Origin of the sequence: Vibrio tritonius, from assembly GCF_001547935.1 — a bacterium.
GTDB classification, from domain to species: domain Bacteria; phylum Pseudomonadota; class Gammaproteobacteria; order Enterobacterales; family Vibrionaceae; genus Vibrio; species Vibrio tritonius.
The window spans coordinates 2,824,579-3,055,264 of the sequence record NZ_AP014635.1; the positions used below are offsets into that span (position 1 = coordinate 2,824,579).

A 230,686-nucleotide genomic window follows, 5' to 3' on the forward strand; every position below is an offset into this window, starting at 1 on the left:
CTCAAAAACTGGATGAAGAAGTCCAACGCCGTAATAGTATTGAACGTGCTTTACGAGCGGGAAATTTTAATGACGAGTTTTCACTGGCTTATCAACCTTACTTTTCTTGCTCCAACGGCAAAGTGGTTGGTGTCGAGGTGCTACTACGCTGGCACTCGGCTCTTCTTGGTGAAGTATCCCCTGTAGAATTTATTCCCGTAGCAGAACAAACAGGGTTATTTGGTATTTTAGATCAATGGGTTGTGCGAAACGCTTTCGCCAAGTTCAATCAATTAAAGAAACACTTGAATGGCAACTTTATCTTGTCTATTAATCTTTCTTCAGCGTCTCTAACCTCTTTAGATTTAGCTGGATTTATTATAAAACAGGCTAAAATCAACGATATAATGCCAAGCGAAGTGGAGTTTGAAGTAACCGAAACCTTTGCGTCAGATAGTGAGAATTACCCACTATTAAATGAGTTGAGTCAACTAGGCTTCGGCCTCACGATTGATGATTTTGGAGTGCATCACACCTCTCTATCTCAACTAATCCAATACCCGATCAAGAACATTAAATTCGGTCGTAAATTCTTGGAAACCTTATTTAGAGAGAAAAAACAAAGTGTTATCAAACCATTAATCGAACTTTGTCACTCTCAAGGAATGACTGTAACCGCACAGGGAATTGAAAATGGTCAAAGCCACCAATGGGTTGCTAGCTATGGTTGCGATTTTCTCCAAGGATATTATTATGCCCATCCCATGTCTTTTAATGACATTTTGCAATGGCAACCACTAATCCAAGAGAGCATTACTCATGAGCCGAGTTATCATTTCGTCACTCAATCCAGCTAAAATTAATGCGGTAAAGAGCGCATTTGAAGCCGTGTTTCCAGAACACCAATTTGAGTTTATCGGCGTGGCAGTAAGCAGTGATGTTCCCGATCAGCCTATTGGTGATGAAGAGACCCATTTAGGGGCAATCAACCGTATAAAAAATGCTAAAAAGCATACTCCTGGGGCGGATTATTATGTAGGCCTTGAAGCGGGTATTGCAGATAACCGCACTTTTGCATGGATGGTGATTGAAACAGAAAATCGTCGTGGAGAGTCTCGCTCAGCAAGTCTAGAACTACCGCCAGCGGTAATTGAACGCCTGTCACATCAACACGAATTAGGCGATGTAATGGATGAACTGTTTAGTACCAATAATATTAAACAGAAAGGTGGCGCAATTGGCTTGTTAACACAGTTTCAACTAACCCGAAGCAGTGTTTATCATCAAGCGCTTATTCTGGCTCTAGTACCGTTTATCAACCCTGAACACTACGTTGATAATATTTAAAAACTATATTTAAATAAATAGAACGCTAGCCTAGGCTAGCGTTCTACTATGACTTTAGAATCAAATTTGATAACTCTTGCTTCTCAGCATCGGTTCGAGATTTCAGCTCATTAGAGCCTCTGGTGATTGTTGCAATACCAACACCAAGCATTTGGCTTATCTGTCTTTGCGACAAATCCCCTTTCATCAATTCACCAAAGATATTAACGCGAGCGATAAGTGCCTCTCTCTCATCAGCGGTCATTAGCATGGTCAGTAACATTTCGTGTTGACCATCCTGAACTGCTCGAGTGATAAGATCCATCACCTGCTGCCACTCTTGATATTGTGGTTGCTCTGTCATAACTGTACTCATAATGCGATATATCGCACTATTGTAGATAACCCCTCAAAAGAATCAATATTTTGCCCGCATTTCATCTTTAGTTAAAAACTGCCCTTGGGCCCCCATAAGATCGCGGTAATACACCTCAAACATCAAAATATTTTGCACATAACCACGAGTTTCTTTAAAAGGAATTGCCTCAATAAATGCTAATGGCCCAAGTTTCCCCTTGGTCTCTTTGCGCCAGTTATCAACTCGTAACGGTCCCGCATTATAAGCAGCTAAAGCAAAAATACGGTTTTTGCCATACCGCTTAAGCAAACTACTAAAATATCGACTGCCAATTTCGATGTTTTTACTCACATCATAAAGCTCACTTACATTGGTGTATTCAAGCTGATATTTCTTTGCTGTATACCTGGCAGTGGATGGCATTATTTGCATAATACCTCGAGCTCCCACTGGTGATTGAGCCTCCGCATCCCAAGCACTTTCCTGCCTTGCAAGAGACATTAAAGTTACTGGATCTATTCCATTTTTATTACCATAGAAGTTGAACCACCATTGATGTGCTAATGGAAACCTCAATTCAAAATTATTCCAAAGACTCGCTGAAATAGAAGCAGTAACGGTGAGGTGGTACCAATGTTTATTCGCGGCATAAACAGCCAACATCTCTTTTTCATCTTGATTGACCCTATCGAGTAGCCAACTCCATTCACTTTTTGCCGCGGCAATTTTATCGCGATCAATAAGCTCTTCAATTCGTGTTAGGGCTTTTTGATAAGGATGAATAAGCTGAGGATTAAACTGCAGGTCATGACTTGGGTATTGAATAGACTGACGTAATTCAATTGCAGCAGCAACGCTGTAAAAATTACGGTGACCAACCATCTCACGAAGGCGTTTATACCCAGCCTCAATATCTCCCGTTGCTAATTCACTGCGCCCTAACCAATATTGCCAAGACAACTCTCTCCGTTCACCTTCTGGTAATAATTTGACCCACGCTTTGACCCCAGCCCAGTCCACTTGCCTTAAGGCCATACGAATGCGCATTTTCAAAAGATGTGAATCTTTGCTAGCTGCAATGACACTATCACGCCATGAGACAAGCTTTCGGTCGGTGGAATCAAGCAATTGCATCGCTATATATTGCGATAGAGACTGGACCTGTTCATTCGTTAAATCAATCGCACGTTTTGTCTCATTCAATATCGTTCTGGCTTTATCAGGGCGACTTCGAGCAAGCTTTTCAATCGCCAGCATCACTTGAGATGGCAAATCCAACGTACTAGGGAAACGTACTGCAATGTAAGGAATTCGCTCAGGATGTCGATAAAGTTCCAACATATTAGCTCCCCAGCGACGCATCCGTTCATCTTTGAGTTGCTGATACAAATAACTCATTAAGCCAGCATTTCTACCTTCAAACGCCAACAACATTCGTTCATAAACTAACGTGTCAGTTTTGCCACCCAGGCGAGCCCATTCTCTAAAAAGGGGATCACAAGCATCGGACACACTTGCCCCTTGAAGCCATAATGATTTTGCACCAGCAAATGCACTTTTCAGGTCACCGGTTTTTAGTTTCGCGTAGTAATACCAACACTGATACTCCTCACCTACTGGCTCTTGACGTTGAAATTCGACTAACCGTTGCCACTTCTGCTGCTTGGCCAACGAAGTAATATAAGGTGCGCTTATACGCGCAGCAAAAGGATATTCTTTATGGCTATCAATAAAAGCCCTAACAACAATCGGAGGTTTCTTACCAATATCGATAAGTAGTGAGCGATAATCTAAATAAGGCGTTAAGGGATATTCATCTAGCTGACGACGAACCTTGTTAAACTTACTTAAGTTACTTTCATCGAGCAATTCTTGGGCCTGATCGTACAAAGCTCTTTGCTGCTCTAAAGACTCTGCCATCGCGCCCGGACTGCTTAATGCGGCAGTTAATGCCAGACCATAGATAGCCGTTCCACAAAACTGAATGGTCCGCCAACATCTTGTCATGAAACTCACTTCCTTATTTCACTCATTGGGGTTGACTATTTATTACGCAAACTATGGAATAAAAAGTAAAGTACTAGGTTGTAAACTTGTTGTTAAGAATACGAACTTGCTTACTTTTATCGTGTAAGTCTATACAACGAACATGACATCTATGAGAAGTAACAGATGCCCCGTCCACATTTTGACATCCTCAAACTTTACGCTGGTAACAAATCGTAGATGTTTAGTATAGAATGACGATTTTACTTTGTTAGAAAGATTAGGATCGCTCGGCAATGGCTGAATACGTATATACCATGTCTCGGGTGAGCAAAATTGTTCCCCCTAAACGTCAAATTCTTAAAGACATTTCATTAAGTTTCTTCCCAGGAGCGAAGATTGGTGTGTTAGGTCTTAATGGTGCAGGTAAATCTACCCTACTACGCATCATGGCAGGCATTGACCAAGACATTGATGGTGAAGCTCGTCCTCAACCAGGTCTAAACGTGGGTTACTTACCTCAAGAACCTGTATTAGATGAAAACAAAACCGTTCGTGAAGTAGTAGAAGAAGCGGTTTCTGATGTTGCAGGTGCACTAAAACGCCTTGACGAAGTTTACGCAGCGTACGCTGAAGAAGATGCAGATTTTGACGCACTGGCTAAAGAACAAGGTGAACTAGAAGCCTTGATTCAAGCAAAAGATGGTCACAACCTAGAAAACGCTCTTGAGCGCGCGGCAGACGCACTGCGTCTTCCAGAATGGAACCAAAAAATCGCCCATCTTTCTGGTGGTGAACGCCGCCGTGTGGCTATCTGTCGTCTGCTGCTAGAACGCCCTGACATGCTGCTTCTTGATGAACCGACCAACCACTTAGATGCTGAATCAGTAGCATGGCTAGAACGCTTCTTGGTTGATTACACAGGAACTGTTGTGGCCATTACCCACGACCGTTACTTCCTAGATAACGCAGCAGGCTGGATTCTAGAACTTGACCGTGGTGAAGGTATTCCATGGGAAGGTAACTACAGCTCTTGGTTGGAACAAAAAGATGCACGTTTGAAGCACGAAGCAGCTCAAGAAAAAGCGCGTCAAAAAACCATCGAGAAAGAGCTGGAGTGGGTTCGTCAAAACCCGAAAGGTCGCCAAGCAAAATCTAAAGCACGTATGGCTCGTTTTGAAGAACTGCAAAACACTGACCACCAAAAACGTAACGAAACCAACGAACTATTTATCCCACCAGGTGAACGCCTAGGTGATAAAGTTCTTGAAGTGAAGAACCTAACTAAATCATTCGATGGCCGTGTTCTTATCGATGATTTGTCATTCAGCATTCCTAAAGGGGCTATCGTGGGTATCATTGGTGCCAACGGTGCAGGTAAATCAACCCTATTCAAAATGCTTAGCGGCGTAGAACAACCAGATTCAGGCACAATTGAACTGGGTGATACAGTGAAACTGGCGTCTGTTGATCAGTTCCGTGACAGCATGGATGATAAGAAAACTGTCTTCCAAGAGATCTCTGAAGGTAACGACATCATCCGTATCAACAACTTTGAGATCCCTGCGCGTGCTTACTGCTCTCGCTTCAACTTCAAAGGCGTGGATCAGCAAAAAGTGATTGGCGAGCTGTCTGGTGGTGAACGTAACCGTGTTCACCTTGCGAAGCTATTAAAAGCAGGCGGTAACGTGTTGCTACTCGATGAACCAACCAACGACCTTGACGTAGAAACTCTCCGTGCGTTGGAGGAAGCACTACTGGAATTCCCAGGCTGTGCCATGGTTATCTCGCACGACCGTTGGTTCTTAGATCGTATTGCAACGCACATCATCGATTACCGTGATGAAGGCCAAGTAAACTTCTACGAAGGTAACTATACCGAGTACATGGATTGGTTAAAATCCACTCTTGGAGCCCAAGCTGCAGAGCCACACCGAATTAAATACAAACGTATTGCTAAGTAATACAAAATGACTCTAGAGGCCTATTATAGGCCTCTTTTTTTTTGCCCTACTCCTCATTTTTCATCGCCTCCCTTAACCGTTGATATCACTCTGCTATGCTTACTATACCCAAATGACCTCAAGATGCAGACTTCAGAGCTTCATCAACGAGCACAGGTCAAGCTCAATGACGGCAGGAATGGTCATTCCCTTTCACACGTCATTGGGCGCAGAAATGGGCTTGTTGATGAGCTCCCAAAGGGCAAGTTGTATTCGCTCCTATGCTGCGTTACCGGTTTTCTACGTAGAATAACTAGGTATTCAAATCGGTGCCTTGCCTATGAGCGAATACACTCTCGCTGAAACCGCATCTTGAGGTTACTTGGGTATATACGTAAGCACTTCTTAGTTTATGGGAACATATCAATGGAAAGACGCCGATTTTTACGAGTCATTTATCAAGCTCCCGTCACTTTGTCACAAAGTGATTTGAGCTTTAATGCCATGGTGAAAGATATTTCCCTACATGGACTTCTCGTCTATTGTGAAACACCATCAGACTTAATCTCAGATAAACCACTCGATGTAAATATACCGCTTAACGATGGAGATGTAATCATCCAACTCACAGCCCAAATCGTTGATTTAAAGAGTAATTTACTTAGATTAAAAGTCGACCATATCGATCTAGAAAGCTTAGGTCACCTCAAACGCTTGGTTGAGTTGAATATGGGAAACGATGAGATATTGCACCGCGATTTAGACCATCTTATGGATAACCACGATATTGAATAAACAAATTAGCCTTACTTCCACCGTCCCCCTCAATGACTCAAAAAAAAACGCTGCTTAGTAAGCAGCGTTTTTTGCATAAGAATAATAGTGACCTTAACCGCGATGAATTGCATCATGTGCTTGTTTAAGTAAGTTTTGGCTCTCTTGCATAAACTGCTGAGAGTAATCCCCAAACCAATCACTCACCTGAGTAAAATTATCGATAAAACCTTGTTTGTCTTTACGTTTAATCAACTCTACTGACTCAGAAAAGCTCTGGTAAAAACGATCAATCATATCGATATTTTCTTGAGAAGAAAGAATGATATCGCCGTACAAGTTAGGGTCTTGAGCAAACAAACGACCTACCATAGCGATTTCTAATCGGTAAATAGGAGAACTCAACTTCAACAACTGCTCGATGTTCGGTTTCACCTTAGAGAGGTGTACACCATAAGCAAACGTAGTAAAGTGGCGCAGCGCTTGAATCATCGTCATACCATGATCATGATCTTCAGCTGGCATCTGACAAACACTTGCCCCCCAGATACCAAATTGCTCTAACAGCCATTGGTAAGATTCTTCTCCACGGCCATTACAGCAAACAATCACCTGCTTAGCCAAACTTGGAACATCCGGACCAAACATTGGATGTAAACCAACAACAGGTCCTTGATGAGCTTTCATCATTGCCGCGAGCGGCTTCGATTTTATCGAAGTAAAGTCAGCAAGAATGCAATCATTAGGTAACTGATTCAGTTTCTCAATGATATCCATGGTCAGGTGAATAGGCACAGTAACAATGACTAAACCAGCGTTTTTCAGCACTTCATCAGCATTATCCCAGTCGTTTTTACCAATCACATTCACTTGATAACCAGATAAACGGAACATACGGCCAAATAAAGAACCGAGTTGGCCATTACCACCGATCAACACCACTGAACGCAGATCTGGATTTAAGCATTTGAAGCCTGAATCCTTTTCACTGGCATAAGACTCACGCATCGTACGACGCAATATGTCTTCAATGAGTTGCGGAGGGACACCTTGCTTTTCGGCCTCAGCACGACGAGAGGCTAACATGGCTGCTTCACGATCAGGTGCATAAATGGGCAAACCGTGCTGACTTTTGACATGACCGACTTGCTCAACTAGAGCAAGACGACGCGCCAATAACGCGACCATTTGTTGATCGACAGCATCGATTTGATCTCTTAATGCACTTAATTCTACAGCCATGTTTTATTCCTTAATTATTCTTCAAGCGTTCTGTCAAAAACGGGATCAATTCATCATGGGCATTACGCAGCAATGTTTCGGTAGTATCCCAGCCGATACATGCATCCGTAATAGAAACACCGTATTTCATTTCAGACAGTGGTAGATCAGCCGATTGACTTCCTTCGTTAATATGACTTTCTATCATAAGACCAATGATAGAGGTATTCCCCTGACGAATTTGTTTGATCACATCATTCGCAACCAAAGGTTGACGACGGTAGTCCTTACGAGAGTTCGCATGGCTACAATCAACCATCAGTGATGCTTCAAGATTAGCGTTTTGCATTTCCTGTTCACATTCAGCGACAGAAACAGAATCGTAATTTGTTTGCTTACCACCACGAAGAATGACATGGCCATTGTGATTACCACGAGTTGTTAACAAAGCAACCTGTCCCTCGCGACTAATCCCCATAAAGCGGTGGCTAGACGCAGCCGCTTTCATCGCATTTATCGCAGTAGACAAACTACCATCGGTACCATTTTTAAAACCAATTGGCGCAGACAAACCACTCGCCATTTCACGATGCGTTTGTGATTCAGTTGTACGAGCGCCAATCGCAGCCCAGCTAAAAGTATCAGAAAGGTATTGAGGACTAATAGGGTCGAGCGCTTCTGTCGCTAGTGGAATTTCCATCTCCGATAGCTCTACTAGGAGTTTACGACCAATGTGTAAGCCCTGCTCAATATCAAACGTTCCATCTAAACGAGGATCATTGATCAAACCTTTCCAACCTACCGTTGTGCGTGGTTTTTCAAAGTACACCCGCATTACAAGGTAAATTTGATCTTTTAGTTCTTCAGAAAGTGCTTTCAGGCGACGAGCATAATCTTTAGCAGCTTCGATATCATGAATAGAGCAAGGGCCACATACCACCAGCAAGCGATGATCTCGTTTATGAATAATGTTAGCGATCGTTTCGCGTGACTCACGAATAAAACGACGCGCTTTATCGCTCAATGGTAGTTTTGCTTTGAGCACATCTGGGGTGATCAGTATCTCTTCATCAACGATATGAATATCGCTTAAATCACTTTTCTTCATCTCGACACCTGTATATATATCTTTACACTTCGTAGTAAACATCAGTTCCTCAAACTCTATAGGCAACAAATTAACAGTCTTTTGAAACATTGCAAGTGTAAATATGGAAAAACATATAATGTAAAAAATTATATACAGTTTAAAATCTCTCACAGAATGAAAAAAATTCGGTGGGAGAGATGTTTATCTTCCTTGAGTTAACTAAAATAGGCATTCTTGTTGATTAGGAATCCTGACCTCGTATGGAGTTAATACTCTCTTTAATGCAGCAGATGTGCGTCTATCTAGTATTAGCGTACATGTTGAGCAAAACTCCTATCTTTTTGCCGTTACTGAATATTTCTTATCGTCCCGGCCACAGAATATGCTTATATGTCCTGTTCTCCCTATTTTGTATCACTGGAACGTACTTCGGTCTACAGATCGATGACGCTATCGTAAATACTCGTGCGATTGGTGCCATAATGGCAGGATTATTTGGTGGGCCAGTTTTAGGTACAGCGGTAGGCTTTACCGGTGGCATTCATCGCTATTTCATGGGGGGATTTACCGATGTTGCCTGTGCCGTTTCAACAACGGTCGAAGGGTTAATTGGTGGATTGCTCCATTCGTATTTAATTTACCGCGGCAAACCCAAACAACTTTTTAGCCCAATCATTGTTTTTTCCATTACGCTCGTGGCAGAGATCATTCAAATGGCGCTGATATTAGCCATCGCAGATCCATTTGATGAAGCATTTCATCTGGTAAAAAAAATAGCAGCGCCAATGATCATCACCAACTCCTTTGGTGCGGCGCTCTTTATGAGCATCTTAGTTGACCGTAAAACGATTTTTGAAGAGTATTCTGCCGCTTTCTCTCGCCGAGCATTAAACGTTGCAGAACGTTCGGTTGGAATTCTTTCTGAAGGCTTTACCCCAGAAAATGCGAAAAAAATAGCGCGCATCGTTTATGAGCAAACCAATGTAGGGGCTGTTGCAATCACCGACACCGAACAAATTCTCGCTTTCATTGGTATTGGTGACGACCACCATATTCCCGGTAGGCCGATCTCATCAATGAGCACCTTGGATGCAATTCGTTCCAATCGAATCATTTACCTTGATGGGAAAGAACATCCCTATCAATGCTCGATTAATCAGGATTGTAAACTTGGCTCTGCCCTCATCATTCCCCTTCGAGCAGGCGATCGCGTGATTGGCGCAATCAAAATGTATGAGCCACGCCGTAAGCTGTTTTCCACCATCAATATGTCTATGGCACAAGGGATTGCACAACTGCTTTCTAGCCAAATTCTGTATGGCGAATATCAACAAAAGCAGATGTTATTGTCACGTGCAGAGATAAAGCTCTTACAAGCACAAATCAACCCTCACTTTCTATTCAATGCGCTCAATACCATCAGCGCAGTTATTCGACGACATCCTGATACCGCAAGAGAGCTGATTCTCAATCTCTCGCAATTTTTTCGCAGTAATCTAAAACAAAATGTCGAATCGGTGACGTTAAGAGAAGAACTGGCTCACGTAAATGCCTACCTTTCTATTGAAAAGGCACGATTCTCAGATCGACTTACTGTAGACGTTGACATTGAACCATCATTACTTGAACGCAAAATTCCCACTTTCACTCTGCAACCTCTGGTTGAAAACGCGGTTAAGCACGGAATATCAAACTTACTTGAGAATGGCCGTATCCGTATTTACAGTGAGCCTCACCCTTATGGCAACAAAATAACTGTTGAAGATAATGCGGGCGCTTATAAAACCAAGCAACCAATAGACAGAGACGATCATTGCGGGCTTGGAATGGACATTGTCGACAAACGCTTGACCAATAAGTTTGGGCACATCTCTGAATTAAAAACGGACGTGAAATTAGGGTGTTATACAAAAATGAGCTTTATCATCCCCTCATTAGGAAGCAAATAATATGAACCAGAAATTGACCGCACTGGTGATTGATGATGAGAAGTTTGCTCGCGAAGAGTTGATCGATCTACTGCATGAAAGCGATTGTATTCAAGTAATAGACGAGGCCAACAATGCGATTGATGGCTTAAAGAAAATCCACCAGCTAAAACCTGACGTCATTTTCTTGGACATTCAAATGCCGCTAATCACGGGTATCGAACTGATTGGTATGCTTGACCCCGACAACAATATGCCACACGTTGTTTTTGTCACCGCCTATGACCAATATGCGATACAAGCGTTTGAAGACAACGCCTTCGATTACTTACTCAAGCCAATAGACACAGCGAGACTACAAAAGACCCTGCAACGGCTAAAAAGAACACAACAAGAGAAAGTCTCTTATCAAGCCATCTCTCCAAATCAACTTGAGCAAGTACCTTGTGTCGGGCATAACCGCATTATGCTGATTCCAACTGATAACGTTGAGTTTGCCTGTAGTGAGGTCTGTGGAGTGCAAATTCAAACAGCAGAACATAAAATGACAACGCAACTCACCCTAAAGATACTCGAGGAAAAGACACCACTACTGCGCTGTCATCGCCAATACTTAGTCCATCTCAAAGCGATTAGAGAAATCAAACTAATTGATAACGGGCTGGCCGAAATTACCACTATTAGTGGCCACCATATTCCTGTCAGCCGCCGCTACTTAAAAGATCTCAAAGAGCGTTTAGGGTTCTTCTAACTGGCTAGCAAATAGCATTCACTTTAAGAAGCAAACTCATCCCGAATGCGAAGCGCATTTGCATGGGCAGTTTTCCATTCGGAGCTACTCATTAAATCACTGTAACGTATTGATTTTTTCTTTTGCAGTGCCAAAGCTTTTGGTACTGCAATTAATGGCAAATTGTCCAGCACCTCTATAGCGGCATCGCGCTGATTACACATGAGGATCATATCACAGCCCCCTTCTAATGCCTGCTGAGAACGCTCGGCTGGCCCGCCCATGATGGCAGCGCCTTCCATACTCAAGTCATCAGAAAAAATGATCCCGTTAAATCCAAGTTCTTGACGTAATACCTGCTTCAACCAATAGTGAGAACCACTGGCTGGAGAGGCATCATAACTAGGATAAATCACATGGGCAGGCATCATCGCATCCAGAATCCCTTGATTAATTTGATGACGGAAGATTTCTAGATCTTGGCTAATATCATCACGATTATCATAAGGCGTCTCAAGATGAGAATCGGCTATCACACCACCATGCCCAGGAAAATGCTTACCAGTGGTTGCCATGCCAACACTTTTCATTCCGCGCATAAATGCAGAACTGTGTTCAATGATGGCATTTACACTATCACCAAATGCACGGTTGCCAATAGCTTTACACTCGTAACCTTTATCGAGAACGGGCGCAAAACTCAAATCCACATCGTGGGCAATCAATTCTGCAGCCATAAGCCAACCACATTGTTCAGCTAGCGTGCTTCCCTGTTTGAGCTGCTGGTAGGCTTGTGCCGGCGGAAGCAAAGAAAAACCATCTTTGAAACGTTGTACTCTTCCACCTTCCTGATCCACACCGATCAAGATAGGACGTTTCGCCGCCTGACGAATACTTCTATTTAAAGCAATAAGTTGCTCATTATCATGATAGTTGCGGGCAAAAAGAATCACTCCTCCTACCGTTGGATGAGCCAATATTTCACGCTCTTCTGCGTCTAACTCATAACTTGCAACGTCTAACCATAACGGACCCATGTCGTCTCCTTGGTTGGTAGAAAAAGTTTAGCATCGGTTTAGTCAACCTAGAAAATTTGTCACTCAGCGGGAGATTATTCAGTTTAATTTTCAATTACAATGCTTTTGTGGTGATATCACAAAGGGATGACAGAACATATGCAAAATGAACTTTATATTGGAATTATGTCCGGTACCAGTTTAGATGGTGTCGATACCGTATTAGTTTCGATAGATAAAGAAAAAATAGAACGTTTGGCAACGCACAATTTTCCAATACCAAAGCCACTGCGCGAACAAGTGTTAGCGATGAATTTAAGTCAACCTGTCACCATTGCACAAGTGGGTTCAATCGATCATCAACTGGGAAAATTATACGCTCAAGCCGTCCAAGCGTTACTCACACATTCAGGCCATGTTGCTGATGATATCACCGCAATTGGGTGTCATGGACAAACCGTGTATCACCAGCCTAGTGGCGCTGAGCGCTTTACCATCCAGCTGGGCGATGCCAATCTTATCGCCGCCCAAACCAATATCACCACTATCGCAGATTTTCGTCGTAAAGATATGGCACTAGGAGGACAAGGCGCACCACTGGTCCCCGCTTTTCATCAAGCTATCTTTGGTCTAAAAGACTCCAGCGTGGTCATACTCAATATCGGTGGCATTGCCAATATCTCGGTATTAAATCCTGATGGTACAGTAGTTGGCTATGATACTGGCCCGGGAAACATGTTAATGGACGCTTGGTGTTATCAGCACCAAGGACAATTTTACGACCAAGATGCTCACTGGGCTAAGCAAGGCATCATTCATTCTGAATTATTAGAGGAATTACTTGCCGATTCCTATTTCACCTTGCCCGCGCCGAAGAGCACAGGGCGTGAGTATTTTCATTTAGATTGGCTCCGTCAACATAGCGTAATTGAAAGCATCAATGCTACTGATGTGCAACGCACCCTTTGTGAACTCACTGCACAAACAATCTGCGACCAAATTACTCCTTTCAGGCAAGGCCACTCTCCTGCACTCTATGTATGTGGTGGTGGGGCTCAAAACCCATTATTAATGGAACGGCTTAGTGATTTACTTCCTCACTGGGCAGTTTCAACCACCTCAGAGCAAGGTTTTGATAGTGATGATATGGAAGCCATGGCCTTTGCATGGTTGGCTTACCGTCGCATTCATGGTCTCCCCAGTAATTTACCAGCGGTGACTGGTGCTTGTCGCCCAGCCTCTTTGGGCGTAATTTATTACCCAGATTAATATCAATCAAGGATATGTATGACAAACGATGCCCTGCTAACCGCGCTGTCCCATTTAGTATCAGAAACCCGAAATCCTGACACGATGGATATCGACTTGCTGAGTTCGCTAGATATCGTGACTCGCTTAAATCAGCAAGACAAACTAGTACCTCTCGCCGTAGAGAAAGTCCTTCCAGACGTCGCTAAAGGCGTTGAAGCTATTACACATGCGTTCAAGCAGGGTGGGCGTTTGATTTACCTAGGTGCAGGAACCAGTGGGCGTTTGGGGGTGCTAGATGCCGTAGAATGCCCACCGACATTCAGCGTAAGTGACAGCATGGTAATTGGTCTAATCGCTGGCGGAAAAGATGCCATGTTTAAAGCTCAGGAAGGGGCAGAAGACTCATTAACCTTAGGAGAGCAAGAGCTCACGAATATAGAGTTCGCTACAAACGATGTATTGGTTGGCATTGCAGCTAGTGGACGCACGCCCTATGTAATTGGAGCTATTGATTATGCCAATAAAATTGGGGCAACCACGATTGCAATCTCCTGTAATCCAGACTCACCGATTGCCGAAATCGCGACCATTGCCATTTCTCCAGTAGTAGGACCTGAGGCATTAACAGGGTCGACTCGCCTAAAATCAGGCACCGCGCAAAAGCTGATCCTCAACATGCTTACGACCGCGAGTATGATTCGCCTTGGCAAGAGCTATGAGAACTTAATGGTAGATGTAAAAGCCACCAACAAAAAGCTGGTCGCTCGCGCGATACGTATAGTCATGCAAGCTACAGATTGCGACCGCACCCAAGCGGAAGCATTACTTACCCAAAGTGAAAATAATGCCAAAGCGGCAATTTTGATGCATTTTACTGGGATGAGCTACGCCCAAGCTAAAGAAAAGCTCAATGACTCTGACGGTTTTCTGCGTAGAGCCATTGAGCCTTAATATCAAGTTTGGTTAAACCGCTACTCAGATTGCGTTGATGATTTTTTGCTAGTCATCAACGCCACAACAGTATCGCCCGTTTGTGGCTCAAAAGCCGCAAGGTCGTAGCACATTTTGATACGACCTTTTACATTCACCAAAAATAGAGGCAGTAAGAAACGATCTTTATGCTCTTGAAGGTATTGAGCATAAGTAAACTCTTCACTCAGTTTGGTGTGTTTGATTTCTGCACCTTGGTTTATCAAACTGGCCAATTTTTTATAGCTGACATCCCCACCTAAGAACGGCAAACCATGATATTCCTGAGCAACATTGTGTTTATCATTCGGATCCGCCTTCACTTTATCGTGCAGACAAAAAACACGTTGCTCACCGAAATCCTGCATAAGTTGCATACAAGCCATGGCATTAAAGTGCTTATCTGACGTGACCGCCACAACATGTCCAATACCGATCAAATTGAGGTAGTTATCTGCATGGCTAGATATCGGATTACCATAATAGTGCTCCAACCCCATCATGCGTGCTTGGCGAATGTAATCCCAGTTTGAATCGGTCACGATTACGCGGCAATCGTATTTACTGATCGCTTGAGCCAAGGTACGCGCGACATCATTAGCACCAATAATAAGAAAGCCCTTCGGTGCGGGTTCTGCAACCTTGAGTTTTAATGCCAATGGACGAGCTGAAGCACTTTGTAAAACAACAGTCCCTATGATGACCATAAAGGTCAAAGGCACAAGCATTTTGGCCCCAGGCACGCCAAGCTCAACTAATTTTATCGCGAAAAGAGATGAAATAGACGCTGCAACAATCCCTCGCGGAGCGACCCAAGAGAGAAATACCTTATCTTTAAATGTTAATTTGCTTTTTAGCGTGGTAAGAAAAATAGCGACAGGCCGAGAAACCAACTGCATAAATACAAACAGACCTAATGCCCCCCAGTTAAAGATCAAGAAATCTTCTGGGTCAATACGTGCTGCTAAAAGGATAAAGAGACCAGTAATCAATAATACTGTAAGGTGCTCTTTAAAGTGCAAAATATGGCGAATATTGACGTCTTTTGCATTAGCAAGCCACATCCCCATCACGGTCACCGTTAACAGACCGGACTCCGATTCCAAATAGTTAGAGACGGAGAAAACACCAAGAACAATGCTTAACACAGCAAAAGGTTGCAAATATTCGGGTAATAAACGACGCCTTAGCACCGCAGCAACAAACGCTCCAGAGACCCCGCCAATAATCAACCCGACAACCAAAATAATGGCCAATACCGTTAAACTATGCGCTTCGCTACTTGAGACTAAAAACTCGTACACCATAACCACAAACAGCGCGCCTAGCGGGTCAATAAGAATACCTTCCCAACGTAAAATATTAGATAGACGACTGTTTGGGCGAACAGTGCGCAATAATGGAACGATAACCGTAGGTCCGGTAACCACAGTTAAACTGCCGAACAAGAATGCGATGGTCCAATCAAGACCAATCAAATAATGTGTCGCAGCACTGGTTAATATCCATGAAATAAGCGCTCCCACCGTAACGATCTGCCAGACCGTGTGGCTAACGCCTCGAATCTCTTTAAAATTGAGGGTTAAACTCCCTTCAAACAAAATCACCGCAACAGCAAGTGAAATCAAAGGAAATAATAAATCACCGAGTAATGCTTGCGGATTTAAAATGCCTGCAACTGGGCCAACAATGATTCCAGCAATCAATAAAAACAAGATAGCTGGCAATCGTAATCGCCATGCCAACCATTGACACGCTAAGCCAACAACGCCAATTCCTGCAACTGATAGTGCGATACCTTCTCCGTGCATCATGAATCCTTATAAAATCTAGTTAACTTATTGATTATAGTCGCGCCAACCACGTTGCCATTCCATTCTAAATTTTTGACCATTTTTCATATGATCACACACACCTTCGTACATTTGCCCACTCAAGCCAATTTGATAAGCAGCGTTAGGATTGCAGTACACTGCAACGCCTTGGGAATAACCCAGATCATAGTCAGATTGACCACTCGCACCTAAGCTGGTGAGCTGTTGGTAAGAACGCTCCTCACGACCACGAATACCATCCTGATACCCCATGCTGTATGCATCACTTTGGTTGGACACGCTCGAATCATTAGTAGCACAACCCGCCAAAAATAATACTAATAAGCAAAATACGTTTTTCATTGAAGTCCTTAATACGATTGATAAAACCGCTCATCATTATGCACATAAGCATTGTAGCGCCTAAGTGTACCGCGTAAACCGTTAAGAAACTGTAAAAACCGCTCACAGTGTTTAAAAACCACTTAAATAGCTATTTGACCACTCATGCTAAAACTACGTGCTTCTCGTTATTTACACTTCTAAAATCAACACAATTATTAATCTTAAAGGATCCTACCCTATGTTGTGGTTTCTTACCTGCGTCGCAGCTCTACTTGCTGGCTATTTTATCTACGGTACCTTCGTAGAAAAAGTTTTCGGCATTAACGAACACCGTAAAACACCCGCCCACACCATGGCTGACGGAGTGGACTTTGTTCCTATGTCAACGCCTAAGGTTTATCTCGTTCAACTATTGAACATCGCTGGTGTTGGTCCTATTTTTGGTCCTATCATGGGCGCACTGTATGGTCCTGCCGCGATGTTGTGGATTGTCATTGGCTGTATTTTTGCTGGTGCCGTACACGATTACTTCTCAGGTATGCTTTCTATTCGCAACAACGGAGCCTCAGTCCCAGCCATCACAGGCAAATATCTAGGCAATGGCGCAAAACACTTTATGAACATTTTTGCCATTGTACTCCTGCTATTAGTTGGCGTAGTTTTCGTTTCTGCACCAGCAGGAATGATCACCAACCTGATTAACGAACAAACTAGCCTACATGTCAGCATGACGTTTATGGTTGTCATCATCTTTGCTTACTACATTCTGGCTACCATCGTTCCGGTGGATAAAATCATCGGTCGCTTCTATCCACTGTTTGGTGCCCTATTAATCTTCATGTCAGTTGGTCTTATCACTGCAATGGCGTTTTCTAGCGAGCACCAAATTTTGGGCGACTTTAAAGTCAGTGATATGTTCAATAACCTTAATCCAAACGACATGCCGCTTTGGCCAGCACTGTTTATCACCATTGCTTGTGGTGCGATTTCAGGCTTCCACGCCACTCAATCGCCATTAATGGCGCGCTGTATGGAAAATGAAAAGAATGGTCGCTTTGTCTTCTATGGTGCAATGATTGGTGAAGGTATTATTGCTCTCATCTGGTGTGCGGTTGCCTTGTCTTTCTTTGGCTCTTTAGAAGCTCTGACAGATGCTGTTAACCATGGTGGTCCTGGCAATGTTGTATATTCTGCGTCATTTGGTCTACTCGGTGTTTTTGGCGGTGTGCTTGCATTCCTTGGGGTGGTTATCCTACCTATCACGTCTGGCGACACTGCGTTTCGTTCAAGCCGATTAATCTTGGCTGAATACTTCAACATGGAACAGAAGTCTCTGCGTAACCGACTACTGATGGCGGTACCTCTGTTCATCATCGGTGGCGCTTTAACTCAAGTAGACTTCGGCATCATTTGGCGTTATTTCGGTTTTGCAAACCAAACCACGGCAGTCATGATGTTGTGGACGGCATCGGCTTATCTTATCCGCCACAACAAACTACATTGGATCAGTACAATTCCAGCCGTGTTTATGACCGCAGTGTGTATCACTTTCATCTTAAACAACAGCACTCTAGGCTTTGGTATGCCAATGCAAATCTCAACCTTAATCGGTAGTGGACTTGCACTCGTTGCTATGGTTATTGTGATGGTGAAATCAAAAAGCAAAGGCGAAATCGACTCAGCACACGATTCAGACCTGCCAACGGCTTAATTGATAACCGTAAGAACGCCCAACAATAAAAAAGGCTCCGAGGAGCCTTTTTTCATTTGGGTATATTTATAATCAAAGAGGAAAGTAAGCAGTCAAAACTAATCAACTTGCTTGATTTGCAATTCTTTAGGCACTTCAAAAAACATATTCTCTTCGCGGCCTAGCACTTCTTCAATATTATCTTCAGCACCCAGCTCTTTAATACGATCAAGAATTTGATTGACCAACTCTTCTGGAGCCGATGCTCCCGCGGTCACCCCAACTAGCTTAGCATCAATAAACCATTCAGGTTTAATGTCCTCGGCACTGTCAGTCAAATACCCTGGCGTACCCAATTTCTCAGCCAGTTCTTTCAAGCGAGTTGAATTAGATGAGTTTTTCGACCCAACCACAATCATCACATCCACCTGTGAAGATAAGGTACGCACTGCATCTTGCCGGTTCTGCGTTGCATAACAGATATCGTCTTTACGTGGTCCTTGTATCGTAGGGAACACTTCACGCAAGCGATCAATTACATCGGCTGTTTCATCAACCGAAAGCGTTGTTTGACTCACATAATGCAGATTATCACCGCTTTTGACTTTTGCTTTAAGCTCATCAACATCTGTCGGGTTTTCCACCAAGTACATACCGCCTTCGCTGCTGGTATATTGCCCCATGGTACCTTCCACTTCAGGGTGGCCCGCATGACCAATCAACACGACTTCCATATGTTTACGACTTGCGCGAGCAACCTCCATATGGACCTTAGTCACCAAGGGGCAAGTCGCATCAAATACGGTCAGAGAACGCTTAGCAGCTTCTTGACGAACAGCTTGAGACACTCCATGAGCAGAAAAGATCACAATATTGTTATCTGGAACTTCCGCTAGCTCTTCTACAAAAATGGCACCACGTTGTTTTAGTCCTTCAACCACAAAACGGTTGTGTACGACTTCATGACGAACATAAATAGGTGGTTGGTAAAGCTCTAATGCTCGCTCAACAATGCTGATTGCACGATCGACGCCAGCACAAAAACCTCGCGGGTTTGCTAACAGTATTTTCATTTTTTTGCTCATGAAATGTATTTATGACCGGTATTCTACGGTAAGTTACTCGACAGACAAAATTTCCACTTCGAAAATAACATCTTGTCCTGCCAGAGGATGATTAAAGTCTACTGTGACAGAATCACCGGCAATCGCGGTAATAATGCCAGGGACTTCAGCACCATCAGGCGCACTAAACGCCATAATGGTTCCCACTTCGACTTCAGCGTCACCAACAAACTTTGCGCGGTCCATATATTGAATATTGTCTGGGTTCGGCAGACCAAATGCATCTTTTGCTGCCAATTCAATAGCACGTTTATCGCCTGTGGTCAGGCCGATAAGATGCTGTTCAAAATTCTCACTGATATTACCGTCGCCGATAACAAATTGTGCAGGTTTACCCAAGTTGTAGGTACTATCTGCGATTGAACCATCTTTCAATTTAATCGTGAAATGTAGAGTAACGACCGAGTGTTCTGTTATTGCTGTCACATGCCTATCCTTGCGTTGGGCGGTAGATTTCCGCTGTTGTGAATATTATGACGCTAAAGAAAAAGGAATTTCCGTTCTTCTTCTAACAAAAAGCGCTCCCCGAATCAACGGACAGCGCTTAGGGTTATTCTGATTTTTGCAAGCCAATGGCTAAATTAGGCTTCTGTATTTTTGGCACGAAAGCCATCGATTAAGATCATTACCGCACCAATACAGATAGCACTATCGGCTAGATTAAAAGCGGGCCAGTGGTAATTACCCCAAAATACATCAAGATAATCCACTACAAAACCGTGAACAACGCGATCAAACACATTTCCCACAGCCCCACCAATAATCAACGCATAAGCAATGTTTCCCCATTTGTCACTCGCGCTTGAACGGCGCATAGAAACCACGAGGAACGCAACCACAGCAAACGCAATCGCCGTAAACAGCCATCGTTGCCAACCGGCCTGATCACTGAGAAAACTAAATGCTGCACCATAGTTATGCACGTAGACCAAATTGAAGAACGGTAAAATCTCAATGCGATTCTCCCATCCAAATCCGATCGTGTTCATCACTAAAAGTTTAATCGCAATATCTGCAATGAAAACCAGCAGCGCTAGCCCTAGCCAGCGCACTCCCGATTGTTTTAACGTTATAGCTTGTTTTGTCATGAATACCGTCTTTTATTAAGCGAACTTACGTACTTCGCCATCACCTTCAACGTTTGACACACAACGACCACAAATAGTTTCATGACCTTTAATCGTGCCTACGTCGTGAGTGTGATGCCAGCAACGCTCACATTTTTCTGCATCCGTTTTCGCTACTTGAACAAACAAACCTTTCACTTCAGTTTCATGCGCATCAGCAGGCTTCTCTGCAAGTGGTTTAACTTGTGCTGCAGAAGTCAATAGTACGAAACGAAGCTCGTCTTCAAGACGAGTTAAATGAGCAGCAAGCTCTTCGTCAGCGTATAGTGTTACTTCAGCTTGTAGAGAACCACCAATCACTTTTTCGTTACGTGCAGATTCAAGAAGCTTGTTTACTGCGCCACGAACATGTTGGATTTCATTCCAGAAGTCATTGTTTAGCTCTTCGCCTTCAGCCAGACCGAATAGACCATCGAACCACTCTTCAGTGAACACGTATTTCGCACGATTTTCACCGTTTGCTTGTTTCACAGGCATCTCGTTCCAGATTTCATCTGCTGTGAATGACATGATAGGCGCCATCCAACGAACCAATGCTTCCACGATGAAGAACAATGCAGTTTGACAGCTGCGTTGCGCGTGGCCACCATTTTTCGCGGTATACTGACGGTCTTTAATAACGTCGAGGTAGAATGAACCCATTTCGATAGAACAGAAGTTCATCAACCGCTGTACAACGTTATGCATGTTGTATTCGTCGTACGCTTTGATGATTTCTTGTTGTGCTGCTAGAGCACGCCCCACAGCCCAACGATCCAACGCCACCATTTCTTCAACAGGAACGATGTCAGTTTCTGGATTGAAACCGTTCAAGTTAGCTAAGAAGAAACGAGCTGTGTTACGAATACGACGGTATGCGTCAGCACTGCGTTTTAGGATTTCGTCAGAAACCGCCACTTCACCAGTGTAGTCAGTTGATGCAACCCATAGACGTAGGATATCTGCGCCTAGTTTGTTAGTTACATCTTTTGGCGCAACAACGTTACCGATAGATTTTGACATCTTACGGCCTTGACCATCTACCACGAAACCGTGAGTAAGCACTTCTTTGTAAGGTGCTTTACCTTTAGTTGCCACAGAAGTGATCAATGAAGATTGGAACCAACCGCGGTGTTGGTCTGAACCTTCTAGGTACATATCTGGTTCGTTACCGTTGAACTCTTCACGGTTATCTACCACTGCGTAGTGAGTTACACCAGAGTCAAACCATACGTCTAGCGTATCCAATACTTTTTCGTAGTTTGCAGCGTCTGCACCTAGTAGGTCTTCAGCGGCTACATCCCACCATGCTTGGATGCCTTTTTCTTCAACCAATAGGGCCACTTTTTCAATGAGCTCTAGCGTATTTGGATGCAGTTCTGCCGTTTCTTTATGAACAAACAGAGCAATTGGCACGCCCCAAGTACGTTGACGAGAAATACACCATTCAGGGCGACCTTCGATCATACCTTCGATACGGCTTTGACCCCAATCAGGCATCCATTTCACGCCTTTGATTGATTCTAGTGCGTTTTTACGCAAACCATTTTGGTCCATAGAAACAAACCATTGTGGTGTAGCTCGGAAGATGATTGGTGTTTTGTGACGCCAGCAATGTGGGTAGCTGTGTTCAAATTCGTTGTAATGCAGCAACGCACCTTTTTCTTTCAATAACTCAACCACTTCAGGGTTCGCTTTGAATACGTGTTTGCCAGCAAAGAATTCGGTATCTGGTAGGTAAACGCCGTTAGAACCAACTGGGTTAGCCACTTCTAAGTTGTATTTTTGACCAACCACAAAGTCTTCTTGACCATGGCCAGGCGCGGTGTGAACCACACCAGTACCAGCGTCTGTTGTTACGTGGTCGCCAAGAATTGCCGGCACTGAGAACGCTAGGAATGGGTGATTGAATTGCTGTAATTCAAGATCCGCACCTTTTGCATAGCCCAGAATACGGTAATCAGCGATTTCCGCACGTGCCATCACATCTTTTAGCAGTTCAGCAGCAACGATAATACGTTCCGCGTTCTCACCTTCAACTTGTACCAATACGTACTCTAGATCTTCACGAACACAAACCGCGCGGTTTGCAGGAAGAGTCCAAGGAGTCGTTGTCCAGATAACGATAGAGATATCGCCTTGACCTTGTTCGCCTTCAAAAGCAAATTTGCTTAATAATGCCGCTTCGTCAGCCGCTTTAAAGCGAACATCGATAGAAGGTGATTTTTTATCTTTGTACTCTACTTCAGCTTCAGCCAAAGCAGAACCACAGTCAGTACACCAGTGAACAGGTTTGAAACCTTTCAATAAGTGTCCGTTGCTTGCGATTTTTCCTAGCGTACGGATGATGTTTGCTTCAGTAGCAAAATCCATAGTGCGGTATGGTTTGTCCCAAGAACCTAAAACACCTAAACGTTTAAAGCTCTCTTTTTGACCTTCAACTTGGCCCGCAGCGTATTCACGACATTTTTCACGGAATTCAGCAGCTGTCAGTTTTTGACCTGGCTTACCAAATTTCTTTTCCACCATCAGTTCGATTGGTAGACCATGACAGTCCCACCCAGGTACATATGGCGCGTCAAAACCAGAAAGTGTTTTGGATTTAATAATAATGTCTTTAAGAATCTTGTTCAGTGCGTGACCAATGTGAATATCACCGTTGGCGTACGGAGGGCCATCGTGTAATACGAAAGATTTTTTGCCTTTCTTTGCTTTACGGATTGCACCGTAAAGATCTTCTTCATACCAACGCTGAAGCATTTCTGGCTCACGATTGGCCAGATTACCGCGCATCGGAAACCCTGTTTCAGGTAAGTTCAGGGTATCTTTATACTCACTCATCGATTCTTAATTCCGTTAGTTGGGCGAAGTTAGACATTATGTTGAAAGGTAGACGATTCCAATCAACCATTATACTGACGCAGCCACACCCTTGCTGCCTCAGCATCCAATTCGATTTGTTGTTTCAATGCAGCAAAAGACTCAAATTTCTCTTCGTTACGCAATTTATGTAAAAGGACAACTTCTAACTGTTTGCCATATAAATTGCCTTGGAAGTTAAATAAGTGCACCTCAAGCTGCTGTCGGACACCGTTTACTGTCGGGCGATTACCAATATTGGCCACCCCACCGATGGTCGTGTCTCCTAACCCTTTAACCTCAACGACGTAGACTCCTGATACCGGAGAAACAGAGCGTTTCAACGGGATATTCGCCGTAGGAAAACCAATGGTTCTACCTAATTTACGACCATGAGAGACTCGCCCACTGATACTGTAGTGACGACCAAGCATAGTTGCAGCAGAAGCCAAATCATCGTGAGCTAAAGCATCACGAATAGCAGTACTGCTCACGCGTAATGTTTCTAGACAAAAACTCTGCGTGTTAACGACTTGAAAGCCATATTCTTGGCCTGCTTGCTGGAGCATAGCGAAATTGCCTTTTCTTTCGCGACCAAAGCAGAAATCATCACCTACAACCAGAAACTTAACACCCAATTGCTTGACCAACAAGTCACGGATGAAGCTTTCTGCCGTCAGCGAGGCAAAGCGATAGTTAAAGTTAACGCACAGCAATCGGTCGAGCTCAAGTTTATTCAATTGAACAAACTTATCTCTTAGTCGTGTTAAACGAGCTGGCGCTCGATCTTTTGCAAACAATTCCATAGGTTGCGGCTCAAACGTCATCACCACCGAGTCCAACCCCAGTTGTTCGGCTTTTTGTGAAACCTGACGCAGCACTTGCTGGTGACCAAGGTGAACACCGTCAAAATTACCTATTGTCAAGACACAGCCGTGGTGGTGTGATTTGATATTATGTATACCGCGAACGAATTCCATCAGAACCTGTTTAAAACCTATTTTTCTTGTTGTTTGGGCGTAAAACTGGCGGATTATACCCTAAAAGACACTAATCTGTCGCCGCTTTTAAATCTTTTAAACGGATACCTAATAAAAGTACACCAGCGACATAAACCAAGGCTCCAAGACCAATCAAACCTATCAATGTCATCACACGCTGAGTTAAATTCCATGTTAACCATACCGACATATCTGATAGTACATAGTCAACCGCTACGAGCATTAAGGCACCAGAGATAATCAAACGAGCGATAAAGAAGAGGGTCTTACGACTCACGACATAGACCCCTTGCAAATGTAATCCCCTATACAGCAGAGCCATATTGATAAAGGCGGAGATAGAAGTCGCAATAGCCAAACCAATGTAACCGAAGAAGTAGGCAAAGATGGCATTAAGAACCATATTACTGATCATCGCAATAATGCCATAACGCACTGGCGTTTTCGTATCTTGACGAGAGTAATAGCCCGGAGCGAGGACTTTGATCAACATAAAGTTAAGTAATCCTGACGCATAAGCTAATAGTGATAAAGAGGCTTGATGGACATCTTCAGGGGAAAATGACCCGCGCATAAACAGTACCATAATCATCGGCTTAGCCAGTACCATCAGTCCCAACATCGCTGGAATACCAAGCAGCGTCACCATGCGCACGCCCCAATCCATTGTCTCTGAAAATCCAGAACGTTGTGCGTCGACGTGTTTGCGCGACAAGGCTGGCAGGATAACCGTAGCAATCGCAATACCGAACATACCAAGAGGGAACTCTAACAAACGATCAGAGTAATAAAGCCAACTGATTGACCCGGTTTGTAAGAAACTGGCAATAAAGGTATCAAACAGCAAGTTTATCTGGCTAACAGAGACACCGAATAAAGCAGGAATCATCAAAGTGCGAATTTTGACTACCCCAGGATCACGCCAACCCCACTTAGGACGGGAAAGTACACCAGCTTTGATTAAGAATGGTAATTGGAATAAAAACTGGACCAGACCACCTAAAAAGACCCCTATCGCCAAACCTATTTCCGGCTGTGCCAAACGAGGTGATAGAAACCAAGCACAAGCGATAATCATCACGTTGAGAAAGACGGGAGTAAAGGAAGAGACTGCAAATTTGCCCATGGTATTCAAAATGGCGCCAGATAAAGCGACAAATGTGATAAACCACAGATAGGGAAACGTAATTTTTAGCAGAAAGCTCGCCAACTCAAATTTTTCTGCTGCTGGTCCGCCATGTAGCCAGTCGATAAACCAACCAGCGCCAAACACCGCAGTGACTACGCCTGAAAAAACTACCCCAAGTAACGTTACTATGGTGACAATAACACCAAGCGTCCCAGAGGCGCGAGCAACCAGCTCACGCGTCTTGTCCATATCTCCAGAAGCATGATATTCAGTGAGTACAGGAACAAAAGCTTGAGAGAAAGCCCCTTCTGCAAATAAACGACGTAAAAAGTTCGGAATTTTGTTTGCAAAGAAAAATACATCGGCACTCGCACCGGCTCCCATCAAGTTAGCAACAACAACGTCACGAACCAGACCAAGCACACGAGAAATCAACGTCATAGCACTTACAATCATGCCTGACTTGAGCAAGCGTTTACTCACAGTTACCTCGAAAAAATACGCTAAAACCACATTATCATCATTAACAGGTAAAGAATGTCAGTTCCTGACTAGATAAGTATTAGCATTGGAAAAAAAATACTGTTAGAATCCACGCCATCTTAACCGCGAAGCTCTTCTTAATCCAAACTTGTTTGGTCTAGCTGGGTTTTTGCACAAATCATTTGACATTTGAGTGCAAATAAGGGATATTTCCGGCCCTTAAATTGTCACCGAACTAAAGTTTTTGGGAGTTAGACCCTTGGCAAATAATAAATCTGCTAAGAAGCGCGCTATCCAATCTGAAAAACGTCGTCAGCACAACGCTAGCCGCCGTTCAATGATGCGCACTTACATGAAGAAAACTGTTGCTGCAATCGCTGCTGGCGACAAAGAAGCTGCAACTGCTGCATTTGCTGCAGTTACACCAATCCTAGACCGCATGGCGACTAAAGGCCTTATTCACAAGAATAAAGCTGCACGTCATAAGTCTCGTTTCTCTGCAGCTATCAAAGCTCTTTAATTAGAATTTGATAATGTAGTGATAAAAAAAACCGGCTTTTGCCGGTTTTTTTATTGGCTAAACACAGCCAAGGAAAATAAAAAATTTTATAGCTCTATTCGGTCACACAAAAAAGGCGATGTAACACCTCCATAAGTGACTTCACTTCATTACTGCTCAACGTGTAATACACGGTTTGCGCTTCCTTACGGGTTTCTACCAAACCATCCCTTCGTAACCACGCCAGGTGTTGTGAAAGAGCCGATTGACTGAGCGCCAACTGACCACACAATTCGCCAACAGACAATTCTTGATTATGCAACATACACAAAATCTGCAAACGTCTCTCATTGGCCATCGCTTTAAGCAAAACAACTGCTTCAGCGGAATTTTTTTCTATTTCTTGTAGGTTCATGAGCAAAAAGCCTCATAGGACAACTATTCAAAAACGCAGTACATTCAGCAAATGTCCATAAAGTTAAGAATAAAACGTATAGGGCTTACTTACGTAAACAGGGTGTATTTTAAGAAAGCCTAAAATAACAACTTTTATGAAATTGCGAACACTAGAGCGAGACAAAGCCAGCGCTGTACATATCATTTTTAAGATAACAATGATATTTATTACTGGGTTATGTGATATTAATTCATTTAATCACTCTAATAAATGGGTTAATCGAATAATTTATTAAAATTCGCATCACACACATTTTTTACCGCAGGATGTTGAATCATTCTTTCCGCAAATATCACGTAGTATTCTTCTTTTAATTCATCAATTTGTTCTATTTTATGTAAAGGAATATCCGCTTCTATTTCTTGAGCATAAAAAGAAGGTGCTAGAAAAATCGTTTCAGGATGATAAAGGGAAAATGCATTCATTAACGCAGCGTCATCAAACTCACCAAGGATATTCGGCTGCAACCCTTGACGATCAAACCATTGGCGCACTTTTCTTCCCATTGCAGTGCGACTACCTGGTACTAGTAATTTCTTGTCCTGTAACAAGTCGGGGAACGTCCCTATCAACTCGGAATTACGGCAAAAAAAGCTCATACGGCTTTCGCCAAGCTTTTTACTATACAAACCAGGGCTTTGACTAGAATCAACAGGGCAATCAGAAAGAATCATATCTAATTTATGCTGCGATAACTGCTCGAGAAGCATTTCATGCGTCGACTCAAAACACCGTAGATGAATTTTCTGCTCAATCGGTATAGTCATCCCCAGTATCTTACTGACAAGGCGTTTGGAGAGTGCGTCAGCGACACCTACATCAAATAACAAGTTAGCTCGTTGACTGTAATTGACAATATCCATCATCTCATAGCTTAAGCCAAACATTCGGTCTGCATACTTAAACACGAGTTGCCCCAATTCGGTTGGCTCAATACTTCGACCTGTACGTTTGGTCAGTTTTCCATTCATGCGCTCTTCTAATGCTTTTATTTGGCCCGTCACAGTTTGGGGCGTTAAAAACAGAGCATCGGCAGCTTTAGTAATTGAACCTTGCTTGCAAACCATCCAAAAATAGTAAAGATGGTTATAATTGAGATGTGACATTGTATTTATTCCGAAAGTTTTATAACGATCAATATATTCTTCATTTTTTATGCTTATTTCAGAGTATAAACTCAAATAATCAAATTCTAATATAATATGTGATTTAGAATATTTTTAACCATTTTAAATTAATATTAAAAAAGCGCCATCATAGGCGCTTTTTTATTAAACAGAAAATGGATATTGAATAGGATCGTGATATTCATATCCAATTACTTCAAAGTCATCTAATGTCACCCAAGTCTCCAAATCTTCTAATGATTGAATTTTCGGATTGATCTTAAACTGAGGAGCCGCTAATGGTTCACGCTTAAGTTGAACATCACGCATCAACTCCAATTGGTCCTCATAAATATGGGCATTCACTATTTTATGGTAAGCCTGCCCCGGTTTTTTACCGGTTATCTGCGCCATGATCGCTAAGAATGCATACACTTGAACCATATTGAAATTGAGTCCTAGCGGAACATCGCAAGAACGCTGGGTACTATTTAGGTACAAGGTATCACCAAGTAGCGAGAAATGATGACTGTACATGCATGGGCGCAAGCAACCCATATGAAATTCACCTGGGTTGTAAAAATTGAGGATTTCACCACGGTCGTCAACCCCACGTTTTAAATCATCAACGATTTTACGTAATTGGTCGACATGTCCGCCATCAGGCTTAGCCCAAGAACGACCTTGAACGCCATACACGCGTCCCATGTCATCTTCGCCTTTACGAAACGGGTTGTTTAACCATGCGTCGTTTAAGTTCGCATTAGCATCCCAAGTTTTGGTACCTAGCTTGCGAAAATCTGCCGCGTTATCGTAACCACGAATGTAGCCAAGTAACTCAGCCACAGCTGCTTTCCAGAAACTCTTACGAGTAGTGACCAGTGGGAACTGATTCGCTGCGACATCATAAGTCAAATCCGCATTGATAACCGTTAAACAGCGTTTACCGGTTCGTTCATTTTCAATCCATTGCCCTTGCTCTACGATTCGCTGGCAGAGATCCAAATACTGTTTCACTTTTAACCCTTATTTTCTGCTGTGTTATCTTTGTATACACCACGTTTGTATGACCAAACAATCAAGCAAATACCAATAACTATCATTGGAATTGAGAGAATCTGTCCCATGGAGATAACGCCATCAAACAGTCCAAGTTGCGGGTCTGGCTGACGGAAGAATTCGATGAAGCTGCGGAATATACCATAAAGCACTAAGAATAGCCCAGAAACAGACCCCAGCGGGCGAGATCGGCGCACAAAGACATTCAGAACGATCAACATTACAACGCCTTCTAAGAAGAACTCGTATAGCTGTGATGGGTGACGAGGAATAGGACCACCACCAGGGAAAATCATCGCCCATGGCACATCCGTTTGACGTCCCCAGAGTTCGCCGTTAATGAAATTACCCATGCGTCCAGCACCCAAGCCAAATGGCACTAAAGGAGCAACAAAGTCAGCAATGCTGAAGAATGAACGGTTATGCTTGCGCCCATACCAGAACATAGCGGTGATAACACCAAGTAAACCACCATGGAAAGACATGCCCCCCGTCCATACTTCAAATAGATACAACGGATTATCAAGGAACAAGCCAAAATTATAGAATAAGACGTAACCAATTCGTCCACCTATAACCACCCCCAAGAACCCAGCAAACAATAGGTCGGATACCTGCTCGCGAGTCCAACCACTTCCAGGCTTATCTGCTCGGCGATTAGCCAGCCATAAAGCGAACATGAATCCCACTAAATACATAAGCCCATACCAACGGATCGATACAGGGCCAATAGAAAAGATCACAGGATCAAAATTGGGAAAATGAAAATAGTCTTGCGACATAAATGAAGCTCTCTTTTTGTTAGTCTGTATCCGTTATTGCATCATCATTGTAGATGCAACGCACATAAGAAATAGGGAAAACACTCTTTTTAATACAGCGGATGGTAAACGCACCGCCAGTTTAGCCCCAAACTTTGTGGTCAGCATTGACGTACTAGATATTGCCACTAATGCTGGCAAATACACGTAGCCAATGCTGTATTTAGGTAATCCTTCCACGTGGATACCATGGAGAATAAACCCCAGCATACCCGAAATTGCGATACCAAAACCGCACACTGCCGAGCATCCCACAGCTTTACGCATTTCTATACCATGCTTGTTCAGAAATGGGACCGATAACGAACCTCCCCCTATTCCCGCTAAGCTGGAAATAATGCCGATACCACTTCCCCATATTGCCGTAATCCAAGCATTTGGCAGTTCACGATAGGAATGAATACGAATCGAACGATACATTTGTATCGACAACCCAAACACAATCACACCAAACACTTTAGGCAGATATTGACTGGGGATCCACTCAGCTATCGCAGAACCAAGAAAACCGCCAATTAACACCCCCGGCATGAGCCATTTAACAACGTAAAAATCGACGTTACCTAGCTTAAAGTGATTAAATGCAGAAGAAGCGGAGGTCACAATAATAGTGGCCAATGAGGTTGCCAATGCCAAATGCATGACAATATTTGAAGAAATGTTGGCATAAGGAAGTAGAAACAGCAGTGAAGGTACAACCACCAGCCCACCTCCAATCCCCAGCAAACCGGCGAGCACCCCGACACATGACCCTAACACCAGCATTAGAGCCATCAATTCTATATTCACATTCTGTTCCTATTTTTTGCCAGCGCGAACAAAGCCAGAAAAACCTTTCTCGTTAAAGTGCGCCAGCATCATATTATAAATATCTTTACCATAAGAGTGCAGAAGTGCTTGCTGAGCGAGTTTTTTCAGATCGTTGAGATCTGAATTACGTAGCAAATATTTTATCTTCGCTACGTTGGATGTATTCATACTTAATGACGTAAATCCGAGCCCAGCCAACAACAACGCTCCCATAGGATCACCTGCTAGCTCACCACAAACACAAGCAGGAATGCCATTATCATGACAAATCTGCTTAATTTGATTGAGCGCCATAATAACGGAAGGATGCATAGAGTCATAGACATCAGATACACGAGTATTGTTTCTATCTACTGCTAATAAATATTGTGTCAAATCATTAGTGCCGACCGAGACAAAATCGATTTTACTCGCAATGCGCGGCAACAGATAAAGCATGGATGGAACTTCCAGCATGATCCCAACCGGAGGCATCACCACACGAGGATCGACCAAAGCAGCATCTTGATAAGCTTGCTGAATAAGACTTAAAGCGTCATCAAGCTCTTTGGAATTGGAGATCATCGGCAGCATAATTGCTAAATTTTGATATTCCGCTCCAGCTTTTAACATTGAGCGTAACTGAATTAGAAAAATATCTGGATGATCTAGCGTGAAGCGAATACCACGCCAGCCCAAAAAGGGGTTGTCCTCTTCGATAGGTAGATAAGGGAGTGGTTTATCTCCACCAACATCGAGCGTCCTCATCACTACACGTTTATCTGGATAAGCACTTAATATCGTTTTATACAGCTGAATCTGCTCCTCTTCTGAAGGAAAGCGATGCTGCATAAGAAAAGAAATTTCGGTGCGATACAAACCGATACCATCAACACCTTGATTAACAGCAACCGATGTTTCACCAGCTAAACCAGCATTAAGCAATAACTCGATACGTTGACCATCTTGGGTAAAAGCAGGTTCAGAAACCGTTTCGTTGACCATATTGGCCAATTCACGCTCTTCATTGGCTAACGCTTTATACTCACGCAGTACTTGACGGTTAGGAGTAATAAACAACTTACCGCTATACCCATCAACAATACCGCGTTTGCCATTAAGTTCTTTGAGGTTCAGCTTAACCCCAACAATGGCAGGAATCCCTAAAGCACGGGATAAAATAGCTGCATGGGAGTTAGCAGCCCCTTCCAAAGAGACGACAGCCAGCAGTTTATCTTTTGGGAGCGTCGCTAAAAGGGATGCAGTCAGCTCTCGGACTAACAAGATGATGGGTTTTTCGATATTTTGCTGATCGTGCTCAGTGTTGTAGAGAAAATAGAGCAGGCGCTGCCCCAGCTCACGAATATCTTGAGCCCTCTCTCGCAAGTAGACATCTGACATACGCGCAAATCGGTTGGAATACGCTTCAACCACTTGGCGTAAAGCCCAATCCGCACGATCTCCTTTTTGCACTTGGTCCTTAAGATCCTTTCTTAACATCGGATCATTAAGTAAGTGAGTGAACAAATCGAAGATCGCCAGTGCCTCTTTATGAATCTCACTGTCGAGCTTTTTACGCATCTTGCGAAAATCAGCTAACGCACTTTCAATCGCAAGAGTTAGCCACTCTTGCTCGCGTTGCACATCCAAGGTCGAGGCTGGGTATACTTCTGATAATTGGGGCTGTGTATCATCCCACCAAAACTCACCAATCGCGACCCCCGAAGAGGCAGCAATACCGCTCACTGCTCTCTGCTTCGACAGGAGCCATTGTCCCTGCGTTTGAGCATGAGTAACAATGACTGCCAATTGTGCCGCCAACGTGACAAGGAAGGAGACTTCCATTTCACTAAACAAGCGTGGCTTTTTCTGTTGTACCACCAGCACACCTAGTACCTGCTTACGATGGATAATAGGAGTGCCAAGGAAGGAGTTATAGACCTCCTCCCCTAACTCTTTAAAATATTTAAAATTAGGGTGTTTTGATGCTTCAGCAATGTTCAACGGCTCTGCTGAGCGTTTAACTAACCCCACCAAACCTTCATCAAAACCGATATGAATTTTATCGCCTTTGAATTTTAAGCCTTGAGTGGCCATCAACTCGAGTCGTTGTTGCTCTTCATTAGCTAGATAGACAGTACAACAATCTGTACCCATAGCCTCGCATATTTGCTTTACAAAAGTATCTAAGGCCAAATACACATCTTCGACCTTTGAGACTTGTTCAACTATGTCCCTTAGCTGAGAAAGCATCTCTTTCGTCTATCCTCTTCGGTTCTTTCGCTTACCTTTTATTTTTCGTTCTTTAAAAGGCATAGCCATCGATGCAAACTCTTTCATTGCTCGACGATAAACATCGCGCTTGAAAGAAACAACTTGTCGCACTGGGTACCAGTAACTCACCCAACGCCAACCATCAAATTCAGGGGCACTACCGCGTTGCATGTTGATTTTTGACTCTTCACATTCAAGACGCAGTAAAAACCATTTCTGTTTTTGTCCAATACAGACAGGTTGAGAATCCCAACGTACAAGACGTTTTGGCAATTTATAGCGTAACCAATGCCGACTTGTCGCTATGATTTTCACATCTTTTTTCGTCAGACCCACTTCTTCGTAAAGCTCTCGAAACATCGCTTGTTCTGGAGTTTCACCGTCGTCAATTCCACCTTGAGGGAATTGCCATGAGTGCTGCCCGTATCGTTTCGCCCAGAATACCTGACCATGGTTGTTACATATCACGATACCAACATTAAGTCGGTAACCATCGCCATCTATCACTGGCAAACCTCTAGCAAATTCTTAATTATGGTGATTTTTCCACATATCCCCAGCCGGAGCAAACTAACTAGTGTGATAAACACGATATTTATGTACGAGAAGGAGAAAAATGTGTGTTTTTTCAGCCCCGGTTAACTTATCAACAATAGAATGAGATACAGAGCACATTTATTCACGTTTTCTGTGAATAAGTTTGTGTAGAAGCTGATTTTTCGTTTAAAAACTCATCAAAGAGAACAAAAAAGATCCTACCAAGCCAGGGAGCCACCAGACAAAAACTAAAGTAAAAACATCAAGTTAAACAATAAAAAGCACATTACCTCACTGAGAGTATAAAAAAGGATCATTCACAAAACAAAATCGAACAAAGATCCACCATTATTGAGGTTATCCACACACACCTCGATATTGACTCTTAGAAATAACCCGTTTTTGCTCGAATTTGCTACTCAACCCCCTGTTTATCTATACATATCTCTGTTTCTATCACCTAGTGCCGTTAATTAATTGTGGATAACTTTTCTTTGTGATCCCATTTATTCTCAAAGAATTTGGTGTAGGATCTTTTATCCCCAAATGACCTCAAAATAAAGGATTCAGTTTCTTGAGGTAACTTGAGTATCGCCAATTGTTGAGAAGATCGTAATGAAACCAGAACCCAAATCCGAACAAGAATTGCTTGAGCGAGCACGAAGCATTGCAGGAATGAGCTTTGCCGATTTAGCGCAAGAAGCCAACATGACAGTACCTAACGATCTTCGTCGTGATAAAGGCTGGGTAGGACAATTACTTGAATGGCACTTAGGGGCAACGGCTGGTAGCAAACCTCAACAAGATTTTGCCGATTTGGGGATTGAGTTAAAGAGCATCCCTATTGGTTATAATGGACAACCTTTGGAAACCACTTTTGTTTGTGTCGCACCTTTAACTGGAGTTTACGGACTGACATGGGAGCAAAGCCATGTTCGTAATAAACTGTCAAGAGTGCTGTGGCTGCCCGTAGAAGGCGAGCGAGATATTCCTTTACCCGATCGTCGAGTCGGAATGCCCCTCATTTGGAGCCCCTCTCCAGAAGAAGAAGCGGAGCTTAAAGCCGATTGGGAAGAACTGATGGAAATGATCGTTTTAGGACAGTTTGCTGAAATTACAGCAAAGCACGGCGAAGTGTTACAACTTCGCCCTAAAGCCGCGAATGGAAAAGTACTCACCGAAGCCTATGGTGCGACAGGAAAACCGATTCGGACTCTACCTCGCGGATTTTATCTGCGCACTCAATTTACCGCTCGGATTTTGCAGAGAAACTATGTTTGAAAAATCGCAGTAAAAGAACGTAGAGACAAAGCTAAAGGTGTACCCAAATACCTCAAGAAGTAGCATTAAGAACTTGAGGTTACTCGGGCACATTAAGCATCAAAGACGACAGGCCACCGATTTCAAAAGTCAGTTAAGGGTAATTCCATATCGCTATAGCGCTGCCCTCCAGGAGCTCCACACTCTTCATAGGGGGTAAAGAGCCGCAAATAAGCATGACTAACACCCTGCTGCCTGAGATGATTTTTCGCTTTATCAAGTGACTGAAAATGTATCACCCCTTTTTCATTGCGTAGGGGCTCCATTGTATGTCGATATTCCACTGCAATAGAATATTGTGATAAATCGGCACCGCCCAATACAAATACTCTAGGCTGATGTTCTTGGCTCGTATGGTGTATCCATTGATGGAATTGGTTTTGATCCATCATATCCCCCTTGATTGAACTAGTGTGTAGTGGCTTCTACGTCATAAAAAGGGGTGGGGATCAAAAGTGATCTCTATTTCAGAAAGTCCGAGTATTTTCAAGACACTATCGACGTTTTATCCAGGACAGCGTACAGTCTATAAAGGTGTCTCAGAACAACCTACTAAGAAACACATATATCCAAAGTCGTTGATGAGTGCGTAAAGAGGCAATAACTCCATAGATTAAGACATAGGTCTCTTGAATCGATTCGCTATCTTCACTCTCAATCACTAGGATAACGGCCCTAAAAGCAAGGAAGAGCTATGCAATACACTAGACTGGCTAATTCGTCTTTAGAGATCAGTAAATTGTGTCTTGGCACCATGACCTATGGTGAGCAAAACACGCAAGCAGATGCGTTTCAGCAGTTGGATTACGCACTTGAACGAGGTATTAATTTTATTGATACCGCTGAAATGTATCCAGTGCCACCTAAGACAGAAACTCAAGGAAAAACCGAAGAATTTATTGGTAACTGGTTAGAAAAATCAGGAAAGCGAGAAAAGATCATTCTGGCTACCAAAGTTTCTGGTCCAAGCCGAGTTAACCATATTCGCGAAAATATGGCGTTAGACCATCGCAACATTCATCAGGCAGTTGATGACAGCTTGCGTCGATTGAAAACAGACTATATCGACCTATATCAAGTACATTGGCCACAACGTAATACCAATATGTTTGGTCAACTGAACTACCCGGATCAGGAAGAAAAAAGTGCGGTGAGTTTGATTGAAACTCTGGAAGCGCTTAACGACATCGTCAAGATGGGGAAAGTGCGTTATATCGGGGTTTCCAATGAAACACCTTGGGGGCTGATGTCTTATCTTCGTCTTGCAGATAAACATGATCTACCTAAAGTAGTATCGATTCAAAACCCATATAACTTACTCAATCGCACCTACGAAATTGGTTTATCAGAAATAAGCTATTACGAGGGCATTCCCCTGCTGGCCTATTCACCAATGGCATTTGGGATCTTAACGGGTAAATATTTAAATGGTGCCAAACCGCAAGGTGCTCGCTGCTCTTTGTTTGAGCGCTTTCAACGTTACTTCACACCGCAAGGGATTAAAGCTACCGAAGCTTATGTAAACTTGGCCAGAGAATTTAGTCTCGACCCGGCACAAATGGCGCTGGCGTTTGTTAACCAGCGTCCTTTTGTGGGGTCAAACATCATTGGTGCTACCACAATGGAGCAATTAAAAACCAATATCGATAGCTTAGACATTACTCTTAATGATGAACTTTTACAGCGCATCGATGAGATTGCGACTGTTTATTCCAATCCGTGCCCTTAGCGTGTCATTTAACACTAAGAACTCAAAAACTTATCAGGGGGAAGCATTACCTTCCCCCTTAACATTATGTCGGTATTCGCGACGTTAACACCCGACGTAAATGACGAACGCGACGTTGAGCGATGATGGCATCAGGTAACGTGCATTCACCAACAACACGTCCATCCAGTTCTAAACCAATATCTTTCAGTAGATGAGCATTATCCCAAGGAATATCGTAACGCACACGGCGAATTTGGCGTCGCCAACGGCGCTCTTCTCTTTTGATATCAGCACGAACAAATAAGACGGCTAAAGTAAGGTAAAGTGATTGTTGCATGATTTTCTCCAGCAAAATGGATAGCTGAGGAAAAAGACAATACAGGTAGGAAACTAGAATAGATCGATCCCGTCACAGACTGCCTTTCCCGCAGCCTATTAAAGGATACGGACAATTTATTTCTTGGGTTTGCTCGCGCTAACGGTGAGATCAAATCGATCCACGGTTAAATTTTGGCGATCAGACGCATTGATATGAGTTACGTTCATAAGTTTCATAATGCGCCTCCAAGCAAATAAAAAAGTCCAAATAGATTTAAATTCAGTGAGTTAAGCTCACGGTTAAATGATAACCTCCAGTGATTATTATTCAACCAAAAAAGTGAACAAATTCAAAAAACAATTCATTAGGCTAATAAATACAAAAAAACACAGATCATTAAAGAGAATATGACCTGTGTTTCATTAATAATTCAGAAGATAGCTCTATCGACCTCCCTCTTCACGAAGGGATCAAGATGTATAGTGCGTATCGGAAATAAGATTATGTTTGTTGAGCAGGCGGTACATGGTGGCTCTTGAGATTCCAAGCTCTTTCGCAGCCAATGAAACCTGTCCTGAATTCGATTCCAGAACTAAAAGCAGCGCATCACGTTCAGAACGTTCACGAATGGTTTTCAGACTGCGTTTACCATCAATGCGTTTTGGTAAGTCTAAATCCCCTTCTTGCAGCATAACGCTATCAGACATTAACACAACGCGTTTAATCTGATTCATTAATTCACGAATATTACCTGGCCAGTAATATCGCATTAGCGCTCGCACAGCATCTTCTGAGAAACTACGCGCCTGAGCATTGTACTCTTTTGAGTACACTTGTAAGAAATGTGTCGCCAATGGCGCAATATCAGCGGCACGCTCTTTTAAGCTCGGGACATTGATTCGCAATACATTGATGTAGTGATACAGCTCGTCATTAAAATCGCCATCGATTAATGCCTTTTCAATATCAGACGAATTCGCCGCCAAAATACGAACATTAACCTCTTTGGTACCGTTAGGGGTTTCCACCATGCCTTCTTGCAAGAAACGCAGCAGGTTAATTTGCTGTTGTTTTGGCAACGTTAAAATATCATTGAGGAGAATCGTTCCGCCATTAGCTTGAACCGGTAAGATGGTATCAACATTATCGTTACCAATACCAAATAATTCTTGCTCAATACGTTGCTCAGACATTGCTCGACAATTAACCGACAGAAACGGCTTTTGGTTACGAGATGATGTTTTATGAATTGCGCGAGCAACCGTCTCTTTACCAGAACCACTTTCACCATAAATTAAGATGCTGACATCCGTTGGACCAATACGTTTAATTTGATCACGCAGACGTTTAACAGCGGTCGACTCCCCTAACAACCCCATATCACCAACAGAACCAAAGTTTGGCCATACTTTTTTCTCAAGCTTCAGCATACCTAATTGGTGGCCTATCGTACTCAATAACTGAGCATCAGGAATCGGAGCAGTAAAGAAGTCGATACAGAAGTTCACAATGAATTGGCAAATAGTATCAGATCCTAATTGCGCTTCACGAATGAAGGCCAACCAACGTACCTGCTTATGGCTGCTAACCAAGTTAGCAATACCATTGAGACTAAACTCATCCTGGCTCAAATCAACAATACCAATACAGGGGCCGGTCTCATTAAACAAAGAATCTGCTTTACGCAAGTCAGAACACAGTTTACAGTTCCAACCTGCTTGCTCTAATACAGACAACCACGGTTCATATGTCCCTCCAACGAGGATTAATGATCCCGGCGCTGAATCCATTCGAAATTGTGTCCCCATGTAACCGTTCCTTTTCTAAACTTAAAATGGTTGTGTCAATTTTGGCACTAAATCTCTATATCGATACAATAACGAGACTTTCCCGATTAATCTGTCTCATATTTAAGACTAGTAGTGATTAGCCTTGTTTTCCACTCAGGAAGCCAATCGTTTGAACTAATTTGAGACTGAACTCGAGAAAACACCAGAGACAAAAAAAGCCGCCTAAACTAGGCGGCTTTTGCAATATTCTCTAGCGATTAGTGCTGTGGACGCATCGCAGGGAACAGAATCACATCACGAATGGTGTGTGAGTTCGTAAATAACATAGCTAGACGGTCGATACCGATACCTTGACCCGCAGTTGGCGGTAAGCCGTGTTCTAACGCAGTGATGTAGTCTGCATCGTAGTACATTGCTTCGTCATCACCCGCATCTTTCGCCGCAACCTGTGCTTTGAAACGAGAGTCTTGGTCTTCTGCATCGTTCAACTCTGAGAAGCCATTTGCCACTTCACGGCCACCGATGAAGAATTCAAAACGGTCAGTGAAGAATGGGTTGTCATCGCTACGACGAGCCAGTGGAGAAATATCCGCTGGGTAGCCAGTGATGAACGTTGGTTGAATCAGTTGAGGCTCCGCTGTTTCACCGAAGGTTTCTTCAAGAAGCTGACCACAAGTCCAGAATGATTCCACTTCAACACCAACTGATTTCGCGATGCGAACCATTAGGTCACGATCTTGCACGCTATCTTCAGTCATCGCTTGAATTTCAGCGTGGTCTGGGTTGTATTTCTTGATCGCTTCTAGCATGGTCATACGTGCGTATTGACCGCCGAACTCAACCATTTCGTCACCGTAAGGAACAGCAGTTGCACCTAGTACTTCCATTGCCACTGTGCTTAGCATTTCTTCTGTCAGATCCATCAGATCTTTGTAGTCAGAATAAGCTTGGTAGAATTCCATCATGGTGAATTCTGGATTGTGACGAACAGAAAGACCTTCGTTACGGAAGTTACGGTTGATTTCGAATACGCGATCAAAACCACCCACAACCAAACGTTTTAGGTAAAGCTCAGGAGCAACACGTAGGTACATGTCGATGTCCAATGCATTGTGGTGAGTCACGAATGGACGTGCAGTCGCACCGCCAGGAATCACGTGCATCATTGGCGTTTCAACTTCTAGGTAGCCTTTAGTTGTCATGAATTGACGAATTGCAGCGACCAATTTAGAACGTACGATAAACGCATTACGAGAATCTTCGTTGACGATAAGGTCAACGTAACGTTGACGGTAACGCATTTCTTGGTCAGTTAGACCATGGAATTTTTCTGGTAGTGGACGAAGTGCTTTCGTTAGCAATTCGTACTCTTCCATGTTCACGTAAAGATCGCCTTTACCTGATTTGTGAAGCGCACCTTTCACACCGATGATGTCACCGATATCTAGACCTTGATATTTCGCTTTAAGCTCTTTTTGCACATCTTTAGCAGCGTATGCTTGGATACGGCCAGATGTTTCTTGAAGTACGATGAATGGACCACGTTTCGCCATTACACGGCCAGCTACTGCTACGATGTGGTTTAGTTCTTCTAGCTCTTCCTTGGTCTTTTCACCGAACTCTTTCTGAAGATCACCCGCTAGACTGTCGCGACGAAAGTCATTTGGGTGACCATTCGCCTTTGAGTCTTTACGGATGTGCTCCAGCTTGCTACGACGTTCTGCAATCAGTTTATTTTCTTCTTGCGCGATTTGAGCTTGGCTCTTTTCGTTGTGAACAGCATCAGTCATTTTGCATGTATCCTGTTATTTGTCGGTAAAAAGCTTAAAGGCCAGATTTAAGGCTAGCTTCTATAAATTTATCTAAATCACCGTCGAGAACCGCTTGCGTATTACGGTTTTCAACGCCTGTGCGTAGATCCTTGATTCGGGAGTCATCTAACACGTATGAACGAATTTGGCTGCCCCAGCCGATATCTGATTTCGCATCTTCGTTTGCTTGTTTTTCTGCATTTTGTTTTTGCAATTCATATTCAAACAATTTTGCTCGAAGTTGCTTCATCGCCTGATCTTTGTTCTTATGCTGAGAACGATCGTTCTGACATTGAACAACGATATTGGTTGGCAAGTGAGTAATACGTACCGCAGATTCAGTGGTGTTAACGTGCTGACCACCAGCACCCGATGCACGGTATACATCGATACGTAAATCTGCTGGATTAATATCGATATTGATGTTGTCATCAACCTCTGGATAGACAAACGCAGATGCGAATGACGTATGACGGCGACCACCTGAATCGAACGGAGATTTACGAACTAGACGGTGCACGCCAGTCTCAGTACGCAACCATCCATAAGCATATTCGCCAGAAATACGAACAGTTGCCGATTTTAAACCTGCAACCTCACCTTCTGAAACTTCGATAACTTCTGTTTTGAAACCTTTTGCTTCAGCCCAACGCAGGTACATGCGCAATAACATAGAAGTCCAGTCTTGAGCTTCAGTACCACCAGAACCCGCTTGCAAATCAAGGTAACAATCAGAGGCATCATGATCACCGGCGAACATACGACGAAATTCAAGCTTCGCCAATTTGTTTTCCAACTCATCCAGTTCAGGACCGATTTCGTCAAATGTTTCTTGGTCTTCTGCTTCAACAGCCAGTTCCAAAAGACCTTCAACATCGTCGACACCTTGATCAAGATCATTAATCGTTTCTACGATAGCTTCAAGAGATGAACGTTCTTTACCAAGAGCTTGGGCACGTTCAGGCTCGTTCCAAACATCTGGTTGTTCAAGTTCTGCGTTGACTTCTTCTAGACGCTCTTTCTTTGCGTCATAGTCAAAGATACCCCCTCAGGATATTTGTGCGCTCAGACACATCCTGCAGACGGTGTTTAATAGGATTGATTTCAAACATTTTGGCTTAATAGTTATGAATAGAATTTAACCGAAGAATTCTACTGAAAAATGACTGCAAGATACAGGAAAAAATCGTGAATCTCACCTGATATGGTTTATTACATGTCTTTGGTGAAATTACCTCACCATCTCGTTATTCATTGATAATTTAATCCACACCTAAAACAAGAAAAGGCAGTGATAACTCACTGCCTTGATCTCACTAAACTTCAACCGAATTTATGCGGTTTCTTCTTCCAGTAGGCTTTCATCGCTACTGCCAACAAAGAACATAGCAAGCAGTGTCGCCAATGTTGGTAGAACCCAACCCATACCATCGCTAAATAGCGGTAAGAAATTAAAGAATGACACATCTAGACCGACAATCTTCGCCGCATCAATCAGAGCAAACATCAACGATACGAGCAATACTACGCGATAAGACAATGTTGGGTTTGGTAATTTATTGCGAACAAATGCGAGGATAACCAGTGCAATCGCCACAGGATACAAGGCAAATAGTACAGGCACAGATAATGAGATTAGTTGTGATAAACCTACGTTTGCGACAATCGCACAAATAACACCGATAATCACAACCCAGTAATGATAACTCAGACGAGTAATACCACTAAAGTAATCGGATACGGAAGACAGTAGGCCAATCGCAGTCGTCAAACAGGCCAATGTCACGATAACAGACAGCACAAATTGACCGTAGTTACCAAATAACGCTTGGATGTAGATACTGAGGATCTCACCACCATTGTCAGAACCTGCGGCGATAGAGAAACTGGTAGCGCCCAAGTAGAACAATGAAATATACACGAACGCCAAACCGGCAGCGGCAATGAGTGCAGCACTGATCAGATACTTGGTGGTCGCTTTTTCTTCCGTAATGCCTTTACTGCGCAAACCTTCAACCACCAAGATACCAAACATCAAGGATGCGAATGTATCCATGGTGTTGTAGCCCTCAAAGAAGCCAGTGGTAAACGGTGCAGTGGCATAAGCTTGCTGTGCTGGCATGATATCCCCTTGCGGAGCAATAAACACAGAAACAGCCAAAATAGCCAAACAAAGGAACAGAACTGGGGTCAGAAGTTTACCGATCATGTCGATCAATCGGCCACGAGACCAAGAGAAGAACATCGCGATAGCAAAGAAAACAACTGAGAAAATAGCCAAAGTTGTGCTGCTTGGCGCGTGAATTAACGGCTTAACCGCCATTTCATAAGCAACCAAACCGGTACGAGGAGCGGCAAATGCAGGACCGATAATGATAAAGATCAGTGACGCCATGATGGTCGACACTTTCTTAGGCAAGTCTTTAGTTAAATGCTCCCAACTTCCTCCAGCAATCGCAACGGCGATGATACCAGAGAGAGGAAGACCTACGGCTGTCAAAAGGAAACCACCCATTGATGGCAAAAGGTTTTGGCCCGCAAGTTGTCCTGCCAAAGGTGGGAAAATGATATTACCTGCGCCCAAAAAGAACGCAAAAAGCATAAAACCAAGAGCGATAATATCTGTTAATTTTAAACGCTGATTCACAGATAATCCTTAATTAATTATGTGTTAGATGTTGTGTGCAGATGGAGGTTTGATACATTCCCATCCCCCACCCAAGGACAGAATAATGAACAAATCGTTAATTTTTCGCAAGTCTAAAGAAAAAAACACTAGATTAATTTACAACAATAGCAAATAGGCAGTCATTTTCACTGGATTTATAGCTAAAATATAGCATTTATAACTATAAAACAGAGTACATATATCAACCAAAAATAGAACAATTATCTATACAATTGATCAACATTAGAGATATTTACTTAAATTGACGTAAAAACCGATATTTAACCAGAGTGATAAAATGAAAAAAAAAGACTTTAAATTCAAACAATTCACTATCACTAATCGAGGTGATATTGGCATGCCAGTCAGTACAGATGGCGTAATGTTAGGAGCTTGGGCATTTCAAAATGCACCGCAGGCAGTGTTAGATATAGGTACAGGTTCAGGCTTGTTAGCATTAATGTGTGCTCAACGCTTTCCAAACACGTTAATTCAAGCCATTGATATCGATAATAAGGCTTACTTTACAGCATCAAATAACATTGCCCAGTCTCCTTGGCATGATCGTATTGAGGTAACCCAGCAAGACATACTGGAACATGATTTACCCCATCATTTCGACGCAGTGATCTGTAACCCACCCTATTTTAACTCCGGTGAAACAGCACAAGATACCTCTCGAGCAATTGCACGCCATACACAAACATTGGGACACAATGATCTTATTCGTCAGTTAGATTCATTACTTACTCCCAAAGGTATTGCAGCCTTTATCCTGCCAACGCCAGAAGGAGAAGCATTTATTAAACTTGCCAGCACTAAAGGTTGGGGCGTAGCTCGGCGCTGTAATGTGACAACAACAGCACGTAAACCTGCGACACGCTTACTGTTTGAGCTACAACGAGACGCGACTTACACAATAGAAGAACACCTAACTATCAATGCAGATCAAGGCTACAGCGATCAATTTATCGCCCTTACTCATCAGTTTTATCTCAAGATGTAGAAAATTAGATATGATCTAGTCATTGATCCCACTATAATGTGCGACCTAATTTTTGACTGAATTATCCATACCTGTGGAGACAACACTGTGATCAAAACCTTTGCTGACCTTGAACTGGACCAAAATATTGTTGAGGCCATTGAAGAGCTAGGCTTTACCCGCCCAACTCAAATTCAGGCTGAAGCGATACCTCAAGCCTTGGACGGTAGAGACGTTTTAGCATCTGCTCCAACAGGAACAGGTAAAACTGCTGCATTTGCGATTCCAGCTCTGCAATACCTGCAAGACTTCCCTCGTAAAAAAGCCGGCCCTGCTCGTATCCTTATTTTGACTCCGACACGTGAACTGGCGATGCAAGTTGCCGATCAAACACGTGCATTAGGTAAGAACTCTCGTCTAAATGTCATCACTATCACTGGTGGCGTACAATACCAAGAACACGCAGACATTTTGGCGCAAACTCAAGATATCGTAGTAGCCACTCCAGGACGCCTATTGGAATACATCGATGCTGAACGCTTCGATTGCCGTGCAATTGAATGGCTCATTCTTGATGAAGCAGACCGTATGCTGGATATGGGCTTTGGTCCCGTAGTTGATCGCTTGTCTGCAGAATGTCGCTGGCGCAAACAAACGCTTTTGTTTTCAGCAACATTAGAAGGTAAAGGGGTAGAAGGCTTCACCGCGGACCTACTAAAAGAGCCCGTTGAAGTGAGTGCTGAGCCATCTCGCCGTGAGCGCAAAAAGATTTCTCAGTGGTATCACCGTGCCGATAGCTTAGAACACAAAAATGCATTGCTGAAGAAAATCCTGACTGAACAATCCGAAAAAGCGATCGTGTTTGTTAAAACTCGTGAACGTCTGGCCGAATTACGTTCCGAGCTCGAACGCTCACAAATTCCTTGTTCTTGGATTCAAGGTGAAATGCCACAAGATCGTCGAAACAACGCGATCAGCCGTTTCCGTAGCGGTGAAATTACCGTTCTTTTAGCAACAGATGTTGCAGCTCGTGGCATCGATATTCCTGATGTGAGCCACGTGATCAACTACGACATGCCTCGCACAGCCGATGTCTATTTACACCGCATTGGGCGAACAGCTCGTGCCGGTAAAAAAGGGTCGGCAATTTCACTAGTGGAAGCGCACGACCAACCAATGATCGATCGTGTCAGTCGCTATGTAGACGAAGAGATCAAAGAGCGCTACATCAAAGACATGCGCCCGCAACACAAAAAACCAGTATTTAAAAAGAAAAAGAAAAAAGAAACAGACAAAAGAAAAGCGCCAAAAAGAACGTGAAAAAGAAAAAGTAATTTTTCTTAGTAATACGCTTTTTGCGCACTGAGCATAATCGCTGTAAAGAGACAAAAAAAAACCGCTGACTGAACAGCGGTTTTTCTTTATTTATCGTTCAGACTTGAACAGCATTGCTAAATAGCAAATTAATGCTCACGAGTTGCGCGGAAATCCACTTCAGGGAAGCGCTCTTTCGCCAAGTTCAAGTTAACCATCGTTGGAGCAATATACGCTAGGTTATCACCACCATCGAGGGCTAGGTGAGTTTGGTTCTTACGCTGGAACTCATCGAATTTCTTCGCATCATCACACTCAACCCAACGAGCTGTCGCTACGTTAACGCTTTCGTAAATCGCTTCAACGTTGTATTCAGATTTCAAGCGAGCAACCACCACGTCAAACTGCAGCACACCGACTGCGCCAACGATCAAATCGTTGTTTTGCAATGGACGGAATACCTGTACCGCACCTTCTTCAGAAAGTTGCACTAGACCTTTTAGCAATTGTTTTTGCTTCAATGGATCGCGCAGACGAATACGACGGAAAAGTTCTGGTGCAAAGTTAGGGATACCCGCAAATTTCAGATTTTCGCCTTGCGTGAAAGTATCGCCAATCTGAATAGTGCCATGGTTATGTAAACCAATAATATCACCAGCGTATGCTTCTTCTGCACGAGAGCGATCTCCAGCCATGAAGGTAACCGCATCAGAAATACTTACTGTTTTACCAGTACGAACATGATTCATCTTCATACCTTGTTTGTAGGTACCAGATACCACGCGCATAAATGCAATACGGTCGCGATGTTTAGGATCCATATTTGCTTGAATCTTGAAGACAAAACCAGAGAAGTTTTCCTCAGTTGCTTCCACAACACGCTCATTAGCATGACGAGCTTTTGGCATTGGTGCCCACTCGGTCAAACCATCCAACATGTGGTCTACACCGAAGTTACCCAATGCAGTACCAAAGAAAACAGGTGTCAGTTCACCACTTAAGAATAAGTCTTCATCAAACTCATTCGATGCACCAATAACGAGTTCAAGCTCATCTCGAAGTTGCGCAGCAAGATCTTCACCCACTGCTTGCTCAAGTTCTGGGTTATCCAACCCTTTCACAATTCGAACTTCTTGAATAGTATGGCCTTGGCCTGTTGAGTACAAAATCGTTTCATCACGATGGATGTGATAAACACCTTTAAACTCTTTACCACAACCGATAGGCCAAGTAATTGGAGCACAAAGGATGTTAAGTTCGTTTTCAACTTCGTCCATCAACTCCATTGGGTCACGAATGTCGCGGTCCAATTTGTTCATAAAGGTGATGATCGGCGTATCACGCAGACGAGTTACTTCCATCAGTTTACGAGTACGATCTTCTACACCCTTCGCGGCATCGATAACCATTAAACATGAGTCAACAGCAGTTAGAGTACGGTAAGTATCTTCAGAGAAATCTTCGTGTCCAGGGGTATCTAGCAGGTTAACGAGAGAATCAGCATACGGAAATTGCATGACCGATGTGGTTACAGAGATACCACGTTCTTTCTCCATTTCCATCCAGTCCGATTTAGCGTGTTGTGACGAACCACGACCTTTAACCGAACCTGCTGTTTGGATCGCGTGTCCGAACAATAACACTTTTTCTGTAATGGTGGTTTTACCCGCATCTGGGTGGGATATGATCGCGAAAGTACGGCGTTTCGATACTTCGCCGACAAATGGACTATTTGACATGTGAAACCAATCTTCTTTTCTACCTAACAGGACACTTCCAAACAGCATCCTTGGCTATTCGGTTCAAATTTGGTCGGTATTCTCCCCTATTATCACGCTGGGGGCAACTTAAAGGCTAAAATGTCTCGCTACTAAGCACTTTCACCTGCCAAATCAGGGATCTTGGGCTATAACTTTAAGACATTGAAATGGATCTTTGAGTCTATGGTAGAAATAAAACCCACCCAATCCATCGCCTTTAAACAAGCGATTACCGTGTTTATCGTATCGATGCTACTGGGAATGGCCTTTAGCATAAACTATACGTTGCTCGACCTTCATCAAGAAAAAAACCGTCTTGAGGAGCATTATCGTTTTCAGCTTATGCAGAGTTATACCAATGCAAGTCAGGCAGCCTTCCGACTTAACCCTATCTTAGCCGAGCAAGTTGTTTCTAGTCTGATGAACGATCCTGCGATTCATCATGTGCAAATCATGGATGACTTTAACGAAATCCTATTTCAACAAACCAACCCAGCTCCCAAAGTGAGCGCATTTGTTGGGTTAGTGTCAAATTATATTTCTCCGACTAGCACCACATTCTCAACCAGCTTACATCAACCGAACTCATCTACCGTTGTGGGCTATTTACTCTTTTCGGTTAATACCAACACACTCGCGCAACGCTTCATCACCAAGCACGCAAACATGTTGCTCTTAGATTTATTGAGAACCTGCTTGTTGACCATCATTCTATTGATTTTTTTTTACTACAAACTGTCTCTACCCTTAATTCGATTAAGCCGTTGGGTACGCTCTTTGCGAGACAAGCAACACAGTTCACCAGACACATTATTTCGGGGTAATAACGAACTTAAGGAGCTAGCAGGTACCGTCCATCAGCTATGGCAAGAACGTGAAAGCGCAGAAGGAAAATTAAATAAGCTGGCTTACTACGACACACTAACAGGCTTAAATAACCGTAGTATGTTGATGAAAATGCTCAACGTGAACATAAAGAAAAGCGTCAAAGAGGGAACACAAGGAGCCCTGCTGTACTTAGATTTGGATCGTTTCAAAACCATTAACGATTCGTTGGGACACACCATTGGTGACAAGCTACTGATAGCCGTTGCAACCCGAATAGAAGAGTGGTCGCATTACAATTATGTCATTGCGCGTATCGGAGGCGATGAATTTGCCGTACTGATCCCTAGCTATCATGATAATGAAATCGAAGAAGTCGCTCAGCAACTGCTCGACACCTTATCTGCCCCATACATCGTCGATACACACCAGCTCTATTGCAGTAGCAGTATTGGTATCGCCCTATTTTCCGGTGCAAATAACGCCAATATCGACGTACTTCGACAGGCAGATACAGCACTCTATCGCGCTAAAGTACATGGCAGGAATACCTATCAGTTTTATCAACCGGAAATGCAGTCACAAATCGAAAGTTTCTTAAACATCGAGAAAGGGCTGCATGAAGCGCTTGCTTCAAATCAGCTTGAGCTTTTTTATCAACCTCAAGTCAATGCCCAGCATGAGATTGTCGGTGCTGAAGCACTAATTCGTTGGCATCATCCCCAAAAAGGTATTATTTCCCCTGGGATCTTTATGCCCATCGCAGAGGAAACTGGGCAAATTTTGCCTATCGGACACTGGATCATTGAAACCGCCTTTGCGCATTATGCCCAATGGCAAGCTCAAGGTCTTCTTCCTAAAAGCTTTTGTCGCTTGGCTATCAATATTAGTCCTCTTCAATTTGCTCAAGACAGTTTTGTCGAACAAATAGATCAAGCACTGAATAAATACCGCATTTCAGGACAGTCTATTGAATTAGAGATCACTGAGAACCTGCTGCTAGAGAATGTCGAAGTCGCCAGACAAAAAATGGCCCAGCTCAAGAAGTCTCACTTGCACCTTTCCATCGATGACTTTGGTACTGGTTACTCTTCTTTGCGTTATTTAAAGCATTTGGATGTGGATGTCCTTAAAATTGACCGTTCTTTTGTCACCCAACTCCATCAAGATGAAAATGACCAAGCGATTGTTGACACCATTTTAATGATCGCTAAGCGATTGAATCTAAGAGTGATTGCAGAAGGTGTAGAAAATGAGAACGAACTTAGAGCATTAAAACGCATGGGATGTAAACAGTTTCAAGGGTACTTATTTGATAAACCGTTAAATGAAGAAGAGTTGTTGCTCCGCTTTAAAACCACGCCCTATCAAGACGTGGCTAAAGAGACGACGGAATTAGATATTCATTCAGCAAAAAACATATAACTCATGATTAACGCGTCTTCCTTCCCTTTATTTGTCGGATAATAGTTAAGACGACGATCAATTTCATGAAACCCTAGTTGATCATAAAGTGCAATTGCTCGCTGATTACTTTCACGGACTTCTAGCCAGGCACTTTCTGCATTGGCTTGTTGACACAACTCAATAAAATAATTCGCTAGCAATCGGCCATACCCTTTCCCCTGCTCTTGAGGGGCAATAGCGATATTCAGTAACGATACTTCACCAACAATGTTCTGCGCATAAAAATAACCAACCACTTTGTCATCCACCAACATCGCGCTGTGCAATTGACCTCGACTTTTTAAGTCGTAAATCATTGACTGTTTCCATGGATGAGAATGAGCAGACTGCTCGATGGCCCAAACAGCATCAAGGTAACACTCAGAAAGAGCGACGAAAGAAACTGACATAAAACGATTAATCCTCGTAGGAACAAATCTGTTGCCACAGTGCTCGACGCTGTTGAGTATTACCGTCGATATCACGTAAATGTGGTGAAACCAATTGTTTGTGAACTGAAGTGGGTAAAGGTTTGCAACCAGCAAACCACAACCATTCTAGAGTGGAAAGATCAAATTGCATCAATTGAGCAAGATGAATAAAACACGTTTCACTGTTAATAACATGGAAACTATTGATCACTCTATCAAACATAGCCACTTCGACGGCTGTTGGGTATTCATCGCTGACCAAAACCAAACGGCAATGACTTGGCAGTTGATTTAGGGAAGGCTGATAGCCTTTTAAGCGTTCAGCATGCGTTAATTCCCAGCTTTGAATCCCCATCTCCTGAAGATAGGACAGGTGTGAATGTGACATAGAGTTGATCTGTTATTTTCGAAAGCCCAATGCTATCAAATAAGCACTAACTGACTCAAGCATCGAGCCTTCGCAATGACAGGTTAGACCGTTAATGCATAGCTCTGAAATTCGGAGCTACACTCAACTATGCCTGCTGGGGCACCCGCTTCGGTTTCCCAAAGGGTGAAGGTATGGCAATCATTGTCCGCCAACGTCAAGTTTGGGTTCGATTGAAAACCTAGTGATGTCCAAAATTCCAACTTTCCGGTAGCGATACATCCTGGATAACCTAAGTCGGAAAGGGAATCTAATCCCTCACGGATAAGTTGCGAACCAATACCTTGATGTCGATGAGGCTGACTTACACACACAGGAAAGATGCCCTGCCAATTGGTCTCTTCCCCTGAGATGGTTAAGGGGCTAAACATGGCATGTCCAATCACTTCACCTTCATCAGTACAAGCAACAAGTGACAAGGTCAAATGACCATTTTCACGAAGAGACATCACCAAATCAGCTTCCGCTTCAGTGGTAAATACCGACTTTAATAACCGGTCAATTAATAGAATATCTGCTGGTGCTTCAGTTCGAATAAGCATGAACTACCTCATTATTGGATTGTGCAGCAGGCTCAGATAGGCCTTTATGCACAAATTCAGCTAATTGTTGAAGTACAACTTGCATCGGTTTCGGGAATTGTTCTAAATCGATGCTATCCATCAAATTTTTCACTTCTAAACCAAGCTCTGTATCGCCTTCAATCAGTAAACGGCGCTGAAAGAAAAGAGTATCTGGGTCTTCTTTGCGTCCGGCTATCAATACTAAATCATTCAGGTTGCCACTGAAACGAACATCTTCAATTACTTCTTTATTAGCGATAATTAAATTGTCATTTTGATAACTTATGTACCAATGTAAATTCATATCGTGAATTTCGATTTTAAGCCATTTATCGCTCAAAAAAGCAAAATCACCATCATCAATAGCTTCCCGAAAAACCATCAACATACTGTCTAGCATGGCTTTTTTTTGAACAAACGAAGGAATTAAGTGTACTGGAGATCGCAAAATAGACGCGGCATTTTGCACTAATTGAGAACGTATCTTGTTAATCACGAGCATTATCCGTACTGTAGAACAAATAAGTCTCATACTAGATTAACTCTTAACCACAATTTCTGTTATGTATCAAAAAAACAGCGTCTAACTCCTTCTAATTGACATTGATAACGCAAAGTTATAGTTAATAAGCTTGGGATTATGTAACATCGTATCAATCGCATTTGGGGACTTTGGTAGTATTTTCATGCCTGCGCAAACATTATTGGACAATTTGCAGCACTGGTTCGCGAAGTTAACCGCTAATCGCACGTTTTTCTTTGCTATTTTGGATAGAGAGCATCGCTATGTCATGGTGAATGAGCGCTATTCAGAATTGGCACAACTGCAACCAAGTCAATTGGTAGGAATGAGTGATCAACCAATACTTGGCGACCATTATTATCGGTACTTGAAGCCGTTCTATGAACGAGCATTCCTAGGCGAGAACGTGGAAAATGAGATAGAATTTGAGCACCAAGGCATCCAATTCAGTCTCCTATTTACTCTTTCTCCCATTACATATAATGGACAAATTAGTCACGTTATTTTCCAAGCAAGCGACACTTCAGAAAAACATCAATTACTGAGCTCCTTAGACGAATCAGAACAAAAATTTCTTACCTTATCGACTCTGATTAAAGATGGCTTATTACTGGTTGAAAACAATACTATTCTTTCAGCCAACCCAGCAGCTGCACGTTTACTTGGCTTTGAAGATCACAGTGAATTGTTAGGAGAAGAACTATCTCCACTATTTATTGATGGGCAAACGCATTTGGGGATGGCGCCAGGCTTCACAGAACAGCTATCAACCTCCCCTATCATCTGTCAAACCAGTACTCGTTGTGGCTTTGAGAGGTTAGTCGCCTTAAATACCGCCTGGACTCCCATGTGGGGTCAACACTCACAGCTCATCTTGATGCAAGAGTACTCTCCCAGTCCAAGTGAGTCTGTGCCAGCAGCTCTCAATAGCCTAGATATCCACCTCGACCCTCTCACTGGGTTATATAATCGTTTGGGGTTTAGTAAACGGGTTGATCAGCTCATTAAAACATCAACTCCGTCACTTATGCTCTATTTGGACGTGGATAACTTTAAAAATATCAATGACTCACTAGGCCACCACGTCGGTGATAAAGTCATTCGTGAAATTGCAGCGCGTTTAAAACGAATTCTTCCACCCCATGCCATTCTTGGTCATTTGGGAGCGGATGAGTTTGCTATCATCTGGCCAAATCCCGAACATCAACGCGCAGCCGAAATGCTGTCTGATCGAATCATCTCTTTGATTAATCAACCATTTGATCTGCACCATTTTACCAAACGACTTTCCTGCTCCATCGGCAGTGTTCGTTATCCAGAAAATGGGCAAAATGCTCGGGTATTACTGCAAAATGCAGATACTGCTATGTATGAAGCCAAAGAGCGTGGGCGTAACCGTTTGATTATTTACAATGATCAGATGAATAAAGAAGCGCGAGCAAGGTTATGGCTTGAGATCGAATTGCAAAAAGCATTGCAGCAAAACGGGTTAGAGGTATGGTATCAGCCGAAAGTGAATGCCCGTGATTTTAGTATTAACGGCGCAGAAGCACTAGTGCGCTGGAAGCACCCCGTCGAAGGCTACATTAGCCCCGCTTCTTTCATCCCTGTGGCTGAAAAATCAGGATTGATTGAACATTTAGGTCGGGTGGTTATTCGCGAAGTATTTACCACGGTAAAACGTTGGAAACAACAGGGTATATTACCCGGACGAGTTGCGATAAACCTTTCGCCTGAGCAATTTGGCAATAGACAGCTACTTGATTACCTAGATAAACAACTGCGTATTACTGGATTAGAACCGAGCTGTATTACCTTTGAGCTTACCGAAACAGCCGTAATGAGCAATAGTGATAACACCTTGCAAATGCTCAATGCCATTAAAAAGTTAGGCTTTACACTTTCGATTGATGACTTTGGAACGGGTTACTCGTCATTAGCGTATTTAGCTCGCTTTCCACTAGACGAACTCAAGATCGACCGCGGCTTTATTAATGATATTGATCAACTGCCAAAACAAATCACTGTAATAGAAAACATCATAAACTTGGGCAAATCATTAGATATGAGCGTCGTGGCGGAAGGGGTAGAAACCCAACAACAAGCCGCCCTACTATCAAATCTAAATTGTAATACGATTCAAGGCTTTCATTTTTACCGCCCTCAACCAAAACAAGAAGTAGAAGAACTGTTTGTCAAAAACTGCCGTCACAGAAAAAGAAACAGCGAACTTTAGAATGAACTAAACCTAATTTACATCAAACCCTTTACGCAATTTTGTTCATAAAATACCACGACTTATTAGACACAATAGTAATTGAGCCATGGAACTTTTATGTCCGGCAGGGAATCTTCCTGCCCTAAAAACGGCGATCGATTGTGGTGCAGATGCCGTCTATATCGGTTTTAAAGACGACACCAATGCTCGACACTTTGCAGGCCTTAACTTTGCTGGTAAAAAACTCGACAAAGCGGTAGATTACGTCAAAAATCACGGGAAAAAGCTGCATGTTGCAATAAATACTTTTGCCCATCCTGATGGCTTTGAACGCTGGACAAACGCCATTGATCAAGCAGCACAACTTGGCATTGACGCACTCATTGTCGCCGATATTGCTTTATTGGATTATATCAGTGAACACTACCCACAGATTGATATTCACCTTTCAGTACAAGCTTCCGCAACCAACAGTAAAGCAATTGAATTTTATAAAAATAACTTCAATATCAAACGGGTTGTGTTACCCCGAGTACTCTCTATCCATCAAGTGCGCCAGCTCTCCCGCTCCATTCCTAACGATGTCGAGCTAGAAGTATTTGCCTTTGGTAGCTTGTGCATTATGTCCGAAGGTCGTTGTTACCTCTCTTCTTACTTAACCGGAGAGTCACCGAATACGGTAGGAGCTTGCTCTCCGGCGAAATATGTTCGCTGGCAAGAGACACCATCCGGACTTGAATCTCGCCTCAATGAAGTGCTAATCGACCATTATGCACACGGAGAGAATGCTGGCTATCCAACCCTGTGTAAAGGTCGCTTTATCGCTGAGTTGGAAGGACAACCTAAGCGCTATCATGCTTTAGAAGAACCCACCAGCTTAAATACCCTATCCATGCTTCCTGAATTATTTGCAGCCAATATTGCCTCGGTAAAAATAGAGGGGCGTCAACGCAGTCCTGCCTATGTTGAGCAAGTCACTAAAACATGGCGATCGGCTATCGACCGCTATCTCGCCGCACCGCAGCAATACAAAGTCGCTCCAGCATGGGATGCAACTTTGGCTAACGTGTCAGAAGGTACGCAAACGACATTAGGCGCTTACCACCGTAAATGGCAATAAATAATTCAGCTTGGAGAACAACATGCGCTACGCACTTGGACCACTGCTCTACTTCTGGCCAAAACAGGATGTGGTAGAGTTTTATCAACAAGCTCGAGATAGCTCGGCAGATATTATCTATTTGGGGGAAACGGTCTGCTCTAAACGTCGTGAAATGAAGTACTCAGACTGGCTAGATTTGGCTAAAATGCTCGCCAAGTCGGGCAAACAAGTCGTGTTATCAACCATGGCTTTACTCGAGTCTCCGAGCGAAATCAATGTGATGAAAAAGTACATCGACAATGGCGAGTTCGCGATTGAAGCCAATGACGTATCAGCCATCCAATTAGCAACGGAACATCAGGTGCCCTTTATTGTCGGGCCAGCTATCAATGCCTATAACGCTCGCGCATTGAATATTCTGCTCAAACAAGGCATGACTCGCTGGTGTATGCCTGTCGAGCTGTCTAAAGAGTGGTTAGTCAACACGCTCGACCAATGTGACGCATTAGGTATTAGAGGACAGTTTGAAATAGAAGCGTTTTGTCATGGCTATTTGCCTTTGGCCTATTCAGCACGCTGCTTTACCGCCAGAGCAGAAAATAGAGCAAAAGATGACTGTGAAACGTGCTGTCTTCAGTACCCAACAGGCATCATGGTTGACAGCCAAGAAGGACAGCGAGTGTTTAACCTGAACGGAATTCAAACCCAATCAGGCTATTGCTATAATTTAATCAATGATCTCAAACACATGCACGACATTGTTGATGTAATACGCTTAAGCCCCCTTGGAGCAGAAACCTTTGATCATTTACATGCATTTCGCTCGAATGAACAAGGTGAACACCCAATCCACCTTGATAAGCGAGAATGCAATGGCTATTGGCATCAAGTCCCGGGACTCAATGTCATCGGTTAAGCCCAGCCAAACCTAATCGTTAATGAATAAAAAACTGGGAGTATTGGCTCCCAGTTTTTTATTGGCGATAACCGGTCGGAAAGATGGCTTGGCTTATCGGTTTGTTTCTCTGTAACTCCCGCCACAGCATAACCGCCGCCACGATACCTAATGCAATATTAGATAACGGAAACGCTAACCAAACACCGTTTAATCCGAACCAAAGTGGTAATAAAAATAGAAAAGGCATTTGTATAGTAATGTTTCCTAACGTGATAAACATAGCTTTACGGCTATAACCTAAAGCTTGAAAGTACGCACCAGTCACAACCAAAAAACCATCAAAAAACAGCGCAAAAAGATGCAACCGAATCGCAACTTCCGCACTACGGATCAAATCAAGGTCATTACTATTGAATATTTGAATGATCGAGATTGCGAAAATATTGACTCCCGCTACAAATGCAATCCCCCCGACTACCACAACAGACATAGAAAGCCGCAATAAGGTTCTAATCACTGGATAGTTTTTAGCGCCATAGTGGAATGAAGCTAATGGCTGCATACCATTGGCTATACCTTCAACTGTCAGATAGTAAACGGTGATGATATACCCCAAAATCGCGTATGCACCAATACTGACCGACTCCCCATAGTAGGCAAGCTGACTATTATGTAGAGCCACAGTCGTCGCACTATAAATGTACATAAAGAAGCTTGATAACCCTATTAGCACGATTCTGGGTAAGTATTGCCACTCCATACGCAAACATTGACGCGTTAAACGCAAAGTCGCCCGTGAAGAGAAAAAGTAATGCCCTCCTGCAAGCGTCACCACCATTTGAGCAAGTAACGTGGCCAGAGCCGCACCTCGTAATTGCCATCCTAGAACCGCAATAAAAAGATAATCAAAAATGATATTGGTTAGAGCACCAGCTATCATCAAGATAGTTGCCAAATTAGGGCTATTATCGTTTCTCAGTAAAAATGGCGTCGCAATAGAACCAAGCGTAAAAACGCAGCCAATGGTCAACACATCCAAATACTGACGCGCAAGCAGCAAGCCCCCGTCATCGGCACCTTGCCAAGACAAAAAGTAAGGCGCACCAAAATAGATAATAGTAGCGATAACCGGAGCAACGCAGACTAAGGTTATAAGGCCAGTAGCCAAGATACGCTTTGCCGCCTCTCGATCGCCTTCCCCTTGTTTTATCGATGAGAGAGCGCCAGAACCCACCCCCAACAACATACCTAAACCGAGAGACATAGCGATAACAGGCCAAGCGAGATTAATGCCAGCCAATCCATCGGCTCCCATATAGTGACCAATAAAAATGCCATCAACGACCTGATAAAGGCCATTAACCAACATTGCAGCCACAGTGGGTATGGTATAACGCAGAAATTGACGATAAATAGGCATAACACCACCGATTAGATAGTTAGAACAACTAACTACCTAAGACTATTAGCTTAATGATTTGTGTAGAAGAGTATCTAAGAAAACCGCTTCTTCATCAGTCAAACGTTCCGTCATCTCTAATGCCATTAGAGCGTATACCTTACTTTCATTGGACAGATGTTTTTCTGCTTCTTCAGTTAATTCGAATCGAACTGATCGTGCGTCTTCATGACATAAAATTCGACGAATCAAACCACGGCCTTCTAAACGTTTTACCATAGAAGACGCGGAAGGTTTCGTCACTTCCATTTTTTTGGCTAGATCGGTTAGACGAATCGGCTCACCAGCACTCTGGATCGCTTTAAGATAGTCATACTCGTTAAAACTTAAATGAGAAATTGGATCTTCTTTCCCATGTTTTCGCCAAACTTTGGCTGAAAATCTCTCTAATTGTTCTAAGTTCATTGCCAAACTCATAAGAGCCTCAAATGGTTAGCTTACCTAACTAAATAGTTCAATAATCAGGCGCTAATTATCAAAAAGGCGACTCTAACGAGTCGCCTTTCAATAGTCAATCACTTACTGAAATTATACTTTTTCTTCTTGCTCTTTAGCCTGCTTAGCGGCTTTTTCCGCGGCAGCTTTATCGTCACGAACCTGCTTAAAGATACGTTCTAACTCTAAGAAAGAATATCGGTGCTCAACATACTCATAAACATTCATAGAGATGGCCAACTTATACAACGAAAGCGCATGCGCGAGTTGACCTTGCATTTGATAACGCTTACCCAGATAAAAATACGTTTCTGTTAAACGTTGAGCGAGTAGCTGATTGTCGTGTGTGTGTTCCAAAATAAAAGTAAACGCCTGCTGCTCAGAAACTTCATCTAACATCAACGCAACAATAGTCCAACCCCAAGAATCATTATGAGCACTATAACGATTTAATAACTGCTGCTTAGCTTGTTCAGGATTAATATCATACTCGATGATGTAGCTCCAAAGCGCATTAAACGGATCGTTAGGCGTTTTCTCATCTAATGCTTTCATATCCTCTAAAGCGAGCTCTGGTCGCTCACCATAATAAAGAGCAACAGCGCGATTACGCAGAGCATAAATGTCATCAGGATTCATCTCTAACGCCGTGTCAAAAGACTCATACGCGGCATCATGCTGATCTACACCAGTGTAGTAAACTCCAAGCAGATTAAAGATATCCGGTTGCTTGGGATCAATTGCCAAAGATTGAGAGAAATCGAGACGCGCTAAGTCTTGCAGCCCAACGCTATCATAAGCATTACCACGATCATTTAGCATTTTGGTTCGCACTTTATCGCTCAAATCTTGGCGTTGCAGTAATTGAGTCAACCGAGCAATTTGTACCTCTTGTTGTACTGAATTTTGCAAAGGAACCGCCATAGGTGGATAAATCCATTGCGCTTCTTGTGCGCCTTTTGATACACACCCAGCAAGCAGCATTAAGGCTAGGCTAGCCGATACGGTACGAAACCATTTCACAGATAGATACTCCTGTTATCCGGTGGAGATTCATGTTTTGGTAGACATCATCGCCTACCTTATGTCCCTAAAGTAAAAAAGGGAGCGTAAACGCTCCCTTTATAACATGCTTTCGAAAAGAAATGTGAAATTACAGTTCTAATCTAGTCGGCAATTATTCAGCTTGGTTGTCTGCTGAATCAGTAACAGTCTCTTCTTCTGTTTTCTCTACCGCTTCTTTCATGCTTAGACGAATACGGTTTTGACGGTCGATTTCAAGAACTTTAACTTGAACTTCTTGACCTTCAGTTAGGTAATCAGACACTTTCTCTACGCGTTTGTCTGCGATTTGAGAAATGTGTACAAGACCATCTTTACCTGGAAGTACAGTTACGAATGCACCGAAGTCTGCTAGACGAGCAACTTTACCTGTGTAGATTTTGCCCACTTCAACTTCAGCAGTGATTGCTTTGATGCGTTCAATCGCATCTTTCGCTTGGTCACCGTCAGTTGCAGCAATCTTAATCGTACCGTCGTCTTCGATTTCGATCGTAGTGCCAGTTTCTTCAGTAAGCTGACGAATCACTGCACCACCTTTACCGATAACATCTTTGATCTTATCAGCGCTGATTTTCATGGTGTGGATACGTGGAGCAAATTCAGAAATGTCGTCACGTGCGCCAGAGATCGCTTGGTCCATTACAGAAAGAATGTGCATACGTGCACCTTGTGCTTGGTTAAGCGCAATTTGCATGATTTCTTTAGTGATGCCTTCGATCTTGATGTCCATTTGCAGTGCAGTCACACCGTTTGATGTACCTGCTACTTTAAAGTCCATATCACCTAGGTGGTCTTCGTCACCCAAGATGTCAGAAAGAACAACAAAATCGTCGCCTTCTTTTACAAGACCCATCGCGATACCCGCAACAGACGCTTTGATTGGCACACCTGCATCCATAAGAGCAAGAGAAGTACCACATACAGAAGCCATTGAAGATGAACCGTTTGATTCTGTGATTTCAGAAACAACACGTACAGTGTATGGGAATTCATCAACAGAAGGCATTACCGCTGCAATACCGCGTTTCGCTAGACGACCGTGACCGATTTCGCGACGTTTTGGTGAACCAACAAAACCAGTTTCACCCACACAGTATGGAGGGAAGTTGTAGTGTAGTAGGAAGTGGTCTTTACGCTCACCCGTTAGCTCATCGATGATTTGCGCATCACGTTGAGTACCAAGAGTTGCAGTCACCATTGCCTGAGTTTCACCACGAGTGAACAATGCACTACCGTGAGTACGTGGTAGAACACCAGTACGAACATCAAGTGCACGAACCATATCTTTTTCACGGCCGTCGATACGTTTTTCGCCAGCGATGATACGACCACGAACCACATTCTTCTCTAGAGAACCAAGCATGTTCTTAATGGTGTTTTCATCGATGGTTTCGTCTTCAGCAACAATCGCTGCAACAACGTCAGACTTAATGTTACCAACTTGCTCGTAACGAGCCATTTTGTCAGTGATTTGGTACGCTTCAACGAAACGAGCTTCAGCTAGTTCAGCAATTTTCGCTTTCAATTCAGTGTTTACAACTGGAGCAACCCATTCCCATGCAGGAGTAGCCACTTCAGCAGCGAATTCATTGATTGCTTTGATTACCGTTTGTTGTTGGTCGTGACCGTAAACAACAGCTGCAAGCATTTGCTCTTCAGAAAGAACGTCTGCTTCAGATTCAACCATAAGAACCGCACTCTCAGTACCTGCAACAACTAGGTCAAGACGAGAATCTGCAAGTTCAGTTTGGCTTGGGTTTAGAACGAGTTGATCGTTAATAAAACCAACACGTGCAGCACCGATAGGACCGTGGAACGGGATACCAGAGATAGCAAGCGCTGCTGAAGTACCGATCATAGTCACGATATCAGGTTGAACGTCTGGGTTTACAGATACAACTGTCGCGATAACTTGAACTTCGTTTTTGAAGCCGTCTGGGAAAAGAGGACGGATTGGACGGTCGATAAGACGTGCAGTAAGCGTTTCGCCTTCAGATGGACGACCTTCGCGCTTAAAGAAACCACCAGGGATTTTACCTGCAGCGTAAGTACGCTCTTGGTAGTTTACTGTCAGTGGGAAGAAGTCTTGACCTTCAACCGCTTCTTTTTTACCAACAACAGAAACGAATACTGAAGTATCGTCCATGGTTGCCATAACTGCCGCTGTTGCTTGGCGAGCCATTACGCCAGTTTCTAGAGTAACGGTGTGGTTACCGTACTGAAACGTTTTAACTACTGGTTTTTCAAACATGAGTGTTCCTTTACTCTAAGTATCTACTACTTAGATTTTTCAATTGAATACTCAGTGCATCACTCATCGCGACTAGTAAAAACAGACGAAACATACTCGCAGAAATGCACGAGCGAGCATCTGCTTTGAATAGCCGCGACCAAATGGTCGACTAAGGTGACAGCAATGCAAAGAGTCGATGTAACCGGCCAATAATTCATATTATTGAACCGCGAGTAGTATAAACTACTTCCCTAAGATTTTGCTAAATTTAGATAACAAAAAAGGGGCATAAAGCCCCTTTTTCAAACAAACCAATCTTAGCGACGAAGGCCTAGACGTTTGATTAGGTCTTGGTAGCGTCCTAGATCTTTACCTTTTAGGTAATCTAGAAGTTTACGACGACGAGAAACCATGCGTAGAAGACCACGACGGCTGTGGTGATCGCCTTTGTGAGCTTTGAAGTGACCTTGTAGGTGGTTGATAGAAGCAGTAAGTAGTGCTACTTGTACTTCTGGTGAACCAGTGTCGCCTTCGCCACGTGCGTAATCAGCAACGATTGCTGCTTTAGTTTCTGCATTCAGAGACATAATTCTCTCCTAAGAGTTAAGTTTATATTTGTGTCAGCCAATCTCTGATTCAGCCGACACGAGGAACGCGAATTATAGAGAATAAAAGGTAGCCCGACAAGGACTATCCTCTTTTATGAGGACACATTTTTATGCGTCGTCTTCTCCGTAAACCACTAAGCGTTTTGGTGCTACTTTGCCATCGGCATCAATTTCAGCCACACCCAAGAAGAGACGCTCTTCTCCGCCAGTCATGCGAACTTGGCCGTGGGTTGGCACACCTGAGATTTGTACCGCTTGCCCGTGTTGAACAAGATGAACCAATTCAGGAATCATGTTTACTTCAGGTAAGTTTTGCACTGCGGTATCCATTGGCAATAACAACGGATCCAATAATTCTTTTGGTGCAATGTCTTGCTGTTGCGCTTGCTCCAGCAATTCATTGAGTTGCTCTAATGTCACCATACGTTCGTATGGATAATCAGCTACACCGGTACGACGTAAATAGATCACATGCGCACCACAACCCAGTAATTCACCAAGATCATCTACGATTGTACGAATGTAAGTACCTTTTGAACAATGTACTTCCATTTCAACTTCATCGCCTTCAAAACGATGTAGTTCAATATCGTAAACCGTAATCTTACGAGCTTCGCGTGGAACATCGACGCCTTCACGAGCATATTCGTACAGTGGACGACCTTGGTATTTCAATGCGGAAAACATTGAAGGAACTTGGTCTGTTTCGCCACGGAATGACTCAATGTGCTTTAACAAGGTGTCACGATCCACATTAACTGGACGTGTTTCTACCACTTCACCATCAGAGTCGGAAGTATTCGTTCGTTCTCCCAACTTAGCAATCACGCGGTAGCGCTTATCGGAATCAAGTAAAAACTGAGAAAACTTCGTTGCTTCTCCTAAACAGATAGGCAACATCCCCGTCGCTAGAGGGTCTAGTGCGCCAGTGTGTCCCGCTTTCTCCGCAAAATAAATGCGTTTTACTTTTTGTAATGCGTCGTTAGATGAAATGCCAGTAGGTTTATCAAGCAACACTACCCCATTAATCGGGCGACCTTTACGTCGTCTTGCCATTACTCTTCGTCCTCACGACCTGCTTCTTGCTGTTTACGTTTGTCATTGCTAACCACTTCGGTTACCAAATTAGACATACGCATACCATCAACCAAAGTATTGTCGTAGAAGAAACGAATTTCTGGAGTTAGGCGTAGACGGATTCGCTTACCTAGCATCATACGAATATGAGCTTCATGCTCACGTAATGCAGTTAAGCAAGATTCTGGCGTTTGCTCACCTACACATAGGAAAGTCACAAACACTTTTGCATAAGATAAATCGCGAGACACTTCAACATCTGAGATTGTCACCATACCTAGGCGAGAATCACGAACTTCACGTTGAAGAATCATGGCTAATTCTTTTTGTAATTGCTGAGCCACACGCTGTGTACGGCTAAATTCTTTTGGCATATCTTTTCTCACTTACAGAAAGAATGGGGGGATGGTTTCCCAGCCCCCCATGGTGTATTCAACAACCTATACATTGCCTTTATGTGCAATTATGGTCGATTAGTCGTCGATTGAACGCTTAACTTCAACAGTTTCGAATACTTCGATTTGGTCACCAACGCGAACATCATTATAGTTCTTAACGCCGATACCACATTCGTAGCCGTTCTTAACTTCGTTAACGTCATCTTTAAAGCGACGTAGTGATTCTAGTTCACCTTCGTAGATTACAACGTTTTCACGTAGGACACGGATAGGGTTATTACGTTTAATAACACCTTCAGTAACCATACAACCTGCAATCGCACCAAGTTTAGGTGATTTGAACACATCACGTACTTCAGCAAGACCAATGATTTCTTGTTTGAATTCAGGCGCAAGCATACCGCTCATCGCTTGTTTCACTTCGTCGATCAATTGGTAAATGATTGAGTAGTAACGTAGGTCTAGGTTTTCAGCTTCGATGGCACGGCGAGCAGACGCATCTGCACGTACGTTAAAGCCAACAATGATAGCGTTAGAAGCAGCAGCAAGAGATGCGTCTGTTTCAGTGATACCGCCCACACCAGAACCAACGATGTTCACTTTCACTTCATCAGTAGAAAGTTTACGTAGTGAATCAGAAATCGCTTCAACCGAACCTTGTACGTCCGCTTTCAATACGATGTTCAGTTCAGCAACGTCGCCTGCAGCCATGTTAGAGAACATGTTCTCTAGTTTCGCTTTTTGTTGGCGAGCAAGTTTCACGTCACGGAATTTACCTTGACGGTAGTTTGCTACTTCACGCGCTTTACGTTCATCACGTACAACAGTCGCTTCATCACCCGCAGCAGGAACACCAGATAGACCTAGGATTTCTACAGGGATTGATGGGCCAGCTTCAACAACGTCGTTACCACGTTCATCAGTCATTGCACGAACACGTCCGTACTCTTGACCACAAAGAACAATATCGCCTTTGTGTAGCGTACCTGATTGAACAAGAACAGTTGCTACAGGGCCACGACCTTTGTCTAGACGAGATTCGATAACCACGCCAGATGCCATACCTTCTTTAACGGCATTCAGTTCAAGAACTTCTGCTTGTAGAAGGATAGACTCAAGAAGTTGATCAATGTTAGTACCTTGTTTTGCAGAGATGTGAACGAAGATGTTCTCACCGCCCCATTCCTCAGGAATAACATCGTATGCAGCCAGTTCGTTCTTAACGTTATCTGGGTTTGCACCTTCTTTATCGATCTTGTTCACAGCAACGATCAAAGGAACGCCAGCCGCTTTCGCGTGCTGAACAGCTTCGATTGTTTGTGGCATTACGCCATCGTCCGCAGCAACAACAAGAACAACGATATCAGTCGCTTGAGCACCACGAGCACGCATTGCAGTAAATGCCGCGTGTCCCGGAGTATCCAAGAACGTGATCATACCGTTAGGTGTTTTCACGTGGTAAGCACCGATGTGCTGTGTGATACCGCCAGCCTCGCCAGAAGCAACGTGTGTACGACGAATGTAGTCAAGTGTTGACGTTTTACCGTGGTCAACGTGACCCATGATGGTTACAACTGGTGCACGTGGAGAAGTATCCGCAGATTCATCACGATCAGAAAGCACAGCTTCTTCAAGCTCGTTTTCTTTACGTAGAATCACTTTGTGACCCATTTCTTCAGCAACAAGTTGTGCAGTTTCTTGGTCGATAACTTGGTTAATGGTCGCCATAGCGCCCATTTTCATCATCACTTTGATGACTTCAGTACCTTTTACTGACATTTTCTGAGCAAGCTCAGACACGACGATAGTTTCACCGATCACAACATCAGATTTAGCAACTACTGCAGTTTTATCGAAGCCATGTTGCATTGAGCTTGGCTTGCTAATACGACCTTTACGTTTTCCGCGAGAGCGAGAGTCACGTTCTTGACGATCATCACGAGAAGACATTTTTCTCTTGTTCGCTTTCGTTGAATGACGACGGGCACCTTCATCACGACGGTCTGCCTCATCTTCAGCTTCACGAGCATAACGTGAAGTTGTCACGTGGTAATCTGTTTGTTCTTCCATACTACCCTTTTTCTCATCTTCAGCAGACCAACGCTCTGCGTTTTTCTCAGCCAATTCACGAGTTTCAGCAAGTAGACGCTGGCTTTCTTCTTCTGCCTTGCGTCTTGCTTCTTCTTCTTGACGAAGTTTTAACTGTTCGGCTTCTTTACGCGCTGCTTCCTGCTGACTTTTCTCTTCAGCGGAGCGCTCACGTTTCGCTTGGTCTTGTTCGCTACGTTTCGCTTTTTCTTCAGCGTCACGTTTCGCTTTTAGTTCTGCTTCACGCTTAGCTTTTTCTTCAGCTTCACGTTTTGCCTGTTCTTCGGCTTCACGTTTAGCTGCTTCTTCAGCTTCGCGTTTCGCTTGCTCTTCAGCTTCACGTCGTGCTGCTTCTTCAGCTTCCGCTTGACGTTTAGCCTCGTCTTCAATGGTACTGCGCTTAACATACGTACGTTTTTTGCGCACTTCAACCTGAATATCTTTGCTTTTGCCACCACCGGCATTAACGCTTAATGTGCTGCGTTTCTTGCGTTGCAGTGTCAGACGGGTTGGTTCATTGCCATTTCCGTCACTATTCCCAGTGCGTAAGAAGTTCAGCAACTGCTGCTTTTCACCTTCAGTGACGCTATCTGAGCTTGATTTAGGCATACCTGCCTCAGCAAGTTGTTCTAATAAGCGGTCAACTGGCGTACCAATTTCGTCACTCAGTGCTTTAACTGTTTGTTGTGTCATGCCGCTTCCTCCCCTTGCCGAAATTATGCGTCTTCACCAAACCAGCAGATGTTACGGGCAGCCATAATTAACTCTCCGGCACGCTCTTCGGTTAGACCTTCAATGCCTTCTAAATCGTCTATGCCTTGGTCAGCTAAGTCTTCTAGAGTTACTACACCTTTGGCAGCCAATTTAAAGGCTAACTCGCGCTCTAGACCTGCAAGACTCAATAGATCTTCAGCAGGCTCTGCGCCATCATGTGATTCTTCTTGTGCTAGAGCAATAGTAGTCAATGCTTGTTTTGCACGATTACGTAGCTCTTCAACGAGATCTTCATCTAGACCTTCAATTTCTAGAAGTTCGTTTACAGGAACGTACGCGACTTCTTCTAGAGTTGAGAAACCTTCTTCCACTAACATTTCAGCGAAATCTTGTTCAATATCTAGATATTTCATGAAGTTTTCAATCGCAGCCATCGATTCTTCTTGATGTTTTTTCTGCAAATCAGCCACTGTCATGACATTCAGTTCCCAACCGGTTAGTTGAGAAGCTAGACGAACGTTTTGACCATTACGGCCAATCGCCTGTGCTAAGTTATCCGCTTCAACAGCGATATCCATTGAGTGCGCGTCTTCATCAACAATGATAGAAGCGACATCAGCAGGAGCCATTGCATTGATAACAAATTGTGCTGGGTTATCGTCCCAAAGTACGATATCAATACGTTCGCCACCTAGTTCACCCGATACGGCTTGAACACGAGCGCCACGCATACCAACACACGCACCAACAGGATCGATACGTTTGTCGTTCGTTTTCACAGCAATCTTAGCGCGAGAACCTGGATCACGAGCGGCACCTTTCAATTCAATTAGCTCTTCGCCAATTTCAGGCACTTCAACTCGGAATAGCTCTGCCAACATTTCAGGCTTAGAACGAGTGATGAATAATTGGAAACCACGAGCTTCTGGTCTTACTGCGTAAAGCAGACCACGAACACGGTCTCCTGGGCGGAAGTTTTCGCGAGGAAGTTGGTCTTCACGTAGAATGACCGCTTCAGCGTTGCTGCCAAGATCCAAAATAATGGTTTCACGGCTTACTTTCTTAACTACGCCAGTAACCAATTCACCTTCATTATCGATGAATTGTTCAACAATTTGTGCACGTTCAGCTTCACGTACTTTTTGTACGATTACTTGCTTAGCAGTTTGAGTCGTAATACGGTCAAACGTTACAGATTCGATTTGATCTTCAACGTAATCACCTAACTCCACTGAATCGTCGTCATATTGAGCTGCTTCAAGAGAGATCTCTTTTGTTGGGTTCTCTACATTCTCAACCACTAACCAGCGGCGGAAAGTTTCAAACTCACCAGTTTTGCGGTCGATAGCAACACGTACGTCAATTTCGATTTCGTACTTCTTCTTTGTTGATGTTGACAACGCGATTTCTAGCGCTTCAAAAATACGCTCACGAGGAACTGCTTTCTCGTTAGAAACCGCCTCAACAACCGCTAAAATTTCTTTACTCATTTTTATAGCCTCTAAGACTTAAAATTTAGGGATCAGGTTCGCTTTTGCAATATTGCTTAACGCAAAATGTTCTAGTTGCCCATCAACAGTAAGCGCAACGGTTTCTCCATCAACAGAGTCAATGACGCCTTTCCATTTACGACGGTTACCAACAGCCATTTTAAGAACAACGCTCACCTCATGACCAATAAATTGTTCATAGTGTGCTGCTTTAAATAGCGGCCTTTCTAGACCAGGAGATGACACTTCTAGGCTGTAAGCCACAGAAATAGGATCTTCTACATCCAGAACAGCGCTGACTTGATGACTCACTTCCGCACAGTCATCCACTGTGATGCCATTTGCATGGTCAATAAAAATACGTAATGTCGAATGCTGTCCTGCACGAACAAATTCCAAACCCACTAACTCGTATCCTGAAGCCTCGACTGGAGCTTCAAGCAATTCAGTAAGTTGTCTCTCTAAACCAGTCATTTCAACCACTCCAGAAACAAAAAAAGGGCCTAGAGCCCAATTTAAATTCCAAGCAAGTATCTGAATCTTTTCAGTTAAAAAATTCAGATAATAAAAAACCCCGATAAGCCGGGGTTTTTTGATGCTGGACCCTGATAAATTGAGAATTACTTCTCAATTGCAGTGAGGTTAGCACTGCCAAACTTGCATCTTAATCTAGAAGATTGGTTGCGGGGGCCGGATTTGAACCAACGACCTTCGGGTTATGAGCCCGACGAGCTACCAAGCTGCTCCACCCCGCGTCCGACTGGTTATGCATTATACGCATAACTCTGTGTTTTACAAGTTTGTAAACATGGTGCCGAGAGGGGGACTCGAACCCCCACACCGAAGCGCTAGCACCTCATGCTAGTGTGTCTACCAATTTCACCATCTCGGCTAAAACCTTGACTTATCTATAATAGATAAGTTATTGAGGAATTTCGTCGCTGCTTGATTTCTCAGCGGGAACTTCACTCGCAGCCGGAGCTGCATTATCACTAGCTTGCTGTTCTAATGTTGTTTGACCTTGTGTTGGGTCAACCCACTTAGATTCAGTTTTGTTTGTAGATAGATTACCTAACACTAAGCTAGTAACTAAGAAAATAATCGCAAAAATTGCTGTCATTCGGGTAAGGAAGTTACCTGAGCCACCAGAACCAAACACTGTGTTTGAAGCTCCAGCACCGAACGAGGCTCCCATATCTGCGCCTTTACCTTGCTGTATCAACACTAGGCCAATGATACCAACCGCTGCCAACAGGTAAATCACAAGTAGAGCTGTAAACATAACATCCACCTATGTTCCAAATTGTTGAGCCAGCGCCGTTCTAATCATCCGACTTGAACAAGGCTAGCGACCTCCCTTCAGAAGGCGGAGCTAATACTAACTAAAGCCATTCCAACTGACAAGGAGAATTTTACAAAAAAACATGCGCCGATAACCAAACGGTTAAAAAAAACGCAAAAAAGACATTAAACCAGCTAATCACTGGATTCATAACAACAATTTATTATTACAATCCCAGTTACAGCAAGCACTAAGCGTCATTTATACCAGAGTATGTGCTGCGCTTAGTGCTTGTGAATTAGCAACTTTCTTTCACTACACTTGCAATAGCTAGTGCTGAGTTTTGTACTAGTTCAGCATCTTCGCCTTCAACCATTACTCGGATTAGCGGCTCAGTACCGGACTTACGCAGTAAAACACGACCTTTATCCCCAAGTTCACTTTCTACTTTAGCTACTGCGGCAAGGACATCCTGAGATTCTAACGGATTGCTATCACCACTGAATCGGACATTTTCCAGTACTTGAGGGTACAGTTTCATACCTTCAGAGAGTTCATCTAATGGCATATCACTATCGACGATCGCAGTCAGAACACGTAAAGCGGAAACTATCGCATCACCCGTTGTCACACTGTCCAACAAGATAATATGGCCTGAGTTTTCAGCACCGATATTCCAACCTTTTTCAAGCAGCTTTTCCATGACATAACGGTCACCAACGGCTGCGCGAACAAAAGGAATACCGAGTTGTTTTAGGCCATTTTCCATCCCCAGATTCGTCATCAATGTCCCGACAACACCACCTTTTAATGTGCCACGACGTAGTGCATCACGCGCAATAATGTAAGCCAGTTGGTCACCATCGACTTTATTGCCCTTAGCGTCCACCATGATAAGACGGTCGCCATCGCCATCAAACGCTAAACCTAAATCCGCACTTTCTGCAAGTACGCGCTCTTGTAGCGCACGAACATCGGTAGCTCCGACTTCGTGGTTAATGTTCACGCCATTAGGCTCAACCCCCATCGCAATCACTTCGGCACCCAACTCTTTAAATACGTTAGGCGCAATATGGTAAGTCGCACCATGAGCACAATCGACAACCAGTTTTAAACCATTCAAACTTAAACGGTGCGGGAATGTACTCTTACAAAATTCAATGTAGCGACCAGCGGCATCAACTAAACGAGAGGCTTTTCCGAGCTGGGAAGACTCAACGCATTCAATCGGTTTGTCGAGCTCTGCTTCAATAGCTAATTCAACATTATCTGGCAATTTAGTTCCTTCAGATGAGAAGAACTTAATGCCGTTATCGTAATATGGGTTATGAGAAGCTGAGATAACAATCCCCGCTTCAGCACGCAAGGTTTGCGTCAAATAAGCGATCGCAGGTGTTGGCATAGGTCCGGTAAAAATGGCTTTTAATCCCGCCGCCGCTAAACCCGCTTCCAGCGCGGATTCCAACATATAACCAGAGATTCGAGTGTCTTTACCGATGATGACTTTTTTTGTGCCCTGTTTCGCCAAAACTCGACCAGCAGCCCAACCTAGCTTAAGAACAAAATCAGGAGTAATAGGATATTCACCTACTTTACCGCGTACACCATCTGTACCGAAATAACGTCTTTCTTGAGACATATCTAGCCTTTAACCTCGTTATAAATTACTTCGTGTCATGTGAACGATTTTCATCGCTTCTATTGTTTCTTGATAATCATGGACTCGAATAATTTGAGCCCCTTTACTGGCAGCGATCGTTGCGCATGCTACGCTGGCCACCATACATTCTGCTGGCTTTTTATCGAGTAATTTAAACAACATCGATTTACGTGACATCCCGGCTAGGATAGGTAATCCATATTGGTGAAATGACTCCAAGTTAGCCAATAGTTTGTAGTTATCCTCGACCGACTTACCAAAGCCAAAACCAGGATCAACAATAATATTGTCCCGCAGGATACCAGCCTTTTCACAAGCGGCAATACGATCAGTCAAAAACTGATGAACTTCCGCAATAAGATCATCGTACTGAGGGTTAACCTGCATTGTTTTCGGTTGACCTTTCATATGCATGATACAAACAGGGACATTAGCTTGAGCGACCACCTCGAGAGCCCCCGGTTCAGTTAATGAACGAATATCATTAATGAGATCAGCGCCAGCTTCAATTGCTTGCTTCATTACTTCTGCTTTACTGGTATCGATAGAGATCCACACCTCTTGATTATGTTTACGAATCTCTTTCACGATAGGTACAACACGGCGCAACTCTTCTTCTAGAGTCACTTCTGGAGCCCCCGGTCGAGTTGATTCCCCACCAATATCAATAATAGTGACACCGACTTCGATCATGTCTAAAGCACGCTTCAACGCAAGGTCTAATTCAGTAAAACTACCACCATCGGAAAATGAGTCGGGCGTGGTATTCAAGATCCCCATTACATGAGGACGATTAAGTTCTAAAGTTTTCAGTGGCGTATGGATATTCATAGTGTGTAGAAAATATTCCCTATATATAGAAAAACCCCGACATAATCGGGGTTTCAATCTTACTATTCAAATCACTTACTCTGCGTTTGAATCTTTTTTATCAGTGTCACTTTCAGCCGACTCTTGAGGTTTGCTTTCCTCCGGAGTTTTTTCTGGTTGAGGAGCTTCTGCTTTTGGTGCTTCTGAAGTCGATTCAGATTCATTTTTCGCTGAAGCATTAGCAACATGGTCAGCCCAACCCGCAGGCTCTCGAATCACTTCTTTACGCGCCATTAAGTCATCAATCTGACCTGCATCAATGGTTTCGTATTTCATCAGCGCATCTTTCATTGCGTGCATAATATCCATGTTTTCGACTAGGATACGGCGAGCACGCTCGTAGTTGCGATCGATAAGTTTACGAACTTCATCATCAATAAGCTTGGCGGTGTCATCTGACATATGTTTGGTTTGCGTTACGCTACGACCTAGGAATACTTCACCTTCGTCTTCAGCATATAGCATTGGACCTAACTTATCTGAGAAACCCCACTGGGTCACCATCTTACGAGCAATATCTGTCGCACGTTCGATGTCGTTCGATGCCCCTGTTGATACTTTGTCTACGCCGTAGATCAACTCTTCAGCAAGACGACCACCATACAGACTCGAAATCATCGATTCTAGGTTTTGCTTGGACATGCTAATACGATCTTGTTCAGGTAAGTACATCGTCACACCCAACGCGCGACCACGTGGAATGATAGAAACTTTATACACTGGATCGTGTTCTGGTACTAAGCGACCAACAATCGCGTGACCAGCTTCGTGATAGGCAGTAGACGCCTTGGTTTCTTCTGACATCACCATTGAGCGGCGTTCAGCACCCATCATGATTTTGTCTTTTGCTAGCTCAAACTCAACCATAGAGACGTTACGCTTGTTGCCACGAGCAGCAAACAGTGCAGCTTCGTTAACCAAGTTAGCTAAGTCAGCACCGGAGAAGCCTGGTGTACCACGAGCAATTAGTGATGGTTCAACATCACCGGCTAGCGGCACTTTACGCATGTGAACTTTAAGAATCTGCTCACGACCACGAACATCTGGAAGACCAACGACAACTTGACGGTCAAAACGACCAGGACGAAGCAGTGCAGGGTCCAATACGTCTGGACGGTTGGTTGCCGCGATAACGATAATACCTTCGTTACCTTCAAAACCATCCATCTCAACCAGCATTTGGTTTAGCGTTTGTTCACGTTCATCGTGACCGCCGCCTACACCAGCACCACGTTGACGACCAACTGCATCGATTTCATCGATGAAGATGATACATGGAGAAGCTTTTTTAGCTTGTTCGAACATGTCACGTACACGAGAGGCACCAACACCAACGAACATTTCTACGAAATCTGAACCTGAGATAGTAAAGAATGGTACTTTCGCTTCACCAGCAATCGCTTTAGCAAGCAATGTTTTACCAGTACCAGGAGGACCTACCATCAGAACACCCGTTGGAATTTTACCACCGAGTTTTTGGAAACGACTTGGATCACGTAAGTAATCAACCAGTTCCTTCACGTCTTCTTTTGCTTCATCACAACCTGCAACATCCGCAAAAGTGGTTTTGATCTGTTCCTCACTCATCATGCGGGCCTTGCTTTTGCCAAAGGACATCGCCCCTTTACCGCCACCGCCTTGCATTTGACGCATGAAGAAAATCCAAACACCAATCAACAGAATCATCGGGAACCATGAGATGAAGATAGTGCCAAGCAAGCTTTGCTCTTCAGGTGGTGTACCTTGAACTTTTACGTTTTGGTTGATCAAGTCATCCAAAAGCTTCTGGTCGTAGACCGGCATATAGGTAACGTAACGTGTACTGCCGCCGCGACGAGTAAAAGTAATCTCACTGTTATTGAACTGAGCTTCTTGTATTTGGCCTTGGCCAACTTCCTGTACAAACGTGGTGTAATCAATCGTTCTTCCGTTATTGTCACCAGGGCCGAAGCTCTGGAACACCGACATTAAAACGACCGCAATTACTAACCAAAGAATTAAATTTTTTGCCATGTCACTCAAGGTGTCAGCCTCGCGATAACTAGTTGTAATTAAAGGTAGGGTACTACAGTTTTCAGACCGTAGCTATAGTGTTAATTTTCATCGATGCCATTTAATGGTTACCCTTTGTAACCAGTGGCAACAATGTACACTTCTCGAGAACGAGCCCTCGAAGAGTCGGGCTTGCGGATTTTTACCACTTTAAACATGTCGCGGACATCCTTAACATACTGATCAAAGCCTTCGCCCTGAAAGACCTTAACCACAAAACTACCATCGGGAGCGAGAACTTGTCGACACATATCCAACGCTAATTCAACAAGGTACATAGCCCTTGGCTGATCGACCGATAAATTTCCCGCCATATTCGGTGCCATGTCCGACATAACCACATCGACCATATCTGGCTGAATTCGTGCTAATAGTGCGTCTAAAACGGACTCTTCACGAAAATCACCCTGCAAAAATGCAACACCAGCAATCGAGTCCATCGGTAAAATGTCACAAGCAATCACTTGACCATCATCACCAACAATACCCGCCGCATACTGAGACCACCCTCCAGGGGCAGCACCAAGGTCGACGACTGTCATACCTGGTTTGATTAATTTATCTTTCTGCTGAATTTCTTCTATTTTGAAGATAGCACGAGAACGGTAACCTTTCTTCTTGGCCTCATTTACGTACTTGTCATCAAAATGTTCTTTCAACCAGCGGCCTGAGCTCGCTGAGTGCTTCTGTTTACTCATTCAATTCCTAGCTAAAAAGCGTCTATCAAAGAAAGTATGGTAGAAAATATAGTCTTCGTTGATAGATGGCGTTAAAATGTCGGTTTTCAACCCTAATAGTAAATAAATTTGGTCGCGTAATGAACCTAAGCAACAAACAAAAGCAGCATTTAAAAGCTCTAGCACATAATCTGAAACCAGTAGTGCTTATGGGCGCTAACGGTTTAACCGAAGCTGTTTTAGCCGAAATTGAAATCGCGCTTGATTTCCACGAACTCATTAAAGTAAAAGTGGTATCAGAAGATCGCGACACCAAACAGCTTATCGTTGATGCTATTGTACGCGAGACTGGAGCTGAAAAAGTCCAAGTCATCGGTAAAGTGCTTGTTTTGTATCGTCAATCAGAACAGCGCAAAATTGAACTACCGCGTAACTAAGTATTATCGAAACGAAAATAAAAAAGGTCGCTCAATGCGACCTTTTTCATTTTTTCAGGATTAAATATACTGAACTTGATCGATTTCGAAGACTTTATCACCGCCAGGAGTGGAGATAACAACCTCGTCACCTTCCATCTTGCCAACCAAGCCGCGAGCGATTGGAGAGCTAATAGAAATGCGACCAGACTTAATGTCTGCTTCATTATCGCCAACAATTTGGTATGTTTTTTCGTCATCAGTGTCTACATCAACTACCGTAACTGTAGAACCAAAAATGACCTTACCATTATTTTCCATTTTAGTGACATCAATCACTTGAGCTACCGACAATTTATACTCGATATCTCGAATTTGCGCTTCACAGATACCTTGTTCTTCTCGAGCAGCATGGTATTCAGCGTTTTCCTTCAAATCACCGAGTTCACGCGCTTCAGCAATTGCTGCGCTAATCTGCGGGCGAAGTTTTAGAAGTCTCTCAAGTTCTTCACGCAGGATTTTCTCACCGCGTACAGTCATTGGAACTTTTTCCATATCTTACCTCTTTGCCAAAGCTAACTTTGGACAAAACAAAACTACCTAACCCACCTGTGGGCTAGGTAGTGTTTATGAAACGTATTGGGATTAGTGTAAACAAAGTTTAAAACGAAATCATCCTAAATCCATCTTTCGTTATTAAAAACAGTTCTTAAGTCACTGTCGAGTAAGCACTTAGACGCCATGTGATCTAGAGCACAAGAAAAATCCTGATAAATTATGAAAATCGAGTGAAAAAATATAAAAAAATAATATTTCACTAGCACTTATAAAGCGTGTTAAAAATGAAATAAAACCTTTAAAATCAACATCTTGATATTTTTACTTTTATAATAAAACAGTGTTCATTTTTCGATTTTATATCATTTTACTAACGAAGCCGGAACTCACATACGAAAATTGATTCACGAATTGCTCAAGTTGAGACGTTAGGCAAAGGCTTAAGGAATCACAAGTGCTCGCCCTAAACATCGACATGAGTATTTGTAGGACGAATCTAACGTCTCAATCAACGTTTTTGTGGACAATATATTAGGACTGAACAAGATGAAAAAAACCATCATCTCTCTTGCTGTGGCAGCAGCAGCAGTGGCAACAGGTGCAAACGCAGCTGAAGTTTATAACGCAGACGGCACTTCTGTTGCCCTAGGCGGTCGTGTTGAAGCTCGTCTTCAACTTCAAGATGGCGAAGCAAACGACTTAACTCGTGCTCGTTTTAACTTTGTTGGTAAACAACAAGTAAATGAAAGCCTTTACGGTTTGGCTAAATTTGAAACTGAATGGTCAAGCCACAATGACAACGGTGCAGCTGATGATTCAGACACTGACCTAGATACTCGTTACATCTTTGCTGGTATCGGTACAGACGCTGGTGAAATCACTTACGGTAAACAAGACGGTGCATTAGTTAAACTAACTAACTTTACCGATATTATGTCTACTTGGGGTAAAGAAGCATCAGTAAACTCAGCTGCTACTAACTCTGACTACTACATTTCTCTTGCAAACCGTACTGATAACTATGTTGCATACAATGCTCAGTTTGACACTCTAGGTGTTAGCGCTGGTTACCGTTTTGCTGACGGTGGCGACTCTGGCGATAACGACAGTCGTGTAGGTAACGACCAAGACGGTTACGCTCTAGCCCTAACTTACGGCTTCGGAGACACTGGTGTTGTTATTGGTGCTGGTTATGCAGACCAAAATAGCAATGATCAAACTATCTTGACTACTTCATTTACTTACGAAGATTTGTACTTAGCAGCGTTGTACACTCACATTGATTACGATGCAAGCTCAGTTGACAACTACGACGGTTACGAGCTAGCAGCAGCTTACACTATCGACAAAACTAAACTGATCGCTACTTACAACGATGGCGATTGGGACGATGAAGGTGATACAGCACAGACTCTATCTGTAGAAGCAAACTACTTCTTCACTCCATCATTCACTGGTTATGTAGGCTACCGTTGGAACCTACTTGACGGCGACGACGTAACTGATAACGTTGATGCACAAGACCAAGCAATGGCTGGCCTGCTATACACTTTCTAATTTGACAGAAAGTTAAATGCATATCGACGCCTGCTCTATAGCAGGCGTTTTTTTATCCCGCTATACTACTCAAACCTTTAGTTATTGAAGAAAAAGAGTATTTATGCGTTATCTGATTTTATGGTCTGCTTTGCTATGGACATCACTCAGTGCTGCGACACCTTTTGTCCCAGAACTGCCTAGCCTTACCCCAGATACTCGCTATGCTTTCTTCGCTCAATCGCTCACAGATAGCACACAACAATTCGAGCAAGCCAACGGTGGCTACTTCCCTCCAGCCAGCACGTTCAAACTCGTCACCGCACTAGCGGCTAAATTGGAGCTAGGGGATCAGTTTCGTTTTTCCACCTCTTTGCTACGCAAGGGTAACGACTATATCGTTAAATTTTCAGGCGACCCAACATTATCCACTGATGAACTCAAACAATTATTGAAAGTTCTTCCTTCTCAGGGCATAAGACGTATCCGCGGTAATATCTGGTTAGACAATACGGCTTTTGCAGGTTTTGAAAAAGCCGTCGGCTGGCCATGGGACTCTCTGGGGGTATGTTATAGCGCGCCAAGTAGTGCCATCAATCTTGATCACAATTGTGCCCCAGCATCACTCACCGATTTAAACAACGGACAAACGAGACTTTACGTCCCGGAGCAATACCCTATCCACGTGAAGAACCAAGCTAAAGCAATCAGTAGTGAAGCAATCAAAGCACAACACTGTGAATTAGAGCTTACCGCCGCAGACAATAATCACTATGTTTTATCAGGTTGTATGGCACAACGAAGCACACCGCTCCCTTTAAAATTCGCCGTACAAAACACCGGTTTATACACCCAAAGAATGATGTATAAGATATTGAACCAATTAGGCATTCAGTTAGAAGGCTCGATACAGATAGGCTCTCCTGCCTACAGCACTGCCCAAGCAAAACTATTGGCTCAACATCAATCCGAACCGTTACCCGAACTATTGAGCATCATGCTCAAAAAATCGGATAACTTGATTGCAGATACTCTCACTAAAGCAATCGGGCATCATCACTATCAACAACCTGGTAGCTACCTAAATGGAACCAAAGCAATTAAGGAAGTGCTCGCTGAACGCGCCAATATCAACCTCGAAAGCGCTCAATTATTTGATGGGTCTGGTTTATCACGTAATAACCGCATTCACCCCGACACAATGCAACAGGTATTACGCTATGTTTGGCAAAACGATTCACAATTGAACTTGATTGCCCTTTTACCACGAGCGGGACAATCGGGAACGCTGCGCTATCGTAGAAGCATGTTAGCAAACGATATAAGGGGCGTCATTGCTGGGAAAAGTGGCTCACTTTATGGCACGCACAACATGATTGGTTACCTACTGGATGCCAACGGTCAACCACAGATGCTATTTACACAGTACATCACCGATTACTTTCCACCAGAAACGGAAGAGGAGCCCGCAAGCTCCCCTATAACTGAATTAGAAAAACAATTTTACCGTCAGATCATGGCCCACATGCCCTAATGCTATGTTTGAGCAACTAGGGCGCTGTCTATCCACGTCTCTCATTACTGCTTTAACGTGGCGTTAATTGGCACGATGTGTTTTCACAATATAAATCCAGATGCGATTCCCAGCAGTGCAAACGAGACAATCCAACCGGCTTTCTGTTTGGCGTATTCACAAACAGCATGTTGTAAAGAATGTTTGGCCTGAGCAACAGTAGAACTCGCTAATCCCAACTGATAAGAATAATGTTCAGACAGTTGATCATGACCTTCTCTGCTCAAGTCACTCAAAAGTTGTTTTACATGCCTGATAGTACAGTTACTCAATATGGCAATCGCTTCTTCTGAAGACATCACCACTAGCAATTGTACTTGTTTCACTGATTCGTATTTCAAAAATGCATTTGTTGCAGCTCCAATTTCATCAATTGAAAAAGAATCCGCATAGTTCATGCATTGATTGTTCATTACCGTCATGGCTAATCTCCCGATTGGCTTAAGGTAACGACCACCAATAGCAACTACGAACACGATGCACTGATATAGCATTATGCCAGCGTACATATGATCAATAAGTTGTTATTTATCTAGAAGATAGGAGAAAAATAGAAAGGAATATGTAGAGATAAACACCTTTACCTGCGCAGGTAAAGTCTAATGAGCTAATACCGTTAGCAGGTTATTTTTCTCCCTTCATACTAGGGGGATGGTCGGTATTGTTCATCGTCGTCTCCAAATGTGCTATCCCTTCGATAGCGGCTGAATTGTAACAAAATATCATCAAAAATACAGTCTGTGTGAGAACAAAAAATTTCTATGCTGGCGACAATCAAGGCTCCATCGATACGAAAAAAAGCGCCCTAAGGCGCTTTTTCTTCATCATTTATGCACTGCAAAGCGACTATTTTACAGTGACGCGAGCAAATTTGCGCTTACCAACTTGGTAAACCGCTTCACCAGTAGCGGGCGCGAATTTAGTGTCTTCTAACTTCTCACCATCTAATTTCACCGCGCCTTGACGAATCATACGTAAAGCATCAGAAGTCGAGTTCACCAATCCCGCCTCTTTTAGCAAGTTAGCAATGGCGATCCCCGCTTCAAAAGTGAATTCTGGCATTTCGTCTGGCATTGCGCCTTTTTGGAAACGGTTAATGAATTCTTGTTCTGCAGCATCCGCATCCGCTTCAGTATGGAAGCGTGCAATGATCTCTTTCGCTAGCAAGATCTTAACGTCACGTGGGTTTTTACCGTTTTTCACGTCTTCTTTAAATTGCGCCACTTCTTCCAATGGACGGAATGACAACAACTCATAGTAACTCCACATCAGATCGTCAGAGATCGACATGATCTTACCAAACATGTCACTTGGAGCATCACTCACACCAATGTAGTTGTGTGCTGATTTAGACATTTTCTTCACACCGTCTAAACCAACCAGCAATGGCATCATCAAGACAACTTGTGGTTTTTGCCCATTCGATTTTTGCAATTCACGACCCATAAGTAAGTTGAACTTCTGGTCTGTACCACCTAGTTCTACATCACTTTCAAGAGCTACGGAGTCGTAACCTTGAAGAAGTGGGTACATGAATTCATGAATCGCAATAGGTTGACCATTTGAGTAACGCTTTTTAAAGTCGTCACGCTCTAGCATACGAGCAACAGTTTGATTAGCCGCAAGGCGAATCATGCCCTCTGCACCCAGTTCAGAAAGCCATTCAGAGTTAAAACGAATTTCCGTTTTTTCTGGGTCAAGGATTTTGAATACTTGCTGCTTGTAGGTTTCAGCGTTACGCAGTACGTCTTCACGAGTCAAAGGAGGACGAGTGGTATTTTTACCCGTAGGATCACCAACCATACCTGTGAAATCACCGATTAGGAAAGTCACTTGATGGCCAAGCTCTTGAAACGCGCGTAGCTTGTTTAGAATCACAGTGTGACCAAGATGGATATCAGGTGCTGTTGGATCCGCACCCAATTTAATGCGCAGCGGACGATTCTCTTTCAGTTTTGCAATGAGCTCTTCTTCCGGAATAAGCTCCTCAACACCACGCTTGATTTCCGCTAAAGCGGCTTCAATACTCGCCATTCTTTGTTTACTCCCACAGATTTGGCAAAATTTAATAATTCGACATATTACTTGAATAGCGACTATTTTTGAAACCAGTTAGACTAACTAGTAGTGAATTTATTCAATTATTCTTGAACACCGCGAATATGCTTACGATTTTTGCTCGATTACCATGGTTACATAAAGCGCTGATCGCCCTATTTAGTGGGTTGATCGTTATTGCGCTGTTTTTTCTTCCGCATCCCAACGATTTGATGCAAGACCCTAATCGCCTCAAACTAGGGCAACACTATCCCCTGCAATTAAACTATGACTTACTGATAAAAGAAGAAGCATTACCCGCATCAACCGTTTTACAGTGGAAAAAAATGACGGTTCAATCCGGGGAAAGTAGTGCTTTGCTATTCAAAAAAGTCGGCCTTTCAGCTCGGGACCTTTATGTTCTCACCTCCAGCAATAGCGATATAGAACAACAACTAACGCGGCTGAGGCCTGGAGATGAAATTCTATTTGGCCTCAATGAAGATCAGCAATTGGTTCAACTAAGACGCAAAATAAATTCTTATGAAACCTTCGTCGTGACTCGTTCAGACAATGGTTACACCTCAAAGTTTGAGAATAAGGAAGTGTATTTTCAATACAATTACGCCGAAGCCACGATCACCTCTAACTTCTGGAATGCTGCAACAGGGGCTGGATTAACAGCCAATCAAATTATGCAGTTAGCTGGTATTTTTGGTTGGGATATCGATTTTGCTTTGGATATTCGATCAGGCGATAACTTCCAAATTTTGTACCAAGAAAAAGTGGTCGAAGGAGAAGTAACCGATAGAGGCGACATTATTGCCGCTACGTTTACCAACCAAGGAAAAACATTTTCAGCCATCTTGGATGATACGTCAGGCAACTATTACGATGAAAATGGACGAGCTATGAAAAAAGCCTTCTTGCGTTCACCTGTCGACTTTCGCCGTGTTTCATCCAATTTTAATCCCAAACGCCTACATCCTGTCACAGGCCTAGTTCGCCCGCACCGAGGAACCGATTATGTTGCTCCCGTCGGCACACCTATTTGGGCCGCAGGTGATGGTGTGGTACAAAAAGCCGGTTACAACCAATTTAACGGTAATTATGTCTTTATCCGCCACAGCAACACCTATGTGACGAAGTACCTTCATTTACAAAGACGCTATGTAAAAACAGGCGAACGAGTGAAACAGGGACAGGTTATCGGTAAACTCGGCGGAACAGGTCGGGTTACCGGCCCTCACTTACACTACGAATTTTTGGTCCATGGCGTACATAAGAACCCACGAACAGTGAAACTACCTTTGTCAAAATCCTTGACAGGTAAAGCCCGCGAAACATTCATCGCGAACGCAAAAATTCGCTTAGAGAGATTAGAGCGATACAGCGAATTACTGTTTGCCAAACAGTGATTGCCCGATTCAAGGTACAAAAAAAGCAGAGTCACTAGGCTCTGCTTTTCCATACAATTAACGCTTACACACTGAATGAAGCGCCGCAACCACAGGTTGTCTTAGCATTTGGGTTATCAACAAAAAAGCGCGAGCCTTCAAGTCCTTCAGTGTAATCCACTACACCACCAATCAAATATTGCAGGCTCATAGGATCCACAACTAAAGTAACCCCTTCATTCACAATAGTCATATCACCTTCATTAACGTTTTCGTCAAAGGTAAATCCGTATTGAAAACCACTGCAACCACCGCCAGTGATGTACACACGCAATTTTAGAGCAGGATTTTCTTCTTCAGCGATCAGCATTTTTACACGTTTTGCTGCGGCTTCAGAGAAGGATAATGGTACATTAATTTCGCTCACGACGACCTCTCCCATTCGTGTCATCGCTTGGCATCTGCCTGGTCATCAAAACAAATCAGCGATGAATTATGATTCTTTAACGTTATTATCCAATACCTGAGTTGTGCGTTCAAGTATTAGCCCAAACTAACTTAGATATACTGACAATCAGTTTAAGTGCAGCGGTGTCTGTACGGCGAATTTACTGCTCCAGAACGATAAAGCCAAAAATGCAATTTGACACATATTTTAACTCTATTTTCTGGTATATGAAGCGAAGATATGAGATTTTCGGGGAAAACATTTCGCATCGAAGCAGAGAAGCGTACAATGCACCGCAAATTGGTCCAGACAATCAGAAGAGGATATATCCATGACCAAATCAGCCGATCTTTACCAGAAAGCTCAGAGCAAAATTCCTGGCGGAGTAAACTCTCCTGTTCGTGCATTTAACGGTGTTGGTGGTTCTCCACTATTTATCGACCGAGCAGACGGCGCATTTATCTTTGATGCCGATGGTAAAGCATACATCGACTACGTTGGTTCTTGGGGCCCAATGATCCTTGGCCACAACCATGCAGCTATTCGTGAAGCTGTAATTGATACCGCACAGAAAGGCCTTAGCTTTGGTGCACCAACTTCACTTGAAATCGATATGGCTGAACTGATTAGTGAGCTTGTTCCATCCATGGAACAGGTGCGCATGGTGAACTCAGGCACAGAGGCGACCATGAGTGCTATCCGCTTAGCTCGTGGCTACACTGGTCGCGATAAGATCATTAAGTTTGAAGGTTGCTACCATGGGCATTCCGATGGTCTTTTAGTAAAAGCAGGATCAGGCGCACTGACGCTTGGTCAACCTAGTTCTCCTGGCGTACCGGCAGATTTTGCGAAGCACACCCTAACGGCTCGCTTTAATGATTTGGACTCCGTTCGTGAGTTATTTGCTGCTAATAAAGGTGAAATTGCGTGTATTATCGTTGAACCTGTTGCAGGCAACATGAACTGTATTCCGCCAGTTTCAGGCTTCCATGAAGGTCTCCGTGAGATTTGCGACCAAGAAGGTGCTCTACTGATTTTCGATGAAGTGATGACCGGTTTCCGCGTTGCTCTTGGTGGTGCACAAGCTTACTACAACATTAAACCAGACCTAACAACACTAGGGAAAGTTATTGGTGGTGGTATGCCTGTGGGTGCTTTTGGTGGGCGTAAAGAGGTAATGCAATACATTGCGCCAACAGGCCCTGTTTACCAAGCTGGTACACTATCTGGTAACCCAGTAGCGATGGCTGCGGGCTACGCGTGTTTGACCCTATTAAAAGAAGAAGGCAACGAAAAACGCCTAGATCGTAAAGCGAAAACCTTAGCCGAAGGCCTTAAAGCGCTGGCCAAAAAACACGATATTCCACTACTTGTTCACCAAGTAGGTGGTATGTTCGGTTTCTTCTTTACTGATCAAAAGAGCGTTACTTGCTATGAGGACGTAGCAAAGTGCGATACAGAACGTTTCAAACAGTTCTTCCATCACATGCTAGAGCATGGTGTATATCTTGCCCCTTCTGCGTTCGAAGCTGGCTTCATCTCACTGGCTCACCGCTCAAGTGAAATTGATGCGACATTAGAAGCAGCAGACCGAAGCTTCGCCCGCATGGTGAACGGCGAATAATTGCACTACCCCAAACGATTAAAAAGCTGCCTAAGGCAGCTTTTTTTGTTTTAATGCCAGTTAACCACAACGAGCAAGACCAACACCACAACAGCCACACCAAGCCAAGGAATGGGACGCTTTTGTGTCTTTTTATCATCACAGCATTTTTTGTTGTCACAACATCCCATAGTTTTTCCCTTTTATTGCTTAGTGGCGAAATAAACCTCATTATATACCGAAGTTTCCTTGGCTAGCTTGTCGCTTGTCATTTTCATCCAACAAAGAAAACTAAAGACGGAAAAATATGGCTGCTGAAAAGCAAAAAATAGGCTCAAGTCACTGGGTGCTGATTATCGCTCTATTAGTGTCGGCAATGGCCTGTTATTTACTCATTGAACCTTATGTAAACTCCATTGTTATGGCGTTTATTATTTCGCTATTGATGTTTCCAGTGCACAGCTGGATTAGTCAAAAAATGCCCAGTCATCCGAATTACGCCTCCCTGCTCTCTTGTGTAATATTGACTGTCATTGTCGTGATTCCATTAACAATAGTGTTTGGCGCCATAGTACAACAAGGTTCGAAATTTTCGCAAAACCTCTATCACTGGGTTACTAATGGGGGGATTGATTCCTTCTTTAATCATCCCTTGGTTGTGAAAGCAGTCGATTTTTCTAACAACTATTTACCGTTCAACCCACTCAATCCGCAAGAAATTGGCGATAAAATCGCGAAATTCTCTACCTCATTTGGAACCAAACTGGTTGGGATTAGTGCCAAAGTGCTTGGTGACGCAACCAACTTTGTGGTTGATTTTTTCCTCATGTTATTTGTGCTGTTCTTTCTCCTTCGAGATCACGAAAAAGTGATTAACACCTTAAGGCATATTGTTCCTCTCTCTCGCAGTCAAGAAGACAAACTGCTCATCGAAATAGAACAAGTCTCAAAATCAGCGGTGATGGGGTCCTTTTTAACCGCAATCGCTCAAGGTATTGCAGGCGGAATAGGCATGGGTATTGCTGGCTTCCCTGGTCTTTTTTGGGGAACCATGATGGGCTTTACTTCGTTTATTCCAGTCGTCGGAACCGCGCTTATTTGGTTACCAGCCACCCTTTATTTATTGGCAAGTGGTGACATTAACTGGGCGATTTTCCTCGGCATTTGGAGTATTGCCGTGGTAGGTTCAATTGACAATATTTTGCGTCCGTTCTTGATGCAAGGTAGCGCAGGAATGAATACGCTGATGATCTTTTTTTCACTTCTAGGCGGGATCCAACTGTTTGGTCTGATTGGATTGATCTATGGCCCACTGATCTTTGCCATCACGGTGGTGCTATTTAAAATGTACGAAGAAGAATTTCATTCCTTTCTTAATTGGCAAGACAAAAACTAACGATAAGGGAGCGTTTTGCTCCCCTTTCTCTTGCCAAACACTTCAAGCTTGCTTCGCTTTGTGCGAGAATCTCGCGCCTCACAACTGATTCGGAATAACCATGTCAACATTCACAGCCCCAAGCCAAATTGCCGAGCGTCAACTGGAATACTTTGCAGGAAAACGCGTTCTCATCGCAGGAGAAGCAGAAGATCTTTTCCCTCTTGAATTGGCCAAACACTGTGAATCGGTTGAGATCTTTACCACTCACTATGGTTATTATCGCCAGTGGCAAAACAAATCCCATATTCGTTGTTACTTCGATGCTGAACTAACCGCTGAGACATCTGCGGATATGATCTTGCTTTACTGGCCAAAAGCGAAGCAAGAAGCAGACTACCTGCTGAACATGCTATTGGCTAAGTTGGGCCAAGGAACCGAGATTGTCGTTATTGGCGAAAATCGCTCAGGGGTCAAAAGCATTGAGAAAATGTTTGCGCCTTATGGCCCAATCAACAAATACGATTCGGCTCGTCGCTGTTCTTTTTATTGGGGACAATGCACAAACCAACCACAACCCTTCAAGCTTGAACAATGGTTTAAGTCATATCAGGTCACTTACCAAGAGCGTGAATTAACGATTCGCAGCTTACCTGGCGTATTTAGTCATGGGGAATTTGATATTGGCAGTCGATTGCTGTTGGATACCCTGCCAACATTACATGGCAAGGTATTGGATTTTGGCTGTGGCGCTGGCGTAATTGGTTCTGTCATGGCAAGTCTCAATCCTAACATTAAGTTGTCGATGTGCGATATTAGCGCGCTCGCTATCCGCTCGTCACAAGAAACATTAAAAGCGAACGGTCTTACCGGCCATGTTTTTGCTTCAGATGTTTTTTCTGATATCAGCGAACAATATCGTTTTTTGGTGACAAATCCACCTTTTCACTCCGGATTAGATACCAGCTATAGCGCGACTGAGACCTTGTTAGCACAAGCGCCGCAAGCATTAACCCAAGATGGAGAATTGTTTGTAGTTGCCAATAGCTTCTTAAAATACCCCCCAATTATCGACCGCAGCTTTGGTCATTGTGAAATACCCGCTAAAACGTCAAAGTTCACCATTTATCACGCGGGCAAAAACCGCTAATTATCCCTTTACTGGATAAGCTCAATCACAATGTTCATCTGAATATCAAACATAAAAAAACCTGCCAGCTGGCAGGTTTTTACTTATCAATTCAAAGAAAAGTAACTTCAGAGCAACATTACTTCACAGTAACAAACTCGGGGTAAGCATCTACACCACAATCGTGCATATCCATACCTTCCATCTCTTCTTCTTCAGAAACACGGATACCCATGGTCGCTTTTAGGATTGCCCAAACAATCAAGCTAGTAATAAATACCCAAGCGAAGATAACAACGGCACCTAGAATTTGTGAACCAAATGAAGCCTCTGCATTACTTACAGGCACAGCCAATAAACCAAACAGACCACATACGCCGTGAACAGAGATAGCACCCACTGGATCATCGATTTTCAGTTTATCTAGCATGATGATAGAGAATACAACAATCACACCAGCCACAGCACCGACAGCAACAGACATCATTGGTGATGGTGAAAGTGGATCTGCAGTAATTGCAACCAACCCAGCTAAAGCACCGTTAAGAATCATAGTTAAGTCAGCTTTACCCCATGTGGTTTTACACACAAGCATTGCAGCAATAGCACCAGCTGCTGCAGCTGCGTTCGTGTTCAGGAAGATTTGACCTACAGCGGTTGCGTTCTCAAAGTTTGATAAAGCCAGTTGAGAACCGCCGTTAAAGCCAAACCAACCGAACCAAAGAATAAAGGTACCTAATGTTGCAAGAGGCATGTTTGACCCAGGGATTGGGTAAACTTCACCGTTCTTACCATATTTGCCTTTACGAGCACCTAGCAACAACACACCTGCGAGAGCGGCAGCCGCACCAGCCATATGTACAATGCCTGAACCAGCGAAATCACTGAAACCAGCTTCTGCTAAGAAACCGCCACCCCATGTCCAAAAACCTTCCATCGGGTAGATGAAACCAGTCAAAATGACGGAGAAAATGAGGAATGACCACAGTTTCATACGCTCAGCAACAGCACCTGAAACCACTGACATTGATGTAGCTACGAATACAACTTGGAAGAAAAAGTCAGATTCAAGTGAATGTTCAGCGCCTTCAGCTTGTCCACCAATTAAGGAACCAAAAGAAGGTAGCCAACCACCACTAGTGTTATCAACATACATGATGTTGTAACCCACAATAAGGTACATGGTGCACGCAATGGCGTACAACACAAAGTTTTTCGTCAGAATCTCCGTGGTGTTTTTCGAACGCACTAAACCCGCTTCAAGCATCGCAAAACCTGCTGCCATCCACATAACCAGTGCGCCGGAAATTAAGAAAAAGAAAGTATCCAGTGCATAGCGTAACTCAGTTACGGTAACTGACAGTTCCATATAAGCTTCTCCGTCCTAGAAAAATTGATTAAAGGGCTTCCGTGTCCGTCTCGCCGGTGCGAATACGAACAGCATGGCTCAAATCATAAACAAATATTTTGCCATCACCGATTTTGCCGGTGTGAGCAGCTTTGATGACCGCTTCAACAACACGATCAACGTTTTCTGCCTGTGTGGCGATTTCAATTTTTACCTTAGGTAAGAAGTCCACTTGGTACTCCGCACCGCGGTAAAGTTCTGTATGACCTTTTTGGCGACCAAAGCCTTTTACTTCAGATACCGTCATACCTTCGATGCCCACATCAGCTAGCGCTTCGCGTACATCGTCCAATTTAAATGGTTTGATGATTGCATTAATCAGTTTCATCGCGTCCTCTCCAAAAAAAGCTGTCTTCCACTAACTCTCTTTACAATCCAAGGTACGTGCCAACTTTTTAAGCGATTGATATTTCTAGAAATAAAAAAGTTTTCTAGTATAAAAACAAAAGAGCCGCACCATTACGGTGCGACTCTTTCCCAAAAATAACGCGTTGTTCTTTCTTGCTTAAGGCCAAAGATACAAAATGGTGCAAATATGAAAACTAATTAAGCGACAAACTCTCGCCACTGTAGCAACAAAGATTCAAAATCTTCTAATCCGCACTGCGCGTAACTTTCACTCTCATAAAGAGAAAAATCTTCTTCTAACTGCTCTTCAATCCCTGATAGCTGGGTATTTTCTTGCACAGTGACTTCTTGCCCAGTCAAAACTAAAGAAATCTCTTTACCATGCCATTGAAGTTCTTTTGCTGAAAATTGGTGCGCTTTTTCAATCAGATCCAAAATTTGATCGATCTTTGTGCAGTCCTTACCTATTTCTTCTTGTAGCCAGCGTGCTACGATTTGATGCTCCATCGAACATTTTACGTAGTACTCTCCAAGCAAAGTATTCTTGGTAAATTCAAAGTCCATAATTAATTTCACTTGTAAAATTTGGGCCAATTATACCGAGAGAGGCATTGAGTAACAGCTTTTGTGTGGATGTAAAAAAGGGACCTAAGCGAGGTCCCTTTACATAAACGTCGTTCTGATTATGCCGGTTCTTGGAAAATAACCGTATCGGCTTTTTCTGTATATTGACCCATCAAATGGAAATTCAAATAGCGGTAAGTATCTGCAGCGGTTGCATCGATCTGTTTCGCATATTCCATGTATTCTTGTGCCGTTGGGATTCGGCCCAAAATAGCACCAACTGCAGAAAGTTCAGCAGAAGCTAAGAATACATTCGCACCATTCCCTAGACGGTTAGGGAAGTTACGTGTTGACGTCGACATGACCGTAGATTTATCCGCTACACGTGCTTGGTTACCCATACACAATGAACATCCGGGAGTCTCAATCCGAACACCTGCTTTACCAAAGATGCCGTAATAGCCCTCTTCAATCAGTTGGTCTTTATCCATCTTAGTCGGAGGAGCTACCCATAAACGAGTGGTCAACTGACCATTAAATTTATCAAGTAGCTTACCTGCAGCGCGGAAGTGGCCAATATTGGTCATACATGAACCAATGAACACTTCATCGATAGCAGTACCAGCTACATCTGACAAAGTACGTGCATCGTCAGGATCGTTTGGCGCACATAGAATTGGCTCTTTGATCTCACTCATATCGATGTCAATCACATGCTTGTAGTCTGCATTATCATCCGCTTTCATCAAGCTTGGATTGTCGAGCCACTCTTGCATCGCTTTCACACGACGTTCAATAGTACGACGGTTACCGTAACCTTCCGAAATCATCCACTTCAACATGGTAATGTTGGATTTTAGGTATTCTGCAATAGACTCTTCAGATAACTTAACCGTACAACCCGCAGCAGAACGCTCCGCAGAGGCATCTGACAATTCGAATGCTTGTTCAACAGTTAAATGCTCAAGGCCTTCAATTTCCAGAATTCGACCAGAGAATTCATTGATCTTACCCGCTTTTTCAACGGTCAATAGACCTTGCTTGATCCCGTATAGCGGGATCGCATGTACTAAGTCGCGCAGTGTAATACCCGGCTGCATTTTACCTGAGAAACGAACCAATACCGATTCAGGCATATCAAGCGGCATCACACCAGTTGCCGCAGCAAATGCCACTAAACCAGACCCAGCAGGGAAAGAAATACCCAGCGGGAAGCGTGTATGAGAGTCACCACCAGTACCAACCGTATCAGGAAGCAACATGCGGTTTAGCCAAGAGTGGATAATGCCGTCACCTGGGCGCAGTGATACACCGCCACGGTTCATGATAAAATCAGGCAAGGTATGGTGAGTCTGAACATCAACCGGTTTTGGATAAGCCGAAGTATGACAGAATGACTGCATCACCAAGTCGCCAGAGAATCCTAAACACGCCAAGTCTTTCAACTCATCGCGCGTCATAGGACCTGTGGTATCTTGCGACCCCACCGTCGTCATTTTAGGTTCGCAGTATGTTCCAGGACGAATCCCCGCAACACCACACGCTTTACCCACCATTTTTTGCGCGAGAGTAAAGCCTTTACCGTTGTCAGCGACAGGCACCGGACGGCGGAATACTTTGGAAGGCTCTAAGCCCAAAGATTCACGGGCTTTATCGGTTAGGCCTCGGCCGATAATCAAAGGAATACGGCCACCAGCACGTACTTCATCAACTAACACATCTGTTTTGAGTTTAAATGTTGAAAGAACGTCGTCACTGCCGTGCTTACACACCTTCCCTTCATGAGGGTAAATATCAATAACATCGCCCATGGCCAATTTCGATACATCTAATTCGATTGGCAAAGCGCCAGCATCTTCCATGGTGTTAAAGAAAATTGGCGCGATTTTACCGCCCAAACAATATCCGCCAGCACGCTTGTTAGGTACAAAAGGAATATCCTCGCCCATAAACCACAACACTGAGTTAGTTGCTGATTTACGAGATGAACCAGTACCAACCACGTCACCAACGTACACAAGCTGATGGCCTTTGGCTTTTAGCGCTTCAATTTGTTTGATTGGACCTACTTTGCCTGGCTCATCAGGTGTAATGCCGTCACGTTCGTTTTTCAACATGGCCAGTGCATGAAGCGGAATATCGGGGCGTGACCACGCATCGGGAGCGGGAGACAAGTCATCGGTGTTAGTTTCACCGGTCACTTTAAACACGGTAAGAGTCACTTTTTCCGCTAACTCAGGACGCTGCAAGAACCACTCAGCCTCAGCCCATGATTCAAGCACCTGTTTGGCATATGCGTTACCACTTTTCGCTTTTTCTTCTACATCGTAAAAAGAATCAAACATCAGTAGAGTATGTGATAAAGCCTTAGTAGCAATTGGAGCTAAGGTAGCGTTGTCTAATAATTCAACAAGAGGTTCAATATTGTACCCCCCTTGCATTGTACCAAGCAGTTCAGCGGCCTTTTCAGGAGAAACTAGCGGTGACTTAACTTCTCCACGAGTAATCGCAGCAAGGAAACCGGCTTTTACATAAGCTGCTTCATCCACACCCGGTGGGATGCGGTTTTCCAGCAATTCTAAAATAAAAGCTTCTTCCCCTTTAGGTGGGTTCTTTAGTAATTCAACAAGTCCTGCAACTTGTTCTGCGTCTAAGGGTTTGGATACAACTCCTTCGGCAGCACGCTCTGCGACGTGTTTACGATAGGCTTCAAGCACGACATTTTCCTCTCATTACGGTCTGCGCAAATAATGATTAAAATAAGAGCAGACATCCTTGGAAACGTGACCATCTATGACAAGAGTAGCGATTCGTAAGGAAAAGAATCTCACCATAGCGGCCAGATTATGGCCAAAAGACTAGCAAATTTAACGATAAATTAAAATCTACCGATTTTGATCAACATATCAAGTTACACCTAAAGTTGCATAATTCATGCAGTTTTTAGAGATGGATCGCTACTCAAAAGTTGAACCAATAATCAAATAGATTGAATCGAAATTGTGCTCAGTCCGGCCATACCCAAACATTATCGGTCCTATTGGGGAGTCAACTCCGGTAAACAGCGAACCTGCTGAATACATAGGTGCTGAACTCACATCCAAGCTAGGGTCTGACCAAACTCCACCATACTCAACTGATGCGCCGATATAAACCGGCGATGTGAACAGGCCAAAGTCATTATCAAACCAACGATAACGATATACTAAACTGGCAAACGCTTTGTTTTGTCCAATAAGACTATTACGTGGAATACCAGAAAGGTTGAGAAAACCACCAATGGTTTTCGGATCGATTGGGGTTGAAGTGTGTTTACTTTTCACTTCCCCATAATCAATATTGCCAACCAACGTATGACGATCAAAGCTGTGAGCCACAATCAGTTTAGTCGACAATTCACTGACTGTATCGATACTATCTGAAATTAGGCGCTGATCCCCATCGTAAATCTCATCACGTGAGAATAAGTATTCAAAATTAAAGTACACCCCATCACGTGGCAGCGCATAACTGTCTAGCGTATCTAAACGATAGTTAATAAACGCCCCTAACCGTTTGAAGTTTGCATGCCCATAGGAAGGCAACGTTGAGTACTCTGTATCACCATAAATAACACGAGTCCCCAAGCGAAACTCACGCCACAAATTACGTTGATACCCCAGCGCCATTTCACCACGCCATTCGGTATATTCGAGTGGATAGTAGTTTTCTGTCGCTTGCAAAGACGTATCATCAAACCCTGTGAGTGGGACACTACGCTTATTATTGCTATAACGTAATGACGAGGTAAAAAAGGTTTTTTGACCTGAGAAAAGCGGCGTATAAAAACCGATTTCAATTAACTTGTCAGACCCCATATTAAAGTTCAGCGAAGCCTCAGCTCCCGAGGTATTAATATCCGTAAAATTAGTCGACATACCAATCGAGTATTGGCTATCGCTATTAAAATCATCTTCTAAGAAAAACCGGAAGTTCGCGTAATTAGGCCCCCATGATTTTTCTTTAACGTTCACAATCAAATCATTTTGATCGTCTTTATCGGCATACTGGTAACTCACTAGTTCAAATCGATCCAGTGCATACAAACTTTCAACACTGGCTTCCACCTGTTCTGGAGGAATAATGCCACCAGCTTGTAAGTTCAAGCGGTTTTCTAACAGTTCATCACTATAGTGACTGCGATTTTTCACCACGATTTTGTCAACTTTACGCTGGTCGCCATGCTGCAGATTTTTGCGTTTGAGCGCTTTATCTTTTTGATAAGCACGATAAGCATCAGGAGATAATTCAAACGTTTTGAATTGCTCTTTATTTTCCATGACCGCTTGGTAGCCTTTCAAAAAAGCTTGCGGCATCTTGTTAAACTCAGTCGTTTCCATTAACCCAACATCGGGATGCAGTAACACATCTGCATCGGTCAATTGCTCTGACTGATGTTGGGTATTACGTCTCACTAAATAGTTGGATAACTGATCGGCGATCGAAAACACATTGGTAAATGAATCCTGACCTTTGTAGTCAGTGCTGATATCCACGGCGATAATCTTATCTGCACCGATGTTACGGGCAATATCGACCGGCATATTATTCGTCACCCCACCATCAACCAACCAATGGCCATCCAATTCATAAGGAGGTAACGCCCCCGGAACCGACATGCTGGCCATCATCGCATCGACTAAATAGCCATGGTCGAGAACAACCGGTTCAAGTTTAATGATGTCTGTGGCAACAGCACGATAAGGAATCACTAATTGATTAAAGGATTTAAACGGCAGAAGATTTCCCGTACTTTGACGCAAAATCTTAAGCATATTCTGTCCTTGAACGACGCCCTTAGGTGCTTTAATCTCCCCCCAACCAATTCCTAAATCTGTCCTGAGTTGGTAACGGTCTTCATCTTCTTTATCACGAATGCGACGCTCACTACGATCAACGCGATCGCGATACCCCTCATTCCAATCAATACTCAATACTAATTTTTCAATATCTTGAGCATTCATTCCTGTGGCATAAAGACCTGCGACGTAGGCTCCCATGCTAGTACCAGTCACAATATCGACAGGGACATGCAATTCTTCTAGTGCACGGAGTACACCAATATGAGCAGCGCCTTTAGCGCCGCCTCCTGCAAGAACAAGAGCAATTTTAGGACGCTGAGGTTTAGCCGTTGTTGTCGATGTGGTTGTATTGGCCCATACTGAAAAGGCAGACATACAAACGATGACAACAGATAAAAAACGGTACAACTGCTTCACTTAGCATCCTCAAATTAAAAAATGTAATTGACTATACTGCCCTAACTTACCATTGAAAAAGCTTTTTAAACCAGTTTGTTGGCCCAGATTCACATTCCGCTTTCCACTGATTTTGACTGTCCCACACCGGTAAACGAAATTTACTCTGACAATCAACCTTCAATTCACCATCAGCTTGACGTTCAAACCCAATTGTTTTGATCTGCTCTGGCCAAGGCAACACCAAACGCTGAGGAATTCGGCTAGCAAGATAGTCTGCGTAAATACGCAGCGCACCACTGGCCCCCGTTAAATACGTTGGCTTATTATCATCGCGTCCAACCCAAATCGTGGTTACCTCTCGGCCATCAACTCCCACAAACCAACTGTCACGTGTATCACTACTAGTCCCTGTTTTACCAGCTAAAGCTGCCCATCCAAACTGGTTAGTTAAATAACGTCCTGTACCTTCCATCACACCGCGCTTCATTGCGTAAGTTGTTAGCCAAGCAGCCTGCTGAGGTACTGCTTGTGACACTTTAGGTATCGATTGATAAAGCACATTACCCTGCAAATCCAATACAGAACGCAGCGCTGATAGCGGCGCTTTTTTCCCTGAATTGGTAATGGTTTGATACATCTGTGCCACTTGGAAAGGCGTCAGCGTAAACGAACCTAAAAACATACTTGGTACAGGACGAATTTCATCCCCCGGAACACCAAGTTGAGTAAAGGTTTTAGCTACATTATCAATGCCTAATGCCATGCCTAATTCAACCGTTGGCACATTCAATGATTTAGCGAGAGATAAATAGAGTGGAACATTTCCCCGGTAACGGCGATCGAAGTTACGAGGCGTCCATACTGTGCCCTCATCACCTTGGAGTGAGATAGGCTTATCTTGCAACGTCGTGACTAGGCTATATTTTTCAGGCTGAGCTAATGCGGTTAGGTATACTGCTCCTTTAGCCAATGACCCGATCTGACGACTGGCATTCAACGCGCGGTTAAAACCATCATAACCAACACGTTTTCCTCCCACCATAGCACGAATCTCACCCGTGGTTCGATCAACAGCGATAGCCGCAGCTTCAAGCTTATTCGCCGCTTTACTCAACTGTGGAACCTTATGTGCAATCGCCCGTTCCAAATCTTGCTGCGATACAGGATCAAGCGAAGTAAAGACGCGAATACCTGTCTCTGATTTAAATGCATCTCCCACTTTTTGTTGCAGTTCGTTACTCAACTGCTGGAAATAAGCCGGCTGACGGCTGGCAATATGTGGGTGTTTCTGCACATCAAGAGAGCGAAATGCTGCCTGCTCATACTGTTTGGCCGTTAACATCCCATTTTCCATCATCAGCTTAAGCACTAAATCTCGGCGATCTCTTGCTCGTTCAGGATAGCGAACGGGGTTGTAATAAGATGGGCCTTTCACCATACCAACTAACAACGCTAATTGGTCAATCCGCAATTCTTGTAGTGGCTGACCGAAATAGAGCCGTGATGCCAAACCAAATCCATGCACCGCTTCACTACCGTTTTGCCCCATATAAACTTCGTTCATATAAGCTTCTAAAATACGGTCTTTGCTATAGCGATAATCAATGATCAACGCCATATAAGCTTCACGAAGCTTACGCCAAATTGTGCGATGGCTGGATAAGAAAATATTTTTGGCGAGCTGCTGGGTCAAGGTACTTCCCCCTTGCACCGTATGGCCCGCTCGAATATTTGCTGCAAGCGCTCGCAAAATCGCCAGAGGAGCAATACCATCATGCTGATAAAAGTGACGGTCTTCTGTGGTTAGCAATGCATCGACCATAATTTCAGGAAATTGGTCGCGACGTAAGAAGAGACGAGTTTCTGTGGTATTTTTCTCTAACATGCCAAGCATTTTAGGATCAAGACGCAGATACCCCAGCTCACCTCGTTTTTCTAACGACTGAATATGGGTTAATCCACCGTCATCAAACGTCAACATCACGTGGCGATCAGGTTCTGGTCCATCCGCAAACTCAAACGGACGGCGAATCATTTCAATTCGGGTCGAAGAAGCCGAATACTCTCCAGGATAGCGTGGTTGCTGAACCTTGCGGTATTTCAATACATCCAACTCATTACGCACTTCTTGCAGGCTAATGTCCATGCCTGGTTCGAGGGTTAGAATCCGAGCGTACACCACCGTCGGCAACTGAAACAGCTGACCATCAAAGCGTTGTTTAATAACACTATTTAGATAGATACCGACAAACACTAATACAGCAGCCAGCGCTAAACCGAATTTCCAAGAAAAGCCCCAAAGCGCTTTCCACCAGCTGCGTTTAGTACGCGCGGCAGGTGAAGTCTTTGGTGATGGTTTTTTAGATTTTGATTGAGGATTTTTTTTCTTCATGAATTCAATTGTCGTTTTGTTTTCGTCGTCGCTATGTGGTTTGCAGGATCGTCAGGCCAAACATGCTTGGGATAGCGGCCTTTCATCTCTTTTTGGACTTCTTTGTAAGCACCTTGCCAAAAGCCAGCTAAATCCTGTGTAATTTGCAATGGTCGTTGGGCAGGAGAAAGCAATTCCATCACAACAGTCTGAGTCCCTTTCGCAATGATTGGGGAGCATTTTTCACCAAAGACTTCCTGCATTCTTACCGACAATATCGGTGCCATGCCTAACTGATAGCGAATCTTTTTTTGCGTTCCGGTTGGCATAACATGGTGTTTAGGAAGCCATTCATCGATTTGTTGATTGAGCGGCCAACCTAAACGAGCCGCAAGCGCGTCTATCACCGACACTTTGCTAAGCTGCTTGGCTGATGTTAGCCCTACGAGATAAGGTCCTAACCATTCATTGAGTGTCGCCAATAGACTCGCCTCATCCATTGCCGGCCAAGCTTCTTCGGGCAACCAATTGATCGCGCAGCGCACTCGCGTAAGCCACTCATTCGCAGATTCGTCCCAATGTAATACGTTTAACCCCTTGCGAGAGACATAATTGAGCAAAGCTTGCGTCATTTTTTCTTTGCTAGGGGTAGGCAACGCTTGTCGTTGCAACGTTAATTTGCCCAAACAGGTTTGTTTTTCAGCGACCAACTTGCCCACTTTATCATCCCAATCGACATAATCTCGGGTCACAAACAACTCAGGAAACAGGGCTTCTAATTGATGTATATCTACAGGTAACGCACTGAAAATACGGCTCGATTGCTGTTGATGTCGTTGAATATCCAGCACAACAAGATACGCTTCAGATGCCAAGCCATCGAATTCATCGACCATAGCTCCATGACCATTACTGAGCACAAACTCGCCATGACTATTAGGCCTTAACATGGCAACTCGATCAGGAAAGGCTAGGCACGCCACTAATCCCAAGTGCTGCGCAGTCACCTTACGTAAATCGAATGAGGTATGACACAAAGCCGCGATTTGTTTAGCTCGAGAGAGTAATATCGATGATTTGGGATGTTTACTATCCTGCCAACGTAATACACTGTGGCTCAAATTAATGACGTTTTTTTCCGGCTCTTCCATGATCGCTGCGAGCGCTATAGCAGCAGTGATAAATTCAGGTATTGCTTGCACTTTTAATAACATTGCCGCTAAACGTGGATCAACACCTAATTGATGAGCTTGGCGCCCCATGCTGGTCAACTGACCATCCTCTTTCATCATACCCAATGTTTGCAAAAGATCACGAGCTTGAGCCAAAGCGGCCTTGGGCGGAAGATCCAGCCAAGCTAGCTCACTCACATCATGAGCGCCCCAAAACGCCAACTCCAAAGCTAAAGCGGTTAAATCACTTTGCATGATCTCTGGTGTGGGCGTTTTAGGCTGTTGTAATCCTTGGCTTTCACTGTATAGACGCACACAAATACCCGGCTCTAAGCGGCCAGCTCGACCAGCTCGTTGTGTGGCAGAAGATTGGGCGCATCGACCTTCTATCAAACGCGTGATCCCGGTTTTGAGATCAAAGCGAGCAACGCGCTCTAACCCAGAATCCACCACCATTCGAATTCCCTCAATCGTCAGAGACGTTTCTGCAATATTGGTAGCCAAAACCACTTTACGTTGCCCCAACGGCGCCGGAGCAAGCGCTTTTTGCTGTTGCGCAAAAGAGAGCTGTCCATATAAAGGACAAACCATCACATCACTGGGTAAATGAGTTAAACTTTCCATGACCTGATTAATCGCCCCTGCACCGGGAAGAAATGCCAATATCGAACCCGACTCTTCTTTCAAGAGCGACTCAATCTGCTTTGCCATCACCCCCGTCATACGCTCATTTGCATTCAGTCCTTTGTGTCGAATATCGACAGGGAATTGACGACCTGAACTGTGGATATAGGTTGCATCAGGCAACAATCCAAGTAAGGCTTGTTGATCTAACGTAGCGGACATAACCACCAAGGTTAAGTCATCTCGCAGCGCCGCTTGAACTTCTAAACAAAAAGCCAATGCAGTATCGGCATGCAAACTGCGCTCGTGAAACTCATCAAAGATGACTACATCAATACCCGTCAGCTCAGGATCGCTTTGCACCATGCGGGTCATGATACCTTCCGTCACTATTTCCAACTGAGTTTCAGGGCCGACCCGAGTTTCACCGCGAATACGATACCCAACCCTTTGACCAACTTTTTCGCCCAATTGCTCGGCTAAATACGTGGCAATATTGCGCGCTGCAATACGGCGAGGCTCCAGCATAACTATCTTGCCGCTGCACTGGCCAGATAAGAGCAATTGCAAAGGAAAGAATGTGGATTTACCGGCGCCGGGTTCCGCTTTAACAATCGTTTGAGATGAATGCTGAACAGCCTCAAGTAGTTGAGGTAAAACATCAGCAATGGGCAACTGTGACAAGTCTGGCTCCTTGTGTTTTAATGGCCACACTATTGTACAGAAAAACAGTATGATCAACTTATGCAATTTCACCCAAGCTTAAAAAAAGCGACCTTAATCAAACGCTACAAACGATTTTTGGCTGATGTAATATCCGAACAAGGTACGACCTTTACCCTCCATTGTGCGAATACTGGCGCTATGACAGGTTGCGCAGAACCGGGTGACATTGTGTGGTATTCCACCTCCGACAACCCAAAACGTAAATATGCACAAAGTTGGGAAATAACTGAAACAAAATGTGGTGACCACATCTGTATAAATACCAGCAGAGCTAACCAGTTAGCGGTTGAAGCCATACAAAACGGCACCATTACCGAACTGCAAAATTACGACCAATTGCGCACCGAAGTACGTTACGGGCTTGAAAATAGTCGTATCGATATCTTGCTCACTGGAGAATCTAAGCCAGAATGTTATGTAGAGGTGAAAAGTGTGACCCTCTTGGACGATAATGTATTGGCAGATGAGGAAAATTCTGCCATGGTAGGCCAAGGTTTTTTTCCGGATGCCAAAACATTACGCGGCCAGAAACATCTACGTGAACTGGCAGAGATGGCTAAAAATGGGAGCAGAGCCGTACTTTTGTACGTTGTTTTGCATTCAGGGATTGAAAAAGTCTCCCCCGCGCACCATATAGACGCGGATTATTCACGATTGTTAACAATGGCGCTAGAAGCTGGAGTAGAAGTATTGTGTTACAAGGCTACGTTTTCCGAAGATGAAATTAAACTGATATCTTCATTGGAATTCGTTCCTCATAAAGCAAAATTTTGTTGATGTCTTCACATTGATAGGATCTTTGTTAATGAGTCATTGCCTCTCCCACTTCTTTTTGCTATAGATACCCGCCTTAAATTGACTGCTGTCGCAGTTGACTAGGTGTTAGTAGGAGATGCTTTATGCTTGAGTCCAAAAAGAAAACGCTAGGCATCCTAGCCATTGCAGGTGTTGAGCCTTACCAAGAAAAAGCTGGTGAAGAATATATGTCACCAGAACAAATGGCTCATTTTACAAAAATTCTTGAAGCTTGGCGTGATTCGCTCAGAGCAGAAGTGAACCGTACTGTGCATCACATGCAAGATGAAGCGGCAAACTTTCCCGATCCTGTAGACCGTGCATCTCAGGAAGAAGAATTTAGCTTAGAATTGCGTAACCGCGAACGCCGTCTGATCAAAAAAATTGAGAAAACTCTCGATAAGATTAAAGACGATGATTTCGGTTTCTGTGAATCTTGTGGCGTCGAAATCGGTGTTCGCCGATTAGAAGCTCGCCCAACAGCCGACCTTTGTATCGACTGTAAAACATTGGCTGAAATTAAAGAAAAGCAAATGTTAGGTTAATTAACCTGAAAAGGGAGCTTAGGCTCCCTTTTTCATTAATGCGCAGGAATAACCTAACTAAGGAAATTCTTTGCGACATAGCTGCAAGGCGACGGCGCTTTGGTTACAATGCCCCGTCGTTTTTTAGATCTAAGCACGCTGTATGAGTTATATCGGACGTTTTGCTCCCTCACCTTCAGGCCTGTTGCACTTTGGCTCTTTAGTCGCCGCGTTAGGCAGTTATTTTCAAGCCAAAGCAATGCAAGGCAAATGGTTAGTCAGAATTGAAGATTTAGATCCGCCTCGAGAAATGCCTGGGGCAGCTAGCGCTATTTTGGCAACGCTTGAACAATACGGCTTGTATTGGGATGGTGAAGTGGCTTATCAAAGTCAGCGTCACCATTTATATCAAGGCCAAATCGATGAATGGCTAAAAAGCGGTCAAGCATACTATTGCCAGTGTAGTCGTAAGCAAATTAAAGCATCCGGTGGCTACTATCTTGGTACATGCAGAGCGTTAGGTCTTACCAATGCACAGAATTGTTCCGTAAGATTACGCATGGATAACCCCGTAGAATCTTTTGAGGACTTAAAACGCGGTAAGATAGAGATTCCGCACGCATTGGCACACGAAGATTTTATTATTAAGCGGCGCGATGGTTTATTTGCCTACAATCTTGCCGTCGTGATTGATGACATCGACCAAGGAATTACAGAGATTGTTCGAGGGGCGGATTTAATTGAGCCAACTGGCCGACAAATCAGTTTATACAAAACCCTTAATCAAACTCCGGTTCGTTATCTACATTTGCCGTTAGCTGTCGATAGTTCGGGAAATAAATTCTCTAAACAAAATCATGCGACAGCAATCGATAATCACAATCCCAAACCCGCTATAATGAAAGCAATGATATTTTTAGGCTTTGATTTACCTAAAGATTTTTCAGATTGCACCATTGAACAGATGGTTGCGTGGGGATGTAAACACTGGTGCCTTAGCCAACTACCAGACGAGATCAACATCATACCATGATTCTCAAATGGCATCGTCTAGGCTATTATTAGCCCCAAATTCCGCCCAGTTTAGGTAAGTTGTACCCCAACATCACCCGAAACAGGCAAGACCAAGCATTGTCAGAAGCACATGAATAACAACGATTTACAACCACGCGAACATCGCGTGTACCCAAGCTTAGCTTTAAACATTATCGAACGCCAAGAGCACTCTGTCTCGCGCCAGATGATCAGTGAGAATGCGCTAAAAGTGTTGTATCGCTTACACGGTGCTGGATTCGAGGCGTATCTTGTCGGCGGCGGCGTTCGCGACTTATTGTTAGGTGGCACACCAAAAGATTTTGATATCGCCACTAACGCTACACCAGAACAGATCCGCCAGTTATTTAGAAACTGTCGTCTTATCGGACGTCGTTTTCGTCTTGCCCATATTATGTTTGGCCGAGACATCGTCGAAGTTGCTACATTTCGTGGTCACCATCAAGAACAGAATGCGCAAGTTTCAGTACAGTCTGAACAAGGTATGCTATTACGTGACAACGTGTATGGCACTAAAGATGAAGATGCTGAACGCCGTGATTTCACCATCAATGCAATGTATTACAACATCGCCGATTACAGCATCCATGATTACGCAGGTGGTGTTGAAGACCTCGAAGACCGCTTAGTTCGTCTTATTGGCGACCCAGAGACTCGTTACCGTGAAGATCCGGTACGTATGCTGCGCGCTATCCGCTTTGCGGTAAAACTGGATTTTGACATTGAAGAAGATACCGCGGAACCGATTGAGCGTTTAGCGCCACTACTGGGTGAGATTCCATCTGCACGCCTGTATGAAGAGTCGCTAAAAATGCTGCAGTCAGGTCACGGTTTAGAAACGTATCACCTAATGCGTGAATACAATCTATTCCAACAGCTATTCCCAGTGATTGCCGATCACTTTACTGCTGATTATTCTTCTCAAACTGAGCACATGTTGGATCTTGCATTAGATTCCACCGATTTACGTGTAGAAGAGAACAAACGCATTAATCCAGCGTTTATGTTTGCCGCTATATTATGGTACCCAATGGTCGCTCAGGCTCAGCGTCTTACCGAAGAATTGGGTATCCAGTACTACGACGCCGTGATGGAAGCGAGTAACCAGATCTTAGATCGTGTGGTCAAACGCATCGCTATTCCACGTCGTCATACTGCAACTATCCGAGAAATCTGGCAGTTGCAATTGCGCATGCCGCGCCGTAACGGTAAAAGAGCTATTCGTTTAATGGAATTGAATAAATTCCGTGCTGGCTTTGACTTCCTGCAAATGCGAGGTGATGTTGAAGGCGGCGAAACTAAAGAATTGGCCCAATGGTGGGATACATTCCAATCAGCGGGACGCAATATGCGCCAAGCGATGGTGAATGACCTTCATCAAGCATCCCCTTCAAAATCAAAGGGAAAACCGCGTAGAAATGTCCGTAAGAAAAAGAGCAAAACCGAGTCATGATCACAGCATATATTGCAGTAGGCAGTAATCTAGGCGATCCGATGTCTCAGGCAAAGCTCGCGATTGAAGCACTAAAATCCGTGCCACAATCTCGCGTGACAGCAGTCTCATCGTTGTACAGTAGTACCCCGATGGGACCGCAAAACCAACCCGATTACGTCAATGCCGTCATCGAGCTGGAAACACAATTATCCCCCTTAGAATTACTCGATTGCACACAAGCAATCGAACAAAATCAAGGCCGAGTGCGCAAAGCAGAACGCTGGGGACCGAGAACATTGGACCTAGACATTGTTTTGTATGGCGACCACGTTATTGACTGTGAACGTTTGACGGTTCCTCACTACGGAATGAAAGTGAGAGAGTTCGTCTTATATCCGTTGGCAGAAATTGCACCAAACCTGCAACTCCCTGACGGGACTATGCTCTCCGAGTTACTGACCGAAGTACCTCTTAACGGGCTTAGCATTTGGCAAAATGCCAACTCCTAGTAAGGAACAATAATGAAAAAAATAACAATCAACGACCTGATGAAATGGAAAAAAGAAGGTCGTAAATTTGCGAGCGTAACCGCATACGATGCGAGCTTTGCTCAGCTATTTGAAAGCCAAGAAATGCCGGTTCTTTTGGTCGGCGATTCTTTAGGTATGGTACTACAAGGGGAAAACGATACCCTTCCGGTCACCGTAGAGGACATTGCCTACCACACTCGTAGTGTGCGTAAAGGCAGCCCAAATGCATTACTGATGGCAGACATGCCATTTATGAGTTACACCACCCCTGAACAAGCATGCCACAACGCGGCAACGCTGATGCGTGCAGGGGCTAACATGGTCAAAATTGAAGGTGGTCGCTGGCTGACAGACACCGTTAAAATGCTGACCGAACGTTCTGTACCGGTTTGTGCTCACCTTGGACTCACCCCTCAATCTGTGAATATTTTTGGCGGGTATAAAGTTCAAGGTCGGGACCAAGAGAAAGCCGACGAAATGGTCGCAGCCGCGATTGCTCTGCAAAACGCTGGCGCTCAAATTGTGGTTTTAGAATGTGTTCCAGAGTCTCTAGCGGCAAAAATCACAGCAGCACTAGATATTCCAGTTATCGGTATTGGAGCTGGAAATCAAACCGATGGACAGATTTTAGTGATGCACGATATGTTCGGTATTTCGGCGAATTACATGCCAAAATTCTCTAAAAACTTTCTGGAAGAAACTGGGGATATGCGTCAAGCCGTAGCAAAATACATCGAAGATGTCGCTAGCGGTTCGTTCCCAGATGAAGCGCATACCATTGCTTAAGGAGTAATTCATGCAAACTTTTGCTGATGTAGTCTCTCTGCGTGAACAAGTAAAACAGTTCAAACGAGATGGACGCAAAATAGCGTTTGTACCAACCATGGGTAACCTGCACGAAGGACACCTCACCTTGGTACGTAAAGCTCGCGAAGAAGGTGACATTGTCGTCGTAAGCATTTTTGTCAATCCAATGCAGTTTGACCGAGCTGACGATCTCAATAATTACCCACGCACGTTAGATGAAGATCTCAACAAATTGAATGCTGAAGGTGTTGACCTTGTCTTTACCCCAACTCCTGAAATTATCTATCCTAACGGCCTAGATAAACAGACCTTCGTCGAAGTGCCAGGTCTCTCTTATATGCTTGAAGGCGCTTCTCGACCTGGTCATTTTCGTGGCGTAGCAACTGTTGTAACCAAGCTATTTAATATCGTTCAGCCCGATGTTGCATGTTTTGGAGAAAAGGATTACCAGCAACTCGCGATTATTCGTCAAATGGCTGAAGATCTTTGCTTAGATATCAATATTGTCGGTGTTCCAACAGTGCGTGAGCTTGATGGTTTAGCCATGAGTTCCCGTAATAGCCTACTGTCGGTGGATGAACGCCAACTTGCCCCAGTGCTTGCTCGAACGATGCGCTGGATCAGTAGTGCGATTCGCGGTGGTCGCGATGATTACGCATCGATTGTCGAAGATGCCAATGATCAATTAAGAGCCGCTGATCTCGAACCAGATCAAATCTACATTCGCGATGCTCAGACACTGCAAACCATCAGCGCTGATACTAAACAAGCGGTGATCTTGATGTCTGCATTTTTAGGTAAAGTCCGTTTGATAGATAACCAAGTATTGGACTTAACAGAGCCTAAAGAAAGCCAAGAAGAAGAGTAATTCTTCTAGATCAAAAAGCCCACATTGTTCTCAATGTGGGCTTTTTAGTTTTAACCAACGATGCCAAAATTAGCTACGCAGCCCCTTCCCTTTAGTCACTAAATAGTGAGCAATTGCATACAAGCCAATCACAAAAATCGAGAGAACAGTAAACGACATGCCAATCCCCACATCAGATACCCCTAAGAAGCCGTAACGGAATGCGTTGACCATGTACACTATCGGGTTAATTTTCGATACCCCTTGCCAAAACGCAGGCAATAGACTGATGGAATAAAACACCCCCCCCAGATAGGTTAATGGCGTTAATACAAAAGTGGGGACTATCGAAATATCATCAAAGCTCTTCGCAAATACAGCATTGATCAAACCGCCAAGAGCAAAGACAATTGAAGTCATAAAGACAGTAGCAACCACAATGCCCCAATGCTGAACCTGCAGGTCCACGAAAAACAGTGATACCGCTGTCACCATTGCGCCCACTAATAGACCACGAGCCACACCACCCATTGCATAGCCAGCGATGATGACGTAGTTAGGCACAGGTGCCACTAACAACTCTTCTATGTTCTTCTGAAACTTGGCACTAAAAAAAGATGACGCGACATTAGAGTATGAGTTAGTAATTACCGACATCATGATCAAACCAGGAACGATATATTCCATATAGGTAAAACCGTTCATTTCACCAATACGCGAACCAATCAAATTACCAAATATGATGAAATACAAAGTCATGGTAATCGCAGGTGGAACGAGAGTTTGCACCCAGATACGTGTAAAACGCTTAATTTCTTTGTGCAATAAACTACAAAATGCAGTCCAATAAATTTGATACATCGAATGCCTCACTTGTCGCGATGAATGATGCTAACAAACAACTCTTCCAAGCGGTTTGCTTTATTGCGCATAGAAAGCACAGTCACACCTTGTTCAGTTAACTGGCTAAAAACATGATTTAAGCCTTGGCTCTTCTCCAGCTCAATTTCAAGCGACCCCTCAACGATCTGTTGAGAAAGAACCCCTTCTAAAGCAGGAATTTGGCTCACATCATCCACATCAAGAATAAATGTCTCAACGGCCAATTTGCCTAACAAGCCTTTCATCGTGGTGTTTTCAATTAACTCACCATGGTTAATGATGCCAATATTCCGACACAGCATTTCTGCTTCTTCTAAATAGTGAGTTGTGAGGATAATTGTAATGCCATTTTCTCGGTTGATACGTTCCAAAAATTCCCACATAGAACGGCGCAATTCGATATCAACCCCTGCCGTTGGCTCATCAAGAATCAACAAGTGAGGCTCATGCATCAAGGCTCGAGCAATCATCAAACGGCGCTTCATGCCACCAGACAGGTTACGAGCTCGTTCTTTGCGCTTTTCCCATAAATCTAGCTGGCTTAAGTATTTCTCAGCTCGCTCTTTTGCTACTGCAGGTTTTACTCCGTAATAACCTGCTTGCTGCATCACTATCTGCTCTACAGTTTCAAACGGGTTAAAGTTAAACTCCTGCGGGACCAATCCTAAATTCTGTTTTGCTAGCTCAAGGTCCTTATCAATATCATAACCAAACACTTTAACTGTGCCTGAGGTTTTATTTACTAACGAAGAGATAACACCTATCGTGGTTGATTTACCAGCTCCATTGGGCCCCAGTAGCGCGTAAAAGTCGCCTTTTTCTACTGAGAGGCTAATACCCTTCAGCGCTTCAAAACCACCAGCATAGGTTTTGCGCAGCTGATTTAATTCTAATGCGTACATACATTTCCTATTTTTATTGAACAGAACAGATGTGCTGTCCTAACAATCAATTTTCAACCCCTACCCTAGAGAACACGGCCCTTTTATGTAAAGCCTCACCTTGAACTAAGCTTAAGCTTATCGAAAAATTAATCCATCTCAATAAATCATCACTATTCTCTGCAGAACCAACAGCTCTGAGCAGTATCCTCTAGCTTAATTTGTTAGAGAATGATAAGACATCATTGTGTATAGTGGCATCGTTGATAAAGGGAACTAAAATGCCAGAATTAAAACAATTATTTGAAAATAACTCCAAATGGTCTGCATCAATAAAAGCAGAACGCCCGGAGTATTTTACGAAAATGGCCAAAGGACAGAGTCCTGAATTTCTTTGGATTGGTTGCTCAGATAGTCGAGTACCCGCTGAACGGCTAACTGGTTTATATTCTGGCGAACTGTTCGTCCACCGAAACGTTGCTAACCAAGTTATTCATACCGACCTTAACTGCCTATCGGTTGTGCAGTATGCGGTTGACGTTTTAAAAGTAAAGCACATCATTATTTGCGGTCACTATGGTTGTGGTGGCGTTACAGCTGCAATAGATAACCCTAAATTGGGGTTAATTAACAACTGGTTACTGCATATTCGCGATCTGTATTTTAAACATCGCACATACTTAGACAATATGTCTGGTATGGATAGATCAGATAAGTTAGCTGAAATTAATGTTGCAGAGCAAGTCTACAACTTAGGTAACTCCACCATTTTACAAAATGCTTGGGAACGAGGCCAAGATGTTGAACTCCATGGCGTCGTTTATGGTATTGAAGATGGCCACTTAGAGTACTTAGGGGTGCGTTGTACTTCTCCGGAAAAAGTAGAGAGCAGTTACCACAAATCGATGGAAGCCATTCTCAACGAAGAATACAAACTTTTGTGTCGATAGATTAACAAATCTAAATCAAAGAAAAAGGAGCTAATAGCTCCTTTTTTGCATTCGATGTCATTGCTCTTATTCCAAAGGAACCACTTTACCAATGAAGGGTAAATGACGGTATTTTTGTGCGTAATCGATACCCACACCAACAACAAATTCATCTGGGATTGGGAAACCGATCCACTGTACTTCTACCGGTACTTCACGACGTGAAGGTTTATCTAATAATGTACAAATAGCAATTGAGTTAGGTTCGCGCAGAGCTAGGATCTCTTTGACTCGACTCAATGTATTGCCGGTATCAATGATGTCTTCAACTAATAAAACATCTTTGCCTTTAATGTCATCATCAAGGTCTTTAAGGATACGAACATCACGCGAGCTTTCCATGCTATCGCCATAGCTAGAAGCCGTCATGAAATCGACTTGGTGGGTTACATCGATCGCACGAGCAAGGTCTGCCATAAAGACAAAAGATCCGCGTAGTAAGCCAACCAGGACTAAATTTTCACTCTCTTTATAATGCAGAGAGATTTGCTTTCCTAGCTCACGAACTCGTTCTTGAACATCCTGTTCAGAGATCATCACTTCAACTTTATGTTTCATACTGCTCTCATTCTATCTGAGCGCCCATAATTGACACAATGATTATGGACAGGCGCTTAAAATAACTCCAAAATAGTAGCCGCGTATAGTATCATTCCTTCCGCTGTGAGGAAAACGTTTCCGTCAGCGTAATAATGAGTACTAACTCAACCAAAGCATATAACAAACATAAATTTTAATGCAAAAAAGCATAAGCAGGGTGAAATCATTGACCTCTGATATATGCATCAGTACACTCAGTGTGCAGAGTTACAAATAATAAAATAATTACTAGTAGACATTCGTTTCACAACTTAACAACGTAAGTAATCAAGGCAAGGATTAACAATATGGATGCTTCAATAGAAAAACGCCCAAGAACCCGTTTATCACCTCAAAAACGTAAACATCAGCTAATGGAAATAGCGTTAGAAGTGTTTGCAAAACGTGGTATTGGTCGTGGTGGTCACGCAGATATTGCCGATATAGCGCAAGTATCAGTGGCAACAGTATTTAACTACTTCCCAACTCGCGAAGATCTCGTCGATGACGTATTGACCTTCGTAGTTCGTCAATTCTCTAACTTCCTAACTGACAACATCGACCTAGATCTACCTGCTCGCCAAAATTTGTCGACCATCTCAGATGGTATCGTCAACTTAGCGATTGATGATTGTCACTGGCTAAAAGTATGGTTTGAATGGAGCGCTTCAACTCGTGATGAAGTATGGCCTCTATTTGTATCGACTAATCGTACTAACCAGATGTTACTCAAAAACATGTTTGCAAAAGCGATCGAACGCGGTGAACTTAGCAGCGATTACGACGCAGAAGACATGGCAACCTTGTTCCACGGTATTTGTTACTCCCTTTTCGTACAAGCTAACCGTGTCCGCAACGAAAGCAGTGTTCACAAACTCGTGAATCACTACCTCGACATGCTATGTATCTATAACGAAGTGGCGTAAGACACATTTCGCAATCAGGTGATGTAACCTAACTCTGCAATACTTCACCTGATTTGAGATATAAAAAACCGCTGATAATCAGCGGTTTTTTTGTCTTTAAACTAAAGACTTATTTTTTCTTTTTCGCTTTCGCGTTTGGAAGGTCAGTGATTGAACCTTCAAACACTTCAGCTGCAAGACCGATTGACTCGTGTAGAGTTGGGTGAGCGTGAACAGTTAGAGCGATGTCTTCTGCATCACAACCCATCTCGATAGCCAAACCGATTTCACCAAGTAGTTCACCACCGTTAGTACCAACGATAGCACCACCAATGATACGGTGAGTGTCTTTATCAAAGATAAGTTTAGTCATACCGTCTGAACAATCAGATGCGATTGCGCGACCTGATGCTGCCCATGGGAATACAGATACTTCGTAGTTGATGCCTTCAGCTTTTGCTTCTTTCTCAGTCTTACCAACCCAAGCTACTTCTGGCTCAGTGTAAGCAATTGAAGGGATCACTTTAGGATCAAAGTAGTGTTTCTGTCCGGCGATAACTTCTGCTGCAACGTGACCTTCGTGAACACCTTTGTGTGCAAGCATTGGTTGACCCACGATGTCACCGATTGCAAAGATGTGCGGTACGTTAGTACGCATTTGTTTATCTACATTGATGAAACCACGTTCATCAACTTCTAGGCCTGCTTTTTCTGCATCTAGCAGTTTACCGTTTGGTGAACGACCGATCGCAACAAGAACGGCATCGTAGCGCTCTGCTTCAGCAGGTGCTTTTTTGCCTTCCATTGAAACGTAGATACCATCTTCTTTTGCTTCAACTGCAGTCACTTTCGTTTCTAGCATTAGGTTGAATTTAGAAGATATACGTTTAGTGAACACTTTCACTACGTCTTTATCTGCAGCAGGAATCACTTGATCAAACATTTCAACAACGTCGATTTGTGAACCTAGTGCGTGGTAAACCGTACCCATTTCTAGACCGATGATACCACCACCCATGATAAGCAGTTTTCCAGGAACTTCTTTCAGTTCTAGGGCATCAGTTGAATCCCAAATACGAGGGTCTTCATGTGGAATGAATGGCAGTTTAATTGGACGAGAACCAGCAGCAACGATAGCGTTGTCGAAGTTCACAACCGTTTTACCGTCTTCACCTTCCACTTCAATAGTGTTAGGACCAGTAAATTTACCGAAACCATTAACCACGTTCACTTTACGCATCTTAGCCATGCCGCCAAGACCGCCAGTGAGTTGGTTAATCACTTTCTCTTTCCACAAACGGATTTTATCGATGTCTGTTTGAGGCTCACCGAACACGATACCGTGTGCAGAAAGCGCTTTTGCTTCTTCAATAACTTTAGCAACGTGTAGAAGAGCTTTTGATGGGATACAACCCACGTTCAGACATACACCACCAAGGGTGCTGTAACGTTCAATAAGAACAGTGTCCAGACCTAAGTCTGCACAACGGAATGCAGCGGAGTAACCAGCAGGACCTGCACCAAGTACGACAACTTGGGCTTTAATTTCTTTGCTCATTTCGACCTCTTGTAGTCAATATCCCTAACAGGCAGAGTGGCGCTCTATCCATAAAATGACAGTAAGCGTTACTTTTCTTTTCTATGCCAGTGTAACTGGATGCGCATAGAGAGAAAAGAGATTCCACCTAGCCTGTGAGCTAGACGACAATTCATTTAGGGATTAATCCCGAGACTAAATTGTTAGCAAGATAATACTGAATCAAGGCAGCGTTTCCGCTGCCTTATTTATCTTGAGCGAATTACTTACAGTACTAGACGACGAATGTCGCTTAGGCAGTTGTTCAAGTAAGTAATGAAACGTGCACCTTCAGCGCCATCAATCACACGGTGGTCGTATGATAGAGACAATGGAAGTTGCAGGCGAGGAACGAAGTCTTTGCCATTCCAAACTGGTTTCATTTCTGACTTAGACACACCAAGAATAGCAACTTCTGGCGCATTCACGATTGGAGTGAACGCAGTACCACCAATGCCACCTAGGCTAGAGATAGTGAAACAGCCACCTTGCATGTCAGATGCAGTCAGTTTACCGTCACGAGCTTTCTTAGAAATTGCTTTCAATTCGTTAGAAAGTTCGTAAATACCTTTGTTGTTTACGTCTTTAAATACAGGAACAACAAGGCCGTTTGGCGTATCTACTGCGATACCAATGTTCACGTATTTCTTCAGAATTAGGCTTTCACCATCTTCAGAAAGAGAAGAGTTGAACGCTGGGAATGCTTCAAGTGCTTTAGCAGCTGCTTTCATGATGAACACAAGTGGAGTGATCTTCATGCCAGTGTCTTTCTTCGCTTCGATAGCATTCTGTTCTTTACGGAATGCTTCTAGCTCAGTGATGTCTGCGTTATCCCATTGAGTAACGTGTGGGATCATCACCCAGTTACGGTGTAGGTTCGCACCAGAGATCTTCTTAATGCGAGATAGAGGTTTAACCTCTGTTTCACCGAACTTGCTGAAGTCCACTTTTGGCCAAGGAAGAAGACCAAGAGCTGCGCCGTCACCTTTACCAGATGCTGCTGCACCTGATTCGATGCGTTTAAGCGCTTCTTTCACGTAGTTCTGTACGTCTTCTTTCAGGATACGGCTCTTACGACCAGTACCTTTAACCTTAGCAAGGTTAACGCCGAATTCACGAGCAAGACGACGAACAACTGGAGACGCGTGTGCATACTCGTTGTTTTCTTGGAAGTCGCCAGTTGCTGCCGCTTTAGGTGCTTCAGCTTTTGCTGGAGCCGCTGCTGCAGGAGTTGGAGCTGCTGCCGCAGGAGCCGCTGCTGGTGCTGCTGGTGCTGCACCCGCCACAGGACTGCCTGCCACTTCAAATACCATGATCAATGAGCCAGTAGACACTTTGTCGCCTTCCGCTACTTTGATCTCTTTAACAGTACCTGCGAATGGAGCTGGTACTTCCATTGATGCTTTGTCGCCTTCAACAGTAATTAGAGATTGCTCTTCTTCTACTGTATCGCCAACTTTAACCATGATTTCAGTGACAGAAACTTCGTCGCCACCGATATCAGGAACGTGTACATCTTTCGCTGCAGAAGCCGCAGGAGCCGCCGCTGGTGCAGCTTCTGCTACAGGAGCTGCTGCTGGTGCTGCGCCTGCAGTTTCGAATACCATGATGAAAGAACCAGTCTTAACTTGGTCGCCTTCAGCCACTTTGATTTCTTTTACAGTACCTGCGAATGGTGCTGGTACTTCCATTGACGCTTTGTCGCCTTCAACAGTGATTAGAGATTGCTCTTCTTCTACTGTATCGCCAACTTTAACCATGATTTCAGTTACTGCAACTTCGTCGTCACCGATATCAGGAACGTTTACTTCTAGAGTTGCAGAAGCTGCTGCTGGCGCTGCTGCAGGAGCCGCTTCAGCCGCAGGAGCAGGTGCCGCTGCAGCAGCACCTTCTTCTTCGAATACCATGATGAAAGAACCAGTAGACACTTTGTCGCCTTCTGATACTTTAATTTCTTTAACCACACCCGCTTGTGGTGCTGGAACTTCCATTGAAGCTTTATCACCTTCAACAGTGATAAGCGATTGCTCTTCTTCAACTTTGTCGCCAACGTTCACTAGGATCTCAGTAACTTCTACTTCATCCGCGCCGATGTCAGGTACATTAATTTCAATTGCCATTACTTTCCTACCTTCAATTAAGCGTGTAGTGGGTTCGTTTTTTCTACGTCGATGTCGAATTTCTTAATTGCTTCTGCAACTACAGATTTTTCAACGTCACCGCGTTTCGCTAGCTCGCTAAGAGCAGCAACAACTACGTAAGAAGCGTTCACTTCGAAGTGACGACGTAGGTTGTCACGGCTGTCTGAACGACCAAAACCATCAGTACCAAGTACTTTGTAAGATTCCGCAGGTAGGAATGCACGTACTTGTTCTGCGTAGTTCTTCATGTAGTCAGTTGCAGCGATTGCTGGCTCGGTACCCATTACTTGCGCAATGTAAGGAACTTGAGCATCTGCTTCTGGGTGAAGCATGTTGTGACGTTCAACTGCTTGACCTTCACGAGTTAGCTCGTTGAATGAAGTTACAGAGTAAACATCAGAAGCAATACCGTAATCATCGCTTAGAATTTGAGCTGCTTTACGTACTTCGTTCATGATAGTACCAGAGCTCATTAGCTGAACTTTACCCTTAGCACCAGTGTAAGTTTCTAGCTTGTAGATACCTTTACGGATGCCTTCTTCAGCGCCTTCTGGCATTGCTGGCATTGGGTAGTTTTCGTTCATTAGAGTTAGGTAGTAGAACACGTTTTCTTGGTTCTCACCGTACATACGACGGATACCGTCTTGAACGATAACAGCAACTTCGTAAGCGAATGTTGGGTCGTAAGAAATACAGTTAGGAATAGTGTTAGCTTGAACATGGCTGTGACCATCTTCGTGCTGTAGACCTTCACCGTTAAGTGTTGTACGACCAGCAGTACCACCTAGTAGGAAACCACGAGCTTGTTGGTCGCCTGCCATCCACGCCATGTCGCCTACACGTTGGAAGCCGAACATTGAGTAGTAGATGTAGAATGGGATCATCGGTAGGTTGTTGGTGCTGTATGAAGTTGCAGCAGAAACCCAAGATGACATTGCACCCAGTTCGTTGATACCTTCTTGTAGAACTTGACCTGAAGTTGCTTCTTTGTAGTAAGAAACTACGCCACGGTCTTCAGGAGTGTATTCCTGACCGTTCGGGTTGTAGATACCGATTTGACGGAACAGACCTTCCATACCGAAAGTACGTGCTTCGTCAGCAATGATTGGAACGATGCGATCACCAACGCTCTTGTTCTTAAGAAGAGTGTTCAGTGTACGAACGAACGCCATTGTTGAAGAGATATCGCGTTTTTGTTCTTCTAGTAGAGGTTTGAACTCTTCTAGTTCTGGAACTTGTAGATCTTCAGAGAAGTGAGTACGACGCTGAGGAGTGTAACCGTGTAGAGCGTTACGACGAGCGTGTAGGTATTCGTACTCTTTAGAACCTTCTTCAAGTTTCAAGTAAGGTAGAGATTTTAGCGCTTCGTCAGAAACAAGGTCTTGTAGACCTAGACGGTCACGTACTTGTTGAACGTGAGTCATATCCAGTTTCTTAACTTGGTGCGCGATGTTCTTACCTTCTGCCGCATCACCCATGCCGTAACCTTTAACTGTTTTCGCTAGGATTACAGTTGGACGACCTTTAGTGTCTTGTGCGTTTTTGAACGCTGCGTACAGTTTAGAAGACTCGTGACCACCACGTTTTAGAGCAAAGATTTGCTCGTCAGTCATGTCAGCAACAAGTGCTGCAGTTTCTGGGTATTTACCAAAGAAGTGTTCACGTACGTAAGCACCGTCTTTAGATTTGAATGTTTGGTAGTCGCCGTCGATGGTTTCGTTCATCAACTGAAGTAGTTTACCTGAAGTATCTTTCGCTAGAAGTGAATCCCAGTTGTTACCCCAGATAACTTTAACAACGTTCCAACCAGCACCTTTGAATAGACCTTCAAGTTCTTGAATGATCTTACCGTTACCCATTACTGGGCCGTCTAGACGCTGTAGGTTACAGTTGATAACAAAACATAGGTTGTCCAGTTTTTCACGAGCTGCAAAAGAGATTGCGCCGCGTGATTCTGGTTCGTCCATTTCACCATCGCCTAGGAACGCATATACACGTTGCTCAGAAGTGTCTTTAAGACCACGACCGTCTAGGTATTTTAGGAAACGAGCTTGGTAAATAGATGCGATTGGACCAAGACCCATAGATACAGTTGGGAATTGCCAGAATTCAGGCATCAATTTAGGGTGTGGGTATGAAGGAATACCTTTGCCATCAACTTCTTGACGGAAGTGGTCAAGTTGGTCTTCAGTTAGACGACCTTCAACGAATGCACGAGCGTAGATCCCAGGAGAAATGTGACCTTGGTAGTAAACTAGATCGCCACCGTCTTTCTCGTTTGGAGCACGGAAGAAGTGGTTGAAACATGTCTCGTAGAAAGCCGCAGATGATTGGAAAGAAGCCATGTGGCCACCCAATTCCAAATCTTTTTTAGAGGCACGTAAAACGATCATGATCGCGTTCCAACGAATGATGGAACGAATACGTTTTTCTAGAGTGGTATCACCAGGGTAAGCCGGTTCTTGGTCGGCTGGGATGGTGTTGATGTAGTTTGTGTTGATACCGGTTGGCATATCAACACCGTCAAGACGCGCTTTCTCAAGAACTTCTTCTAACAAGAACTGAGCACGTTCTACGCCTTCTTCACGTACAACTGACTCAAGAGCGGACAACCACTCCTGAGTTTCCAGTGCATCTACGTCATGCTTCATGTCAGACATGGCGATCTATCCTTCTGTTGGTTGGATTATTAGAATCGCAATGGTCGCTTATTGCGACTCATTACCCTGCTGAATTCGACGTAGAGAACGCTCTCTGCGAGACTCTTCCCGACCCAAATCCAACAATGTTTCTTCGATATAAGCTAAATGTGAGTGTGACATTTCACGCGCCTTTTCTGGCTGACCAGAAACAATCGCATCCACGATATTAGCTCGGTGCTTACTTACTTTCTCCACCGCTTCAGGGCGGCGGCGTAATAATTTAAAATTCTGTGCGATATTTTGCTCAAGTAACGGGGCAAGGCTACGTATGATATGGAGCAACACCACATTGTGAGCTGCTTCAGCAATAGAGATCAGGAACTCCATTACGACGGGCGATTCTCGATCGACATCCGATTCTTCTTCAATACTGCCTATTTTCGCCACACTGGACTTGATAACAGCAAAATCTTCTTCAGTACCGCGCAACGCTGCAAAATAGGCCGCAATCCCTTCTAGCGCGTGACGCGCTTCCAGTAAGTCAAGCTGGGTTTCAGGATGGCTGGACAATAAATTAAGTAACGGATCAGAAAAACTTTTCCACATGCTTTCGCTCACGAAGGTTCCCCCTCCTTGACGACGAGTTAGCAAGCGCTTTGCTTCTAAACGTTGAATAGCTTCCCGGACGGAAGGACGTGATACATCAAACTGCTTTGCCAATTCTCTTTCTGGCGGAAGTTGATGCCCCGGAGCGAGTGTGCCTTCCACTATCAGCCGCTCTAACTCTTGTTCAATAACATCAGAGAGTTTTGGCTGACGAATCCTTTGATAAGCCATAATTTATTGTTCTTTGCTCTTAGATTTATGCAGGCAATTGGTAATACCAATTTCAAGATGCGGAGAAATTAACATAAATAAAACACTCATGTCCAGATAAAAGTTGACCCAAATCATAGAACAGGCGGGCGATATACAATCTGGTAACAGTAGTGTCAGTATTCATTAATAATAAGGCTGAATAAAGTCACATTTTTTATACAGGAATTGAGTGATAACATTGAAATAGGCTATGAATGTTAAAAGTGTGATTCGTGTTGGTAACAGAAAAAATTCACAAATAAAAAGAGCAACTTACTTTCGTAACGTTGCTCTTTTCTCTCACAATTGAGTGAAATTAACGTGGTTCTAGGTATTCAATCATAAGCTGTAATGATTGGTTACCACGAAACTCGTTGATATCTAAACGATAAGCAAGTCTTACCAGTTTAACTGATGCATCTGGCCAGCGGCGTAAGTCCACATTGAAGGCAATGCCATCAATCATCACATTAGTGGGTAACCCTTTATAAAGAGGCTCAAGCATCAGCTTTAAGTGCTTCTCTCCCACCAGCTTTTGATGCAAAATTTTAAACTCCCCATCAAAAATAGGCTCAGGAAAGGCCTGTCCCCATGGTCCGCCCGTACGAATCATCTCAGCCACGGTCATAGAAAACTGTTCTGGCAGTAATTCACCATCGCTAAGAATCACTCCTTTGAGCTGAGAATCATCCAACTCTTGGTGAACAGCTTCATCAAACAAACGGGCAAAATGATCAAACTCTCTTTCAGGAATAGTTAACCCTGCCGCCATAGCATGCCCGCCAAACTTAACAAGAATTCCTGGGTTCTGTTTATCAATCCGATCCAACGTATCACGCATATGCAATCCAGGAATAGAACGGCAAGATCCTTTGATCATGCCATCACCACCGTCAGCAAACGCGATCACCGGGCGATGAAATTGTTCTTTGAGCCTAGAAGCAAGGATCCCAATCACCCCTTGGTGCCAATCTTTTTGAAATAACACTAAACCATAGGGTAAAGCTTTATCCCCTTTAAACTGGAGACGTTCACAAAAAGCCATTGCTTCTTGTTTCATTCCTTCTTCAATTTCTTTACGAGTTTGATTTAAACCATCCAGTTCATTTGCCATACGGCGAGCGGCATGGATGTTATTACTCATCAAGAGTTCGACACCAAACGACATATCATCCAAACGTCCGGCGGCATTGATTCTCGGACCTAAAGCAAAACCAAAATCGGCAGCAACTAACCGACGTGCATCTCTCTTAGCGACTTCGATCAATGCTTGAATACCAGGGCGCGCTTGACCCGCCCTGATGCGCTGCAATCCTTGATGAACTAAAATGCGATTATTATCGTCCAGTGGCACAACATCCGCTACGGTTCCTAACGCAACCAAATCGATCAATTCCATCAATTTCGGCTCAGCAATACCTTGCTTGGCAAACCACCCCACTTTGCGCATGTAAACGCACAGCGCCATCATCAAATAAAAAGCCACCCCAACGCCAGCAAGCGCTTTAGATGGGAAATCACACTCACGTAAATTGGGGTTAACTATCGCATCGGCGTCAGGTAATTCTCGCCCCGGCAAATGGTGATCGGTGACCAGCACTTGCAAACCATGCTGTTTCGCCGTATTCACCCCTTCAATCGATGAAACGCCGTTATCAACGGTCATGATCATCTCAGCGCCAAGACCAATTGCTTGCTCAACCACTTCAGGACTAAGACCGTAACCATCTTCAAATCGGTTTGGCACCAAGTAATCAACATTGTGGCTACCGAGCATTCGAAGCGCCAAAACGGAAAGCGCAGAACTGGTCGCGCCATCGGCATCAAAGTCACCTACGACAATAATTCTTTTTTGTTGCTCCACGGCATGGAACAACAGTTCCACCGCTTGCTCAATGCCAAACAGCTTTTGATAAGAATGTAAGCCACGAGCGCTTTTTTCCAGTTGAGCCAAATCCGTCACACCGCGGCTCAAATAGAGACGTCGCAGCAACTCAGGAATAGTATCAGGTAACAGTGACAGCTCTGGCTCTGGTCTTCTTTGTATTTCAATCATACTTCTACATTACCTCCCGTAGTCGAGAGGCTTAAATCCATTAACGATTATTGTTGTTGCAAGCGAGCTAACAACTGTTGTGGAGGAATGTAACCACCAATCATTTCACCGTTAGGCAAGAAAATAGCTGGGGTTCCGTTTACGCCCAAATCTCGCCCCAATTGATAGTGGTCGGCAACTTTTTGCTTACACTGTTCAATATTACCTTCCACTTCTGGAAGTTTGTGATCACGTTTGGCCACATTCATCGCTTGGGCTGGATCTTTGGCACACCAAATAGAAGCCATTTGTGTAGCAACTTGACCAACAGGTCCTTGACGAGGAAAAGCAAGATAACGCACGGTAATACCCGCATCATTGTACTCTTTCATCTGGCTGTGTAATTTTGCGCAGTAGCCACAAGTGATATCGGTAAATACAGTCACTGCATATTTTTCATCTTGCGCTTTGTACTCAATCATGTCGTCACGATACTGAGCTATTTTTTTCGCATTGAGCGGTGCTTGACGCTTAGCCAATACATCAACGTATTGACCGTTTTGATCCATACCATAGAGCGTACCGGCAATAAACTGTTTACCATCTGGCGTAGCAAAGACTATGCCTCCGTTGGTATGAACTTCTAGCAGTCCGGCAATATCCGATGGCACCACATCCGTTACTTGCAACCCTAATTTACCAAAGCGTGTTTTAAACAGATTAACATCGACTGCAGACGCTTTCGCTTCAGTCGTTGTACTTGGCGATGACGCTGCCACTGCCACTGTATTACCGCCAAGCAGCGCCAAAACAGGTAAAGTCAGAAGCAGTATTTTTCGCAATAATTTCATTAAAATCACCTTATGATTAAGCCCTTGGATGGTGCTCATGATGGAGTTGTTTTAGTCGCTCTGTGGCAACATGAGTATAAATTTGTGTTGTTGATAAGTCACTATGACCTAATAACATCTGCACCACACGTAAATCAGCGCCGTAATTTAATAAGTGCGTTGCAAAAGCGTGGCGTAATACGTGCGGCGACAGCTTATCGATATCAATTCCAGCAATGACCGCATAGTGTTTAATCCGGTGCCAAAACGTTTGTCTGGTCATCTGTTGCGCTCTGCGACTCGGAAATACAACATCAGACGTTTTTTCACCAAGCAGATCGGGCCGGCCAGATTGAATAAAGGTTTCAATCCAATCCACCGCATTTTCACCCATAGGCACTAAACGTTCTTTGCCCCCTTTACCGATCACCCTTACCACACCCTGGCGAAGACTAATGTTCTCCATGGTAAGAGAAACCAACTCCGTTACACGCAATCCTGTTGCGTACAACAGTTCTAGCATAGCTTTGTCACGCAGCTCAATCGGGTCGTTAGGGTCAGGCGCTTCTAGTAACGCATCCACCTGCTCTTCACTTAAATCCTTTGGTAACCGCTTAGGTAATTTAGGACTCACTAAAAGTGCACTTGGATCATCAGCGCGAACTTTCTCACGGTGCAAATATTGGAATAAGCGACGAATCGCTGACAGCATTCTCGCTCGGGATGTTTGTTTATAATCACAATCCACCAACCAAGCTTGAAACTCTTGTAAACCAGCAAAGCTGATGAAATCGAGGCGATAGTTATGCTCTTGCATCCAACTTAGCAACTTCGTTAAATCGTTACGATAAGATGCCAATGTATTTTCTGACAATCCCCTTTCCATCCACATTGCATCTAAAAATTGCTCTACCAATCCTTGGTCGGGAGAAAAAAACTCTGTCACATGTGCCTCAATACCGATAGGTTATTATGAAGTAAATACCATAAAACATGGGGACACCCAAGTAAGCACCTAATTTTAGCGCAGTAGTTAGCTAAGTGTGCCATGTTTTGACCTGCTATTAGACTCAGTCTGCCCTCCTTTTAACGGATAAGGAATGCAACTGAAGACAATTTACGGTTAGAATCGACCACTCAGCTCGATTAATGAAGAAAAAATGATGAAAATAGGTTTGTTTTATGGCTCAACGACGTGTTACACCGAAATGGCAGCTGAAAAAATGCGTGCTATGTTGGGTGAAGAGCTAGTTGATATCTACAACGTCAAAGAAACGCCCCTAACCAAAATGAATGATTACGACTTTTTGATACTCGGCATATCCACTTGGGATTTTGGCGAGATTCAAGAAGATTGGAGCGCAATTTGGGATCAATTGAGCAGCGTCGATCTAAAGGGGAAATACGTCGCCCTATTTGGCTTAGGAGATCAAGAAGGCTATGGCGAATGGTTCCTAGATGCCATGGGCTTACTGCATGATGAAGTCTGCAAAGTGGGGGCACACATTTTAGGCCATTGGCCAAATCAAGGTTATGAATTTGAAGCCTCAAAAGCACTACTACCATCAGGCTCACATTTTGTCGGTTTAGCCTTAGATGAGGATTCTCAATACGAAGAGAGTGACGAGCGCATCGCCACTTGGATAGAACAAATTCTCACGGAATACCACGACGCCCTTTAAGAGCGAAGCTTTATCCCGGATTGCACAAGGCCACGGCGGAATTTTGGCCAATCAAACACCAGTCCGGGATCCGTTTTACGTTGTGGTGCAATATACTGATGCCCTGTGATGCGTGGTAGCGTCATCTTCGGATAAGCTTCCATCAGCGCTAATGTCACTTGAGTTAATGCTTCATATTGCTGTTCTGTATAGGCGATAACATCCGTCCCTTCCAGCTCAATACCAATGGAATAATCGTTACAACGTTCTCTTCCCGCAAAAGACGACTTACCAGCATGCCAAGCTCTAGCATGAAATGGAACAAATTGAACAATTTCCCCATCACGACGAATTAGGCAATGAGCAGAAACGCCCATTTGATGAATCACCTTAAAAAAAGGATGCTCGTTAGGATCCAGCTGTCCTTGAAAGAACTGTTCAATGTATGGGCCACCAAATTGCCCCGGCGGTAAGCTAATGTTGTGCACAACCAGCAAAGATATATCGGTTTCATCACTACGCTCATCACAAAATGGTGATGGAACATGCCTTGCCTGCGTAAGCCAACCTTCTTGTATCATCATCGACATCTTCCTTTTTACCTTTGCTATGATTCTACTTCGCTACCGAACAAAATAAAGACTGTATTTGCATGACAGTGGCGGTATGATTCATCACCTCTATCAATTAAAGACTGATTAGCCATGAAAGAAACCCATAACAGCCAACAACGACTAGAGTATCTAAAACAACATCTTACCCAAGATATTACTCGCGCAGTCAGAGATACGTTAGCCGAAGATTTGGGCGGTATCTTGGATGCCTCTCGTGATATTACCGCAAGTTTGATTCCAGCAGAAACCAAGGGGCAAGCAAAGATAATCACACGCGAAGAAGGCATTTTTTGTGGTCAACTTTGGGTCGATGAAGTCTTTAATCAACTCGGTGGACAAGTTACCATCGAATGGCATGTGCAAGATGGCGACCAACTCAAGCCAAACCAAACTCTATGCACATTAAAAGGGCCAGCACGCCTTCTTCTAACCGGAGAACGCAATGCGATGAACTTTATCCAAACGCTATCCGGTTGTGCCACCACAACGGCGCGTTATGTTAAAGAATTAGAAGGTACCGATTGCCGTTTGTTGGATACTCGCAAAACCATTCCCGGTCTGCGCAGCGCGTTAAAATATGCCGTAGCGTGTGGCGGTGGATACAATCATCGCATTGGCGTATTCGATGCCTACCTCATCAAAGAAAATCATATTATGGCCTGTGGTGGTATCGGCAAAGCCATTCATACTGCAAAACAACTCAACCCAGGCAAACCAGTCGAAGTTGAAACCGAAAGCCTTGAAGAACTTCAACAAGCCATTGATGCGGGGGCGGATATCATCATGTTAGATAACTTTGATTTGGATATGATGCGCAAAGCCGTAGAGATCAATGCTGGCCGTGCTGCCCTTGAAAACTCAGGCAACATCACGCTAGACACATTACGCATGTATGCGCAGACGGGGGTTGATTACATTTCAGTCGGTGCGTTAACCAAACATATCCATGCTCTAGATTTGTCGATGCGCTTTGTGTAATCGACGTCTTATTTACACGATTAGGGTGCATGACGCACCCTAATTCTTATTTTGAGTCTTATCTCGCAAAATTAACTGTGATGATAAAACATTCAAGTCTGTTTTCTTTAACTACCTCGCAGCCCGTTGCCCCATTCCTAGCTATCTCCCTTAGTGCTTCTTAACTTGTCCACACCTGTAAATCCATAGGAGTGTGCTGAATGACAACCATGAGACACCGACAAGCCATCGGTGGTTTTAGCTTAATCGAACTGATGATAGTCGTCGCAATTATTGCGGTAGTGTCAGCGATTGCTATTCCCTCTTATCGTGATTATGTCACACGAAGTCAGCTCACCGCGGGCGTTGCTGTACTAAAAGGACTCACTGCACCAGCAGAGCTTTATGTTCAACAAAATGGTGCGCTAAACAGCAATTCAAACCTCGCCATGCTAGGAATTAACTCCGACAGCTCTCGCCTAGGAACCCTTTCCATTGAACATGAGAGTTTGGTGTTTCGTTTCCATTCACCGGCCGGAGCGATTGCCATCCTCTCCCGCGATACCAACACTGGGTGGCAATGTCACATGACGTTACCTCACGATATGGATAGCAGTTTAACTCCGGTCAGTTGCTTATGACGGCACCTCTTTTCAAGCTATTAACCCAAGCTAACTTGCTCTTACCTGATCAAGTGACTCCCCTTGGAAAACGTTGCAAAACGCAAGGCATTACTCCGGTTGATGCATTGATCCAAACCAAATTATTCAATGCCATTCAATTATGCGAACACCTTAGCGAGCTCTTATCACTTCCGATCGTTCGCCTCGACCAATTCGATTGGCCAGCTCATCATCAGGTATTGCCATTACAATCGCTGATGCTAGCGTATCAAGCCATTCCGATCCAAATTAGTGCCACTCAATTAACTATCGCAGTTGCTGACCCAACACCGCAACAATTGGAGCATGAGTTCCAATTCGCAACTGGTCGACGCATAATCTTAGTACTCGCTTCCCATACCGAGATAACCCATGCTCTCACCACTTTATTTAGTGTGGTTAAGGAGCCACATAATCACTATCAGGTGGACGTCCACTGGTCTGAAGAAGCAGAGAACAGTGAACAGGAGGAGCTGAATAACTCGGCCTCCCCTATTGCTGCGCATCTCGATCAACTCATTCGCAGCGCGCACGAACGCAATGTATCCGACATTCACTTTGAACCTTACAAAGCACATTATCGAATTAGATTTCGCTGCGATGGAATTCTTAAAGAGGAACAACGGTTACCCGCTCATTCACAACGTCGCTTTTCTGCACGACTCAAGATCATGGCGCAACTGGATATTGCTGAACGTCGTTTACCCCAAGATGGTCGGATTCATTATCCTCTAACCACGGATAAATGGCTCGACATCCGTCTTTCCTCCATTCCAACCCAATGGGGAGAAAAAATGGTGCTGCGCTTACTCAATACTCAAGTTCAACATACCTCATTAGCCACATTAGGGCTAAGTGAAGAACAACAAGCACTATTTCAACAAGCACTGCACCGCCCCCAAGGACTGATTCTGGTTACTGGGCCAACCGGCAGTGGTAAAACACAAACCCTATACACAGCCTTACAGCTATTGGACGCCGAGACTCTCAATATATCAACAGCTGAAGATCCTATCGAAATTGCTTTGGAAGGGGTTAATCAAGTTGCTGTGCATAGCAAAATAGGGCTCGATTTTGCCCAAGTACTCCGCGCACTCTTAAGACAAGATCCTGATGTGATGATGATTGGCGAAATTCGTGACTTAGAAACGGCACTAATTGCGGTAAAAGCCGCGCAAACAGGGCATCTTGTATTGTCCACATTACATACCAACTCCGCATCAGAAACACGATTACGTCTACAACAAATGGGAATTGAACCCTATCACTTAGATGCTTCATTGAGTTTAATTATTGCCCAGCGACTGGTACGCAAACTCTGTAAGCACTGCAAACAGCTCTCTAATGCGAGCGTTCTTGCCCAGAAATCGCTTCAACTCGACAATAACCATCGCCTTTATCAAGCGCATTCCACTGGTTGTTTGCATTGTCATCAAGGTTTTTTCGGGCGAGTAGGCGTATTTGAATTGCAGCCAATTGCCGCTCAATTAACACATCAACATCGTGATTGTCCTAAAGCAAACTCATCTCTTGCTCAGTCTGCCAAACAGCTGATACTCGCAGGAGAAACGACTCTCGAAGAGTGTTTACGCGTCATCCCCGACCTCTTTATTCCATTGCAGGGACACGATGAATAAAACATCGCTACGCTGTTTTCACTGGCATGGGCAAAATGGTCAAGGAAAACCATGTCGAGGAAAATACCTTGCTCGCTCTGAACAAGAGGTGATAGCACACCTCAAACAGCGCAATATTGTGATAAAGATGATTCAAAGTCGTCCTGCTGACTTAGTGTCAAAATGGCGTAACCGCTTTACCATCAAAGACATCCATCTTTTTACTCGCCAATTAGCCACACTATTAATGAGTAGCGTGCCACTTTCGGAGGCGCTGCGACTGATTCTAATTCACCATCAAAAGGCGGAGATGCGTTCTCTGCTCACAGAAGTACAACAAGCGGTTATTGCTGGCATACCCCTTTCTATCGCGCTAAAAAATGCCAGCCATCATTTTGATTCGCTTTACATTAGCTTAGTCAAATCAGCAGAGCAGCATGGTCAGTTAGCAGACGTATTTAATAAACTCAGCCAATACCTAGAACAAAAAGAACAACTCCGACAAAAACTATTAAAAGCCATGATCTATCCGCTGATTATTGTCCTCGTCGCCAGTATCGTCTGCTACATTATGTTGGTTTTTGTTATTCCGCAATTTGCCGACCTGTTCCATAGCTTCGGCGCTCAATTGCCTTGGTTAACGCAACAAGTCATCACTCTCTCAAATTGGTTAGCTGATTCGAGTGTGTCTCTCTTATTAAGCGTCTCTGTCGTTGTAATTGCATTACGCGTTGCTCAGTCTAGGTCTTCGAAATTCAATTACCATTTAGCGAAGTTAGGCTTATCTCTACCGATTTTTGGCCGTATATGGTTGCGTAGTGAATTAGCCAGATTTTGCTCGACAACCGCAACAAGCTTGCGAGCTGGTATCTCAATTCTTGCTGGGTTGCAAATGGCATCAGAAAGTGTAAGCAACCAGTATCTACTCAGTTTGCTACCAGACATTATCACTCGTATTGCGAATGGAGAGACCTTACATCAATCACTACGGCGCTACGAATGCTTTCCAGAAACGTTAATACAACTAACGATGATTGGTGAAGAAAGCGGTCGATTAGAAGAAATGTTATCCCGAGTTGCTTTACTCTACGAGCAAGATGTCACTCAACGTCTCGAAACACTAGAAAAATTAATGGAGCCTGTCCTAATTTTATTACTAGGCATCGTGATTGGTGGTTTAGTGATCGCTATGTATCTTCCCATCTTTAATTTGGCTAGCATCTTGAGTTAGTATGATCCTACCACTGAAGCCATCTTACTATTATCACCAATGGCTTCACGAATTTTCACCCATTACGGTTTCCAGAGGACACATCATTCCACCATGGACATTTTTCTATATTACCCTTGGATATTTACTCTGTTTGCTACCGTATTTGGTTTAATCATCGGCAGCTTTCTTAACGTTGTGATTCACCGCTTACCTCGTATCATGGAGCAAGAATGGCGCCAAGAGTGTGCAGAAAGCTTTCCGGAATACAACATAGCGCCGCCAGAGCAATTACTTTCGCTAAGCAAACCACGTTCTCGCTGTCCAAAGTGTCACACCCAGATCCGAGCAATTGATAATATTCCTGTTGTCAGTTGGTTATTGCTTAAAGGACGCTGTCATCATTGTCACGAGCCGATTTCTGCTCGCTATCCCTGTGTAGAAATAATAACAGCGCTCGCGTGCTACCTCTTGGCTAACCAGTTTGGTTACAGCCCCTACTCTCTAGGGCTAATGTTTTTTACCTTCGTCTTAATCGCAGCGACCTTTATCGACTTTGATACCCTTCTTTTGCCGGATCAACTTACCTTACCTCTATTGTGGGCTGGATTGGCGATGGCATTATTGGGGTTTACCTCTATCACTCTCACAGACGCAGTGATTGGAGCAATGGCCGGATATTTGGTGTTATGGTCTCTCTACTGGGCATTTAAATTGCTGACAGGAAAAGAAGGCATGGGCTATGGTGACTTTAAGTTGCTCGCGGCATTAGGCGCATGGTTAGGTTGGCAACAATTGCCGATTATTATCCTACTCTCTTCTTTGGTTGGCCTGTGCTTTGGTCTAGTGCAATTAAAACTGCAAAAACAAGGATTAGAGAAAGCATTCCCGTTTGGCCCTTATCTAGCAATAGCAGGATGGATTAGTCTACTTTGGGGTAACTCGATCATCGATTGGTATTTGCGTTCATTTTTAGGTTGGTAACATGTCTATGATTGTTGGATTAACAGGTGGCATTGCCAGCGGTAAAACCACTGTCGCAAATCTATTTCATCAACACTTTGCCATTGATCTAGTCGATGCCGATATTGTCGCTCGCCAAGTTGTTGAGCCGGAATCGGCTGGTCTAAACGCGATCCTTGAACATTTCGGTTCTGATATCGTCACCAATAACGGCGAGCTTAATCGCCCTAAACTGCGAGAGATCATCTTTCATGACGAGCAACAGAAGCAGTGGATCAATCAGCTTTTGCATCCAATGATTCGTCAAGAAATGCAAAGACAACTGGCAGAAGTCACCTCTCCATATGGTTTATTAGTCGTGCCTTTATTGGTGGAAAATCAGTTGCAATCGATGGCGGATCGTATTTTAGTGATCGATGTATCTGAACCGATCCAAATTGAACGCACCATGATGCGCGATCAAGTAAGTGAAAAACAGGCTCGCGCGATTTTGGCATCACAAGCAACTCGCGAGCAACGTTTAGCTATTGCTGATGATGTCATAAAAAATGACGACAAAAACCAAGAACTTTTGCCACAAATTGCAGAATTACACCAAAAGTACCTAGCATTAAGCAGGGAAAATCGGTGAGAATAGGGCCAAAGAAACATAGGCTAGCTAGATGACTACACAAAAGTTTGAACATCCGCTCAATGAAAAAACGCGTATTTATCTTCGTGTAGAAGCATTACTCAACCAGATGCTTCAAGCATCGCAGTTTCGTGACGCGATCCAGCACCAGCTGTTTTTCCGTTCATTGTTTGATCTACTGGAAATTTTTGAGCAAATTCAACTTAAAAGTGAATTAGCCAAAGATATCGAAAAGCAGAGACAAACCTACCGAAGCTGGCTGAACGTCGATGGTGTCGACCAAGATACACTGCTTCAGTTACTTAGAGATGTTGATGGCGTACACCGCAGTTTGATGAATGCCGAACGATTCGGGCAATCGCTTAAGGAAGATCGATTCCTAAGCGCCATCCGACAGCGCTTCAACTTACCTGGTGGATCATGTTGTTTTGATCTCCCAGCGCTACATTATTGGCTCCATCAAAGTTTCGAACAAAAAGTGAACGATGCTAGCGAATGGATGAGTACCCTAAAACCTCTCTCTGATGCGTTAAATCTTTGGTTAAAGTTAACCAGAGAGACTGGCTACTTCAAAGATAAATTGGCTAAAGCGGGTTTCTACCAAGGCGATGCGGTTGATGCCAATATTATTCGTCTTGCTATCCCGCTAGAATTTGGCGTCTATCCAATGATCTCTGGGCATAAAAACCGTTTTGCGATTAAATTTATCGATTTCAAATCAGGCCAAGCAAGTACACAAGACATCACCTTCCAATTAGCCGTTTGTAGCTAATTGATTAAAGCAATACAGTAATAAAAGTCATAGGAAATTTCATGTCGAATAAACCTACTGTGGTGAAATGCCCACAATGTGGTTCACCCGTTGAATGGAGTGAAAAAAGCCCCTTCCGCCCATTTTGCAGTAAAAAATGCCAAATGATCGATTTCGGTGAATGGGCAAGCGAAGAAAAAGCCATCCCTGGTGCACCTGATCTTTCTGATGCAGAAGGCTGGTCAGAAGAATCTTAATTATTGTTGTCACTATTTCCCCTCTGTCATCGTCTAAACTAATAACGATAACGAGCAGAGGACGATTATGCAGACAACCACATCCCCGACCGATAACACCAGCGAGAGTAATCCTCTCCACCACTTTTCAGGCATTGAGTTCGAACAACTACGAACTCAAATGCTCAAGTTCGCGATTCTGCAAATTCAAAACGAAGCACTGGCCGAAGAAGCAGTGCAAGAGGCAATGCTTGCAGCTTATCAATACCGAGAAAAATTCTCTCGCCAAGCGGCGCTCAAAACTTGGGTGTTCGCTATTTTAAAAAATAAATTGATCGATCTACTACGTAAAGAAAAGCGTTTTACTGCCGCGGAAGATCTAGCTGAAGGCTCGGGTTTGCATGGCGATGCATTACTCGAGAAGTTATTTGATGAGCGGGGGCATTGGCAAAAACATGAGCGGCCAACAAAATGGCATGATCCTGAAAACCAAGCAGAGAATAAGCACTTTTGGCGCATATTCGATACCTGTTTGCGTATGATGCCAGAAAAGTACAGTCGCCTCTTCATGATGCGCGAGTTCTTAGAGCTCGAAAGTGAAGAGATTTGCAGCAATGAAAACATCAGCGGCAACTACTTAAATGTCACTTTATATCGAGCACGTTTACGCCTACGTGAATGCTTAGAAATTCGGTGGTTTGAACAGGAGCAGCAATCATGATGAACTGCAAACAAGCAACTCGTCTGCTTTCAGAAAGCCAGGATCGGGTATTAACAACTAAAGAAAAGATGACGCTAAAACTGCATATTACCCTGTGTAGTGCCTGTCGTCGTTTTGGTCAACAAATGCATCAAATTCGTTCTCTTTCAAAATCTTACTCAAATCCACAACCCTCAAAATCTCACCCAAAGAAAAAAATTAATTTTTTTTCTTTTCACTGTAATTCTTCACTCATTCGGTACGACTAATGAAGGTAAACCAACATAACCAATGAGTGAGGAAGCACCCATGAAACACAACACCACTACTTTAGCTCTTGCTTTAACATCAGCTCTTGCGCTCTCAGCAGCAACTTTACCAGCACACGCAGCTGCTAAAGAAAAATGCTATGGCGTCTCGTTAGCCGGACAAAATGACTGTGCAGCAGGCCCTGGTACTTCATGTGCAGGCAGCGCCAAGATGGACTACCAAGGCAATGCTTGGAAATTAGTCAAAAAAGGCAACTGTATGAAGATGGAATCCCCAACTTCCGATACAGGTTTTGGCCAACTCAAAGCATTTTAAGTAACCCAGGGGTAAGAAGATGACCACACAAAATTTGAGCAAACATCGCTGTAAGTTTCCCAAATATAGTGGGGTCAGCTTCAAGCCCCAGTATTTCGATACCTTGATAGAGCTAAAGCCACCGCTTGGCTTTGTTGAAATACATGCAGAAAATTACCTGTCTGCAGGAGGTCCATTACGCCATTACTTACAACGTATACGGGAAGACTATCCAATCACAGTCCACGGGGTTGGGCTTTCCATCGGGGGAACTGAGCCGTTAAACAAGGAGCACTTAGACCGCGTTGCTAGCCTTGTAGAACATATTGAGCCGGTGGTTTTTTCTGAACACCTTGCTTGGTCTTCTCATGGTAATGCTTTTCTCAATGACCTGCTGCCTATTCCCTACACTAAGGCGCATTTAGAACGCACTTGTCGTCATATTCACCAAATACAAGAGCGATTGGGTGATACTTTGTTAATGGAAAATCCATCAACCTATATCACGTTCGCTCAACAGGATTATACCGAGACTGAATTTATTCGAGAGATGGTGCGTCGCACTGGCTGTGACCTGCTGTTAGATGTTAATAACATCGCGGTGAGCTGCTTTAATCACCAGCAAGACCCCGAAGCTTATCTAGCTGACTTTCCTTTGAAATTCGTTAGCCAAATCCATCTAGCTGGCTATCATCTTGATACCCAAGAAGCACTAACTCTGCGGATTGATAGCCATGGTTCCCCGGTTCAAACCGACGTTTGGCAACTCTACCAGAAAACGCTCTCCTTAACCGGAGACATCGGCACTCTGATTGAGTGGGATAGTCAACTTCCTCCATTCAAAGAGCTACTTTCTCAAGCTTGTCTGGCAGATAAATATCGTCAAGTGCATCAAAAGGAGCAACAACATGCACTCTCTTTTTAAGCAAAGCATGTGTGATGCACAAAACGAACGTATACACTCGTTACTGTCCGGAAAATCTAACCAAGAAAAACGGCTAAGAATGAATGTGTATCGTAACAATATGCATTGTTCTTTATTGGAATCGCTAGCCTCTATTTTTCCTAAATGCGCACAGATGATGGGTGACGATATTTTTCGTACCGTCGCGTTGGGTTTTATCCAGGAGTCTCTTCCGCACAGCCCAATCTTGCACGAATATGGGGAAGATTTTCCAGAATTTCTCGACCAACTCGAATTACCTGCTGAGCTTGTCTGCACACCTCTACTTGCCAAATTAGAATATCAGCTATTGCAGCTAACTCACGCTGCTGAAGACACTGTATTGAGCTCTGAACAGCTCTACCAACAGCTGAATACAACGTCGCAAATGATGGACCAAACATGGACTTTTAGTTCGACGTTAACTTTGTGGCAAAGCCCTATCGCTTTAGGTTCTATTTATCACTCTCTTACCCAAGATATGGGAACCGAACTGAGTGAACAAGATTGGCGAAACACTGAGTATTTAGTCCTACATAAACAGCAATGGTTTGGGGTATGTAGCGTCGTTACTGAAGATGTTTTTACACTACTGTGTAAACTCAAGCAGGGACAATCTTTGGCTCAGGCTAGTCAAAATATGTCACCGGATACTTTACCGCAAACACTCAATCAACTTTTATCGTTACCGATTATTTGTCAGCTTGGAGATGCCTCATGCTAACGCTTAAAGATCGTTCAATTGAATCAATCATTCTACTCATGTCTCGGTTGGCATTAGCGGGTGTTTTCTGGCTTTCTGGACAAACCAAAATAGAGGGATTTGCGCTCAACCCAATTTCCGGACAATGGCAATGGGGCATTCCTCATATCAAAGACACCACTTTTTTTCTATTTGAATATGAGTACGCTCTACCAATAATCAACCCCGCTTTTGCCGCCTATTTGGCTACCTTTGCCGAACACCTTCTTCCCCTTTTACTTGTCATAGGGTTAATGACGCGTTGGGGAGCGTTAGGTTTGGCGATCATGACATTAACTATCCAGATCTTTGTTTATCCAAGCGCCTACGCGACTCATTTAACTTGGTTAAGCTTGTCCGCGCTTTTAATGTGGAAAGGGGGTGGCCTTTGGTCACTCGACCATTATTGGTTTAACCATAAGCAGCTTAAGAAAAAATAAGCGACTGATGATATAATTCCCGCCCAACACAGGAAAAAAATGGAGCCTTTCGGCTCCATTTTTCGTTTGTGCATTAAGCTTACTCTTCTTCAGAGGCTGCCGTATTGCTTTCTTCAATTTCAATCGCGGAAACGCGTTGTAAGCCTCTTGGCAATAACCCACCACGACGACCACGCTCACCACGATAGTTATCAAGATCAGCAGGTTTCAAACCAAGCTTACGTTTACCCGCATACAAGGTAATCGCTGCCCCCTGAGGAATCACCACTAAGTGAGAAACCACTTCTTCACGAGACTTCGCTTTCGCCGCTGGAATATTAATGATCTTATTCCCTTTGCCTTTACTCAATTGAGGCAAATCTTTAATTGGGAACAACAACATTCGACCTTGGTCTGTAATGGCTAGAATCTCATCCTCATCAATCTTCTGGATTGGTTGTGGAGACATAATTTCGGCATTTTCAGGCAAGTTCACTAACGCTTTACCACTACGGTTTTTCGACAGTAAATCAGCGCCTTTACATACAAAGCCATAACCGGCATCGGAGCCAACCAGCCATAACTGTTCGTCTTCTCCCATTACCACCTGACGAATAGAAGAACCTTCAGCAAGATTCAAGCGACCCGTAATTGGTTCACCTTGGCCACGTGCTGATGGCAATGTATGAGATTCAAGCGAGTAACTACGGCCATCACTAGCGAGGAAAATAGCTTGCTGATTACTCTTACCACAAGCATGCGCCAAATACTGGTCGCCCGCTTTGTAATTCAAGCCTTCGCAATCGACTTCATGGCCTTTCGCATGACGCACCCAACCTTTATCGGAAATGATCACAGTGATCGCTTCATTTGGTAGTAGATCACGTTCGGTCAAGGCTTTCGCTTCTTCACGCTCAACAAGAGGTGAACGGCGATCATCACCGTATTTTTCTGCATCGGCTTTAAGCTCTTTCTTGATCAACGTATTCAAACGACGATCGGAGCCAAGAAGTTGTTCTAGTTTTTCACGTTCTTTTGCTAGTTCGTCTTGCTCTCCACGAATCTTCATTTCTTCAAGTTTCGCCAATTGACGTAACTTGGTATCAAGAATCGCATCAGCTTGAATCTCACTAATGCCAAAGCGTGCCATCAATACCGGTTTTGGTTCATCTTCACTACGGATGATTTCAATCACTTCATCAATATTGAGGAAAGCCGCCAACAAACCTTCTAGAATGTGCAAGCGAGCCATCACTTTATCAAGACGGTGTTGCAAGCGAGCACGCACAGTCTTAATTCGGTATTGCAGCCATTCAGAGATGATTTGTACCAAACCTTTCACTTGAGGACGGCCATCAAGACCAATCATATTCAAGTTAACGCGGTAACTTTTCTCCAAATCGGTTGAAGCAAACAGGTGATTCATCACCACATCGCAATCGACACGATTTGAACGAGGAACAATCACAATACGCGTTGGGTTTTCATGATCCGATTCGTCGCGCAAATCTTCGATCATCGGCAATTTCTTAGCTCGCATCTGGTTAGCGATTTGCTCAAGCAATTTCGATCCAGACACCTGATGCGGAATCGCCGTAATAACGATGTCTGAATCTTCTTTATGCCACACCGCACGCATTTTGACGCTACCACGACCAGTGGTATAAATTTTCTTCAAATCCGCTCTTGGCGAAATAATTTCTGCTTCAGTTGGATAATCCGGACCTTGCACAAATTGCATCACATCCGACAATTCCGCTTTCGGATTATCGAGCAGATGAATCGCAGCTTCAGCCACCTCACGAACATTATGTGGTGGGATATCGGTTGCCATACCTACCGCAATGCCCGTTACCCCATTTAGCAAGATATGAGGTAAGCGTGCTGGCAACATTTTTGGCTCTTTCATCGTGCCATCAAAGTTAGGCTGCCACTCAACCGTACCTTGGCCTAATTCACCAAGTAAAACTTCAGAGAACTTAGACAGTTTTGCTTCGGTATAACGCATTGCTGCGAACGATTTTGGATCATCCGGTGCACCCCAGTTACCTTGGCCGTCCACGAGTGGGTAGCGGTATGAGAAGGGTTGCGCCATCAGCACCATAGCTTCATAACATGCTGAGTCACCATGAGGATGGTATTTACCCAATACGTCACCAACGGTACGTGCTGATTTTTTGTATTTAGCCGAAGCCGATAAACCCAGCTCCGACATGGCATAAATAATACGGCGTTGTACTGGCTTTAAACCATCGCCGATATAAGGCAATGCACGGTCCATGATGACGTACATTGAATAATTCAGATAAGCATCTTCAGTAAACCGTCTTAACGGCAGCTGTTCGACACCATCGAAACTCATCTCAGTTGACATTCATTACCCCTCAACTTCCGCTAAATCACCGTTACTTTGCAACCAACTGCGTCGATCATCGGCACGTTTTTTACCCAGTAACATATCCATCATCTCTTCAGTCGCTTGGTTATCATCAATGGTTAGCTGAACTAAACGACGAGTGTTTGGATCCATGGTTGTTTCACGAAGTTGAATTGGGTTCATTTCACCCAACCCTTTGAATCGTTGGACATTAATTTTGGCTTTTTTCTTACTTAAACGCTCAGTAATTGCAGCTTTTTCTGCTTCATCGAGTGCATAATGCACTTCTTTACCACAGTCGATACGATACAGAGGAGGCATCGCAACATAGACGTGACCTTCTTCGACCAATTTGTAGAAATGGCGAGTAAACAGAGCGCAAAGCAAGGTAGCAATATGCAGACCATCGGAGTCCGCATCGGCCAAGATACACACTTTACCGTAACGTAAACCTTCTAGGTTGTCGGTATCTGGGTCGATACCTAACGCCACTGATATATCGTGTACTTCTTGTGAAGCCAATACTTGGTCACCAGCCACTTCCCATGTGTTTAGGATTTTACCGCGCAGCGGCATAATGGCTTGGAACTCACGGTCACGAGCTTGCTTTGCACTACCGCCCGCAGAATCCCCTTCCACTAGGAAGAGTTCAGTGCGGCTCAAGTCTTGTTGTGAACAGTCAGTTAGTTTGCCCGGTAGCGCAGGACCAGAAGCCACTTTTTTACGTACGACTTTTTTGCTCGCCCGCATACGCTTATGCGCATTGGCGATACAAGATTCAGCCAATAGCTCAGCTAGTTGGGGACGCTCGTTCAGCCATAAACTGAATGCATCTTTAACCACGCCAGAAACAAAACCTGACATTTGACGAGAAGACAAACGCTCTTTAGTTTGGCCTGCAAATTGCGGATCAAGCATTTTCACCGACAAGACATAAGCACAACGATCAAAGACGTCTTCACCCGTCAGTTTCACACCACGCGGCAACAGATTACGGAATTCACAGAACTCACGCATTGCATCTAACAAGCCTTGGCGTAACCCATTGACATGAGTACCGCCTAACGCCGTTGGAATCAAGTTAACGTAGCTTTCCGTGATTAAATCACCACCTTCTGGCAACCAGATAAGTGCCCAATCTGCCGCTTCGGTTTCAGAAGAGAACTTACCAGTAAAAGGTTCTTCAGGAAGCGTAGGAAAACCTTTCACCCCTTCCGCAAGATAATCTTTTAAACCATCTTGATAGCACCAGTGATGTTCGTTGCCGTTAACCTTATCGGTAAATACCACTTCCAAGCCAGGACATAACACGGCTTTCGCTCGTAAGTTATTGATCAGCTTGCTAACCGAGAAGTTAGGCGAATCGAAATATTTGGCTTCAGGCCAAAAATGAACGCTGGTACCTCGATTGCGACGACCACAGGTCCCCGTAACCGTTAAGTCAGAGACTTTATTGCCATGTTCAAAAGCAATTTCATACACTTGTCCATCACGGCGTACGGTCACTTCAACGCGATCAGAAAGTGCGTTAACCACCGAAATACCCACCCCGTGTAGACCACCGGAGAATTGATAGTTTTTATTAGAAAACTTACCGCCGGCATGCAACTTACACATGATGAGTTCCACACCAGAGACTTTCTCTACTGGGTGGATATCTACTGGCATTCCCCGCCCGTCATCAATCACTTCGAGTGATTGATCCGCATGGAGAATAACTTGAACCTTAGTTGCATACCCAGCCAACGCTTCATCGACACTGTTATCGATGACTTCTTGCCCTAAGTGGTTAGGACGGTTGGTTTCCGTATACATCCCAGGTCGGCGACGTACTGGCTCTAAGCCATTAAGAACCTCAATGGCTCCAGCATTATATTGTTCTGTCATAATACGGAATGCTTATATCGAAAAATTATGTGTAACTTTACCACCCAATATAAAGAGCAGTAATCATTTTCACTTCGTGGGGCACCTGTTTTAGGCACCAGTGTTACTGTGAGATAGCTCAGTAAAATGATAAAAGTCTAAGGGAGACATAGTCTGGATAAGACTTAATGATGTCAAGTGGCACTATTAATGCAATGATTAATTTTATGACGTTTCCCGCAACAGCATCTTACAGATTTAAAAACTGGACGATTTTTTCAGGGTAGCGCTCAAAATTGACAAAGCTATGATCACCACCTTGCTCAACAGTTTGAACGGCATCACTATATTTAGCTATCGCTTGCTGATAATCCAACACTTCATCGTCAGTCTGACTCAAGATCCATACTCGTTTCGGCTCTGGCAAAATCATACAATCCAGCGCTTTCAACTCATGCATATGATACTCGGTTAATTCGTATTGCTCATGAGTATAAGGGTTCTGTTGAGGACCAAGATAATCAACTAAAAGGTCATAAGGTTTGACCGCTGGATTCACCAATACCGCAGCAACACCATACTTCTGATGTAACCAAGCAGAGAAATACCCACCTAACGAGCTGCCCACCAAGCCTATGTGATAATTGGCTTGATACTCATCCATTAGCGCTTCGAGACAAAGAGCTGCCTCGCGCGGATAGTTGGGCAGTTTAGGCACCACGACTTTGATATCTGGTCGATGCTCTTCACAATAACGAAGCATCACTTGTGCCTTGTGCGACAGTGGCGAACTGTTAAAACCATGAATGTAAATGAGCATAGATGGCTTAGACATAGTTAATACCCATTTGCATTATAATCAGGGAGATAGCGGCCATTTTCTAGGCGTTGCACTTGAGTATTAATTTGGCCATCTGCCAACAATTCTAATTCACGCCACCCCGGAGAGCGACGATCAACAGAAAATTCATTCGACTTAGGCTTAAATTGTGCACAAGTGGATGGTGTAGCAAGAACCCTTACCCCCTGATGCTCTACATCTAACTCTTGATGAATATGACCACATAAAACCGCTCGTACACGATGATACTTAGCCACTACACGCCAAAATTCATCACTATCCTTGAGTGTGTGTTGATCGAGCCATTCGCTATTAACCAATATCGGATGATGGTGTAACACAATCAGAGCCCAACGATCGGGATGAGCAGCAAGAGCTTTATCAAGCAGAGTTAATTGCTCTTGGCTCAGACGACCATGTGGCACTCCCTCCACCTGAGAATCCAACATAATCACAAGCCAATGCTCTCCAACTAAAATTTCATGTTGCGAATGAATCTGAGCGGATGGAAGCATATTACCCATGTGCGGTTTAAAATCATGGTTCCCCGGTAACCAAAAACACGGTTTGGCTAGAGGAGCAATTCCTAGAGTAAAACGCTGATAGGATTCTTGGCTGTGATCTTGAGAAATGTCTCCGGTCGCGAGAATCGCATCAAATTTGACTCGCTTATCCTGAACATCCTTTACCACTGCGGCAAAACTATCCGCCGTATTTACTCCCAGCAGAGCGCCGTCATCTGGAGCAAACAGATGAGTATCGGTTATCTGCAACAGCTTGATACTGCTTGAGTTATCTATACTGGACGACACGTTCAAAATCGATAAACCTGCTAATTATTGAGGACTGATGTTGATTGGAGAGCGGCTAATACCATGTCTCAAACAGAAGGTAAGCCAATCGCCTAAAAAACGGTTGATTTGTGCCTTTTCGTCTTTCTGCACCATACTTTCGTTAGGGTAATCATAACGAGCTTGCACGCGCGCGAGCTGATCTGTCGCGGAAACTTCTGCTACCCGAGCGTCGTGATATAGCCTGACAGACATTGTAGGCAAAGGAAATACTGCAATTTGATCACTTTGACAAATATCGACCAAGGTCGTGTATTTAGTTACTTCAGAAACTTCCAACTGGTAAGTCATATGCGCAGCTTGATAGCAACGCACCTCACCCACAGCAGGTTGAGATGGTAACAAAGCATTGAGTTTTGCGTAGTTAGTTTCGTAAACTCGCATCAACTCTTTTAAGTCAACGTGATATGGTTTGTGCAAGATTATTTCTGCCATTGCTTTCGTAAGGTTTGATAATTTAGCTCCAACCATTGCAGCGCAATAATCGATGCCCCATTCTCAATTCTGCCATTCTTGACCAATTGATAGGCCTCTTCGCGGCTAACCACGTGAACCATAATATCCTCTCCTTCATAGTCTAAACCATGAACGCCTTTTGCAAGAGAAGCATCCACTTCACCGACATACACTTCGAGTTTTTCAGAACAGCCACCAGAAGAAGGATAGTATGAGGTAATTTTTTCCACTCGGCCAACTTCGACACCAGCTTCCTCCATCGCTTCACGACGGACCACTTCTTCTGGGCTTTCATCACGGTCAAAAATACCCGCGACAATTTCCAATTGCCAAGGATGAGCATGCTCTAAAGCACCGACACGAATTTGTTCAATGATCACAACCTTATCTTGCTGAGGATCATACGGGAGCAGCGCTGCAGCACTTCCTCGTTCAAACATCTCACGTACGATAGGTTCACTCCAGCCACCTTTAAATAAGCGGTGCTTAAAAGCATATTTAACCATACGGAAAAAGCCTTGAAAGACTGTTTCCTTCGAGATAATTTCGAGATCTTGAGAGGAAAACTCCTCTTTAATCGGCCCTTTATCTTGCATTTTAACCCCCTCCCAGTGAATCCTATAGTTTACTCATGGAACAAACTTCCAACCAAGGACATTGCTCAACTTTTTATACAATTTTTAAATTTTTATTTAGATAGCCAAAAACAATAAAAACTGTACACTTGTATAGCAAAATAAAAATATAGAAAACTTTAGCATCAATTATCGCTAATTTACGATAAACTCTTCCAACTAAGATTTTTAATATTATGGCAGGAATAGAACCGATGAAAAAACTGCTCCCTATTTTAATTAGCGCAGCGCTTGGGGGCCTTAGTGCTTCCGCATGGGCAGACAATCTTGCTCAAATCTATGAATTAGCTAAGAAGAATGATCCACAACTTCTTGGTACAGAAGCTCAACGTGACAACGCTTTTGAAGCTATCAACTCAAGCCGTAGTTCACTACTGCCACAGATTAATTTGACTGCTGGCTATAACGTTAATCACAGCGATGAAGATGCCCGAAACAGCAAAGCGCTTACTGCGGGTGTTAATTTCAGCCAAGAATTATACAAACGCTCGAGCTGGCTATCACTTGGTGTCGCAGAAAAGCGCGCACGTGAAGCTGACGCACAATACGCGGCAGCGCAGCAATCTCTTATCTTGCGGGTCTCTACCGCCTATTTTGAAGTACTGCGAGCTCAAGACAGCTTAGCCTTTGTTCGTGCAGAAAAAGCCTCTGTTGGTCGTCAACTAGATCAAACTAAGCAACGTTTTGAAGTTGGCCTATCCGCGATTACTGACGTCCACGATGCTCAAGCTCAATATGATGCGGTTTTAGCTGACGAAATCTTAGCGCAAAATACGTTGACCAATAGCTACGAAGCGCTACGTGAAATTACCGGACAAGAAGCCACCCACCTGAGCATTTTGGATACCGATCGTTTCTCGACCAGCAAACCAAGTGAGACCATTAATCAGTTGGTAAAAGATGCAGAAGAAAAAAACCTGACCCTGCTTGCTAGTCGTATTTCTAAAGATATCGCCAAAGACAATATCTCCATTGCGAAATCGAATAACTTACCTTCCCTAACTCTAGACGGTGGTTATAACTACAATCGTGAATACGATTCAGATTACGCATATTACGACACCTACGCTGGCCATAACACCAAAGACCTTAATGTGGGTATCAACCTGTCTATTCCACTGTACACCGGTGGAAACTTAACCTCGTTAAGCAAACAGGCTGAATTCTCATTTGTTAAAGCAAGCCAAGATCTTGAAGCCCAATACCGTAGCGTAGTAAAAGATGTTCGCGCTTATAACAACAACATCAACGCTTCTATTGGTGCAATTCGTGCGTATCAACAATCTTTGGTATCAGCTAAATCAGCGCTTAAAGCGACCGAAGCAGGTTTTGAAGTGGGTACTCGTACCATCGTTGACGTACTCGATTCTACACGCCGCCTATACGATGCAAATAAAAACCTAGCTGACGCGCGTTATGATTACATTCTTAACGTTCTACAACTGCGTCAAGCGACGGGTAATTTAACAGAGCAAGATGTCCTAGACATTAATGCTGGTCTGAAAAAATCAGACAAATAAATGATGAAGTGACTCGCGATTAGTGTCTCATAACCATTTAGAAAACCATCAATAAACAAAACGCCAGCAACATGCTGGCGTTTTCGTTAGAAAGGCGTTGACTTCAGCGTCATCACTTATGGGCTTACCCCCGACCACCTTTGATCGCTTCAATGATTTCGCTGGTTGAACAACCATCTTCAAAGTTTAATACGCGAACTTCACCGCCAGCTGCAATCACCTCTTTACCACCAGCAATTTGTTCTGGTTGGTAATCACCACCTTTCACAAGCAGTGAAGGGAGTACTTCAGAGATAAGGCGCTGTGGCGTATCTTCACTAAACGGCACAACCCAGTCTACCGCGCCTAGCCCAGCTAACACAGCCATGCGACGATCGGTTGAGTTTACAGGACGTCCTGGACCTTTGAGACGCTTGACTGAATCATCTGTGTTCACTGCAACAATCAGGCGATCGCCCAATTCAGCAGCATTGTTCAGGTAAGACACGTGTCCTGCGTGCAGAATGTCAAAGCAACCATTGGTCATCACTACTTTCTCGCCACGAGCGCGAGCTTGCTTAACCGCTTCAATCAGCTTAGCTTCCGTGATAACACCAAATTCAGAATCGCGACTACCGTGTACAGCTTCCGCGAGTTCAATGGTTGAGATGGTTGATGTGCCCAATTTACCCACCACGACACCAGCAGCGGCGTTAGCAAGTGCACATGCTTCATCCAGCGACTTACCAGCAGAAACAGAAGCGGCTAAAACAGAGATTACCGTATCACCGGCCCCTGTAACGTCATACACTTCTTTTGCTTGAGTCGGTAAATGGAAAGGATCTTGACCACGACGTAATAACGTCATGCCATGCTCACTACGAGTCACTAACAAGGCTTCAAGATCGTATTTCTCAATAAGCCCCAAGCCCTTAGCCACCAAGTCGTCTTCCGATTTCACTTTTCCAACGACTTGCTCAAACTCAGACATATTTGGCGTAAGCATCGTCGCGCCGCGATAAGGTTCGAAATCTGCGCCCTTAGGATCAATAAACACTGGCACATTCGCTGCTCGTGCTTTTTGAATAAACTGCTGCACATGCTCTAAAGCACCTTTTGCATAATCCGACAGAATGACCGCTTTGACTTTAGGAAGCGCCGTTTCCATACGAGATAAAATAAGATTAGCATCGGTGTTTTCGAATTTGTCTTCAAAATCTAAACGGATCAACTGCTGACCACGACTTAACACACGTAACTTGGTGATGGTTGGATAATCAGGCAACGCAACAAAATCACAACTCACCTTTAGAGAAGTAAGTTTATTTTCTAACACTTGCGCTGGTTCATCTTGACCAGTCAAACCAATAATGTGTGCAAAACCACCCAATGAAGCAATGTTCATCGCGACGTTGGCTGCACCGCCAGGACGCTCTTCATTTTGTTCTACTTTTACAACCGGCACTGGCGCTTCTGGAGAAATGCGTCCGGTTGGGCCATACCAGTAACGATCAAGCATGACGTCACCAATGATCAACACACCTGCATCATTGTAATCAGGTAGAATGGGCTTCATTATGGTTCTCCAATAATCAATATGCCGCGAAGTTTACCATAGCCTTCACGACGACAAAAACTCTCTCAGTTCAGCCATTGCTGCCAGATAGAACGTACATGTTCTCTTTCTGGCACAAATTTGTCTTCTGTAACGTCTGCTGAAAGATGTAATAAATTACGATGATGTATTTGATCACGCATAGAAGTGTATGCATGAGTTAACGCTTGAGCGTTTTCTAGCGATAGGACACCTTGCTGCGCTAAAGATTCAAAAATACGTACGTTATCCGACCAAGTCGTTAATAACGGCTTTTGATGACTAAAGCGCAACACCAGATACTGAGCAAGAAATTCAATGTCAGTAATTCCCCCCTCATCTTGCTTGAGCATAAAGCGTCCCGGTTTTTTACTTGAAAGATGCGTGCGCATCTTTTCACGCATCTCTACCACGGCTTGACGCAGCGACTCTTCTTGGCGAGGCAAGGAAAGAATGTCATGACGAACTTGGTTAAATCCATTTTGTAGAGGCTCATCACCAAATATCATTCGAGCACGGACTAAAGCTTGATGCTCCCAGGTCCATGCTTCTTGTGCCTGATATTCGTGAAAAGCATCAATGGGGCTGACTAGTAAACCAGAAGCGCCCGATGGGCGTAAGCGAGTGTCTACTTCATACAAAATTCCCGATGCAGTTCGAGTCGAGAAAATATGGATAATACGTTGCACTAAACGTAAATAGAATTGGCGACCATCAATCTCCTTAGTACCATCGGTATAGACGCTGACAGGACAGTCGTGTAAAAACACCAAATCTAAGTCGGAGCTATAGCCCAATTCCCAGCCGCCCACTTTACCATAGCCGATCACAGCAAAGCCTAAGCCATCTCGCTCTTTGAGATGAGTTGGTACACCATATTTCTCTTTAACCTGCCCCCACGCTTGATGAACCACAGCCTCGACTATGGCTTCAGCTAAAAAGGTTAAGTGATCACTCACTTTCATCACAGGCAATACTCCTGCTATATCCGCAGCAGCAATCTTCAAAATACAGATCTGTTTAAACTGACGCAGCCCCTCCATCTGCTGTTCCATATCATCTTCAGGAATGCGCGCTAAGAAATCACGTAACTCACTGCGATATTCCGTCACCTCGATGGGGTGATAAAGATGCTGGGGATCAATCAACTCATCAAGCAATATAGGATAACGCGCCAACTGTTCTGAGATCATTGGGCTGGCAGTGCACAATTTTACGAGTTGCCCTAAAGCCGCTTCATGTTCATCAAGCAATTCTAGGTAGGTCGTCCTAGTCACAATATGGTTGAGTAAGTTCAACACTCGGGTAAAACCAAACTGCGCATCAGGATGAGCAAAGATGGTGTGAAACACTTTTGGCATTAGATGATTCAGCACTTCTCGGCCTCTTGGCCCAAGAGTTTTCTTCGCCAGATCTTGCTTAAATTGCAACAAGGTTTCGACCAAATATTCACTCTCTTCCATGTGTATATCTTGCTCAAAAATCTGCCTGATCATTTCGCGGTTAGTTGCCATGTCCCACAGTTCTGAAAAATGTTCCGCAACGCTCGCTTGATTATCATGTTCTTCATCTTCTTCACCAATCAAAGCAATGAAGATGGCATGCACTGAACTCATGGTTTCAATGATGATTTGATTGAGCTCTTCCCAACATTTAAATCCCATGGCAAAAGCGAGACGCTGTTGGTCGAGTGAATTATCGGGCAGCGTCTGTGTTTGCTTATCATGAAGGGCTTGTAACAAGTTCTCTAAGCGACGCAAAAAGCGATAGCTCTCGCAGAGAGTCTGCACTTCATTCTCCTCGAGTAAATCCAACTCGCCAATTCCCTGTAAGGTTTCCAGCAACCCACGTTTACGTAGCTGAGGTTCACGACCACCACGAATTAATTGGAACGATTGAGCGATAAACTCAATTTCACGGATACCGCCCGCGCCTAATTTGATGTTGTTAGTGAGCCCACGACGACGCACTTCACTGCGGATCATCGCTTTCATGCGGCGCAGAGACTGAATGGCACTAAAATCAATATAACGACGAAACACAAATGGGCGTAACATCTGCCGCAACTCTTGATATTGCGGGTACATTTCCCGTCCCATTACCCGCGCTTTGACCATGGCGTAACGCTCCCAATCACGCCCCTGCTCTTGGTAATAATCTTCTAGAGCCGCATAACTCATCACTAATGGACCACTCTCGCCAAAAGGGCGTAAGCGCATATCGACGCGATAACAGAAGCCATCAACAGTCTGTTGATCCAACAACTTGATCAAACGCTGCCCTAAACGAGTGAAAAATTGGGCGTTCGCGATAGAGCGACGCGTACCTTGAGTTTCACCATTTTCTGGATAGGTAAAAATCAGATCAATGTCAGAAGAAAAGTTAAGCTCACCGCCACCTAATTTCCCCATGCCAATAATCAGCATAGGTTGAGGCTCCCCTTGGCCGTTAGTTGGCGTACCGAACTCATCGCAGCAAACCCGATATAACCAACGGTAAGCTTCAAAAATGATCGCTTCAGCCAGTTCAGAAAGATGATTTAGACTCTTTTCTACAGGCCATTGAGCAAGGAAATCACGCCAAGCAATTATGGTCATCTCTTGATAACGAAACCGACGTAAACAGCGCATCGCATCCATTTCAGTTTTGCATTCACTTAACTCTTGAGCTAAATCAGTTCGATAATTTTCATCGCGCGCAGAGACTGACAATAACTCAGGCAACTGACTTACTAATTCAGGATCTCGCGTTAACGTTGCCGCGACAAAGGGGCTGAGCCCAAGCACAGTATTTAGCTCTTGTTGCAATGCGGGCGACCAAGAGTTCACACCAGCACATTCGCTATTTAAAGACACCCAATGAGTCTTTGCAGCAGCTGCGATTTCCAACGGTAATGACATAAAAGATCCTTATAGAGCCATCAGTTAGCAAAGGTATGCTTGAGAGTATACTCAAGTCAGATAAGAAAACTAACACGACTCACTGAAAATCGCGCCCCAGCGACAGAAAGCAAAAAGCCTGCACATTGGCAGGCTTAATCGTAAACACAAAAACCGAAGCATGATTAGACGCTAAACGAGGTAATTTTCTTATCCAGCTCTTCGGCATTGTTTTGCATCATTTCTGATGTTTCCAGCAATTCGGTCACCACAACAACCGATGCCTCAACCAATTCACGAACATTGGTTAAATTTTGGCTCATTTCTTCCGCAACAGCGCTTTGCTGACTTGCAGCAGAAGCGATTTGGAAGTTCATATCATTAATTTGTTGAACTTGCTCAACAATTCCATCCAATTCAGAACCGGCATTGGTGACTAGTTCGACACCATCCGCGGCCTCTACCACACTCTTTTCCATCAACTCGACAGCTGAATTTGCACTCTCTTGCAATTGGGAAATCATGTCTTGGATATCAACTGTTGCATGCTGAGTGCGCTGAGCTAGATTACGGACTTCATCGGCTACAACCGCAAAACCGCGTCCAGCTTCACCAGCTCGAGCCGCTTCAATAGCTGCATTCAATGCCAATAAGTTGGTTTGCTCAGAAATGCCGCGAATCGTGCCAACCACACTACTGATCGCTTCAACACGCTCTTCTACTTGGCTTACAGCACCAGCAGATTGTGCGATATCTTTCGATAAATCGCTCATTTTGCCTACAGTACTTTTTACAAACTGTTGTCCCGCCGATGCTTGATGTGAAGCATTTTCCGTCAATTCAGAGGCATTTTGTGCGTGCTCAGCAACCGTTTGAACCGTCGATGACATCTCACTCATCGCCGACGCTAGCTGATCAATCTCGTTGAATTCTTCTTGAGCCGACTCTTTAGTTTCAGACATGCTCAGAGCCATGACCTCAGTTAAACCAGTTAGCTCTTGAGAAGCATCGATTTGCGTTTTAATTAAATCATTAAGTTGTAAACGCGCTTTTTCAAGTTCTCGCGCTACATCGCCGTACTCATCTTTACAATCCATTTGGATCTTTTGCGAAAGATCGCGGCGCGCTAAATGATTAATTGCGTCATTAAGATACTGAGTTTGGCGCAACATGACACGTGCTGCGAACAATAACAACACGACAAATACGACAATCATAGCGCAGGTTTGCCACGCTACTTGTACCAGGTAGTTCTCATAATGATACTGAGCTACTTCCGCATTTTTAGTTGCTGCTAACAGTGATTGATAAAAGGTGTGAGCATCCCAAAGCTGCTTGGCAATAATCAGCACCGTACTGAAGACCATTAACATGATCATTCGAGGAACCAATCTCACATCCGTGATGACTCGTTCCCATGGCTTGAAGGCCATCGTTGCCATTCGTAATTCTCCGATTTTGTATAGTTTTATTATATTTGCTGACAGTTACTAACGAATTATTTTGAGGTTCGTAGGAATTGTGTGAATAGTATCAAAATTGGCAATTACTTGATGAGACTATTCTCTCTAATTGCTTGGGGAAATGTCTGAAATGTGATCGCCCACTTATCTTATATTAGCGACATGGATTCCATTTATGACACAAAGGAAATATGCAGCCCATTTCACAAACAGCCATGTGATATTGAAAAAAGAAACAAGGTAAAAGGCTACTTTATTGTGCCTAAAATGCAAAAGGAGAGCTTTCGCTCTCCTTGACAAATTTTACTTACATTCAATCTCGCCAATATGGCGCGGCATCAAAGCCAATCAAACGAGTTTGTTCCATTGCATGCAAAATGGAATTTTCTTGACGAATAAGCCAGCGATTGAGTTGTTCTTGCTCGTCACCTTCCAAGTGGTAGATAAACTGCTCTAGAGGTTTAAGCATGAGTAAGTCATCGATACCATGCAACAAGTCAGCCCAAGGCAACCGAAATGACTGGCATTCATCGCCATCAAACAACGCAGCAAAACAGATACCAGTATAAAGGTTACGTGTTAGCCGGTATTGTTGATCAATGTATTCCTGAGCTGTCAGGTTTTTCTCTGGAGGGAACACTTCGAGCAACTCAGTCCAAGAACGATCAAGCTGCTTAACGGCAAAATCATGAATGGTGAAGGACATTTTTTCGCGTGCTTTATCATCCAGAAAAGGTTGCCAACCGCGCGTTAAAATCCAACGGCTCAAATCCAATAACAGTGCTGTATAACGCCCAGAGTTAATCAAACGCAACATCTCATCTCTATCAGGTAGAGCATCAAAACGTTCTTTTAACCCGGCAAGAAGAAACTTGCGCGCATCCAATTTACGTAACGCATATCCCTTATCATCAAGAAGAGAGGTAATACATTGGTAGTCTTGGAGCCAGCGTAATTCATCTTCAAGCCACTTGAGCTCTTGACGCACCACGGCACTGGCACGACGAGGGATAATACCGCCATAAACCGTCAATGTTTGACGAATAAAACTGACCGCAGCACTCACTTGCAGTAAAGCCTCCAAAGCGCTTTGCTCTAGATAAATTTGCTCATGACGATGCCAATGCGCTAATGCATGCTCCAACGATTTTATCAAACATGATTCAACAGTATCTGAGGCTTGTGTAGCAACCATCTTTAGTGAACGAACGTCATCACCTGGGTAGTTTTGCGCTAAACGGTAACCTCTAGCCGCCTTACTTAAGTTCCCCAGACGCATGCCGCCATGGTCACTCAGTTGGCGAGCTAAAGTAAATAGCGCTTCTGTTTGCCCTGATTTAAGCTCCAGCTCCACCTCACAAATTGGGTCAGTTGCTTGACCTGCTTCAACCATACCTTGGTCAAAGGCAATTTCAACTTGGCTACCATCAGCCATGCCAACCAGCCAAGTTTCTCGTTGAAAATTGGTTGAAAATAGTGGAACAAGTTCGCTCTGTAGTGTCGTAATATCACGACCATCAGGCCAAATATCGGAAGGATGTAATGAGAGATCAGGGTCGTTGCTGTGGTGTTCAGCATTATATTCAGGTCGAGAGTGCAACCCGGCGACTACCCGACCTGCGGTTTTGACCGTTTGCACATATACATCATCAAAACGGCGAATACGTAAGCCGATATCATGCAAACGCAACCAATTGTCGGAAGTATCAAAATAAGTATTGCCTAAATCACGACAACTATGCTGAAGTACTTTGGTTTCAGAAATTTTCCGGCGTAAAACTTCTGAAAAATCAGGAGAAACAAAAAACTTCAGTTCTATCTCGGTTTCCATAGTTATACCTTTCGAAGCAGATAACGACAGGATATTGCCTAATCGGCACTGGAGCAAGAGAGAAATATCGTGCTTTTGATGATCTAAAACTATTTTAAACGGGCGACGAATGGGTTAACATGCGCGCCTTTATAGCCAACGCTCAACATTTCGCCATAAATGGCTTATGTTTATTTTAGGTTATAGCAATTAGGTTGAATGACCATGCCAGTAAATACAATCATGGGGTTATTTGCAAAGTCCCCCATAAAGCCTTTGCAACGACATGTCGTTTGTGTGAATGAATGTTGCTCTCACCTTGTCAACTTCTTTGAAGTTTGTAACAAAGGAGATTGGGAGAAAGCAGCAGAAGTTCGCGCTCAAATTTCTCATCTCGAGAAAGAAGCCGACGTACTAAAACGAGAAATTCGTCTAAAACTGCCACGTGGTCTGTTTATGCCAGTCGATCGTACTGACATGCTCGAACTACTAACTCAGCAAGACAAATTAGCTAACCTCGCCAAAGACATTTCAGGCCGTGTATACGGTCGTCAACTTACCATTCCTCAGCCACTTCAAGAGAACTTCATCGATTATGTGAAACGTTGCTTAGATGCAGCAGAACAAGCCGAGAAAGTCATTAACGAGCTTGATGAACTGCTAGAAGCGGGTTTTAAAGGGCGTGAAGTCACTCTAGTTGCTGAAATGATCAACCAACTGGATGTAATCGAAGACGATACTGACAATATGCAAATCCGCCTACGCCAACAATTAATGGCAATGGAAGCGGACTTAAACCCTATTGATGTCATTTTCTTATATAAGATTTTTGAATGGGTTGGTGGTATTGCCGACCAGGCTCTGCGCGTTGGCGCTCGTCTGGAAGTCATGCTATCGCGCTCATAGGTATAAAAGTTAACCCAATAACAAAGAGTATTTGAAATACATTTATTTAGCCCAAGTAGGCGTGATAACCACGCTAACGGGCTAAACGCGTGTCTAAAAACATGAATGCTCCGCTTGTTATAAACAACTAGGTATTACGATGGATATCCTTGCGAACTACGGCACTGTCCTGATTTTAATTGCAGCAGCTTTTGGTTTAATGATGGCGATTGGCATTGGTGCCAATGACGTTGCAAATGCTATGGGAACCTCCGTAGGCTCAAAAGCACTAACCGTGAAACAAGCAATCATTATCGCAATGATTTTTGAATTTGCTGGTGCTTACTTAGCTGGCGGTGAAGTAACTGACACGATCCGCAAAGGGGTGATTGAAACCTCTCTATTCACGCAACATCCTGATATTCTTATCTATGGTATGCTATCTGCCCTACTTGCAGCTGGCACTTGGTTATTGGTTGCCTCATACATGGGTTGGCCAGTATCCACTACGCACTCGATCATCGGTGCTATCATCGGCTTCGCTTGTATTTCCGTTGGCACACACGCTGTTGACTGGGCCTCAGTAAAAGGCATCGTTGGCAGTTGGATTGTCACTCCTATCATTGCAGGCTTCTTCGCTTACATTATATTTGTTAGCGCTCAACGCTTGATTTTCGATACTGAAAACCCGCTGCTTAATGCAAAGCGTTTTGTGCCGGTTTATATGTTTATTACCACCATGGTTATCGCCTTGGTTACCATCAAGAAAGGTCTGACTCACGTTGGCCTACACCTAACAGGTTTGGAATCTTGGGGCGGCGCAGTTGCAGTATCTGCAATCGTAATGATCGGCGGCTATATCTACATTAACAAACGTTTTTCTAATCGTGACAACAAGCAAGGTTTCAACGGCGTTGAAAGCATTTTTAGCGTATTAATGGTAATTACTGCTTGTGCTATGGCATTTGCTCACGGGTCAAACGATGTCGCTAATGCGATCGGCCCACTGTCTGCCGTAGTTGCAACCGTAAATAGCATGGGTGTGATCGGAGCGAAAAGTGAAATCGCATGGTGGATTCTTCCACTTGGTGGGGTTGGTATCGTCGTTGGCCTTGCAACACTAGGTCACAAAGTAATGGCGACAGTAGGTACTGGTATTACTGAACTAACACCAAGCCGTGGTTTCGCAGCACAGCTAGCCACTGCATCAACAGTTGTATTGGCTTCTGGTACTGGTCTTCCTATTTCTACTACACAAACACTTGTTGGCGCCGTTCTTGGTGTTGGTTTTGCTCGTGGTATTGCAGCACTTAACCTAGGTGTAGTTCGCAACATCGTTGCTTCTTGGATTATTACTCTACCAGCGGGGGCACTGCTAGCCGTTGTGTTCTTCTATGCAATTCAAGGCGTTTTTGCCTAATTGATTGAGTCAGTGCTCTGTTAGTGCACTGTTATTATTGACTCAAATCCACATAAAGGGAGGCTTAGCCTCCCTTCTTTGTTGCATGGTTAGCAGAAAATTTTTACTATCAGGGTATCTTTATAGAATCGCGACACAAGCGCAAACCTCAAGCTAAGGGATTTACTGTGAAAAAACTGCTCTGCATGGTCCTATTTTCGATACTAGCAGCTCCGGCACTTGCTCAAGACCGCTACATTTCAGATGAACTGTTTACTTACATGCACTCAGGCCCAACCAACCAATACCGGATTATTGGCAGTGTGAATGCTGGGACAAAAGTAAATTTGCTGGAAGAGAACAAAGAAACCGGATTTAGTAAAGTTGTAGATGACAAAGGCCGCACAGGCTGGGTAGAAAGTACCTATATTACAAAAGAAGTAAGCCGCGCAATTCGTCTACCCCGATTAGAAAAAGAATTGGCATCGGTAAAATCAAAATTATCAACTGCAAGCAGTGATGCTGACAAAGAAAAAGCCATTTTGGAAGACGCATTAAAAGTGCGTAACAAACAAATTTCTGAATTAGAAAAGAATTACGGTGATATCAGCAAACAACTGACTGATTCGCAATCTGAAGTTCGTCAACTGCGTGCGAAACTGGACACTCAAAAAGAAGATCTACTACTTAAATACTTCACCTACGGCGGTGGTGTTGCGGGCCTAGGCCTCATCTTCGGTTTGATTCTGCCGCACATTATTCCAAGCCGTAAGCGTAAACCAAACGGCTGGGCATAATACCAGCAATTGAAGATCAACCTGACAAATGAAAAACGGTCCGTAACTACGGACCGTTTTTTATCCTCGCCATTCATACAGTGCAGGAATTTCGATCAGGTCGCCCTTAAAGCGAATAATCGTACTTTTAGGTTTGATTTCCACCAACGTGATATCTGTACCCACACTATCCCCTTGCCGATATTCCACACCATTAATTTTCACCCAGCGACGAGTGGGATCAGAGGTATAAACATGGGTTTGAAAATTTAGCGCTGGCAGTATTCCTTGATACTCATCTTCATGACGGCGTAAGTCCATCGCATCTTGATCTTGCTCCGGAGTTTGCACTGAACGTTTCTCACTTTTGATCGCCGCTTCTACCTTTGATTTCATCGATAACGATAGTTTACTTAAATCTAAGCTTTTGAGCGCATCCTCGGCAGATTGACTCGCTTGACTCTCTTTAATTTCATCCGGTGATGGTTTGGGCACACTCGTGTTAGCCACTATCGGACTATTATCACTATGACTAATGACAAGCGGCGGTTGTTGTGAGTTTAATTTAGTCTCAGAAACCACATAGGTTGATTTAAGCCCTGAAAACTGAGGATAAGGCACAACGTGATACTTCGCGTCGACATACTTAATCGGCGGGCTCTGGGTAGATAATTGGTGAATGTCATCCTTACGCTGTGCAACTGTATCAATTGTCAGCCAACTTGAAGTCGCTACCAGCGGTATCATCAATAAAGCTACGCAGCCTGATTTGGTATTCATCCAGTGAAGATTAAGCGTCGACATGAGTTAGCTCCTCTAGCTTTGGAGCATCTTCTTGGCTCATTTCCTCAATTTTCTGTAGGGTGCGATTACCTGCTACACCATCAACATTCATATGTTGCCAGCGCTGAAATAGCTCTACTCTATGCTGCAGTTCTTGGTCAAACTGGTTGTCCGAACGCAAAGGCATTTTTAATAACATGGCCAGTTTATTATCAAGTTCAGCGACATCATCGCCTTGCATTCCTAGCTTGAGAGTGCGATGAAACATGCGCTTCCACACTAAGGCATATTGCCCATGCCAATATGATTCAAGCCACTGTTTTTCAATCTGGAACTGCTGTCCATCAATTAACACATCAACCCAATCCCCACGCCAGTGGGATAATACAACATAGCGAGCAGCCCCATTCACTTCCAACTGAAGAATAACGGGCATTTTTAATTCAGCAATGTCATCCCAGTCGCCTTCACGTGTTTCGCATTCCAATTGAGATGGTGCATCATCCTGACACATTGTATCGACGACGGATGCTTGATAGCCCCATAAACCAAACAAGGCGGTAACCGCAGGCTCTCTCTCACTGGCTTTTTCAAGCGCGCTCATGATGGCTTTTGGTATCTGCACTTGTTCGATTGGCTGAACCTTAGGTGGCAACGGATACCAACTATCGACAAGGTTTGCAGAAAACAATGGCCACACCAGCGTTAGCAGCACCGATAAACCAACGCCAACAGCTAAAGAGACAAGCCCTGGCACTGTCGATTTATTCGTGGAGGCTTGATAAACGGTCGATTGAAAACTCATGATTTGAGCGGTCGCCTGCTTAACACATTCCACCGTAAGCGTCTTTTGTCCAGCTTGATAGGCCGCCTTTAAGGCCGCATCACACACCAGATTAATCAAGCGAGGAATACCATGAGTTTGAGTGGCTAGCCATTTAATTCCACTATCGGGGAACAGTTGAGCGTCACCACCAGCACACTCCAAACGAAACTGGATATACTGACGAACTTCATGCTTATCTAATGGCAGAATGTGGTAACGAGCTGTGATACGTTGCGCCAATTGGCGCAGTTGTGGCATTTGCAGCTTCTCTTGTAATTCGGGTTGGCCAACAAGTAGCACCTTAAGTAATTTGCGCTGTTCGGTTTCCAAATTGGTCAATAAACGCAGTTGTTCGAGCACATCAGGGGCAAGGTGCTGAGCCTCATCAATGATCAGCAAGACCTGACATCCTTGTGCCTCTTGCTCAAGCAAATACTCGCCAAGAGACTGACTGAGCTGTTTTAAGGTCGCCTGTTCGGGATAACTTACCTCAAACTCATCGCAAATCGCCTCTAGAAGCTCTCGCTCAGAAAAAGTAGGATTTAGAATAAAACCGCAACGAGTTGTATCGGGCAAGTTAGCTAACATGGCTTTGGCCACTGTGGTTTTTCCCGTGCCCACTTCACCAGTGAGCATGGCAAAACCACCACCATCACCCAAACCCGATTGCAAATACGTCATCGCTTCTCGGTGACGATGACTAAGAAATAGATAGCGGGAGTTTGGCACAATTGAAAACGGCAATTCGTTAAAGCCAAAAAATTCCTGATACATGTGCTCTTCTCTACCATTACAACTAGTCGCAAAGTATCATTGCCGACTATGTTTATCCAAATGTAATAACGATTTTTGAGGTTTTGTGGTGAAAATCTACTTAGTTGGCGGCGCCGTCCGCGATCAATTACTGCAACTTCCAGTTCACGACCGTGACTGGGTTGTGGTTGGCAGCACCCCGCAAGCTATGTTGCAATCAGGCTATCAATCGGTAGGAAAAGATTTTCCCGTTTTCTTACATCCGCAAACCAAAGAAGAATACGCCCTCGCCCGTACGGAACGCAAAACCGGCGTTGGTTACACGGGCTTTGATTGTTACTTCGCCCAAGATGTAACTCTTGAAGAAGATTTAATGCGTCGCGACCTGACTATCAACGCAATTGCCCAAGACCAAGATGGGAATCTCTATGACCCTTATCGAGGCGAACAAGATATTCGTGAACGCAAGCTTAGACACGTCTCCAGCGCCTTTGTAGAAGACCCTCTGCGCGTCCTGCGGGTCGCTCGTTTTGCAGCAAAACTGCACCACCTCGGTTTTTCGGTCGCGAAAGAAACCATGGAGTTAATGCGAGATATCGCTAACTCTGGTGAACTGAATCATCTTACTCCAGAGCGAGTCTGGCAAGAGTGGCATAAATCTCTGACAACACCATCCCCCGAGAAGTTTCTAGAAGTACTTCATGAATGTGGTGCATTAGCCGTTGTATTACCAGAAATTGAAGCACTTTTCGGAGTGCCACAACCAGCACAATGGCATCCAGAAATCGATACGGGTCTTCACACTCTAATGGTAACAGAACAAGCATCAAAGCTAAGTAAGGATGCTCAAGTACGCTTTGCCGCGCAAGTGCACGACTTAGGCAAAGGGTTAACGCCACCAACTGAGTGGCCCAGCCATAAAATGCATTGTCATACCGGACTTACTGTTATTCGTAAGCTCTGTGAACGCATTCGAGTTCCCAATGAGTTTCGTGATTTAGCACTAAGTGTTTGCCAACACCACACCAATATTCACAATGCATTGCAGCTCAAACCCCGCACTATCGTAAAAATCCTCCACGAGATGAATGTCTGGCGACGCCCTGAACGACTGGAGCAAATACTCGTTTGCTGTGAAGCGGATCATCGTGGTCGACTCGATTTAGAGCACATTGAATACCCTCAACGCCACTACATGACACTGGCTTACCAAGCCGCTCTTGAGGTCAAGCCACAGCCAATCATTGCCGATGGCTTTGTGGGTAAAGATATTAGTGAAGAGCAGCATAGAAGGCGTATTGAAGTGGTGAAACTATTTAAGCAGAACTACCTCAACGCTGAATGATCACCCGCGACAAGTCAAGGGGCTAAATAACCGTTCCTAATTATGCTCCAGTTTTACTCATCAGGCGGATGCTGATAAGCATCCCCCTCTTTGCCAAAGATGGCAAAGAGGGGCCCATAAAAAAACGCCCCCAATGGGAGGCGTTTATTAATCATGTATCAGAGCAAACTTAAGAATTAAGCTTGGCCTTTGATTTCTTTACGACCGTTGAATGGTGCACGTTCGCCTAGAGCTTCTTCGATACGGATTAGTTGGTTGTATTTAGCAACACGGTCAGAACGGCTCATAGAACCAGTTTTGATTTGACCTGCAGCAGTACCAACAGCTAGGTCAGCGATAGTTGCATCTTCAGTTTCACCTGAACGGTGAGAGATAACTGCAGTGTAACCAGCGTCTTTAGCCATCTTGATAGCAGCTAGAGTTTCAGTTAGAGAACCGATTTGGTTGAATTTGATAAGGATAGAGTTAACGATACCTTTATCAATACCTTCTTTAAGAATCTTAGTGTTAGTTACGAATAGATCGTCACCAACAAGTTGGATTTTGTCGCCAAGAAGTTCAGTTTGGTGTTTGAAACCTTCCCAGTCAGATTCGTCTAGACCGTCTTCGATAGAAACGATTGGGTATTCGTTAGTTAGACCTTCTAGGTAGTGGTTAAATTCTTCAGAAGTGAAGATTTTGCCTTCGCCTTTAAGGTTGTAGTTTCCAGCTTCTTTGTCGTAGAACTCAGATGCAGCACAGTCCATAGCTAGAGTGATATCAGTACCTAGAGTGTAACCAGCAGCAGCTACAGCGTCTTTGATTGCAGCTAGAGCAGCAGCGTTTGATTCTAGGTTAGGAGCGAAACCACCTTCGTCACCAACAGCAGTGTTCATACCTTTAGCTTTAAGAACTTTAGCTAGGTTGTGGAACACTTCAGAACCCATGCGGATTGCTTCTTTGATAGATTTAGCGCCAACTGGTTGAATCATGAATTCTTGGATATCAACGTTGTTGTCTGCGTGCTCACCACCGTTAAGGATGTTCATCATTGGTAGAGGCATTGAGAATACGCCAGGAGTGCCGTTTAGTTCAGCGATGTGTTCGTATAGAGGCATACCTTTAGCTGCAGCAGCTGCTTTAGCGTTAGCTAGAGAAACAGCTAGAATAGCGTTAGCACCGAAGTTTGATTTGTTTTCAGTACCGTCAAGGTCGATCATGATTTGGTCGATTGCAGCTTGGTCTTTCGCGTCTTTACCTACTAGAGCTTCAGCGATTTGGCCGTTTACAGCAGATAGAGCTTTAAGAACACCTTTACCTAGGAAACGAGATTTGTCGCCGTCACGTAGCTCAAGAGCTTCGCGAGAACCAGTAGAAGCACCAGATGGTGCAGCAGCCATACCTACGAAACCGCCTTCTAGGTGTACTTCAGCTTCAACAGTTGGGTTACCGCGTGAGTCGATGATTTCACGACCTAGAACTTTAACGATCTTAGACATTAATGTTTCCTCTCATTGAATTTAAATGTCAAAACTAAAGAGGTACCCGATAACACGGATACCTCCGTATCCTTTTATTTCAATTCACCACGCTGAAATTGACCCGCTGCTTTCACAAAACCAGAGAACAGAGGGTGTCCGTCGCGAGGAGTTGACGTGAATTCTGGGTGGAACTGCGCTGCAACAAACCATGGGTGTGCAGGGTTCTCAATCACTTCAACCAACTTCTTGTCTGCAGACAGACCAGACACTTTCAAGCCCGCTTTTTCAAGCTGTGGACGTAATACATTGTTCACTTCGTAACGGTGACGGTGGCGCTCATGAATGGTTGGATTGCCATACAATTCACGAACTTTTGAGTTATCTTGAAGGTGACATAGCTGAGAACCAAGACGCATTGTACCGCCAAGGTCTGATTTTTCGCTACGTTCTTCAACGTTACCTTCTTCGTCTACCCATTCGGTAATCAATCCTACCACAGGGTATTTAGTCTCTTTGTTAAATTCTGTTGAATGAGCACCTTCCATGCCTACAACGTTACGTGCGTATTCAATTAGTGCGACTTGCATACCTAGACAGATGCCAAGGTATGGAATTTCGTTTTCACGTGCATATTGTGCAGCACGGATTTTACCCTCAATACCACGATCACCGAAACCACCGGGAACTAAGATTGCATCAAGACCTTCAAGTAATTCAACACCTTTGGTTTCGATATCTTGAGAATCGACGTACTTAATATTCACACTTAAGCGGTTTTTCAGACCAGCGTGTTTTAACGCTTCGTTTACTGATTTATAAGCGTCAGGCAATTCAACGTACTTACCTACCATACCGATGGTCACTTCACCAGTTGGGTTCGCTTCTTCATAAATCACTTGTTCCCATTCAGACAGATCCGCTTCTGGAGCATCAATACCAAAACGAGTACAAACAAGATCATCAAGACCTTGAGATTTGATCAGTTGAGGGATTTTGTAGATAGAATCTACGTCTTTCATCGAAATAACCGCTTTCTCTGCTACGTTACAGAACAACGCAATTTTCTTACGTTCATTCGCAGGAATAATACGGTCGCTACGACAGATTAATACGTCAGGCTGGATACCAACAGACAATAGCTCTTTCACAGAGTGCTGAGTTGGTTTGGTTTTCACTTCACCAGCGGCGGCTAGGTAAGGAACCAAAGTTAAGTGCATGAACATAGTGTGTTCACGACCCACTTCGATCGCTAGCTGACGAATTGCTTCGATAAATGGTTGAGATTCGATATCACCAACCGTGCCGCCGATTTCAACAAGTACAACGTCGTAACCTTCTGCACCTGCAATAACGCGGTCTTTGATTGAGTTAGTGATGTGTGGAACAACTTGGATAGTTGCGCCTAGGTAGTCACCACGACGCTCTTTACGTAGAACGTCTGCGTAAACACGACCCGCAGTGAAGTTGTTGCGCTTAGTCATCTTAGTACGAATAAAACGCTCATAGTGACCAAGGTCTAGGTCTGTCTCTGCGCCATCATCCGTAACGAACACTTCACCATGTTGAGTCGGGCTCATTGTGCCTGGGTCAACGTTGATGTATGGGTCGAGCTTCATGATAGTCACTTTAAGACCACGAGCTTCTAAAATCGCTGCTAATGATGCTGCTGCAATACCTTTACCTAGAGAGGATACAACCCCGCCAGTAACAAAAATATAATTTGTCGTCATGTTTAACCTGAAATTGGTTGAATGAGGGAAATGGATTTCATCTGGACGGGAAATAAATATACCAGAACCCATTAATCGCCACAACGTGAAATCTATCACACTCAGTTTTTTATTTTTTGCTTCAAATCAAACTGTATTAACGCAATAAAAATCACATCACACAGATTGAAGCAAATTTGTTCCAAAACAAATAATTACTCGCACGCGAACAATTACTTAGTTTCACTCGCTTTGACTTGCTCCCAAAATCCGTCCAACTCAGAGAGAGAACACGCCTGCAGAGTTTTGTTATTGGCTCTGACATGCTGCTCAACACCCTGGAAGCGTCGAACGAATTTTTGGTTCGCTTTGCCCAGTGCGATTTCAGGGTCCTTACCCAAATGTCGCACCAAATTGACCGTTGCAAATAAAAGGTCACCCAGTTCCTCTTCAACCCTTTGCTCATTGATATCCACTTGCACCGCTTCTTCAACGACTTCGTCAATTTCTTCTTTGACCTTATCGACTACCGGCCCTAATGTATCCCAATCAAATCCATACTGACTGCATTTTTTCTGGATTTTATTGGCACGCGATAGCGCTGGCAATGAGACAGGAACACTATCTAAAATACTCTCTTCAACCACACCTTGCTGCTGTTTTTCTGCTTGTTTTTGCGCGGCCCAATTGGCATTCAATTCTTCTTGAGTAGTAAAGTTTTCATCACCGAACACATGAGGGTGACGACGCACTAGCTTCTCATTTACGCCCGCCACAACCTCATCAAAATCAAACAACCCTTTCTCTTGAGCCAGTTGACTGTAAAAAATCACTTGGAACAGAAGATCACCAAGCTCTTCTTTGAGGTTGCCCCAATCTTGCTTATGAATGGCATCCACAACTTCATATGTTTCTTCTATCGTATGCGGAATGATAGTCGAAAAGGTCTGTTTTTTATCCCAAGGACAGCCATTTTCTGGATCACGTAGCTGTTGCATGATCTGTTTAAGTTGCTCGATAGGTTGAGTCATTACTGTCTCCAAAAAATAAACGAGGTTGTCACTGTGAGTTTCAACCTCGTTTCAATGCTATTGCGATGCGCCACACTGGCGACGCCTTATCCTAATCGTTTTACTTGAATCACATCTTTGGTCGCTTCAATACGCTTCATTACGCGATCTAAAACTTCAGCACTACTTAATTCAAGTTCAAAGTCCATCACCGTCATCTGACGTTTAAAATCACTGCGGCTTTTCATGCTGGTAACTTTTACTTTTTCATTTGCCAATAACGTCGTCACGTCTTTTAGCAAACCACTACGCTCCATTGCTTCCACACGCAATGTCAGCAAGTAAGATCCAACAAAACCACGTCCCCATACGGTATCAATAATACGCTCTGGTGCATGATGACGTAGCTCAGCAAGCTGTTCACAATCACTACGATGCACTGAAATCCCGCGCCCTTGTGTGATGTAACCACGAATTTCATCGCCTGGAATCGGCTGACAACAGCGTGCTAAATGGGTCATCAAGTTATCGACGCCTTCCACCACTACAGCATCTTTATTTGGGGTAGCCCCGTGAGCAGGTTTATGCTCTTCTTGCTGAAGTTTTTCTAAGGCTAACTTGTCTTCTTCTTCCGCAGTTGGCTTATTCACTAACGCATTGATGTGATTAACTATTTGATTAATTCGCAAATCACCACTGCCCACACCAACAAACAGTTCATCTGTGGTATTCACATTGAATCGCTTAAGTGCATACTGCTCCGCGTCTTTCAGAGTGGCACCAATTTTAGCCAATTCTGTTTCCAGTATTTCACGTCCAGCTTCTAGGTTTTTCTCTCGGCTTTGCTTGCGGAACCAAGCATTAATTTTCGCCCGAGCACGACCTGAATGAACAAAACCTAGTGCTGGGTTTAACCAATCGCGTGATGGGTTTGGCTCGCGTGAGGTAATAATCTCAACTTGATCCCCCATCTGTAACTTATGAGTGAATGGAACAATGCGCCCAGCCACTTTGGCACCAATACAACGATGCCCTACTTCGGAGTGAATGTGATAAGCAAAATCCAATGGGGTTGAACCCATTGGCAAATCGACAACATCGCCACGCGGCGTAAAGGCATAAACGCGATCATCAAACACCTGACTGCGCAATTCATCCAGCATTTCGCCAGAATCAGACATCTCTTCTTGCCAATCAAGCAGCTTACGTAGCCAAGTAATTTTCTCATCGTAACCACTACGACCTGCACTGGTTCCTTCTTTATACTTCCAGTGAGCAGCGACACCAAGTTCAGACTCTTCGTGCATCTGCTTGGTACGGATTTGAATCTCGATGGTTTTACCTTCAGGCCCCAAAATTACCGTATGAATCGATTGATAACCATTCGGTTTAGGGTTAGCAACGTAATCGTCAAACTCACTCGGTAAGTGCTTGTATTTCGTGTGAACGATACCAAGAGCAGCGTAACAGTCTTGCAGTTTTTCAGCGATAATACGCACGGCTCGCACATCGAATAACTCATCAAATGCCAAGCTTTTCTTCTGCATTTTGCGCCAGATACTGTAAATGTGCTTCGGACGCCCACTCACCTCTGCTTTGATGTTGGAGGTTTTCATTTCTTGACGTAAATCGTCAACAAAATCTTTAATGTACTGTTCACGAACAATACGCCGTTCAGATAACTGCTTGGCGATCTGTTTGTAAGTATCGGGGTGCTGGTAACGGAAAGCGTAATCTTCGATTTCCCATTTGAGCTGACCAATGCCCAAACGATTCGCCAATGGCGCATAGATATTGGCACACTCTTTCGCTGCCGCTCGACGCACTTCATCTGGCTGATTTTTCACTTCACGCAAGTTACAGATACGTTCGGCCAACTTAATGACCACGCAGCGAAAATCGTCCACCATCGCCAATAGCATGCGACGTACGTTGTCAACTTGAGCAGACGCTTCAGTACCATGCAGAGTAACGTTCAACTGCCCAATCGCGGCCATTTCTTCAACACCACGAATCAGCTTAACAATCTCTTTGCCGTAAACTTCTTCAAGCTCTTCAAAATCTAGGATACCACTGGTGGCTATCGGCAATAGCAACGCGGATACGAGGGTCGCTTTATCCATTGAGAGAGTGATCAATATTTCGATCATTTCTCGACCACGCCACAGCAACATAGCCGCTTGAGAGTTTCCTTCAAGCAACTCTTCACACTGACGGTACACTTCCGTCAGTTTCGCTGCCACCTTGGGCTCTTGTTGCAAGCTAGCAATCCACGTTGCCAACTCAAACTGTTGATCTGGATTTAAGTGTGCGCTCCGTACCGCAACCATCGATATCGTCCTAAAGTCTGTTTACTGTTCAGCTGATGAGACACAGCCAATAAATATGAAGTTCATTGTTGCTAACGTTTTTTTACAAATAACGCCATCGATTCTAAATGGCTTGTGTGAGGGAACATATCTAGCATCCCCAAACGAGCTAATTCGTAACCTTGATTAAGCAAACTCTGGCTGTCACGAGCAAGCGTAGCAGGATTACACGATACATACACGACTTTGCTTGCAGAAAATGCGCCAAGTTGCTCGATAATACCTGCAGCACCAGCACGAGCAGGATCGAGTAAAATCTTATCGAATTTCTGCTCTGCCCACGCTTGAGTCGTCATATCTTCTTCTAAGTTAGCTTGGTAAAAAGAAACGTTTTTCAATTGGTTAATTTGGGCGTTATCGCTCGCTTTCAAGACCATATCATCAATCCCTTCAACGCCAACGACTTCATGAGCTAACTTAGCAAGCGGTAAACTGAAGTTGCCCAACCCACAAAAAAGGTCTAAAACTCGATCACTCGACTCAACATCTAACCAAGCAATCGCTTGCTCCACCATTTTCCGATTCACACTTTGATTCACTTGAATAAAGTTGGTCGGCAAAAATGGTACCGTTACACCGTTTTCATCATAATAAGGGTCGTCTCCCCACACCTTAACTAATTGATTAGTTTCAGGCATAAGATATAAAGTTAACGAGTTATCTTGTGCATAAGCTACTAATGCTGCGCGGTCTTTTTCAGCTAATGGTGCAAGATGACGCAGCACAATAACTGCCGTATTCGAACCACGAACCAATTCGAGATGACCTAACGTTTCTGGCTGTTGAAAGTCACTCAATAGCGTTTTAAGCGGGGCTAAATGATGATTCAATTTCGCATCTAACACAGGGCAATCCGTAACATTAACGATATTTTTACTTGCACGTTGGCGAAAGCCAAAATCAAGATGCTTAACCTTTTTATTCCACATCATGCTCATACGTGCACGACGGCGATACCCTTTATCTTCTGTGATTACTGGTTCAGAAAGCGTTAAGGTCTCACCGGAAAATTTACGCATCAATTGAGAAAGAGCTTGCTGTTTGTGTGCCACTTGCGCTGCACGTTGTAGATGTTGTAAATCACAACCGCCACATAACTGATAATGCGGGCAGAAAGGGTTAACTCGCTCTGGACTGGGCTCTAGCACTTTGATTAATTTACCACGTGCATACTTACTTTTAGATTCAGTCAGTTGCATCAACACTTGCTCTCCAGCAAGAGCGCCTTCAATAAATACGGGCTTTTTATTGAGAAACGCGATCCCCGCACCTTGATGGTCAAGCTTTTCTACCTTGATTGCTTGATGCTTTGTATCGATTGATGTTTTCTTTTTCGGTTGGAAAAAACGCGCCATGCTTACACTGCCTAAATCATTGTTATTTTTGCCGGGTTATCACTATTCTGCCTCTGGGTGATTGTCGAATACAGAGGAGTTGATTAAGCTAAACACTTATCGGATAACTTGGGCACTTCGAATGCCGGTTATTTTCCCATATCCACACCATAATGTTTAGACAATAATGATTCGATCCCGATATGGTTTGCGCGCACGCGTTATCACTCTAACCCTCGCCCCCACTTTAATCATAGGGCTATTACTGAGCGCTCTGTTCTCTTTTAACCGTTATCACGATTTAGAAACCCAAGTGATCAACGCCGGGGCAAGTATTATTGAACCACTTGCCATCGCCAGTGAAGATGCTCTGCGCAATGATAGTCGCGAATCGGCTCGACGAATCATCAGTTACGCCCATCGTAAAAACTCTAAGTTTGTGCGCAGTATTGCGATTTTTGATGCGAAGAATGAACTGTTTGTCACTTCGAACTTTCATCCCAATTTCGAAGAAATGATGTACCCGAGAGATAAACCGATTCCCGCCCTGAGCAGTTCGCAACTCGACGAAAACACTCTCATACTTCGCACCCCGATATTGGCCGAAAGTCGCTTGGTTGAAGGCAACTGGAACGAACCTAATGCACCTATTTTAGGTTACATAGCAATAGAACTCGATCTCACCTCATTACGGCTACAACAGTATCAAGAAATTTTTTCTGCTTGCTTGGTGTTGATTATGGGCTTAATCCTCTCTGGCGTTTTTGCATTTCGACTAATGCATGATGTCACCAAGCCTATCAGCCACATGAAAGATGTGGTGGATAGAATTCGTCGCGGCCACTTGGATGTGCGTATCGAAGGCACCATGCACGGTGAATTAGATGACCTAAAAAAAGGCATCAACGCCATGGCGATGTCCCTGTCGGAATACCATGTTGAGATGCAACACAGCATCGACCAAGCCACCTCAGATTTACGAGAAACATTAGAACAGCTCGAAATCCAAAACGTGGAATTGGATATTGCCAAAAAACGCGCCCAAGAGGCGGCTCGGGTTAAATCGGAGTTCTTGGCCAATATGTCCCATGAATTGCGCACACCTTTAAATGGTGTCATTGGCTTTACGCGCCAAATGCTCAAAACGCAATTAACCAATAGCCAACAAGATTACCTACAAACCATAGAGAAATCGGCGAACAACTTACTTAATATCATCAACGATATTTTGGACTTCTCCAAACTCGAAGCCGGTAAGTTAGCTCTAGAAAATATTCCATTTGAATTCCAAGACACCTTGGAAGAGGTGATTAACCTTCAAGCCACTAGCGCCCATGAAAAGGGGTTAGAAATCACCTTAAAAGTCGACTCGAAAATTCCTTCTGGGTTAGTGGGTGACCCACTGCGCATTCAGCAAATCTTGACCAACTTGATGGGTAACTCGATTAAATTTACTGAGCACGGCAACATTGATATCAGTGTGGAAATGCGCTCACAGCGAGAAGACACCATTGAGTTGCAATTTATGGTGCGAGATACCGGGATTGGTATTTCAGAACGTCAGCAAGCTCAGCTATTCCAAGCCTTTAGTCAGGCGGATGCCAGCATTTCCCGTCGTTATGGTGGTACTGGCCTTGGCTTAGTTATCACCCAGAAACTGGTCAGCCAAATGGGAGGGGAAATTAGTTTAACCAGCCGTTTACACCAAGGTTCCACATTCTGGTTCACCATTCGAGTTCATACCACTGATATGCCAATGAGTGACAGCTTGCTTGAAACGTCTGGTTTGGCTGATAAACAGTTACTTCTGATCGAGCCAAACATGCAAGCGGCCTCAATTGTCCAGCAAACACTGACCAGCACAGGTTTAAAAGTGACATACCGCTCCAGCATGCCAACTGAATCCGGACACTACGATTACGTGTTACTTAATCTATCACCAAGCAAAGAAGTGGATATTGTCGAGATAGAAACTTGGATTCACTCGGCGCTACAGATGTCATCGAATATTATCATCGGTACACCAAGTACTGAGCTGGCATTAGCTGACCAACTTATGCAGCGCTTTCCTGTTCAATGTATTACTAAGCCAATTGCTCGGAAAAAACTGTTGCAGACCCTATTGAGTCATCAGCCGCAAAGCGTCGAGGTGGTCGAGTTACCACCAATGCCTAACCAAGATAAATTGCCGTTAACTGTGATGGCGGTCGATGATAACCCAGCCAACTTAAAACTGATTACAGCCCTACTCCAAGAACGAGTGGAATCTGTCATCAGTTGCAAAAATGGCTTAGACGCAGTGAAAGAAGCGCAAGTACGTCACTTCGACATTATTTTGATGGACATTCAAATGCCGCATATGGATGGTGTTACTGCATGCAAAGAGATCAAAAAAATCGCGCTCAACTCACAAACACCAGTGGTAGCTGTCACCGCTCATGCCATGAGTGGCGAACGCGATCGTCTTCTTAAAGCAGGGATGGATGATTACCTGACCAAGCCGATTGAAGAGCACATCTTGCAGCAGGTATTGGTGCATTGGAATCCCCATGCTAGCACCGATGAAGTGCAAAAGCTGGAGCTACCAGCACCACAATCCTCACAAGAAACAGATTCCGTACCGGTGATGTATGAAGTGAATTCGGATTTGATTATTGATTGGCAAAACGCTTTACGCCAAGCGGCGAATAAACCCGACCTCGCTCACGAAATGTTACAGATGCTGGTTGATTACATACCGCAGGTCAATCAAGTCATTGAGCAAGCTCTCGAAGATGATCAATTCCCGGCAGAGGATCTGTTACACCATGTACATAAACTCCATGGTAGCTGTTCATACAGTGGTGTACCACGTTTGAAAAAAGTCTGCGCGACGCTAGAGCAAGCTCTACGCTCGGGAGCCACGGTTGCCGATGTCGAACCAGAATTGTTTGAGATGCAAGATGAAATGGAAAAAGTGATAGAGGCGGCTCGAGCGCATCTAACAGCCTAGATAGAAGGAAAGATTAGAAGCAAACAAGAGGTGGCGATGCCACCTCTTGTGTATTGTGAATTAGGCTTCTGCAATCACAGTTGCCATCGCATAATGTTTTTCATCTGATATTGAAAGATGCCAATAGCAAATACCACGCCTATCGGCGATTTCTTTTGCCACTCCAGACACCTGCAATAATGGCTTACCCAATTCATCATGAGTAATAGTGAAGTGCTGAAACGACACCCCCTGCGCAATGCCGGTCCCTAGCGCTTTGACTGCCGCTTCTTTCGCCGCAAAACGCTTCGCTAAAAAGCGTGCAGGCTGCTTGTGCTCAGCAAAAGCTGTCAGCTCTTGAGGCGTTAAAAGACGTTTAGCCAATGCGTCACCACTGCGACCAAGCACCTTTTCTATACGTTCAATTTCAGCGATGTCTGTTCCTAATCCAATAATCATAACCAGCTCTTAGCGACGAGCATCCAGCATCACCGCTTTCATGTCGGCAACGGCTTTTGCTAATCCATCAAACACCGCTCGCCCCATAATCGAGTGGCCAATGTTCAATTCATAGATTTCTGGCAATGCGGCTATTGCTGCTACGTTGTGGTACGTTAGGCCGTGACCCGCATTAACGGTAATACCAAGATCTGCAGCATAGCTTGCCGCAGCTGAGATTTTTTTCAGCTCAGCTTGTTGCTCGGATTCCGTTTCTGCATCCGAGTAATGACCAGTATGAAGTTCAATAAATGGAGCACCACACGCTTTCGCTGCATCTATTTGTTCACGGTCTGCATCAATAAACAGAGAAACACGAATGCCTGCTGAGGTTAGTTTTTCGGTTGCCGCTTTAACTTTGTCTAGTTGACCAAGAACGTCTAATCCACCTTCAGTGGTTAACTCTTCCCGTTTTTCAGGAACCAAACACACATACTCTGGTTTGGTTTGCAAAGCGATTTCAACCATTTCATCAGTCACAGCCATTTCAAGGTTCATGCGTGTTTGCAGTGTTTCACGCAGAATACGCACATCGCGATCGTTAATATGACGGCGGTCTTCGCGTAAATGAATGGTAATACCGTCCGCACCTGCACGCTCGGCAATTTCAGCTGCATGGACTGGATCGGGATATTTCGTACCACGTGCATTACGCAATGTCGCGATATGGTCGATATTCACACCTAATAAAATTGAGCTCATTTTCCTGTACTCCGTGCTCTGGGTAGAATGGCTTGTCTAAACAATTCTCGGCTCTTTAAAGGTCTACCACCGAGATAAGGTTTTAGGGCAATGCGCGTAAAACGCTTCGCCGCCTGTAATTGTTCTTTGGTCGTAAACCGCCGTTCACTAATAGCGATTAATTCATTTCCTACAAAGGTGAGATTATCCCGTCTGACCGAAGCAATAAAGCCCTTTTGTTCGCGATAGCGGTAGGTCATATCAGGATCAACTGGCTCACCAGTTCCGGCACAATGCAAAAAGTCTACCCCATACCCCATAGCCGATAACAGCGCTAACTCGAAGCGCCTTAGCGGCGGCTCTGGGTTATCCCACTGCACTAACTCCGTTAAAGCAAGCAAATAATCGTGGAATAAATCGGGATGAGGCACTTCTGGGGCTAACACTCTATCCACCAGCTCATTAACATACATGGCTGAGTAGAGGCTAATTCCGGTTAGAGGTAACCCAAGGCTTATTGGCTCTGCTTGGCGCAAGGTCTTCATAGATCCTTTACCAGACCATTTTAGAAGCAAGGGGGTAAAAGGTTGCAAAGCACCTTTGAGGTTAGAGCGTTTCGCTCGCGCCCCTTTTGCCATCAAACTAATGCGTCCATATTCTTCACTGAACACGTCGAGAATAAGGCTAGATTCACTGTAAGGGCGTCGATGCAAAACAAAGCAGCGTTGCAAACCGTCAGACATACTATTTCTATTCCAAATAAAACACCGTGACGGTCACAAGATAAGGTAGCCCTAAAAGCCAGGCTACCTTAGAAGAGAAGATGAAATTGCGTTATAGGTCGTCGATGTAACCAAGTGAACGCAGTGCACGTTCATCATCAGCCCAACCCGATTTCACTTTAACCCAAGTTTCCAAATAGACTTTACGGCCAAAGAGATCTTCCATATCCAAACGTGCCTCGCGACCAATCGTTTTGATCTTCTCACCTTTGGTACCAATCACCATTTTCTTCTGACCAGTACGTTCAACCAGAATCAAGGCATTGATATGGAACCCATCAGTATCTGGATTGTAGTCGAAGCGTTCAATTTCCACGGTGACAGAGTAAGGTAACTCTTCACCAGTAAAGCGCATTAACTTTTCACGAATAATCTCTGACGCCATAAAGCGTTGAGAACGGTCAGTCACATACTCTTCTGGGAAATGATGCACAGCCTTAGGCAAGTGATCACGAACATGCTTGCGCAGTACTTCGACATTTTTACCCAGCTTGGCAGAAATTGGCACGATATCAACAAAAGGATGGCGAGCAGCAAGCTCGTGCATGTGCAGCATCACATCATTTTTGTCTTTAACGTTATCCACTTTGTTCACACAAAGAACGATTGGAAAGTTAGCAGTCACTAACTTATTAAACACCATTTCGTCATCTGCAGACCAATGCGTCCCCTCAACAACAAACAAAACAAGGTTAACGTCACTTAGCGAACTGTTAGCAGCTCGGTTCATCAGGCGGTTAATTGCCCGTTTTTCTTCGATGTGAAGCCCAGGAGTATCCACGTAGATTGCTTGGAAATCACCATCAGTTTCTACACCCATTATACGGTGGCGAGTTGTTTGTGGTTTACGTGAGGTAATAGAAATCTTTTGCCCAAGAATATTATTCAAGAGCGTTGATTTACCTACGTTTGGACGCCCAACGATCGCAATAAAACCACAATGTTGGTTTTCCGGTAACGATGTTGGCTGAGGTTTTGACTCAAAAAATGCGTCAATATCAAATTCTTTATCAGACATTAATAAGTTGCTCTAACGCGGTTTCCGCAGCCGCTTGCTCTGCCTTGCGACGACTGGTGCCTTTACCGATAACAGGCTCTCCGACGCCCGCTACTTCACACGACACAGTAAATTCCTGATTGTGTGCCTCACCTTTGATGTTAGTTACAGTATAGACAGGAAGTGGCTTTCTTCTGCCCTGTAAAAACTCTTGTAGGCGAGTTTTTGGATCTTTCTGAGAAACACCCGGTTTGATAGAGTCCAAACGGCTTTGATACCAACTCAAAATAATGCCACGCACTACTTCTATGTCACTATCTAAATAAATCGCCCCGATTATCGCTTCTACAGCATCGGCCAAGATTGAATCACGACGGTAACCGCCACTTTTCAACTCGCCTGGACCTAATTTTAAGTAATCTCCTAGACCAAATTCACGGCCTAGCTCCGCTAAGGTATTACCACGTACCAAAGTCGCACGCATACGACTCATGTCACCTTCATTAACTTTAGGGAAACGATGGTAAAGATCATCAGCGATAACAAAACTTAAAATTGAATCGCCCAGAAACTCAAGACGTTCATTATGTTTTCCGTTGGCGCTGCGATGAGTCAGCGCCAAATTAATCAGCTCAGCCTGCTGAAAAACATAGCCGAGCTTCGTTTCTAATGTACTAATAGGAGAAGTCATACTCTCTCGATGTGTTATTTCTAGATAAATCTAGTCTAGTTAATGCCACCGATGCGGTTAAAACGCACACCAGTTGGTACCCACGTAGGTAGTGCACTATCAGGCGAACGATCAAAGACGAAACTGATCCAAATACCGACCGCTTTACCTACTAAGTTTTTCTCTGGCACAAAGCCCCAGAAACGGCTATCTGCGCTATTGTCACGGTTATCCCCCATCATAAAGTAATGACCTTCTGGAACAACCCATTCATTAACGCCGGCGCGAGGTTCATATGCACTGACTCTATCAGCCTGCATCGGATTGATCAAAATTTGATGCTTGACCTCGCCTAACTGTTCATCCAACTGCATCAATTGAGTATAACCTTGCGCAAAATCACTCTCATGCAAGTTCGTCAATGGAACGGGTTTACACTCTGATGTGCCTTTAGCTTGGATGCAAATTTGTTTCAAACTGCTATAACGAATCGTATCCCCTGGCAAACCAACAACACGCTTAATGTAATCAATACTAGGGTTTTTAGGGTAACGAAAAACAACAATATCACCACGTTTTGGCTCGCTCGTTGGTATTAACGTTTTGTGCCAAACAGGATCTTTTAAGCCATACGCGTATTTTTCCACCACGATAAAATCACCAACTAACAAGGTTGGCATCATAGAGCCTGACGGAATTTGAAACGGTTCAAAAATAAAAGAACGTAGAATCAATACAAATGCGATAACAGGAAATATAGAGACCGCATTTTCTACCCACCAAGGCTGTGGATCGATTTTTTTAGACAACTCAGGATCGATACCATTGGTTTCTGTTTGTAAGTCGGTCAATTTTTGCTGACGCTTCTTCGCCCAAACAAGTTTCTCTAACACCCAAACCACACCAGTGACTAAGGTAAGAATTACCAAAAAGAGTGAAAATGTATTGGCCATCGAATTCCCTTATCTAAAAATACGAAAGTGAAAGGGCCGAAACCCTTTCACTTGAGATGGTGATACTAACGCAGTAAAGCAACCAAAAATTACTTATCGCCTACGTGCAGAATGGCTAAGAACGCTTCTTGTGGTAATTCTACGTTACCAATCTGTTTCATGCGTTTTTTACCTTCTTTCTGTTTCTTCAACAGTTTTTTCTTACGACTAACGTCACCGCCATAACATTTTGCCAATACGTTCTTACGTAATTGTTTCACCGTTGAACGAGCAATAATGTGGTTACCGATGGCCGCTTGAATCGCGATATCGAACATTTGGCGAGGAATGAACTCTTTCATCTTCTCAACCAATAGACGACCACGCGTTTGTGATTGGTCTTTATGCGTGATAATAGCAAGAGCATCGACACGCTCACCATTAAGGAGAACGTCAACACGAACCATATCTGATGTTTCAAAACGTTGGAAACCGTAATCCAAAGAAGCATAACCACGAGAGGTTGATTTCAAACGGTCGAAGAAGTCTAGAACCACTTCAGCCATCGGAATATCGTAAGTCAGCGCAACTTGGTTACCGTGGTAAACCATGTCATGTTGCACACCGCGCTTCTCAACACATAACGTAATAACGTTGCCCAAGTAATCAGCAGGAACAAGGATATTACAACGAGCGATAGGCTCACGAACTTCCTCAATGTCATTCACAGCTGGAAGTTTCGCTGGACTATCAACGTAAATCACTTCGCCGTCAGTTTTCTCAACTTCGTAAACTACGGTTGGCGCTGTGGTGATAAGGTCTAGGTCGTATTCACGCTCTAACCGTTCTTGGATAATTTCCATGTGCAGCATTCCCAAGAAGCCACAACGGAAACCAAAACCAAGCGCTGCTGATGTTTCTGGCTCATAGAACAATGACGCATCGTTCAGAGACAATTTACCCAACGCATCACGGAAGTTTTCATAATCATCAGATGATACAGGGAACAGACCAGCATAAACCTGAGGCTTCACTTTTTTAAAGCCCGGTAGTGGTTTTTCACAACCATTTTTCGATAACGTGAGCGTATCACCCACTGGCGCACCAAGAATATCCTTGATACCACATACAACCCAGCCCACTTCACCGGTGTCTAGTTCATTGGTATCGACTTGTTTTGGCGTAAAGATACCAAGACGGTCAACACCCCAAACTTGGCCAGTACTCATCACTTTGATCTTGTCGTTTTTCTTCAGCTTACCGTTTTTAATACGCACCAAAGATACAACACCAAGGTAGTTATCAAACCATGAGTCAATGATAAGCGCTTGAAGAGGCGCATCCGGATCGCCTTCTGGCGCAGGAATTGTGCGGACAATCTCTTCTAATACTTCATCGACACCAACCCCAGTCTTCGCTGAACAGCGCACAGCTTCCATCGCGTCAATACCCACGATGTCTTCAATTTCTTCAGCTACACGCTCAGGTTCTGCTGCAGGAAGGTCAATTTTATTCAGGATAGGAACCACTTCCAAATCCATCTCAATCGCGGTGTAACAGTTAGCCAGTGTTTGAGCTTCAACACCTTGGCCTGCGTCAACTACCAACAATGCCCCTTCACACGCAGCAAGAGAACGAGACACTTCGTATGAAAAGTCAACGTGTCCTGGAGTATCGATAAAGTTTAACTGATAGGTTTCGCCATCTTTTGCTTTGTAATCGAGAGTCACACTCTGAGCTTTGATGGTAATGCCACGCTCACGTTCAAGATCCATAGAATCGAGAACCTGTGCTGCCATTTCACGGTCGCTCAATCCACCACAGACTTGGATTAAACGGTCAGATAAAGTCGACTTACCATGGTCGATATGCGCGATGATCGAAAAGTTACGAATGTGCTTCATAGATTTGGGATGACTAAGCTCTTTAAAATTAAGACAATAGAATGCCGCCTATGGCGGCATTTCATTCAAGTTGGGCGATTCTAACCAATTTCGCTTGGGTTCGCACCTTATTTAAACAATAGGCTCTCCCAGCACTCTAAGCAAAATAACCTCTTGCTGAGAACGTTGTTCAAGACGAGGGGATAAGAACTTCGCCAATGCGATGCCCAATAAAATAAATAAAAAAGAGCAGGCGATGACGATGCCTTCACCCATATTTAAAGCAGGTGCAAGCCATTGGTTGGCAATCCAAGCACCCAAAATCATCATAAACAGAGGAACCAAATACACCAAAGCTGCCGACTGCAGCAGGCTTTTTTCAGGAAAGCCTATCTCAACCACTTGCCCTTGATGGACAGATTTTGACGTATTTAAGGTCCATAACAACGCTTTTTTACCGATAGCTTTGGATACAATGCCGGTTCCACAACTTTTCGATGAAGAACAGCTGCTGCAACTGGTTGTTTGCTCACAACTTAATTGAATCTCATATCCCTGTGATTGAGGACTTACCTGCATCACAGTCGCTAATGCGGTCATCATGGCTATTTGGCTCCTTGCGGATTGAACCGAACAGATTGCGCGACTCGTTGAGCCGTTTGTGGGGGAATATCACCCACGACAGAAATCTCATTCGTACCTTCCACATAACTTTGCACCGTACGACGACCTTGTCTAATCAATTGGTTTTTAAGCGAATTATTATCACGCTCAGAAACATAGACAGAAAAACTAAATAGGCCATCAGAGAACATTTGACTCTCCACTAAACGGTCAGTAATCGCCATTCTATAACGATTAATTTCCATCGCTTTGAATCCATCAGGCACCCATTCTACAGACCAATGGGCCTGTTTGATATTCCCTTTAGGGATAGATAATACCTCTGGCAGTTGAACACTGTTCAACCCTGACATTAACTGCGCCAATTTATCATTGAGCGAATAAGAGATCGTACGGTATTGCTCGAGCACCTCACCATCCCTATCAACCAAATCTGCTCTCAAGGGTAAATCACTGTGTTCATCCACCCAGAGCACATAGGAGTAACGCAACCCATCTTTAGGTACGATACGCAAAACTTGGCATGGCGCTCCCGCCTCGCGAGCGCGACCGATTTTGACGAAATCATAGTATTTACCAATTTGGTCTACATCGCTATTCAACATAGGAATCAATGGCGCAACCATGTTGCTCGACTCAATCGTGAAGGGCTCTACACCTGGTTCGATATAACTGACTTCATCCCCACGACGAATCACTTCACGCACCGGCCCACTCAAGTAAACCAGATGAGCAAATTGCTGATCTTTTTCACGGGCGTGGCGATACAGGATAGGTTCAATACTATTTTTCTTAATCAGGATATAAGAAAGCTCATAATTGAGTTGCTGACTTGCTTTGTTCATTTGATGCAACAACGCCTCTGCAGAAGGCTCTTCTGCAAAGGCAACTGGTGTATTCAAACTGAACAGCATCAGCGTACTGATCAGAAATTTCTTCATTCAACTACCGGTTCAATTGGGTCATTTTGAGTTGTTGCAGCATTACCTTCACTATTCAACCGCAATTGCAGCTCATAGTCTTGCAGCAGTGCATTAACGCGACGACGTTGCTCTTGTAGATTCGCTTCATGACTTTGCTTTTGCACAGAGTCCCGGGTCAAACTTACAGGCTCAGCCGTTCCAGATAGAGGGATTGTTTGTAAAACTGGAATCTGGTCATCTTGTGACTGTGCGCCTGGCGCATGATTGCCATTTCCGTATTGTTGAACTCCAAGAATCACCACAAACGAGACACAAGCGGCCACTGCAACTTGGCCTAATTGAGATAGCCATGCAGGCATCTGCCGACGAGCTTTTGCCGGCACGGGTTGTTCTTCCACCGTTAACGGTGTTTCCGCAACCACTCTTAACGGAGCCGTTGCGTTAGTGTTATGCACTGGTTCATTTTCCAGAGCAAGAGCGACACTTTCAGCAATATTCCACTCAGGTCTTTCTGGAGCATCCCCGCGCAGCACATCACCAATAAGATGATAATGTTCCCACGCCTCAAGACCTTCTTGATCGTCGACTAATTCTTGAATTAGTACTTTATCGATCAATTCTCCATCCATGAGAGCTGAAAGTTTTTCTTTGTCAGCCATTCTTTTCACCATAAATAGTTACTAACACTAGCGTTAGAGCAGAGGATTAATTCTCTTTTCCACCGCTTCTCTAGCACGGAAGATACGAGAACGTACAGTACCAACAGGGCAATCCATTACCTGTGCGATTTCCTCGTAACTCAAGCCATCTAGCTCGCGCAACGTCATCGCGGTTTTCAAATCTTCAGGCAATGCTTCAATCGCCCCGAACACTGCCGCTTTCAATTCTTTGGACAACGTTAAGTTTTCAGGGTTCGATATTTCTTTAAGGGCATTACCCGTTTCATAAAATTCAGCTTCTTCAGCATCAACATCGCTAGCCGGCGGTCGGCGACTTTGGGCAACAATATGATTTTTAGCAGTATTAACAGCAATACGATATAGCCATGTGTAAAACGCACTCTCTCCGCGGAAAGTAGGAATCGCACGATACGCTTTGATAAACGCTTCTTGTGCTACATCAGCCACATCGCCGGAATTGCTCACATACCTAGAAATAAGGTTGCAGACTTTGTTCTGATATCTCAGTACCAGAAGGTTAAAAGCTTGCTTATCTCCGTTCTGAACTCGCTCAATCAATATCTGATCGGTTAGCTGCTCGTTCATTCGAGCGGTTACTCCTATTGTTATATCCCCCTACCTTCTCAGATATGGGCATTAATTGTGCAGAATGTTCTATTCGACACCACTGCTTACATGAGCACTATTGTGACTCTCAGGCTGAGAAAAAGTTCAATTCTCTGTGAAATTTTTACCAATATGAATTGGTAATGTGACGTAATCTAGGTTTGCATAAAAACAGCTTAAGATATTGAAGAAGTCACTGTAAAAACACAATAGCATTTACTCAAGTAATGTATTCCTTTACGACTCAGGGCCTGAAATCACATTAACTCATAAGAGTTTGAGGAATACTTTCACCATCAACTTTCGTTCAGGAATGGAATTAGTATGAACACCAATCGGGAACACCAGTGTGACGTACTTGTTGTGGGCAGTGGCGCAGCAGGTCTCTCCCTAGCGCTACGCGTCGCCAAAAACTGTCGCGTGATCGTCCTCAGTAAAGGACCTCTCAGCGAAGGATCGACCTATTATGCTCAAGGCGGAATCGCCGCAGTTTTTGACGAGTCTGACAGTATCGATTCACATGTGCAAGATACCTTAATTGCGGGAGCGGGAATCTGCAACGTGAAAACGGTGCGCTTTATCGCTGAACATGCCAAAGAATGCGTGCAATGGTTAATTGATGGCGGTGTTCCTTTCGACCGAATTGAAGATCAAGAAGAGGGTGAACCACGCTATCATCTGACTCGAGAAGGCGGCCACAGTCATCGTCGCATTCTTCACGCAGCGGATGCGACTGGCATGGCGATGCAATCCTCATTACAGGAAAACGTAAAAAATCAGCCTAACATCAAATTGCTAGAACGGCATAACGCTCTTGATCTCATTACCGAATTAGACCAAGTAACGCAGCAGAAAAAAGTCGTTGGCGCTTATGTGTGGAACCGAAATGACGAACACGTCGAAACGGTTAGAGCGAAATTTGTCGTTTTAGCCACTGGCGGGTCGTCCAAAGTGTACCAATACACGTCCAACCCCGACATTTCTTCTGGCGATGGGATTGCAATGGCTTGGCGAGCAGGCTGCAAGGTCGCTAACCTTGAATTTAACCAATTTCACCCAACCTGCCTTTATCATCCCGACGCCCGAAATTTCTTGTTAACCGAAGCATTACGAGGTGAAGGCGCTTATTTAAAACGTCCCGACGGTTCTCGCTTTATGCCTGATTTTGATGAACGAGCAGAATTAGCTCCTCGAGATGTTGTCGCGCGTGCCATCGACTTCGAAATGAAGCGACTGGGGGCCGATTGTATGTACCTTGATATCACACACAAACCAGCCGATTTTGTCATGAAACATTTTCCAACTATTTATGCCCGCTTAATGGATATTGGTATCGATATGACGAAAGAGCCAATCCCGATAGTCCCAGCGGCGCACTATACCTGTGGTGGCGTGGTGGTGGATCATCAAGGTTGTACGGATATTGAACATTTGTACGCGATTGGCGAGGTAAGCTATACAGGTCTGCATGGTGCCAACCGTATGGCGTCGAATTCTTTATTAGAATGCGTTGTCTACGCTTGGTCTGCGGCGAAACACATTCTGAGTAAAAACAAATCCGTTTCCATGCCTTCTAGCCTGCCAAGTTGGGACGAAAGCCAAGTCACTTGTTCCGACGAGGAGGTGGTTTTGCAACATAACTGGCATGAGCTCAGGCTATTTATGTGGGATTACATGGGAATAGTCAGAACAGATAAAAGACTTGAGCGCGCTTTACGCCGCATCCAACTGCTTCAACAAGAAACTCACGAGTATTACAGTAACTTTAGAGTATCCAACAATTTAATAGAGCTAAGGAACCTACTCCAAGTAGCTGAGTTAATGGTGCGCTGTGCCATGCTACGTAAAGAGAGCCGAGGGTTACACTACACCTTAGATTATCCAGAACAACTTGAACACAGTGGACCAACCATATTAACCCCACCCTTAAATGACTGAACTGCGATAGAAAAAAGCCTGATATTTCACAGCACATCACATGCAAGGCTAATGATGAAAACGAGAACTCTGCTGTTCTCGTTTTAATTGCATGATCAATTGCCGGTACACACTTTCATCACAGCTATCTCGCCATAACAACCGATATTGCCCTCGAGCTGAAAATAAAATGAAATAATGAGCATAAATTAACGAGACCCGAGAATATGATTCTCGGGACGAGGTGATAATTTCTTTTGATTCAGTATCGATGTCTACATCACCAACTAGGGCAGTTGGCGTCACACCGAAAGAAGAACAGTATCGCCATAAAATGCCCACCAAGGACATACTCATGACTAACGGGATGTCACTAACAACCATCCCCCACAATACCAATTGAAAAACAGCAATCGATGTTGCGAGGGCATGAAAAGAGATGTGGAGTGTAAGCCTAACGCGTCTTACTGAGGTTATAGGCAACAATCTTATCAACCATAGCGGCATGGCTTAAATTTTCAGAGCGCCCATGGCGCATCACCCACTTAAACAGATCAGGGTCATCACACTCAAGCAAAGAGACAAAATTCTGTTGTTCTGTTTCACTTAGGTTATCGAAACATTCTTCGAAGAACGGCATGATGACAACATCTAGCTCTAGCATGCCACGGCGACATGCCCATTTGATACGAGCTTTTTCTTCTGTGGTATACATGGTTTCCCTCACTTAATCATTATTCTTTACAACGAGTTTACCAACTCATTTGCATCACAACCATTAACTAAATCAAAGAGTCTGTACGGGCTGACAAAAAACTTCAACCAGATTACCATATAGGAAATTCGTCACTTAGGTGAATAACATGGATTGGAAAAATCAATTTTCTCCGCTCGGCGTCACAACCAGCGACACTCTGCCTGATTTAATGCTCTCATATTTGGGATCTTGGAGCGCTATCAACATGATAGGTCAAGATAAGAAGAGCTATTTACAAGGCCAAGTCACTTGCAACGTCGTTACGTTGACCAATGAACAATCGACTCTTGGTGCTCACTGTGATGCGAAAGGTAAAGTATGGTCAGTTTTTCGTCTGTTTCATCACAATGATGGCTATGCCCTATTCCAGCCAGCATCAGCCATCGAGGTTGAGTTAGCTGAACTAAAAAAATACGCCATCTTCTCCAAAGTTGAGATTACCGCTAGCCAAGATATTGCATTAGGTATCATGGGTGATAGCGCGCAAAGTTGGGTTGATTCCCTATCAGATAGCCGTGCCGATGTAAGACCCATTACTGGCGGAAGTGCCGTAAAAATTTCCGATAAACGTTGGTTGCTACTGGTAAACCAAGACCAAGCAGAAATAATCACGAATGCATTTACTGCGGCGAAAGTGACAGAAGCCACTTGGACACGTTTTGATATTGAAGAAGCACTGCCTATCGTAACGGCTCAAGCTCAAAACGAACATATTCCGCAAGCTCTGAATCTACAAGCGGTAAATGGCATTTGCTTTACCAAAGGATGTTACACCGGTCAAGAAACGGTAGCTCGTGCCAAATATCGCGGTATTAACAAACGTGAAATGGCCATCGTAAAAGGCAACCTCATTTCTGCGCTACCGGAAGATGAGCCTATCACTTTGGAACGCTCTGTTGGCGATAACTGGCGAACAGCAGGCACCTTACTGGCTCATTATTCGTTTACTGACAAAATAGCTACCGGATTAGTCGTGCTACCTAACAACCTGGAAGCAGATACAGAGCTGCGCATTGCATCTCAACCAGAAACACGCTGGACAATCCAACCTTTACCATACTCTTTAGAAGAAGATGAATAACGCCCTTAATACACCGCTAATTCAGTTCTTAGAAAAGCAGCAAGTGAGCTATCGCTTGCTGCACCATCAAAAGCCCGCAACGACCATAGAAGAAGCCGCAGCCGAACGTGGAATAGCACCACACCAAATGGTGAAATGTATCTTGCTGAGAGACATGTCTGATCGGTACGCGCTCGCCTGTACTTCTGGTGATACTCAAGTCGATCCTAAAAAAGTACGTTCAATATTACAGTGGCGCAGAATGACCTGTGTAAGTATTGATCATGTGAAAGAAATCACTGGTTATGAAATAGGTACCGTTACGCCATTAAACCTTAAAACCGAAATGCCTATCTTATTCGATCACAGCATAATAAGTCAGAATGAGGTAACTATTAGTAGCGGGTCGAAAATGGCAGGGATTGCATTAGCAATATCAGATTTACTATTCCTATCTAACCCATTGATTAATAATATTCAAAGATCATAAAAACAACTAATGCAATCCATTACAAACAACTGTGATAAAGATCAAATTTAGCAACATTTATCCATGAATAGCTAATCACCATGAAAACATAAATAGTCACGGAGTTTTTTTTAGGATAATCTCCAGTTGTTGGTTAATGTTCAGACACATAATGTAACGACATTATTCAACGAAAAAGTGAATCCACTGATTGTTTCAGTACATCCACTTTTTGTGTAATGCATCTGTGACTATTGGCCCGCATATTTGCGGGCTTTTTTTTTAAAGTTAACTGCCGCATTACATTTTTACCGAGAGATACTCTATTCTTACAAACGTCATAAACCTTTGTTTCAATGACCCACCAAAATCCTAATAACGAAATACATACGTAAGTTGGCAACAATCTTGCATAGGTAACAATATCTCCTAACGCAATAAGGAATTGCAAAAAGTGTCTATAACAGCACATTTTGCTGAAAAATAGATTTTATACCGGAGATATATCTGCACTTGTCACACAAAAATTCACCAAGTTCAGATAAGCTTGCCTAGCAAATAAAAACAGAAGGACTTAGAAACAAGATGAGACTGTTTAAGCGCTATACACCGAATATGATCGCTAAGCACGTAAGTCGCCTATTTAAAGGGCGCATCTATATCTATGGTATCGGCAAGTTTGAATTTGATAATGGCAAATTAATTTTGCCAGAAAAGGCAGAGCAGCGGCACTTTCAAACGGTAAAAGAAGTGAACCAAGAAATCATGCGCCTGCGCTGCGCACACGCTTAACTTATTGAAAAAATTAAGGGTTAGCATCAAACTAACCCTTATAATATCTATGCTAAATTAACCCTACGGTTTAGGGCTGATGAACTTGACCAGTCATTTTAGCTAACTCTGGCAACTCTCCTTTTAAGCCAAGCGCGCGCTTCATGATTTCATCTTTAGCGCCTGGCAAATGCCCAACCAGTTGCATTCCTAAACCACGAATCAGTTTCTTCGCAGGATTATTCCCTTCAAATAGATCCTTAAAACCCTGCATCGCAGCTATCATTTTGGCAGCTTCAGCTTTGCGCCACCGTTCATAATGGCGAAGATTACGTTTTGCACCAATATCTTCCCCATTTTGCCACAACGCGATCACTTCTTGTGCAAGACTGGCAGCATCAAGCAAGCCTAAGTTAACCCCTTGTCCAGCCAAAGGATGAATGGTGTGTGCAGCATCACCAACCAGAGCAACACGTTCTAAAACAAAATCACGGGCATAACGCATTTTTAATGGGAACGCTTGGCGCTCACCAACAACACGGCACAAGCCTAAACGCGCATCAAACTCTGTTGTGAGTGCTTGGCTAAACTTATCATCGGTTAATTCTAATAAGCGTTCCGCACGAACAGGGTCGGTCGACCATACCATCGAACACATGTGAGGATCGGACATCGGTAAGAAAGCCAACGGTCCCATTGGAGTGAAGATCTGTCTTGCAACTCCCCCATGAGGCTCCACAGTACGAACATTAGCCACAATAGCACTGTGTCCATAATCCCAATGAGTGAGCGGGATATCCATCTGCTTGCGTACCCAAGAGTTTGCACCATCAGCAGCAATCAGTAGTTTAGCGGTTATGGATTGCCCATCATTAAGGGTTAACCAGGCCTCACTTTCACCAATCGCGACGCTTTGTACTGTCTGTGGAATATGTAAAGAAACATTCATTTGTTTCTTTACTTGCTCTAGCAAAGCAAGCTGAATCACTCTATTTTCAACAATGTGCCCAAGATTAGGCTGTGTCATTTGAGAAGCGCTAAATTCGATGCGTGAGAAACTATCCTGCTCCCAAACTTCCATCGCGGAGTAAGGTGAGGCACGGCGAGACAAAATGCCATCCCATGCATTGAGGTTACGTAAAATCATCTCCGTTGAACGGCTTAATGCAGACACTCGAACATCCGGTAGCTCGGCGAGGTTTTCATCAGGAAGACGTCCCTCGATGACAGCAATACGTAGATCGGTGTTTTTCAATGCAGCCGCCATTGCTAAACCCACCATACCACCACCTACAATTGCAATATCCACACTTTGCATCATATTTGATTACCTTTTATCGATTCACTATTCCCAACGTTCGTTTGAGCAATGGAGCTTTAAGTTGTGCACAGTTATCCATTAATGCAAGCCCCACATTTCGTCCGGCACTAAGCGTTGGAAGATCATTTGAAAACAGGTGAACAAGTGAAGAAGTTAATCCGATCGTCATTTGACGATCATGTTCACGTCGAGTTTTATAGCGCGTTAATTGTTGATAACTACCAAGGGCATCGCCATGTGTAAGCTCTTCAGCCAAGCTGGCAACATCGCGAATTCCAAGGTTGAACCCTTGTCCTGCGATAGGATGTAAGGTTTGAGCTGCATTCCCCACGATAGCAAACCGGTGAGATACCACTTGTGAGCGTGTACGCAATACCAGTGGGTATGAGGCTCTCTGACCAACTCTAATCATTTTACCCAGTCGCCAACCAAAGGCTTGTTGTAATTGTTCGAGAAACTGCTCATCACTGCAATTAAGCAATGCATCCACCTGATGCGGAGGCTGGCACCATACCAGAGACATCCGTTGACCACTCATTGGCAGCAAAGCTACAGGACCATGTGTCGTAAAACGTTCAAAGGCTCGACCTTCATGCGGTTGACTTACTTCGACATTTGCAATCACAGCATGTTGACCAAAATCATGCTCATCAAGCCCTAAACCTAATTGCTCACAGCAAGTAGACAATGCCCCATCTGCGGCTACCAACATCTTACTTTGCAACTGACTACCGTCAGACAAAGTGACAGAAACCGACTCTTGGTCGCGCGCTACTTCAGTCACACTGAGCGGACAATACTGCGTGATTTGTTCGCATTGACTTATTTTAGTTTGGTAGATTTGTCCCACATCCGCCAATTCAATTACATATCCCAACGCATCTAAGTTAGCTTCCTTATGGTCAATGTCGGTCATGCCAAAGTGGGAACGATCAGACACATGAATATGCGTGATTGGCGTAGCTACTGCATGCAAATCATCCCAGAGACCAAATCGCTTGAGCGTATTTACCGTTCCATAGGAGAGAGCAATCGCTCGAGAGTCAAAACCTGGATGTGCCCCTCCTTTCGGTTGATAGGCTTCAATCACCGCAATTGACAAAGATTGCTGACTTAATTGGTTCAATGCTAAAGCTAATGTGCCACCAGCCATTGCACCACCAGCAATAATTACATCAAATGACTTCACGCGTTTGCTCCCCTTAAACACTTAATGTGACGTTATATAATTAGTGCAACGTTGGTTTTTTTTCTTGTTTTGGTCGAACTCCAAATTCAGCATGTAAAGTGAGAACACAGGCTTTTACGTGTTCAATCACTTGTTCGAGTAATTCCGCCTGCTCTGCCAAATCGTCGTCTTCATCAATCCCCAACTTGGCCATCTCTTCTAGATCTTCCAATGCTTCACGAGCTGCAGGAGACGCTTTTTTGGTATCGGCACCAGCAAGACCTAGCCCAGAAATAAAATGGTTAATCCACTCAGCAACGCCGTCGGCTAGCTCAAATACCGCATTTTCGCCCGAGACTTCAGGTAGGTTGATCGTCAGCTCCATACTCAATTGGCTAAGTTGATTGAATGTGGCTTCTAACATATTTTTAGCTTGAGACAGCAAGAACACTGGCCACCCCATACCATCGTTAGTGTAATCAAACAACAGAGGTTGCCATGAAGAGCCTTCCAGAGTTAACCCTCCGGCAGCAAATCCGGTGAGCAAACCGTGCAATTCTGCAGGCGTCATATCCAAGCTGGCTTTTTTTAGTTCATTCGTCAGGTCTGCGTAATCTGGGAAAATGTTGTCGCTCATAAAATAGGGCTCTGTTGTATTAAATAATCCCCATCCTATCACTTCAGCGATCTGGCGAAAACGTACAAATAGTTATCCTGCACACCTTTTAGTCAAATTGCCCAATAACTGAGTTTTTGCTTCGTGTTTTAAGACTTAACCGAGTGAAAAGCTTGAATCTTACAACGGCTTTTCCTATAGTTGGCGCTCGATACCAAATAACGGTATGGTATCTTTAGTTACGCTAACAGAGTTCACTAATCATGAGTAATCAAGCGGTTGACGTTGAAATTTTAGGTAAAATCACTCGAGTCAATTGTCCATCAGGACAAGAAGAGTCATTGATTGGTGCAGCCAAAGATCTTGATCAGCGATTGAAAGATATGGCCGAGCGTACTAAGGTAACCAATGAGGTGAAACTCCTCACGATTGCGGCGTTGAATATCTGCTATGAGCTCCATGAAGCTAAGCAACAACAAAGCGATAAAGATAAGATGCAGGAACGTATGGAAAAGCTGACCGCATCGTTAGAAGACGCATTAAGTAAGGTCAAGCCAGGACAGCTTTAACCTAATGCATCAAGAATTTACCCTGGAGTGTTCGTGTCGGGATTGAAGTCCCTGAGCCGATAAGCAACGAAAAAGGGTTGGTACTTGATAGCTATTGAGCAAGCTCGGCTTGTACCGAGAAGCCTACGGTTATCATTGCTAGCCCGCCTTGAACCAGCTGGTTCAAGGGTCCTAATCCTAAACGGCACTCTGGGGTTCCCTATGTCAGATCATCGTAATCAATTACGGCAGTTGATTCGTCAGCGTCGTCGTCTACTCTCCCAAGAGCAACAAAACCAAGCAGCCCATAACCTTGTTGACCAATGCATGCAACAGGCGTTTTTCCAGGCCAGTCAACATATCGCTATCTATCTCTCTACCGATGGCGAATTGAATACCCAGCCACTTATTGATGCATTATGGAATGCTGGAAAATCTATCTATCTTCCAGTGTTACACCCTTTTTCCCAAGGTCACTTACTGTTTCTCCATTACCAAAAAGAAACACCGATGACACTGAATAAGTTTGGTATTCGCGAGCCTAAACTTGACCAACGCTTGATTATTCCGGCTACCGAACTCGATATTATCTGCACCCCTTTGGTTGCTTTTGATAGCACCTGTCAACGGCTTGGTATGGGGGGAGGCTATTATGATCGAACTCTCACACCTTGGTTTCAGACGAGAGAGGGAGCGACACCGATAGGTCTTGCCCATGATTGCCAACACGTTGACGCTATTCCAACAGAGGCATGGGATGTACCCCTTCCCTCCATCATCACCCCAAACCAATTATTCACCGCAAAATAGATATTCAACTTGAGCTGGTAGAACGCTGCGAATTTCATGGAAATGAAGCCGAATTCGCAAAATTGTTCCATCCCCTACTCATTTAGCCTGAAGATAAAGGGTTCAGCTTCAAGTCCCTAAGCTATCGGTATATAATCCCGCCCGTATCTGACCCCCTTTAAATTGCTATCAGGAGATTGGCATGACTCAAGATGAAATGAAAAAAGCCGCAGGTTGGGCTGCTTTAAAGTACGTTGAAAAAGGCAGCATTGTCGGTGTTGGTACAGGTTCCACTGTTAATCACTTCATCGATGCATTGGGTTCAGTAAAAGACGATATTAAAGGCGCAGTATCAAGCTCTATCGCTTCAACAGAAAAACTCAAAGCGCTTGGTATTGAAGTTTACGACTGTAACGATGTCGCGATGCTTGATATCTATGTGGATGGTGCAGATGAGATCAACCCGCTACGTGAAATGATCAAAGGGGGTGGTGCAGCACTCACTCGCGAAAAAATTGTGGCGGCCATTGCCAAGAAATTTATCTGCATCGTCGACGGTACTAAAGCGGTTGATGTATTGGGTAAATTCCCACTACCAGTCGAAGTTATCCCAATGGCGCGCTCGTTCGTTGCTCGCGAACTAGTGAAGTTGGGCGGCGATCCAGTTTACCGTGAAGGTGTAACCACAGATAACGGCAATGTGATTTTAGACGTACATAATATGCACATCAGCCAAGCAAAAGAGCTTGAAGACAAAATCAACGGATTACCAGGCGTAGTAACGGTAGGTCTATTTGCCCACCGTGGTGCAGATGTTGTGATCACTGGCACAGCAGAAGGTGCACATATAGAAGAATAAGCTCTTCTTTATACAGACTTTTATCAACGGCACTGCAAAGTGCCGTTTTTTTTGGAGCAAAAATTTATTATGCCTTATTCCGTAAATTTCTTACCCAAAGAACAAAAAGTTTGTTAATTTAGTGGTCAGAAGATGCCCGACGAAAACGTTTGCTTTTCATAACAAGACTCAATAACCTATTTGAGCTCAGGTGTATCTTAGCTTCCCCTTCCATATTTAAGGACGAGAATAATGGCCAAAGTTTCATTGGAAAAAGACAAGATCAAAATTTTGCTACTTGAAGGTGTTCACCCATCAGCTGTTGAAGTTCTGCAATCTGCAGGCTACACCAACATTGAATACCACAAAGGCTCCTTACCAGAAGAAGAGCTCGTTGAAGCAATCAAAGATGTGCATTTTGTCGGTCTTCGCTCGCGCACTCACTTAACTGAGAAAGTGATTGACGCTGCTGAAAAACTTGTGGCTATTGGTTGTTTCTGTATCGGTACAAACCAAGTTAATTTAGATGCAGCAGCAAAACGCGGGATCCCTGTTTTTAACGCCCCATTCTCAAACACACGTAGTGTGGCAGAATTGGTTCTAGCTGAAATGATCATTCTATTCCGTGGCGTCGCAGAGAAAAATGCTCTTGCGCACCGTGGTATTTGGAAAAAAAGTGCTGACCACTCATTTGAAGCTCGCGGCAAAAAACTCGGTATCATCGGTTATGGACACATTGGTACCCAGCTAAGTATCCTTGCAGAAAGTCTTGGCATGTATGTTTATTTTTATGATATTGAAAATAAACTCACCCTAGGTAATGCGACTCAAGTTCACACCATGAGCGAACTGCTTAACATGTGTGATGTCGTAACACTTCATGTTCCTGAAACTCAAGACACCAAAAACATGATGGGCAAAGACGAATTTGCTCGCATGAAACCTGGTTCTATTTTCATTAACGCCGCGCGCGGAACGGTTGTTGATATTCCAGCTCTATGTGATTCACTTGAATCCGGCCACCTTGCTGGTGCTGCTGTTGACGTATTCCCAACTGAACCTGGATCAAATACTCAACCATTCGAATCACCACTAATGAAATTCGATAATGTTATCTTGACTCCACACGTGGGTGGTTCAACCCAAGAAGCGCAAGAAAACATCGGGATCGAAGTTGCTGGTAAACTAGCGAAATATTCAGACAACGGCTCAACACTGTCTAGTGTTAACTTCCCTGAAGTATCACTACCAGAACAACGTGATTGCTCACGCTTGCTGCACATCCACGAAAACCGCCCTGGTATACTGAATCAAATCAACACAATCTTTGCAGAAGAAGGTATCAACATCGCGGCGCAATACCTACAGACATCACCAATCATGGGTTATGTTGTGGTTGACGTACAAGCTGCTCGCTCTGAAGAAGCTTTGGAAAAATTAAAGCAGATTCCAGGCACTATTCGCGCACGTATTTTGTTCTAATACTAATAGTTGTACCACCAGCGCTTTTGCTAGACATAAAAAAACCAGCCTCGGCTGGTTTTTTTTATTGGTGTGTAACCTCATGAAGATTAACTGCGTAACGCACGCTCACCACGAGAAATACCGACAATACCACTTCTCGCCACTTCGACCACTTCCGTAAATTGAGCAACCGACTTAACGAAAGCATCAAGCTTGTCACTGGTTCCCGCCATTTGTACTGTGTAGTGTGTCGGTGTGACATCGACAATTTGACCACGGAATATATCCGCCATACTTTTCACTTCTTCTCGGGAAGCGCCTGTCGCTTTCAACTTAACTAACATCAACTCACGCTCAATATGTTCGAACTCAGTGACATCTTGTACCTTGAGTACATCAATAAGTTTATGAAGCTGCTTCTGAATCTGCTCTAATTGCATACCATCAGAATTTGTCGTGATATTGAGGCGCGACAAAGTTTCATCATCCGTTGGAGATACGTTCAGGCTTTCGATGTTGTAACCGCGTTGAGAAAAAAGTCCAACAACACGAGACAAAGCACCAGGTTGGTTTTCCAATAACAGCGAAATAATATGTCTCATGTTAAGTTCTCTCCGTTTTGCTCAGCCACATTTTGTCCATTCCTTCACCCTTGATTTGCATAGGGTAAACGTGCTCCGTTTCGTCAACATTAATGTCAACAAACACGAGGCGATCTTTCATTGCGAGTGCCTTTTTCAAGCCATCTTCTAGCTCATCTGGATGAGATATTCTTACACCAGCGTGGCCATAAGCTTCGGCGATCGCAACAAAGTTAGGAACAGAACTCATGTATGAGTTGGAGTGACGACCATGATAGATAATATCTTGCCACTGTTTAACCATACCTAAGAATCGGTTATTTAAGTTAATGATTTTGACAGGGATATCGTATTGCAGTGCTGTAGATAGCTCCTGAATATTCATCTGGATACTACCGTCCCCTGTCACCACAACAACTTCTTCTTCAGGATGAGCAAACTTTACTCCCATTCCAGCTGGTAAACCAAACCCCATCGTGCCTAAACCACCTGAGTTGATCCACTGTCTTGGTTTCGAAAATGGGTAATATAAAGCAGCAAACATCTGATGTTGACCCACATCAGATGCAACATAAGCTTTACCTTCCGTTAGACGATACAAGGTTTCAATAACTTGTTGAGGTTTAATACGCTCAGAACTTTTGTCATAGGCCAAACATTGACGTTCTCGCCAGCCATTAATTTCACTCCACCATTGTTCAATGGCCTGAACATCGTTGTGATGCTCTTTATCACCCAGTAGTTTCAACATGGTGTCGAGAACTTTGTCGGCCGAACCAACAATAGGCAGATCAACGGGTACGTTTTTCGAAATAGAGGAAGGATCAATATCAATGTGCATGATCTTGGCATTTGGACAATATTTTTCCAAATTGTTAGTGGTACGATCATCAAACCGAACCCCGATCCCGAAGATCAAATCCGCGTTATGCATTGCCATATTGGCTTCATAAACACCATGCATTCCAAGCATACCCAGAAAGTTTTGATGTGTACCGGGAAACGCCCCCAGCCCCATCAATGTACTTACAACAGGTAAGTTAAGCGACTGAGCCAATTTCAATATTTGCTGATGAGCTTCTGAGATGATTGCCCCACCACCAATATACAACACAGGTTTTTTTGCCTCGAGCAAAGCACTCAATGCTTTCTTTATTTGCCCTTTATGACCAGTAGTGGTTGGGTTGTACGAGCGCATTTTAATTGTTTCTGGATAGCTGTAAGGCAGCTTAATCTGCGGGTTCATCACATCTTTTGGCAGATCAATCACTACGGGACCTGGTCGTCCTGTTGAAGCAATGTAAAACGCTTTTTTTATCGTTTCAGGAATGTCTTCAGCTTTCTTAACTAAAAAGCTGTGCTTTACAATCGGACGAGAGACACCAACGATGTCACACTCTTGGAAAGCATCATTACCAATGAGATTGGTCGCAACGTTACCAGAGATAACAATCATTGGAACGGAATCCATGTAGGCTGTCGCAATGCCAGTGACAGTATTGGTTGCTCCAGGACCAGAGCAGACAAGAACAACACCGGGTTTACCTGTAGAACGGGCATAACCATCGGCCATGTGAGTAGCCGCTTGTTCGTGACGAACTAATACGTGTTTAATTTTGTCGGTTTTTTCATGAAGGGCATCATAAATGTCCAGTACTGAGCCACCTGGATAACCAAAGATTTGCTCAACACCTTCTTCAATCAGAGATTGCACGACCATCTCTGCGCCGGATAACATCGCCATTTTTTCTCCTTAATCAATCACTAATTACGAGGTCAGTTATTAGGATTGAATTACATAGTCTAGGGCTTATTCGTAGCCTAATTCGAAAACATTCCGCTTTCAGCTATGTCCCACACTTGTCATAACAAGTGGCGGGGAATCGGAGATACTTTAACCGCTAAATCGTTTAAGATCTAACGTGCTCTTGAGCACATTTTTAATAAGATATGGTAAAAATGTAAAATATAAGATAACAACACTAGTATCTTTGTTAAAAGCAGAAGAATAACGAGATTAAACTTGGAAATAAGCAGAATATTTCGTTGAAAAAACTACCTATATGCAACTTAATCTCATCAGGTGAACAGAATCACAGTAAAAAGGGTAACCTCGCTAGGCTACCCTTTGTGTTCTTCGTTATGCGCCGTGAATTATTCTCGGTACATCTCTTCAATCTCATCTTCATACTTATTATGAATAATTTTACGTCGTAGTTTTAATGTCGGGGTTAATTCCCCTTCATCCATAGAGAAGGCTTTTGGCAGTAGCTTGAAGCGTTTTACTTGTTCAAAGCTAGGTAACTCTTGTTGCAACTCATTGATGCGCTTTTCAAACATCTCCACTATCTGGCTATCTTTGAGAAGCTCTAACCTATCGTGATATTTGATGTTCAATTGCCGCGCGTAGCTTTCTAGCGTGTCATAGCAAGGAACAATTAACGCGGATACAAACTTACGTGTATCTGCAATCACCGCAATCTGTTCGATAAAATGGTCTTTGCCTATCGTCCCCTCGATCACTTGAGGCGCGATATATTTACCCCCAGAGGTTTTCATCAACTCTTTTATACGATCAGTAATAAACAGGTGACCATGCGCATCTAAGTAGCCCGCATCACCAGTTTTTAAATATCCATCAGCATCGAATGCTTGTTCAGTTTCCTGTTCTAACTTGTAGTACCCTCTCATCACCATTGGGCCTTTGACTAGAATTTCATTCTCATCACCAATACGCACATCAACACCTGGCATTAGTTGACCAATAGAGTCGGGATTAAAGGTAAAATCTTCCCAGCAAGAAACAGTGGCAGTAGTTTCTGTCATGCCGTAACCGACTTTGACGTTAATCCCTAACGAATGAAAGAAACGGCCTATGGTTGGATCCAGTTTCGCACCACCACATGGCATCAATGTCAGGCGCCCACCTAACAGATCGCGTAACTTCTTCAATACCAACTTATCCGCCCAGCGGTAGTTCAGGTTGAGTAATGCTGATGGCGTTCGATTTTCCGCTTTACACTGAGCACGCTTCGCCCCCATGTTGACAGCCCAAGTAAACAACATCTTTTTCACGACACTGGCTGTGGTGACTTTCTCATGTACGGCAGCAAATATTTTTTCATAGAAACGAGGGACGGCACACATCAAAGTAGGACGCACCTGCTGCAAAGCTTCGCGCACTATTTTGACATCGTGCAAATAGCAGTTAGTCGCACCTTTATAGAGAACATAAAACGTCCAAGCGCGCTCAAATACGTGGGATAACGGTAAAAAACATAAAGATATGTCGGATGTAGTGACATTCAAACGCTGATCATGGCTCCACATTTGTGCGCTTAAATTGGCATGAGTCAGCATCACCCCCTTCGGCTGCCCTGTTGTTCCCGATGTATAAATCAGAGTAAACAGATCATCTAGGCTCGCTTGTTCAAGACGCACAGCAAGATCGGTAGAATGCTCTGCATTTGAGTTGGCAAGGAAGGACTCCCAAGTCATCACATACGGTAGAGAAGAAGGCACATCACACTGCCCCATCACCACTATCAACTCGAGCTTCTCACACTCATCAAACAAAGCTGTCGCAATGTGGAGCTGCTTTTCACCGGCGACAAACAAAACCCGCATATCTGCGTTATTCACGATAAAACGAGTTTGCTCAAGTGTGTTGGTTGGATAAATGGGAACAGTCACGGCTCGCACTTGCAGAGCAGCAAGGTCAGCAATCGTCCATTCAGGCATGTTAGAAGCAAAGATACCGACTTTATCTTGAGCAGCAATACCAAGCTCAAGCAATGCTAGGGAGACACGATCAACATCTTGACCAAATGCTTGCCAAGTGATGTTTTGCCATTGAGCGTCAGCATAATATTTTAAAGCGGTCGCATTTCCACCGAGTGAAATACGTTCACGTAGTTTTTTAACAATATGAAAGTCTAATTCTGCCATCTTTTCTACCTTTAGCTTACAACTGTAAGCCTTATGAGGTCGCACAGTTTACAGGCAGAGTGTTAAAAGGCAACTGACAAACATCAAAATTAAGCCTGCAATTAGTAAGGAATAGACAGAAAAAAGCCCCAAATCACAAAAAGTGCTTTGGGGCCAAATGAGGCGCAAAATAAATTATTTCGTAGCGACAACTTCACCACAAATCATCATCAATTGATCACGTAACCAAATGTGACCTTTATCTTTTTCGCTCGATTCATGCCAGCTTAGATAACCATGGATTTTAACATTATCAAATGGGCAGGAAACGATTTGCAATTGGTCTTTATTCGCCGCATTTTCAACCATCCAACGTGGCGCAATAGTCACGAGCTCAGATTGACCAACCACGTAGAGTACATTGCTTAAACTGGTTCCCTCATAGCTTGAATGGCAATCAAGTTCACGATAAGCCTGCTCAGAAAAACTGCGTTGACCATGAACACGAGACAATTTTGCATGCTGCTCGCGAATCAGTGTTTCGCGTGACACGGAACCTTGAATACGAGGGTGAGTTTTCGCCGTAACGACGACTAACTCATCTTGGAAAATTTCAGTGCTTGAAAAGCCTTGCTCGTCAAAACGCGCATAATCAATAACGAAGTCGATCTCTTGATAACGCATACGCTCAGCAAGCATACGGTCAAACTCCGCATCTAAATGCAATTTTACATTAGGAGCAATCTGCTGGATTGACTGCATGATCTTCGGTGCAAAACGAATATCACATGGACTGCAAATAGCAAGTTTGAACAAGCGAGTTGATGTTTCAGGAGAGAAAACAGAGCTAGGAAGTTCGTTGCGAATCAGTTGCAGAGCTTGACGAATTGGACCAAACAGCTGACGAGCACGCTGTGTTGGTTGAATACCACGACCTTGACGCATAAACAGTTCGTCATTAAACATCACTTTTAGGCGCGCAACGGCATTACTTACCGCAGGTTGAGACATACCTAAATTGTGAGCAGCACGGGTAATATTTTGCTCTTGCATAACCGCGTCAAAAACTGTGAGCAAGTTTAAGTCAACGCCGCGTAAGGTACTTTCCATTCGATAGCTTGCAATGGCACTCATTGCATCTTTTCTTTCTACTTTATCTAACATACTGATCTTTGCCTCGGTATCGATTTTTATAGTGATTTCGAGTGATGTTTGGGATTGGTATTCCAAACGTTTTACCGTAATAAATAAGCAGGACTTCTAATATTTATCACTCGGATAGTTTAAGCATGGCAACTACTATCAACTAATTCGTACACGAATGGCAACAAGATTGATAAAAAGTCACTTATTTTTATAAGTGAACTAACACTTTTCAATACATATCATGACCTTGTATATTTATAAAAAAAGATAAAAACGTGATATTGTGCAAATTTAAAGCTAAATGGCGCATCCATATATTGCACTAAAGGGCAGTAAATTATCATTCATCACACAAATAACATTGCACCTTATCGTTTGAGCAACCGATTTCTTAGTCATGTTTAATGATAATCAGAGGTGTTAATGATGATGCTAATTTATAAAAATGTGGCATAACTAGGGAAAGAAACTTGTTGCCAAAGACTGCTATGCAATTCCTTTGTGCTTCCCCAATCTCCTTGCAATAACCAATTCGCAATCTCTTGAGCAACATCCGGATACACGACTTTTTCTGCGGGCTCTTCAGAAATCCATTCACGAATAGCAACCAAATCGACTCGTTTCATCATCGACGCTAAACTTAAGCATTCTAGTGTGGCTACATTACTCATCTGTTCAAATTGGCCATTTAATGGTTTTAATAGCAACTTTTTACCAAGGGAAAGCGCCTCTGATGGTAGTTCAAATCCACCGTTAGCTATAACTCCACGACATTGGCGTAAATGTGTTTGGAAATAGACATGAGAGAGCGATCTAACTTCAACGTTATTGAGTTCATGGTTATGAGTAACATCTGGGTGATAACAAATAAAACGCTGGTCAGGTATTCCATGTAACACTCGCAACGTGTTACTTAAGTCTTCAAAAGGCAAATAGACCAAAAAGAAATTACAACTCTGCGTTACCAGCTCTCCTTTATGAATAATGGGTGGCAATATTGGCTGATCAAAATGATACCAATGCAACCCAATGTAATGCTCAGCTGGGGCAAATTTATGCATGATCACTTTATCTAGCCAAGATGCTCCTTTCAGAGGAACTTGATAACGAAACGCATTTTGATGACTAATGCTAATTGATGTTTTTCCTTGCCTACGAGCAGACCATGCCGAAACAGGTTCAAAATCATTCAGCACGAGGTCATAACCGCTTAGGTCAAGCTGTTCAATGTCCTTGAAGAATCGAAATATATTATTTTTGGTTGCTGTATCTCGATAATCAACCTTGCCGTTTTTACTAATAAAAGTAAGACCGCGGCGTGTTTGATAGTCGCCAAAATCATCCATTGAAAAATATTTGCTTTCTTCTCGCCCAGAAAAAAGGAAGTCCACCTGAACTCCCTTTTCTTTTAAAGAATTTGCCATTTCTCTCGCTCGAGCAATATGACCGTTGCCAGTGCCTTGCACACCATAGAATATCTTCACAAGCGACTCCCCAACAAAATCAATGACAAAGTGGCGCAACCATTTCCGAGCAGTGCCCCAATAATGACATCACTTAAAAAGTGAACACCTAGCATAATTCGAGCGCCGCCTATCAGAGTGGCCCAAATAAATGCCATTCCTGCAATGTCGGGATACCAATGCCCCATTAAAGTTGCCATAACGAATGCTGCAGCAGTATGACCTGAGGGCAAACTGTACCTATCAGAAGGGGTAATAAAGGCAGGCAGTAAAGGCGATAATTCCTGAGGGCGACGACGTTGAAAACTGTTCTTTAATACCCAGTAAAGCGGTAATTCAAGTAAAAAAGCCAATAAACCCGCAATGACAAACCCTCTACCATAGACGTTATCAATCCCCCACGCTAAGCAGGCAAATAGCACATATAAATGTCCATCTCCAGTGTGCGAGACCGCTTTACTTACGCGTGCTAAAGAATGACTATAACGGTGCTGTAAGCAATAAAAGGAGAAGGCAAAATCCAATTTGGCTATAGGTTGAATCGCTTTCATACCCATGTTCCCTCTTGCGACATTAAGACAATTCCCTGAGTTATCTGTTAACAAAATTAGTAGTGTCATATGACAAACGAGTGATCTTTTTTTTGAAAGCAGATGACACTTACAAAAGAAGGGAACAAACATAACAAATTAGTAAAAGAGCCGGCTTAATAGAGTTAAGGAGGGTTATTAAATGCCCTTTCTAACGACATGATTATCATGCGCTTATTTGGACTACTTAATTTATTTGCATAAAAAATCAACTTTAAGGTTGACGTTACAACTCGAGTGCGGTACTAATTTGTTAACTTAAATTTGTGGATGTTACTAATAATGACAATTCGTTTTTCACTGCTCCTCAACCTCCTCCTTATCGTGAAACAATCGCGCGGGTAGGCTGTGGACGAAAAACACCACAACGAAGAATCAAAAAAACCCGCTTAAAGCGGGTTTTTTTATAATTAAATCCAGGAAGTAAACGATTAACTCTCGGAATGAGGAAACAAACATGAGTGACCAGGTCATAATATTCGACACAACATTGCGTGATGGTGAACAAGCATTATCAGCCAGTCTTACCGTAAAAGAGAAACTGCAAATTGCTTACGCACTTGAACGCCTTGGCGTTGATGTGATCGAAGCGGGCTTTCCTGTTTCTTCTCCAGGTGATTTTGAATCGGTTAAAACTATTGCGAAACACATAAAAAACAGCCGCGTTTGTGCTCTTTCTCGTGCCGTTGAGAAAGACATCGATGCAGCAGCAGAAGCATTGAAAGTCGCGGAAGCTTTCCGTATTCATACGTTTATTTCCACTTCAACTGTGCACGTTCAAGACAAACTTCGCAGAAGTTATGACGACGTAGTGGAAATGGGGGTGAAAGCTGTCAAGCACGCTCGCAAATACACTGACGATGTCGAATTTTCGTGTGAAGATGCAGGCCGAACGCCAATCGACAATTTATGTCGTATGGTTGAAGCAGCAATCAACGCTGGTGCCAAAACAATCAATATTCCAGATACGGTAGGCTACACCGTGCCAAGCGAATTTGGCGGTATCATTGAATCTCTATTCAATCGTGTTCCTAACATCGACAAAGCGATCATTTCTGTTCACTGTCATGATGATTTGGGTATGTCTGTCGCAAACTCTATTGCTGCCGTTCAAGCGGGAGCTCGTCAGATTGAAGGAACCATCAATGGTATTGGTGAACGAGCTGGTAACACGGCACTTGAAGAAGTCGCGATGATTCTAAAAACTCGCCAAGAGTTCTTGAGTGGAGTGAGAACGAACATCAAGCATGAAGAAATCAGCCGTACGAGTAAGTTGGTCAGCCAACTATGTAATATGCCAATTCAAAGCAATAAAGCGATTGTTGGTGCCAACGCTTTTAGTCACTCTTCAGGCATTCACCAAGACGGCATGCTAAAGAATAAAAACACTTACGAAATCATCACGCCAGAATCCATCGGCTTGAAGAACCAAGGTCTAAACCTAACTAGTCGTAGTGGTCGCGCAGCGGTTAAAAGCCATATGGAATCACTAGGTTACAGTGAAGAACAGTACAATTTGGACGTGTTGTACGATAACTTCCTAAAACTTGCCGATAAAAAGGGTCAGGTTTTTGATTACGACCTAGAAGCACTGATGTACTTCTCTAATCTGCGTGATGAAGATGATTTCTTTAAATTGAACTATTTGAGTGTGCAATCTGGTAGTGTAATGGCTACTACAAGCATCAAGTTGCAGTGTGGTGACGAAGAGAAATGTGAAGCAGCAGTCGGAAACGGTCCGGTAGACGCTTTATATCAGTGTATCTATCGTGTTACTGGCTACGACATTGTACTAGACAAGTTTGATCTAACCGCAAAAGGTGAAGGTGAAGATGGTCTTGGACAAGCCGATATCATTGCTAACTACAAAGGCCGTAAATATCACGGTACTGGCGTATCAACGGATATCGTCGAAGCTTCCGGACAAGCACTATTGCACGTAATTAACAGCATTCATCGTGCAAACGAAATTGAACAAATCAAACAGAATAAAAAAATTGCTACCGTTTAAGATAACAGCAAAGAAAATTAAACATAATTGAGACGAATAGGATTCGCATGACAAACACAACATACAAAATTGCCGTTTTACCAGGAGACGGCATTGGACCAGAAGTAATGCAACAAGCACATAAAGTGCTAAATGCAATCGAAGCTAAATACAATCTAACTTTCACTCGTGAAGAGCATGATATCGGTGGCATCGCAATTGATAACCACGGTAAACCGTTGCCCGACACCACTCTTGCTGCTTGTGAAGAGTCTGATGCCATTCTTTTCGGCTCGGTTGGTGGCCCTAAATGGGAACACCTAGCACCAAATGATCAACCTGAACGTGGTGCATTGCTTCCTCTACGTAAACACTTTCAACTATTTTGTAATTTACGTCCTGCGCAAATTCACCAAGGACTAGAAAATTTCTCTCCACTTCGCGCAGATATCTCTGCCCGCGGTTTTGATATTGTTGTAGTACGTGAATTAACAGGTGGTATTTACTTCGGTCAACCGAAAGGCCGTGAAGGTGAAGGTGCCAATGAAAAGGCATTTGATACCGAGGTGTACCACCGATATGAAATCGAACGCATTGCAAAAATCGCTTTTGAATCAGCTCGCTTACGTCGTAAAAAAGTCTGCTCTATCGATAAAGCCAACGTACTTCAAAGTTCGATCATGTGGCGTGAAATCGTGACAGAAATCGCGAAAGATTACCCAGATGTAGAATTGACTCACATGTACATCGACAACGCGACAATGCAGCTAATCAAAGATCCATCTCAGTTTGACGTTCTGCTTTGCTCCAATATCTTTGGTGATATCCTTTCTGATGAATGTGCAATGATCACAGGCTCAATGGGAATGCTGCCTTCAGCTAGTATCAATGAAAGTAAATTCGGCTTGTATGAACCTGCAGGTGGTAGTGCTCCAGACATTGCTGGCAAAAATATCGCAAACCCTGTTGCCCAAATATTATCTGCAGCCCTAATGCTACGTTACAGCTTAGGCGAAGAATCTGCCGCTCAAGACATTGAAGCTGCAGTAGGTAAAGCACTAGCAGCTGGTCAATTAACTGGCGACCTAGCCGGTGATAAACCTGCGCTATCGACTAGTGAAATGGGCGATATTATCGCAGCTTACATCTCTAACTCATAATAAGTGAGGCCAATCAATGGCCTCCTTTTGCTCTTCGAGCACAAAGGATACAAGCAATGTCAAACGCAAAAACCTTATACGAAAAAATTTACGACGCACATATCGCCGTTGCAGCTGAAGGTGAAAACCCAATTCTGTATATCGATCGACACTTAGTACACGAAGTGACATCCCCACAAGCATTCGACGGCTTACGTGAAAAAGGACGTAAAGTCCGTCAAGTGAACAAAACATTTGCGACGATGGACCACAACGTATCAACCACCACCAAGGATATTAACGCCTCTGGTGAGATGGCTCGTATCCAAATGGAAACGCTATCGCAAAACTGTAAAGAGTTTGGTGTCACTCTGTTCGACATTAACCATAAATATCAAGGTATCGTTCATGTAATGGGTCCTGAGCTGGGTATTACCCTACCAGGCATGACGATTGTTTGTGGTGATTCTCATACAGCAACACACGGTGCATTTGGTTCACTAGCATTTGGAATTGGCACTTCAGAAGTTGAACACGTTCTAGCAACACAAACCCTAAAACAAGCCCGCGCCAAGACCATGAAAATTGAAGTAAAAGGGAAAGTCGCACCGGGTATTACCGCTAAAGATATCGTTCTCGCCATCATAGGAAAAACAACCGCTGCTGGCGGCACAGGACACGTTGTGGAGTTCTGTGGTGAAGCCATTCGCGACTTAACCATGGAAGGTCGTATGACGGTATGTAACATGGCGATTGAGTTAGGTGCTAAAGCGGGCCTAATTGCTCCCGATGAAACAACTTTCGAGTACATCAAGAACCGTCGTTATGCCCCTTCAGAAGCAGATTGGAATGACGCTGTTGAATATTGGTCTTCACTAAAAACAGACGAAGGTGCAGAGTTTGATACCGTTGTAACTTTAGAAGCTAAAGATATTCGTCCACAAGTTACATGGGGAACCAATCCAGGCCAAGTAATGGCTGTTGATGGGACTATCCCTTCTCCAGAAGATTTTTCAGATCCTGTAGAAAAAGCCTCAGCCGCTAAAGCACTTGCTTATATGGGGCTAGAAGCAGGCAAAAAACTGTCTGATTACCCAGTAGATAAAGTATTTGTTGGTTCTTGTACTAACTCGCGTATAGAAGACATGCGAGCAGCTGCAGAAGTAGCAAAAGGCAAAAAAGTCGCAGCACATGTTCAAGCTCTTATCGTACCGGGTTCTGAACAGGTGAAAGCACAAGCCGAAGCAGAAGGCTTGGATAAAATCTTTATCGAAGCTGGCTTTGAATGGCGTCTACCGGGTTGTTCTATGTGTCTTGCGATGAACAATGACCGCTTAGGTGCTGGTGAACGCTGTGCATCAACCTCTAACCGTAACTTCGAAGGTCGTCAAGGTCGTGATGGTCGTACCCATCTAGTTAGCCCTGCAATGGCTGCTGCTGCTGCAATCGCGGGTCACTTTGTCGACATTCGCGAAATTCACTAATCATAGAGGACATTATCATGACAGGTTTTAAACAACACACTGGTTTGGTTGTGCCTCTTGATGCGGCCAACGTCGATACCGATGCGATCATTCCTAAGCAGTTTCTTCAGAAAGTAACCCGTACAGGCTTTGGTAAACACCTATTTCACGATTGGCGTTTCTTGGATGACGCTGGTGAGCAACCAAATCCAGAGTTTGTCCTAAACAAACCCCAATACCAAGGCGCGAGCATCTTACTTGCACGTGAAAACTTTGGCTGCGGCTCATCTCGTGAACACGCTCCTTGGGCACTAGCTGACTACGGTATCCAAGTGATGATTGCACCAAGCTTTGCCGATATTTTCTACGGCAACTCAATCAACAACCAAATGGTACCAGTTCGTCTGACAGAAATAGAGGTCGATGAGATCTTCCAATTTGTTCAAACAACAGAGGGTGCAGAGGTTACTGTTGATTTGGAAACAATGAAAGTCACAGCTAACAGCAAAGAGTACAATTTTGAGATTGATGAGTTTCGCCGTCATTGCCTACTAAATGGTTTAGATAATATCGGTTTGACACTGCAACATGCTGATAAAATTGCCGAATACGAAGCCAATATTCCTAACTTCTTAAAATAGTGATTTGCTATACCAGCATAACAACGATTCAAAAAGCTGCCATGGGCAGCTTTTTTTGTATTTGCTATCAACGATACACACCATGACACTACATGAGTTGAATCCGTTTCGGCACCAATAATACTGGTAGAATTGATGTACTACATATACCTCGATTTAATGGAGATAGCTTGTGTTCATTAGCAAATGAACAAGAGTAGGTAGCTGAAAAGAGATGATATTTTAGCAGGAGTTAAAACGAGAAAACCCCAGCCGTTGGGCTGGGGTTTTAAAATAAAGCCTAGCAATGTCCTACTCTCACATGGGGAAGCCCCACACTACCATCGGCGCTAATTCGTTTCACTTCTGAGTTCGGCATGGAATCAGGTGGGTCCAAATCGCTATGGTCGCTAAGCAAATTTTGTTATTACTGAGTCAGTTATATCGCTCAATAATCTAAATAATGGTGCTGATACCCAGAATCGAACTGGGGACCTCATCCTTACCAAGGATGCGCTCTACCGACTGAGCCATATCAGCACAAATGTCTTGTCAGACTAAAAAAGCCCGTGATAACACGGGCCTTCTATGAAATTAAAGCCTGGCGATGTCCTACTCTCACATGGGGAAGCCCCACACTACCATCGGCGCTAATTCGTTTCACTTCTGAGTTCGGCATGGAATCAGGTGGGTCCAAATCGCTATGGTCGCCAAGCAAATTCTTTAATTCGGAAAGCTGTTTTTATAAAGTCTCAACACAATTCAAGTGTCTTAATCGAGTCCGTCAAAACCCTTTTGGTGTTGTATGGTTAAGTCTCACGGGCAATTAGTACAGGTTAGCTCAACGCCTCACAACGCTTACACACCCTGCCTATCAACGTTCTAGTCTCGAACAACCCTTTAGGACGCTTATAGCGCCAGGGAGAACTCATCTCAAGGCTCGCTTCCCGCTTAGATGCTTTCAGCGGTTATCGATTCCGAACTTAGCTACCGGGCAATGCGTCTGGCGACACAACCCGAACACCAGAGGTTCGTCCACTCCGGTCCTCTCGTACTAGGAGCAGCCCCTTTCAATTCTCCAACGCCCACGGCAGATAGGGACCGAACTGTCTCACGACGTTCTAAACCCAGCTCGCGTACCACTTTAAATGGCGAACAGCCATACCCTTGGGACCGACTTCAGCCCCAGGATGTGATGAGCCGACATCGAGGTGCCAAACACCGCCGTCGATATGAACTCTTGGGCGGTATCAGCCTGTTATCCCCGGAGTACCTTTTATCCGTTGAGCGATGGCCCTTCCATTCAGAACCACCGGATCACTATGACCTGCTTTCGCACCTGCTCGAACCGTCATTCTCGCAGTTAAGCGGGCTTATGCCATTGCACTAACCTCACGATGTCCAACCGTGATTAGCCCACCTTCGTGCTCCTCCGTTACTCTTTGGGAGGAGACCGCCCCAGTCAAACTACCCACCAGGCACTGTCCTTATCCCGGATAACGGGACCAAGTTAGAACATCAAACATACAAGGGTGGTATTTCAAGGATGGCTCCACAAATACTGGCGTACTTGCTTCATAGCCTCCCACCTATCCTACACATGTAGGCTCAATGTTCAGTGCCAAGCTGTAGTAAAGGTTCACGGGGTCTTTCCGTCTAGCCGCGGGTACACTGCATCTTCACAGCGATTTCAATTTCACTGAGTCTCGGGTGGAGACAGCGTGGCCATCATTACGCCATTCGTGCAGGTCGGAACTTACCCGACAAGGAATTTCGCTACCTTAGGACCGTTATAGTTACGGCCGCCGTTTACCGGGGCTTCGATCAAGAGCTTCGACCTAAGTCTAACCCCATCAATTAACCTTCCGGCACCGGGCAGGCGTCACACCGTATACGTCATCTTACGATTTTGCACAGTGCTGTGTTTTTAATAAACAGTTGCAGCCACCTGGTATCTGCGACTCTCAATAGCTCCATCCGCAAGGGACTTCACCGTCGAGAGCGTACCTTCTCCCGAAGTTACGGTACCATTTTGCCTAGTTCCTTCACCCGAGTTCTCTCAAGCGCCTTGGTATTCTCTACCCGACCACCTGTGTCGGTTTGGGGTACGATTCCTTACAATCTGAAGCTTAGAGGCTTTTCCTGGAAGCATGGCATCAATGACTTCACATCCTTAGATGCTCGACATCGTGTCTCGGCCTTAAGAGTATCCGGATTTGCCTAAATACTCAGCCTACGCACTTGAACCTGGACGACCGTCGCCAGGCCCACCTAGCCTTCTCCGTCCCCCCATCGCAATTGTAAGAAGTACGGGAATATTAACCCGTTTCCCATCGACTACGCTTTTCAGCCTCGCCTTAGGGGTCGACTTACCCTGCCCCGATTAACGTTGGACAGGAACCCTTGGTCTTCCGGCGTGGAGGTTTTTCACCCCCATTATCGTTACTCATGTCAGCATTCGCACTTCTGATACCTCCAGCATGCTTTACAACACACCTTCAACGGCTTACAGAACGCTCCCCTACCCAATACGATAAATCGCATTGCCGCAGCTTCGGTTTATAGCTTAGCCCCGTTACATCTTCCGCGCAGGCCGACTCGACTAGTGAGCTATTACGCTTTCTTTAAATGATGGCTGCTTCTAAGCCAACATCCTAGCTGTCTAAGCCTTCCCACATCGTTTCCCACTTAGCTATAATTTGGGACCTTAGCTGGCGGTCTGGGTTGTTTCCCTCTCCACGACGGACGTTAGCACCCGCCGTGTGTCTCCCGGATAGTACTTACTGGTATTCGGAGTTTGCAAAGGGTTGGTAAGTCGGGATGACCCCCTAGCCTTAACAGTGCTCTACCCCCAGTAGTATTCGTCCGAGGCGCTACCTAAATAGCTTTCGGGGAGAACCAGCTATCTCCGAGTTTGATTGGCCTTTCACCCCTAGCCACAAGTCATCCGCTAATTTTTCAACATTAGTCGGTTCGGTCCTCCAGTTGATGTTACTCAACCTTCAACCTGCCCATGGCTAGATCACTCGGTTTCGGGTCTATATCCAGAGACTGAACGCCCAGTTAAGACTCGGTTTCCCTACGGCTCCCCTAATTGGTTAACCTTGCCACTGAATATAAGTCGCTGACCCATTATACAAAAGGTACGCAGTCACCCCACAAGGAGGCTCCTACTGCTTGTACGTACACGGTTTCAGGTTCTATTTCACTCCCCTCACAGGGGTTCTTTTCGCCTTTCCCTCACGGTACTGGTTCACTATCGGTCAGTCAGGAGTATTTAGCCTTGGAGGATGGTCCCCCCATGTTCAGACAGGATATCACGTGTCCCGCCTTACTCGATTTCACTGAATATACGCTAACGGCTACGGGGCTATCACCCTGTATCGCGGTCCTTTCCAGAACCTTCGCCTGACGCATATAAAGCTTAAGGGCTAATCCAATTTCGCTCGCCGCTACTTTCGGAATCTCGGTTGATTTCTTTTCCTCGGGGTACTTAGATGTTTCAGTTCTCCCGGTTCGCCTCATTAACCTATGTATTCAGTTAATGATAACTGCTTATGCAGTTGGGTTTCCCCATTCGGAAATCGTAGACTCAAGTGGCTCTTACTGCCTCATCTACGCTTATCGCAAGTTAGTACGTCCTTCATCGCCTCTGACTGCCAAGGCATCCACCGTGTACGCTTAGTCACTTAACCATACAACCCAAAAGAGTTTTGGATTGATGAATCAAATCACCAAGGTTTGTCTGCATAACTCTTTGCTTTCACTTTGAAAAGTGAAGACAAAAAGGACATGTTGCAGACTCGATATTGCCGGACTCAATTTTGAACATTTACTTAAAAAGTAAATCCAAGAACACTTGAATGTGTTTTTGTTTGTCTTCATAAAGAAGACAATTGAGAACTTTACAAACAATCTTCTATTTCATTGAAATAAAACATTGTTTTGTCAGCTTTCCAAATTGTTAAAGAGCAAAGATTTCTTTCGAAACCATTTTTAAGAACACTGTCGCAAATGCGCTTAAAGATGGTGGAGCTATGCGGGATCGAACCGCAGACCTCCTGCGTGCAAGGCAGGCGCTCTCCCAGCTGAGCTATAACCCCATCGTTGTTTTCCTTACGGAAATGTTGGTGGGTCTGAGTGGACTCGAACCACCGACCTCTCGCTTATCAGGCGAACGCTCTAACCACCTGAGCTACAGACCCACTAGGTGCTCTATTAAACCGTATCAATCTGTGTGAACACTCATCGCAATAATCTTTCGTATTAAGGAGGTGATCCAGCGCCAGGTTCCCCTAGCGCTACCTTGTTACGACTTCACCCCAGTCATGAACCACAAAGTGGCAAGCGTCCTCCCGAAGGTTAAACTACCTGCTTCTTTTGCAGCCCACTCCCATGGTGTGACGGGCGGTGTGTACAAGGCCCGGGAACGTATTCACCGTGGCATTCTGATCCACGATTACTAGCGATTCCGACTTCATGGAGTCGAGTTGCAGACTCCAATCCGGACTACGACGCACTTTTTGGGATTCGCTCACTTTTGCAAGTTGGCCGCCCTCTGTATGCGCCATTGTAGCACGTGTGTAGCCCTACTCGTAAGGGCCATGATGACTTGACGTCGTCCCCACCTTCCTCCGGTTTATCACCGGCAGTCTCCCTGGAGTTCCCGACATTACTCGCTGGCAAACAAGGATAAGGGTTGCGCTCGTTGCGGGACTTAACCCAACATTTCACAACACGAGCTGACGACAGCCATGCAGCACCTGTCTCAGAGTTCCCGAAGGCACCAATCCATCTCTGGAAAGTTCTCTGGATGTCAAGAGTAGGTAAGGTTCTTCGCGTTGCATCGAATTAAACCACATGCTCCACCGCTTGTGCGGGCCCCCGTCAATTCATTTGAGTTTTAATCTTGCGACCGTACTCCCCAGGCGGTCTACTTAACGCGTTAGCTCCGAAAGCCACGGCTCAAGGCCACAACCTCCAAGTAGACATCGTTTACGGCGTGGACTACCAGGGTATCTAATCCTGTTTGCTCCCCACGCTTTCGCATCTGAGTGTCAGTATCTGTCCAGGGGGCCGCCTTCGCCACCGGTATTCCTTCAGATCTCTACGCATTTCACCGCTACACCTGAAATTCTACCCCCCTCTACAGTACTCTAGCCTGCCAGTTTCAAATGCTATTCCGAGGTTAAGCCCCGGGCTTTCACATCTGACTTAACAGACCACCTGCATGCGCTTTACGCCCAGTAATTCCGATTAACGCTCGCACCCTCCGTATTACCGCGGCTGCTGGCACGGAGTTAGCCGGTGCTTCTTCTGCAGCTAACGTCAAGCGAATGCGCTATTAACACATCCGCCTTCCTCACTGCTGAAAGTACTTTACAACCCGAAGGCCTTCTTCATACACGCGGCATGGCTGCATCAGGCTTGCGCCCATTGTGCAATATTCCCCACTGCTGCCTCCCGTAGGAGTCTGGACCGTGTCTCAGTTCCAGTGTGGCTGATCATCCTCTCAGACCAGCTAGGGATCGTCGCCTTGGTGAGCCCTTACCTCACCAACTAGCTAATCCCACCTGGGCATATCCTGACGCGAGAGGCCCGAAGGTCCCCCTCTTTAAGCCGAAGCTATTATGCGGTATTAGCCATCGTTTCCAATGGTTATCCCCCACATCAGGGCAATTTCCCAGGCATTACTCACCCGTCCGCCGCTCGCCGCCCATAAGCGCCCCCGAAGGTTTGTTTATGTCGCTGCCGCTCGACTTGCATGTGTTAGGCCTGCCGCCAGCGTTCAATCTGAGCCATGATCAAACTCTTCAATTAAAAGTTTTTCGGCTCAATGAATACTGATATTTCAACCGAAGTTGAAATGAATTGACTGTGCTAAGTCCTAAGACTTAATTGGTCACTCAGTTCATTGAAACCATTGTGCTTCCTAAGAAGCTATGATTATCATCAACGAGTGCCCACACAGATTGATAGGTTTAAATTGTTAAAGAGCTTTGCTTTTCAAGAACTTTTCTCTCAAAGCGGAGGTGCATTCTAGCGATTTCGTTGTCAGTGTCAAACACTTTTTTCAACTTTCTCATTCGAGCGTCTTATCCTCTCACTGATACCGCTGAAGCCTTGTGGCGTATGCCGTGTCAGTGAGGGCGCATTATAGGGAGTTATGGAAAGTTGGCAAGCGGAATAGTGCTTTTTTTTTACTAAAAATGACTCGTTTGAACAAACTTCCAGCAAGGGGAGTTTTATACCCAATTAACACTCAGAATAGGAACAAGCTATACACAACCCTCTGTGGATAACTATTCATTTCCATCAAAGAAATAGGAAACTCTAGCGCGTGGATTTAAATATTCCTTAATTTTATCTGGCAGCTTATTCGGTAAGATAGCATTAACTATCTTTATATCTTTATCTGCTAAATCGATGATAGGGGCTTGGTTACGTGGAACACTTGGGTCATATATAAGGACATTAGGGAACAGTAGGTTATTAACATTAACTGAGATCACTAACCCAACCATCTCATTAGATAGTTGTACTACAGTACCTGGAGGAAATACTCCCATAAACTTAACTAAGATACCCAAGTTTTCTTCATCATAAAGATGCTTACAGTTTTTGAAGAGATAAGAAAGAGCTATATAAGGAATCTTTTGCTCACTTGGAATATTAGGATGACAAAGGTTATCGAAAGCATTAGCTACCGCCACAACTTTAGCAAGTTCATCAATCTCATCACCTTTTAATCCCTGAGGATAACCTGAGCCATCATTGAGTTCATGATGCTGCTCTATTACGTTACGGGCAGTTTCGGGGAAATCATCTATATTACCAGCGATCTCTAAACCATATTTGGTATGTAATTTAAGATAATTCTGTTCAGGGTCACTTAGCTTAGTCTGCTTGCGGACGATTGCAGTAGGCACCCTCACCTTACCCATATCATGAAAGAGTGCAGCAAAGGCCAGTTCCTTAATTTTTTCCGGCGCATATTCTTTTGCTCGCCCAATCATCATCGCAATCACAGCTACATTGAGTGAATGGAAATAGATATCTTCAAATTCACTCTTGCTGTTCATCAAATGCAGAGTCACATTGTCGTCACTTAGTAGAGTATCGACAACATCTTCAACTAATTGACTAGCTTCATTTACGGCATCCATAGGTCTATTACGAATTTTGTTCATTACCGCTCTCATTCGCGCCAGTGAACGTTCAAACTCTTTCTCAACCGCACTTACTCTTCTTCTATAAGTATTAAGTTTTTCAATTCGCTTTTGCTTTTCTTGCCAAAGCTTATCTACTTCTTGATCAAATTCAGATTGAGCCTCAGCTTCAGTGGAATCTGGTTGGCTATCTTGTTCACTTTTAGGAGGGAGAGGCTCAGCATCACTCTGATTAGTATTCAGGAAGACATGTTGAATTCCCAAGTGGCGGATCAAGTTGATCTGTTCTTGTGACTTAATCTTGAAGCTATTAAATAGAAAGGGGTGATCGTTCCATTTTACTGGAAGACGGATGTGTAACCCAGGTGTCAAACGATCAACTGTAATCTTGATACTCGCCACTATCTATTCCTAATTAGTACACAACATGTTGCTAAGTCTAGGATAAGATGAAAAAAAATGGCTAGTAATAGAGTGGAGTTTTACAAAACGACTTGGGGTCATATAACGACGATGACGCTAATCATAACTCAGGAGAAACATTGGTACCACTGGGCGGACTGATTGGACTGGCATTCCAGCCGCCGCACCGAAGGCAACGTTCACCTTCCGCCAGATTTCAGACGTAAAAAAGCCGCTAATAAATAGCGGCTTTTTCGAATTTGGTACCACTGGGCGGACTTGAACCGCCACGCCCGAAGGCAACGGATTTTGAATCCGTCATGTCTACCAATTCCATCACAGTGGCATTGTATCTCAAGGGGTTTGCCCTTTCGATGTGACGCATTATACGTAAGAAATGCAGGTGCGCAATAGTAAATTTTTGAATTTTATATTGTTTGACGATATTTTCACCAAACAACCTATTAAATGGTCAAATTTGCAATCTGTTGAACAGTTTTTTAGCTGTGTAAGTATTCACCCTCAAACGAATACAGCTTATATTGTCTAACCTATTTTACCAATTCAACTTGTCCCAACACATTCTATGCTTATCTCTCCTGTTTACAGCATTCAAATAGGCATTTTATGTCGTTCCGACACGAAACAGTATCGGCTTGATAATATGACAAAACTCTCTGTGGTGTTACCTGCAAAAAATGAAGAAGGTAACATTGGCCCTCTTATCGAAGAAATACATAACGCCCTAAATACAAACGTCACTTTTGAAGTGGTACTGACCGACGATGGCAGCACGGACAATACGGGGAAAGAAGCCATCGACACAGCCTCTCGCCTAGGCTGTGCTTTAACCCTACTCCACCACCCACAAAGTTGTGGACAAAGCACCGCAGTTCATAGTGCAGTGCGCCATGCTAAAGGGGAATGGATCGCAACTCTCGATGCCGATGGTCAAAATGACCCAGCTGATTTACTCGGTATGATTGAGCAGGCCGAACAACTCTCTGTTGAACACTTTTGCATTGCCGGCTTTCGTAACAAACGAAAAGACACCGCATGGGTCCACTTCCAGTCGCGCATCGCGAATGCCGTTCGCCAATTTTTCTTAGCTGATGGCGTGCCTGATTCAGGATGCGGATTGAAAGTTTTTCCTCGCCAGACCTTTTTGCTTCTACCATACTTTGATCATATGCATCGATTCCTGCCCGCTTTAATTCGCAGAATGAATGGTGAGATTGTGGTTTACCCCGTGAATCACCGTGAGCGCACAGTTGGCGTATCAAAATACAACGTATGGAACCGGCTCTGGGTCGGCATTGTCGATATGTTCGGTGTTATGTGGTTACGTAAACGTACCAAGTGGCCAACAATTGAAATAAAACATACAGACAAAGAATGAAACTGCTAAAAATCGTCTTTTTATGTGCTTTATGTGTTCTTATTTACTCAGAATCAGATAGTGACATATGGATGCATATTGCTGATAAAAATTGGATTGCCAATTACATAGCGAACGATGGTATTCGAGGGCTTACTATTCTTTTAACCTTTGGTGCCATATTCACCGCTTGTGGCGGCCCAAGACAGCTTATCGCATTCACATTTGGCTTCACTTTTGGCAGTATTTTAGGTGTTGTATTTTGCTTACTGAGTGCGATTACCGGAGCAGTATGTACTTATGCCTTGGCCGCTTGGATTTTTCGGGATACCTTAACTCGAAGACTCGGCAAACGTTATAAAAAGTTCAAAGGTTTTGTCGATACCCAGCCTTTCTCTAAAGTCCTACTGCTGCGTATATTTCCCCTTGGAAGCAATCTTATTACCAACCTGCTTTCCGGTGTAACTGGCGTTCCGGTACTTTCATTTATTGCGGCTTCATTGCTCGGCTACCTTCCACAAACCATCATTTTTGTACTCGCAGGGGCTGGCGTAGGCTCAGCAAGCCAGTGGCAATTAATCGTGAGTATTATTCTTGGTATTGTAAGTATTGCATTGACCCATTACTTATATCAACGATATAAGCAGTCCCTTCATTCAGAAGAACAGTTAGGGGAACATTCGAATGTTTAAATCTCTCTCCGAACGCTTTTATAGTGATGATTATTATAGAGTTCTCTCTTTATTGCTCCTCTTTGCGTTTATTGTTATCGCGATGGGAATAGGTTTACGTGGCCCTTGGCCCGCAGATGAACCGCGTTTTGCAGAAGCAGCTAAAGAAATGGTGGTGTCAGGAAATTGGTTTTTCCCATTACGCGGTGGCGAGCTTTACCCAGATAAACCGCCTATCTTCATGTGGGCAATTGCTGTCTTTTATAGCTTAACTAACAGTATCTATTGGTCATTTTTGATCCCCAATGCCATTGCAGGGCTGATAACACTCGTTTGTGTATATGATATTGCGACTAAATTATGGAGTGTGAAAGTCGCTCGTAATGCTTTTCTGCTGCTAATGCTCATTCCACAATTTGTACTGCAAGCCAAAACCGCACAAATCGATGCAATGGTCACATGTTGGATAACCATTGCAATGTATGGTTTTGTCCGTCATTACTTTGTGAAAGAAAGCTGGTTTTGGTATGGACTAAGTTGGGCGTTTATGGGGCTAGGGATAATAACCAAAGGGGTCGGTTTCTTACCTATCCTATTCTTAATTCCAGCCCTAACCTATCGCATTCGTTCTGGTGAAACATCGGTAAAACGAGCGATTATCGAAATTGTATTTGGCTTAGTTTGCATGTTACTCGTGTTATCAGCTTGGTTCTTCCCAATGCTACATTGGGTGGATGTGAGTGGTAATCCCGATTACATAGCATATCGTGATAACATCCTTTTCAAACAAACAGCGAAACGCTATGCAGATTCATGGACCCACTTAAAGCCGTGGTACCACTTTATTTTACAAGTGATACCGGGGTTTTGGTTCCCTTCCTCACTGTTCTTACTAAGTCGGAGCTTTTGGAAAAACTATCACCAGGATCGCGTAATTCGCTCTCTGCTTATTTGGGTCGCATTAGTCGTATTTTTCTTTAGCCTGAGCCCAGGTAAACGCGGCGTTTATATTTTACCTGCAGTTCCAATGCTGGCACTCTGCTTCTCTCATTGGTTGACTCATCAAACCATGGAACGGTGGATCAGCGTTGTCATCAAATGGGCAACGTGGGTGCTTAACCTTGCTCTATTTGTTATTGCTATTTTGTTGTTTACGCATAATAAAGGACTGATTAAACACCTAGGTGAAGAACCTGACGTGATGGGATTCGCTATTTTCTTTGCTGTCACTGCGCTAATTTGGTTGGCAATTAATATCAAAATGCATCGTTCCCAAATTCTATGCAAATTTGGGGTTTTAATGTCAATCACTTGGGTGCTCTATAGCTCTTGGGGCTATGTATTACTCGATCCGATAAGAACGCCAGCGAAAGATGTCATGAATGAAGCGGCGAAAGCGATTGGGCCTCACGGTCACCTATCGATTGTGGACTACCGTGAGCAGTTCCTACTCTACTCTCCCGTTGAACTAACACAGTTTAGTTATCTTTCAGCCATAGAAGACCAATATCGCAATGCTTGGTTGTGGATTCAACAAGGAGAAAATCGCTTTGTGATTGGTCGTGATAATGACAACCTTGTTTGCTTCAACGCAGAGAAGGCAAAGTTTATCGGCAAAGCCCATCGTAGGGGCTGGTATCTCTTCGATATCAATTCCATTTTGCCAAACTGCGAACCACCAACCAAAGTTAAGCAGTATGTGACTCCCTTCGCTAAGCATGCGGTAACTGACTAATTCTTACTTCGCATTAACCATTAAAAAAGCGCCGACCACGGCGCTTTTTGCAGTAGTAGAAAACTAATTGTATCTCTAGCAAACTAGGCTTTAGCTTTGTAACGATGAGCCATATTATTCGCAGCAATTATTGCACTATACACTTCGTCTTCAGTAACCGCTTTTGGCATATTGCTCATGGTATCACCTTCTGCACAGGCTATTTGAGCGACTTTACGCCATTCTTCTTCAACAAACTTGGTTAACCCCATATCTTCTAAAGTCAAAGGTAAGCCTGCAGTTTTCACAATACGAATGACATTATCGATTTCTTCTTTTGGTGCATTTTCTAGTACCAATTGTGTCAAAAGGCCAAACACCACTTTTTCGCCATGCTGTGCTTTATGTAAATCCGCAACCGCAGACATACCATTGTTGACCGCGTGAGCAGCAGCAAGACCACCAGCTTCTGCACCGACACCACTCAAGTAAATCGTCGCTTCAATGGTTTGTTCCAATGCCGGAGTGGTAATTTTATTTTTTAACGCATCCATCGCGGCTTCAACGTTTTCACTTAATAACTCATAACAGAGTCGGGCTAAACCTAAACCAGTACGAGAAGGTTTTTTCAATACTAGGTTAACACCATCGCATGCATAACATGCTCTTGCTTCAAAATAGGTAGCCAAAGCATCACCAACACCTGCGGCAAAGAAACGAGCTGGCGCGCCCGATAGAATATCGGTATCAGCAATGACCGCATCAGGGTTTTGCGGCAAAAACAGATAATGGTCAAATTCACCATTCGATTTATAGATAACAGCTAATGCAGTACATGGTGCATCAGTAGATGCAATAGTTGGATAAAGAATCACTGGTAATTTTTGTTGATAACCAACAGCTTTAGCACAGTCCAATGTTTTCCCGCCGCCAACACCAACGATAACATTGGCATGAGTATCTACAACTAATTTGCAATTGCGGTCGATCTCTTCTTGAGTACATTCGTAGTTGAATTTTTCTGCTGTTGCAGTGAGCTGACTGTCTTTCTCTATCGCAGCAATCGCTTCTTCTTTGACTTTGGTAAGAATGAATTCATCACAAATAATAAACGCATTATTGCCAAAATCTTTCACATAATCAGGAAGTTGAGCCAACAAACCTGTACCGATAATAAATTTTTTAGGTGACGTTACTGTCCGTGGTGTTTTATTCACAACTTGCTCCTTTGTAATACTTATTAAACCACTCACATATCGTAACAAAGTAAGCCAATGATTCTTTGACATCCAGCACGTTAATTACGTTTATTTTTCGACCTAAAAATATTTTTTCGTCGTAAGGAATTAATCTGCGTAGATAGCGACCTCACCATATTAAGGTCGGTGATACCTAATAAAAAAGGAAGCTTGCGCTTCCTTTTTACGATTTTTCAGAACAGTATTTATTGCACTTTTCGTTAGGCTTTACGCCCCATTAACACAACAGCGATAGTCAAAAATACAATACTTGGCGCTATCGCACCGATAGATGGAGGGAAACCATACACTAAACTTAAAGGGCCAAAGAATTCACTTGAAATATAGAAAGTAAAACCAGCAATAACACCAGACAAGATTCTTGCCCCCATTGTCACACTACGCAATGGCCCAAAGATAAACGACAACGCCATAAGCATCATCACAGCAATAGAGAAAGGTTGCGTGATTTTGCGCCAAAATGCCAAGTCATATCGCGATGCATCTTGTTCAGAAGCCTTAAGATAATGGACGTAACTATACAAACCACTCAATGATAATTCTTCAGGTTTAACAGTGACAACCTGCAGTTTGTCTGGCTCTAGAGATGTCTTCCATTGATATGTTGGCAAATTAGTTTTCTTAATCACTATGTTGTCACGCATATCGGTTAAGGTTGCACCTTTCAACAACCAATGTTCACCTTTGATGTAATCTGCTTCTTTAGCAAATAACACCTCGGTTAACTTTTTATCGTCGTTAAAGCGCCACATATTGATACCATAAAGCTTATTTTCATCAATCTTGGTGATAAAAATAAAGTCGCTAGCATCTTTCGCCCACACCCCGGTCTGAACCGATAAAATATTACCACCAGAAGTTGCAAAAGCGCGCATGTCACGGGCCAGTTTTTGCGCTTGCGGCGCGCCCCACTCACCTAGCAAGGTAATGATGATCATCAACGGAACCGCCGTTTTAAGTACAGATAACCCAATTTGCAATTTAGAGTAACCCGCAGCTTGCATAACGACGAGCTCAGAACTCGATGCCAACATCCCCAAACCGATCAATGCACCTAACAACGCCGCCATAGGGAAGAACATTTCGATATCACGAGGAATGCTCAAGATTACGAAATACAAGGCATGCAATAAATCGTATGTACCTTTGCCTACCTTACGTAGCTGATCGACGTATTTGATGATTCCAGACAGTCCAACAAACGTTACCAGCACTAATGAGGAAGTGGCGATGATGGTTCGGCCAATATACCAATCAAGAATTTTAAACACGACTTACGCCACCTTTCTCTTTTGTCTGAGCTTATCTTTAAATCTTCGTACAGGAAGACTGTCTAACGAGTTTGCAAGGATCGCTGCGACGAGAAGTCCAGCATTGATTGGCCACATACCAACAGCGGCAGGGATTCCGCCATCTTCTAATGCTGATTTAGTCGCACTAATCGCCAAGAAATACGCCAAATAAATTAGGATCGCGGGCCCCATCTTCGCAAAACGACCTTGCCGTGGATTCACAGCCGATAATGGAACCACCAGCATTGTTAATAGCGGAATACACACCACCAAAGAAATACGCCATTGCAATTCAGCTTGCGCTTTAGGGCTCGGGTTTTTCATCAATTGCATCGTCGGAATCGCTTCCCAATCGCGATCTTCATGTTCGACTTCCCGTTGCCCGATTAAACCTTGGTACTGCTCAAACGTGGTGATCATATAATTCACCTGCGTTGGAACACCTTCATAACGAGTACCGTTGTACATTGTAATCACTTGGCGCCCATCACTCAGCTCTTTTACGTCCCCTGAATTAGAGAACATAACACTTGGCAAAACAGACTCTCTCGGTGTTAGTTGAGCAACAAACACATTCGACAATTTCTTGTTTTCAATGTCATCAATAAACACAACCGAAGAACCATCTGGTGAACGTTGGAATTGCCCTTTTTGCAGCAGATCAACACTGTTATCCGCAGATAATTGCTCCATTAATTGAGCAACTTTATCTTGACTCCAAGGGGATAACCACCACGAGTTAAAGGCCGCAGCAGCTGACGTGATTAGCGCCAGATACAATGCAGCCCGAACTAAAAATTTATTACCAATGCCTGTGGCATTCATCACGGTAATTTCGCTTTCCGCGTACAAACGACCAAAGGTCAGCAAAATACCTATATACAAACTCAATGGCAGCATCAAAAGCCCCATTGATGGCATATTCAACCCTACGACAGATAAAATCATTCGTGCAGGAATTTCGCCATCAGAAGCATCAGCTAAAACCCGGATAAACTTCTGGCTCAGAAACACTAGAAAAAGTACAAAAAAGATAGCAAATTGACTCTTTAGTGTTTCGCGGATCAAATATCGGACAATAATCACGCTGAAATTACCTATACAAAACTTGTTTTTTTGATTGAATCACTATAATTTCTCGTTGAACCTTTTATTTTTGAAATTTTCACTATTTGTTAGCACTCAACTTTAAAAGGTAGTTCCCTTTAGGGATTCAACAAGTAAGAGTGCATTATCCAACATTTAGTTCTATTTGTCTTTAGGATGTAGGAGTACGCATGGAGTTCAGTGTTAAAAGTGGTAGCCCAGAGAAACAGCGTAGCGCATGTATCGTTGTGGGTGTATTCGAACCACGCCGCCTTTCTCCAGTGGCTGAACAACTCGATAAGATCAGTGACGGATATATTAGCTCACTGCTTCGTCGCGGAGATCTGGAGGGTAAACCGGGACAGATGCTACTGCTGCATCAAGTACCGGGAGTTCTGTCTGAACGTGTTTTGCTTGTTGGCTGTGGTAAAGAACGCGAACTGGGTGAACGTCAGTATAAAGAAATTATTCAAAAAACAATCAGTACATTGAACGAAACAGGTTCAATGGAAGCCGTATGCTTCCTAACTGAGTTACATGTCAAAGGTCGCGATACCTATTGGAAAGTACGCCAAGCGGTTGAGGCTACCAAAGATGGTTTATACACATTCGATCAATTCAAATCCGTAAAACCCGAGACTCGCCGCCCACTACGTAAATTAGTATTTAACGTACCAACGCGCCGAGAATTGAACTTAGGTGAGAAAGCGATCGCGCATGGTCTTGCGATTGCATCAGGTGTAAAAGCCTGTAAAGACCTTGGTAACATGCCACCAAACATCGCAAACCCTGCATACCTTGCTTCTCAAGCTCGTCGCCTTGCAGATGATTACGAAACTGTCTCGACCAAAATCATTGGTGAGGAAGAGATGGAAAAACTGGGCATGTATTCTTACCTAGCCGTAGGTCGTGGTTCGAAAAACGAATCCATGATGTCGGTAATTGAATACAAGGGCAACCCAGACGAAACCGCAAAGCCTATCGTGCTTGTGGGTAAAGGTCTGACTTTTGACTCAGGCGGTATCTCATTGAAACCAGGCGCAGGCATGGACGAAATGAAATACGATATGTGTGGTGCAGCTTCGGTATTCGGCGCAATGAGAGCGTTGGCAGAAATGAACCTGCCGATCAATGTTACTACTGTGCTGGCTGGATGTGAAAACATGCCTGGTAGTCAAGCGTACCGCCCGGGTGACATCCTAACCACAATGTCAGGTCAAACTGTTGAAGTATTGAATACCGATGCGGAAGGCCGTTTAGTACTTTGTGACGCATTAACATATGTTGAACGTTTCGAACCAGAATGCGTTATCGATATTGCAACTCTAACTGGCGCATGTGTTGTGGCTCTTGGTCACCATATTAGTGGCGTGATGGCGAACCATAACCCACTTGCCCATGAAATCGTGAACGCTTCTGAACAAGCAAGTGATCGTGCATGGCGTCTGCCTCTAGCCGACGAGTACCACGAACAACTAAAAAGCCCATTTGCTGATATGGCAAACATTGGTGGTAGTCCAGGTGGTGCCATTACTGCAGGTTGTTTCTTATCGAAATTTGCTAAGAAATATAACTGGGCTCACATTGACATTGCAGGTACAGCATGGAAATCTGGAGCAGCAAAAGGCTCAACCGGTCGTCCGGTCTCTTTGCTTGTCCAATTCTTGCTTAACCGCAGTGGCCTTGAGACGGAAGAATAATCTCAATAAAAGGGCCGCAAGGCCCTTTTTTAATGCTCATAACGGATTTTTTTCATGGCAATGGCAACTTTTTACATCGTCAAAGATAACTCACCTCAAGTCCACACTGCAGGGCTTGAACAATATGTCGTGTTTCTTTGCCAACACTTTGCAAATCAAGGTGCAAAAGTTTACCTACAATGCCAAGATAAATCCCATGCAGAGCATTTCGCTGAGCTCTTTTGGCAAGTGGAACCGAGTGTATTCATCGCCCACAACTTGGTGGGTGAAGGGCCTAAATATGGTACTCATATTGAAATAGGCCATGTTGGTGCAAAACCGTCTTATCAACGTCAATTAGCAATAAATGTGGCGGATAATCAGACAACCTTTGCGCACAACTTCGCTGAAGTGATAGACTTCGTTCCTTGTGAAGAAAATGCGAAACAACGGTCTCGAGAGCGATATAAACTCTATCGCCAAGCAGGATATCAACTGCAGACTATCGAGATTCAATATCCATAACAGTTCATCCTTATAGTTAAGCTCTCTTGACCAGAGAACTCACTTATGAAGATTGACTGAATTAACCATCAAAGTATCCATCTAAGAGCACTATGGAAAAGACATACAACCCAACATCTATCGAACAAGATCTGTATAAGACTTGGGAAGAACAAGGCTACTTTAAGCCACACGGTGATACGACTAAGCCTGCTTACAGCATCGTTATTCCGCCACCAAACGTCACTGGTAGCCTACATATGGGTCACGCCTTCCAAGATACCATCATGGATACTCTGATCCGTTGTCAGCGTATGAAAGGCAACAACACTTTGTGGCAAGTGGGTACCGACCACGCGGGCATCGCAACCCAAATGGTCGTAGAGCGTAAGATTGCTGCTGAAGAAGAAAAGACCAAACACGACTACGGTCGCGATGCTTTCATCGACAAAATTTGGGAATGGAAAGGCGAATCTGGTGGTAACATCACACGCCAACTTCGTCGCCTAGGCGCATCTGTCGACTGGGATCGTGAACGCTTCACTATGGATGAAGGTTTCTCAAACGCAGTACAAGAAGTGTTTGTACGCCTATTTAAAGAAGACCTGATCTACCGTGGTAAACGCCTTGTTAACTGGGATCCAAAACTGCACACAGCGATCTCAGATCTAGAAGTTGAAAACAAAGATAAAAAAGGCCACATGTGGCACTTCCGCTACCCGCTAGCAGATGGCGTGAAAACAGCAGAAGGCAAAGACTACATCGTTGTTGCAACCACTCGTCCAGAAACCATGCTGGGTGATACTGGCGTTGCGGTTAACCCAGAAGATCCACGTTACAAAGATCTGATTGGTAAAGAAATCCTACTTCCTATCGTTGATCGTCGTATTCCTATCGTAGGTGACGAACACGCCGATATGGAAAAAGGTACTGGCTGTGTGAAAATCACCCCAGCGCACGACTTTAACGACTACGAAGTTGGTAAACGTCACAACCTACCAATGATCAACATCTTTACTCTAGATGCGAACGTTCGTAATGCTGCAGAAGTGTTCACAACTAAAGGTGAGCCAAGCGATGTTTACGCAACTGACATTCCAGAGCGTTACCAAGGTATGGAACGTTTTGCAGCACGTAAAGCGATCGTAGCGGAATTTGAACAGCTTGGTCTTCTAGTTGAAATCAAAGATCACGATTTAACTATTCCTTACGGCGACCGTGGTGGCGTAGTTATCGAACCAATGCTAACTGACCAATGGTATGTACGTACTGCAACTCTTGCAGAACCTGCAATCAAAGCCGTTGAAGATGGCGATATCCAATTCGTACCACAACAATACGAAAACATGTACTTCTCTTGGATGCGTGACATTCAAGACTGGTGTATCTCTCGTCAACTTTGGTGGGGTCACCGCATCCCTGCATGGTACGACGCAGAAGGTAATGTTTACGTAGGTCGTAGCGAAGAAGAAGTTCGTCAAGAAAATAACCTGTCAGCAGACGTTGCACTACGTCAAGACGACGACGTTCTTGATACTTGGTTCTCTTCTGCACTGTGGACTTTCGGTACTCAAGGCTGGCCAGAACAGACGCCTGATCTTGCAACCTTCCACCCAACTGACGTGTTGGTAACAGGTTTCGACATCATCTTCTTCTGGGTTGCTCGTATGATCATGATGACCATGCACTTCATCAAAGATGAAGACGGCAAGCCACAAGTACCATTCAAAACCGTTTACGTAACCGGTCTAATCCGTGACGAAAATGGCGACAAGATGTCGAAATCGAAAGGTAACGTACTTGACCCAATCGACATGATTGACGGTATCGATCTTGAGTCTCTAGTGACTAAGCGTACTGGCAACATGATGCAGCCTCAATTGGCAGCGAAGATTGAGAAGAACACACGTAAGACGTTTGAAAACGGTATCGAAGCCTACGGTACAGACGCACTACGTTTCACTCTTGCAGCAATGGCATCGACTGGTCGTGATATCAACTGGGATATGAAACGTCTAGAAGGTTACCGTAACTTCTGTAACAAACTATGGAACGCAAGCCGTTACGTAATGATGAACACAGAAGAGCAAGACTGTGGCTTTGCTGTAGGTGCTGAACTTGAGTACTCACTAGCCGACAAATGGATTGAATCTCAGTTTGAATTGGCAGCGAAAACGTTCAACGAACATATCGACAACTTCCGTCTAGATATGGCAGCGAACACGCTATACGAATTCATCTGGAACCAATTCTGTGACTGGTACCTAGAGCTAACTAAGCCGGTTCTATGGAAAGGTACAGAAGCTCAGCAACGTGCGACTCGCCGTACACTGATCACTGTTCTAGAGAAAACTCTTCGCCTAGCACACCCAGTGATCCCATACATCACTGAAACTATCTGGCAAAGCATCAAGCCTCTAGTAGACGGTGTATCTGGTGAAACCATCATGCTGCAAGCACTACCTCAATACAACGAAGCGAACTTCCACCAAGAAGCGCTCGATGACATTGAGTGGGTGAAAGCTTTCATCACTAGCATCCGCAACCTACGTGCTGAATACGACATCAACCCTGGTAAACCACTAGAGGTAATGTTGAAAGCGGCTAACGATGTTGACGCAAACCGTCTAGAAACATGTAAACAAGTGCTTGTTTCTCTAGCGAAACTAGAAAGTGTACGTGTGATTACTGATGGCGAAACGCTACCAGCATGTGCAACGGCACTTGTGGCGAAATCTGAACTGCTTATCCCAATGGCAGGCTTGATCGACAAAGATGCAGAACTCGCTCGTCTAGCGAAAGAAATCGCCAAAACTCAAGGTGAAATCAAACGCATCGAAGGCAAGCTAGGTAACGAAGGTTTCGTAGCGAAAGCACCTGAAGCAGTTATCGCGAAAGAACGTGAGAAGCTAGCCGGTTACCAAGACGCTCTGGCGAAACTAGAAGAGCAAAAAGTGACTATCGCAGCACTTTAATCTCACTCTAGAAACGACAAAAGGCAGCCTCGGCTGCCTTTTTTGTTGTCTCTTTATCTCTTTACTAGATAAGATCAAGATGTGATTAAGAGTGGGATTCACACACAGAATCAAACCACGCGGTTTTGCTCTTTGCCTTGCAAAAAGGCGTCGATATTCTCAATCAAAATCTCAGCTAAACGGGTAATCGCCGAATCACTGCCCCAAGCGACATGTGGCGTTAAAATCAGATTCGGTAAATCCGCATTAGCAATTAATGGATTGCTCTTATCCGCCGGCTCTTGAGTGAAAACATCCACACCAGCCCCTGCAATCACACCTTGTTTAAGCGCAGCAACTAATGCAGACTCTTCCACTAAGCCTCCGCGACCGGTATTGATTAATAGCGCCGAAGGCTTCATCTGTGCGAGCTCTGCTTGACCAATCAAATTACGAGTGTGCTCGCTTAAAGGACAATGCAGAGATACGACATCCGCCTGTGCTAACACCTGTTCAAAAGGAAGATACCCAGAGCGACACTCGGTTTTACCTTTGTGTTCAGCAAACACCACGTTCATACCCAACGCTTGTGCCACCAGCGCTAAAGACTGCCCTAACACACCACCGCCAATAATGCCCAACGTTGAGCCAGCAATATCACCAATGGGATGAGTAAAGAAACAAAATTGATTATTACGTTGCCACTCACCCGCCATAATGTCTTGATGATAGCCACGCAAATTTCTACGCAGAGCAAATATTAGCGCAATCACATGTTCAGGCACCGATTTCGTCGCATATCCCTGCACGTTTGCCACCGCAATACCATGCTCACGACAATAATCGATATCGACGTTATTAAAACCTGTCGCGGAAACCGCGATAAGTTTCACTTGTGGAAGTTGGGATAACACCGCCGCATCCAGCACGACTTTATTGGTGATGATGACATCGGCACCTTGGCTGCGTTCTACCGTCTGATCTGGAGAGGTAAAATCGAATTCGCGCCAATGATGCTCGAGAGAAAGTGTAGGAACAACGATCTGTTCAGGGATCGTTGCTCTATCGAGAAAGACGATGGTGGGTGTAGACATATGAACTCCATGTCCGTTCCCCACCAAGCTTAAGGATGAGGTAACGTTTTGTAATCAGGTAACTTACGTTCAGGATCGAAATGCTCGAAGATCTCTTCTTTCGCCTCTGGATAAAAATCACAAGGAACGAAGATAGAACGTAACCAATGGCTACGAGGATGATAAAAGCTCAACTCTGCCGCATGCAAGTGCAAACGGTCAGAAAAATCAATCGCTTCTTGATGAGCATAAAACTCATCGCCAACTATCGGATGCCCAATCGCCAACATGTGTACACGCAGTTGGTGCGAACGTCCTGTCACGGGTAACAAACGCACTACTGAGGTTTTCTCTTCGCGCTTCACCACTTGATATAACGTCTTCGATGGCTTGCCATCTTCAAAACACACTTTTTGTCTTGGGCGATTAGGCCAATCACAGATCAAAGGTAAATCAATTTCACCTTCGTCTTGTTCTGGATGTCCCCATACTCGCGCGTAGTAAATCTTATGTGTCAGACGATATTGAAATTGCTTTTTCAATGCGGCTTCTGAGTGTTTATCTTTAGCAAACACCATCAATCCAGAGGTCGACATGTCAAGACGATGTACCACTTGAATACCTGGATACTCTTGTTCCAATCGACTCCACATGCTGTCGTAATGCTCTTCCAAACGCCCAGGAACAGATAACAATCCTGATGGCTTATTTACCGCCAAGATGTATTTATCCTCAAACACTACATCGATCCAAGGGTCAACCGGGGGATGGTACTCCGTCATCGCCATGATTATTTCGCTCTAAATTAGTAAAAAACGCGGCATTATATACTGAAAGGCAGCCTCTGGGCAGAGGCAGCACGACTGTTCCGCACATACCTATTCATCACTCTCTTTTCACCATTTATATTTTCTAATTCCCTCAATGCAGGGGTTTAAACCAGTTATTCCTATGGTTTTTTGCAGCCAAGCAGAATAAAAAACCAGTAGTAAATTATTTTTAGCACATGCGTAAATAATGATTGACACCAAGTCGACATATGATATCAATCATAACTCTTGACAAGAAAAAGAGGCCAATAAATGGCCCTATTTAATCACAACAGTAAAGCACTACGCTAAAGGAATTCCCATGGAAAATGCCGTTCCATACTCTGCGCAAAAAACAGGCGCATTACGCCAACTTATTCAATCACTGGGCCCCGGAATCATGATGGCTGCCGCAGCCGTTGGTGGCTCACACCTTGTCGCATCAACCCAAGCCGGAGCCATCTATGGTTGGCAACTTGCGCTACTGATTTTGTTAGTAAACCTGTTTAAATACCCATTCTTTCGCTCTGGCGTGCAGTACACAATCGGTACCAATGAAAGCCTAGTCGAAGGTTATTCAAAAATGGGCAAACCTTATCTATGGCTATTCTTCGCATTGAGTTCAGTGTCCGCAATTGTGAACACGGCAGCTTTACTACTATTTAGTTCGAGTCTACTAAGTTACTTTATTCCTTTTCAATTATCGATGAACGTCCTTAGTGCCATTATTCTTGCCACCTGCTTACTGATTCTGTTTGCTGGGCAATACAAAGCTCTAGATACCTTGGCAAAAGTGATTATGGCAGTATTGACTATCGCGACATTGCTTGCATTGGTATTTGCCGTAACAGGACCGACTCACACACCGGTAGATACAGCCACCACATCTCCTTGGACAATCGCAGCCATCGGCTTTCTAGTGGTAACTATGGGCTGGATGCCAGCTCCGATTGAAGTATCAAGTATTAGCTCTATGTGGCTCAAAAGCCAAGCAAAGCAAACCAACGTAACGGCAAAATCGGCACTGTTTGATTTCAATGTGGGTTACATTGGCACGGCATTGTTAGCCCTTGTGTTCTTAGCTCTTGGTGCGATTGTATTGCACGGTAGCGGAGTACAGTTGGCTAAATCGGGAGTGGGTTTTACTCATCAATTAGTGGGGATCTACGCGTCAACGATCGGAGAATGGTCACGCTATTTGATCGCAGTGATCGCGTTCTTCTGTATTTTTGGTAGTACGATCACAGTGATCGATGGTTACTCTCGTGTACTGGCTGAGTCACAACGTTTATTGAAAAATGAATCATCACAAAGCCCCAAAGTATTTCAAGGGTGGATGATATTGGTATCGGTATTGGCACTTGCGATCATCTTATTCTGGGCCTCTGCACTGTTACCTATGCTCAACTTTGCGATGATTATGGCTTTTGTCACCACACCGTTTTTCGCCCTATTGAACTACATTTTGGTCACACGAACCCCATTACCTAAAGAGCTTGCGGTAGGGCCGAAACTCAAAGCACTCTCGATTGTTGGGTTAATCTACTTGTTCGGTTTCCTTACTGTATTCATTTGGTGGAAATGGTTGATGTAACCTATCTCCAACGTAACAAAAAGGCCTTCCATCGGAAGGCCTTTTTGTTTTCATTTATGGGCAACGAATTTAGTTATGGGCTACAACAATCAGGCGTAGTGAGTCCAGTTGACACTGAGCACGACCGATGAAATCCGTAAGCTCTGTAATTTGCTCCTGCAATGCCGCGATTTCCTCGTCACGAATATTCGGGTTCACCGCTTTCAGAGCCAGCATTCGATCCAACTCTCCGTTGAGTTGCTGCTCCATCTCTTGCTGAGCTTGTGCACGGATATTGGCAATTTGAGCTTCGGCTATTGGCATACCAGCTTCAATCAAATCATGAACTTGCGTTTGTACCGAAGTAACCAGTTTACTCGCAAGATGACGATTCACCGGACTCAATTGGCGGTTAAATCCTTCAAACTCCACTTGAGCAGAAAGGTCATTACCCTTGCCATCAAGCATCACACGAACAGGCGTTGGTGGAAGGAAACGAGTGATACCACTGCGTTTAGGAGCTTGAACGTCCACCACATACACCAATTCCATCAAGATAGTACCAACAGGTAGAGCTTTGTTTTTCAGCAGCGATACCGCGGAAGTGCCCACTCCTTCACTCATCAACAGGTCAATACCACCTTGAATCATTGGGTGTTCCCAAGTGATCAATTGCACGTCTTCACGTGCCAGAGCGGTCTCACGATCAAAGGTCACGGTTGCGCCTTCAGGATTCAAACCAGGGTAGCTTGATACCATCATATGCTCTGTTGGGTGCAAAATAATCGCATTGTCACCACGATCATCTTGATTCAATCCAACTGTATCAAACAGGCTAATGGCAAAAGTTACAAGATTAGTATCACCATCGGTTGCAGCAATTTGCTCTGCAATGCGTTGTGCTTTTTCGCCACCATTTGAATGCATTTCTAAGAGACGGTCACGACCTTGTTCCATCTGCGCTTTAAGTACTTGATTTAGCTCTTGAGATTCTTGAACGATCTCATCCAAACCATCAGTAGAAACACTGGCTAACAGCTCAATCAAACGCTCTGCACAACGATCATAGATAATACGACCAGCAGGACAGGTCTCCTCGAACGCATTTAAGCCCTCATGGAACCAACGCGCCAAGATCTCTTGAGCTGTTCCTTTTAAGTAAGGCACATGGATATCAATGTCTTGGGTTTGACCAATACGGTCTAAACGACCAATACGCTGTTCAAGTAAATCAGGGTTGAACGGCAAATCGAACATTACCAGTTGGTTAGCGAACTGGAAGTTACGCCCTTCTGAGCCAATTTCGCTACAGATCAAGACCTGTGCACCACCTTCTTCTTGCGCAAAATAGGCTGCTGCTTTATCGCGCTCAAGAATCGACATGCCTTCATGAAATACGGTAGCTCGAATACCTTCACGCTCTCGCAATGCTTGCTCAAGTTGCAAAGCAGTACTTGCTCGTGACGCAATCACAAGGATCTTGTCGCTACGCTTTTCTTTAATCTTATCCAATAACCAGTTCACACGAGAATCGAACTGCCACCAGCTTGACTCTTCCCCTTCAAACTCTTGAAAGATCTCTTCTGGATAGAGCATTTTTATTGCACGAGCTTCAGAACTAAGCTTACCGCCAATCATTCCAGCAACACGCATTGACGTCTCGTATTGCGCAGGAATATCCATCGGCAACAGATGAACATGACGTACAGGGAAGCCTTTCACGCCTGCACGAGTATTACGGAACAGTACGCGACCAGTGCCATGGCGGTCCATCAAGTTGGTAATCAGCTCTTGGCGAGCGGATACTTTTTCTTCTTCGCAAGCGTTGCTTTCCAAAACGTTAAACAGCGGTTCAACATCTTGCTCACCTAACAGATCAGTAATGTCATTTTTCTCGTCATTCGCTAATGGCTGACCAGAAAGAAGATTAGTTACTGCATTCGCCACAGGCGCGTATTTTTCTTCTTCTTCAACAAAAGCTTCGTAATCGTAGAAACGGTCTGAATCAAGCAAACGCAAACGAGCAAAGTGACTTTCACGGCCTAGCTGTTCAGGTGTTGCGGTAAGAAGTAATACCCCAGGGGTTTGTTCAGCCAAGGCTTCAACAACTTGGTACTCCCGGCTTGGATTATCTTGGCTCCACTCAAGGTGATGCGCTTCATCCACCACTAAAAGATCCCAATCAGCCTCAAGTGCTTGTTCTAAGCGACGACGACTTTTACGTAAGAAATCTAACGAACAAAGGACAAACTGTTGCGTATCGAATGGGTTATCTGCTTCAGCAAACGCTTCAACACAACGCTCTTCATCAAAAATCGAGAAATGCAAATTGAAACGACGCAGCATTTCCACAAGCCACTGGTGCTGCAATGTTTCCGGTACCACAATCAGAATGCGTTCTGCGCGACCAGAGAGCACTTGTTGGTGAATGATCATGCCTGCTTCGATGGTTTTACCTAAACCCACTTCATCGGCAAGTAATACTCGAGGAGCGTGACGACGTCCAACTTCATGAGCAATGTACAACTGATGAGGAATCAATCCGGCACGCATACCACACAGACCACGCATAGGGCTTTTTTGCTGCTGATATTGATTGTTGAGTGCACGGTAACGCAACACAAAGTTGTCCATACGATCAATTTGACCAGCAAACAACTTATCTTGCGGTTTATTAAAACGAATTTGGTGACTCAAAAATATTTCACGTAAAGCAATTCCCTGCTCTTGAGTATCCTGACGAGTGCCTTGATAGGTCAGCACACCCTGATCTTCAATGACTTTATCAACTTTTAAAGACCAGCCTTCTTGGCTATCTATGGTATCTCCAACATTAAAGGCAACTCGTGTCACAGGAGCATCATGGCGCGCATACACACGATTTTCCTCTGATGCAGCAAACATCAAAGTCACTGTGCGAGCATCGATTGCTACTACTGTACCTAAACCTAAATCGCTTTCTGTATCGCTTATCCAGCGTTGCCCCAAAGCAAAAGTCATGAATCGACTACCTCTTTAATTTGGATTGGATATAAATGTGCGTCATTGAACTACGGCTGTAAGGACTGATTATGACGTGTCCTGAACCGCTGTGCAGAAAAGGTCGCTAATCTTACTCGAAGGCGTGATTTAGGTCACGAGCAAACACCGAGAATTCCAGCTTTTTTCTGCTTTTTTCTCATTCATTACGCGATTGACATAAAACGGTAAAAGAGAGCTGGCATTTCTATCAAGGTTGCTATACTGATCTTGTACGAGCACGGCACCTGTTTTTACAGAGTTGGCACGGAGCCTGCTTGTCAGACAGTGAAGTATCAAAATGAGTTTGCAGACCGTCGACCAGTGATCGAACGCCTGCCCAAAGCGTAAGAACACTCAAGATGATTATGCAAGCTTCCTTTGCATAGCAAGCTACTCACCGTAGCAAGGAGACGCTTATGGGCGATACCGATCGCAAACTGTTTGTACTGGACACCAATATCCTGCTTCATGAACCGCAAGCCATTTACTCCTTCCAAGAACATGATGTGGTCATTCCCATGACCGTACTAGAAGAATTAGACCGAATCAAAGACAGTAAACGCGACGTCGCCAGAGACGCACGAGTGGCCATTCGCGCCCTAGAAAATATTTTCCACGATGTCACACCGGAAGAAATAACCGAAGGCATACCACTCAACAAAAACGTGAATGCTACTGGCTCAATTTCAATTCTTGCAGACTATGAACTGGTTGACACCTTCCGAGCATTTACCGACAAAGAGGGCGATAATCGCATTCTTAATGCCGTACTTTACCTACAGAATAAACGCGCACCGCGCCCTGTAGTTCTCGTCACCAAAGACATTAACATGCGCTTGCGAGCTAAAGGCGCAGGCGTTTTGCACGTGGAAGATTATCGTACTGACCAACTCATTGATGATGTTCAGTATTTAACTAAAGGATTCCAACAAAGACCAGGGGCTTTTTGGGATAACGTGGATGAGGTAACGAGTCAAACTGCCGATGGACACACCTTTCATACCTTAGATCGTGAGCCCTTTGACCCAACCTACATCAACCAATATGTTATCGATGAAGATAGCGACTTTGCAGCCCGAGTTGAGCGCATTAATGGCGATAGCCTCACTTTGCGAGATTTAAGCAGAGAACGAATGATGCATCGCAAAGCATGGGATGTCACACCCAAAAATATCTATCAAGCGATGGCTTTTGATGCCCTTCTCGATCCAAACATCGACCTTGTCATTCTTACCGGAGCTGCGGGCAGTGGTAAAACCTTGTTGGCAATGGCTGCCGCCCTCGAACTTACCGTTGAGAAAAACATGTTCGATAAAATCATCGTGACTCGTAACACACCAGATATTGGAGAATCGATTGGCTTTTTACCGGGTAGCGAAGAAGAGAAAATGCTACCTTGGCTTGCAGCGGTAACCGATACTCTAGAGGCGCTACACAAACACGATCACTGCACCGAAGGTTCCCTAAAATACATTTGTGATAAAGCCAACATTCAATTCAAATCGATCAACTTCATGCGTGGCCGTTCGATCCAAAATGCCTTTGTATTGCTCGATGAGTGTCAAAACCTAACCGCTTCACAGATCAAAACCATCATTACCCGCTGTGGTGAAGGGACCAAAATTGTATGCTCCGGCAACCTTGCACAAATTGATTCCCACTATCTAACGCCTGTCACATCTGGGCTAACCTATATGGTGGAACGCTTTAAAAACTTTGAAGGAAGTGCCAACATTCACCTCAATGGTGTGGTTCGCAGTCGCTTAGCAGAGTTCGCAGAAGAGAATTTATAAGCAAAAAGAGCGAGATATTATCTGCGTATCTCGCTTTTCTTTAAAATAAATATTCACTTTCATAGCATTTGTATGTTTAACTAGCCATATCAGTTATCGAGCTTTGATTAGGAACGAGATATGGCATTTAACTTACGTAACCGCAATTTTCTAAAACTGCTGGATTTCACCCCTAAAGAAATCCATTTTCTACTCGATCTCTCTGCCCAGCTAAAAAAAGCCAAATACACTGGCACTGAGCAGAAAACGTTATTGGGTAAAAACATCGCGTTAATTTTTGAGAAATCATCCACTCGAACTCGATGTGCATTTGAAGTCGCGGCTCACGACCAAGGTGCGCATGTCTCCTATATTGGCCCCTCTGGATCTCAGATAGGCCATAAAGAATCGATGAAAGATACCGCTCGAGTACTGGGTCGCATGTACGATGGCATTCAATACCGTGGCTACGGCCAAGAAATCGTCGAAGAACTGGGTAAATATGCGGGCGTTCCCGTTTGGAATGGCCTAACCGATGAGTTCCATCCCACTCAAATTTTAGCTGATTTTCTGACTATGCAAGAGCACGGTCGTGGTAAACAGCTCAATGAAATCTCCTTCGCTTATTTAGGTGACGCACGCAATAACATGGGTAACTCCCTCTTAGTTGGCGCAGCACAAATGGGGATGGATATCCGTCTTGTTGCACCAAAAGCATTCTGGCCAACTCCCGAATTGGTGCAAGAGTGCCAAGAAATAGCGGCTAAAAGTGGCGCAAAAATCACCTTAACTGAAAACGTTAACGATGGGGTTAAAGGCTGCGATTTCTTATACACCGACGTATGGGTTTCCATGGGAGAGGCACCTGAAGCATGGGATGAACGTGTTGCGTTGATGAAACCCTATCAAATCAATATGGATGTCATTAAAGCCACTGCCAATCCAAACGTAAAATTCATGCACTGTTTACCAGCATTCCATGATGATGAAACGGTGGTTGGGAAACAAGTAGCTGAAAAATATGGCATGAAAGGCTTAGAAGTTACTGACGATGTGTTTGAATCGGATTACTCGATTGTTTTTGATGAAGCCGAAAACCGTATGCACACAATTAAAGCCGTCATGGTCGCCACATTAGGCCTATAATTGCTTGTGCACAAACAGGCATAAAATACGCCAATTCATATGATGTAATCGCTTGCACTCATAAACTTTAGGGGTATAATGCCGAGCAATTTGTCTAAGGGGTAACCAATGAAATTTACAATATCTGCACTCAGTGCACCTGTTAATTTCGGTAAGTATCATTGCTTACGTGGTACTATTTTTCCCCTTAATGATCACTGATTTTGAAGCCTCCCATATTGGGGGGCTTTTTTATGGCTGTAAGAAAAGATAGGGATAAAGATCATGGCGAACTCGCTGTACAAAAAACACATCATCTCCATTTCTGAAATGTCGCGTGAAGAGTTGGAACTGATTGTTGAAACTGCTGGCCAATTAAAAGCTCAGCCCAATCCAGACCTGATTAAAAACAAGGTTGTGGCAAGTTGTTTCTTTGAACCATCAACTCGTACTCGTTTGTCATTTGAGACTGCCATTCAACGTATTGGTGGCAGTGTAATCGGTTTTGATAATGGCGGTAACACTTCATTAGCGAAGAAAGGTGAAACATTATCAGACTCAGTGCAAGTCATTTCGAACTATGTAGACGCCTTTGTTATGCGTCATCCTCAAGAGGGAGCGGCACGCCTAGCCTCTGAGTTTTCTCATGGCGTACCTGTGATAAACGCAGGTGATGGTTCCAACCAGCACCCTTCACAGACCTTGCTGGATCTTTTTACTATTTACGAGACTCAAGGCCGCCTAGACAATATCAATATCGCCTTTGTGGGGGATTTAAAATACGGACGCACTGTTCACTCTCTCACTCAGGCCCTATCCAAATTTAATGGCGTACGCTTCTTCTTTGTTGCTCCTGAAGCGCTCGCTATGCCTGAATACATTTGTGAAGAGCTTGAGGAAGCAGGTATCGCCTACAGCTTGCACAATGACATGGAATCGGTCATTCCTGAGTTAGACATCCTCTACATGACTCGCGTGCAAAAAGAACGTTTCGATGAATCTGAATACGCCCACATCAAGTCAGCTTATATCTTAACGGCAGCTCATTTAGAAAATGCTCGTTCAAATATGAAAGTGCTTCACCCACTCCCTCGCGTTGATGAAATCACCACAGACGTCGATAAAACACCGCACGCATACTTCTTCCAGCAAGCCGGTAACGGTGTCTATGCACGTGAAGCGCTGTTAGCCCTAGTATTGAACGAGTCACTATAACAAAAGGAGATGTGGACCATGATTAAAGAAAATAAACTGCAAGTAGAAGCCATTAAAAACGGCACCGTAATCGACCACATTCCCGCTAAAGTAGGGATCAAAGTGCTTAAACTTTTTGATATGCATAATTCAAATCAAAAAGTCACTATCGGTCTAAACTTGCCGTCATCTGCTTTGGGTTCAAAAGATCTGCTTAAAATTGAAAATGTCTTCATTAGTGAAGAACAAGCAAGCAAATTGGCACTTTATGCCCCACACGCCACTGTGAACCGCATTGAAAACTACGAAGTAGTGAAGAAACTTCCACTTGAGCTACCAGAGAAAATTAATAATGTATTCTCATGTCCAAACAGCAACTGTATTTCTCACTCAGAACCCGTAGAAAGTAGCTTCACTATTAGCGAAAAAACACATGATATTCGCCTCAAGTGTAAATACTGTGAAAAAGTATTCTCACGCGATATCGTCACTGAACGTAACGCATAAAAATTAAAGAGCCAATCGCACTAAATGTCACGGTCGGACTCTTTACCTCGAGTGACTTTGAAGGCACACTGAGTGCTTGTATTTCAGTAACTAATGGAACAGTAACAATGACTAAAGTTTTACACACGGATTCAGCTCCAGCAGCAATTGGCCCATATGTTCAAGGCGTTGATCTTGGCAACATGGTGATGACTTCAGGCCAAATTCCAGTAAATCCAGCAACTGGTGAAGTACCTGCAGAGATCGCAGCGCAAGCGCGTCAATCTCTCGACAACGTAAAAGCGGTTGTTGAAGCGTCTGGCCTAAGTGTAAGCGAC

The 230,686-nt window shown here is 44.0% G+C and carries 193 protein-coding genes, 6 tRNA genes, 4 rRNA genes and 1 other RNA gene (2 of these 204 running past the window's edge); 81 read left to right on the forward strand and 123 right to left on the reverse strand.

The genetic code is table 11. The features are described 5' to 3' along the window. Positions 1–836: the 3' end of a putative bifunctional diguanylate cyclase/phosphodiesterase gene (locus tag JCM16456_RS12480; RefSeq protein ID WP_068714812.1), read on the forward strand. 1,522 nt of this gene lie to the left of the window's left edge; the window shows 836 of its 2,358 coding nt (coding positions 1,523–2,358); the start codon falls outside the window, past its left edge; its stop codon occupies positions 834–836. Continuing rightward, on the forward strand, positions 799–1,326 hold the full coding sequence (gene yjjX / locus JCM16456_RS12485) for an inosine/xanthosine triphosphatase (RefSeq protein WP_068714814.1): 528 nt from the start codon (positions 799–801) through the stop codon (positions 1,324–1,326). The genes JCM16456_RS12480 and yjjX overlap by 38 nt, the downstream gene beginning before the upstream one ends. Positions 1,327–1,372: 46 nt before the next feature. Here the strand turns inward: yjjX and trpR are convergent, their stop codons facing one another. Further along, complete coding sequence (trpR, locus tag JCM16456_RS12490) at positions 1,373–1,669, reverse strand: trp operon repressor (protein ID WP_068714816.1); 297 nt, start codon at positions 1,667–1,669, stop codon at positions 1,373–1,375. A gap of 54 nt (positions 1,670–1,723) precedes the next feature. Further along, the gene (locus JCM16456_RS12495; protein ID WP_068714818.1) at positions 1,724–3,670 is read right to left on the reverse strand and encodes a transglycosylase SLT domain-containing protein; all 1,947 of its coding nucleotides are present in this window, start codon (positions 3,668–3,670) and stop codon (positions 1,724–1,726) included. A 275-nt stretch (positions 3,671–3,945) separates the two neighbouring features. Between JCM16456_RS12495 and ettA the strand changes: the two genes are divergently transcribed. The 3 genes from ettA (at position 3,946) to JCM16456_RS12505 (ending at position 6,387) form a co-directional block, all read left to right on the forward strand. After that, positions 3,946–5,613, forward strand: a complete 1,668-nt coding sequence (gene ettA / locus JCM16456_RS12500) for an energy-dependent translational throttle protein EttA (protein ID WP_068714820.1) — start codon at positions 3,946–3,948, stop codon at positions 5,611–5,613. A gap of 166 nt (positions 5,614–5,779) precedes the next feature. After that, entirely contained in the window at positions 5,780–5,905 is a 126-nt protein-coding gene (locus JCM16456_RS24345) for a hypothetical protein (RefSeq protein WP_269450804.1), read from the forward strand. A gap of 113 nt (positions 5,906–6,018) precedes the next feature. After that, a complete protein-coding gene (locus tag JCM16456_RS12505; protein WP_068714822.1) occupies positions 6,019–6,387 on the forward strand; it encodes a PilZ domain-containing protein in 369 nt (122 codons plus the stop codon). A gap of 93 nt (positions 6,388–6,480) precedes the next feature. Here JCM16456_RS12505 and tyrA read toward each other — a convergent pair whose 3' ends face one another. Both tyrA and JCM16456_RS12515 read right to left on the reverse strand, forming a co-directional pair. Then, a complete protein-coding gene (tyrA, locus tag JCM16456_RS12510; RefSeq protein ID WP_068714824.1) occupies positions 6,481–7,608 on the reverse strand; it encodes a bifunctional chorismate mutase/prephenate dehydrogenase in 1,128 nt (375 codons plus the stop codon). A gap of 10 nt (positions 7,609–7,618) precedes the next feature. After that, positions 7,619–8,695: a 3-deoxy-7-phosphoheptulonate synthase gene (locus JCM16456_RS12515; RefSeq protein ID WP_068714826.1), complete on the reverse strand. Its 1,077-nt coding sequence runs from the start codon at positions 8,693–8,695 to the stop codon at positions 7,619–7,621. A gap of 242 nt (positions 8,696–8,937) precedes the next feature. Here JCM16456_RS12515 and JCM16456_RS12520 point away from each other — a divergent pair, with 242 nt between their 5' ends. Together JCM16456_RS12520 and btsR are read left to right on the forward strand one after the other, a co-directional pair. Continuing rightward, on the forward strand, positions 8,938–10,626 hold the full coding sequence (locus JCM16456_RS12520) for a sensor histidine kinase (RefSeq protein ID WP_068714828.1): 1,689 nt from the start codon (positions 8,938–8,940) through the stop codon (positions 10,624–10,626). A 1-nt stretch (position 10,627) separates the two neighbouring features. Continuing rightward, positions 10,628–11,356, forward strand: coding sequence for a two-component system response regulator BtsR (gene btsR, locus JCM16456_RS12525; protein ID WP_068714830.1), 729 nt, complete (start codon positions 10,628–10,630; stop codon positions 11,354–11,356). A gap of 23 nt (positions 11,357–11,379) precedes the next feature. Here btsR and nagZ read toward each other — a convergent pair whose 3' ends face one another. Continuing rightward, a complete protein-coding gene (gene nagZ, locus JCM16456_RS12530) occupies positions 11,380–12,372 on the reverse strand; it encodes a beta-N-acetylhexosaminidase (RefSeq protein ID WP_068714832.1) in 993 nt (330 codons plus the stop codon). 138 nt (positions 12,373–12,510) lie between these two features. On the opposite strand from nagZ, the gene JCM16456_RS12535 reads away from it, so the two are divergent. Both JCM16456_RS12535 and murQ read left to right on the forward strand, forming a co-directional pair. Next, complete coding sequence (locus tag JCM16456_RS12535) at positions 12,511–13,620, forward strand: anhydro-N-acetylmuramic acid kinase (protein ID WP_068714834.1); 1,110 nt, start codon at positions 12,511–12,513, stop codon at positions 13,618–13,620. A gap of 18 nt (positions 13,621–13,638) precedes the next feature. Continuing rightward, on the forward strand, positions 13,639–14,553 hold the full coding sequence (gene murQ, locus JCM16456_RS12540; protein WP_068714836.1) for an N-acetylmuramic acid 6-phosphate etherase: 915 nt from the start codon (positions 13,639–13,641) through the stop codon (positions 14,551–14,553). A 20-nt stretch (positions 14,554–14,573) separates the two neighbouring features. Here murQ and JCM16456_RS12545 read toward each other — a convergent pair whose 3' ends face one another. Both JCM16456_RS12545 and JCM16456_RS12550 read right to left on the reverse strand, forming a co-directional pair. After that, the gene (locus tag JCM16456_RS12545) at positions 14,574–16,382 is read right to left on the reverse strand and encodes a cation:proton antiporter (protein ID WP_068714837.1); all 1,809 of its coding nucleotides are present in this window, start codon (positions 16,380–16,382) and stop codon (positions 14,574–14,576) included. A 27-nt stretch (positions 16,383–16,409) separates the two neighbouring features. Next, positions 16,410–16,748 carry a DUF2799 domain-containing protein gene (locus tag JCM16456_RS12550; RefSeq protein ID WP_068714839.1) on the reverse strand — a complete coding sequence of 113 codons (339 nt, stop codon included), beginning with the start codon at positions 16,746–16,748 and terminating at the stop codon, positions 16,410–16,412. 220 nt (positions 16,749–16,968) lie between these two features. On the opposite strand from JCM16456_RS12550, the gene JCM16456_RS12555 reads away from it, so the two are divergent. Continuing rightward, a complete protein-coding gene (locus JCM16456_RS12555) occupies positions 16,969–18,441 on the forward strand; it encodes a carbon starvation CstA family protein (protein ID WP_068714841.1) in 1,473 nt (490 codons plus the stop codon). 98 nt (positions 18,442–18,539) lie between these two features. Here JCM16456_RS12555 and ispH read toward each other — a convergent pair whose 3' ends face one another. From ispH to murJ, 6 genes are all read right to left on the reverse strand, one after another. Then, complete coding sequence (gene ispH / locus JCM16456_RS12560; protein ID WP_068714843.1) at positions 18,540–19,505, reverse strand: 4-hydroxy-3-methylbut-2-enyl diphosphate reductase; 966 nt, start codon at positions 19,503–19,505, stop codon at positions 18,540–18,542. A 33-nt stretch (positions 19,506–19,538) separates the two neighbouring features. After that, entirely contained in the window at positions 19,539–19,970 is a 432-nt protein-coding gene (gene fkpB, locus JCM16456_RS12565) for an FKBP-type peptidyl-prolyl cis-trans isomerase (RefSeq protein ID WP_068714845.1), read from the reverse strand. A gap of 155 nt (positions 19,971–20,125) precedes the next feature. Next, positions 20,126–20,632 (reverse strand): signal peptidase II, encoded by a 507-nt coding sequence (lspA, locus tag JCM16456_RS12570; RefSeq protein ID WP_068714847.1) that lies wholly within the window; start codon positions 20,630–20,632, stop codon positions 20,126–20,128. Between the two features lie 15 nt (positions 20,633–20,647). Then, positions 20,648–23,491, reverse strand: a complete 2,844-nt coding sequence (gene ileS, locus JCM16456_RS12575) for an isoleucine--tRNA ligase (RefSeq protein ID WP_068714849.1) — start codon at positions 23,489–23,491, stop codon at positions 20,648–20,650. A gap of 62 nt (positions 23,492–23,553) precedes the next feature. Continuing rightward, positions 23,554–24,489, reverse strand: a complete 936-nt coding sequence (gene ribF, locus JCM16456_RS12580; RefSeq protein ID WP_068714851.1) for a bifunctional riboflavin kinase/FAD synthetase — start codon at positions 24,487–24,489, stop codon at positions 23,554–23,556. A 70-nt stretch (positions 24,490–24,559) separates the two neighbouring features. Next, entirely contained in the window at positions 24,560–26,122 is a 1,563-nt protein-coding gene (gene murJ / locus JCM16456_RS12585) for a murein biosynthesis integral membrane protein MurJ (protein ID WP_068716072.1), read from the reverse strand. A 259-nt stretch (positions 26,123–26,381) separates the two neighbouring features. On the opposite strand from murJ, the gene rpsT reads away from it, so the two are divergent. Next, on the forward strand, positions 26,382–26,642 hold the full coding sequence (gene rpsT, locus JCM16456_RS12590) for a 30S ribosomal protein S20 (protein WP_068714854.1): 261 nt from the start codon (positions 26,382–26,384) through the stop codon (positions 26,640–26,642). A 94-nt stretch (positions 26,643–26,736) separates the two neighbouring features. Here the strand turns inward: rpsT and JCM16456_RS12595 are convergent, their stop codons facing one another. The 7 genes from JCM16456_RS12595 to rppH all read right to left on the reverse strand — a co-directional run bounded on the left by JCM16456_RS12595 (position 26,737) and on the right by rppH (position 33,634). Continuing rightward, the gene (locus JCM16456_RS12595; RefSeq protein WP_068714856.1) at positions 26,737–27,036 is read right to left on the reverse strand and encodes an ArsR/SmtB family transcription factor; all 300 of its coding nucleotides are present in this window, start codon (positions 27,034–27,036) and stop codon (positions 26,737–26,739) included. Positions 27,037–27,293: 257 nt separating this feature from the next. Further along, on the reverse strand, positions 27,294–28,184 hold the full coding sequence (nhaR, locus tag JCM16456_RS12600) for a transcriptional activator NhaR (protein WP_068714858.1): 891 nt from the start codon (positions 28,182–28,184) through the stop codon (positions 27,294–27,296). A gap of 165 nt (positions 28,185–28,349) precedes the next feature. Then, positions 28,350–29,201, reverse strand: a complete 852-nt coding sequence (locus tag JCM16456_RS12605) for a thymidylate synthase (RefSeq protein WP_068714860.1) — start codon at positions 29,199–29,201, stop codon at positions 28,350–28,352. A 2-nt stretch (positions 29,202–29,203) separates the two neighbouring features. Beyond that, positions 29,204–30,025, reverse strand: a complete 822-nt coding sequence (gene lgt, locus JCM16456_RS12610) for a prolipoprotein diacylglyceryl transferase (RefSeq protein ID WP_068714862.1) — start codon at positions 30,023–30,025, stop codon at positions 29,204–29,206. 33 nt (positions 30,026–30,058) lie between these two features. Further along, a complete protein-coding gene (locus JCM16456_RS12615; protein ID WP_068714864.1) occupies positions 30,059–30,853 on the reverse strand; it encodes a sulfite exporter TauE/SafE family protein in 795 nt (264 codons plus the stop codon). Positions 30,854–30,862: 9 nt separating this feature from the next. Beyond that, complete coding sequence (ptsP, locus tag JCM16456_RS12620) at positions 30,863–33,106, reverse strand: phosphoenolpyruvate--protein phosphotransferase (protein WP_068714866.1); 2,244 nt, start codon at positions 33,104–33,106, stop codon at positions 30,863–30,865. A 9-nt stretch (positions 33,107–33,115) separates the two neighbouring features. Then, positions 33,116–33,634 (reverse strand): RNA pyrophosphohydrolase, encoded by a 519-nt coding sequence (gene rppH / locus JCM16456_RS12625; RefSeq protein ID WP_068714868.1) that lies wholly within the window; start codon positions 33,632–33,634, stop codon positions 33,116–33,118. A 645-nt stretch (positions 33,635–34,279) separates the two neighbouring features. Between rppH and mutH the strand changes: the two genes are divergently transcribed. Next, on the forward strand, positions 34,280–34,945 hold the full coding sequence (mutH, locus tag JCM16456_RS12630; protein ID WP_068714870.1) for a DNA mismatch repair endonuclease MutH: 666 nt from the start codon (positions 34,280–34,282) through the stop codon (positions 34,943–34,945). Between the two features lie 122 nt (positions 34,946–35,067). Here the strand turns inward: mutH and JCM16456_RS12635 are convergent, their stop codons facing one another. Continuing rightward, positions 35,068–35,376, reverse strand: coding sequence for a DUF6482 family protein (locus JCM16456_RS12635; RefSeq protein ID WP_156430526.1), 309 nt, complete (start codon positions 35,374–35,376; stop codon positions 35,068–35,070). A gap of 302 nt (positions 35,377–35,678) precedes the next feature. Here JCM16456_RS12635 and JCM16456_RS12640 point away from each other — a divergent pair, with 302 nt between their 5' ends. Continuing rightward, entirely contained in the window at positions 35,679–36,713 is a 1,035-nt protein-coding gene (locus tag JCM16456_RS12640) for an NADP(H)-dependent aldo-keto reductase (protein WP_068714874.1), read from the forward strand. A gap of 64 nt (positions 36,714–36,777) precedes the next feature. On the opposite strand, the gene JCM16456_RS12645 is transcribed toward JCM16456_RS12640, so the two are convergent. The 5 genes from JCM16456_RS12645 to brnQ form a co-directional block, all read right to left on the reverse strand. Then, a complete protein-coding gene (locus JCM16456_RS12645; RefSeq protein ID WP_068714876.1) occupies positions 36,778–37,032 on the reverse strand; it encodes a hypothetical protein in 255 nt (84 codons plus the stop codon). Between the two features lie 452 nt (positions 37,033–37,484). Further along, positions 37,485–38,822, reverse strand: coding sequence for a cyclic-di-GMP-binding transcriptional regulator VpsR (vpsR, locus tag JCM16456_RS12650; RefSeq protein ID WP_068714878.1), 1,338 nt, complete (start codon positions 38,820–38,822; stop codon positions 37,485–37,487). Positions 38,823–39,061: 239 nt separating this feature from the next. Further along, on the reverse strand, positions 39,062–40,594 hold the full coding sequence (gene lysS, locus JCM16456_RS12655; RefSeq protein ID WP_068714880.1) for a lysine--tRNA ligase: 1,533 nt from the start codon (positions 40,592–40,594) through the stop codon (positions 39,062–39,064). Between the two features lie 34 nt (positions 40,595–40,628). Beyond that, positions 40,629–41,727, reverse strand: a protein-coding gene (prfB, locus tag JCM16456_RS12660; protein WP_156430527.1) for a peptide chain release factor 2 whose coding sequence is annotated in 2 segments (ribosomal slippage) — positions 40,629–41,651 and positions 41,653–41,727 — 1,098 coding nt in all. Because the reading frame shifts where the segments join, the coding sequence is not laid out codon by codon here. A 221-nt stretch (positions 41,728–41,948) separates the two neighbouring features. Further along, entirely contained in the window at positions 41,949–43,262 is a 1,314-nt protein-coding gene (gene brnQ / locus JCM16456_RS12665; RefSeq protein ID WP_068714884.1) for a branched-chain amino acid transport system II carrier protein, read from the reverse strand. 319 nt (positions 43,263–43,581) lie between these two features. On the opposite strand from brnQ, the gene JCM16456_RS12670 reads away from it, so the two are divergent. Further along, positions 43,582–44,289, forward strand: coding sequence for a tRNA1(Val) (adenine(37)-N6)-methyltransferase (locus JCM16456_RS12670; protein WP_068714886.1), 708 nt, complete (start codon positions 43,582–43,584; stop codon positions 44,287–44,289). Between the two features lie 87 nt (positions 44,290–44,376). Next, the gene (gene srmB, locus JCM16456_RS12675; RefSeq protein ID WP_068714888.1) at positions 44,377–45,588 is read left to right on the forward strand and encodes an ATP-dependent RNA helicase SrmB; all 1,212 of its coding nucleotides are present in this window, start codon (positions 44,377–44,379) and stop codon (positions 45,586–45,588) included. 143 nt (positions 45,589–45,731) lie between these two features. Here srmB and prfC read toward each other — a convergent pair whose 3' ends face one another. Beyond that, positions 45,732–47,321 (reverse strand): peptide chain release factor 3, encoded by a 1,590-nt coding sequence (prfC, locus tag JCM16456_RS12680; protein WP_068716074.1) that lies wholly within the window; start codon positions 47,319–47,321, stop codon positions 45,732–45,734. A gap of 204 nt (positions 47,322–47,525) precedes the next feature. Between prfC and JCM16456_RS12685 the strand changes: the two genes are divergently transcribed. Then, positions 47,526–49,592 (forward strand): putative bifunctional diguanylate cyclase/phosphodiesterase, encoded by a 2,067-nt coding sequence (locus tag JCM16456_RS12685; protein ID WP_068714890.1) that lies wholly within the window; start codon positions 47,526–47,528, stop codon positions 49,590–49,592. Here the strand turns inward: JCM16456_RS12685 and rimI are convergent. The 4 genes from rimI to ubiT form a co-directional block, all read right to left on the reverse strand. Next, positions 49,571–50,023 (reverse strand): ribosomal protein S18-alanine N-acetyltransferase, encoded by a 453-nt coding sequence (gene rimI / locus JCM16456_RS12690; RefSeq protein ID WP_068714893.1) that lies wholly within the window; start codon positions 50,021–50,023, stop codon positions 49,571–49,573. The genes JCM16456_RS12685 and rimI overlap by 22 nt on opposite strands. A gap of 7 nt (positions 50,024–50,030) precedes the next feature. Next, a complete protein-coding gene (locus JCM16456_RS12695) occupies positions 50,031–50,432 on the reverse strand; it encodes a DNA polymerase III subunit psi (protein ID WP_068714894.1) in 402 nt (133 codons plus the stop codon). 83 nt (positions 50,433–50,515) lie between these two features. Then, positions 50,516–51,013, reverse strand: a complete 498-nt coding sequence (locus JCM16456_RS12700; RefSeq protein WP_068714896.1) for a GNAT family N-acetyltransferase — start codon at positions 51,011–51,013, stop codon at positions 50,516–50,518. Beyond that, the gene (gene ubiT, locus JCM16456_RS12705) at positions 50,997–51,530 is read right to left on the reverse strand and encodes a ubiquinone anaerobic biosynthesis accessory factor UbiT (protein ID WP_068716076.1); all 534 of its coding nucleotides are present in this window, start codon (positions 51,528–51,530) and stop codon (positions 50,997–50,999) included. Before ubiT ends, JCM16456_RS12700 begins: the two co-directional genes overlap by 17 nt. Before the next feature lie 190 nt (positions 51,531–51,720). On the opposite strand from ubiT, the gene JCM16456_RS12710 reads away from it, so the two are divergent. The 3 genes from JCM16456_RS12710 (at position 51,721) to JCM16456_RS12720 (ending at position 55,793) form a co-directional block, all read left to right on the forward strand. Next, positions 51,721–53,793, forward strand: coding sequence for a sensor domain-containing protein (locus JCM16456_RS12710; RefSeq protein WP_068714897.1), 2,073 nt, complete (start codon positions 51,721–51,723; stop codon positions 53,791–53,793). 88 nt (positions 53,794–53,881) lie between these two features. After that, positions 53,882–54,895, forward strand: coding sequence for a ubiquinone anaerobic biosynthesis protein UbiU (gene ubiU, locus JCM16456_RS12715; RefSeq protein ID WP_068714899.1), 1,014 nt, complete (start codon positions 53,882–53,884; stop codon positions 54,893–54,895). A gap of 22 nt (positions 54,896–54,917) precedes the next feature. Continuing rightward, positions 54,918–55,793: a U32 family peptidase gene (locus JCM16456_RS12720; RefSeq protein ID WP_068714901.1), complete on the forward strand. Its 876-nt coding sequence runs from the start codon at positions 54,918–54,920 to the stop codon at positions 55,791–55,793. A gap of 58 nt (positions 55,794–55,851) precedes the next feature. Here JCM16456_RS12720 and JCM16456_RS12725 read toward each other — a convergent pair whose 3' ends face one another. From JCM16456_RS12725 to rlmE, 17 genes are all read right to left on the reverse strand, one after another. After that, positions 55,852–57,195 (reverse strand): MATE family efflux transporter, encoded by a 1,344-nt coding sequence (locus tag JCM16456_RS12725; RefSeq protein WP_068714903.1) that lies wholly within the window; start codon positions 57,193–57,195, stop codon positions 55,852–55,854. A gap of 45 nt (positions 57,196–57,240) precedes the next feature. Beyond that, positions 57,241–57,651 carry a MarR family winged helix-turn-helix transcriptional regulator gene (locus JCM16456_RS12730; protein WP_068714905.1) on the reverse strand — a complete coding sequence of 137 codons (411 nt, stop codon included), beginning with the start codon at positions 57,649–57,651 and terminating at the stop codon, positions 57,241–57,243. 111 nt (positions 57,652–57,762) lie between these two features. Next, positions 57,763–58,692: a lipoprotein NlpI gene (gene nlpI / locus JCM16456_RS12735; RefSeq protein ID WP_068714907.1), complete on the reverse strand. Its 930-nt coding sequence runs from the start codon at positions 58,690–58,692 to the stop codon at positions 57,763–57,765. A gap of 154 nt (positions 58,693–58,846) precedes the next feature. Continuing rightward, complete coding sequence (pnp, locus tag JCM16456_RS12740; protein ID WP_068714909.1) at positions 58,847–60,982, reverse strand: polyribonucleotide nucleotidyltransferase; 2,136 nt, start codon at positions 60,980–60,982, stop codon at positions 58,847–58,849. 299 nt (positions 60,983–61,281) lie between these two features. Next, positions 61,282–61,551, reverse strand: coding sequence for a 30S ribosomal protein S15 (gene rpsO / locus JCM16456_RS12745; protein WP_068714911.1), 270 nt, complete (start codon positions 61,549–61,551; stop codon positions 61,282–61,284). Between the two features lie 129 nt (positions 61,552–61,680). Beyond that, complete coding sequence (gene truB / locus JCM16456_RS12750) at positions 61,681–62,628, reverse strand: tRNA pseudouridine(55) synthase TruB (protein ID WP_068714913.1); 948 nt, start codon at positions 62,626–62,628, stop codon at positions 61,681–61,683. Next, a complete protein-coding gene (gene rbfA / locus JCM16456_RS12755; RefSeq protein WP_068714915.1) occupies positions 62,628–63,023 on the reverse strand; it encodes a 30S ribosome-binding factor RbfA in 396 nt (131 codons plus the stop codon). The genes truB and rbfA overlap by 1 nt, the downstream gene beginning before the upstream one ends. Positions 63,024–63,122: 99 nt before the next feature. After that, positions 63,123–65,828, reverse strand: coding sequence for a translation initiation factor IF-2 (infB, locus tag JCM16456_RS12760; protein ID WP_068714917.1), 2,706 nt, complete (start codon positions 65,826–65,828; stop codon positions 63,123–63,125). A gap of 23 nt (positions 65,829–65,851) precedes the next feature. Then, positions 65,852–67,339, reverse strand: a complete 1,488-nt coding sequence (nusA, locus tag JCM16456_RS12765; RefSeq protein WP_068714919.1) for a transcription termination factor NusA — start codon at positions 67,337–67,339, stop codon at positions 65,852–65,854. 18 nt (positions 67,340–67,357) lie between these two features. Next, complete coding sequence (gene rimP / locus JCM16456_RS12770; protein WP_068714921.1) at positions 67,358–67,813, reverse strand: ribosome maturation factor RimP; 456 nt, start codon at positions 67,811–67,813, stop codon at positions 67,358–67,360. A gap of 204 nt (positions 67,814–68,017) precedes the next feature. Beyond that, positions 68,018–68,094 (reverse strand) — tRNA-Met (locus tag JCM16456_RS12775). A gap of 54 nt (positions 68,095–68,148) precedes the next feature. Beyond that, positions 68,149–68,231: transfer RNA gene (locus JCM16456_RS12780), tRNA-Leu, on the reverse strand. Positions 68,232–68,261: 30 nt separating this feature from the next. Further along, a complete protein-coding gene (gene secG, locus JCM16456_RS12785) occupies positions 68,262–68,621 on the reverse strand; it encodes a preprotein translocase subunit SecG (protein ID WP_068714923.1) in 360 nt (119 codons plus the stop codon). Between the two features lie 298 nt (positions 68,622–68,919). Beyond that, positions 68,920–70,260: a phosphoglucosamine mutase gene (gene glmM / locus JCM16456_RS12790; protein ID WP_068714925.1), complete on the reverse strand. Its 1,341-nt coding sequence runs from the start codon at positions 70,258–70,260 to the stop codon at positions 68,920–68,922. An 18-nt stretch (positions 70,261–70,278) separates the two neighbouring features. After that, on the reverse strand, positions 70,279–71,112 hold the full coding sequence (folP, locus tag JCM16456_RS12795; protein WP_068714927.1) for a dihydropteroate synthase: 834 nt from the start codon (positions 71,110–71,112) through the stop codon (positions 70,279–70,281). Between the two features lie 75 nt (positions 71,113–71,187). Beyond that, complete coding sequence (gene ftsH, locus JCM16456_RS12800) at positions 71,188–73,173, reverse strand: ATP-dependent zinc metalloprotease FtsH (RefSeq protein ID WP_068714929.1); 1,986 nt, start codon at positions 73,171–73,173, stop codon at positions 71,188–71,190. Positions 73,174–73,271: 98 nt separating this feature from the next. Then, positions 73,272–73,901 (reverse strand): 23S rRNA (uridine(2552)-2'-O)-methyltransferase RlmE, encoded by a 630-nt coding sequence (rlmE, locus tag JCM16456_RS12805; protein ID WP_068714931.1) that lies wholly within the window; start codon positions 73,899–73,901, stop codon positions 73,272–73,274. A 119-nt stretch (positions 73,902–74,020) separates the two neighbouring features. Between rlmE and yhbY the strand changes: the two genes are divergently transcribed. Then, the gene (gene yhbY / locus JCM16456_RS12810; protein WP_068716078.1) at positions 74,021–74,317 is read left to right on the forward strand and encodes a ribosome assembly RNA-binding protein YhbY; all 297 of its coding nucleotides are present in this window, start codon (positions 74,021–74,023) and stop codon (positions 74,315–74,317) included. A gap of 60 nt (positions 74,318–74,377) precedes the next feature. Here yhbY and greA read toward each other — a convergent pair whose 3' ends face one another. Next, a complete protein-coding gene (gene greA, locus JCM16456_RS12815; protein WP_068714933.1) occupies positions 74,378–74,851 on the reverse strand; it encodes a transcription elongation factor GreA in 474 nt (157 codons plus the stop codon). Positions 74,852–75,400: 549 nt separating this feature from the next. On the opposite strand from greA, the gene JCM16456_RS12820 reads away from it, so the two are divergent. Both JCM16456_RS12820 and dacB read left to right on the forward strand, forming a co-directional pair. Further along, positions 75,401–76,411, forward strand: a complete 1,011-nt coding sequence (locus JCM16456_RS12820; RefSeq protein ID WP_068714935.1) for a porin — start codon at positions 75,401–75,403, stop codon at positions 76,409–76,411. A 103-nt stretch (positions 76,412–76,514) separates the two neighbouring features. After that, on the forward strand, positions 76,515–77,924 hold the full coding sequence (gene dacB / locus JCM16456_RS12825; protein ID WP_068714937.1) for a serine-type D-Ala-D-Ala carboxypeptidase: 1,410 nt from the start codon (positions 76,515–76,517) through the stop codon (positions 77,922–77,924). Between the two features lie 83 nt (positions 77,925–78,007). Here the strand turns inward: dacB and JCM16456_RS12830 are convergent, their stop codons facing one another. Then, positions 78,008–78,472 (reverse strand): hypothetical protein, encoded by a 465-nt coding sequence (locus JCM16456_RS12830; RefSeq protein ID WP_156430529.1) that lies wholly within the window; start codon positions 78,470–78,472, stop codon positions 78,008–78,010. 337 nt (positions 78,473–78,809) lie between these two features. Further along, positions 78,810–79,997, reverse strand: coding sequence for a tyrosine--tRNA ligase (gene tyrS, locus JCM16456_RS12835; protein WP_068714941.1), 1,188 nt, complete (start codon positions 79,995–79,997; stop codon positions 78,810–78,812). A 128-nt stretch (positions 79,998–80,125) separates the two neighbouring features. Between tyrS and JCM16456_RS12840 the strand changes: the two genes are divergently transcribed. Next, positions 80,126–81,418: a peptidoglycan DD-metalloendopeptidase family protein gene (locus tag JCM16456_RS12840; protein WP_068714942.1), complete on the forward strand. Its 1,293-nt coding sequence runs from the start codon at positions 80,126–80,128 to the stop codon at positions 81,416–81,418. A 64-nt stretch (positions 81,419–81,482) separates the two neighbouring features. Here the strand turns inward: JCM16456_RS12840 and erpA are convergent, their stop codons facing one another. Further along, positions 81,483–81,824, reverse strand: a complete 342-nt coding sequence (erpA, locus tag JCM16456_RS12845; RefSeq protein ID WP_068714944.1) for an iron-sulfur cluster insertion protein ErpA — start codon at positions 81,822–81,824, stop codon at positions 81,483–81,485. Between the two features lie 352 nt (positions 81,825–82,176). Here erpA and hemL point away from each other — a divergent pair, with 352 nt between their 5' ends. From hemL to rsmC, 3 genes are all read left to right on the forward strand, one after another. Further along, positions 82,177–83,469 carry a glutamate-1-semialdehyde 2,1-aminomutase gene (hemL, locus tag JCM16456_RS12850; protein WP_068714947.1) on the forward strand — a complete coding sequence of 431 codons (1,293 nt, stop codon included), beginning with the start codon at positions 82,177–82,179 and terminating at the stop codon, positions 83,467–83,469. 286 nt (positions 83,470–83,755) lie between these two features. After that, on the forward strand, positions 83,756–84,844 hold the full coding sequence (locus JCM16456_RS12855) for an AI-2E family transporter (RefSeq protein ID WP_068714949.1): 1,089 nt from the start codon (positions 83,756–83,758) through the stop codon (positions 84,842–84,844). Between the two features lie 100 nt (positions 84,845–84,944). Then, the gene (gene rsmC, locus JCM16456_RS12860; RefSeq protein WP_068714951.1) at positions 84,945–85,973 is read left to right on the forward strand and encodes a 16S rRNA (guanine(1207)-N(2))-methyltransferase RsmC; all 1,029 of its coding nucleotides are present in this window, start codon (positions 84,945–84,947) and stop codon (positions 85,971–85,973) included. Positions 85,974–86,091: 118 nt separating this feature from the next. On the opposite strand, the gene JCM16456_RS12865 is transcribed toward rsmC, so the two are convergent. From JCM16456_RS12865 to hrpB, 7 genes are all read right to left on the reverse strand, one after another. Further along, the gene (locus tag JCM16456_RS12865) at positions 86,092–87,321 is read right to left on the reverse strand and encodes an ammonium transporter (protein ID WP_068714953.1); all 1,230 of its coding nucleotides are present in this window, start codon (positions 87,319–87,321) and stop codon (positions 86,092–86,094) included. 28 nt (positions 87,322–87,349) lie between these two features. Then, a complete protein-coding gene (glnK, locus tag JCM16456_RS12870) occupies positions 87,350–87,688 on the reverse strand; it encodes a P-II family nitrogen regulator (RefSeq protein WP_068714955.1) in 339 nt (112 codons plus the stop codon). 218 nt (positions 87,689–87,906) lie between these two features. Continuing rightward, positions 87,907–88,272 (reverse strand): YacL family protein, encoded by a 366-nt coding sequence (locus JCM16456_RS12875; protein ID WP_068714957.1) that lies wholly within the window; start codon positions 88,270–88,272, stop codon positions 87,907–87,909. A 119-nt stretch (positions 88,273–88,391) separates the two neighbouring features. Further along, the gene (gene acnB / locus JCM16456_RS12880) at positions 88,392–90,989 is read right to left on the reverse strand and encodes a bifunctional aconitate hydratase 2/2-methylisocitrate dehydratase (protein ID WP_068714959.1); all 2,598 of its coding nucleotides are present in this window, start codon (positions 90,987–90,989) and stop codon (positions 88,392–88,394) included. A gap of 240 nt (positions 90,990–91,229) precedes the next feature. Then, on the reverse strand, positions 91,230–93,488 hold the full coding sequence (locus JCM16456_RS12885; RefSeq protein WP_082712331.1) for a patatin-like phospholipase family protein: 2,259 nt from the start codon (positions 93,486–93,488) through the stop codon (positions 91,230–91,232). 88 nt (positions 93,489–93,576) lie between these two features. Beyond that, positions 93,577–95,904, reverse strand: coding sequence for a penicillin-binding protein 1B (gene mrcB, locus JCM16456_RS12890; RefSeq protein ID WP_068714963.1), 2,328 nt, complete (start codon positions 95,902–95,904; stop codon positions 93,577–93,579). Beyond that, positions 95,901–98,363: an ATP-dependent helicase HrpB gene (hrpB, locus tag JCM16456_RS12895; protein WP_068714965.1), complete on the reverse strand. Its 2,463-nt coding sequence runs from the start codon at positions 98,361–98,363 to the stop codon at positions 95,901–95,903. The genes mrcB and hrpB overlap by 4 nt, the downstream gene beginning before the upstream one ends. Positions 98,364–98,423: 60 nt before the next feature. On the opposite strand from hrpB, the gene sfsA reads away from it, so the two are divergent. The 7 genes from sfsA to panC all read left to right on the forward strand — a co-directional run bounded on the left by sfsA (position 98,424) and on the right by panC (position 104,417). After that, positions 98,424–99,182 (forward strand): DNA/RNA nuclease SfsA, encoded by a 759-nt coding sequence (sfsA, locus tag JCM16456_RS12900; protein WP_068714967.1) that lies wholly within the window; start codon positions 98,424–98,426, stop codon positions 99,180–99,182. 122 nt (positions 99,183–99,304) lie between these two features. Continuing rightward, positions 99,305–99,745, forward strand: coding sequence for an RNA polymerase-binding protein DksA (gene dksA / locus JCM16456_RS12905; RefSeq protein WP_068714969.1), 441 nt, complete (start codon positions 99,305–99,307; stop codon positions 99,743–99,745). Positions 99,746–99,887: 142 nt separating this feature from the next. Continuing rightward, on the forward strand, positions 99,888–100,757 hold the full coding sequence (gluQRS, locus tag JCM16456_RS12910) for a tRNA glutamyl-Q(34) synthetase GluQRS (protein ID WP_068714971.1): 870 nt from the start codon (positions 99,888–99,890) through the stop codon (positions 100,755–100,757). A gap of 111 nt (positions 100,758–100,868) precedes the next feature. Further along, entirely contained in the window at positions 100,869–102,230 is a 1,362-nt protein-coding gene (gene pcnB / locus JCM16456_RS12915) for a polynucleotide adenylyltransferase PcnB (RefSeq protein ID WP_068714972.1), read from the forward strand. Continuing rightward, positions 102,227–102,721, forward strand: a complete 495-nt coding sequence (gene folK / locus JCM16456_RS12920; RefSeq protein WP_068714975.1) for a 2-amino-4-hydroxy-6-hydroxymethyldihydropteridine diphosphokinase — start codon at positions 102,227–102,229, stop codon at positions 102,719–102,721. Before pcnB ends, folK begins: the two co-directional genes overlap by 4 nt. 12 nt (positions 102,722–102,733) lie before the next feature. Next, entirely contained in the window at positions 102,734–103,528 is a 795-nt protein-coding gene (gene panB / locus JCM16456_RS12925; RefSeq protein WP_068714977.1) for a 3-methyl-2-oxobutanoate hydroxymethyltransferase, read from the forward strand. 10 nt (positions 103,529–103,538) lie between these two features. Then, a complete protein-coding gene (gene panC / locus JCM16456_RS12930; RefSeq protein WP_068714979.1) occupies positions 103,539–104,417 on the forward strand; it encodes a pantoate--beta-alanine ligase in 879 nt (292 codons plus the stop codon). A 69-nt stretch (positions 104,418–104,486) separates the two neighbouring features. On the opposite strand, the gene JCM16456_RS12935 is transcribed toward panC, so the two are convergent. Together JCM16456_RS12935 and JCM16456_RS12940 are read right to left on the reverse strand one after the other, a co-directional pair. Next, entirely contained in the window at positions 104,487–105,257 is a 771-nt protein-coding gene (locus tag JCM16456_RS12935; RefSeq protein WP_068714981.1) for an ABC transporter permease, read from the reverse strand. Positions 105,258–105,265: 8 nt separating this feature from the next. After that, a complete protein-coding gene (locus tag JCM16456_RS12940) occupies positions 105,266–106,180 on the reverse strand; it encodes an ABC transporter ATP-binding protein (protein WP_068714983.1) in 915 nt (304 codons plus the stop codon). A gap of 260 nt (positions 106,181–106,440) precedes the next feature. Here JCM16456_RS12940 and can point away from each other — a divergent pair, with 260 nt between their 5' ends. Next, the gene (gene can / locus JCM16456_RS12945; RefSeq protein ID WP_068714985.1) at positions 106,441–107,109 is read left to right on the forward strand and encodes a carbonate dehydratase; all 669 of its coding nucleotides are present in this window, start codon (positions 106,441–106,443) and stop codon (positions 107,107–107,109) included. A 66-nt stretch (positions 107,110–107,175) separates the two neighbouring features. Here can and hpt read toward each other — a convergent pair whose 3' ends face one another. Then, complete coding sequence (hpt, locus tag JCM16456_RS12950; protein ID WP_068714987.1) at positions 107,176–107,706, reverse strand: hypoxanthine phosphoribosyltransferase; 531 nt, start codon at positions 107,704–107,706, stop codon at positions 107,176–107,178. 329 nt (positions 107,707–108,035) lie between these two features. On the opposite strand from hpt, the gene JCM16456_RS12955 reads away from it, so the two are divergent. After that, on the forward strand, positions 108,036–108,653 hold the full coding sequence (locus tag JCM16456_RS12955; RefSeq protein WP_068714989.1) for a LuxR/HapR/OpaR family quorum-sensing transcriptional regulator: 618 nt from the start codon (positions 108,036–108,038) through the stop codon (positions 108,651–108,653). 109 nt (positions 108,654–108,762) lie between these two features. Here the strand turns inward: JCM16456_RS12955 and lpdA are convergent, their stop codons facing one another. The 7 genes from lpdA to xerD form a co-directional block, all read right to left on the reverse strand. After that, the gene (gene lpdA / locus JCM16456_RS12960; RefSeq protein WP_068714991.1) at positions 108,763–110,190 is read right to left on the reverse strand and encodes a dihydrolipoyl dehydrogenase; all 1,428 of its coding nucleotides are present in this window, start codon (positions 110,188–110,190) and stop codon (positions 108,763–108,765) included. A gap of 245 nt (positions 110,191–110,435) precedes the next feature. Next, a complete protein-coding gene (gene aceF, locus JCM16456_RS12965; RefSeq protein ID WP_068714993.1) occupies positions 110,436–112,328 on the reverse strand; it encodes a pyruvate dehydrogenase complex dihydrolipoyllysine-residue acetyltransferase in 1,893 nt (630 codons plus the stop codon). Between the two features lie 17 nt (positions 112,329–112,345). Continuing rightward, positions 112,346–115,009: a pyruvate dehydrogenase (acetyl-transferring), homodimeric type gene (gene aceE / locus JCM16456_RS12970; protein WP_068714995.1), complete on the reverse strand. Its 2,664-nt coding sequence runs from the start codon at positions 115,007–115,009 to the stop codon at positions 112,346–112,348. Between the two features lie 48 nt (positions 115,010–115,057). Further along, complete coding sequence (gene pdhR / locus JCM16456_RS12975; protein WP_068714997.1) at positions 115,058–115,828, reverse strand: pyruvate dehydrogenase complex transcriptional repressor PdhR; 771 nt, start codon at positions 115,826–115,828, stop codon at positions 115,058–115,060. 337 nt (positions 115,829–116,165) lie between these two features. Beyond that, positions 116,166–117,905, reverse strand: coding sequence for a single-stranded-DNA-specific exonuclease RecJ (recJ, locus tag JCM16456_RS12980; RefSeq protein ID WP_068714999.1), 1,740 nt, complete (start codon positions 117,903–117,905; stop codon positions 116,166–116,168). Positions 117,906–117,952: 47 nt separating this feature from the next. Next, entirely contained in the window at positions 117,953–118,735 is a 783-nt protein-coding gene (dsbC, locus tag JCM16456_RS12985) for a bifunctional protein-disulfide isomerase/oxidoreductase DsbC (protein ID WP_068715001.1), read from the reverse strand. 16 nt (positions 118,736–118,751) lie between these two features. Beyond that, complete coding sequence (gene xerD / locus JCM16456_RS12990) at positions 118,752–119,660, reverse strand: site-specific tyrosine recombinase XerD (RefSeq protein ID WP_068715003.1); 909 nt, start codon at positions 119,658–119,660, stop codon at positions 118,752–118,754. Between the two features lie 217 nt (positions 119,661–119,877). Between xerD and fldB the strand changes: the two genes are divergently transcribed. Further along, a complete protein-coding gene (gene fldB / locus JCM16456_RS12995; protein ID WP_068716080.1) occupies positions 119,878–120,396 on the forward strand; it encodes a flavodoxin FldB in 519 nt (172 codons plus the stop codon). On the opposite strand, the gene ampD is transcribed toward fldB, so the two are convergent. Further along, the gene (gene ampD, locus JCM16456_RS13000) at positions 120,393–120,959 is read right to left on the reverse strand and encodes a 1,6-anhydro-N-acetylmuramyl-L-alanine amidase AmpD (protein ID WP_068715005.1); all 567 of its coding nucleotides are present in this window, start codon (positions 120,957–120,959) and stop codon (positions 120,393–120,395) included. The genes fldB and ampD overlap by 4 nt on opposite strands. A 120-nt stretch (positions 120,960–121,079) precedes the next feature. Here ampD and nadC point away from each other — a divergent pair, with 120 nt between their 5' ends. The 14 genes from nadC (at position 121,080) to JCM16456_RS13070 (ending at position 131,404) form a co-directional block, all read left to right on the forward strand. Further along, the gene (nadC, locus tag JCM16456_RS13005) at positions 121,080–121,967 is read left to right on the forward strand and encodes a carboxylating nicotinate-nucleotide diphosphorylase (RefSeq protein ID WP_068715007.1); all 888 of its coding nucleotides are present in this window, start codon (positions 121,080–121,082) and stop codon (positions 121,965–121,967) included. A 200-nt stretch (positions 121,968–122,167) separates the two neighbouring features. After that, positions 122,168–122,587 carry a pilin gene (locus tag JCM16456_RS24350; protein WP_068715009.1) on the forward strand — a complete coding sequence of 140 codons (420 nt, stop codon included), beginning with the start codon at positions 122,168–122,170 and terminating at the stop codon, positions 122,585–122,587. Next, positions 122,584–124,245 carry a GspE/PulE family protein gene (locus tag JCM16456_RS13015; RefSeq protein WP_068715011.1) on the forward strand — a complete coding sequence of 554 codons (1,662 nt, stop codon included), beginning with the start codon at positions 122,584–122,586 and terminating at the stop codon, positions 124,243–124,245. The genes JCM16456_RS24350 and JCM16456_RS13015 overlap by 4 nt, the downstream gene beginning before the upstream one ends. Beyond that, positions 124,238–125,455: a type II secretion system F family protein gene (locus tag JCM16456_RS13020; protein WP_068715013.1), complete on the forward strand. Its 1,218-nt coding sequence runs from the start codon at positions 124,238–124,240 to the stop codon at positions 125,453–125,455. Before JCM16456_RS13015 ends, JCM16456_RS13020 begins: the two co-directional genes overlap by 8 nt. Positions 125,456–125,548: 93 nt before the next feature. Further along, the gene (locus tag JCM16456_RS13025) at positions 125,549–126,418 is read left to right on the forward strand and encodes a prepilin peptidase (RefSeq protein WP_068715015.1); all 870 of its coding nucleotides are present in this window, start codon (positions 125,549–125,551) and stop codon (positions 126,416–126,418) included. A 1-nt stretch (position 126,419) separates the two neighbouring features. Beyond that, the gene (gene coaE / locus JCM16456_RS13030; RefSeq protein ID WP_068715017.1) at positions 126,420–127,028 is read left to right on the forward strand and encodes a dephospho-CoA kinase; all 609 of its coding nucleotides are present in this window, start codon (positions 126,420–126,422) and stop codon (positions 127,026–127,028) included. 31 nt (positions 127,029–127,059) lie between these two features. Beyond that, the gene (gene zapD / locus JCM16456_RS13035) at positions 127,060–127,800 is read left to right on the forward strand and encodes a cell division protein ZapD (RefSeq protein WP_068715019.1); all 741 of its coding nucleotides are present in this window, start codon (positions 127,060–127,062) and stop codon (positions 127,798–127,800) included. Positions 127,801–127,841: 41 nt separating this feature from the next. Then, positions 127,842–128,036 (forward strand): DNA gyrase inhibitor YacG, encoded by a 195-nt coding sequence (yacG, locus tag JCM16456_RS13040; RefSeq protein ID WP_068715021.1) that lies wholly within the window; start codon positions 127,842–127,844, stop codon positions 128,034–128,036. A gap of 67 nt (positions 128,037–128,103) precedes the next feature. After that, a complete protein-coding gene (locus JCM16456_RS13045) occupies positions 128,104–128,736 on the forward strand; it encodes a sigma-70 family RNA polymerase sigma factor (protein WP_068715023.1) in 633 nt (210 codons plus the stop codon). Then, positions 128,733–128,984: a zf-HC2 domain-containing protein gene (locus JCM16456_RS13050; RefSeq protein ID WP_068715025.1), complete on the forward strand. Its 252-nt coding sequence runs from the start codon at positions 128,733–128,735 to the stop codon at positions 128,982–128,984. Before JCM16456_RS13045 ends, JCM16456_RS13050 begins: the two co-directional genes overlap by 4 nt. 40 nt (positions 128,985–129,024) lie before the next feature. Then, entirely contained in the window at positions 129,025–129,300 is a 276-nt protein-coding gene (locus JCM16456_RS13055) for a BufA1 family periplasmic bufferin-type metallophore (RefSeq protein ID WP_068715027.1), read from the forward strand. Positions 129,301–129,319: 19 nt separating this feature from the next. Next, positions 129,320–130,204 (forward strand): MNIO family bufferin maturase, encoded by an 885-nt coding sequence (gene bufB / locus JCM16456_RS13060; protein ID WP_068715029.1) that lies wholly within the window; start codon positions 129,320–129,322, stop codon positions 130,202–130,204. Then, positions 130,188–130,946: an HvfC/BufC family peptide modification chaperone gene (locus JCM16456_RS13065; protein WP_068715032.1), complete on the forward strand. Its 759-nt coding sequence runs from the start codon at positions 130,188–130,190 to the stop codon at positions 130,944–130,946. The genes bufB and JCM16456_RS13065 overlap by 17 nt, the downstream gene beginning before the upstream one ends. Further along, on the forward strand, positions 130,940–131,404 hold the full coding sequence (locus JCM16456_RS13070; protein WP_068715034.1) for a DoxX family protein: 465 nt from the start codon (positions 130,940–130,942) through the stop codon (positions 131,402–131,404). Before JCM16456_RS13065 ends, JCM16456_RS13070 begins: the two co-directional genes overlap by 7 nt. Before the next feature lie 79 nt (positions 131,405–131,483). Here the strand turns inward: JCM16456_RS13070 and parC are convergent, their stop codons facing one another. The 6 genes from parC to nudF all read right to left on the reverse strand — a co-directional run bounded on the left by parC (position 131,484) and on the right by nudF (position 138,370). Beyond that, entirely contained in the window at positions 131,484–133,757 is a 2,274-nt protein-coding gene (parC, locus tag JCM16456_RS13075; protein ID WP_068715035.1) for a DNA topoisomerase IV subunit A, read from the reverse strand. A gap of 3 nt (positions 133,758–133,760) precedes the next feature. Then, a complete protein-coding gene (gene parE, locus JCM16456_RS13080) occupies positions 133,761–135,647 on the reverse strand; it encodes a DNA topoisomerase IV subunit B (protein ID WP_068715037.1) in 1,887 nt (628 codons plus the stop codon). Between the two features lie 229 nt (positions 135,648–135,876). Next, positions 135,877–136,461: an esterase YqiA gene (gene yqiA, locus JCM16456_RS13085; RefSeq protein ID WP_068715039.1), complete on the reverse strand. Its 585-nt coding sequence runs from the start codon at positions 136,459–136,461 to the stop codon at positions 135,877–135,879. Positions 136,462–136,463: 2 nt separating this feature from the next. After that, a complete protein-coding gene (gene cpdA, locus JCM16456_RS13090; protein WP_068715041.1) occupies positions 136,464–137,285 on the reverse strand; it encodes a 3',5'-cyclic-AMP phosphodiesterase in 822 nt (273 codons plus the stop codon). 18 nt (positions 137,286–137,303) lie between these two features. Continuing rightward, entirely contained in the window at positions 137,304–137,753 is a 450-nt protein-coding gene (locus JCM16456_RS13095; protein WP_068715043.1) for a DUF1249 family protein, read from the reverse strand. Beyond that, the gene (nudF, locus tag JCM16456_RS13100; protein ID WP_068715044.1) at positions 137,741–138,370 is read right to left on the reverse strand and encodes an ADP-ribose diphosphatase; all 630 of its coding nucleotides are present in this window, start codon (positions 138,368–138,370) and stop codon (positions 137,741–137,743) included. The genes JCM16456_RS13095 and nudF overlap by 13 nt, the downstream gene beginning before the upstream one ends. Positions 138,371–138,603: 233 nt before the next feature. Between nudF and tolC the strand changes: the two genes are divergently transcribed. After that, positions 138,604–139,929: an outer membrane channel protein TolC gene (tolC, locus tag JCM16456_RS13105; protein ID WP_068715046.1), complete on the forward strand. Its 1,326-nt coding sequence runs from the start codon at positions 138,604–138,606 to the stop codon at positions 139,927–139,929. Between the two features lie 124 nt (positions 139,930–140,053). On the opposite strand, the gene hldE is transcribed toward tolC, so the two are convergent. The 4 genes from hldE to JCM16456_RS13125 form a co-directional block, all read right to left on the reverse strand. Continuing rightward, positions 140,054–141,484, reverse strand: a complete 1,431-nt coding sequence (hldE, locus tag JCM16456_RS13110) for a bifunctional D-glycero-beta-D-manno-heptose-7-phosphate kinase/D-glycero-beta-D-manno-heptose 1-phosphate adenylyltransferase HldE (protein ID WP_068715048.1) — start codon at positions 141,482–141,484, stop codon at positions 140,054–140,056. Between the two features lie 65 nt (positions 141,485–141,549). Then, positions 141,550–144,402 (reverse strand): bifunctional [glutamate--ammonia ligase]-adenylyl-L-tyrosine phosphorylase/[glutamate--ammonia-ligase] adenylyltransferase, encoded by a 2,853-nt coding sequence (gene glnE / locus JCM16456_RS13115; RefSeq protein ID WP_068715050.1) that lies wholly within the window; start codon positions 144,400–144,402, stop codon positions 141,550–141,552. A gap of 164 nt (positions 144,403–144,566) precedes the next feature. Then, positions 144,567–145,823 carry a methyl-accepting chemotaxis protein gene (locus JCM16456_RS13120; RefSeq protein ID WP_068715052.1) on the reverse strand — a complete coding sequence of 419 codons (1,257 nt, stop codon included), beginning with the start codon at positions 145,821–145,823 and terminating at the stop codon, positions 144,567–144,569. A 334-nt stretch (positions 145,824–146,157) separates the two neighbouring features. Beyond that, positions 146,158–147,675, reverse strand: coding sequence for a CYTH and CHAD domain-containing protein (locus JCM16456_RS13125; protein ID WP_068715054.1), 1,518 nt, complete (start codon positions 147,673–147,675; stop codon positions 146,158–146,160). 204 nt (positions 147,676–147,879) lie between these two features. On the opposite strand from JCM16456_RS13125, the gene JCM16456_RS13130 reads away from it, so the two are divergent. The 3 genes from JCM16456_RS13130 (at position 147,880) to JCM16456_RS13140 (ending at position 150,735) form a co-directional block, all read left to right on the forward strand. After that, complete coding sequence (locus JCM16456_RS13130) at positions 147,880–148,560, forward strand: TIGR00153 family protein (RefSeq protein ID WP_068715056.1); 681 nt, start codon at positions 147,880–147,882, stop codon at positions 148,558–148,560. A gap of 139 nt (positions 148,561–148,699) precedes the next feature. Next, positions 148,700–149,959 carry an inorganic phosphate transporter gene (locus JCM16456_RS13135; RefSeq protein WP_068715058.1) on the forward strand — a complete coding sequence of 420 codons (1,260 nt, stop codon included), beginning with the start codon at positions 148,700–148,702 and terminating at the stop codon, positions 149,957–149,959. A 167-nt stretch (positions 149,960–150,126) separates the two neighbouring features. Further along, a complete protein-coding gene (locus JCM16456_RS13140) occupies positions 150,127–150,735 on the forward strand; it encodes a TIGR04211 family SH3 domain-containing protein (RefSeq protein WP_068715060.1) in 609 nt (202 codons plus the stop codon). 60 nt (positions 150,736–150,795) lie between these two features. Here the strand turns inward: JCM16456_RS13140 and JCM16456_RS13145 are convergent, their stop codons facing one another. Both JCM16456_RS13145 and JCM16456_RS13150 read right to left on the reverse strand, forming a co-directional pair. After that, the gene (locus JCM16456_RS13145; protein WP_068715062.1) at positions 150,796–151,518 is read right to left on the reverse strand and encodes a general secretion pathway protein GspB; all 723 of its coding nucleotides are present in this window, start codon (positions 151,516–151,518) and stop codon (positions 150,796–150,798) included. Then, positions 151,505–153,097, reverse strand: coding sequence for an AAA family ATPase (locus tag JCM16456_RS13150; protein WP_068715064.1), 1,593 nt, complete (start codon positions 153,095–153,097; stop codon positions 151,505–151,507). The genes JCM16456_RS13145 and JCM16456_RS13150 overlap by 14 nt, the downstream gene beginning before the upstream one ends. A gap of 88 nt (positions 153,098–153,185) precedes the next feature. On the opposite strand from JCM16456_RS13150, the gene JCM16456_RS13155 reads away from it, so the two are divergent. Continuing rightward, positions 153,186–154,421 (forward strand): multifunctional CCA addition/repair protein, encoded by a 1,236-nt coding sequence (locus JCM16456_RS13155; protein WP_068716082.1) that lies wholly within the window; start codon positions 153,186–153,188, stop codon positions 154,419–154,421. 176 nt (positions 154,422–154,597) lie between these two features. Here the strand turns inward: JCM16456_RS13155 and eno are convergent, their stop codons facing one another. From eno to rlmD, 5 genes are all read right to left on the reverse strand, one after another. Further along, entirely contained in the window at positions 154,598–155,899 is a 1,302-nt protein-coding gene (gene eno, locus JCM16456_RS13160; protein WP_068715066.1) for a phosphopyruvate hydratase, read from the reverse strand. A 74-nt stretch (positions 155,900–155,973) separates the two neighbouring features. Next, entirely contained in the window at positions 155,974–157,611 is a 1,638-nt protein-coding gene (gene pyrG, locus JCM16456_RS13165) for a glutamine hydrolyzing CTP synthase (RefSeq protein ID WP_068715068.1), read from the reverse strand. A gap of 212 nt (positions 157,612–157,823) precedes the next feature. Continuing rightward, complete coding sequence (mazG, locus tag JCM16456_RS13170; RefSeq protein ID WP_068715070.1) at positions 157,824–158,621, reverse strand: nucleoside triphosphate pyrophosphohydrolase; 798 nt, start codon at positions 158,619–158,621, stop codon at positions 157,824–157,826. A gap of 86 nt (positions 158,622–158,707) precedes the next feature. Beyond that, positions 158,708–160,930 carry a GTP diphosphokinase gene (relA, locus tag JCM16456_RS13175; protein WP_068715072.1) on the reverse strand — a complete coding sequence of 741 codons (2,223 nt, stop codon included), beginning with the start codon at positions 160,928–160,930 and terminating at the stop codon, positions 158,708–158,710. A gap of 71 nt (positions 160,931–161,001) precedes the next feature. Continuing rightward, positions 161,002–162,324 carry a 23S rRNA (uracil(1939)-C(5))-methyltransferase RlmD gene (gene rlmD, locus JCM16456_RS13180; RefSeq protein ID WP_068715074.1) on the reverse strand — a complete coding sequence of 441 codons (1,323 nt, stop codon included), beginning with the start codon at positions 162,322–162,324 and terminating at the stop codon, positions 161,002–161,004. A 166-nt stretch (positions 162,325–162,490) separates the two neighbouring features. Between rlmD and barA the strand changes: the two genes are divergently transcribed. Further along, positions 162,491–165,295, forward strand: a complete 2,805-nt coding sequence (gene barA / locus JCM16456_RS13185; RefSeq protein WP_068715076.1) for a two-component sensor histidine kinase BarA — start codon at positions 162,491–162,493, stop codon at positions 165,293–165,295. A 60-nt stretch (positions 165,296–165,355) separates the two neighbouring features. Here the strand turns inward: barA and acpS are convergent, their stop codons facing one another. The 11 genes from acpS to rpoE all read right to left on the reverse strand — a co-directional run bounded on the left by acpS (position 165,356) and on the right by rpoE (position 174,529). After that, positions 165,356–165,733, reverse strand: coding sequence for a holo-ACP synthase (acpS, locus tag JCM16456_RS13190; RefSeq protein ID WP_068715078.1), 378 nt, complete (start codon positions 165,731–165,733; stop codon positions 165,356–165,358). 9 nt (positions 165,734–165,742) lie between these two features. Then, on the reverse strand, positions 165,743–166,474 hold the full coding sequence (pdxJ, locus tag JCM16456_RS13195; protein WP_068715080.1) for a pyridoxine 5'-phosphate synthase: 732 nt from the start codon (positions 166,472–166,474) through the stop codon (positions 165,743–165,745). Beyond that, positions 166,471–167,196: a DNA repair protein RecO gene (gene recO / locus JCM16456_RS13200; protein ID WP_068715082.1), complete on the reverse strand. Its 726-nt coding sequence runs from the start codon at positions 167,194–167,196 to the stop codon at positions 166,471–166,473. Before recO ends, pdxJ begins: the two co-directional genes overlap by 4 nt. Before the next feature lie 91 nt (positions 167,197–167,287). Next, positions 167,288–168,253: a GTPase Era gene (era, locus tag JCM16456_RS13205; RefSeq protein WP_068715084.1), complete on the reverse strand. Its 966-nt coding sequence runs from the start codon at positions 168,251–168,253 to the stop codon at positions 167,288–167,290. Beyond that, on the reverse strand, positions 168,246–168,923 hold the full coding sequence (gene rnc, locus JCM16456_RS13210) for a ribonuclease III (RefSeq protein WP_068715086.1): 678 nt from the start codon (positions 168,921–168,923) through the stop codon (positions 168,246–168,248). The genes era and rnc overlap by 8 nt, the downstream gene beginning before the upstream one ends. Positions 168,924–168,958: 35 nt before the next feature. Next, positions 168,959–169,855: a signal peptidase I gene (lepB, locus tag JCM16456_RS13215; protein ID WP_068715088.1), complete on the reverse strand. Its 897-nt coding sequence runs from the start codon at positions 169,853–169,855 to the stop codon at positions 168,959–168,961. Between the two features lie 89 nt (positions 169,856–169,944). Further along, the gene (lepA, locus tag JCM16456_RS13220) at positions 169,945–171,738 is read right to left on the reverse strand and encodes a translation elongation factor 4 (RefSeq protein WP_068715090.1); all 1,794 of its coding nucleotides are present in this window, start codon (positions 171,736–171,738) and stop codon (positions 169,945–169,947) included. Positions 171,739–171,849: 111 nt separating this feature from the next. Beyond that, positions 171,850–172,320, reverse strand: coding sequence for a SoxR reducing system RseC family protein (locus JCM16456_RS13225; protein WP_068715092.1), 471 nt, complete (start codon positions 172,318–172,320; stop codon positions 171,850–171,852). A gap of 2 nt (positions 172,321–172,322) precedes the next feature. After that, positions 172,323–173,282, reverse strand: a complete 960-nt coding sequence (gene rseB, locus JCM16456_RS13230) for a sigma-E factor regulatory protein RseB (RefSeq protein WP_068715094.1) — start codon at positions 173,280–173,282, stop codon at positions 172,323–172,325. Beyond that, complete coding sequence (locus JCM16456_RS13235; protein ID WP_068715096.1) at positions 173,279–173,923, reverse strand: RseA family anti-sigma factor; 645 nt, start codon at positions 173,921–173,923, stop codon at positions 173,279–173,281. The genes rseB and JCM16456_RS13235 overlap by 4 nt, the downstream gene beginning before the upstream one ends. Before the next feature lie 33 nt (positions 173,924–173,956). Further along, positions 173,957–174,529, reverse strand: a complete 573-nt coding sequence (gene rpoE, locus JCM16456_RS13240; protein WP_068715097.1) for an RNA polymerase sigma factor RpoE — start codon at positions 174,527–174,529, stop codon at positions 173,957–173,959. Positions 174,530–174,874: 345 nt separating this feature from the next. On the opposite strand from rpoE, the gene nadB reads away from it, so the two are divergent. After that, positions 174,875–176,488 carry an L-aspartate oxidase gene (gene nadB / locus JCM16456_RS13245; protein ID WP_068715099.1) on the forward strand — a complete coding sequence of 538 codons (1,614 nt, stop codon included), beginning with the start codon at positions 174,875–174,877 and terminating at the stop codon, positions 176,486–176,488. 433 nt (positions 176,489–176,921) lie between these two features. Here nadB and JCM16456_RS13255 read toward each other — a convergent pair whose 3' ends face one another. After that, on the reverse strand, positions 176,922–177,182 hold the full coding sequence (locus JCM16456_RS13255) for an FAD assembly factor SdhE (RefSeq protein ID WP_068715103.1): 261 nt from the start codon (positions 177,180–177,182) through the stop codon (positions 176,922–176,924). A 148-nt stretch (positions 177,183–177,330) separates the two neighbouring features. On the opposite strand from JCM16456_RS13255, the gene ygfZ reads away from it, so the two are divergent. The 3 genes from ygfZ to JCM16456_RS13270 all read left to right on the forward strand — a co-directional run bounded on the left by ygfZ (position 177,331) and on the right by JCM16456_RS13270 (position 179,545). After that, positions 177,331–178,305 (forward strand): tRNA-modifying protein YgfZ, encoded by a 975-nt coding sequence (gene ygfZ / locus JCM16456_RS13260; RefSeq protein ID WP_068715105.1) that lies wholly within the window; start codon positions 177,331–177,333, stop codon positions 178,303–178,305. Then, positions 178,298–178,774 carry an aminoacyl-tRNA deacylase gene (locus tag JCM16456_RS13265; RefSeq protein ID WP_068715107.1) on the forward strand — a complete coding sequence of 159 codons (477 nt, stop codon included), beginning with the start codon at positions 178,298–178,300 and terminating at the stop codon, positions 178,772–178,774. Before ygfZ ends, JCM16456_RS13265 begins: the two co-directional genes overlap by 8 nt. A gap of 564 nt (positions 178,775–179,338) precedes the next feature. Continuing rightward, positions 179,339–179,545 carry a DUF1107 domain-containing protein gene (locus tag JCM16456_RS13270; RefSeq protein ID WP_068715109.1) on the forward strand — a complete coding sequence of 69 codons (207 nt, stop codon included), beginning with the start codon at positions 179,339–179,341 and terminating at the stop codon, positions 179,543–179,545. Positions 179,546–179,615: 70 nt separating this feature from the next. On the opposite strand, the gene JCM16456_RS13275 is transcribed toward JCM16456_RS13270, so the two are convergent. The 3 genes from JCM16456_RS13275 to JCM16456_RS13285 are packed head-to-tail and all read right to left on the reverse strand — an operon-like array spanning position 179,616 to position 182,650. Next, positions 179,616–180,845: an FAD-dependent 2-octaprenylphenol hydroxylase gene (locus JCM16456_RS13275; protein WP_068715111.1), complete on the reverse strand. Its 1,230-nt coding sequence runs from the start codon at positions 180,843–180,845 to the stop codon at positions 179,616–179,618. A gap of 13 nt (positions 180,846–180,858) precedes the next feature. Further along, the gene (gene ubiH, locus JCM16456_RS13280) at positions 180,859–182,034 is read right to left on the reverse strand and encodes a 2-octaprenyl-6-methoxyphenyl hydroxylase (RefSeq protein WP_068715113.1); all 1,176 of its coding nucleotides are present in this window, start codon (positions 182,032–182,034) and stop codon (positions 180,859–180,861) included. Positions 182,035–182,074: 40 nt separating this feature from the next. Then, positions 182,075–182,650, reverse strand: a complete 576-nt coding sequence (locus tag JCM16456_RS13285; protein ID WP_068715115.1) for a YecA/YgfB family protein — start codon at positions 182,648–182,650, stop codon at positions 182,075–182,077. Positions 182,651–182,892: 242 nt separating this feature from the next. Between JCM16456_RS13285 and zapA the strand changes: the two genes are divergently transcribed. From zapA to serA, 5 genes are all read left to right on the forward strand, one after another. Beyond that, complete coding sequence (zapA, locus tag JCM16456_RS13290; RefSeq protein WP_068715117.1) at positions 182,893–183,198, forward strand: cell division protein ZapA; 306 nt, start codon at positions 182,893–182,895, stop codon at positions 183,196–183,198. A gap of 16 nt (positions 183,199–183,214) precedes the next feature. Next, a non-coding RNA gene (gene ssrS / locus JCM16456_RS13295) (6S RNA) lies at positions 183,215–183,398 on the forward strand. Between the two features lies 1 nt (position 183,399). Further along, positions 183,400–183,987 (forward strand): 5-formyltetrahydrofolate cyclo-ligase, encoded by a 588-nt coding sequence (locus JCM16456_RS13300; RefSeq protein ID WP_068715119.1) that lies wholly within the window; start codon positions 183,400–183,402, stop codon positions 183,985–183,987. A 181-nt stretch (positions 183,988–184,168) separates the two neighbouring features. Beyond that, the gene (rpiA, locus tag JCM16456_RS13305; protein ID WP_068715121.1) at positions 184,169–184,825 is read left to right on the forward strand and encodes a ribose-5-phosphate isomerase RpiA; all 657 of its coding nucleotides are present in this window, start codon (positions 184,169–184,171) and stop codon (positions 184,823–184,825) included. 231 nt (positions 184,826–185,056) lie between these two features. Beyond that, a complete protein-coding gene (serA, locus tag JCM16456_RS13310; protein ID WP_068715124.1) occupies positions 185,057–186,286 on the forward strand; it encodes a phosphoglycerate dehydrogenase in 1,230 nt (409 codons plus the stop codon). An 89-nt stretch (positions 186,287–186,375) separates the two neighbouring features. Here the strand turns inward: serA and ilvN are convergent, their stop codons facing one another. The 6 genes from ilvN to JCM16456_RS13340 form a co-directional block, all read right to left on the reverse strand. Beyond that, a complete protein-coding gene (gene ilvN, locus JCM16456_RS13315) occupies positions 186,376–186,870 on the reverse strand; it encodes an acetolactate synthase small subunit (RefSeq protein ID WP_068715126.1) in 495 nt (164 codons plus the stop codon). A gap of 1 nt (position 186,871) precedes the next feature. Continuing rightward, complete coding sequence (locus JCM16456_RS13320; RefSeq protein WP_068715128.1) at positions 186,872–188,593, reverse strand: acetolactate synthase 3 large subunit; 1,722 nt, start codon at positions 188,591–188,593, stop codon at positions 186,872–186,874. Positions 188,594–189,003: 410 nt separating this feature from the next. Continuing rightward, positions 189,004–190,797 (reverse strand): AMP-dependent synthetase/ligase, encoded by a 1,794-nt coding sequence (locus JCM16456_RS13325; protein WP_068715130.1) that lies wholly within the window; start codon positions 190,795–190,797, stop codon positions 189,004–189,006. A 174-nt stretch (positions 190,798–190,971) separates the two neighbouring features. After that, on the reverse strand, positions 190,972–191,940 hold the full coding sequence (gene leuO, locus JCM16456_RS13330) for a transcriptional regulator LeuO (RefSeq protein ID WP_068715132.1): 969 nt from the start codon (positions 191,938–191,940) through the stop codon (positions 190,972–190,974). 419 nt (positions 191,941–192,359) lie between these two features. Further along, the gene (locus tag JCM16456_RS13335; RefSeq protein WP_068715134.1) at positions 192,360–193,406 is read right to left on the reverse strand and encodes an MJ1255/VC2487 family glycosyltransferase; all 1,047 of its coding nucleotides are present in this window, start codon (positions 193,404–193,406) and stop codon (positions 192,360–192,362) included. Beyond that, a complete protein-coding gene (locus JCM16456_RS13340) occupies positions 193,403–193,936 on the reverse strand; it encodes a phosphatase PAP2 family protein (protein WP_068716084.1) in 534 nt (177 codons plus the stop codon). The genes JCM16456_RS13335 and JCM16456_RS13340 overlap by 4 nt, the downstream gene beginning before the upstream one ends. Before the next feature lie 496 nt (positions 193,937–194,432). Between JCM16456_RS13340 and leuA the strand changes: the two genes are divergently transcribed. From leuA to leuD, 4 genes are read left to right on the forward strand one after another with little or no spacing between them, the layout of a single operon-like run. Continuing rightward, positions 194,433–195,986 (forward strand): 2-isopropylmalate synthase, encoded by a 1,554-nt coding sequence (gene leuA, locus JCM16456_RS13345; RefSeq protein ID WP_068715136.1) that lies wholly within the window; start codon positions 194,433–194,435, stop codon positions 195,984–195,986. Positions 195,987–196,033: 47 nt separating this feature from the next. Further along, positions 196,034–197,125 carry a 3-isopropylmalate dehydrogenase gene (leuB, locus tag JCM16456_RS13350; protein WP_068715138.1) on the forward strand — a complete coding sequence of 364 codons (1,092 nt, stop codon included), beginning with the start codon at positions 196,034–196,036 and terminating at the stop codon, positions 197,123–197,125. Between the two features lie 56 nt (positions 197,126–197,181). Continuing rightward, positions 197,182–198,588, forward strand: coding sequence for a 3-isopropylmalate dehydratase large subunit (leuC, locus tag JCM16456_RS13355; RefSeq protein WP_068715140.1), 1,407 nt, complete (start codon positions 197,182–197,184; stop codon positions 198,586–198,588). A 17-nt stretch (positions 198,589–198,605) separates the two neighbouring features. After that, positions 198,606–199,208, forward strand: a complete 603-nt coding sequence (gene leuD / locus JCM16456_RS13360; protein ID WP_068715142.1) for a 3-isopropylmalate dehydratase small subunit — start codon at positions 198,606–198,608, stop codon at positions 199,206–199,208. Positions 199,209–199,486: 278 nt separating this feature from the next. On the opposite strand, the gene rrf (JCM16456_RS13365) is transcribed toward leuD, so the two are convergent. The 9 genes from rrf (JCM16456_RS13365) to JCM16456_RS13405 form a co-directional block, all read right to left on the reverse strand. After that, a 5S ribosomal RNA gene (gene rrf, locus JCM16456_RS13365) occupies positions 199,487–199,602 on the reverse strand. Between the two features lie 49 nt (positions 199,603–199,651). Then, a tRNA-Thr gene (locus tag JCM16456_RS13370) sits at positions 199,652–199,727 on the reverse strand. Positions 199,728–199,786: 59 nt separating this feature from the next. Then, positions 199,787–199,902, reverse strand: a 5S ribosomal RNA gene (rrf, locus tag JCM16456_RS13375). A 90-nt stretch (positions 199,903–199,992) separates the two neighbouring features. Beyond that, positions 199,993–202,882: ribosomal RNA gene (locus JCM16456_RS13380) — 23S ribosomal RNA — on the reverse strand. Between the two features lie 332 nt (positions 202,883–203,214). Continuing rightward, positions 203,215–203,290: transfer RNA gene (locus tag JCM16456_RS13385), tRNA-Ala, on the reverse strand. 25 nt (positions 203,291–203,315) lie between these two features. Then, positions 203,316–203,392, reverse strand: a tRNA-Ile gene (locus tag JCM16456_RS13390). Between the two features lie 62 nt (positions 203,393–203,454). Then, positions 203,455–205,007, reverse strand: a 16S ribosomal RNA gene (locus JCM16456_RS13395). Together the 16S, 23S and 5S rRNA genes with 3 tRNA genes alongside form the textbook arrangement of a ribosomal RNA operon. A 482-nt stretch (positions 205,008–205,489) precedes the next feature. Beyond that, positions 205,490–206,758, reverse strand: a complete 1,269-nt coding sequence (locus JCM16456_RS13400) for an HD-GYP domain-containing protein (RefSeq protein ID WP_068715144.1) — start codon at positions 206,756–206,758, stop codon at positions 205,490–205,492. A 261-nt stretch (positions 206,759–207,019) separates the two neighbouring features. After that, a tRNA-Leu gene (locus tag JCM16456_RS13405) sits at positions 207,020–207,104 on the reverse strand. A gap of 318 nt (positions 207,105–207,422) precedes the next feature. Here JCM16456_RS13405 and JCM16456_RS13410 point away from each other — a divergent pair. The 3 genes from JCM16456_RS13410 to JCM16456_RS13420 are packed head-to-tail and all read left to right on the forward strand — an operon-like array spanning position 207,423 to position 210,542. Then, positions 207,423–208,157, forward strand: coding sequence for a glycosyltransferase family 2 protein (locus JCM16456_RS13410; protein ID WP_068715146.1), 735 nt, complete (start codon positions 207,423–207,425; stop codon positions 208,155–208,157). Further along, positions 208,154–208,828, forward strand: a complete 675-nt coding sequence (locus tag JCM16456_RS13415) for a TVP38/TMEM64 family protein (protein ID WP_068715148.1) — start codon at positions 208,154–208,156, stop codon at positions 208,826–208,828. Before JCM16456_RS13410 ends, JCM16456_RS13415 begins: the two co-directional genes overlap by 4 nt. Further along, positions 208,821–210,542, forward strand: coding sequence for an ArnT family glycosyltransferase (locus JCM16456_RS13420; RefSeq protein ID WP_068715151.1), 1,722 nt, complete (start codon positions 208,821–208,823; stop codon positions 210,540–210,542). Before JCM16456_RS13415 ends, JCM16456_RS13420 begins: the two co-directional genes overlap by 8 nt. An 83-nt stretch (positions 210,543–210,625) precedes the next feature. Here JCM16456_RS13420 and JCM16456_RS13425 read toward each other — a convergent pair whose 3' ends face one another. The 3 genes from JCM16456_RS13425 to lptF form a co-directional block, all read right to left on the reverse strand. Continuing rightward, positions 210,626–211,738 (reverse strand): glycerol dehydrogenase, encoded by a 1,113-nt coding sequence (locus JCM16456_RS13425; RefSeq protein ID WP_068715153.1) that lies wholly within the window; start codon positions 211,736–211,738, stop codon positions 210,626–210,628. A gap of 242 nt (positions 211,739–211,980) precedes the next feature. Further along, positions 211,981–213,051 carry an LPS export ABC transporter permease LptG gene (gene lptG / locus JCM16456_RS13430; protein WP_068715155.1) on the reverse strand — a complete coding sequence of 357 codons (1,071 nt, stop codon included), beginning with the start codon at positions 213,049–213,051 and terminating at the stop codon, positions 211,981–211,983. A gap of 3 nt (positions 213,052–213,054) precedes the next feature. Next, the gene (gene lptF / locus JCM16456_RS13435; RefSeq protein ID WP_068715157.1) at positions 213,055–214,158 is read right to left on the reverse strand and encodes an LPS export ABC transporter permease LptF; all 1,104 of its coding nucleotides are present in this window, start codon (positions 214,156–214,158) and stop codon (positions 213,055–213,057) included. Between the two features lie 191 nt (positions 214,159–214,349). Here lptF and pepA point away from each other — a divergent pair, with 191 nt between their 5' ends. From pepA to JCM16456_RS13450, 3 genes are all read left to right on the forward strand, one after another. After that, positions 214,350–215,858 (forward strand): leucyl aminopeptidase, encoded by a 1,509-nt coding sequence (gene pepA, locus JCM16456_RS13440; protein ID WP_068715159.1) that lies wholly within the window; start codon positions 214,350–214,352, stop codon positions 215,856–215,858. A 54-nt stretch (positions 215,859–215,912) separates the two neighbouring features. Continuing rightward, positions 215,913–216,362, forward strand: a complete 450-nt coding sequence (locus JCM16456_RS13445; RefSeq protein WP_068715161.1) for a DNA polymerase III subunit chi — start codon at positions 215,913–215,915, stop codon at positions 216,360–216,362. Positions 216,363–216,454: 92 nt separating this feature from the next. Further along, a complete protein-coding gene (locus JCM16456_RS13450; protein WP_068715163.1) occupies positions 216,455–219,316 on the forward strand; it encodes a valine--tRNA ligase in 2,862 nt (953 codons plus the stop codon). 110 nt (positions 219,317–219,426) lie between these two features. On the opposite strand, the gene JCM16456_RS13455 is transcribed toward JCM16456_RS13450, so the two are convergent. Together JCM16456_RS13455 and rluA are read right to left on the reverse strand one after the other, a co-directional pair. Further along, positions 219,427–220,389 carry a D-2-hydroxyacid dehydrogenase gene (locus JCM16456_RS13455; protein WP_068715165.1) on the reverse strand — a complete coding sequence of 321 codons (963 nt, stop codon included), beginning with the start codon at positions 220,387–220,389 and terminating at the stop codon, positions 219,427–219,429. 29 nt (positions 220,390–220,418) lie between these two features. Next, on the reverse strand, positions 220,419–221,156 hold the full coding sequence (gene rluA, locus JCM16456_RS13460; protein WP_068715167.1) for a bifunctional tRNA pseudouridine(32) synthase/23S rRNA pseudouridine(746) synthase RluA: 738 nt from the start codon (positions 221,154–221,156) through the stop codon (positions 220,419–220,421). Between the two features lie 343 nt (positions 221,157–221,499). Between rluA and JCM16456_RS13465 the strand changes: the two genes are divergently transcribed. Continuing rightward, on the forward strand, positions 221,500–222,771 hold the full coding sequence (locus JCM16456_RS13465) for an NRAMP family divalent metal transporter (RefSeq protein WP_068715169.1): 1,272 nt from the start codon (positions 221,500–221,502) through the stop codon (positions 222,769–222,771). Positions 222,772–222,840: 69 nt separating this feature from the next. Here the strand turns inward: JCM16456_RS13465 and rapA are convergent, their stop codons facing one another. Next, the gene (rapA, locus tag JCM16456_RS13470; RefSeq protein ID WP_068715172.1) at positions 222,841–225,750 is read right to left on the reverse strand and encodes an RNA polymerase-associated protein RapA; all 2,910 of its coding nucleotides are present in this window, start codon (positions 225,748–225,750) and stop codon (positions 222,841–222,843) included. A gap of 437 nt (positions 225,751–226,187) precedes the next feature. On the opposite strand from rapA, the gene JCM16456_RS13475 reads away from it, so the two are divergent. From JCM16456_RS13475 to JCM16456_RS13495, 5 genes are all read left to right on the forward strand, one after another. After that, positions 226,188–227,564, forward strand: coding sequence for a PhoH family protein (locus tag JCM16456_RS13475; protein ID WP_068715174.1), 1,377 nt, complete (start codon positions 226,188–226,190; stop codon positions 227,562–227,564). Between the two features lie 120 nt (positions 227,565–227,684). Beyond that, on the forward strand, positions 227,685–228,689 hold the full coding sequence (gene argF, locus JCM16456_RS13480) for an ornithine carbamoyltransferase (protein WP_068715176.1): 1,005 nt from the start codon (positions 227,685–227,687) through the stop codon (positions 228,687–228,689). 264 nt (positions 228,690–228,953) lie between these two features. Next, a complete protein-coding gene (gene pyrB / locus JCM16456_RS13485) occupies positions 228,954–229,883 on the forward strand; it encodes an aspartate carbamoyltransferase (RefSeq protein ID WP_068715178.1) in 930 nt (309 codons plus the stop codon). Positions 229,884–229,901: 18 nt separating this feature from the next. Then, positions 229,902–230,369 carry an aspartate carbamoyltransferase regulatory subunit gene (pyrI, locus tag JCM16456_RS13490; protein WP_068715180.1) on the forward strand — a complete coding sequence of 156 codons (468 nt, stop codon included), beginning with the start codon at positions 229,902–229,904 and terminating at the stop codon, positions 230,367–230,369. A 107-nt stretch (positions 230,370–230,476) separates the two neighbouring features. After that, a protein-coding gene (locus tag JCM16456_RS13495) for a RidA family protein (RefSeq protein WP_068715182.1) crosses the window boundary here: on the forward strand, positions 230,477–230,686 show its 5' portion. 180 nt of this gene lie beyond the right edge of the window; the window shows 210 of its 390 coding nt (coding positions 1–210); it begins with the start codon at positions 230,477–230,479; its stop codon lies beyond the right edge, outside the window.

Excerpts from the sequence above, each read along its gene's own strand:
- panC (WP_068714979.1), top strand. The coding sequence starts at position 103,539 with ATGCAAACTTTTGCTGATGTAGTCTCTCTGCGTGAACAAGTAAAACAG.
- JCM16456_RS13225 (WP_068715092.1), bottom strand. The coding sequence starts at position 172,320 with ATGATGACCGCATTAGCGACTGTGATGCAGGTAAGTCCTCAATCACAG.
- JCM16456_RS12670 (WP_068714886.1), top strand. The coding sequence starts at position 43,582 with ATGAAAAAAAAAGACTTTAAATTCAAACAATTCACTATCACTAATCGA.
- lepA (WP_068715090.1), bottom strand. The coding sequence starts at position 171,738 with ATGAAGCACATTCGTAACTTTTCGATCATCGCGCATATCGACCATGGT.
- bufB (WP_068715029.1), top strand. The coding sequence starts at position 129,320 with ATGACCACACAAAATTTGAGCAAACATCGCTGTAAGTTTCCCAAATAT.
- JCM16456_RS13025 (WP_068715015.1), top strand. The coding sequence starts at position 125,549 with ATGGACATTTTTCTATATTACCCTTGGATATTTACTCTGTTTGCTACC.
- vpsR (WP_068714878.1), bottom strand. The coding sequence starts at position 38,822 with ATGGGGACACAATTTCGAATGGATTCAGCGCCGGGATCATTAATCCTC.
- ptsP (WP_068714866.1), bottom strand. The coding sequence starts at position 33,106 with ATGCTTTCTCAGCTAAGGGACATAGTTGAACAAGTCTCAAAGGTCGAA.
- zapA (WP_068715117.1), top strand. The coding sequence starts at position 182,893 with ATGAGTAATCAAGCGGTTGACGTTGAAATTTTAGGTAAAATCACTCGA.
- pepA (WP_068715159.1), top strand. The coding sequence starts at position 214,350 with ATGGAGTTCAGTGTTAAAAGTGGTAGCCCAGAGAAACAGCGTAGCGCA.
- JCM16456_RS13465 (WP_068715169.1), top strand. The coding sequence starts at position 221,500 with ATGGAAAATGCCGTTCCATACTCTGCGCAAAAAACAGGCGCATTACGC.
- fldB (WP_068716080.1), top strand. The coding sequence starts at position 119,878 with ATGAAAATAGGTTTGTTTTATGGCTCAACGACGTGTTACACCGAAATG.
- JCM16456_RS12640 (WP_068714874.1), top strand. The coding sequence starts at position 35,679 with ATGCAATACACTAGACTGGCTAATTCGTCTTTAGAGATCAGTAAATTG.
- JCM16456_RS13420 (WP_068715151.1), top strand. The coding sequence starts at position 208,821 with ATGTTTAAATCTCTCTCCGAACGCTTTTATAGTGATGATTATTATAGA.
- argF (WP_068715176.1), top strand. The coding sequence starts at position 227,685 with ATGGCATTTAACTTACGTAACCGCAATTTTCTAAAACTGCTGGATTTC.
- JCM16456_RS13270 (WP_068715109.1), top strand. The coding sequence starts at position 179,339 with ATGAGACTGTTTAAGCGCTATACACCGAATATGATCGCTAAGCACGTA.
- aceF (WP_068714993.1), bottom strand. The coding sequence starts at position 112,328 with ATGGCAATTGAAATTAATGTACCTGACATCGGCGCGGATGAAGTAGAA.
- yqiA (WP_068715039.1), bottom strand. The coding sequence starts at position 136,461 with ATGTCTAAGCCATCTATGCTCATTTACATTCATGGTTTTAACAGTTCG.
- JCM16456_RS13235 (WP_068715096.1), bottom strand. The coding sequence starts at position 173,923 with ATGGCTGACAAAGAAAAACTTTCAGCTCTCATGGATGGAGAATTGATC.
- nadB (WP_068715099.1), top strand. The coding sequence starts at position 174,875 with ATGAACACCAATCGGGAACACCAGTGTGACGTACTTGTTGTGGGCAGT.
- ispH (WP_068714843.1), bottom strand. The coding sequence starts at position 19,505 with ATGAGCAAAAAAATGAAAATACTGTTAGCAAACCCGCGAGGTTTTTGT.
- nhaR (WP_068714858.1), bottom strand. The coding sequence starts at position 28,184 with ATGTCACATCTCAATTATAACCATCTTTACTATTTTTGGATGGTTTGC.
- pyrB (WP_068715178.1), top strand. The coding sequence starts at position 228,954 with ATGGCGAACTCGCTGTACAAAAAACACATCATCTCCATTTCTGAAATG.
- relA (WP_068715072.1), bottom strand. The coding sequence starts at position 160,930 with ATGGTTGCGGTACGGAGCGCACACTTAAATCCAGATCAACAGTTTGAG.
- pnp (WP_068714909.1), bottom strand. The coding sequence starts at position 60,982 with ATGTTTGAAAAACCAGTAGTTAAAACGTTTCAGTACGGTAACCACACC.
- coaE (WP_068715017.1), top strand. The coding sequence starts at position 126,420 with ATGTCTATGATTGTTGGATTAACAGGTGGCATTGCCAGCGGTAAAACC.
- leuO (WP_068715132.1), bottom strand. The coding sequence starts at position 191,940 with ATGTTAGATAAAGTAGAAAGAAAAGATGCAATGAGTGCCATTGCAAGC.
- JCM16456_RS13120 (WP_068715052.1), bottom strand. The coding sequence starts at position 145,823 with ATGGCAACGATGGCCTTCAAGCCATGGGAACGAGTCATCACGGATGTG.
- panB (WP_068714977.1), top strand. The coding sequence starts at position 102,734 with ATGAAAAAAATAACAATCAACGACCTGATGAAATGGAAAAAAGAAGGT.
- acpS (WP_068715078.1), bottom strand. The coding sequence starts at position 165,733 with ATGATTATTGGATTAGGAACAGACATCGCTGAAATTGAACGTATAGAA.
- rapA (WP_068715172.1), bottom strand. The coding sequence starts at position 225,750 with ATGACTTTTGCTTTGGGGCAACGCTGGATAAGCGATACAGAAAGCGAT.
- JCM16456_RS13070 (WP_068715034.1), top strand. The coding sequence starts at position 130,940 with ATGCTAACGCTTAAAGATCGTTCAATTGAATCAATCATTCTACTCATG.
- recJ (WP_068714999.1), bottom strand. The coding sequence starts at position 117,905 with ATGATTGAAATACAAAGAAGACCAGAGCCAGAGCTGTCACTGTTACCT.
- JCM16456_RS12830 (WP_156430529.1), bottom strand. The coding sequence starts at position 78,472 with ATGTACGCTGGCATAATGCTATATCAGTGCATCGTGTTCGTAGTTGCT.
- JCM16456_RS13045 (WP_068715023.1), top strand. The coding sequence starts at position 128,104 with ATGCAGACAACCACATCCCCGACCGATAACACCAGCGAGAGTAATCCT.
- leuA (WP_068715136.1), top strand. The coding sequence starts at position 194,433 with ATGAGTGACCAGGTCATAATATTCGACACAACATTGCGTGATGGTGAA.
- parC (WP_068715035.1), bottom strand. The coding sequence starts at position 133,757 with ATGTCAACTGAGATGAGTTTCGATGGTGTCGAACAGCTGCCGTTAAGA.
- prfC (WP_068716074.1), bottom strand. The coding sequence starts at position 47,321 with ATGTCAAATAGTCCATTTGTCGGCGAAGTATCGAAACGCCGTACTTTC.
- JCM16456_RS12495 (WP_068714818.1), bottom strand. The coding sequence starts at position 3,670 with ATGACAAGATGTTGGCGGACCATTCAGTTTTGTGGAACGGCTATCTAT.
- JCM16456_RS12720 (WP_068714901.1), top strand. The coding sequence starts at position 54,918 with ATGCGCTACGCACTTGGACCACTGCTCTACTTCTGGCCAAAACAGGAT.
- ubiU (WP_068714899.1), top strand. The coding sequence starts at position 53,882 with ATGGAACTTTTATGTCCGGCAGGGAATCTTCCTGCCCTAAAAACGGCG.
- ygfZ (WP_068715105.1), top strand. The coding sequence starts at position 177,331 with ATGGATTGGAAAAATCAATTTTCTCCGCTCGGCGTCACAACCAGCGAC.
- dsbC (WP_068715001.1), bottom strand. The coding sequence starts at position 118,735 with ATGAAATTATTGCGAAAAATACTGCTTCTGACTTTACCTGTTTTGGCG.
- JCM16456_RS13325 (WP_068715130.1), bottom strand. The coding sequence starts at position 190,797 with ATGGCAGAATTAGACTTTCATATTGTTAAAAAACTACGTGAACGTATT.
- JCM16456_RS12645 (WP_068714876.1), bottom strand. The coding sequence starts at position 37,032 with ATGCAACAATCACTTTACCTTACTTTAGCCGTCTTATTTGTTCGTGCT.
- JCM16456_RS12730 (WP_068714905.1), bottom strand. The coding sequence starts at position 57,651 with ATGAGTTTGGCAATGAACTTAGAACAATTAGAGAGATTTTCAGCCAAA.
- JCM16456_RS12725 (WP_068714903.1), bottom strand. The coding sequence starts at position 57,195 with ATGCCTATTTATCGTCAATTTCTGCGTTATACCATACCCACTGTGGCT.
- JCM16456_RS13450 (WP_068715163.1), top strand. The coding sequence starts at position 216,455 with ATGGAAAAGACATACAACCCAACATCTATCGAACAAGATCTGTATAAG.
- hpt (WP_068714987.1), bottom strand. The coding sequence starts at position 107,706 with ATGAAACATAAAGTTGAAGTGATGATCTCTGAACAGGATGTTCAAGAA.
- rsmC (WP_068714951.1), top strand. The coding sequence starts at position 84,945 with ATGTCAACATTCACAGCCCCAAGCCAAATTGCCGAGCGTCAACTGGAA.
- JCM16456_RS12940 (WP_068714983.1), bottom strand. The coding sequence starts at position 106,180 with ATGTACGCATTAGAATTAAATCAGCTGCGCAAAACCTATGCTGGTGGT.
- rlmD (WP_068715074.1), bottom strand. The coding sequence starts at position 162,324 with ATGGCGCGTTTTTTCCAACCGAAAAAGAAAACATCAATCGATACAAAG.
- dacB (WP_068714937.1), top strand. The coding sequence starts at position 76,515 with ATGCGTTATCTGATTTTATGGTCTGCTTTGCTATGGACATCACTCAGT.
- JCM16456_RS12840 (WP_068714942.1), top strand. The coding sequence starts at position 80,126 with ATGCTTACGATTTTTGCTCGATTACCATGGTTACATAAAGCGCTGATC.
- rnc (WP_068715086.1), bottom strand. The coding sequence starts at position 168,923 with ATGACTTCTCCTATTAGTACATTAGAAACGAAGCTCGGCTATGTTTTT.
- JCM16456_RS13050 (WP_068715025.1), top strand. The coding sequence starts at position 128,733 with ATGATGAACTGCAAACAAGCAACTCGTCTGCTTTCAGAAAGCCAGGAT.
- JCM16456_RS13410 (WP_068715146.1), top strand. The coding sequence starts at position 207,423 with ATGACAAAACTCTCTGTGGTGTTACCTGCAAAAAATGAAGAAGGTAAC.
- ilvN (WP_068715126.1), bottom strand. The coding sequence starts at position 186,870 with ATGAGACATATTATTTCGCTGTTATTGGAAAACCAACCTGGTGCTTTG.
- ampD (WP_068715005.1), bottom strand. The coding sequence starts at position 120,959 with ATGATGATACAAGAAGGTTGGCTTACGCAGGCAAGGCATGTTCCATCA.
- era (WP_068715084.1), bottom strand. The coding sequence starts at position 168,253 with ATGTCTGATAAAGAATTTGATATTGACGCATTTTTTGAGTCAAAACCT.
- rlmE (WP_068714931.1), bottom strand. The coding sequence starts at position 73,901 with ATGAGTAAACAGAAGCACTCAGCGAGCTCAGGCCGCTGGTTGAAAGAA.
- lpdA (WP_068714991.1), bottom strand. The coding sequence starts at position 110,190 with ATGAGCAAAGAAATTAAAGCCCAAGTTGTCGTACTTGGTGCAGGTCCT.
- JCM16456_RS12555 (WP_068714841.1), top strand. The coding sequence starts at position 16,969 with ATGTTGTGGTTTCTTACCTGCGTCGCAGCTCTACTTGCTGGCTATTTT.
- JCM16456_RS12515 (WP_068714826.1), bottom strand. The coding sequence starts at position 8,695 with ATGAAGAAAAGTGATTTAAGCGATATTCATATCGTTGATGAAGAGATA.
- JCM16456_RS13055 (WP_068715027.1), top strand. The coding sequence starts at position 129,025 with ATGAAACACAACACCACTACTTTAGCTCTTGCTTTAACATCAGCTCTT.
- lgt (WP_068714862.1), bottom strand. The coding sequence starts at position 30,025 with ATGTCGCAAGACTATTTTCATTTTCCCAATTTTGATCCTGTGATCTTT.
- leuD (WP_068715142.1), top strand. The coding sequence starts at position 198,606 with ATGACAGGTTTTAAACAACACACTGGTTTGGTTGTGCCTCTTGATGCG.
- rluA (WP_068715167.1), bottom strand. The coding sequence starts at position 221,156 with ATGGCGATGACGGAGTACCATCCCCCGGTTGACCCTTGGATCGATGTA.
- JCM16456_RS13415 (WP_068715148.1), top strand. The coding sequence starts at position 208,154 with ATGAAACTGCTAAAAATCGTCTTTTTATGTGCTTTATGTGTTCTTATT.
- can (WP_068714985.1), top strand. The coding sequence starts at position 106,441 with ATGCCAGAATTAAAACAATTATTTGAAAATAACTCCAAATGGTCTGCA.
- JCM16456_RS24345 (WP_269450804.1), top strand. The coding sequence starts at position 5,780 with ATGACGGCAGGAATGGTCATTCCCTTTCACACGTCATTGGGCGCAGAA.
- secG (WP_068714923.1), bottom strand. The coding sequence starts at position 68,621 with ATGTTTACAGCTCTACTTGTGATTTACCTGTTGGCAGCGGTTGGTATC.
- JCM16456_RS13275 (WP_068715111.1), bottom strand. The coding sequence starts at position 180,845 with ATGATGCAAAGTGTGGATATTGCAATTGTAGGTGGTGGTATGGTGGGT.
- tyrA (WP_068714824.1), bottom strand. The coding sequence starts at position 7,608 with ATGGCTGTAGAATTAAGTGCATTAAGAGATCAAATCGATGCTGTCGAT.
- JCM16456_RS12700 (WP_068714896.1), bottom strand. The coding sequence starts at position 51,013 with ATGCTTATTCGAACTGAAGCACCAGCAGATATTCTATTAATTGACCGG.
- yacG (WP_068715021.1), top strand. The coding sequence starts at position 127,842 with ATGTCGAATAAACCTACTGTGGTGAAATGCCCACAATGTGGTTCACCC.
- leuB (WP_068715138.1), top strand. The coding sequence starts at position 196,034 with ATGACAAACACAACATACAAAATTGCCGTTTTACCAGGAGACGGCATT.
- JCM16456_RS12635 (WP_156430526.1), bottom strand. The coding sequence starts at position 35,376 with ATGATGGATCAAAACCAATTCCATCAATGGATACACCATACGAGCCAA.
- zapD (WP_068715019.1), top strand. The coding sequence starts at position 127,060 with ATGACTACACAAAAGTTTGAACATCCGCTCAATGAAAAAACGCGTATT.
- lspA (WP_068714847.1), bottom strand. The coding sequence starts at position 20,632 with ATGACAAAACAAGCTATAACGTTAAAACAATCGGGAGTGCGCTGGCTA.
- JCM16456_RS13475 (WP_068715174.1), top strand. The coding sequence starts at position 226,188 with ATGGGCGATACCGATCGCAAACTGTTTGTACTGGACACCAATATCCTG.
- ileS (WP_068714849.1), bottom strand. The coding sequence starts at position 23,491 with ATGAGTGAGTATAAAGATACCCTGAACTTACCTGAAACAGGGTTTCCG.
- rpoE (WP_068715097.1), bottom strand. The coding sequence starts at position 174,529 with ATGAACGAGCAGCTAACCGATCAGATATTGATTGAGCGAGTTCAGAAC.
- JCM16456_RS24350 (WP_068715009.1), top strand. The coding sequence starts at position 122,168 with ATGACAACCATGAGACACCGACAAGCCATCGGTGGTTTTAGCTTAATC.
- folP (WP_068714927.1), bottom strand. The coding sequence starts at position 71,112 with ATGAATATCCATACGCCACTGAAAACTTTAGAACTTAATCGTCCTCAT.
- JCM16456_RS12820 (WP_068714935.1), top strand. The coding sequence starts at position 75,401 with ATGAAAAAAACCATCATCTCTCTTGCTGTGGCAGCAGCAGCAGTGGCA.
- mrcB (WP_068714963.1), bottom strand. The coding sequence starts at position 95,904 with ATGAAGAAAAAAAATCCTCAATCAAAATCTAAAAAACCATCACCAAAG.
- recO (WP_068715082.1), bottom strand. The coding sequence starts at position 167,196 with ATGTCTGACGGTTTGCAACGCTGCTTTGTTTTGCATCGACGCCCTTAC.
- pdhR (WP_068714997.1), bottom strand. The coding sequence starts at position 115,828 with ATGGCTTATCAAAGGATTCGTCAGCCAAAACTCTCTGATGTTATTGAA.
- JCM16456_RS13455 (WP_068715165.1), bottom strand. The coding sequence starts at position 220,389 with ATGTCTACACCCACCATCGTCTTTCTCGATAGAGCAACGATCCCTGAA.
- JCM16456_RS13320 (WP_068715128.1), bottom strand. The coding sequence starts at position 188,593 with ATGGCGATGTTATCCGGCGCAGAGATGGTCGTGCAATCTCTGATTGAA.
- JCM16456_RS13135 (WP_068715058.1), top strand. The coding sequence starts at position 148,700 with ATGGATATCCTTGCGAACTACGGCACTGTCCTGATTTTAATTGCAGCA.
- infB (WP_068714917.1), bottom strand. The coding sequence starts at position 65,828 with ATGACACAACAAACAGTTAAAGCACTGAGTGACGAAATTGGTACGCCA.
- JCM16456_RS13150 (WP_068715064.1), bottom strand. The coding sequence starts at position 153,097 with ATGTATCAGGAATTTTTTGGCTTTAACGAATTGCCGTTTTCAATTGTG.
- JCM16456_RS12520 (WP_068714828.1), top strand. The coding sequence starts at position 8,938 with ATGGAGTTAATACTCTCTTTAATGCAGCAGATGTGCGTCTATCTAGTA.
- rimP (WP_068714921.1), bottom strand. The coding sequence starts at position 67,813 with ATGACTGGTTTAGAGAGACAACTTACTGAATTGCTTGAAGCTCCAGTC.
- pyrI (WP_068715180.1), top strand. The coding sequence starts at position 229,902 with ATGATTAAAGAAAATAAACTGCAAGTAGAAGCCATTAAAAACGGCACC.
- JCM16456_RS13145 (WP_068715062.1), bottom strand. The coding sequence starts at position 151,518 with ATGTCGACGCTTAATCTTCACTGGATGAATACCAAATCAGGCTGCGTA.
- JCM16456_RS12885 (WP_082712331.1), bottom strand. The coding sequence starts at position 93,488 with ATGTCTGCCTTTTCAGTATGGGCCAATACAACCACATCGACAACAACG.
- gluQRS (WP_068714971.1), top strand. The coding sequence starts at position 99,888 with ATGAGTTATATCGGACGTTTTGCTCCCTCACCTTCAGGCCTGTTGCAC.
- JCM16456_RS13255 (WP_068715103.1), bottom strand. The coding sequence starts at position 177,182 with ATGTATACCACAGAAGAAAAAGCTCGTATCAAATGGGCATGTCGCCGT.
- tolC (WP_068715046.1), top strand. The coding sequence starts at position 138,604 with ATGAAAAAACTGCTCCCTATTTTAATTAGCGCAGCGCTTGGGGGCCTT.
- ettA (WP_068714820.1), top strand. The coding sequence starts at position 3,946 with ATGGCTGAATACGTATATACCATGTCTCGGGTGAGCAAAATTGTTCCC.
- JCM16456_RS13300 (WP_068715119.1), top strand. The coding sequence starts at position 183,400 with ATGTCAGATCATCGTAATCAATTACGGCAGTTGATTCGTCAGCGTCGT.
- barA (WP_068715076.1), top strand. The coding sequence starts at position 162,491 with ATGATTCGATCCCGATATGGTTTGCGCGCACGCGTTATCACTCTAACC.
- rpiA (WP_068715121.1), top strand. The coding sequence starts at position 184,169 with ATGACTCAAGATGAAATGAAAAAAGCCGCAGGTTGGGCTGCTTTAAAG.
- parE (WP_068715037.1), bottom strand. The coding sequence starts at position 135,647 with ATGACAGAACAATATAATGCTGGAGCCATTGAGGTTCTTAATGGCTTA.
- JCM16456_RS12855 (WP_068714949.1), top strand. The coding sequence starts at position 83,756 with ATGGCTGCTGAAAAGCAAAAAATAGGCTCAAGTCACTGGGTGCTGATT.
- nudF (WP_068715044.1), bottom strand. The coding sequence starts at position 138,370 with ATGCAAGATAAAGGGCCGATTAAAGAGGAGTTTTCCTCTCAAGATCTC.
- JCM16456_RS13285 (WP_068715115.1), bottom strand. The coding sequence starts at position 182,650 with ATGAGCGACAACATTTTCCCAGATTACGCAGACCTGACGAATGAACTA.
- JCM16456_RS12865 (WP_068714953.1), bottom strand. The coding sequence starts at position 87,321 with ATGGAACTGTCAGTTACCGTAACTGAGTTACGCTATGCACTGGATACT.
- tyrS (WP_068714941.1), bottom strand. The coding sequence starts at position 79,997 with ATGGCGAGTATTGAAGCCGCTTTAGCGGAAATCAAGCGTGGTGTTGAG.
- JCM16456_RS12935 (WP_068714981.1), bottom strand. The coding sequence starts at position 105,257 with ATGTATCAAATTTATTGGACTGCATTTTGTAGTTTATTGCACAAAGAA.
- JCM16456_RS13445 (WP_068715161.1), top strand. The coding sequence starts at position 215,913 with ATGGCAATGGCAACTTTTTACATCGTCAAAGATAACTCACCTCAAGTC.
- glmM (WP_068714925.1), bottom strand. The coding sequence starts at position 70,260 with ATGTCTCAAGAAAGACGTTATTTCGGTACAGATGGTGTACGCGGTAAA.
- JCM16456_RS13065 (WP_068715032.1), top strand. The coding sequence starts at position 130,188 with ATGCACTCTCTTTTTAAGCAAAGCATGTGTGATGCACAAAACGAACGT.
- JCM16456_RS12505 (WP_068714822.1), top strand. The coding sequence starts at position 6,019 with ATGGAAAGACGCCGATTTTTACGAGTCATTTATCAAGCTCCCGTCACT.
- pcnB (WP_068714972.1), top strand. The coding sequence starts at position 100,869 with ATGAATAACAACGATTTACAACCACGCGAACATCGCGTGTACCCAAGC.
- mutH (WP_068714870.1), top strand. The coding sequence starts at position 34,280 with ATGAAACCAGAACCCAAATCCGAACAAGAATTGCTTGAGCGAGCACGA.
- JCM16456_RS12955 (WP_068714989.1), top strand. The coding sequence starts at position 108,036 with ATGGATGCTTCAATAGAAAAACGCCCAAGAACCCGTTTATCACCTCAA.
- lepB (WP_068715088.1), bottom strand. The coding sequence starts at position 169,855 with ATGGCCAATACATTTTCACTCTTTTTGGTAATTCTTACCTTAGTCACT.
- murQ (WP_068714836.1), top strand. The coding sequence starts at position 13,639 with ATGACAAACGATGCCCTGCTAACCGCGCTGTCCCATTTAGTATCAGAA.
- hemL (WP_068714947.1), top strand. The coding sequence starts at position 82,177 with ATGACCAAATCAGCCGATCTTTACCAGAAAGCTCAGAGCAAAATTCCT.
- yhbY (WP_068716078.1), top strand. The coding sequence starts at position 74,021 with ATGAACCTAAGCAACAAACAAAAGCAGCATTTAAAAGCTCTAGCACAT.
- JCM16456_RS13020 (WP_068715013.1), top strand. The coding sequence starts at position 124,238 with ATGAATAAAACATCGCTACGCTGTTTTCACTGGCATGGGCAAAATGGT.
- dksA (WP_068714969.1), top strand. The coding sequence starts at position 99,305 with ATGCTTGAGTCCAAAAAGAAAACGCTAGGCATCCTAGCCATTGCAGGT.
- pyrG (WP_068715068.1), bottom strand. The coding sequence starts at position 157,611 with ATGACGACAAATTATATTTTTGTTACTGGCGGGGTTGTATCCTCTCTA.
- nusA (WP_068714919.1), bottom strand. The coding sequence starts at position 67,339 with ATGAGTAAAGAAATTTTAGCGGTTGTTGAGGCGGTTTCTAACGAGAAA.
- JCM16456_RS13340 (WP_068716084.1), bottom strand. The coding sequence starts at position 193,936 with ATGAAAGCGATTCAACCTATAGCCAAATTGGATTTTGCCTTCTCCTTT.
- glnE (WP_068715050.1), bottom strand. The coding sequence starts at position 144,402 with ATGTCATTACCGTTGGAAATCGCAGCTGCTGCAAAGACTCATTGGGTG.
- rpsO (WP_068714911.1), bottom strand. The coding sequence starts at position 61,551 with ATGTCTCTGAATGCAGAAACTAAAGCAGCAATCGTTGCTGATTACGCA.
- hldE (WP_068715048.1), bottom strand. The coding sequence starts at position 141,484 with ATGAAGCCCATTCTACCTGATTACAATGATGCAGGTGTGTTGATCATT.
- nadC (WP_068715007.1), top strand. The coding sequence starts at position 121,080 with ATGAAAGAAACCCATAACAGCCAACAACGACTAGAGTATCTAAAACAA.
- JCM16456_RS12875 (WP_068714957.1), bottom strand. The coding sequence starts at position 88,272 with ATGGACTTTGAATTTACCAAGAATACTTTGCTTGGAGAGTACTACGTA.
- mazG (WP_068715070.1), bottom strand. The coding sequence starts at position 158,621 with ATGACTCAACCTATCGAGCAACTTAAACAGATCATGCAACAGCTACGT.
- JCM16456_RS12595 (WP_068714856.1), bottom strand. The coding sequence starts at position 27,036 with ATGAACCTACAAGAAATAGAAAAAAATTCCGCTGAAGCAGTTGTTTTG.
- btsR (WP_068714830.1), top strand. The coding sequence starts at position 10,628 with ATGAACCAGAAATTGACCGCACTGGTGATTGATGATGAGAAGTTTGCT.
- JCM16456_RS13095 (WP_068715043.1), bottom strand. The coding sequence starts at position 137,753 with ATGGCAGAAATAATCTTGCACAAACCATATCACGTTGACTTAAAAGAG.
- serA (WP_068715124.1), top strand. The coding sequence starts at position 185,057 with ATGGCCAAAGTTTCATTGGAAAAAGACAAGATCAAAATTTTGCTACTT.
- glnK (WP_068714955.1), bottom strand. The coding sequence starts at position 87,688 with ATGAAACTGATTAATGCAATCATCAAACCATTTAAATTGGACGATGTA.
- truB (WP_068714913.1), bottom strand. The coding sequence starts at position 62,628 with ATGGCAAGACGACGTAAAGGTCGCCCGATTAATGGGGTAGTGTTGCTT.
- rimI (WP_068714893.1), bottom strand. The coding sequence starts at position 50,023 with ATGTCAGTTTCTTTCGTCGCTCTTTCTGAGTGTTACCTTGATGCTGTT.
- ribF (WP_068714851.1), bottom strand. The coding sequence starts at position 24,489 with ATGGAATTCGTTCGCGGTATACATAATATCAAATCACACCACCACGGC.
- trpR (WP_068714816.1), bottom strand. The coding sequence starts at position 1,669 with ATGACAGAGCAACCACAATATCAAGAGTGGCAGCAGGTGATGGATCTT.
- rbfA (WP_068714915.1), bottom strand. The coding sequence starts at position 63,023 with ATGCCAAAAGAATTTAGCCGTACACAGCGTGTGGCTCAGCAATTACAA.
- aceE (WP_068714995.1), bottom strand. The coding sequence starts at position 115,009 with ATGTCTGACATGAAGCATGACGTAGATGCACTGGAAACTCAGGAGTGG.
- sfsA (WP_068714967.1), top strand. The coding sequence starts at position 98,424 with ATGCAATTTCACCCAAGCTTAAAAAAAGCGACCTTAATCAAACGCTAC.
- lysS (WP_068714880.1), bottom strand. The coding sequence starts at position 40,594 with ATGACTGATGCTGTTCACAACGAAAAGAGCCAAGCTCAAATCGCGCAA.
- JCM16456_RS12695 (WP_068714894.1), bottom strand. The coding sequence starts at position 50,432 with ATGTCACATTCACACCTGTCCTATCTTCAGGAGATGGGGATTCAAAGC.
- JCM16456_RS12685 (WP_068714890.1), top strand. The coding sequence starts at position 47,526 with ATGGTAGAAATAAAACCCACCCAATCCATCGCCTTTAAACAAGCGATT.
- JCM16456_RS13130 (WP_068715056.1), top strand. The coding sequence starts at position 147,880 with ATGCCAGTAAATACAATCATGGGGTTATTTGCAAAGTCCCCCATAAAG.
- JCM16456_RS12550 (WP_068714839.1), bottom strand. The coding sequence starts at position 16,748 with ATGAAAAACGTATTTTGCTTATTAGTATTATTTTTGGCGGGTTGTGCT.
- pdxJ (WP_068715080.1), bottom strand. The coding sequence starts at position 166,474 with ATGAGCTCAATTTTATTAGGTGTGAATATCGACCATATCGCGACATTG.
- JCM16456_RS12710 (WP_068714897.1), top strand. The coding sequence starts at position 51,721 with ATGCCTGCGCAAACATTATTGGACAATTTGCAGCACTGGTTCGCGAAG.
- JCM16456_RS13125 (WP_068715054.1), bottom strand. The coding sequence starts at position 147,675 with ATGGAAACCGAGATAGAACTGAAGTTTTTTGTTTCTCCTGATTTTTCA.
- JCM16456_RS13265 (WP_068715107.1), top strand. The coding sequence starts at position 178,298 with ATGAATAACGCCCTTAATACACCGCTAATTCAGTTCTTAGAAAAGCAG.
- yjjX (WP_068714814.1), top strand. The coding sequence starts at position 799 with ATGAGCCGAGTTATCATTTCGTCACTCAATCCAGCTAAAATTAATGCG.
- JCM16456_RS13015 (WP_068715011.1), top strand. The coding sequence starts at position 122,584 with ATGACGGCACCTCTTTTCAAGCTATTAACCCAAGCTAACTTGCTCTTA.
- folK (WP_068714975.1), top strand. The coding sequence starts at position 102,227 with ATGATCACAGCATATATTGCAGTAGGCAGTAATCTAGGCGATCCGATG.
- JCM16456_RS12535 (WP_068714834.1), top strand. The coding sequence starts at position 12,511 with ATGCAAAATGAACTTTATATTGGAATTATGTCCGGTACCAGTTTAGAT.
- eno (WP_068715066.1), bottom strand. The coding sequence starts at position 155,899 with ATGTCTAAGATCGTTAAAGTTCTAGGTCGTGAAATCATCGACTCACGC.
- nagZ (WP_068714832.1), bottom strand. The coding sequence starts at position 12,372 with ATGGGTCCGTTATGGTTAGACGTTGCAAGTTATGAGTTAGACGCAGAA.
- rseB (WP_068715094.1), bottom strand. The coding sequence starts at position 173,282 with ATGAAGAAATTTCTGATCAGTACGCTGATGCTGTTCAGTTTGAATACA.
- greA (WP_068714933.1), bottom strand. The coding sequence starts at position 74,851 with ATGGAAAAAGTTCCAATGACTGTACGCGGTGAGAAAATCCTGCGTGAA.
- JCM16456_RS12545 (WP_068714837.1), bottom strand. The coding sequence starts at position 16,382 with ATGCACGGAGAAGGTATCGCACTATCAGTTGCAGGAATTGGCGTTGTT.
- leuC (WP_068715140.1), top strand. The coding sequence starts at position 197,182 with ATGTCAAACGCAAAAACCTTATACGAAAAAATTTACGACGCACATATC.